The 226794-nt window shown below is 71.5% G+C and carries 203 protein-coding genes, 1 other RNA gene and 6 pseudogenes (1 of these 210 running past the window's edge); 110 read left to right on the top strand and 100 right to left on the bottom strand.

Features of this window, described 5'->3' with window-relative positions; translation table 11 throughout:
- A protein-coding gene (locus tag AC07F0_RS17880) for a tetratricopeptide repeat protein (RefSeq protein WP_478979887.1) crosses the window boundary here: on the top strand, positions 1 to 352 show its final stretch. 4679 nt of this gene lie to the left of the window's left edge; 352 of the gene's 5031 nt are visible here — the last part of the coding sequence; its start codon lies beyond the left edge, outside the window; the stop codon is at positions 350 to 352.
- 64 nt (positions 353 to 416) lie between these two features.
- On the opposite strand, the gene AC07F0_RS17875 is transcribed toward AC07F0_RS17880, so the two are convergent.
- The 5 genes from AC07F0_RS17875 to AC07F0_RS17855 form a co-directional block, all read right to left on the bottom strand.
- The gene (locus AC07F0_RS17875; RefSeq protein WP_478979886.1) at positions 417 to 3533 is read right to left on the bottom strand and encodes an efflux RND transporter permease subunit; all 3117 of its coding nucleotides are present in this window, start codon (positions 3531 to 3533) and stop codon (positions 417 to 419) included.
- Between the two features lie 160 nt (positions 3534 to 3693).
- Positions 3694 to 4374, bottom strand: coding sequence for a response regulator (locus AC07F0_RS17870; RefSeq protein ID WP_478979884.1), 681 nt, complete (start codon positions 4372 to 4374; stop codon positions 3694 to 3696).
- On the bottom strand, positions 4371 to 5588 hold the full coding sequence (locus AC07F0_RS17865) for a sensor histidine kinase (protein ID WP_478979882.1): 1218 nt from the start codon (positions 5586 to 5588) through the stop codon (positions 4371 to 4373). Before AC07F0_RS17865 ends, AC07F0_RS17870 begins: the two co-directional genes overlap by 4 nt.
- A 204-nt stretch (positions 5589 to 5792) precedes the next feature.
- Positions 5793 to 6071: a PspA-associated protein PspAA gene (gene pspAA, locus AC07F0_RS17860; protein WP_478979881.1), complete on the bottom strand. Its 279-nt coding sequence runs from the start codon at positions 6069 to 6071 to the stop codon at positions 5793 to 5795.
- 23 nt (positions 6072 to 6094) lie between these two features.
- Complete coding sequence (locus AC07F0_RS17855) at positions 6095 to 6880, bottom strand: PspA/IM30 family protein (RefSeq protein ID WP_478979879.1); 786 nt, start codon at positions 6878 to 6880, stop codon at positions 6095 to 6097.
- A 336-nt stretch (positions 6881 to 7216) separates the two neighbouring features.
- Here AC07F0_RS17855 and AC07F0_RS17850 point away from each other — a divergent pair, with 336 nt between their 5' ends.
- Entirely contained in the window at positions 7217 to 7816 is a 600-nt protein-coding gene (locus AC07F0_RS17850; RefSeq protein WP_436731711.1) for a DUF3043 domain-containing protein, read from the top strand.
- A gap of 83 nt (positions 7817 to 7899) precedes the next feature.
- Positions 7900 to 8601, top strand: a complete 702-nt coding sequence (locus AC07F0_RS17845) for a class I SAM-dependent methyltransferase (protein ID WP_478979877.1) — start codon at positions 7900 to 7902, stop codon at positions 8599 to 8601.
- 39 nt (positions 8602 to 8640) lie between these two features.
- Here the strand turns inward: AC07F0_RS17845 and AC07F0_RS17840 are convergent, their stop codons facing one another.
- Entirely contained in the window at positions 8641 to 8853 is a 213-nt protein-coding gene (locus AC07F0_RS17840) for a hypothetical protein (RefSeq protein WP_306967594.1), read from the bottom strand.
- A gap of 223 nt (positions 8854 to 9076) precedes the next feature.
- On the opposite strand from AC07F0_RS17840, the gene AC07F0_RS17835 reads away from it, so the two are divergent.
- A complete protein-coding gene (locus AC07F0_RS17835; protein WP_478979875.1) occupies positions 9077 to 10276 on the top strand; it encodes a bifunctional adenosylcobinamide kinase/adenosylcobinamide-phosphate guanylyltransferase in 1200 nt (399 codons plus the stop codon).
- 72 nt (positions 10277 to 10348) lie between these two features.
- Here AC07F0_RS17835 and AC07F0_RS17830 read toward each other — a convergent pair whose 3' ends face one another.
- Complete coding sequence (locus AC07F0_RS17830; protein WP_478979873.1) at positions 10349 to 11395, bottom strand: class I SAM-dependent methyltransferase; 1047 nt, start codon at positions 11393 to 11395, stop codon at positions 10349 to 10351.
- A 170-nt stretch (positions 11396 to 11565) separates the two neighbouring features.
- Between AC07F0_RS17830 and cobT the strand changes: the two genes are divergently transcribed.
- The gene (cobT, locus tag AC07F0_RS17825) at positions 11566 to 12765 is read left to right on the top strand and encodes a nicotinate-nucleotide--dimethylbenzimidazole phosphoribosyltransferase (RefSeq protein WP_478979871.1); all 1200 of its coding nucleotides are present in this window, start codon (positions 11566 to 11568) and stop codon (positions 12763 to 12765) included.
- Between the two features lie 787 nt (positions 12766 to 13552).
- Here the strand turns inward: cobT and AC07F0_RS17820 are convergent.
- Positions 13553 to 14317 carry a hypothetical protein gene (locus AC07F0_RS17820; protein WP_478979869.1) on the bottom strand — a complete coding sequence of 255 codons (765 nt, stop codon included), beginning with the start codon at positions 14315 to 14317 and terminating at the stop codon, positions 13553 to 13555.
- 60 nt (positions 14318 to 14377) lie between these two features.
- Between AC07F0_RS17820 and AC07F0_RS17815 the strand changes: the two genes are divergently transcribed.
- Positions 14378 to 15160 carry an adenosylcobinamide-GDP ribazoletransferase gene (locus AC07F0_RS17815; RefSeq protein ID WP_478979868.1) on the top strand — a complete coding sequence of 261 codons (783 nt, stop codon included), beginning with the start codon at positions 14378 to 14380 and terminating at the stop codon, positions 15158 to 15160.
- Positions 15161 to 15242: 82 nt separating this feature from the next.
- Positions 15243 to 15854, top strand: coding sequence for an RDD family protein (locus tag AC07F0_RS17810; RefSeq protein ID WP_478979866.1), 612 nt, complete (start codon positions 15243 to 15245; stop codon positions 15852 to 15854).
- Here the strand turns inward: AC07F0_RS17810 and AC07F0_RS17805 are convergent.
- Positions 15814 to 16590, bottom strand: coding sequence for an endo alpha-1,4 polygalactosaminidase (locus AC07F0_RS17805; RefSeq protein ID WP_478979865.1), 777 nt, complete (start codon positions 16588 to 16590; stop codon positions 15814 to 15816). The two genes, AC07F0_RS17810 and AC07F0_RS17805, sit on opposite strands and share 41 nt — an antisense overlap.
- Before the next feature lie 424 nt (positions 16591 to 17014).
- Between AC07F0_RS17805 and AC07F0_RS17800 the strand changes: the two genes are divergently transcribed.
- From AC07F0_RS17800 to AC07F0_RS17765, 8 genes are all read left to right on the top strand, one after another.
- Positions 17015 to 17161, top strand: a complete 147-nt coding sequence (locus tag AC07F0_RS17800; protein WP_478979863.1) for a hypothetical protein — start codon at positions 17015 to 17017, stop codon at positions 17159 to 17161.
- A 144-nt stretch (positions 17162 to 17305) separates the two neighbouring features.
- Positions 17306 to 18832 carry a leucyl aminopeptidase gene (locus tag AC07F0_RS17795; protein WP_478979862.1) on the top strand — a complete coding sequence of 509 codons (1527 nt, stop codon included), beginning with the start codon at positions 17306 to 17308 and terminating at the stop codon, positions 18830 to 18832.
- A gap of 389 nt (positions 18833 to 19221) precedes the next feature.
- Positions 19222 to 20610, top strand: a complete 1389-nt coding sequence (gene lpdA, locus AC07F0_RS17790) for a dihydrolipoyl dehydrogenase (RefSeq protein WP_397621347.1) — start codon at positions 19222 to 19224, stop codon at positions 20608 to 20610.
- Between the two features lie 63 nt (positions 20611 to 20673).
- Complete coding sequence (gene sucB / locus AC07F0_RS17785; protein ID WP_478979860.1) at positions 20674 to 22452, top strand: 2-oxoglutarate dehydrogenase, E2 component, dihydrolipoamide succinyltransferase; 1779 nt, start codon at positions 20674 to 20676, stop codon at positions 22450 to 22452.
- Between the two features lie 256 nt (positions 22453 to 22708).
- The gene (locus AC07F0_RS17780) at positions 22709 to 23332 is read left to right on the top strand and encodes a GntR family transcriptional regulator (protein ID WP_283969580.1); all 624 of its coding nucleotides are present in this window, start codon (positions 22709 to 22711) and stop codon (positions 23330 to 23332) included.
- Positions 23333 to 23599: 267 nt separating this feature from the next.
- Positions 23600 to 26302 (top strand): pyruvate dehydrogenase (acetyl-transferring), homodimeric type, encoded by a 2703-nt coding sequence (aceE, locus tag AC07F0_RS17775; protein ID WP_478979858.1) that lies wholly within the window; start codon positions 23600 to 23602, stop codon positions 26300 to 26302.
- Between the two features lie 60 nt (positions 26303 to 26362).
- On the top strand, positions 26363 to 27349 hold the full coding sequence (locus AC07F0_RS17770) for a helix-turn-helix transcriptional regulator (RefSeq protein WP_478979856.1): 987 nt from the start codon (positions 26363 to 26365) through the stop codon (positions 27347 to 27349).
- Positions 27350 to 27402: 53 nt separating this feature from the next.
- The gene (locus tag AC07F0_RS17765) at positions 27403 to 27924 is read left to right on the top strand and encodes a DUF4240 domain-containing protein (RefSeq protein ID WP_478979854.1); all 522 of its coding nucleotides are present in this window, start codon (positions 27403 to 27405) and stop codon (positions 27922 to 27924) included.
- Here AC07F0_RS17765 and AC07F0_RS17760 read toward each other — a convergent pair whose 3' ends face one another.
- Entirely contained in the window at positions 27925 to 28143 is a 219-nt protein-coding gene (locus tag AC07F0_RS17760; protein ID WP_478979852.1) for a hypothetical protein, read from the bottom strand.
- A gap of 5 nt (positions 28144 to 28148) precedes the next feature.
- On the bottom strand, positions 28149 to 28991 hold the full coding sequence (locus AC07F0_RS17755; protein WP_478979930.1) for a peptidoglycan recognition protein family protein: 843 nt from the start codon (positions 28989 to 28991) through the stop codon (positions 28149 to 28151).
- Positions 28992 to 29251: 260 nt separating this feature from the next.
- Between AC07F0_RS17755 and AC07F0_RS17750 the strand changes: the two genes are divergently transcribed.
- Positions 29252 to 30436 carry a MarP family serine protease gene (locus AC07F0_RS17750; protein WP_478979850.1) on the top strand — a complete coding sequence of 395 codons (1185 nt, stop codon included), beginning with the start codon at positions 29252 to 29254 and terminating at the stop codon, positions 30434 to 30436.
- Positions 30437 to 30452: 16 nt separating this feature from the next.
- Here AC07F0_RS17750 and AC07F0_RS17745 read toward each other — a convergent pair whose 3' ends face one another.
- Positions 30453 to 30950: an N-acetyltransferase family protein gene (locus AC07F0_RS17745; RefSeq protein WP_478979848.1), complete on the bottom strand. Its 498-nt coding sequence runs from the start codon at positions 30948 to 30950 to the stop codon at positions 30453 to 30455.
- Between the two features lie 70 nt (positions 30951 to 31020).
- Between AC07F0_RS17745 and AC07F0_RS17740 the strand changes: the two genes are divergently transcribed.
- Together AC07F0_RS17740 and AC07F0_RS17735 are read left to right on the top strand one after the other, a co-directional pair.
- On the top strand, positions 31021 to 31923 hold the full coding sequence (locus tag AC07F0_RS17740) for a TIGR01777 family oxidoreductase (RefSeq protein ID WP_478979846.1): 903 nt from the start codon (positions 31021 to 31023) through the stop codon (positions 31921 to 31923).
- A gap of 263 nt (positions 31924 to 32186) precedes the next feature.
- The gene (locus AC07F0_RS17735) at positions 32187 to 33593 is read left to right on the top strand and encodes an NAD(P)/FAD-dependent oxidoreductase (protein WP_478979844.1); all 1407 of its coding nucleotides are present in this window, start codon (positions 32187 to 32189) and stop codon (positions 33591 to 33593) included.
- An 89-nt stretch (positions 33594 to 33682) separates the two neighbouring features.
- Here AC07F0_RS17735 and AC07F0_RS17730 read toward each other — a convergent pair whose 3' ends face one another.
- Positions 33683 to 35155 (bottom strand): regulator, encoded by a 1473-nt coding sequence (locus tag AC07F0_RS17730; RefSeq protein WP_478979842.1) that lies wholly within the window; start codon positions 35153 to 35155, stop codon positions 33683 to 33685.
- Between the two features lie 238 nt (positions 35156 to 35393).
- On the opposite strand from AC07F0_RS17730, the gene lipB reads away from it, so the two are divergent.
- The 4 genes from lipB to AC07F0_RS17710 all read left to right on the top strand — a co-directional run bounded on the left by lipB (position 35394) and on the right by AC07F0_RS17710 (position 38511).
- A complete protein-coding gene (gene lipB / locus AC07F0_RS17725; protein WP_478979840.1) occupies positions 35394 to 36194 on the top strand; it encodes a lipoyl(octanoyl) transferase LipB in 801 nt (266 codons plus the stop codon).
- Between the two features lie 94 nt (positions 36195 to 36288).
- Entirely contained in the window at positions 36289 to 37254 is a 966-nt protein-coding gene (gene lipA, locus AC07F0_RS17720) for a lipoyl synthase (protein ID WP_478979839.1), read from the top strand.
- A gap of 260 nt (positions 37255 to 37514) precedes the next feature.
- On the top strand, positions 37515 to 37727 hold the full coding sequence (locus tag AC07F0_RS17715) for an SCO2195 family GlnR-regulated protein (RefSeq protein ID WP_010037129.1): 213 nt from the start codon (positions 37515 to 37517) through the stop codon (positions 37725 to 37727).
- Between the two features lie 79 nt (positions 37728 to 37806).
- Positions 37807 to 38511, top strand: a complete 705-nt coding sequence (locus AC07F0_RS17710) for a DUF4191 domain-containing protein (RefSeq protein WP_478979837.1) — start codon at positions 37807 to 37809, stop codon at positions 38509 to 38511.
- 91 nt (positions 38512 to 38602) lie between these two features.
- Here the strand turns inward: AC07F0_RS17710 and AC07F0_RS17705 are convergent, their stop codons facing one another.
- Complete coding sequence (locus tag AC07F0_RS17705; protein WP_478979835.1) at positions 38603 to 39070, bottom strand: RDD family protein; 468 nt, start codon at positions 39068 to 39070, stop codon at positions 38603 to 38605.
- A gap of 210 nt (positions 39071 to 39280) precedes the next feature.
- Here AC07F0_RS17705 and glnA (AC07F0_RS17700) point away from each other — a divergent pair, with 210 nt between their 5' ends.
- The 7 genes from glnA (AC07F0_RS17700) to AC07F0_RS17670 all read left to right on the top strand — a co-directional run bounded on the left by glnA (AC07F0_RS17700) (position 39281) and on the right by AC07F0_RS17670 (position 46089).
- Entirely contained in the window at positions 39281 to 40690 is a 1410-nt protein-coding gene (gene glnA / locus AC07F0_RS17700) for a type I glutamate--ammonia ligase (RefSeq protein WP_059413695.1), read from the top strand.
- A 132-nt stretch (positions 40691 to 40822) separates the two neighbouring features.
- Positions 40823 to 41095 carry an SCO2583/SCO2584 N-terminal domain-containing protein gene (locus AC07F0_RS17695; protein ID WP_478979833.1) on the top strand — a complete coding sequence of 91 codons (273 nt, stop codon included), beginning with the start codon at positions 40823 to 40825 and terminating at the stop codon, positions 41093 to 41095.
- 37 nt (positions 41096 to 41132) lie between these two features.
- Positions 41133 to 41504 carry a cupin domain-containing protein gene (locus tag AC07F0_RS17690; RefSeq protein WP_478979831.1) on the top strand — a complete coding sequence of 124 codons (372 nt, stop codon included), beginning with the start codon at positions 41133 to 41135 and terminating at the stop codon, positions 41502 to 41504.
- 97 nt (positions 41505 to 41601) lie between these two features.
- Complete coding sequence (htpX, locus tag AC07F0_RS17685) at positions 41602 to 42519, top strand: zinc metalloprotease HtpX (protein WP_478979830.1); 918 nt, start codon at positions 41602 to 41604, stop codon at positions 42517 to 42519.
- Between the two features lie 7 nt (positions 42520 to 42526).
- Positions 42527 to 43111 carry a PspA-associated protein PspAB gene (pspAB, locus tag AC07F0_RS17680; protein ID WP_478979828.1) on the top strand — a complete coding sequence of 195 codons (585 nt, stop codon included), beginning with the start codon at positions 42527 to 42529 and terminating at the stop codon, positions 43109 to 43111.
- Between the two features lie 70 nt (positions 43112 to 43181).
- Complete coding sequence (locus AC07F0_RS17675) at positions 43182 to 44822, top strand: alpha/beta fold hydrolase (protein WP_478979826.1); 1641 nt, start codon at positions 43182 to 43184, stop codon at positions 44820 to 44822.
- 82 nt (positions 44823 to 44904) lie between these two features.
- Entirely contained in the window at positions 44905 to 46089 is a 1185-nt protein-coding gene (locus AC07F0_RS17670) for a winged helix DNA-binding domain-containing protein (RefSeq protein WP_478979824.1), read from the top strand.
- Positions 46090 to 46117: 28 nt separating this feature from the next.
- On the opposite strand, the gene AC07F0_RS17665 is transcribed toward AC07F0_RS17670, so the two are convergent.
- A complete protein-coding gene (locus tag AC07F0_RS17665) occupies positions 46118 to 46729 on the bottom strand; it encodes a TetR/AcrR family transcriptional regulator (protein WP_478979822.1) in 612 nt (203 codons plus the stop codon).
- A gap of 104 nt (positions 46730 to 46833) precedes the next feature.
- Between AC07F0_RS17665 and AC07F0_RS17660 the strand changes: the two genes are divergently transcribed.
- A complete protein-coding gene (locus AC07F0_RS17660) occupies positions 46834 to 47889 on the top strand; it encodes an aldo/keto reductase (protein WP_478979820.1) in 1056 nt (351 codons plus the stop codon).
- 55 nt (positions 47890 to 47944) lie between these two features.
- On the opposite strand, the gene AC07F0_RS17655 is transcribed toward AC07F0_RS17660, so the two are convergent.
- On the bottom strand, positions 47945 to 48259 hold the full coding sequence (locus AC07F0_RS17655) for a hypothetical protein (RefSeq protein ID WP_436731530.1): 315 nt from the start codon (positions 48257 to 48259) through the stop codon (positions 47945 to 47947).
- A 200-nt stretch (positions 48260 to 48459) separates the two neighbouring features.
- Here AC07F0_RS17655 and AC07F0_RS17650 point away from each other — a divergent pair, with 200 nt between their 5' ends.
- The 7 genes from AC07F0_RS17650 (at position 48460) to AC07F0_RS17620 (ending at position 55954) form a co-directional block, all read left to right on the top strand.
- Complete coding sequence (locus AC07F0_RS17650) at positions 48460 to 48819, top strand: arsenate reductase family protein (RefSeq protein WP_478979818.1); 360 nt, start codon at positions 48460 to 48462, stop codon at positions 48817 to 48819.
- 127 nt (positions 48820 to 48946) lie between these two features.
- On the top strand, positions 48947 to 49597 hold the full coding sequence (locus AC07F0_RS17645) for an RlpA-like double-psi beta-barrel domain-containing protein (protein ID WP_478979816.1): 651 nt from the start codon (positions 48947 to 48949) through the stop codon (positions 49595 to 49597).
- A 361-nt stretch (positions 49598 to 49958) separates the two neighbouring features.
- Positions 49959 to 50990, top strand: coding sequence for a glutamine synthetase (gene glnII / locus AC07F0_RS17640; protein WP_436731533.1), 1032 nt, complete (start codon positions 49959 to 49961; stop codon positions 50988 to 50990).
- Between the two features lie 84 nt (positions 50991 to 51074).
- On the top strand, positions 51075 to 52010 hold the full coding sequence (locus AC07F0_RS17635; protein ID WP_478979814.1) for a DUF6891 domain-containing protein: 936 nt from the start codon (positions 51075 to 51077) through the stop codon (positions 52008 to 52010).
- A 352-nt stretch (positions 52011 to 52362) separates the two neighbouring features.
- On the top strand, positions 52363 to 53004 hold the full coding sequence (locus AC07F0_RS17630; RefSeq protein WP_478979812.1) for a winged helix-turn-helix domain-containing protein: 642 nt from the start codon (positions 52363 to 52365) through the stop codon (positions 53002 to 53004).
- Positions 53005 to 53078: 74 nt separating this feature from the next.
- Positions 53079 to 54080: an NAD-dependent epimerase/dehydratase family protein gene (locus AC07F0_RS17625; RefSeq protein ID WP_478979811.1), complete on the top strand. Its 1002-nt coding sequence runs from the start codon at positions 53079 to 53081 to the stop codon at positions 54078 to 54080.
- Between the two features lie 314 nt (positions 54081 to 54394).
- Positions 54395 to 55954, top strand: coding sequence for a DUF1996 domain-containing protein (locus tag AC07F0_RS17620; protein WP_478979809.1), 1560 nt, complete (start codon positions 54395 to 54397; stop codon positions 55952 to 55954).
- A gap of 79 nt (positions 55955 to 56033) precedes the next feature.
- Here AC07F0_RS17620 and AC07F0_RS17615 read toward each other — a convergent pair whose 3' ends face one another.
- A complete protein-coding gene (locus tag AC07F0_RS17615) occupies positions 56034 to 56483 on the bottom strand; it encodes a hypothetical protein (protein ID WP_436726644.1) in 450 nt (149 codons plus the stop codon).
- A 146-nt stretch (positions 56484 to 56629) separates the two neighbouring features.
- Here AC07F0_RS17615 and AC07F0_RS17610 point away from each other — a divergent pair, with 146 nt between their 5' ends.
- The 3 genes from AC07F0_RS17610 (at position 56630) to AC07F0_RS17600 (ending at position 59910) form a co-directional block, all read left to right on the top strand.
- A complete protein-coding gene (locus AC07F0_RS17610; protein ID WP_478979807.1) occupies positions 56630 to 57157 on the top strand; it encodes a tetratricopeptide repeat protein in 528 nt (175 codons plus the stop codon).
- 47 nt (positions 57158 to 57204) lie between these two features.
- A complete protein-coding gene (locus AC07F0_RS17605; RefSeq protein ID WP_478979805.1) occupies positions 57205 to 59127 on the top strand; it encodes a hypothetical protein in 1923 nt (640 codons plus the stop codon).
- A gap of 93 nt (positions 59128 to 59220) precedes the next feature.
- On the top strand, positions 59221 to 59910 hold the full coding sequence (locus AC07F0_RS17600; RefSeq protein WP_478979803.1) for a TetR/AcrR family transcriptional regulator: 690 nt from the start codon (positions 59221 to 59223) through the stop codon (positions 59908 to 59910).
- Between the two features lie 29 nt (positions 59911 to 59939).
- Here AC07F0_RS17600 and AC07F0_RS17595 read toward each other — a convergent pair whose 3' ends face one another.
- The 8 genes from AC07F0_RS17595 to AC07F0_RS17560 all read right to left on the bottom strand — a co-directional run bounded on the left by AC07F0_RS17595 (position 59940) and on the right by AC07F0_RS17560 (position 74138).
- Positions 59940 to 60296, bottom strand: a complete 357-nt coding sequence (locus AC07F0_RS17595; protein ID WP_478979801.1) for a 5-carboxymethyl-2-hydroxymuconate Delta-isomerase — start codon at positions 60294 to 60296, stop codon at positions 59940 to 59942.
- Between the two features lie 30 nt (positions 60297 to 60326).
- Entirely contained in the window at positions 60327 to 61946 is a 1620-nt protein-coding gene (locus tag AC07F0_RS17590) for a SpoIIE family protein phosphatase (RefSeq protein WP_478979928.1), read from the bottom strand.
- A 77-nt stretch (positions 61947 to 62023) separates the two neighbouring features.
- Complete coding sequence (gene pulA / locus AC07F0_RS17585; RefSeq protein ID WP_478979800.1) at positions 62024 to 67426, bottom strand: pullulanase-type alpha-1,6-glucosidase; 5403 nt, start codon at positions 67424 to 67426, stop codon at positions 62024 to 62026.
- 106 nt (positions 67427 to 67532) lie between these two features.
- Positions 67533 to 68903, bottom strand: coding sequence for an alpha-amylase (locus AC07F0_RS17580; protein WP_478979798.1), 1371 nt, complete (start codon positions 68901 to 68903; stop codon positions 67533 to 67535).
- A 133-nt stretch (positions 68904 to 69036) separates the two neighbouring features.
- Positions 69037 to 70704, bottom strand: a complete 1668-nt coding sequence (locus tag AC07F0_RS17575) for a glycoside hydrolase family 13 protein (RefSeq protein WP_478979796.1) — start codon at positions 70702 to 70704, stop codon at positions 69037 to 69039.
- Positions 70705 to 70880: 176 nt separating this feature from the next.
- Positions 70881 to 71732, bottom strand: a complete 852-nt coding sequence (locus AC07F0_RS17570) for a sugar ABC transporter permease (RefSeq protein ID WP_436726652.1) — start codon at positions 71730 to 71732, stop codon at positions 70881 to 70883.
- Positions 71733 to 71746: 14 nt separating this feature from the next.
- Entirely contained in the window at positions 71747 to 72751 is a 1005-nt protein-coding gene (locus tag AC07F0_RS17565) for a carbohydrate ABC transporter permease (RefSeq protein WP_478979794.1), read from the bottom strand.
- A 118-nt stretch (positions 72752 to 72869) separates the two neighbouring features.
- On the bottom strand, positions 72870 to 74138 hold the full coding sequence (locus AC07F0_RS17560) for an extracellular solute-binding protein (protein ID WP_436726654.1): 1269 nt from the start codon (positions 74136 to 74138) through the stop codon (positions 72870 to 72872).
- 402 nt (positions 74139 to 74540) lie between these two features.
- On the opposite strand from AC07F0_RS17560, the gene AC07F0_RS17555 reads away from it, so the two are divergent.
- Both AC07F0_RS17555 and AC07F0_RS17550 read left to right on the top strand, forming a co-directional pair.
- The gene (locus AC07F0_RS17555; protein WP_478979792.1) at positions 74541 to 75575 is read left to right on the top strand and encodes a LacI family DNA-binding transcriptional regulator; all 1035 of its coding nucleotides are present in this window, start codon (positions 74541 to 74543) and stop codon (positions 75573 to 75575) included.
- Positions 75576 to 75668: 93 nt separating this feature from the next.
- A complete protein-coding gene (locus tag AC07F0_RS17550) occupies positions 75669 to 76547 on the top strand; it encodes a phosphatase PAP2 family protein (RefSeq protein WP_478979790.1) in 879 nt (292 codons plus the stop codon).
- Positions 76548 to 77183: 636 nt separating this feature from the next.
- Here the strand turns inward: AC07F0_RS17550 and AC07F0_RS17545 are convergent.
- Complete coding sequence (locus AC07F0_RS17545) at positions 77184 to 78752, bottom strand: amidohydrolase (RefSeq protein WP_478979788.1); 1569 nt, start codon at positions 78750 to 78752, stop codon at positions 77184 to 77186.
- A 47-nt stretch (positions 78753 to 78799) separates the two neighbouring features.
- On the bottom strand, positions 78800 to 80251 hold the full coding sequence (locus tag AC07F0_RS17540; protein WP_478979786.1) for an APC family permease: 1452 nt from the start codon (positions 80249 to 80251) through the stop codon (positions 78800 to 78802).
- Positions 80252 to 80395: 144 nt separating this feature from the next.
- Here AC07F0_RS17540 and AC07F0_RS17535 point away from each other — a divergent pair, with 144 nt between their 5' ends.
- The gene (locus tag AC07F0_RS17535) at positions 80396 to 81028 is read left to right on the top strand and encodes a TetR/AcrR family transcriptional regulator (protein ID WP_478979785.1); all 633 of its coding nucleotides are present in this window, start codon (positions 80396 to 80398) and stop codon (positions 81026 to 81028) included.
- Here the strand turns inward: AC07F0_RS17535 and AC07F0_RS17530 are convergent.
- Positions 81025 to 84033 carry a bifunctional [glutamine synthetase] adenylyltransferase/[glutamine synthetase]-adenylyl-L-tyrosine phosphorylase gene (locus tag AC07F0_RS17530; RefSeq protein ID WP_478979783.1) on the bottom strand — a complete coding sequence of 1003 codons (3009 nt, stop codon included), beginning with the start codon at positions 84031 to 84033 and terminating at the stop codon, positions 81025 to 81027. The genes AC07F0_RS17535 and AC07F0_RS17530 overlap by 4 nt on opposite strands.
- A gap of 173 nt (positions 84034 to 84206) precedes the next feature.
- Between AC07F0_RS17530 and AC07F0_RS17525 the strand changes: the two genes are divergently transcribed.
- On the top strand, positions 84207 to 84719 hold the full coding sequence (locus AC07F0_RS17525; protein ID WP_478979781.1) for a pyridoxamine 5'-phosphate oxidase family protein: 513 nt from the start codon (positions 84207 to 84209) through the stop codon (positions 84717 to 84719).
- Positions 84720 to 84741: 22 nt separating this feature from the next.
- Positions 84742 to 85188, top strand: a complete 447-nt coding sequence (locus AC07F0_RS17520) for a VOC family protein (protein WP_436726662.1) — start codon at positions 84742 to 84744, stop codon at positions 85186 to 85188.
- A gap of 317 nt (positions 85189 to 85505) precedes the next feature.
- Here AC07F0_RS17520 and AC07F0_RS17515 read toward each other — a convergent pair whose 3' ends face one another.
- Positions 85506 to 86348 (bottom strand): hypothetical protein, encoded by an 843-nt coding sequence (locus AC07F0_RS17515; RefSeq protein ID WP_478979779.1) that lies wholly within the window; start codon positions 86346 to 86348, stop codon positions 85506 to 85508.
- 96 nt (positions 86349 to 86444) lie between these two features.
- Positions 86445 to 87806: a type I glutamate--ammonia ligase gene (gene glnA, locus AC07F0_RS17510; protein WP_030249586.1), complete on the bottom strand. Its 1362-nt coding sequence runs from the start codon at positions 87804 to 87806 to the stop codon at positions 86445 to 86447.
- A 293-nt stretch (positions 87807 to 88099) separates the two neighbouring features.
- Here glnA (AC07F0_RS17510) and AC07F0_RS17505 point away from each other — a divergent pair, with 293 nt between their 5' ends.
- On the top strand, positions 88100 to 89290 hold the full coding sequence (locus tag AC07F0_RS17505; RefSeq protein WP_478979777.1) for a globin domain-containing protein: 1191 nt from the start codon (positions 88100 to 88102) through the stop codon (positions 89288 to 89290).
- Positions 89291 to 89470: 180 nt separating this feature from the next.
- Here the strand turns inward: AC07F0_RS17505 and AC07F0_RS17500 are convergent, their stop codons facing one another.
- Positions 89471 to 89920, bottom strand: coding sequence for an RrF2 family transcriptional regulator (locus AC07F0_RS17500; RefSeq protein ID WP_478979775.1), 450 nt, complete (start codon positions 89918 to 89920; stop codon positions 89471 to 89473).
- A 174-nt stretch (positions 89921 to 90094) separates the two neighbouring features.
- Between AC07F0_RS17500 and AC07F0_RS17495 the strand changes: the two genes are divergently transcribed.
- The 7 genes and pseudogenes from AC07F0_RS17495 (at position 90095) to AC07F0_RS17465 (ending at position 96955) form a co-directional block, all read left to right on the top strand.
- Positions 90095 to 90760, top strand: coding sequence for a DUF3105 domain-containing protein (locus AC07F0_RS17495; protein ID WP_478979773.1), 666 nt, complete (start codon positions 90095 to 90097; stop codon positions 90758 to 90760).
- On the top strand, positions 90757 to 91377 hold the full coding sequence (locus AC07F0_RS17490) for a DUF305 domain-containing protein (RefSeq protein WP_436726670.1): 621 nt from the start codon (positions 90757 to 90759) through the stop codon (positions 91375 to 91377). The genes AC07F0_RS17495 and AC07F0_RS17490 overlap by 4 nt, the downstream gene beginning before the upstream one ends.
- 158 nt (positions 91378 to 91535) lie before the next feature.
- The gene (locus AC07F0_RS17485; RefSeq protein ID WP_478979771.1) at positions 91536 to 93479 is read left to right on the top strand and encodes a S53 family peptidase; all 1944 of its coding nucleotides are present in this window, start codon (positions 91536 to 91538) and stop codon (positions 93477 to 93479) included.
- A 91-nt stretch (positions 93480 to 93570) separates the two neighbouring features.
- Positions 93571 to 95331, top strand: a complete 1761-nt coding sequence (locus AC07F0_RS17480; protein ID WP_478979769.1) for an NAD+ synthase — start codon at positions 93571 to 93573, stop codon at positions 95329 to 95331.
- Between the two features lie 128 nt (positions 95332 to 95459).
- Positions 95460 to 95905, top strand: a pseudogene (locus tag AC07F0_RS17475) (HAD-IA family hydrolase); the annotation flags it as partial.
- 209 nt (positions 95906 to 96114) lie between these two features.
- A pseudogene (locus AC07F0_RS17470) lies at positions 96115 to 96369 on the top strand (HAD-IA family hydrolase); the annotation flags it as partial.
- Positions 96370 to 96388: 19 nt separating this feature from the next.
- Positions 96389 to 96955: an O-methyltransferase gene (locus tag AC07F0_RS17465; protein ID WP_478979767.1), complete on the top strand. Its 567-nt coding sequence runs from the start codon at positions 96389 to 96391 to the stop codon at positions 96953 to 96955.
- Between the two features lie 126 nt (positions 96956 to 97081).
- Here AC07F0_RS17465 and AC07F0_RS17460 read toward each other — a convergent pair whose 3' ends face one another.
- From AC07F0_RS17460 to AC07F0_RS17445, 4 genes are all read right to left on the bottom strand, one after another.
- Entirely contained in the window at positions 97082 to 98299 is a 1218-nt protein-coding gene (locus AC07F0_RS17460; protein WP_478979766.1) for an MFS transporter, read from the bottom strand.
- A 156-nt stretch (positions 98300 to 98455) separates the two neighbouring features.
- Complete coding sequence (locus tag AC07F0_RS17455) at positions 98456 to 99517, bottom strand: endonuclease/exonuclease/phosphatase family protein (RefSeq protein ID WP_478979764.1); 1062 nt, start codon at positions 99515 to 99517, stop codon at positions 98456 to 98458.
- Positions 99518 to 99693: 176 nt separating this feature from the next.
- Positions 99694 to 100329 carry a TetR/AcrR family transcriptional regulator gene (locus tag AC07F0_RS17450; RefSeq protein ID WP_478979762.1) on the bottom strand — a complete coding sequence of 212 codons (636 nt, stop codon included), beginning with the start codon at positions 100327 to 100329 and terminating at the stop codon, positions 99694 to 99696.
- Entirely contained in the window at positions 100326 to 101978 is a 1653-nt protein-coding gene (locus AC07F0_RS17445) for an MFS transporter (protein WP_478979760.1), read from the bottom strand. The genes AC07F0_RS17450 and AC07F0_RS17445 overlap by 4 nt, the downstream gene beginning before the upstream one ends.
- 266 nt (positions 101979 to 102244) lie before the next feature.
- Here AC07F0_RS17445 and panB point away from each other — a divergent pair, with 266 nt between their 5' ends.
- The 3 genes from panB to AC07F0_RS17430 all read left to right on the top strand — a co-directional run bounded on the left by panB (position 102245) and on the right by AC07F0_RS17430 (position 105084).
- Positions 102245 to 103120 (top strand): 3-methyl-2-oxobutanoate hydroxymethyltransferase, encoded by an 876-nt coding sequence (gene panB, locus AC07F0_RS17440; protein WP_478979759.1) that lies wholly within the window; start codon positions 102245 to 102247, stop codon positions 103118 to 103120.
- 132 nt (positions 103121 to 103252) lie between these two features.
- Positions 103253 to 104272, top strand: coding sequence for an ATP-binding cassette domain-containing protein (locus AC07F0_RS17435; RefSeq protein WP_478979757.1), 1020 nt, complete (start codon positions 103253 to 103255; stop codon positions 104270 to 104272).
- The gene (locus AC07F0_RS17430; RefSeq protein WP_478979755.1) at positions 104269 to 105084 is read left to right on the top strand and encodes an ABC transporter permease; all 816 of its coding nucleotides are present in this window, start codon (positions 104269 to 104271) and stop codon (positions 105082 to 105084) included. The genes AC07F0_RS17435 and AC07F0_RS17430 overlap by 4 nt, the downstream gene beginning before the upstream one ends.
- A gap of 23 nt (positions 105085 to 105107) precedes the next feature.
- Here the strand turns inward: AC07F0_RS17430 and AC07F0_RS17425 are convergent, their stop codons facing one another.
- Both AC07F0_RS17425 and AC07F0_RS17420 read right to left on the bottom strand, forming a co-directional pair.
- Positions 105108 to 108392, bottom strand: a complete 3285-nt coding sequence (locus tag AC07F0_RS17425) for an AfsR/SARP family transcriptional regulator (protein ID WP_478979753.1) — start codon at positions 108390 to 108392, stop codon at positions 105108 to 105110.
- A 350-nt stretch (positions 108393 to 108742) separates the two neighbouring features.
- Complete coding sequence (locus tag AC07F0_RS17420) at positions 108743 to 109474, bottom strand: DUF6578 domain-containing protein (protein ID WP_478979751.1); 732 nt, start codon at positions 109472 to 109474, stop codon at positions 108743 to 108745.
- Between the two features lie 103 nt (positions 109475 to 109577).
- Between AC07F0_RS17420 and AC07F0_RS17415 the strand changes: the two genes are divergently transcribed.
- Positions 109578 to 110378, top strand: a complete 801-nt coding sequence (locus AC07F0_RS17415; protein WP_478979749.1) for a site-2 protease family protein — start codon at positions 109578 to 109580, stop codon at positions 110376 to 110378.
- A gap of 4 nt (positions 110379 to 110382) precedes the next feature.
- Here AC07F0_RS17415 and AC07F0_RS17410 read toward each other — a convergent pair whose 3' ends face one another.
- Positions 110383 to 110589, bottom strand: coding sequence for a hypothetical protein (locus tag AC07F0_RS17410; RefSeq protein ID WP_478979747.1), 207 nt, complete (start codon positions 110587 to 110589; stop codon positions 110383 to 110385).
- A gap of 65 nt (positions 110590 to 110654) precedes the next feature.
- Entirely contained in the window at positions 110655 to 111374 is a 720-nt protein-coding gene (gene npdG / locus AC07F0_RS17405) for an NADPH-dependent F420 reductase (RefSeq protein WP_478979745.1), read from the bottom strand.
- Between the two features lie 288 nt (positions 111375 to 111662).
- Here npdG and AC07F0_RS17400 point away from each other — a divergent pair, with 288 nt between their 5' ends.
- Positions 111663 to 112265 (top strand): hypothetical protein, encoded by a 603-nt coding sequence (locus tag AC07F0_RS17400; RefSeq protein ID WP_478979743.1) that lies wholly within the window; start codon positions 111663 to 111665, stop codon positions 112263 to 112265.
- Positions 112266 to 112327: 62 nt separating this feature from the next.
- On the opposite strand, the gene AC07F0_RS17395 is transcribed toward AC07F0_RS17400, so the two are convergent.
- Positions 112328 to 112558, bottom strand: a complete 231-nt coding sequence (locus AC07F0_RS17395; RefSeq protein ID WP_355856951.1) for a hypothetical protein — start codon at positions 112556 to 112558, stop codon at positions 112328 to 112330.
- 58 nt (positions 112559 to 112616) lie between these two features.
- Between AC07F0_RS17395 and map the strand changes: the two genes are divergently transcribed.
- A complete protein-coding gene (gene map, locus AC07F0_RS17390; RefSeq protein ID WP_307174811.1) occupies positions 112617 to 113474 on the top strand; it encodes a type I methionyl aminopeptidase in 858 nt (285 codons plus the stop codon).
- 33 nt (positions 113475 to 113507) lie between these two features.
- Here map and AC07F0_RS17385 read toward each other — a convergent pair whose 3' ends face one another.
- Positions 113508 to 114152, bottom strand: a complete 645-nt coding sequence (locus AC07F0_RS17385) for a PhzF family phenazine biosynthesis protein (protein WP_478979741.1) — start codon at positions 114150 to 114152, stop codon at positions 113508 to 113510.
- Between the two features lie 241 nt (positions 114153 to 114393).
- Between AC07F0_RS17385 and efeO the strand changes: the two genes are divergently transcribed.
- The 4 genes from efeO to AC07F0_RS17365 all read left to right on the top strand — a co-directional run bounded on the left by efeO (position 114394) and on the right by AC07F0_RS17365 (position 118981).
- Positions 114394 to 115542, top strand: coding sequence for an iron uptake system protein EfeO (gene efeO / locus AC07F0_RS17380; RefSeq protein WP_478979740.1), 1149 nt, complete (start codon positions 114394 to 114396; stop codon positions 115540 to 115542).
- Positions 115543 to 115556: 14 nt separating this feature from the next.
- Complete coding sequence (efeB, locus tag AC07F0_RS17375; RefSeq protein WP_478979738.1) at positions 115557 to 116801, top strand: iron uptake transporter deferrochelatase/peroxidase subunit; 1245 nt, start codon at positions 115557 to 115559, stop codon at positions 116799 to 116801.
- 5 nt (positions 116802 to 116806) lie between these two features.
- Positions 116807 to 117652 (top strand): iron uptake transporter permease EfeU, encoded by an 846-nt coding sequence (gene efeU / locus AC07F0_RS17370; protein ID WP_478979736.1) that lies wholly within the window; start codon positions 116807 to 116809, stop codon positions 117650 to 117652.
- Between the two features lie 327 nt (positions 117653 to 117979).
- A complete protein-coding gene (locus AC07F0_RS17365; protein WP_478979734.1) occupies positions 117980 to 118981 on the top strand; it encodes an SCO2278 family lipoprotein in 1002 nt (333 codons plus the stop codon).
- Positions 118982 to 119003: 22 nt separating this feature from the next.
- Here the strand turns inward: AC07F0_RS17365 and AC07F0_RS17360 are convergent, their stop codons facing one another.
- Entirely contained in the window at positions 119004 to 119738 is a 735-nt protein-coding gene (locus AC07F0_RS17360) for a bifunctional DNA primase/polymerase (protein ID WP_478979732.1), read from the bottom strand.
- Positions 119739 to 119948: 210 nt separating this feature from the next.
- On the opposite strand from AC07F0_RS17360, the gene AC07F0_RS17355 reads away from it, so the two are divergent.
- Positions 119949 to 120887 carry a glycerophosphodiester phosphodiesterase gene (locus tag AC07F0_RS17355; protein ID WP_478979730.1) on the top strand — a complete coding sequence of 313 codons (939 nt, stop codon included), beginning with the start codon at positions 119949 to 119951 and terminating at the stop codon, positions 120885 to 120887.
- On the opposite strand, the gene AC07F0_RS17350 is transcribed toward AC07F0_RS17355, so the two are convergent.
- Positions 120866 to 121507: a TetR/AcrR family transcriptional regulator gene (locus tag AC07F0_RS17350; RefSeq protein ID WP_478979728.1), complete on the bottom strand. Its 642-nt coding sequence runs from the start codon at positions 121505 to 121507 to the stop codon at positions 120866 to 120868. The genes AC07F0_RS17355 and AC07F0_RS17350 overlap by 22 nt on opposite strands.
- A 107-nt stretch (positions 121508 to 121614) precedes the next feature.
- On the opposite strand from AC07F0_RS17350, the gene AC07F0_RS17345 reads away from it, so the two are divergent.
- Complete coding sequence (locus tag AC07F0_RS17345) at positions 121615 to 121824, top strand: DUF6243 family protein (protein WP_478979726.1); 210 nt, start codon at positions 121615 to 121617, stop codon at positions 121822 to 121824.
- 124 nt (positions 121825 to 121948) lie between these two features.
- Complete coding sequence (locus AC07F0_RS17340; protein ID WP_478979725.1) at positions 121949 to 123319, top strand: S28 family serine protease; 1371 nt, start codon at positions 121949 to 121951, stop codon at positions 123317 to 123319.
- Here AC07F0_RS17340 and AC07F0_RS17335 read toward each other — a convergent pair.
- From AC07F0_RS17335 to AC07F0_RS17320, 4 genes are all read right to left on the bottom strand, one after another.
- Complete coding sequence (locus AC07F0_RS17335; protein WP_478979723.1) at positions 123286 to 123639, bottom strand: hypothetical protein; 354 nt, start codon at positions 123637 to 123639, stop codon at positions 123286 to 123288. The two genes, AC07F0_RS17340 and AC07F0_RS17335, sit on opposite strands and share 34 nt — an antisense overlap.
- An 84-nt stretch (positions 123640 to 123723) precedes the next feature.
- A complete protein-coding gene (locus tag AC07F0_RS17330) occupies positions 123724 to 124710 on the bottom strand; it encodes a small ribosomal subunit Rsm22 family protein (protein WP_478979721.1) in 987 nt (328 codons plus the stop codon).
- A gap of 109 nt (positions 124711 to 124819) precedes the next feature.
- Positions 124820 to 125935 carry a serine hydrolase domain-containing protein gene (locus AC07F0_RS17325; RefSeq protein ID WP_478979926.1) on the bottom strand — a complete coding sequence of 372 codons (1116 nt, stop codon included), beginning with the start codon at positions 125933 to 125935 and terminating at the stop codon, positions 124820 to 124822.
- An 11-nt stretch (positions 125936 to 125946) separates the two neighbouring features.
- A complete protein-coding gene (locus tag AC07F0_RS17320) occupies positions 125947 to 127350 on the bottom strand; it encodes a multidrug effflux MFS transporter (protein WP_478979719.1) in 1404 nt (467 codons plus the stop codon).
- A gap of 85 nt (positions 127351 to 127435) precedes the next feature.
- On the opposite strand from AC07F0_RS17320, the gene AC07F0_RS17315 reads away from it, so the two are divergent.
- Positions 127436 to 128470: a Gfo/Idh/MocA family protein gene (locus AC07F0_RS17315; protein WP_478979924.1), complete on the top strand. Its 1035-nt coding sequence runs from the start codon at positions 127436 to 127438 to the stop codon at positions 128468 to 128470.
- 79 nt (positions 128471 to 128549) lie between these two features.
- The gene (locus AC07F0_RS17310; protein ID WP_478979717.1) at positions 128550 to 129323 is read left to right on the top strand and encodes an SDR family oxidoreductase; all 774 of its coding nucleotides are present in this window, start codon (positions 128550 to 128552) and stop codon (positions 129321 to 129323) included.
- A 277-nt stretch (positions 129324 to 129600) separates the two neighbouring features.
- Here AC07F0_RS17310 and AC07F0_RS17305 read toward each other — a convergent pair whose 3' ends face one another.
- From AC07F0_RS17305 to AC07F0_RS17295, 3 genes are all read right to left on the bottom strand, one after another.
- A complete protein-coding gene (locus AC07F0_RS17305; protein ID WP_478979715.1) occupies positions 129601 to 130743 on the bottom strand; it encodes a D-alanyl-D-alanine carboxypeptidase family protein in 1143 nt (380 codons plus the stop codon).
- Between the two features lie 120 nt (positions 130744 to 130863).
- Positions 130864 to 131850: an aldo/keto reductase gene (locus AC07F0_RS17300; protein WP_478979713.1), complete on the bottom strand. Its 987-nt coding sequence runs from the start codon at positions 131848 to 131850 to the stop codon at positions 130864 to 130866.
- 59 nt (positions 131851 to 131909) lie between these two features.
- Positions 131910 to 132236: a nuclear transport factor 2 family protein gene (locus AC07F0_RS17295; protein WP_478979711.1), complete on the bottom strand. Its 327-nt coding sequence runs from the start codon at positions 132234 to 132236 to the stop codon at positions 131910 to 131912.
- 156 nt (positions 132237 to 132392) lie between these two features.
- Here AC07F0_RS17295 and AC07F0_RS17290 point away from each other — a divergent pair, with 156 nt between their 5' ends.
- Both AC07F0_RS17290 and AC07F0_RS17285 read left to right on the top strand, forming a co-directional pair.
- Positions 132393 to 132950: a DoxX family protein gene (locus AC07F0_RS17290; RefSeq protein ID WP_478979710.1), complete on the top strand. Its 558-nt coding sequence runs from the start codon at positions 132393 to 132395 to the stop codon at positions 132948 to 132950.
- A 45-nt stretch (positions 132951 to 132995) separates the two neighbouring features.
- Positions 132996 to 133340, top strand: a complete 345-nt coding sequence (locus tag AC07F0_RS17285) for a MazG-like family protein (RefSeq protein WP_478979708.1) — start codon at positions 132996 to 132998, stop codon at positions 133338 to 133340.
- 18 nt (positions 133341 to 133358) lie between these two features.
- Here the strand turns inward: AC07F0_RS17285 and AC07F0_RS17280 are convergent, their stop codons facing one another.
- The 13 genes from AC07F0_RS17280 to AC07F0_RS17220 all read right to left on the bottom strand — a co-directional run bounded on the left by AC07F0_RS17280 (position 133359) and on the right by AC07F0_RS17220 (position 147067).
- Positions 133359 to 134141, bottom strand: a complete 783-nt coding sequence (locus AC07F0_RS17280; protein WP_478979706.1) for a hypothetical protein — start codon at positions 134139 to 134141, stop codon at positions 133359 to 133361.
- Between the two features lie 57 nt (positions 134142 to 134198).
- Complete coding sequence (locus tag AC07F0_RS17275) at positions 134199 to 134687, bottom strand: hypothetical protein (protein ID WP_478979704.1); 489 nt, start codon at positions 134685 to 134687, stop codon at positions 134199 to 134201.
- Positions 134684 to 135961, bottom strand: a complete 1278-nt coding sequence (locus tag AC07F0_RS17270; protein ID WP_478979702.1) for an MCE family protein — start codon at positions 135959 to 135961, stop codon at positions 134684 to 134686. The genes AC07F0_RS17275 and AC07F0_RS17270 overlap by 4 nt, the downstream gene beginning before the upstream one ends.
- Positions 135958 to 137253 (bottom strand): MCE family protein, encoded by a 1296-nt coding sequence (locus AC07F0_RS17265; protein WP_478979701.1) that lies wholly within the window; start codon positions 137251 to 137253, stop codon positions 135958 to 135960. Before AC07F0_RS17265 ends, AC07F0_RS17270 begins: the two co-directional genes overlap by 4 nt.
- The gene (locus AC07F0_RS17260; RefSeq protein WP_478979699.1) at positions 137250 to 138374 is read right to left on the bottom strand and encodes an MCE family protein; all 1125 of its coding nucleotides are present in this window, start codon (positions 138372 to 138374) and stop codon (positions 137250 to 137252) included. The genes AC07F0_RS17265 and AC07F0_RS17260 overlap by 4 nt, the downstream gene beginning before the upstream one ends.
- Entirely contained in the window at positions 138371 to 139378 is a 1008-nt protein-coding gene (locus AC07F0_RS17255) for an MCE family protein (RefSeq protein WP_478979922.1), read from the bottom strand. The genes AC07F0_RS17260 and AC07F0_RS17255 overlap by 4 nt, the downstream gene beginning before the upstream one ends.
- Before the next feature lie 248 nt (positions 139379 to 139626).
- Entirely contained in the window at positions 139627 to 140664 is a 1038-nt protein-coding gene (locus AC07F0_RS17250) for an MCE family protein (protein WP_436726711.1), read from the bottom strand.
- Positions 140661 to 141902 carry an MCE family protein gene (locus AC07F0_RS17245; protein ID WP_478979697.1) on the bottom strand — a complete coding sequence of 414 codons (1242 nt, stop codon included), beginning with the start codon at positions 141900 to 141902 and terminating at the stop codon, positions 140661 to 140663. The genes AC07F0_RS17250 and AC07F0_RS17245 overlap by 4 nt, the downstream gene beginning before the upstream one ends.
- An 8-nt stretch (positions 141903 to 141910) precedes the next feature.
- Positions 141911 to 142726: an MlaE family ABC transporter permease gene (locus AC07F0_RS17240; RefSeq protein ID WP_020270085.1), complete on the bottom strand. Its 816-nt coding sequence runs from the start codon at positions 142724 to 142726 to the stop codon at positions 141911 to 141913.
- Positions 142727 to 142729: 3 nt separating this feature from the next.
- A complete protein-coding gene (locus AC07F0_RS17235; protein ID WP_010036858.1) occupies positions 142730 to 143500 on the bottom strand; it encodes an MlaE family ABC transporter permease in 771 nt (256 codons plus the stop codon).
- The gene (locus tag AC07F0_RS17230) at positions 143497 to 144426 is read right to left on the bottom strand and encodes an ABC transporter ATP-binding protein (protein ID WP_478979695.1); all 930 of its coding nucleotides are present in this window, start codon (positions 144424 to 144426) and stop codon (positions 143497 to 143499) included. Before AC07F0_RS17230 ends, AC07F0_RS17235 begins: the two co-directional genes overlap by 4 nt.
- 467 nt (positions 144427 to 144893) lie before the next feature.
- Positions 144894 to 145991 (bottom strand): RNA polymerase sigma factor, encoded by a 1098-nt coding sequence (locus AC07F0_RS17225; RefSeq protein WP_478979693.1) that lies wholly within the window; start codon positions 145989 to 145991, stop codon positions 144894 to 144896.
- A 56-nt stretch (positions 145992 to 146047) separates the two neighbouring features.
- On the bottom strand, positions 146048 to 147067 hold the full coding sequence (locus tag AC07F0_RS17220) for a lytic transglycosylase domain-containing protein (protein ID WP_478979920.1): 1020 nt from the start codon (positions 147065 to 147067) through the stop codon (positions 146048 to 146050).
- Positions 147068 to 147615: 548 nt separating this feature from the next.
- Between AC07F0_RS17220 and AC07F0_RS17215 the strand changes: the two genes are divergently transcribed.
- Positions 147616 to 147744 carry a DUF6408 family protein gene (locus AC07F0_RS17215; protein ID WP_307174844.1) on the top strand — a complete coding sequence of 43 codons (129 nt, stop codon included), beginning with the start codon at positions 147616 to 147618 and terminating at the stop codon, positions 147742 to 147744.
- A 55-nt stretch (positions 147745 to 147799) separates the two neighbouring features.
- Here AC07F0_RS17215 and AC07F0_RS17210 read toward each other — a convergent pair whose 3' ends face one another.
- From AC07F0_RS17210 to AC07F0_RS17195, 4 genes are all read right to left on the bottom strand, one after another.
- On the bottom strand, positions 147800 to 149914 hold the full coding sequence (locus AC07F0_RS17210) for a DUF2075 domain-containing protein (RefSeq protein ID WP_478979691.1): 2115 nt from the start codon (positions 149912 to 149914) through the stop codon (positions 147800 to 147802).
- Between the two features lie 267 nt (positions 149915 to 150181).
- Positions 150182 to 152071, bottom strand: coding sequence for a DNA/RNA helicase domain-containing protein (locus AC07F0_RS17205; protein WP_478979689.1), 1890 nt, complete (start codon positions 152069 to 152071; stop codon positions 150182 to 150184).
- Between the two features lie 1149 nt (positions 152072 to 153220).
- The gene (locus AC07F0_RS17200; protein WP_478979687.1) at positions 153221 to 153868 is read right to left on the bottom strand and encodes a response regulator; all 648 of its coding nucleotides are present in this window, start codon (positions 153866 to 153868) and stop codon (positions 153221 to 153223) included.
- Positions 153865 to 155088, bottom strand: coding sequence for a sensor histidine kinase (locus AC07F0_RS17195; protein WP_478979686.1), 1224 nt, complete (start codon positions 155086 to 155088; stop codon positions 153865 to 153867). The genes AC07F0_RS17200 and AC07F0_RS17195 overlap by 4 nt, the downstream gene beginning before the upstream one ends.
- A gap of 177 nt (positions 155089 to 155265) precedes the next feature.
- Between AC07F0_RS17195 and lgt the strand changes: the two genes are divergently transcribed.
- The 3 genes from lgt to AC07F0_RS17180 all read left to right on the top strand — a co-directional run bounded on the left by lgt (position 155266) and on the right by AC07F0_RS17180 (position 157594).
- The gene (gene lgt, locus AC07F0_RS17190; protein ID WP_478979684.1) at positions 155266 to 156132 is read left to right on the top strand and encodes a prolipoprotein diacylglyceryl transferase; all 867 of its coding nucleotides are present in this window, start codon (positions 155266 to 155268) and stop codon (positions 156130 to 156132) included.
- A 31-nt stretch (positions 156133 to 156163) separates the two neighbouring features.
- On the top strand, positions 156164 to 156586 hold the full coding sequence (locus AC07F0_RS17185) for a DUF6069 family protein (protein ID WP_478979682.1): 423 nt from the start codon (positions 156164 to 156166) through the stop codon (positions 156584 to 156586).
- Between the two features lie 258 nt (positions 156587 to 156844).
- Positions 156845 to 157594 carry a dienelactone hydrolase family protein gene (locus tag AC07F0_RS17180; protein ID WP_478979680.1) on the top strand — a complete coding sequence of 250 codons (750 nt, stop codon included), beginning with the start codon at positions 156845 to 156847 and terminating at the stop codon, positions 157592 to 157594.
- A gap of 422 nt (positions 157595 to 158016) precedes the next feature.
- Here AC07F0_RS17180 and AC07F0_RS17175 read toward each other — a convergent pair whose 3' ends face one another.
- The 3 genes from AC07F0_RS17175 to AC07F0_RS17165 form a co-directional block, all read right to left on the bottom strand.
- The gene (locus AC07F0_RS17175; protein ID WP_478979678.1) at positions 158017 to 161223 is read right to left on the bottom strand and encodes a glycosyl hydrolase family 95 catalytic domain-containing protein; all 3207 of its coding nucleotides are present in this window, start codon (positions 161221 to 161223) and stop codon (positions 158017 to 158019) included.
- 438 nt (positions 161224 to 161661) lie between these two features.
- Positions 161662 to 161808, bottom strand: coding sequence for a zinc-binding dehydrogenase (locus tag AC07F0_RS17170; protein ID WP_478979676.1), 147 nt, complete (start codon positions 161806 to 161808; stop codon positions 161662 to 161664).
- Between the two features lie 204 nt (positions 161809 to 162012).
- A complete protein-coding gene (locus tag AC07F0_RS17165) occupies positions 162013 to 162711 on the bottom strand; it encodes a TetR/AcrR family transcriptional regulator (RefSeq protein ID WP_478979674.1) in 699 nt (232 codons plus the stop codon).
- Positions 162712 to 162854: 143 nt separating this feature from the next.
- Between AC07F0_RS17165 and AC07F0_RS17160 the strand changes: the two genes are divergently transcribed.
- From AC07F0_RS17160 to AC07F0_RS17140, 5 genes and pseudogenes are all read left to right on the top strand, one after another.
- Positions 162855 to 163790 carry an NADP-dependent oxidoreductase gene (locus AC07F0_RS17160; protein WP_478979672.1) on the top strand — a complete coding sequence of 312 codons (936 nt, stop codon included), beginning with the start codon at positions 162855 to 162857 and terminating at the stop codon, positions 163788 to 163790.
- 43 nt (positions 163791 to 163833) lie between these two features.
- The gene (locus AC07F0_RS17155; protein ID WP_478979670.1) at positions 163834 to 164508 is read left to right on the top strand and encodes an SDR family NAD(P)-dependent oxidoreductase; all 675 of its coding nucleotides are present in this window, start codon (positions 163834 to 163836) and stop codon (positions 164506 to 164508) included.
- A gap of 100 nt (positions 164509 to 164608) precedes the next feature.
- The gene (locus AC07F0_RS17150; RefSeq protein WP_141573698.1) at positions 164609 to 164980 is read left to right on the top strand and encodes a DoxX family protein; all 372 of its coding nucleotides are present in this window, start codon (positions 164609 to 164611) and stop codon (positions 164978 to 164980) included.
- A 95-nt stretch (positions 164981 to 165075) separates the two neighbouring features.
- A complete protein-coding gene (locus tag AC07F0_RS17145; RefSeq protein ID WP_478979668.1) occupies positions 165076 to 166134 on the top strand; it encodes an LLM class flavin-dependent oxidoreductase in 1059 nt (352 codons plus the stop codon).
- Between the two features lie 376 nt (positions 166135 to 166510).
- Positions 166511 to 166814: pseudogene (locus AC07F0_RS17140) on the top strand (IS630 family transposase); the annotation flags it as partial.
- A 149-nt stretch (positions 166815 to 166963) separates the two neighbouring features.
- Here the strand turns inward: AC07F0_RS17140 and rnpB are convergent.
- The 4 genes and pseudogenes from rnpB to AC07F0_RS17120 all read right to left on the bottom strand — a co-directional run bounded on the left by rnpB (position 166964) and on the right by AC07F0_RS17120 (position 169737).
- Positions 166964 to 167375, bottom strand: an RNA gene (gene rnpB / locus AC07F0_RS17135) — RNase P RNA component class A.
- 115 nt (positions 167376 to 167490) lie between these two features.
- Positions 167491 to 168207, bottom strand: a pseudogene (locus AC07F0_RS17130) (DMT family transporter); the annotation flags it as partial.
- 82 nt (positions 168208 to 168289) lie between these two features.
- Entirely contained in the window at positions 168290 to 169129 is an 840-nt protein-coding gene (locus AC07F0_RS17125) for an AraC family transcriptional regulator (RefSeq protein WP_478979667.1), read from the bottom strand.
- A 29-nt stretch (positions 169130 to 169158) separates the two neighbouring features.
- Entirely contained in the window at positions 169159 to 169737 is a 579-nt protein-coding gene (locus tag AC07F0_RS17120; RefSeq protein WP_478979665.1) for a Uma2 family endonuclease, read from the bottom strand.
- 162 nt (positions 169738 to 169899) lie between these two features.
- Between AC07F0_RS17120 and AC07F0_RS17115 the strand changes: the two genes are divergently transcribed.
- From AC07F0_RS17115 to AC07F0_RS17100, 4 genes are all read left to right on the top strand, one after another.
- Complete coding sequence (locus tag AC07F0_RS17115; protein ID WP_478979663.1) at positions 169900 to 170655, top strand: MerR family transcriptional regulator; 756 nt, start codon at positions 169900 to 169902, stop codon at positions 170653 to 170655.
- Positions 170652 to 171230, top strand: coding sequence for a hypothetical protein (locus AC07F0_RS17110; protein ID WP_478979661.1), 579 nt, complete (start codon positions 170652 to 170654; stop codon positions 171228 to 171230). Before AC07F0_RS17115 ends, AC07F0_RS17110 begins: the two co-directional genes overlap by 4 nt.
- Positions 171231 to 171274: 44 nt before the next feature.
- Positions 171275 to 172057, top strand: coding sequence for a peroxide stress protein YaaA (yaaA, locus tag AC07F0_RS17105; protein WP_478979659.1), 783 nt, complete (start codon positions 171275 to 171277; stop codon positions 172055 to 172057).
- Between the two features lie 97 nt (positions 172058 to 172154).
- Entirely contained in the window at positions 172155 to 172802 is a 648-nt protein-coding gene (locus tag AC07F0_RS17100) for a bifunctional 4-hydroxy-2-oxoglutarate aldolase/2-dehydro-3-deoxy-phosphogluconate aldolase (RefSeq protein WP_478979657.1), read from the top strand.
- On the opposite strand, the gene AC07F0_RS17095 is transcribed toward AC07F0_RS17100, so the two are convergent.
- From AC07F0_RS17095 to AC07F0_RS17085, 3 genes are read right to left on the bottom strand one after another with little or no spacing between them, the layout of a single operon-like run.
- On the bottom strand, positions 172777 to 174126 hold the full coding sequence (locus tag AC07F0_RS17095; RefSeq protein WP_478979655.1) for a bifunctional RNase H/acid phosphatase: 1350 nt from the start codon (positions 174124 to 174126) through the stop codon (positions 172777 to 172779). The genes AC07F0_RS17100 and AC07F0_RS17095 overlap by 26 nt on opposite strands.
- A gap of 19 nt (positions 174127 to 174145) precedes the next feature.
- The gene (locus AC07F0_RS17090; protein ID WP_478979918.1) at positions 174146 to 174889 is read right to left on the bottom strand and encodes a zinc ribbon domain-containing protein; all 744 of its coding nucleotides are present in this window, start codon (positions 174887 to 174889) and stop codon (positions 174146 to 174148) included.
- Positions 174886 to 175740 (bottom strand): Nif3-like dinuclear metal center hexameric protein, encoded by an 855-nt coding sequence (locus tag AC07F0_RS17085; RefSeq protein ID WP_478979653.1) that lies wholly within the window; start codon positions 175738 to 175740, stop codon positions 174886 to 174888. Before AC07F0_RS17085 ends, AC07F0_RS17090 begins: the two co-directional genes overlap by 4 nt.
- Positions 175741 to 175939: 199 nt before the next feature.
- On the opposite strand from AC07F0_RS17085, the gene AC07F0_RS17080 reads away from it, so the two are divergent.
- Positions 175940 to 177181, top strand: coding sequence for a hypothetical protein (locus AC07F0_RS17080; protein ID WP_478979651.1), 1242 nt, complete (start codon positions 175940 to 175942; stop codon positions 177179 to 177181).
- A gap of 96 nt (positions 177182 to 177277) precedes the next feature.
- A complete protein-coding gene (locus tag AC07F0_RS17075) occupies positions 177278 to 177454 on the top strand; it encodes a hypothetical protein (protein ID WP_478979649.1) in 177 nt (58 codons plus the stop codon).
- A gap of 116 nt (positions 177455 to 177570) precedes the next feature.
- Here the strand turns inward: AC07F0_RS17075 and AC07F0_RS17070 are convergent, their stop codons facing one another.
- The 3 genes from AC07F0_RS17070 to AC07F0_RS17060 are packed head-to-tail and all read right to left on the bottom strand — an operon-like array spanning position 177571 to position 180488.
- Positions 177571 to 178512: a 3-oxoacyl-ACP reductase gene (locus tag AC07F0_RS17070; RefSeq protein ID WP_478979647.1), complete on the bottom strand. Its 942-nt coding sequence runs from the start codon at positions 178510 to 178512 to the stop codon at positions 177571 to 177573.
- A gap of 10 nt (positions 178513 to 178522) precedes the next feature.
- Complete coding sequence (locus AC07F0_RS17065; protein WP_478979645.1) at positions 178523 to 179599, bottom strand: Zn-dependent alcohol dehydrogenase; 1077 nt, start codon at positions 179597 to 179599, stop codon at positions 178523 to 178525.
- 31 nt (positions 179600 to 179630) lie between these two features.
- Positions 179631 to 180488, bottom strand: coding sequence for a MaoC/PaaZ C-terminal domain-containing protein (locus AC07F0_RS17060; RefSeq protein ID WP_478979643.1), 858 nt, complete (start codon positions 180486 to 180488; stop codon positions 179631 to 179633).
- A 794-nt stretch (positions 180489 to 181282) separates the two neighbouring features.
- Here AC07F0_RS17060 and AC07F0_RS17055 point away from each other — a divergent pair.
- Positions 181283 to 182506: a hypothetical protein gene (locus AC07F0_RS17055; protein WP_478979641.1), complete on the top strand. Its 1224-nt coding sequence runs from the start codon at positions 181283 to 181285 to the stop codon at positions 182504 to 182506.
- Positions 182503 to 183069: pseudogene (locus AC07F0_RS17050) on the top strand (response regulator). The gene AC07F0_RS17055 and the pseudogene AC07F0_RS17050 overlap by 4 nt, the downstream one beginning before the upstream one ends.
- 45 nt (positions 183070 to 183114) lie before the next feature.
- Here the strand turns inward: AC07F0_RS17050 and AC07F0_RS17045 are convergent.
- Positions 183115 to 184542, bottom strand: coding sequence for an MFS transporter (locus tag AC07F0_RS17045; RefSeq protein WP_478979639.1), 1428 nt, complete (start codon positions 184540 to 184542; stop codon positions 183115 to 183117).
- Positions 184543 to 184784: 242 nt separating this feature from the next.
- Here AC07F0_RS17045 and AC07F0_RS17040 point away from each other — a divergent pair, with 242 nt between their 5' ends.
- The 6 genes from AC07F0_RS17040 to AC07F0_RS17015 all read left to right on the top strand — a co-directional run bounded on the left by AC07F0_RS17040 (position 184785) and on the right by AC07F0_RS17015 (position 191023).
- Positions 184785 to 186524: an MFS transporter gene (locus AC07F0_RS17040; protein WP_478979637.1), complete on the top strand. Its 1740-nt coding sequence runs from the start codon at positions 184785 to 184787 to the stop codon at positions 186522 to 186524.
- 90 nt (positions 186525 to 186614) lie between these two features.
- Positions 186615 to 187265 carry a class I SAM-dependent methyltransferase gene (locus tag AC07F0_RS17035; protein ID WP_478979635.1) on the top strand — a complete coding sequence of 217 codons (651 nt, stop codon included), beginning with the start codon at positions 186615 to 186617 and terminating at the stop codon, positions 187263 to 187265.
- Between the two features lie 329 nt (positions 187266 to 187594).
- Positions 187595 to 187882, top strand: coding sequence for a hypothetical protein (locus AC07F0_RS17030; protein ID WP_478979634.1), 288 nt, complete (start codon positions 187595 to 187597; stop codon positions 187880 to 187882).
- A gap of 63 nt (positions 187883 to 187945) precedes the next feature.
- Positions 187946 to 188914 (top strand): N-acetylmuramoyl-L-alanine amidase, encoded by a 969-nt coding sequence (locus tag AC07F0_RS17025; RefSeq protein ID WP_478979632.1) that lies wholly within the window; start codon positions 187946 to 187948, stop codon positions 188912 to 188914.
- 159 nt (positions 188915 to 189073) lie between these two features.
- The gene (locus AC07F0_RS17020) at positions 189074 to 189913 is read left to right on the top strand and encodes a hypothetical protein (protein ID WP_478979630.1); all 840 of its coding nucleotides are present in this window, start codon (positions 189074 to 189076) and stop codon (positions 189911 to 189913) included.
- 96 nt (positions 189914 to 190009) lie between these two features.
- Positions 190010 to 191023 carry an LLM class F420-dependent oxidoreductase gene (locus AC07F0_RS17015; protein ID WP_478979629.1) on the top strand — a complete coding sequence of 338 codons (1014 nt, stop codon included), beginning with the start codon at positions 190010 to 190012 and terminating at the stop codon, positions 191021 to 191023.
- 11 nt (positions 191024 to 191034) lie between these two features.
- Here the strand turns inward: AC07F0_RS17015 and AC07F0_RS17010 are convergent, their stop codons facing one another.
- From AC07F0_RS17010 to AC07F0_RS17000, 3 genes are read right to left on the bottom strand one after another with little or no spacing between them, the layout of a single operon-like run.
- The gene (locus tag AC07F0_RS17010; RefSeq protein ID WP_399409461.1) at positions 191035 to 191784 is read right to left on the bottom strand and encodes a hypothetical protein; all 750 of its coding nucleotides are present in this window, start codon (positions 191782 to 191784) and stop codon (positions 191035 to 191037) included.
- Positions 191771 to 193360 carry a vWA domain-containing protein gene (locus tag AC07F0_RS17005; protein ID WP_478979627.1) on the bottom strand — a complete coding sequence of 530 codons (1590 nt, stop codon included), beginning with the start codon at positions 193358 to 193360 and terminating at the stop codon, positions 191771 to 191773. Before AC07F0_RS17005 ends, AC07F0_RS17010 begins: the two co-directional genes overlap by 14 nt.
- Positions 193333 to 194451, bottom strand: coding sequence for a hypothetical protein (locus AC07F0_RS17000; RefSeq protein ID WP_478979625.1), 1119 nt, complete (start codon positions 194449 to 194451; stop codon positions 193333 to 193335). Before AC07F0_RS17000 ends, AC07F0_RS17005 begins: the two co-directional genes overlap by 28 nt.
- A 315-nt stretch (positions 194452 to 194766) precedes the next feature.
- Here AC07F0_RS17000 and AC07F0_RS16995 point away from each other — a divergent pair, with 315 nt between their 5' ends.
- Entirely contained in the window at positions 194767 to 195060 is a 294-nt protein-coding gene (locus AC07F0_RS16995) for a hypothetical protein (protein WP_436729873.1), read from the top strand.
- A gap of 103 nt (positions 195061 to 195163) precedes the next feature.
- On the opposite strand, the gene AC07F0_RS16990 is transcribed toward AC07F0_RS16995, so the two are convergent.
- From AC07F0_RS16990 to AC07F0_RS16980, 3 genes are read right to left on the bottom strand one after another with little or no spacing between them, the layout of a single operon-like run.
- Positions 195164 to 196234 (bottom strand): prenyltransferase/squalene oxidase repeat-containing protein, encoded by a 1071-nt coding sequence (locus AC07F0_RS16990; protein WP_478979623.1) that lies wholly within the window; start codon positions 196232 to 196234, stop codon positions 195164 to 195166.
- Positions 196231 to 196980 carry a class I SAM-dependent methyltransferase gene (locus AC07F0_RS16985; RefSeq protein WP_020275921.1) on the bottom strand — a complete coding sequence of 250 codons (750 nt, stop codon included), beginning with the start codon at positions 196978 to 196980 and terminating at the stop codon, positions 196231 to 196233. The genes AC07F0_RS16990 and AC07F0_RS16985 overlap by 4 nt, the downstream gene beginning before the upstream one ends.
- A complete protein-coding gene (locus AC07F0_RS16980) occupies positions 196974 to 198470 on the bottom strand; it encodes a glycosyltransferase family 4 protein (RefSeq protein ID WP_478979621.1) in 1497 nt (498 codons plus the stop codon). The genes AC07F0_RS16985 and AC07F0_RS16980 overlap by 7 nt, the downstream gene beginning before the upstream one ends.
- Before the next feature lie 210 nt (positions 198471 to 198680).
- On the opposite strand from AC07F0_RS16980, the gene AC07F0_RS16975 reads away from it, so the two are divergent.
- The gene (locus tag AC07F0_RS16975) at positions 198681 to 199343 is read left to right on the top strand and encodes a TetR family transcriptional regulator (protein ID WP_478979619.1); all 663 of its coding nucleotides are present in this window, start codon (positions 198681 to 198683) and stop codon (positions 199341 to 199343) included.
- Positions 199344 to 199737: 394 nt separating this feature from the next.
- Positions 199738 to 200058 carry a GYD domain-containing protein gene (locus tag AC07F0_RS16970; protein ID WP_478979617.1) on the top strand — a complete coding sequence of 107 codons (321 nt, stop codon included), beginning with the start codon at positions 199738 to 199740 and terminating at the stop codon, positions 200056 to 200058.
- A 296-nt stretch (positions 200059 to 200354) separates the two neighbouring features.
- Here the strand turns inward: AC07F0_RS16970 and AC07F0_RS16965 are convergent, their stop codons facing one another.
- Both AC07F0_RS16965 and AC07F0_RS16960 read right to left on the bottom strand, forming a co-directional pair.
- Complete coding sequence (locus AC07F0_RS16965; protein WP_478979616.1) at positions 200355 to 200588, bottom strand: ferredoxin; 234 nt, start codon at positions 200586 to 200588, stop codon at positions 200355 to 200357.
- A gap of 2 nt (positions 200589 to 200590) precedes the next feature.
- Entirely contained in the window at positions 200591 to 202042 is a 1452-nt protein-coding gene (locus AC07F0_RS16960; protein WP_478979614.1) for an aldehyde dehydrogenase, read from the bottom strand.
- 87 nt (positions 202043 to 202129) lie between these two features.
- Here AC07F0_RS16960 and AC07F0_RS16955 point away from each other — a divergent pair, with 87 nt between their 5' ends.
- Together AC07F0_RS16955 and AC07F0_RS16950 are read left to right on the top strand one after the other, a co-directional pair.
- Positions 202130 to 203182, top strand: coding sequence for an MBL fold metallo-hydrolase (locus tag AC07F0_RS16955; protein WP_478979612.1), 1053 nt, complete (start codon positions 202130 to 202132; stop codon positions 203180 to 203182).
- Positions 203183 to 203396: 214 nt separating this feature from the next.
- Positions 203397 to 204302, top strand: coding sequence for a helix-turn-helix domain-containing protein (locus AC07F0_RS16950; RefSeq protein WP_478979610.1), 906 nt, complete (start codon positions 203397 to 203399; stop codon positions 204300 to 204302).
- 4 nt (positions 204303 to 204306) lie between these two features.
- Here AC07F0_RS16950 and AC07F0_RS16945 read toward each other — a convergent pair whose 3' ends face one another.
- Positions 204307 to 205122, bottom strand: coding sequence for an SAM-dependent methyltransferase (locus AC07F0_RS16945; RefSeq protein ID WP_478979608.1), 816 nt, complete (start codon positions 205120 to 205122; stop codon positions 204307 to 204309).
- Positions 205123 to 205167: 45 nt separating this feature from the next.
- Positions 205168 to 205842, bottom strand: coding sequence for a phosphotransferase (locus AC07F0_RS16940; RefSeq protein WP_478979606.1), 675 nt, complete (start codon positions 205840 to 205842; stop codon positions 205168 to 205170).
- Positions 205843 to 206133: 291 nt separating this feature from the next.
- Here AC07F0_RS16940 and AC07F0_RS16935 point away from each other — a divergent pair, with 291 nt between their 5' ends.
- From AC07F0_RS16935 to AC07F0_RS16915, 5 genes are read left to right on the top strand one after another with little or no spacing between them, the layout of a single operon-like run.
- A complete protein-coding gene (locus AC07F0_RS16935; RefSeq protein ID WP_478979604.1) occupies positions 206134 to 207351 on the top strand; it encodes a prenyltransferase/squalene oxidase repeat-containing protein in 1218 nt (405 codons plus the stop codon).
- Entirely contained in the window at positions 207348 to 207974 is a 627-nt protein-coding gene (locus AC07F0_RS16930) for an SCO2322 family protein (protein ID WP_478979603.1), read from the top strand. Before AC07F0_RS16935 ends, AC07F0_RS16930 begins: the two co-directional genes overlap by 4 nt.
- A complete protein-coding gene (locus AC07F0_RS16925) occupies positions 207967 to 209118 on the top strand; it encodes a CbiQ family ECF transporter T component (protein ID WP_478979601.1) in 1152 nt (383 codons plus the stop codon). The genes AC07F0_RS16930 and AC07F0_RS16925 overlap by 8 nt, the downstream gene beginning before the upstream one ends.
- Entirely contained in the window at positions 209115 to 210797 is a 1683-nt protein-coding gene (locus tag AC07F0_RS16920; protein ID WP_478979599.1) for an ABC transporter ATP-binding protein, read from the top strand. The genes AC07F0_RS16925 and AC07F0_RS16920 overlap by 4 nt, the downstream gene beginning before the upstream one ends.
- A complete protein-coding gene (locus AC07F0_RS16915; RefSeq protein WP_478979597.1) occupies positions 210797 to 211639 on the top strand; it encodes an ECF transporter S component in 843 nt (280 codons plus the stop codon). The genes AC07F0_RS16920 and AC07F0_RS16915 overlap by 1 nt, the downstream gene beginning before the upstream one ends.
- Positions 211640 to 212057: 418 nt before the next feature.
- Here the strand turns inward: AC07F0_RS16915 and AC07F0_RS16910 are convergent, their stop codons facing one another.
- A complete protein-coding gene (locus tag AC07F0_RS16910; protein WP_478979595.1) occupies positions 212058 to 213293 on the bottom strand; it encodes a cytochrome P450 in 1236 nt (411 codons plus the stop codon).
- A 217-nt stretch (positions 213294 to 213510) separates the two neighbouring features.
- Here AC07F0_RS16910 and AC07F0_RS16905 point away from each other — a divergent pair, with 217 nt between their 5' ends.
- Positions 213511 to 214680, top strand: coding sequence for a steroid 3-ketoacyl-CoA thiolase (locus AC07F0_RS16905; RefSeq protein WP_478979593.1), 1170 nt, complete (start codon positions 213511 to 213513; stop codon positions 214678 to 214680).
- Here AC07F0_RS16905 and AC07F0_RS16900 read toward each other — a convergent pair.
- Both AC07F0_RS16900 and AC07F0_RS16895 read right to left on the bottom strand, forming a co-directional pair.
- Positions 214664 to 214945: a DUF397 domain-containing protein gene (locus tag AC07F0_RS16900; protein ID WP_478979591.1), complete on the bottom strand. Its 282-nt coding sequence runs from the start codon at positions 214943 to 214945 to the stop codon at positions 214664 to 214666. The genes AC07F0_RS16905 and AC07F0_RS16900 overlap by 17 nt on opposite strands.
- On the bottom strand, positions 214905 to 215753 hold the full coding sequence (locus tag AC07F0_RS16895; protein WP_478979589.1) for a helix-turn-helix domain-containing protein: 849 nt from the start codon (positions 215751 to 215753) through the stop codon (positions 214905 to 214907). The genes AC07F0_RS16900 and AC07F0_RS16895 overlap by 41 nt, the downstream gene beginning before the upstream one ends.
- Positions 215754 to 215846: 93 nt before the next feature.
- Between AC07F0_RS16895 and AC07F0_RS16890 the strand changes: the two genes are divergently transcribed.
- A complete protein-coding gene (locus AC07F0_RS16890; protein ID WP_478979587.1) occupies positions 215847 to 216272 on the top strand; it encodes an ATP-binding protein in 426 nt (141 codons plus the stop codon).
- A gap of 14 nt (positions 216273 to 216286) precedes the next feature.
- On the opposite strand, the gene AC07F0_RS16885 is transcribed toward AC07F0_RS16890, so the two are convergent.
- Both AC07F0_RS16885 and AC07F0_RS16880 read right to left on the bottom strand, forming a co-directional pair.
- A complete protein-coding gene (locus tag AC07F0_RS16885) occupies positions 216287 to 216721 on the bottom strand; it encodes a peptidoglycan-binding domain-containing protein (protein ID WP_478979585.1) in 435 nt (144 codons plus the stop codon).
- A gap of 88 nt (positions 216722 to 216809) precedes the next feature.
- Positions 216810 to 218873: a bifunctional glycosyltransferase 87/phosphatase PAP2 family protein gene (locus tag AC07F0_RS16880; RefSeq protein WP_478979583.1), complete on the bottom strand. Its 2064-nt coding sequence runs from the start codon at positions 218871 to 218873 to the stop codon at positions 216810 to 216812.
- A 287-nt stretch (positions 218874 to 219160) separates the two neighbouring features.
- On the opposite strand from AC07F0_RS16880, the gene proP reads away from it, so the two are divergent.
- Both proP and AC07F0_RS16870 read left to right on the top strand, forming a co-directional pair.
- A complete protein-coding gene (gene proP, locus AC07F0_RS16875; RefSeq protein ID WP_478979581.1) occupies positions 219161 to 220534 on the top strand; it encodes a glycine betaine/L-proline transporter ProP in 1374 nt (457 codons plus the stop codon).
- Between the two features lie 104 nt (positions 220535 to 220638).
- Positions 220639 to 221310: an O-methyltransferase gene (locus AC07F0_RS16870; protein ID WP_478979579.1), complete on the top strand. Its 672-nt coding sequence runs from the start codon at positions 220639 to 220641 to the stop codon at positions 221308 to 221310.
- A gap of 9 nt (positions 221311 to 221319) precedes the next feature.
- On the opposite strand, the gene AC07F0_RS16865 is transcribed toward AC07F0_RS16870, so the two are convergent.
- On the bottom strand, positions 221320 to 221712 hold the full coding sequence (locus AC07F0_RS16865; protein WP_307174893.1) for an FHA domain-containing protein: 393 nt from the start codon (positions 221710 to 221712) through the stop codon (positions 221320 to 221322).
- An 88-nt stretch (positions 221713 to 221800) separates the two neighbouring features.
- Between AC07F0_RS16865 and AC07F0_RS16860 the strand changes: the two genes are divergently transcribed.
- Positions 221801 to 222208 (top strand): DnaJ family domain-containing protein, encoded by a 408-nt coding sequence (locus tag AC07F0_RS16860; RefSeq protein WP_478979577.1) that lies wholly within the window; start codon positions 221801 to 221803, stop codon positions 222206 to 222208.
- A 10-nt stretch (positions 222209 to 222218) separates the two neighbouring features.
- Here the strand turns inward: AC07F0_RS16860 and AC07F0_RS16855 are convergent, their stop codons facing one another.
- A complete protein-coding gene (locus AC07F0_RS16855) occupies positions 222219 to 222728 on the bottom strand; it encodes a hypothetical protein (protein WP_478979575.1) in 510 nt (169 codons plus the stop codon).
- A 5-nt stretch (positions 222729 to 222733) separates the two neighbouring features.
- Positions 222734 to 223450, bottom strand: coding sequence for a hypothetical protein (locus AC07F0_RS16850; RefSeq protein WP_399409394.1), 717 nt, complete (start codon positions 223448 to 223450; stop codon positions 222734 to 222736).
- 157 nt (positions 223451 to 223607) lie between these two features.
- Between AC07F0_RS16850 and AC07F0_RS16845 the strand changes: the two genes are divergently transcribed.
- A complete protein-coding gene (locus tag AC07F0_RS16845) occupies positions 223608 to 224099 on the top strand; it encodes a GNAT family N-acetyltransferase (RefSeq protein WP_478979573.1) in 492 nt (163 codons plus the stop codon).
- 20 nt (positions 224100 to 224119) lie between these two features.
- Here AC07F0_RS16845 and AC07F0_RS16840 read toward each other — a convergent pair whose 3' ends face one another.
- Entirely contained in the window at positions 224120 to 226171 is a 2052-nt protein-coding gene (locus AC07F0_RS16840; protein ID WP_478979571.1) for an MDR family MFS transporter, read from the bottom strand.
- 177 nt (positions 226172 to 226348) lie between these two features.
- On the opposite strand from AC07F0_RS16840, the pseudogene AC07F0_RS16835 reads away from it, so the two are divergent.
- Positions 226349 to 226794: pseudogene (locus AC07F0_RS16835) on the top strand (hypothetical protein); the annotation flags it as partial.

Raw genomic sequence — 226794 nt, 5'->3', positions numbered from 1 at the left:
GGAGGGCATCGACACCGCCTACGACCGCGTCCAGCACCGCGAGAGTCTCCAGCGGTATGTCGAGCGGGCCGTCGCCGAGGGGGACGCCGAGGCCTTGGCCCATGCCTCCGCCCTGGAACGGGACGCGTTCGGCGACGCGCTGTCCTCCCATGTCCATGCCCGGGCCGCCGCCCTCCTCTGCGGCCGTCCCGACACCCTCGGCCCCGACGCTCCGGCCGCCGGCGCCACGCCCGAGACCCGCGCCCGCCTCCTCACGGAACTGGCCGCCCTCGGCGCCCGCCCCGGCCAGGACGCCGCCTCCTGGCTGCGTCTCATCCAGGCCCTCACCCGGCCCCAGGACGACACTCCCTAGATCCAAAACTGACGGCCGGGTCTCGTACGGAGACCCGGCCGTCATCACCTCGCGGGCGCAGTCGTCACACTCCCGCCGGCTCCTGCTCCTGCTCGGCCTCCCGCTGGGCCGCAAGGCCCTTCTTCGCCGCGCGCTTCTTCGCCCGGCGCTCCTTGCGGAGTTCGAACATCGCGTACAGCGTGGGCACCAGCAGCAGCGTCAGCAGGGTGGACGTGACCAGGCCGCCGATCACGACCACGGCCAGCGGCTGGGCGATGAAGCCGCCCTCGCCGGTGATGCCGAGGGCCATCGGAAGCAGGGCGAAGATCGTCGCCAGGGCCGTCATGAGGATCGGGCGCAGACGGTGCCGGCCGCCCTCGATCACGGCCTCGACGACGCCGTAGCCCTGCTTGCGGTACTGGTTGATCAGGTCGATCAGCACGATCGCGTTCGTCACCACGATGCCGATCAGCATCAGCATGCCGATCATCGCGGGAACGCCCATCGGCGTGCCGGTGGCCACCAGCAGGCCGATCGCGCCGGTGGCCGCGAACGGGATGGAGACGAGCAGGATCAGCGGCTGGACCAGGGACCGGAAGGTACCGACCAGCAGCATGAAGACGATCGCGATGGCCGCCAGCATCGCCAGGCCCAGGTTGGCGAACGCCTCGTCCTGGTCCTCGGAGACACCGCCGATCGACGCGGTGGCGCCGTCGGGGAGCTTGAGCGCGTTGATCTTCGACTGGAGCTTGGTGCTCACCGCGCCCGTGTTGTCGCCGGTCGGCTTGGCGGTGATGGTGGCCGCACGCTGGCCGTCGATGCGGGTCATGGAGACCGGGCCGTCGACCAGCTTGACCGTCGCGATGTCGCCGAGCTCGACCGCGCCCAGGCGCAGGTCCTGAAGCTGCTTCAGCGTCGTCGCGGGCTTCGCCGAGCGGATGACGACGTCGCGCTCGGTGTCGTCCAGGACCGCCTTGGCGGCGTTGGTGCCGCGGACGGCCTGGGCGACGGCGGCGCCGAGGGTCTGGTCGTTGAAGCCGGCCGCGGCGGCCTTGTCGTTGGCCTTCACGGAGATGCGCGGCACGCTGGTCGCGAGGTCGCTGGTGACGTCCGTGACGTCGTCGAGCGAGGCGACCGTCTTGCGGACCTCCTCGGACGCCGTGCGCAGGACGTCGGCGTCGGCGGCCTTCACGACCACGCTGAGGTCCTGGGCGCCGAAGCCGTCACCGGCGGAGATGGTGGTCGTGCCGATGCCCTTCAGCCCGGCCAGACCCTTCTCGATGCTGTCCTGGACGTCCTCGTACGACGCCGAGTCGTCCAGCATCACCTGGTACGAGGCCTGGTTGGTGTCCGTACCGCCACCGAAGGCCGCCATGAAGCCGGACGAGCCGACCGTGACCTGGTAGTCCTTCACGCCCTTGGTGCCGTCGAGGAGCCGCTCGACCTTCTTGGCCTGGGTGTTGGTCGCCTCCAGACTGGTGCCGGGCTTCAGCTCCTGCTTGACGGTGAGGACCTCGACCTCGCCCTGGTCGAAGAAGTTCGTCTTCAGCAGGGGTGCCATGCCGAACGTGCCGACCAGCACGACGATCGCGAGGGCGACGCTGGTGAGCCGGCGGCGGGTCGCGAAGCGCAGGACCGGGACGTAGAGGCGCTGCAGGCGGCTCTTGGCCTCCTTCTCCTCGGCGAGCCGGCGGGCCTCGTCGGCGTCCTCCGGGGTGCCCTTCGGGGGCCGCAGGAACCAGTACGACAGCACCGGGACGACCGTCAGGGAGACCAGCAGGGACGCCAGCAGCGCGGCGGTGACGGTCAGGCTGAACGAGCCGAACAGCTCGCCCACCATGCCGCCGACCAGGCCGATCGGCAGGAACACCGCGACCGTGGTGAGCGTCGAGGACGTCACCGCGCCCGCGACCTCGCGGACGGCGTTGAGGATGGCCGAGTGGCGCTCCTCGCCGTAGCCGAGGTGGCGCTTGATGTTCTCCAGGACCACGATCGAGTCGTCGACGACCCGGCCGATGGCGATGGTCAGCGCGCCCAGCGTGAGGACGTTCAGCGACAGGTCGCGCGTCCACAGCACGATCAGGGCGAGGACGACGGACAGCGGAATGGACACCGCCGTCACGAGGGTCGAGCGGATCGAGGCCAGGAAGACGAGGATCACCAGGACGGCGAAGAGCAGACCGAGCGCGCCCTCGGTGGTCAGGCCCTTGATGGACTTCGACACGGCCGGGCCCTGGTCGCTGACGACCGTGAGGGTCGCGCCGGAGCCGAGGTCCCCCCGCAGGTCCGGGAGCTTGTCCTGGACGGCGTCGGAGATGGCGACCGCGCTGCCGTCACGGTCCATGGTGACGGCGACGGCGAGACTGGGCTTGCCGTCGGTGCGGGTGATGGAGTCGGCCGGGGCCTCCTGCTCCTTCACCGTGGCGACGTCGGCGAGGCGCACCGGCTTGCCCCTGCCGGGCTCGCCCGTGACCATCAGGTCCTGGATCTGCTTCAGTGACGTGAAGCCCCCGCCGACCTGGACGGTGCGGTTGGCGCCGCCCTCGTCGAAGGAGCCGGCCGGGACGGTCGCGCCGCCCGCCTGGAGCGCCTGGACGAGGGACTGCGAGGTGAGGCCCGCCTTCGCGAGCTTCGCGTCGTCGGGCGTGACGGCGACCTGGAGGTCGCGCACCCCGTCGACGGTGACCTGGCCGACGCCTTCGATGCTCTTCAGGTCCGGCACGACGGTCTTGTCGAGCTGGTCGGCCAGGGCCTGCTGGTCCCGGTCGGAGGTGACGGCGAGGACGACGGTCGGGATGTCGTCCGTGGAGCCGGCGACGACCTGCGGGTCCACGTCGTCCGGGAGCTGGACACGGGCCCGGTTGACGGCCTGCTGGACGTCGGCGACGAGCTGCTCGGTGCCGTTGCCGTAGTCGAAGGACGCCATGATCACGGCGTTGCCCTCGGTGGCGGTGGAGGTCACGCCACTGATGCCGTCGACGGCTTCGAGGCTGTCCTCGATGGGCTCGACGACCTGCTTCTCGACCACGTCCGGGGACGCGCCCTGGTACGGCGCCAGCACGGACACCATGGGCAGTTCGATGGTGGGCAGCAGCTGCTGCTTGAGCTGGGGTATCGCGATCGCCCCGAAGACGAGCGCGATGATCGACATCAGCCCTATCAGGGCCCGTTGCGCGAGGCTGAATCTCGACAGCCAGGACATGGGTCAGGGTCTCTCTTCTGTTTAGCGGCAGAAGCGGCAACGGGCGCGCAGATGAGCGCCCGCCTTTACACCCTGAGCCATCGGCGGGGACCGATCCGTAGGCCCCAAGTCCCGTTCCTTATGCGGCGCATACTCCGGCCGCAGTACGCCCGGGCAGAGCTCACTCCACCCTTGGACGGACCAGGCCCGACTCGTAGGCGATGACCACGAGCTGGGCCCGGTCCCGGGCGCCCAGCTTGGCCATGGCCCGGTTGACGTGCGTCTTCACCGTCAGCGGGCTGACCTCGAGACGCTCGGCGATCTCGTCGTTGGAGTGGCCGCCCGCGACCTGGACCAGCACCTCGCGCTCCCGGACGGTGAGCGAGTCGAGCCGTTCCCCGCGGGCCGGGTCGCGGTCGTCGTCCGGGTCCCTCTGGGCGAGGAAGCGGGAGATCAGGCCGGTGGTGGCCGCCGGGGACAGCAGGGCCTGGCCGCCGGCCGCGATCCGGATGGCGTTCAGCAGTTCCTCGGGCTCGGAGCCCTTGCCGAGGAAGCCGGAGGCACCGGCGCGCAGCGACTGCACGACGTAGTCGTCGACCTCGAACGTCGTCAGGATGACCACCCGGACGTCCGCGAGGTCGGGATCGGCGCTGATCATCCGGGTCGCCGCGAGACCGTCGGTGCCGGGCATCCGGATGTCCATGAGGACGACGTCGGCGCGCTGCTCCTTCGTCATCCGTACCGCCTCCAGGCCGTCGGATGCCTCGCCCACCACCTCCATGTCGGGCTCGGAGTCGACGAGCACGCGAAACGCGCTGCGCAGCAGCGCCTGGTCGTCGGCGAGCAGGACACGGATCGTCATGCGGGGTCCTCCCCGGGTGTGCGGTTCTTGACCGGCAGGATCGCATGGACGCGGAAACCGCCGCCGTAGCGGGGACCGGTGGTGAGGGTGCCGCGCAGGGCGGTGACGCGTTCGCGCATGCCGAGCAGCCCGTGCCCGCCGCCGCTGCCCGGGTCCTCGTCCTCGCCGCTGCCGTCGTCGAGGACGGTGATCTCGATGTTCGGCCCCACCCGTACGACGCTGACCTCGGCCTTGGCCTGCGGCCCGGCGTGCTTCTGCACGTTGGTGAGGGCCTCCTGGATGATCCGGTAGGCGGCCAGGTCGACGGCTGCGGGGAGGGCGGTGCCCTGGTCGGCGCGGGCGACCTCGATGTGCAGGCCGGCGTTGCGGAAGGTGCCGGTGAGTTCGTCGAGGCGGTCCAGGCCGGGGGCGGGTTCGGTGGGGGCCTCGGGGTCGCCGGACTGTCTGAGCAGCCCGACGGTGGCGCGGAGTTCGTTGAGGGCGGAGCGGCTGGCCTCCCGGACGTGGGCGAGGGCCTCCTTGGCCTGGTCGGGGCGCTTGTCCATGACGTGGGCCGCGACGCCGGCCTGGACGTTGACCAGGGCGATGTGGTGGGCGACGACGTCGTGCAGATCGCGGGCGATGCGCAGGCGCTCCTCGGCGACGCGGCGGCGGGCCTCCTCCTCGCGGGTGCGTTCGGCGCGTTCGGCGCGTTCGCGGATGGCCTGGACGAAGGCGCGGCGGCTGCGGACGGCGTCGCCGGCGGTGGCGCCGATGCCGGTCCAGGCGAAGATCGCGAGGTTCTCCTGGGCGTACCAGGGCAGGCTGCCGGCGGCCATGGCGGAGCCGGTCAGCACAGTCATGGTGAGCAGGCCGACGCGCCAGGTGGTGGGGCGGTCGGTGGTGGAGGCGACGGTGTAGAGGGCGATGACCGCGGACATGGCGACGGGGGCGCGGGGGTCGCCGGTGACGGATTCGATGACGGAGACGGCGCCGGTGAGGGCCAGGACGGTCATCGGGGCGCGGCGCCGGAAGACCAGGGCGGCGGCGCCGAGGGCCATGAGGACGAGGCTGAGGGGGTCGGGGGTGCGCAGGGCCCAGCTGACGCTGTCGCGGTGGCGGGGTTCGACGAACGAGCCGGCGACCATGCAGACCAGGACGGCCGCGGCCAGGACGGCGTCCATGGCCAGGGGATGTGCCTTTGCCTGGCATTTGGCCCGCTGGAGGGTGCTCACGGGGGTTCACGGTAGCCGGGGTGGGTGTGCGGGGGTATGGGGGCCGGGGTCGGAAGGCCGGTTGTGAGGTGCTCGGCGTCGGAGCTGGGGCCGGGTGGGTGCGCAGCCCGGCGGTGCGGGGTGCCGCTGCGCCCACCCGTGCCGCCTGGGGGCACCTCCCAGGCCCTTGCGGCACTGGGGGAGGCACGACTGCCCGCAGCTGGGTCAGCCCGGAATCAGGCCGTCGTCGCTGAGCAGCTCCCGGACCTCCTCCAAGGTCGCGTCCGGGGACGGGAGGATCAGTTCCGACGGTTCCAGAAAGTCGTCCGGCAAGGGTTCACCCAGGTCTCGAACCCTGGTCAGCAGGGCCTGGAGGGTGCGGCGGAAGCCGGGGCCGTCGCCGTTCTCCATTTCCGCCAGGAGCTCGTCGTCCAGCCTGTTCAGTTCGGCGAGGTGGCTGTCGGCCAGCCTCACCTGGCCCTCCCCCATGATCCGTACGATCATGTCGCCCTCCTAGGCGTGGGCCCCTACTGCTTGTCGAAGCGCGGGGTGTCCTGCGGCTGCTGCTGGGACTGCTGCTGGCTCGTGCCACCTTCGAGGGCCTGCTGCCCACCGCTCGAACCTCCGGCCAGCTCGGCCTTCATCCGCTGCAGTTCCAGCTCTACATCCGTACCACCGGAGAGCCGGTCCAGCTCGGCCTGGATGTCGTCCTTGTGCATCCCGGACTGGTCGTCGAGGGCACCGGAGGCGAGCAGCTCGTCGATCGCGCCGGCGCGAGCCTGGAGCTGGGCCGTCTTGTCCTCGGCACGCTGAATCGCCAGGCCGACGTCGCCCATCTCCTCGGAGATGCCGGAGAAGGCCTCGCCGATCCGGGTCTGCGCCTGGGCCGCCGTGTACGTCGCCTTGATCGTCTCCTTCTTCGTACGGAAGGCGTCGACCTTGGCCTGGAGCCGCTGGGCCGCGAGGGTGAGCTTCTCCTCTTCGCCCTGGAGCGTCGCGTGCTGGGTCTCCAGGTCGGTCACCTGCTGCTGGAGGGCGGCACGGCGGGACAGCGCTTCGCGGGCCAGGTCCTCACGGCCCAGCGCGAGCGCCTTGCGGCCCTGGTCCTCCAGCTTGGTGGTCTGGGACTGCAACTGGTTGAGCTGGAGTTCCAGGCGCTTGCGCGAGGTCGCCACGTCGGCGACGCCGCGGCGGACCTTCTGGAGCAGTTCCAGCTGCTTCTGGTACGAGTAATCGAGGGTCTCGCGCGGGTCCTCGGCCCGGTCAAGGGCCTTGTTCGCCTTCGCGCGGAAGATCATCCCCATACGCTTCATGACACCGCTCATGGGCTTCGCGCGCCCCCTTCTGACCGACTCCGGCTCCAGCACCTGCGACAGAACCCACAGTACGGGCCCTGCATCCATTACCGCACTGTTCGGGGACGGATGCGCTCATCCCCAAGGACGACTGAGCACGCTCCCGCTCCGGCGTAGGGAGTAGGTGGTCCCCGGGGTCACCGGGGATACCCCAGGTAACCGGAGCGGCACCTCCCGGGAACGACCGGGTGCGTACACAACGTCCCCTCTGTCCCCTTACAGACGACTGGTGTTGCCGGATCGTTCCCCGCGGGACTGGGGTCCATGCCCGGGAAGCCCTTACCCTTGGGTTTTGTGTTCCGTAGCCGTTCGAAGGATGAGAAGGCCCAGGCCGCCGACAAGGCGCCGGTGAACTTCTCCAAGCAGCCCCGCGACCCGCAGGCCCCGAAGGGCAGGCCCACGCCCAAGCGCAGTGAGGCCCAGTCCCAGCGCCGCAGCGTCGCCAACACGTCGATGACGCGGAAGGAGGCCGCCAAGCGGCAGCGCGAGGAGCGCCGCAGCGCGCTGGAGCGGCAGCGCCAGGCGCTGGCGAGCGGCGACGAGCGGTACCTGCCCGCGCGTGACAAGGGACCGGTCCGCCGGTTCGCGCGCGACTTCGTCGACTCGCGGTTCAACATCGCGGAGTTCTTCCTGCCGATGGCCGTCGTCATCCTCGTGCTGAGCATGGTGCGGGTGGCCGCGCTCCAGAACATCGCGCTGCTGCTGTGGCTCGTCGTGATCGTGCTGATCGTGCTCGACTCGTTCGTCACGGCGTTCCGCCTGAAGAAGCAGCTGAACGAGCGCTTCGCGGGTGAGAACCGGCGCGGTGCGGTCGCCTACGCCCTGATGCGCTCTCTCCAGATGCGCCGGCTCCGGCTGCCGAAGCCGCAGGTCAAGCGCGGAGAGCGGCCCTGACCGCGACGTCGTTCTCCGGGGGTGCGGCGGATGCCTGGCTGGACAAGCTGGGCGGGCTGCGCGATGTCGTCCGGCAGGAGCTGGTGGCCCGGCAGCTGGACGAGCAGATAGTCGGGCGGTTCCCGGTGGGGCAGCGGCTGCGGGTGCTCGACGTGGGAATGGGCCAGGGCACGCAGGCGCTGCGGCTGGCCCGGGCCGGGCACCAGGTGACCGGCTTGGAGCAGGACGCGAAGATGATCGCCGTGGCCCGGGAGTCCCTCGCCGGGGAGCCGGAGGGCATCCGGGAGCGGATGCGGATCATCGAGGGCGACGGCCGGGACACCGGCGTGCACTTCCTGCCGGGCAGTTTCGACGTGGTCCTGTGCCACGGCGTCCTGATGTACGTGGAGGAGCCCGACCCGCTGCTGGCGGGCCTGGCCCGGATGCTCGCGCCCGGTGGGCTGCTGTCCCTGCTCGTGCGCAACGGGGACGCGCTGGCGATCCGGCCGGGGCTGTCCGGCGACTGGGCGGGCGCGCTGGCCGCGTTCGACACGGTCTCCTATCGCAACCGGCTGGGGCTCGACGTACGGGCCGACCGGCTGAAGGACCTGACGTCGACGCTCGCCGGGATCGGGGCGCCGCTGCACGCCTGGTACGGGGTGCGGGTGTTCACGGACACGGCGGCGGACGGCGCCGATGTCCCGGCCGACGTGGAGACACTGCTCGCGGTGGAGGAGAAGGCCGGGCGGACGGATCCGTACCGCGGGGTGGCGGCGCTGCTGCACCTGTGCGGCGTGCGCGGCTGACAGCCGCTGGGGGCGGGGGCCGTCGGCCCCCGCCCGGGCTCACGCGTCGGCCGCGTGCAGGCTCATCGGCCCGTAGATCTCCGTGGCGTCCTCGAACAGCCGCACCTGGTCGGCGCCGCCCTCCTTCAGGGCCTTCCAGTGCTCCCCGATCCAGGACTCGGCGTCCCCCTGGGTGGGGAACTCCTCCGGCGGCACCGCGGGCTGGACCTCCGTCCCGTCGGTCTTCTCGAACCGCCACGTCCATGCCGCCATGTACGCCTCCCATGTGTGTGAGCACACTGCACAGCGGAAGCCGGATCTTGGTCCGGCTCCTGTCCAGAGCCTATGCGCTCCGCTGGGTTCGGCGTTATAGGCCTTCCGGGGTGCGGGGGGTCGGGCGCGTGCGGGTCGTGGGGGGCTGATCGCGCAGTTCCCCGCGCCCCTATCGGGGCGTCTCCATCACGCATGACCCCGTGCGACGGGTGAGAATCGGGGCGTGGAACTGACTCTGCTCGGCACCGGCGCCCCCGCGGGACTCCCCCGCCCCGACTGTCCCTGCGCGGCCTGTGCGGCTGCCCTCGGCCCCGACGCGCGGGCGGCCACCGCGCTGCTCCTGGACGGGGCGCTGCTGCTCGACCTGACGCCCGGGGCCGCCTTCGCGGCGGCGCGGGCGGGCCGTTCCCTGACCGGCGTGCGGCAGGTGCTGCTGTCGCATCCGCACGACGGGCCGGCGGTCGAGGTGCCGGCCGGGCTGCCGCAACCCGGACGGGTTCCGGACGGGCGGGAGTTGACGCTGCTGACGGGGCATCGGGTGCGGGCGGTGGCGATGGACGCGCCCGGCACGGGGTACGCGGTGACCGGGCCGGAGGGGCAGCGGCTGCTGTACCTGCCGCCCGGCGGGGCGCCGGCAGGGCTGGAGGGGCCGGCCGAGCCGTACGACATGGTGCTCGTGGATGTCGTGGGGCGGCCCGACGCGCTGGCGAAGCTGCGGGCGGTGGGGGCGGTGGGGCCGACGACCGATGTGGTCGCCGTCCATCTGGACCACGACGTGCCGCCCGGGCCGGAGCTGGGGCGGCGGCTCGCGGCGGCCGGGGCGCGGGCCGTGCCGGACGGGACGACGCTTGTGGTGGGGGCGTACGAGGACGTGCCGGACCTGCCGCGGCGGACGCTGGTGCTGGGCGGGGCGCGGTCGGGCAAGTCGGTGGAGGCCGAGCGGAGGCTGGAGGCCTTTCCGGACGTGCTGTACGTCGCGACGGGCGGGTCGCGGAACGGGGACACCGAGTGGTCGGCGCGGGTGGCCGCGCATCGGGAGCGGCGGCCGGGGTCGTGGCAGACGGTCGAGACGTGCGATCTGGTGCCGTTGCTGGAGGCGGAGGGGCCGCCGTTGCTCATCGACTGTCTGTCGTTGTGGCTGACGGATGCGATGGATGCGGCGGGTGCGTGGGACGACGCGGTGTGGGCGGAGCGGGGGGAGAAGGTGTTGCGGGAGCGGGTGCGGGAGTTGACGGAGGCGGTGCGGTCGACTCGGCGGACCGTTGTCGCCGTGTCGAACGAGGTGGGGTCGGGGATCGTGCCGTCGACTGCGTCGGGGCGGCGGTATCGGGATGAACTCGGGCGGCTGAACGCGGCGTTCGCGGAGGAGTGTGAGCATGTGTTGCTGGTGGTGGCGGGGCAGGCTGTCGTGCTGCGGGGGTGAACGGCGCGCGGCCATCCGTGCCGCCCTGGGGGTACCGCCAGGCCCTTGAGGCGCTGAGGAGGCAGACAGGCCCTAGGTCTGCTTGCGGGCGATCAAGCGGTATGTGTTCGCGAAGCGGGTGCGGCGGGCCAGTGGGGCGATGAGGTGGTCCGCCAGCGCCGCCAGGGCCACGAGCGGGATGCCCGCTCGCAGCAGGGCCTCGCGCAGGTGTCGGTGGGCCAGGGGTGGGGGGATCGCGCGCCACGGGGTGTCGGGGGCGGGGAGGGCGTGGGAGAGGGCCAGGGCCATGGCGCCGGAGAGGTCGTGGGGGATGTGGACGGGGCGGTGGTCCAGGAGGGCGATCGTGCAGCCGGCCGCCTCCAGTTCCGCGCGGAGGTTGCGCGGGGGGAGCAGGTGCAGATGGCGGGGCTGGTCGTAGGCGAGCCACCAGCGGCCCAGGAGCGCGGCGAACAGGCTGCGGGGGCTCGGGGTCTCGATGAGCAGGTGGCCGCCGGGGCGCAGGACTTCGAGGGCGGCGTGGAGCTCCGCTCGGGGGTCGGGGGTGCCCTCCAGGTGGTGGAGCATGCTGACCACGTCGTAGCGGGCGCGCAGGGGAGCGGAGATCCGGGGGTCCGTCAGGCGGCCCACGTGGGACTCCTCGACGCGGTCGGCCGAGCGGGCGCGGACCACGCGCGGGGTGTGGTCCAGGCCGTCGAACGAGGTGTAGGGGAAGAACTCCCGGGCCGCCACGGGGAAGCGGGCGTGGCCGGTGCCCACGTCCAGCCAGCTCTCCGGCTCCCCGAACCGCAGCATCGCGCGGGCGGCCGAGCGGTGGCGGAACCGGCCGGCACGCAGCGCGAGGAGGGTGTCGGCCGCGACGTCCCGGGGCTCTCCGCGCACCGTCCGGTGGTAGAGCGCGAGGCCCTCGAACGTGAGGCGGGGGTTCTGGAAGGTGTGGCCGCAGTCCCGGCACTCGTCGACGGTGAAGCTGCCCGGGTTGTACCGCCGCAGGTCACCGGTGCGCAGCCGGTTCCGCAGCCGGGCGGAGCCGCACCAGGGGCAGTCCTCGCGACGCGGTTCGTGGACCCGTGCGGTCGCTTGGGGAGTGGGGAGTGCGGAGGAGGCGGGATGTGCGGACATGGGCGGCTCCCGGGCGCGAGGCGTACGGCAGGGACGTCCGACGAACCACATACGGCAATCCACTGCAAACCGGAACGTATGGGATAGGGATGCCGGGTGCAACGACGTCGCCTGCGTGGAGTCGCGATGTGGCGCCCTGCTGTTCGACCGGTGCCGGTACTGTTCGGCGAATGAGCTCGCTTAATCTCGACGACTTCACCGATCTGATCGAGCGTCCGGACGGCGGGGTGCGCCGTGACGCCGAGGCGCGCCGGGAGCGGCAGATCGTGCCGCCCGGGTCGCTGGGCCGCCTCGATGACCTGGGTGAGTGGCTGGCCGCGGCGCAGTCGGCCGTGCCGGTGCGGCCGATCGAACGGCCGCGGGTGGTGCTCTTCGCCGGTGACCACGGCGTCGCCGAGCTGGGCGTCTCGGCCCGGCCGGCGGGCGGCGCCGGGGAGCTGGTGCGTCAGGTGCTGGAGGGCGGCCGGCCCGTGTCGGTGCTGGCGCGGCGGCTGGGCGTGCCGGTGCGGATCGTCGACATGGCCCTGGACTGCGACCCGCAGGCGCTGCCCGAGGACGTCGTGCGGCACCGGGTGCGGCGCGGCAGCGGGCGGATCGACGTCGAGGACGCGCTGACCCCGGAGGAGGCCGAGGCGGCGTTCCGGGCCGGTGCCGCGGTGGCCGACGAGGAGGCCGACTCCGGTACGGATCTGGTGGTGCTCGGCGATGTGAGCGTCGGCGGGACCACGGCGGCGGGCGTGCTGATCGCGGCGCTGTGCGGGGTCGACGCGTCGGTCGTCACCGGCCGGGGCGGGCTGGCGATCGACGACCTGGCGTGGATGCGCAAGTGCGCGGCGATCCGCGACGCGCTGCGCCGGGCCCGGCCGGTGCTCGGGGACCAGTTGCAGCTGCTGGCGGCGGTCGGCGGCGCCGACCTCGCCGCGATGACGGGCTTCCTGCTCCAGAGCGCGGTGCGGAAGATGCCCGTGGTGCTCGACGGGGTCGTGACGGCCGCGTGCGCGCTGGTCGGGCAGCGGATCGCGTTCCGGGCGCCGGACTGGTGGCTGGCCGCGCACGACAGCGGCGAGCCCGGGCAGGCCAAGGCGCTGGACCGGATGGCTCTGGAGCCGCTGCTGACCCAGGGCGTGACCGTCGGCGAGGGCGCGGGCGGCCTGCTCGCGCTCCCCCTGGTACAGGCCGCGGCGGCGCTGGCGGCGGAGCTGCCCGAGAAGCCGAAGGAGTCCGAGGCGCCGGGGAGCTCGGAGGTGTCCGAGGACTCGACGGCGACCGAGGACTCCAAGGCGTCCAAGACCTCCGAGGCTTCCGAGGCCTCCGAGGCTTCCGAGGCCTCCGAGGCTTCCGAGGCCTCCGAGGTTCCCTCCGAGCAGTAGCGTCCCGGGAGATCCTGGTCACGCGCACCTGGCTCAACTTCGTTCCGTTCCGGTCGGTCTTCGCGTGTGGTGCCGGTGTGACTGAGCCACAGGCACCGCGCACACCCGACGTACCGAGATCCGGACGAGGACGACCCGATGACCACGCTCGCCCGCTGGGCCCGTGCCGAATGGGGGCCGCTGTACGCGGCCGTGCGCGGGCCGTTGCGGGAGCGGCGCCTGCGGGCCGTGCCGATGGCGGTCGCGTCCGTGTGCCTCACGGCCGCGCTGCACGTGGTGCACAACCAGTCCTGGGGCTACCGGTTCGTGCAGGACATCGGGGCGGTTCGGGCCGAGGACCCGCTGTGGCTCGCGCTCCTGCGGACACCGCTGTCGCTGTTCGTGCCCGCGCTGGACCTGCCGGTGTGGGGCGCGCTGGCGCAGTTGCTGCTGGTGTTCGGCATCGCGGAACTCTGCCTGGGCCGGCGCCGGACGCTGATCGTCGCGTACCTCGCGACGCTCGCGGGCACGCTCTACGCCCGCCTCGGCATCTGGCTGGGCCCTGACTCCCCGCTGGGCCTGCCCGCCTCGGACGCCCGGGTCGTGGACACCGGGCCGTCGGCGGCGGTGGTGGGACTGGCCGTCTGCCTGGGCTGGCGCTACCGCGCGTACGCCACGGCCGGGGCGGTGATCGTGGCGATGGTCGCCGAGATCGCCGTGAAGGAGAACCTGGCGGGCAAGGAGCACCTGGCGGCGATCGCGGCGGTGCTGGTGGTGTGCGCGGGCGCTGCGCTGCGCCGGCGGCACGTCAGTGGTGTTCGAGGGACCGGGGCTGCTGCGGGTCGGGCGCGCCGCCGATCCAGTCCTGGAACGCGCGCCGGGGGCCCAGCCAGCGGCGGTCGTGGCGGTAGGCCCGCAGGCCGGACCTGGCGCGGGCGCGAGGGCGGCGCCGGTAGAAGCGCTTGGCCCAGTAGGAGCCGGGGCGGGCCAGCCGTACGGCACCGATCAGGGCGATGACGGGGACGATCACGCCGAAGACCGCGAGGCGGGTCTTGCCCTTGAACAGGGCGATGAGGGCGAACAGGAAGTTCACGACGATGCTCAGGACCACAGTGGCGCGGTTCTGCTCCTGGTCGTCCGAGAGGCCGTCGACGCCCAGGGGCGAGAAGCCGAGCAGGAGCAGTCCGACGAGGGAGGCGGTGAGGACGACCATCTCGACGCTCTTGCGGCCGGCCTCGCTCCAGTAGACGTCGGCCAGGTGCAGGACCAGCGCGAACTCGTCGAGAACGAGACCCGCCCCGATGCCGAAGACCACCGCGGCCAGCCCCGAGCCGAAGCCGTGCTGGCCGCTCGCGACCGCGCCGAAGCCGCCGGCGATCGTCAGGATGATCCCCGGGACGACGTGGTGCACGTGGACACCACTGCTGCTGCTGACATTGCGGAAGGGGCCCTTGCCCGCCCGGATGAGGCGGGTGATGCCCCGGGTGATCAGGAAGGTCACCACGAAGGAGACGAGCGCGAGGAGCAACGGCAGCTTGCCGGGTTCGATGATGTTCCGCTCCAGCCATCCCATATGTGAACTTTATCCTCGGCCGCCGCATCCGCTCTTCTGACCCGCGGGTAGCCTGCGCCGGTGCCCAGAACATCGCCCCTCGACGGTCTCCGCTTCGCCTTCGGCACCCTCACGGTGTTCCCGGTCCGGGTGACCCGGTGGGACCGGGAGGCCGCGCGCGGTGGCATGCTGTCCGCTCCGCTGGCCGGGCTCACGGTGGGTGCCGCCGCTGCCGCCGCCGGGCTGGCGCTGTTGTTCCTCGGCGCGGGCGGACTGCTCGCCGCCGTGGCCACCGTCGCCGTCCCCGCCGTCCTGACCCGGGGGCTGCACCTCGACGGTCTCGCGGACACCGCCGACGGGCTGGGCAGCGGCAAGCCCCCCGAGGACGCCCTGCGGATCATGAAGCAGTCGGACATCGGACCGTTCGGGGTCATCGCCCTCGTCCTCGCCCTGCTCGCGCAGGCCGCCGCGCTCGCCCAGGCCTATGACGCCTCCTGGGCCCGGGGCGCGTGTGCCGCCGTCGTCTCCGCGACGGTCGCGCGGCTGGCCCTGACCCTGGCGGCCCGGGCCGGGGTGCCGGCGGCGCGGCCGGAGGGGCTGGGGGCGGCGGTGGCGGGTGCGGTGCCGGTGCGGGGGGCGGTGGCCGCCGCCGTGGCCGTCGCGGGAGCCGCGACAGCGGCCGGTACCCTCCTCGGGCCGTACGGCATGGTCCGAAGCGTGCTCGCGGTCGTCCTCTCCCTGGCCGCCGCCGAGGTGCTGCTGCGCCACTGCACCCGCCGCTTCGGCGGGGTCACCGGGGATGTCTTCGGCGGTCTGGCGGAGACGGCGGCGACCACGGCGCTGGTCCTTCTGTCACTGGGCTGAAACGATCTCCTCGTCCGTCTCCCGCAAGGGCCGCCCAGCCGCTACCTTCCTGCCCCGACACACAAGTGATCGGGGGATGTTCATGCCGAAGCTGCGCCGCGCCCTGGCCTGGCTCATCGATTTCGCACTGGTGGTGGCCCTGGCCTCGGCGCTCGCCGTGCTCACCTTCCACAGGATCTCGGCGCTCGTCACCGACGTGCCCGAGCTGGCCACCCGCAGCGGCCTGGATCTGCTGACCTCGCGCGGCGACGTGCTCGACGCCTCCCAGGACCTGGGGCTGACGCTGTGGGACAAGTCGGTGCTGTACGTCGAGCAGGCCTTCGGGCTGCTGGTGCTGACGGTGTTCCTCTACCAGTGGGTGTGCCTGGCAGTGGCCGGACGCACGGTCGGCAAGGCCCTGGCCGGGCTGAAGGTCACCCCGAACCTCCCGCGCAGGCTCAGGGCGGCGCGGCGGGCCGCGGTCACCACGGTGGCGGACGTCGCCGTGTACGCCGTGGCCTGTGTGCTGCTGGTCGAGGGGCAGGTCGTGCTGTCGGTGCTGGCGTGGGCGGTCGCGGTGGTGCTGTTCCTGCTGAACGCGCTGCCGGTGCTCTCCCCCAGCCGGCGATCCCTCGCCGACCGGGTCGCGGGCACGGCGGTCACGGGGATCGGCCTCAGCATGCCTGTCGCCACGCCCCTGGTTCGTACTTCTTGAGCAGCGAACTCAGTTTCAGGCGGCGGGAGTCGGCGCAGAAGCGGCTGGTGGGCACCTCGTACTCGACGTGGAAGACGGCCTTGCCCGCCTCCACGAACGGCTTCAGGGCCCCGCACTCCCCGTACTGGGCGCACTGTTCGTCGACCGCGAAGTCGAGGTCGCCGACCAGCTCCGGGATCTGCTCCAGGTCGTTCTTCAGGCCGACGGCCAGGCCCCGGTCGTGGGCCAGGCGGGCGATGAGGCGGTTGTAGTGGAGCTGGTCGGCGGCGCTCAGCGGGAAGCCCGTGTCGTTGCGGTAGCCGTCCATGTTGTCGGGCTCCACCGCGTGGAAGCCCTTGTCACGGCACATGTCCATGCGGGCCGCCACGATCGGCTCCAGGACGTCGGTGCGGCGGATGTCGAGCCAGCGTTCGCCCTCCCAGCCGTTGCCCCGGCCGAGAACCGCCTTCGGGAACTTCTTCGCGTCCGGGCGGAACTCCTCCCAGGCGCCGGTGGACAGATAGCAGATGACCTTGCGGTCCCCGCGGTGCAGCCGGGCGACGGTGGCCTCGGAGTGGTCGAAGCCGTCGATGTCGTAGACCGGCACATCGACGGAGGTGTCCAGCCGGCCGCTGAGCTGCCACTGCCAGGCCGTGCCGGGGCGGGGCCGCCAGCGGGGTCCGGGCTTGTCGTCGGGGCCCTGGGTGCAGCCCGCGAACAGCAGGACGAGCAGGACGGCGAGCAGGGGGCGTCTCATGGGCCGTTCTCCGCGGTGTGCAGGGTGTACGGCAGGGGTGCCCCAAGGATGATCTCCGGTTCCCTGCCCTCGGAGATCGACGAGAGCATGACCAGGTGCCCGGCGCGTAGGCCCGCCGGACCTCGGTGATGCGGCCCTCGAAGGTGAGGCGTCGGTGACGCCCGGTTCGGCGGCGAGCTTCTCCAGGCGGGTGCGGTAGGCCTCGCCGCCGGGTGGGACCGGGCCGAAGAGCTTCAGCCGGCTTGGGGCCGGCGTGCGGGAAAGTCCGCCGCGGCTGCCGCCCCGGGCGTCACCGCGCCCGCCGTGATCATGTCGGCCACCGTCACCGCGGCGGCCGTGCTTCTCCAGCCGCGCGCACGCTGCGCCCTGGTTCCTCCCCCAGTGGATCCCAGGGATCCCCTTGCGGTCGGACAGAGGAGGATCCGTGGACATCATGCAAAGCGGCGAGCAGGGCGCTCACCGGATCGCGGTGAGTGTGACTCAGTTCACCGGCATCAAGGATCAGGAAATGGCCACTTCGCCATCGCCGGGTGAAGCCCGCAGAAATGAGCGAACACGACCACGCGCGTAGTCTCGTCGTCGAGTGTTCGCCGCACCGGGGAAGGCCCCGTGATATCCGAACCCTGAGGTCGCAATAGGGTCGGCTGTCGGGCCCGGTCGACCCACACCGCGTTCGACCACAGCAACTTCACATCGGAAGCGAGATTTCACCACCGTGACTGCTCTCACTCTCAGCACCGCCGCGGCGCCCGGTCTGCGGGCCGACGCCATCGTGATCGGTGTCGCCAAGGGTGCCAAGGGGCCGGTCGTCGCGCCGGGCGCCGAGGCCGTGGACAAGGCGTACGACGGCAGGCTCGCCGGCGTTCTGGAGACCCTCGGCGCCTCCGGTGCCGAGGGCGAGGCGACGAAGCTGCCGGCGCCGTCCGGCTTCAAGGCACCGCTCGTGCTGGCGGTGGGCCTGGGCCCGGTGCCCGAGAAGGACACCGGTTACGACACCGAGGCCCTGCGCAAGGCCGCCGGCGTCGCCGCCCGCGCCCTGGCCGGGTCCAAGAAGGCCGCCTTCGCCCTCCCCCTGGCGGACGCCGCCGACGCCGGCGCGATCGGAGAGGGCGCGCTGCTCGGCGCCTACTCCTTCGACGCCTACAAGGGCAACGGCAAGGACCCCAAGGCGAAGAACGGCAAGGCCCCGCTCGCCGAGGTCGCCCTGCTCGGCGGCAAGCCCCGCGACAAGGCGTACAAGGCCGCGATCGAGCGTGCCGTCGCCGTGTCAGAGGAGCTCAACCGCGCCCGCGACCTGGTCAACACGCCGCCGAACGACCTGAACCCCGAGTCGTTCGCCGCGATCGCCCAGGCCGCGGCCAAGGAGCACGGCATCAAGGTGCAGGTGCTCGACGTGAAGGCCCTGGAGAAGGGCGGCTACGGCGGCATCCTCGGCGTCGGGGCCGGCTCGGCGGCGGGCCCGCGCCTGGTGAAGCTGTCGTACACCTCCTCGAAGGCGAAGAAGCACCTCGCCTTCGTCGGCAAGGGCATCACGTACGACTCGGGCGGCATCTCGCTGAAGCCGGCCGGTCACAACGAGACGATGAAGTGCGACATGAGCGGTGCGGCCGCGGTGTTCGCCGCGGTCGTGGCGGCCGCCCGGCTGGGGCTGGAGGTCAACGTCACCGGCTGGCTGGCCCTGGCCGAGAACATGCCCTCCGGGTCCGCGACCCGTCCGGGTGACGTGCTGCGGATGTACAGCGGCAAGACGGTGGAGGTGCTCAACACCGACGCGGAGGGCCGGCTGGTGCTGGCCGACGCCCTGTGGGCGGCGTCCCAGGAGAAGCCGGACGCGATCGTGGACGTCGCGACGCTGACCGGGGCGATGGTGCTGGCGCTGGGGAACCGGACGTTCGGGATCATGGGCAACGACGACTCCTTCCGTACGGCGCTGTACGAGGCGGCTGAGGAGGTCGGGGAGCCGGCGTGGCCGATGCCGATGCCGGAGCACCTGCGCAAGGGGATGGACTCGCCCACGGCCGACATCGCGAACATGGGCGAGCGGATGGGCGGCGGACTGGTCGCCGGGCTGTTCCTGCGCGAGTTCGTGGGCGAGGGCATCACCTGGGCGCACCTCGACATCGCCGGTCCGGCGTTCAATGAGGGCGGACCGTTCGGGTACACGCCGAAGGGCGGGACGGGCACTGCCGTGCGGACGCTGGTGCGGCTTGCCGAGCTGACGGCTTCGGGCGACCTGGGCTGAGTTCCGCCTGAGAGCTCGGTCTCGTCGGTTGTGTGACGAGTGCGGGGGCGTGGGGGCTGGTCGCGCAGTTCCCCGCGCCCCTTTCAGGGCATGCCCCCGCCGTCCGTCATAGGCCAGCGTGGCAGCTGGTCGCGCCCGCGCGGCGGAGCCGCAGATCAGACACAGCCCCGCGCCCCTTTCAGGACATGCCCCCGCCGTCCGTCGCAGGACGGCGTGAACGTGGGGCGTCTCACACAGCAGCCCGGCGTCTCCTTCTGTGCTGACAAGTGCGAAGATGGGGCTCGGCAGGACAGGGCCCCACCGAAGGGCCGAAGAACGAGCGGCCGGACACCAGCCGCCTGCCGGTCAGTGAAGACCGGCGTACGGCGCACATGCATGGAGGACGTGACGTGGCGAACGACGCCAGCACCGTTTTCGACCTAGTGATCCTCGGCGGTGGCAGCGGTGGTTACGCCGCGGCCCTGCGCGGGGCGCAGCTGGGCCTGGACGTCGCCCTGATCGAGAAGGACAAGGTCGGCGGCACCTGCCTGCACCGAGGTTGCATCCCCACCAAGGCCCTGCTGCACGCGGGTGAGATCGCCGACCAGGCCCGCGAGAGCGAGCAGTTCGGTGTGAAGGCGACCCTCGAGGGCATCGACATCGCCGGCGTCCACAAGTACAAGGACGGCGTGGTCGCCGGCCTCTACAAGGGGCTCCAGGGGCTCGTCGCCTCCCGCAAGGTGACCTACATCGAGGGTGAGGGACGGCTTTCCTCCCCGACCTCCGTCGACGTGAACGGCCGGCGTGTCCAGGGCCGCCACGTGCTCCTCGCGACCGGCTCCGTGCCGAAGTCGCTGCCCGGCCTGGAGATCGACGGCGACCGGATCATCTCCTCGGACCACGCCCTCGTCCTGGACCGTGTGCCGAAGTCCGCGATCATCCTCGGCGGCGGTGTCATCGGCGTCGAGTTCGCGTCCGCGTGGAAGTCCTTCGGCACCGACGTCACCATCGTCGAGGGCCTGAAGCACCTCGTCCCGGTCGAGGACGAGAACTCCTCCAAGCTGCTGGAGCGCGCCTTCCGCAAGCGCGGCATCAAGTTCAACCTGGGCACGTTCTTCGAGAAGGCCGAGTACACGCAGGACGGCGTCAAGGTCACCCTCGCCGACGGCAAGCAGTTCGAGGCCGAGGTCCTGCTCGTCGCCATCGGCCGCGGCCCGGTCTCCCAGGGCCTGGGCTACGAGGAGCAGGGCGTCGCCATGGACCGCGGCTACGTCCTGGTCGACGAGTACATGCGCACCAACGTGCCGACCATCTCCGCCGTCGGTGACCTCGTCCCGACCCTCCAGCTCGCGCACGTCGGCTTCGCCGAGGGCATCCTGGTGGCGGAGCGTCTGGCCGGTCTCAAGACCGTTCCGATCGACTACGACGGTGTCCCGCGGGTGACGTACTGCCACCCGGAGGTCGCCTCCGTCGGTATCACCGAGGCCAAGGCCAAGGAGATCTACGGTGCGGACAAGGTCGTCGCTCTGAAGTACAACCTCGCGGGCAACGGCAGGAGCAAGATCCTGAACACCGCGGGCGAGATCAAGCTCGTCCAGGTCAAGGACGGTGCCGTCGTCGGCGTCCACATGGTCGGCGACCGCATGGGCGAGCAGGTCGGCGAAGCCCAGCTGATCTACAACTGGGAGGCGCTGCCCGCCGAGGTCGCGCAGCTCATCCACGCCCACCCGACGCAGAACGAGGCGCTCGGCGAGGCCCACCTGGCCCTGGCCGGCAAGCCCCTCCACGCGCACGACTGACCCCTCGGTCGACGAACGCGACGACACAGACTTCCGCACTTTCCGTAAGGAGCAACCGAAACCATGGCGGTTTCCGTAACCCTTCCGGCGCTCGGCGAGAGCGTCACCGAGGGCACTGTCACCCGCTGGCTGAAGGCCGAGGGTGAGCGCGTCGAGGCCGACGAGCCGCTGCTCGAGGTCTCCACCGACAAGGTCGACACCGAGATCCCCTCGCCCGCCGCCGGTGTCCTGGCCTCCATCAAGGTCGCCGAGGACGAGACGGTCGAGGTCGGTGCCGAGCTGGCCGTGATCGACGACGGCACGGGCGCGCCCGCCGCCGCCCCGGCCCCGCAGGCCGAGCAGGTCGCCGAGCCCGCCCCCGAGCCGGCTCCGGCCGCCCCGTCCACCGAGCAGGCCGCCCCGGCGCCCGCTCCCACCGCCGACGCCGCCGCCGGCGGCGGCTCCGCCGAGGGCACGGACGTGGTCCTGCCCGCGCTCGGCGAGTCCGTCACCGAGGGCACTGTCACCCGCTGGCTGAAGTCGGTCGGTGACAGCGTCGAGGCCGACGAGCCGCTGCTCGAGGTCTCCACCGACAAGGTCGACACCGAGATCCCGGCGCCCGCCTCGGGCACGCTGCTGGAGATCGTGGTCGGCGAGGACGAGACCGCCGAGGTCGGCGCCAAGCTCGCCGTCATCGGTGAGGCGGGTGCCGCTCCGGCCGCCGCCCCGGCGCAGGAGGCCCCGGCCGCCCCGGCCCAGCCCGAGCCCACCCCGGCTCCGGCGCAGCCCGCCCCGGCTCCGCAGGCCCCGTCGGCCCCGGCCCCGCAGCAGCAGGTCACCCCGGCTCCCGAGCCGGCCCCGGCCGCTCCTGCTCCCGCCCCGGCTCCGGCGCAGGCCCCGGCCGCTCCGGCCGCCGCCAAGCCGGCCGACGACGGTGCCTACGTCACCCCGCTGGTGCGCAAGCTCGCCGCCGAGAACGGCGTCGACCTGTCCACCGTCAAGGGCACCGGCGTCGGCGGCCGTATCCGCAAGCAGGACGTCATGGCCGCCGCCGAGGCCGCCAAGGCCGCCGCGGCTGCCCCGGCTCCGGCCGCGGCTGCTCCGGCTGCCGCGAAGAAGGCCCCCGCGCTGGAGGCGTCCCCGCTGCGCGGCCAGACCATCAAGATGCCGCGGATCCGCAAGGTCATCGGCGACAACATGGTCAAGGCCCTGCACGAGCAGGCCCAGCTGTCCTCGGTCGTCGAGGTCGACGTCACCCGCCTGATGAAGCTGCGCGCCCGTGCCAAGGACGCGTTCGCGGCTCGCGAGGGCGTCAAGCTCTCCCCGATGCCGTTCTTCGTCAAGGCCGCGGCCCAGGCGCTGAAGGCGCACGCGCCCATCAACGCCAAGATCAACGAGGCCGAGGGGACCATCACCTACTTCGACACCGAGAACATCGGTATCGCGGTGGACTCCGAGAAGGGCCTGATGACCCCGGTCATCAAGAACGCCGGTGACCTCAACCTCGCCGGTATCGCCAAGGCCACGGCCGAGCTGGCGGGCAAGGTCCGGGCCAACAAGATCACCCCGGACGAGCTGTCCGGCGCGACCTTCACCATCAGCAACACCGGGTCGCGCGGCGCGCTCTTCGACACGATCATCGTGCCGCCGGGCCAGGTCGCGATCCTCGGCATCGGCGCCACGGTCAAGCGCCCCGCTGTCATCGACACCGAGGACGGCCCCGTCATCGGCGTCCGCGACATGACGTACCTGACCCTGTCCTACGACCACCGCCTGGTGGACGGCGCCGACGCGGCCCGTTACCTGACGGCGGTCAAGGCCATCCTGGAGGCCGGCGAGTTCGAGGTCGAGCTCGGGCTGTAATCACCAGGAGCAGCAGTACGGTGCCCCCGTCCGGATATCTCCGGGCGGGGGCACCGGCTTGTTCGGGTCGCGGGGAACTGCGCGACAAGCCACGGACGATCCGCGGTCGCCCACCGACGGAACGGACCGGACTCCAGGGCGCGCCACACGCACCATGTGCAACTCGTCTCACCTGCGTGAAAGCACCCTCGTCAGCCTCACCCGCGGAGCGACCCGGCCGTATTGTCTAAACGTCAATCCCGCCTAAGGAGCCCACATGACCGCGCCCGTCATCCACTCGCTGCGCGAGCAGATCCGCGAGCACATCCTGGAGGGGATCATCAGCGGGCGGTGGCAGCCGGGCGAGCGGATCGTGGAGCGCCGGATCGCGACCGAACTGGAGGTCAGCCAGACCCCGGTCCGCGAGGCGCTGCGCGAACTGGAGTCCCTGCGCCTGATCGAGTCGGCTCCGAACAAGGGCGTCCGCGTCAGGAACCTGACGGCCGCCGACCTGGAGGAGAGCTACCCGGTCCGGGCCGGCCTGGAGGCCATCGCCGCGGAACTGGCGGCCCAGGGCCTCGCCGAGGACTGCTCGGCCCTGGAACCCCACGTCAGCGCCCTCTACGAGGCCGACCGCGTGTCCGACGGCACGGCCCAGGTCCGGCACACCGTCGCCTTCCACCGCGAACTGGTGCGCGCGGCGGGCAACTCCGTCCTGCTGCACACCTGGGAAGGCCTCGGCATCGAGGTGTTCACGGCCCTGTCGATCCGCTGGCTGGGCACCCGGCAGCAGTCGTACGCCGAGGAGCACGAGGAGCTGGTCGCCGCCTTCAAGCGCCGCGACCCCCGGATCGCGGAACTGGTGAAGGCGCACGTCCTGGGCTGCGCGCCCCGGGCGTGACACCCGAGCGCACCCCCGCTCAAACGCCTCCCACCTGCGAGAACCCCCAGAAACGCCGTCACCGCGTGCCACCGCCGGAGGCACCCCGTGCCTACTTTCTCGTGATCAAGAGGTTTTGCCTCTCAACCCTTTGATCGATCATCGATCAGCGAGTTACAGTCGCCGACGGGCTTGCCACCCAAGCTCCAGCCCTGTCCTGCCAAAGACAAAGGGCACCCCCGATCCCCTTACGTGAGGGAACCCCCTTCGACTGAGGAAGGCGGCGACATGACCGACCCCAACGCCATCCAGCCGAGCGAGCTCGACCAGCTCCCGGACCGGGACCCGGAGGAGACCGCCGAATGGCAGGCCTCCCTGGACGCGGTGACCGAGGCGGCCGGGCCGCACCGTGCCGCGTACCTGATGCGCCGCACGCTGGAGCGCGCCGAGGGCGCCGGCATCGCGCTGCCGAAGCTCCTGGAGACCGACTACGTCAACTCCATCCCCACCGCCGCCGAGCCGGCCGTGCCCGGTGACGAGGCGATGGAGCAGCGGATCACCGCGTGGAACCGCTGGAACGCGGCCGCGATGGTCACCCGGGGCAGCAAGTACGGCGTCGGCGGCCACATCGCCACCTTCGCCTCCGCGGCCTGGCTGTACGAGACCGGCTTCAACCACTTCTTCAAGGGCAAAGAGGCCGACGGCTCCGGCGACCAGCTCTACATCCAGGGCCACGCCTCCCCCGGCATCTACGCCCGCGCGTTCCTCGACGGCCGTCTGACCGAGGAGCAGCTCGACAACTTCCGCCGCGAGGCGGGCGGCAACGGCCTGCCCTCCTACCCGCACCCGCGCCGCCTGCCCTGGCTGTGGGAGTTCCCGACGGTGTCGATGGGCCTCGGCCCGCTCTCCGCCATCTACCAGGCGCGCTTCAACCGCTACCTCACCAACCGCGGCATCAAGGACACCTCCGCCTCGCACGTGTGGGCGTTCCTCGGTGACGGCGAGATGGACGAGCCCGAGTCGACGGCGGCCCTCGCGCTGGCGGCCCGTGAGGAGCTGGACAACCTCACGTTCGTCATCAACTGCAACCTGCAGCGCCTCGACGGCCCGGTCCGGGCCAACTTCAAGATCGTGCAGGAGCTGGAGGCCCAGTTCCGCGGCGCCGGCTGGAACGTCATCAAGACGCTGTGGGGCACGGCCTGGGACGAGCTGTTCCAGCTCGACACCACGGGCGCGCTCGTACGCCGCCTGCGCCAGGTACCGGACGCGCAGATCCAGACGTACCAGACCCGCGACGCCGCCTACATCCGCCAGGACTTCTTCGGCGCCGACCCGGCGCTCGTGGAGATGGCGAGGCTGCTGAGCGACGACAAGATCCTCGAGTGCTTCCACTTCTCGCGCGGTGGGCACGAGGCGCGCAAGGTGTACGCCGCGTACAAGGCGGCCGTCGAGCACAAGGGCGCGCCGACCGTGATCCTGGCCCAGACGGTCAAGGGCCACACCCTCGGCGAGGGCTTCGCGTCGAAGAACGCCAACCACCAGATGAAGAAGCTGACGGTGGACGAGTTCAAGAACATGCGCGACCTGCTCGGCCTGCCGATCAAGGACAGCGACTTCGTCGACGGCGTGGTGCCCTACGGCCACCCGGGCGCCGACTCCCCCGAGGTCCGCTACCTCCAGGAGCGGCGTGCCGCCCTCGGCGGTCCGGCCCCGGCCCGCCGCGTCCACCCGGTCGCGCCGCTGCCCGCCCCGGCGGACAAGGCGTTCGCGTCCTTCGACAAGGGCTCCGGCTCGCAGAACGTGGCCACCACCATGGCGTTCGTCCGCCTGGTGAAGGACCTGGTCCGCGACAAGGAGACCGGCAAGCGCTGGGTGCCGATCGTCCCGGACGAGGCGCGCACCTTCGGTATGGAGAGCCTCTTCCCGTCGCTCGGCATCTACTCGCCCAAGGGCCAGACGTACGAGCCGGTCGACCGCGACCAGCTGATGTACTACAAGGAGGCCCGCAACGGCCAGATCCTCAACGAGGGGATCACCGAGGCCGGTTCGATGGCCGACTTCATCGCCGCTTCGACGTCGTACGCGACGCACGGCGAGACGATGATCCCGTTCTACATCTTCTACTCGATGTTCGGCTGGCAGCGCACGGCCGACCAGATGTGGCAGCTCGGCGACCAGCTCGGCCGCGGCTTCCTCGTGGGCGCCACGGCGGGCCGTACGACGCTGACCGGTGAGGGCCTCCAGCACGCCGACGGCCACTCCCCCGTCATCGCCGCGACGAACCCGGCGGCGCTGACGTACGACCCGGCGTTCGCGTACGAGGTCGCGGTCATCGTCAAGGACGGTCTGCGCCGGATGTACGGCGAGGCGGCCCCGGGTGAGGACCAGAACGTCTTCTACTACCTGACGGTCTACAACGAGCCGCTGCCGCAGCCCGCGAAGCCGTCCGTGGACGGCATCGACGAGGGCATCGTCAAGGGCCTGTACCGCTTCAACACGGCGGAGTCGGCGGGCATCACGCCCCCGGCCAACGCCCCGCGGATCCAGCTGCTCGGCTCCGGTACGGCGATCCACTGGGCACTGAAGGCGCAGCAGTTGCTCGCCGAGGAGTGGGACGTGGCGGCCGACGTCTGGTCGGCGACGTCCTGGAGCGAGCTGCGCCGGGACGCCCTGGAGGCGGACGAGGCGCTGCTGCGCGGTGAGGAGCGGATTCCCTTCGTCCGGCAGGCGCTCCAGGGCGCCGAGGGCCCGGTGCTGGCGGTCTCCGACTACATGCGCCAGGTCCCGGACCAGATCGCGCAGTGGGTCGAGCAGGACTGGTCCTCCCTGGGCGCCGACGGCTTCGGCCTCTCCGACACCCGCGAGGCGGCCCGCCGCCACTTCGGTGTGGACGCCGAGTCGATCGTCGTCGCGGCCCTGGCCCAGCTCGCGCGGCGCGGCGAGGTCAAGGCGACGGCCGTGAAGGAAGCGCGCGCGAAGTACGGCCTGTAAGGGTTTGTCAGGCAGGAGGCCCCCGCTGCGGCGGGGGCCTCCTGCTGCATCATGTGCTGCATGCGCGCTGCCCGGCTCATCAAGATGGTGCTGCTGCTCCAGTCCCGGCCCTCCATGACGGCCGCCGAACTCGCCCGTGAGCTGGAGGTGTCGGAGCGGACGGTCACCCGGGACGCCCAGGCCCTGTCGGAGGCGGGTGTGCCGGTGTACGCGGACCGGGGCCGGGCCGGCGGATACCGGCTGGTCGGCGGGTACCGTACGCGGCTGACCGGGCTGCACCGCAGCGAGGCCGAGGCCCTGTTTTTGTCCGGGGTGCCCGGCGCGCTGCGCGAGATGGGGTTGGAGGACGCCGCCTCGGCGGCCCGGCTGAAGGTGTCGGCCGCCCTGCTGCCCTCCCTGCGGGACGCGTCCAGGACGGCGGCGCAGCGGTTCCACCTGGACGCGCCGAACTGGTTCCGGGAGCCGGAGACGCCCGTGCTGCTGCCGGCGGTCGCCGATGCGGTGTGGGACGACCGGCGGATCACCGCACGCTACCGGCGCGGTGAGGACGAGGTCGTCCGGGAGCTGGAGCCGTACGGGCTCGTGCTGAAGGCGGGCGTCTGGTACCTGTGCGCGAGGGTGGCCGGGGGCGGGTCCTTCCGGGTGTACCGGATCGACCGGTTCACGGCGGTGGACCCGGGCGAGGAGCGCTTCGAGCGGGAGCCGGAGTTCGATCTGCCGGCCTTCTGGGAGGAGCGGGCGGAGCAGTTCGCGCGGTCGATCCTGCGGGCGCGGGTCGTGGTGCGGCTGTCCCCCGACGGTGTGCGCCGGCTGCCGTACGCCCTCGACTCGCTGTCCGCCCGTGAGGCCCTGGCGGAGGAGGACGACCCGGACGGCGACGGCTGGGTGACGGTGGCCCTGCCGGTGGAGTCCGAGGAGGTCGCCCACACCCAGTTGACGGCGCTGGGCCCGGAGGTGGAGGTGCTGGCGCCGGAGAGCCTGCGCGAGCGGTTCGCCGGGGACGCGCTGCGGCTGGCGGAGCTGTACCACCCCCGGGACGGCGTATAACGATCCCGCGCACTCCGGGTGCGCCCCCGTGCCCCAGGCCCGATGCTGGACCCGTGATGGACGAGACGGAGTTCTGGGAGCTGGTGGACGACGCCCGGGAGGCCGCCGAGGGCGACCCGGAGGAGCAGGCCGACCTGCTCGTGGAGCGGCTCGCACAGCTGGACCCGGACTCGGTCCTGGACTTCGCCCGGCACTTCGAGTCCCGCTACAACCGGGCCTACCGCTGGGACCTGTGGGGCGCCGCGTGGGTGCTGCTCGACGGGGCGAGCGACGACGCCTTCGACTTCTTCCGCTGCTGGCTGATCGGCCAGGGGCGCCATGTCTTCGAGGGCGCCGTGCACGACCCGGACTCGCTCGCCGAGCTGCTGGACGACTTCGACGAGGAGATCGACGGCGACGGCGAGGAGCTCGGCTACGCGGCGGACGAGGCCTACGAGCAGCTCACCGGCACGGTCGCCCCCGATCTGGGGATCCCGCCCGCGCCCCCGGAACCGGAGGGCACCCCGCTCGACTTCGAGGACGAGGAGCTGCTCGCCGAGCGCTATCCCCGGCTGTGGGAACGCTTCAGGGGCTGATCAGGCCTCCCGGCGGCGGCTCGTGTCGGACGGCAGGTGCGTGTGCGTCCGGTCGGCCGTGCCCGCGTGGTGCAGCGGGGCGGCGTTGGCCTGGTCGAGGGCGGACGCGGTGGCCGCGGCCGGGCCCAGGACGACGCTCGCGGCAGCGCAGAGCACCGCCCAGGGGCCGCGGGCGGCCCCTGCTCGGGTCCCCGGGTTCCTCGTACGACCGTTGTTCATGGTCCTCACCTCCAGTCGGCTGCCCGTGGTGGTGACCGTAGGGCGCCGGGATCTGAGGACGCTGCGCGCCGGCTGTGGCCTTCCTGTGGGCCCGCCGGCCGGCCCTGCAACCGGGCGGCCAGCTGCCTGATCTCGGGCAGCCTGGCGTGCAGGGCGGCGCCCGGGCAGCTGGTCATGTAGCCGTCGTTGTGGCCGGCGAGAGCGGGCAGCTCGGCGGCGGTGCCGGCCTCGTACCGGCTCAGGCCGTTGCTGGAGACCAGGCGGACGCTCGCCCGAGGGTCGGTGCCGGTCAGGCCGAGCTTCCAGGCGGACAGCGCGGCGATGGCGTGGATCATCGCCCGGGGTACGGGCATGCCGGCGGTGAAGGTGCCGAGGGCGGCGATGCCGGTGGTGCGGTGGTTGAAGCCCTGGGTGTGGGCGCCGGTGACGGCCCGCTCGACGCCGCCGGCCCGGCCCTCGTAGACGGTGCCGCAGCGGTCGACGACGAAGTTGTAGCCGATGTCGTCCCAGTCGCGGGTGCCGGTCTGGCCGGTGTACAGGTCCCGCAGGATGCCGGGCGCGTCGGCGCAGCCGTAGCCGTTGGGCGAGTCGGTGTGATGGACGAAGACGGCGGCGACCCGGTCGTCGTAGCGCGGGCGGGGCTGTGTGCGGGCGGCGTCGCCCAGCCACTGCGATCTCGGCACGATGTGCGGGCGCGGGGCGGTGTAGGGCGTGGCGGCGGGGCGGTGCGCGGCCGGGCGGGCGCCGGTCTCGGCGGCGTTCTCGACGCCGTGGGCGCACAGCACCAGCGCCGCGACGGCGGCGACCCCCGGCAGGCAGCCGATCAGCACCCGGGCCGCGCGCGGCATACCGGCTGTGCCGGGTGTCCCGGCGGGGCGGCGCCTGCGCGTACCTCGCCGTCTTCGCAAGACACGCATGGACCCACTGTCGGCCTGATCCGGTCCGTCCGCGATGTGTGATGTGCCACGCGGTGGAACCATCGTCACGGTCCGCGACGTTTTTCCGAGTGCACGCGCACGTGGCCGGTTCTGATCATTCACGCGCGTGTGACTGATCATCGGGCCCTTCCCCCACGTACTAAGGGGTTCCGACAGAAAGGCGGCGTTGCGTGGACCTGCTCGACATCCTGCTATTGCTGGTGGTCCTGGCGTATGCGGCGTCCGGCTACCGGCGCGGGCTGGTGGCCGGCTGTGTGTCGCTGGCGGGCTTCGTGGGCGGTGCGGTCGTCGGGGTGTGGATCCTGCCGTGGGTGATGGACCTGGTGCCTCCGGGGACGACCCGCGCGACGGTGACGGCGGTGCTGACAGTGTTGCTCCCGGCGGTGGTGGGCCACGAACTGGCGGGGCGTCTCGCGCTCCGGCTGCGACGGGAGCTGGACCGGGGGCCGCTGCGGGTGGCGGACGGGATCGGCGGGGCCGTGGCCAACTCGGTCGCGGTCCTGATCGTGGCGTGGGTGGCCGCCAGCGTCCTGGGCGCGTCCTCGTCACCGCTGGTCACCTCGGCGATCCGGGACTCCCGGCTGCTGGGCGCGGTGCAGGAGACGATGCCGGACACCACTCCGGCCTGGTTCTCGCGGGCCACGTCCGCGCTGACCGAGGCGGGCTTCCCGCAGGTCTTCAACCCCTTCGAGAACGAGTCGACCGCCGAGGTCGCCGCCCCCTCCGGCGACAGCGTCACGGCGGCCGCCACGAACGCCGCCAAGCTGAGCACGGTCAAGGTCGAGGGCGTCGCGGGCACGCAGGGCCGCGAGGGCAGCGGGTTCGTGTACGCGCGGGAGCACGTGATGACCAACGCCCACGTGGTGGCGGGCATCGACGAGCCGACCGTGCAGATCGGCGGGGTCGGGCGGACGTACGAGGCGCGGGTGGTGCTCTTCGACCCGCAGAAGGACGTGGCCGTGCTGTACGTGCCGGGCCTGAAGGCGCCCGTGCTGCGGTTCGACGGCGACGCCGAGCGCGGCGACTCGGCGGTGGTCGCGGGCTATCCGCAGGACGGCGACCTGAACCTCCAGGCGGCGACGGTCGCGAACCGGGTCCGGGCGACGGGCCAGAACATCTACAACGACGACACGGTCACCCGCGAGATCTACTCGATCCGTTCCACGGTGCGCCCCGGCAACTCCGGCGGGCCCCTCCTCACCACGGACGGCCGGGTCTTCGGCGTGGTCTTCGCCCGCTCCACCTCGGACGCCGAGACGGGCTACGTCCTGACGGCGGCCGAGGTCTCCTCCGACGCCGAGCGCGCGGCGAACGCGACGGCACCGGTCGACACGGGCGAGCTGGCCGCGTCGTAGGCGCCCTGGCACCGGTCTAGAGGAAACGTCCCATCAGCACGTCGTCCACGTACTTCCCGTCGAGCCGGAACTCCTCGGGCAGGACTCCCTCCACCACGAATCCCTCGGCCTCATAGAGCCCCCGCGCCGGGCTGTTGTGGGCGAGGACCCGCAGGGTGAGGCGGCGGGCACCGCGCCGGCGGGCCTCGTCCACTGCGGCCCGGACGAGTGCCCGCCCGACGCCCCGGCCGCGTGCCTCTTTTGAGACGACGAGGCCTTGAATCTGCAGCACGTGCCGGTTCGCTTCGACCGGCGTCGGGAAGCCGAGCCGCAGGTATCCCGCCAAGCGGTCACCTGATTCGGCGACCAGGCAGTCCTCGGGGGTGTGCCGGTCGGTGAAGAACGGCGGGTACGGCGGCTGCGGCTGGGGCATCACCGCGTGAAGATGCGACCAGGCGAGGCGGTCCAGCAGGGCCAGCCCATCGCCGTCATAGGGCGTGGCGACGCGTATACGGAGATCGCGGGACTCGGGCATGGCGTCACCCTACGGCGATGGCTTGTGGCCGTACGCCGGATTTATGGCGCCGGCGGGCAGGATGGGGCCCATGGAACGCTCACGAATCGCAGTGGCCGGTGCGTCCGGTCTCATCGGCGGCGCCCTGGTGCGGTCCCTGACCGCGGACGGGTACGAGGTGGTGCGCCTCGTGCGCCATGCGCCCCGGGCCGTGGACGAGGTCCGCTGGGACCCCGAGGGCGGGCGGGTGGACGCGGCCGGGCTCGCCGGGTGCGACGCGGTGGTGAACCTGGCCGGTGCGGGGGTCGGCAACCGCCGCTGGACGGACGCCTACAAGCAGCGGATCCGCGACAGCAGGGTGAACGGCACGGCAGCGCTCGCCCGCGCTGTCGCGTCGCTGGACGAGCAGGACCGGCCGCGGGTCTTCGTGAACGGCAGTGCCATGGGCTATTACGGCGAGACCGGGGACCGGGCCGTCGACGAGAGCGCCCCGGCGGGCGAGGGGTTCCTGCCCGAGCTGTGCGTGGAGTGGGAGGCCTCGACCGCACCCGCCCAGGAGGCCGGTGTCCGCACGGTGTTCACCCGGACCGGGCTGGTCGTGTCCCGCGAGGGCGGTGCGTGGGGGCGGCTGTTCCCGCTGTTCCTGGCCGGGCTCGGCGGGCGGATGGGCGACGGGCGGCAGTACTGGTCGTTCATCGCGCTGCACGACGAGGTCGCCGCGATCCGGCATCTCATCGACACCGACGACCTGTCCGGGCCGTTCAACCTCACCGCCCCGAACCCGCTGACGAACCGTGAGATCACCGCGGCGATGGGGCGCGTGCTGCACCGCCCGACGCTGTTCGCGGTGCCCGCGCCCGTCCTGCAGGCCGTGCTCGGCGAGATGGCCGGGGATGTGCTCGGCAGCGCCCGGGTCCTGCCGAGGCGACTGCTGGAGTCGGGGTTCCGGTTCGCCTTCCCGGAGATCGAGGGGGCGATCCGGGCGGCGTTGTGACGCACCCGGGAAAGCCCGCCGACCGGCTGCCGGCCGGCTGCCGGCCGACTGTTCCGAGACAGCCTCTCGCGCCGCACACCAGCCCTCTGTGACCACTTCATGCCCAAAAGGAATCCGTATGCTACCGCCGTGCGACCGTGCCCTGTCGATGCGCGACTCCCCCTGACCGATCACGGCCCTACGCTCGACCAGAACTCGCGTATCCCTGGGGCCTGTTGAGGGCATGACGTCTCCAGCGCCCGCGCAACCTCGAGGAGGGGCACGTGCTTGAGCCCGCTTACCAGGCGGACGTGGTCGTCGTGGGGGCCGGGGTCGCCGGACTCTCGGCCGCGCACCGGCTGACCCGCGCAGGAGTGACGACCATGGTCCTGGAGGCCGCCGACGGGGTCGGCGGCCGGATGGCGACGGAGAAGGTCGACGGCTTCCGGCTCGACAGGATCGGCCAGTTGCTGTCCACGGCATACCCGGAACTACGGCTGACACCCGGCCTCGGCACCCTCGCGCTGCGCCCCTTCTCGCCCGGGGTCCTGCTGCACGGCGACGGACGCCACCATCGCGCGGGCGTCCAGGCGGGCACAGGGAGCGCACGGGGCGCACTGCACGCCGTGCGCGCCCTGGCGAGCGCCCCCCGGTCGCCGTCCGCGCCCAGGCCGCCCAGGAGGCCGGTGGCGGTGCCCGGCCGGCAGGTCTCGGTGCCCCGGAGCCGGTCCGGTGCGCCGCTGGGCACGGCCGTCGACCAGGCCCGCCTGGGTGCCGCCCTGACCCGGCTGGCCGGCACCCCGGCCGAACGGCTGCTGGCCCGCCCGGAGCTGCCCGCCGGTGAGGCCCTGGCGGCTCGCGGGCTGCCGGCCCGTACGATCGACGGCTTCCTGCGTCCGCTGCTCGCCGCCCTGCTGTGCGACCCGGATCTGACGACGTCCAGCCGGTGCGCGGACCTCGCGCTGCGCGCCTTCGCGGGCGGCCGGCTGTGTCTGCCGGAGGGCGGCGCCGAGGCCCTGCCGGAGCTGCTGGCGAGCACGCTGCCGCCGGGCACCGTGCACACCGGCGTGCGCGTCACCTCCGTCTCCACGACCTCGGTGACCACCGCCGAGCACGGCGAGATCCGCTGCCGGGCGGTGCTGGTGGCGACGGGCGCCAGGGCCGCGGCCGAGTTGCTGCCCGGGTTGCGGGTGCCGGACTTCCATCCGGTGACGGTGGTACATCACACGACGGACGAGCCGCCGGGGACGGGGGCGTCCTTGCTGCTCGACGCGGATCTCGGTGGGCCGGTCGCGTATACGGCGGTGGTCAGCCGCGTCGATCCGTCCCGGGCGCCGGCGGGGCGGGCCCTGGTGTCTTCGACGGTGCTGGGCCGACCGCCGGGGGATGTCGACACGGCTGTGCGGATGCATGTGGCGCGGCTGTACGGGGTGTCGACGGCTCGGTGGGAGACGTTGGCCGTGCACCACACGGCGGAGGCCGTGCCCGCGATGCGGCCGCCGCATGATCTGCGGCGGCCGGTGCGGTTGCTTGCGGGGCTGTATGTGTGCGGGGATCACCGGGACACCAGTACGGTTCAGGGTGCTCTGCACTCCGGGCATCGGGCGTCGGCGGCGATCTTGGCGGACTTGGGGGCGGGGCGGTCTCTGCATATGGCCGACCCTGTGCCGACCGTGCCCCGGGCCGCGTAGGCATTTCGTCGGGTGCGGGCACGTGGGGGCTGAGCGCGCCCCACGCGGCGGAGCCGCACATCGACACAGCCCCGCGCCCCTGACTCCCTCTAACCAAGGGCCGCTACTTTGTCGCGGTAAGTCCGCACGGGCGCCGCGTCCTTGTACGGTTCCAGCCTGCGCTCGAAGTCCCTCACGTACTCCACCGCCCGTACCGAGCGCATCTCCGCGGCCTGGCCCGCCGCCTCCGCGGCCAGTTGGCAGGCCTGGTCGAGTTCGCCGAGGCCGAGGCGGGCGGTGGCGAGGACGACGCGGCAGAACAGGCGACTGCGGGCGTAGGACGGGGCGCGGAGCTGGAGTGAGCGTTCCGCGTGCTGGGCGGCGGCGCGGAACTGCTGAAGGTCCCGGTGGCAGTGCCCGAACTCGTCGGCGAGCTGCGCCTCGTCGAAGAACGCGGCCCAGTGCGGGACGTCGTCACCGGACCGGGCCGTCTCCAGGGCGCGCTCGGCGCGGACCAGCGCGGCCGTGCAGGCCCGCACCTCGCCGAGGACGCCGTGTCCGCGCGCCTCGGAGGCGTGCAGCAGCGCCTGTACGACCGGCGCGGCCGAGGTGCCGACGCCCTGCTGGGCCACGCGCGCGAGCTGCACCGCCTCCCGCCCGTGCCCGAGGTAGACGGCCTGCCGGCTCATGGTGACCAGCACGTACGCCCCGTACGTCCGGTCCCCGGCCGCCTGGGCGAGCCGGAGCGCCTGCACGAAGTACCGCTGGGCGAGTCCGTGCGCGGCGATGTCGTACGACGTCCAGCCCGCGAGCCGGGTCAGGTCGGCGGCGGCGGCGAACAGCCGGCGGCCGGTCTGCTCGCCGTAGGTGCCGCGCAGCATGGGCTCGCACTCGTGCTCCAGGTAGCGCACGAGGGCCTGGCGGGCGTGGCCGCCACCGTAGGCGTCGTCGAGGGTGCGGAACAGCTCGCCGACGGAGCGCAGGGCGGCGATGTCGCCGGCGGTCACCTTCTGGCCGGGCCCGCGTTCGTCCTGCCCGCGCCGGTGGGGCGGGGACGGCACCCCCTGCTCGGCCGGGGGCCGGAGGGCGGGGCGGCCCTGGGCCGGGATGCGGGCGGCGGCCGGCTCGCCCCGGGCCACCTTCTCGTCGGCGCGGCCGATCAGCCAGTCCCGGCTGGGCACGACGAGCCCGGCGGGCGTGAAGGCGATCTTGCGCAGCTCGGCGTGGCTGCCGGAGTCCTTGCGCCACAGCCCGCTGACGATGTCGACGGCCTCCTCGGGGGTGGACGCGAACTCCAGCCCCGCGTAGACGGGCGCGCAGGCGTCCAGGCCGAGGTCCTGGGCGGTGAGGCGGCGGCCCAGGCGCCGGGTGAAGACCTCGGCGATCAGCGCGGGCGTGGTGCCCCTGGGCTGCTGGCCGCGCAGCCACCGGGTGACGGATGTCTTGTCGTATCTCAGGTCGAGTCCGTGTTCGAGACCGAGCTGGTCCACGCGACGGGCGAGACCCGCGTTGGAGAACCCCGCTTCTGCGATGAGCGCGGCGAGTTGTCGGTTGGGGGTGCGCTGCGCGGGTCGTTCCGTCATGGTGCGGTGCGGTCTCCTGCCTTCCGGTGCTGGTGATCTGCCGGATTGCCTGTGAGCAGGCCTTTTGGCTTGCTGGACGGCGCGAATGTAGCGGAGAGTAAACACCCCATCACACATTTTCCCGGACATTCATCCGATCGTGTGAGGATTGACCCCAGGACTGACGTGTCCGGGCCGGACGTACAGTGGCTGGGGCGCGATGCGTGCCTGACACACCCGTCCGAGGGAGGCGCTTGCCGTGAGTGGGTTGCGGTTCGTCCGCATGGGGTTCGGTGACGAGGCCGTCGAGTACCAGGAGGCGTGGGACGAGCAGCGCCGGGTGCACGCGGCGCGCTTCGCGGACGAGGTCCCCGACACCGTGCTGCTCCTGGAGCACCCCCCGGTCTACACGGCGGGCCGGCGCACGGCGGACAACGAGCGGCCCCTCGACGGCACGCCGGTCGTCGACGTGGACCGCGGCGGCAAGATCACCTGGCACGGCCCCGGCCAACTGGTGGGCTACCCGATCCAGAAGCTTCCGCGCCCGGTGGACGTCGTGGCGCACGTGCGCCGCCTCGAAGAGGCCCTGATCCGCACCTGCGCGGAGTTCGGCCTGGAGACCACCCGGGTCGAGGGCCGCAGCGGCGTGTGGGTGCTGGGCGACCCGGTCGAGCAGCGCCCCGCGCTCGGCGGACTGGCCCTGGACTTCGACCCGCGGGTGCACGACGAGGAGTTCGACCCGCGCCTGAACGGCCCGGAGTACGCGCCGTCCAACGCGGGCCAGCGCCGCGAGGACCGCAAGATCGCCGCGATCGGCATCCGCGTGGCCAAGGGCGTCACCATGCACGGCTTCGCGCTCAACGTGAACCCGGACAACAAGTGGTTCGACCGGATCATCCCGTGCGGCATCCGTGACGCGGGGGTCGCCTCCCTGGCGAACGAACTGGGCCGCGACGTGACGATCGAGGAGGTCCTGCCGGTCGTCGAGCGGCACCTGCGGGACGTCCTGGAGAACGCCGAGCTGAAGCCGCGGGAGATCGAGAGGACGCCGGCGGCATAAATCGGGCCGTGGAGGGGCTGGCACCCACACAGGCATTCAAATCAACGGGCGTACCCTTGAGGACGCCGAAGAATCAATCGCTAGGGAGCCGGTCGTGTCCGCAGTCGCACCCGACGGACGCAAGATGCTGCGCCTGGAGGTCCGCAACAGCCAGACCCCCATCGAGCGCAAGCCCGAGTGGATCAAGACCCGGGCGAAAATGGGCCCCGAGTACACCAAGATGCAGAACCTCGTGAAGAGCGAGGGCCTGCACACGGTCTGCCAGGAAGCCGGCTGCCCCAACATCTACGAGTGCTGGGAGGACCGCGAGGCCACGTTCCTCATCGGCGGCGACCAGTGCACCCGGCGCTGCGACTTCTGCCAGATCGACACCGGCAAGCCCGAGGCGCTCGACCGCGACGAGCCGCGCCGCGTGGGTGAGTCCGTGGTCACCATGGACCTGAACTACGCCACGATCACCGGCGTCGCCCGTGACGACCTGGAGGACGGCGGCGCCTGGCTGTACGCGGAGACGGTCCGCCAGATCCACCAGCAGACGGCGGGCCGCGAGGCCGGCCGGACGAAGGTCGAGCTGCTCGCGCCCGACTTCAACGCGGTGCCGGAGCAGCTGGAGGAGGTCTTCTCCTCCCGCCCCGAGGTCTTCGCGCACAACGTCGAGACGGTCCCGCGGATCTTCAAGCGGATCCGCCCGGGCTTCCGCTACGAGCGCTCCCTGAAGGTCATCACCGCGGCCCGCGACTACGGCCTCGTCACCAAGTCGAACCTGATCCTCGGCATGGGCGAGACCCGCGAGGAGGTCAGCGAGGCGCTGAAGCAGCTGCACGACGCGGGCTGCGAGCTGGTCACCATCACGCAGTACCTGCGGCCCTCCGTGCGCCACCACCCGGTGGAGCGCTGGGTCAAGCCGCACGAGTTCGTGGAGCTGCAGGAGGAGGCCGAGCAGATCGGCTTCTCCGGTGTGATGTCGGGCCCGCTGGTGCGGTCCTCGTACCGCGCCGGGCGGCTCTACCGGATGGCCATGGAGCAGCGCGACGCGCGCATCGCGGCCCAGGCCGTCTGACGAACCGTCACCGCCCTTCCCGCCGAAGGGCGAGACAAGCGTGTGAATTCGCGCACAAGAGACTACTCGTCGGTAGTGACCGATATGACGCGGTCCTGACCGTCCTCGCAGATGAGGGCGTATGTCAGGACCGCGTCGGCGTTCCACGGATCCCCGCCGGGGCTTCATGGGTGTTTGACCGGTCGGACACGCCCTGGTAACACCAATCAGTGACGCTGAACTCACAGCACGTACACCGCTCCCGAGGGGGGACCTCACCCATGCAGGCCGCGCCCGTTCGCGCCACCGCGATTCCGTCCTTCACCACCGCCCTGCGTGCCGTCGAGTCGCTGCTGCTGAGCAGCGGTCAGCGCACCGCCCGCCGCAACGCCTGGACCTCCGTGCTGGAGGACCGCCGTCGCGCCAAGGACCGGGTCGAGGCGCAGCGCGTCCTCGAGCAGTCCGTCTCCCGGTCCCTCTCCGTCCACCCCTGAGCCCGCTCCCCTCCCCCGCGAGTCCACCCCGCGGACACTGCCGTCGTAGGCGCTTGTGGGGCCACGTAGACTGCGTGGCATGGCGAGGAAGGAACCTGCAGCGGACGCTGCGAACCCCGGGCGACTGAAGCAGATCGCCCTGACCTACAAGATGACCCGCAAGGCCGACAAGAAGATCGGTCTTGTACTCGCGGCAGTCGGAATCGTCACCTTCGGTGTCTTCCTCGCGATCGGTTTCTTGATCGGTCACCCCATCTATCTCGGCATCCTGGGCCTCCTGCTCGCCTTCCTCGCGTCGGCGATCGTGTTCGGGCGCCGGGCCGAGCGGGCCGCCTTCGGGCAGATGGAGGGCCAGCCCGGTGCCGCGGCGGCGGTGCTCGACAACATCGGCCGGGGGTGGACGACGACCCCCGCGGTGGCGATGAACCGCAACCAGGACGTGGTGCACCGCGCGGTCGGCAAGGCCGGCATCGTCCTGGTCGCCGAGGGCAACCCGAACCGGGTGAAGTCCCTGCTCGCCGCCGAGAAGAAGAAGATGAACCGCATCGTCGCGGACGTCCCGGTGCACGACCTGGTGGTGGGCACGGGCGACGGCCAGGTCGAGCTGAAGAAGCTGCGCACGACCATGCTGAAGCTGCCCCGCGTGCTGACCGGCCCGCAGGTCACCGCCACCAACGACCGGCTGCGCGCCCTGGGCGACCTGATGAGCAACATGCCGCTGCCGAAGGGGCCGATGCCCAAGGGCATGCGGATGCCGAGGGGCGGCGGGCCGAAGGCGCGCTGACAGCACTCACTCGACCTGCGCGAAGGGCCGCCCGGATCACTCCGGGCGGCCCTTCGTCCATGTCCGTTCGTTCGTGTCGGATACGGACGTGTCAGATACGGACCTCGACCGTGCCCGCCAGCCGGTCGTGCAGGCCCCGGCCGTCGCGGTCCCAGATCAGGGCGGGGATCGCGAGGAAGAGCAGGACCGTGCGCAGCACCGCGCGCCAGGGGCTGACCCGGCCGGTGTCCAGGGCGAGCACCCGCAGGCCGAGGAGCCGCTTGCCCGGCGTGGAGCCGACCGTACCGACCGTGAGGACCATCAGGGCGAACATGATCAGCGGCGCCCAGATCTGGGCCGCTTCGTTGTAGCTCTGGGTGATGAGACCGTATGCGATCAGGAGGCTCAGGCCCCAGTCCACGGCGAGGGCGCCGAGCCGCCGCCCCGGGCGGGCGATCGAGCCGGGTCCCTCCTCGGGCAGACCGAGCTGCTCACCCCGGTATCCGAAGTCGACACCGGCCTCTTCCGCCGCCGCGCGGGGCCCGGAAAGCCACGATCCGAGTGCGTGCCTGTTGTCCACCCGTCCACGGTACTGCGCCCGGAAATGACCAGGGCACGGCGGGGTGCGTCGGGGCTACGGTGGAACCCGAGCCGGTTAACTTGTGCGAAACAAATGAGTCACGCCCGAGAAACCACCCGTCCCTAGGGTCGAGGTCAGCGTGTGCCACCCGCACTGGCCGCACGAACGAACTACCACCCCGGCGGAACGGTCGGGAGTAGGAGGAGCTGGATGTTCCAGAACGCCGACGAGGCCAAGAAGTTCATCGCGGACGAGGACGTCAAGTTCATCGACGTCCGCTTCTGCGACCTGCCGGGCGTGATGCAGCACTTCACGGTGCCTGCGGAGGCGTTCGACGCGGACGAGGAGCTGGCCTTCGACGGCTCGTCCATCCGCGGCTTCCAGGCCATCCACGAGTCCGACATGGCGCTGCGCGCGGACCTGTCGACCGCCCGGGTCGACCCGTTCCGCCGCGACAAGACGCTGAACATCAACTTCTTCATCCACGACCCGATCACGGGCGAGCAGTACTCCCGTGACCCGCGCAACGTGGCGAAGAAGGCCGAGGCCTACCTCGCCTCCACCGGTATCGCCGACACGGCGTACTTCGGTCCCGAGGCCGAGTTCTACGTCTTCGACTCCGTCCGCTTCGCGACCACCGCGAACGAGTCCTTCTACCACATCGACTCCGAGGCCGGCGCCTGGAACACCGGTGCCCTCGAGGACAACCGTGGTTACAAGGTCCGCTACAAGGGCGGCTACTTCCCGGTCCCGCCGGTCGACCACTTCGCCGACCTGCGCGCCGAGATCTCCCTGGAGCTGAACCGGGCCGGTCTGCAGGTCGAGCGCCAGCACCACGAGGTGGGCACCGCCGGTCAGGCCGAGATCAACTACAAGTTCAACACGCTGCTCGCCGCCGCCGACGACCTCCAGCTCTTCAAGTACATCGTGAAGAACGTGGCGTGGAAGAACGGCAAGACCGCGACCTTCATGCCGAAGCCGATCTTCGGTGACAACGGCTCGGGCATGCACGTCCACCAGTCCCTGTGGTCGGGCGGCTCCCCGCTGTTCTACGACGAGGCCGGTTACGCGGGCCTGTCGGACACCGCCCGCTACTACATCGGCGGCATCCTCAAGCACGCCCCGTCGCTGCTGGCCTTCACCAACCCGACGGTGAACTCGTACCACCGTCTGGTCCCCGGCTTCGAGGCCCCGGTCAACCTGGTCTACTCGCAGCGCAACCGCTCCGCCGCGATGCGTATCCCGATCACGGGCTCGAACCCGAAGGCCAAGCGCGTCGAGTTCCGCGCGCCCGACTCCTCCGGCAACCCGTACCTCGCGTTCTCCGCGCTGCTGCTCGCGGGCCTGGACGGCATCAAGAACAAGATCGAGCCGGCCGAGCCGATCGACAAGGACCTCTACGAGCTGGCTCCCGAGGAGCACGCGGGCGTCCCGCAGGTCCCGACCTCGCTCCCGGCCGTCCTCGACTCCCTCGAGGCCGACCACGAGTTCCTCCTCCAGGGCGACGTGTTCACGCCGGACCTGATCGAGACGTGGATCGACTACAAGCGCACGAACGAGATCGCGCCGCTTCAGCTGCGTCCGCACCCGCACGAGTTCGAGCTGTACTTCGACGTGTGATCGACGCCTGATCCGTGTGATCGACGCCTGATCGAGGCATCACGACCGCGCCTCCGCCGTCCGTACGGGCAGCGGGGGCGCGGTCGTGTGTTCTATTCTGCTGGCAGGACCTCACGGGGGTGGGAGCAGGAGATGCCCGAGCACGAACAGGACGGCCAGGAGCGCGAGTTCGACCTCAGATGGGCGGACAGCGCCGAGCACAAGGAGCCCTCCGCGCGGGCCCGTATGCTCGCCGCGCGCTGGAAGCACAACCCGCCCGGGCCCGTGCCCTTCCGCCCCGAGCCCGACCACAGGTCGTCCGGCCGTGGGGCCCGCTCGTCGTGGGTGTCGACGGCCGTGGTGCTCGGCTGCGTGGCCGCGGTGATCGTGCTGCTCGGCTACCTCAACTTCCGGGCGCCCTACTAAGTCGTGTCCGTCGAGGCGGGTGCTAGCGTCCGGCCGCGTGGATGACAGTGTGTACGTGGGTAACGCGGGCAAGGACGCGGCGCTGGACCGGGGGTGGCTCCTCGGGCACTTCAAGGACGTGGGCGATCCGCGGCACAGTGAGGCCGTCGAGATCAAGTGGGGTGTCCATCCGGCCGGCGACGAGCGGGCGCAGTGGGTGCGGGGCGAGGAGCGGACCGCGCTGCTGGTGCTCATCAGCGGGCGCTTCCGGGTGGAACTTCCCGGTCGCAGTGTCCTGCTGGAGCGGCAGGGCGACTACGTCGTGTGGGGACGCGGGATCGACCACTCCTGGTGCGCCGAGGAGGAGTCGGTGGTGCTGACGGTCCGGTGGCCGTCCGTGCCCGGGTACGCGGTGGCCGCGGGCGGCTGACGCCTTTGCCGGGTCTGGGGGCGATCGCGACCCGTTCATGGGCGCGGCCGGGTGCACACTGGCAGTGGGACGAGTGCGTGACTGCGGGGTGATGCAGATGCACAGCCGCTTCCGGAGCGACCGGCGGTTGACCACCCGTATGGGGATCACGCTGTTCCTGCTCGGGCTGGTGTACGTGGGGTTCGTCGCGGCGCTGATCGTGCTGCTGAAGTCGTGGGTGCTGATCGTGCTGGTCGCGGCGGCGGTGCTCGGGGCGCAGTACTGGTTCTCGGACCGGGTCGCCCTGTTCGCGATGCGCGGGCGGGTCGTGGAGCGGGAGGAGTATCCCGAGCTGCACGGGGTCGTGGACCGGCTGTGCGCCATCGCGGACATGCCCAAGCCGGTGGTGGCCGTGTCCGATATGGAGATGCCCAACGCGTTCGCGACGGGGCGGAATCCCGGCCATGCCGTGGTCTGTGTGACGACCGGGCTGCTCAGGCGCCTGGAGCCGGCCGAACTGGAGGGCGTCCTCGCGCACGAGCTGTCGCATGTGGCGCACAAGGACGTCGCCGTGATCACGGTCGCCTCGTTCCTCGGTGTGCTCGCCGGTCTGATCGTGCGGTTCGCCTTCTACTCGCAGTTGTTCGGCGGGGGACGGCGGGACCAGAACACGGCGGTGGTCTTCGCCGCGGTGATGGGCGTGTCGGCGGCGGTGTACGCGTTGAGCTTCCTGCTGATCCGGTCCCTGTCCCGGTACCGGGAGCTGGCCGCGGACCGTGCGGCGGCGCTGCTCACCGGCCGGCCCTCGGCGCTGGCCTCCGCCCTCACCAAGGTCTCGGGGGACATCGCCCGCATCCCGACGAAGGACCTGCGCACGGCCCAGGCCTTCAACGCCTTCTACTTCACGCCGGCGCTGGGCCGCGAGCCCGGTGTCGCGCGGCTCTTCTCGACCCACCCGAGCCTGGAGCAGCGGCTCGACCAGCTGGGCCGGATCTCCGCCGAGCTGGGCGAGGCGACGTCAGCCGGAGGGGTGTGAGCGGGGCATGGGGCTGCTGGACATTCTGCTCGGCCGCACGAAGCCGGTCGCGCCGGATCTCGACCGGCTCTTCGCGTTGCCGTCGGCAGCCGTGACACTGGAGGCCGTGGCGGGCTTCACCCCGACCGGGCAGGGCGCGGTGTGCTTCGCCACGGTCGAGGGCGCGGCCTTCGAGCAGACTCACCGCGAGGTGCAGGCGCTGCTGGACGCGGACACCGACCGCGACGGCCCTCCGGTGGAACTGCGGCAGGACGACTACGGCTACTCCTGGCTGGTCTCGCACCGCGCCCCCGACCAGCTGGCCCCGCTCGTGACGGACCTGCACGCCGTGAACAGCCAGATGGAGGTCAACGGGTTCGGCCCGCAACTCCTGTGCTCCCTGGCGGGGTTCCGGGACCGGGCGGGCCGGCGGCTCGGGCTGGTCTACCTCTACAAGCGCGGCACCTTCTACCCGTTCGCGCCCCTGCCGGGAGAAGCCCAGCGGCGTGACAACGCGCTGGAGCTCCGGGTACGGGCGGCGCTCGCCCAGGACCTGCCGATCGAGCAGGACCTGAACCGCTGGTTCCCGGTGTGGGGGGCGCCGGGTCTTTGATCGCCCGTGGTGTGATCGCCCGTGGTGTGATCGCCCCTCACGAGGCCCGGCCGCGTGCGTGAATGGCCGCATGAGTGAGCTCATCCCCTTCACGCACACCGTCGACGGCGAAAGACTCAGCGGGCTGTCCGGCGGCACCAGCCCGGGTGAGTCGGCCAGGGCGACGGCCGTCCTGCTGCACGGCGCGGGCAACGGCAGCAAGGAGCGGCTGGTGCCGCTGCTGGAGGAGTTCGCCGCGCACGGCTGCCACGCCCTCGCCTTCGACTTCTCCGGGCACGGGGAGAGCACCGGCCTGCTGCGGGAACTGAGCCTGCGCCGCCGCTTCGAGCAGGCCGTGTCCGTCATCGACGCGCACGCGCGCGTGGCCGGGCCGCTGATCCTGGTCGGCTTCAGCATGAGCGGCCAGACGGTGGCCGATCTCGCCCGGCACTACGGGGGCCGGGTGGCGGCCCTGGGACTGTGCGCGCCGGCGGTGTACGCGGCTCAGGCGTGGGACGTGCCGTTCGGTGCGGGTGACGGGCGGTTCAGCGAGATCATCCGGCGGCCCGCAAGCTGGCGGGAATCGGCCGCGCTCGACGTCCTGCGAGGGTACGAGGGGCGGGCGGTGCTCGTGGTGCCGGGCACGGACGAGGTCATCCCGCCCGCCGTGACGGACGCCGTCTCGGCGGCGCTGGCCCGGCGCGCCCAGTTCACCCACTGGGAACTCCCCGAGGCGGAGCACCGGTTGGGCCGGTGGTTCCGTGACCACCCCGGCGACCTGCGGGATTTCGTCACCGCCGTCCTGACCGGGCTCGGTGACCAGGGCTGGACGGCGACCCGCGCGTGGGTGGCCAAGCAGCTCCCAAAGGGCCGTACGGTCGACAAGTCCGCTTTCCTCACCGGCGGTTGGAGCGCCCAGATGCGGCGGCTCACCCTCGACGACGGCACTGCACTCGCCCTGCGGACCTTCGTGAAGCCCTTCTTCCGGCGGCACGCCCCCGGGCTGCTGGCCCGCGAGGCGGAGGTGCTCACGCTGCTGGCCGGGGAGGACGGTGTGCCGGCTCCCGAGCTGACCGGCGTGGACGCCACCGCCGAGCAGTGTGACCACCCGTCCCTGCTGATGTCCGGGCTGCCTGGGCGGGTCCGGGTCGACGAGGAGGACCTCGACCGCCGGGTGGACCTGCTGGCGGCGCAGCTCGCCCGGATCCACCGGGTCGTTCCCGTGGAGCGGCCCCGTCCGTATCAGGCTTGGACCTCCCCGGAGCGGGTGCAGGCGCCGGCGGGTGCGATGTGGGAGCGGGCGGTGGACGTGATCCGCCGTGACCCGCCGCCGTACGAGGGCTGCTTCCTGCACCGGGATTACCACCCCGGGAACGTGCTGCTCACGGGCTCGGGAGATGGCTTGCGGATCAGCGGGGTCGTCGACTGGGTGGAGACCTCGTGGGGTCCCGCCGACCTGGACGTCGCCCACTGCTCGACCGCCCTGGCGCTGCTGTACGGCCCGGAGTACGGCCTGGGTTTCCCGGAGCACTACGCGGCGCACGGCGGCCACCGGCTCGCCGACGGCCCGGACCACCTGTACTGGCGGCTGCTCGACGCCCTGGCCTACGCCCCCGACGCGGCGAAGCCGGCTGGCCCCTGGCGGGAACTGGGCCGGACCGATCTGACACCGGAGGTGCTGGGCGGGCGGTTGGAGGCGTATGTGGCGGGGCTGCTGGAGCGATACGCCTGAGCCGGGCCGCCGGCGGTCGATTGTCAGTGGCCTTCGCGAAGATGCAGTGGGAGTCGGACGGGCACGACGAGTGGAGGCCGGTATGGGCGGGGCGCAGCGGTACATCGGGGTGGCTGAGCGGCGGGCCCGTCTCGCGCTGCGGCAGCGGTTGGCGGGGCAGGCGCGGGCGGGGACTCCCGAGGAGGTCGCCGGTTCGCTCGTCGCCCTGCACGGCACGGACCCGGCGACGGTGTATCTGGCCGTGGGCGCGCGGCTCGCGGATCCCTCGGGGACGGTGGCGCAGACCGGGCGCGCGCTGTACGACGACCGTTCCCTGGTGCGGATGCACGGCATGCGGCATACGGTGTTCGTGTTCCCCACGGCCCTGACCGCCGTCGTGCACGCCTCGACCGGCCTGGCGGTCGCCGCCCGGGAGCGGGCCGCGCTGCTCAGGGACATGGCGGCGGCCGGGGCGCCGGACGCGGCCTGGCTGACCGAGGTCGAGGAGTCGGCGCTGGCGTCACTCGCCCGGCGCGGGCAGGCCACGGCCGCCGAACTCGCAGAGGACGAGCCGCGCCTGCGGCAGCAGTTCGTGTACGCGGCCGGGAAGCGCTATGAGGGGGTGCACACGGTCTCGACCCGGCTGCTGAGGGTGCTGGGCGTCGAGGGGAAGGTCGTCCGCGGCCGGCCGCTCGGCTCGTGGACGTCCAGCCAGTTCCGCTGGGCCGTCGCGCCCGAGCATCCCGAACTGGCCCCGGCGCAGGCGCAGGCGGAGCTGCTGAGACGGTGGCTCACCGCGTGCGGTCCGGCGACCGAGGCCGATCTGAAGTGGTGGACGGGATGGCGCGTGACAGAGGTCCGCGCGGCGCTGGCCGCGATCGGGGCGCGGCCGGTGTCGCTGGACGAGGGCACGGGGTACGTGACCGACGGCGACGTCGACGAGGTGGCCGCGCCCGGCGAGCCCTGGGCGGCGCTGCTGCCCGGCCTCGACCCGACGGCGATGGGGTGGCAGCAGCGCGACTGGTATCTCGCGCCGGGGCTGCGGCCCCGGCTGTTCGACCGCAGCGGGAACGTCGGGCCGACGGTGTGGTGGAACGGACGCGTGGTCGGCGGGTGGGCCCAGCGGCCCGGCGGGGAGATCGTCTGGCGGATCCTCGACGAGGAGGGGGTGGGCCGGGATGCGATCGCGGCGATCGAGAGGGAAGCGGAGCGGCTGAGCGGGTGGGTGGGGACGACGAGGATCACGCCGCGCTTCCGGACGCCGTTGGAGAAGGAGCTGTCGGCGTAGCCGGAAGGGGCGCCGGGTCTTCGCGGCGTCAGGCCCGTACGTACACCCCCGCCCGCGCCGCAGCCGCCGCCGCCTCCGCCGCCCGGTCGGCCATCGTCTCGTCGAGGCGGCCGCCGCTGATGAGCAGGTGGTAGTAGAGCGGGGCGGAAACGGCACGGACCACCTCATGGGTGTCGGTGCCTTCGGGTACCTCGCCCCGGTCGACGGCCTGCCGGACACAGGGAGCCCACTCCCTGACGCGGATGTCGTAAAAGCGATGCAGCGCCGCTGCCGTCTTGGTGTCGGCGGTGGCGGCGGCGATCAGTGCCTTGAACAGCGGTCCCTGTCTCGGGTCCGCCAGGGTCCGCTGCACGAGCCGGGCGTTGGCCGTCAGGTCGCCGAGCAGTGAACCGGTCTCGGTGCGCGGCGCGGACTGCTCGGCCATGTCCGCCAGGACGTCCGCGACCAGCCCGGTCACCGTCCCCCAGCGGCGGTAGACGGTCGTCTTGCCCACACCGGCACGGCGGGCGATGTCGGCCAGATCCAGGCCGGTGAAGCCCTGCTCGGTCAGGGCGTCCTCGGCCGCCCGCAGCACCGCCTCCCTGACCCGCGCCGTGCGGCCCCCGGGCCGCACGGTCCCCGGCTCGCCTCCATCAGCCATAACGGCACTCCAGTTCCATTAAGCCTTTCGCTCTGTTACCTTAGCCTTCATTAATGGAACTCCAGGACCGTTAACAGGCAGGTCACTCCCGAAAGGGGACTGAGATGGAATACAGGCGACTGGGCGCGTCCGGGCTCATGGTTCCGGCGTTGAGTTTCGGAGCCGGCACCTTCGGCGGCCGCGGCCCGCTCTTCGGCGCGTGGGGCACCACCGACGCGCGGGAGGCACGCCGCCTGGTGGACATCTGCCTGGAGGCGGGGATCACGATGTTCGACACCGCCGACGTCTACTCCGCCGGCGCGTCCGAGGAGGTGCTCGGGGAGGCGATCAAGGGCCGCCGGGACCAGGTGATCGTCTCCACCAAGACGAGCCTGCCGATGGGCGACGGACCGGGGGACGCGGGCTCCTCGCGCTCCCGGCTGATCCGCGCCTGCGAGGACGCCCTGCGTTGGCTGCGCACGGACCACCTCGACCTCTTCCAGCTCCACGCCTTCGACGCCGGGACACCGGTGCAGGAGGTGCTGGAGACACTCGACTCGCTGGTGCGGGCGGGCAAGGTGCGTTACACCGGCGTCTCCAACTTCTCGGGCTGGCAGGTGATGAAGTCCCTCGCGGCAGCGGAGCGGCACGGCCACCCGCGCTATGTGGCCCACCAGGTGTACTACTCCCTCGTCGGCCGCGACTACGAGTGGGACCTGATGCCGCTCGCCCTCGACCAGGGCCTCGGCGCCATCGTCTGGAGCCCGCTCGGCTGGGGCCGCCTCACCGGCAGGATCCGTCGTGGCACACCGCTCCCGCCCGGCAGCCGGCTGCACCGCACGGCCGACTACGGCCCGCCCGTCACGGACGAGCACCTCTACAGCGTGATCGACGCGCTGGACGAGATCGCGAAGGAGACGGGCAAGGCGGTGCCGCAGATCGCCCTCAACTGGCTGCTGCAGCGGCCGACGGTGTCCTCCGTCCTCATCGGCGCGCGTGACGAACGGCAGTTGCGCCAGAACCTCGGCGCCGTCGGCTGGAACCTCTCCCCCGAGCAGGTGGCGAAGCTCGACGAGGCGAGCCACCGCCCGGCGCCGTACCCCCACTTCCCCTACGAGCGGCAGGAGGGCTTCGCCCGCCTGAACCCGCCGGTGTTCGCGGCGCCGGACCGGGCGGCATGACGAAGCGCCGGGCACCTCGCGGAAGAGGGCACCCGGCGCCCGGGATCGGGTCAGCTCATCGTGAGTAGCGCATGAACGCCCTCACCATGTGGCACGTCGTGTCCGACGGCGGGTGGACGCCGATCAGTTCCGCCGTGTCGCGGATCGTCTCGTTGCGGGCCTGGTTCGGCATGTGGACGCCGGAGTCGAGCAGGGCGATGGCGAGGCGCATCGCCTTGAGGCGACGGTTGTGGGCGACGTACCACTCGCGCGGCCGGCCCGGCGGCAGCGGCCGCTTCTCCACGGGCACGTACGGCAGGTCGAGCAGGACGGGGCGCTTCGCGGTGGACTGGGTGGGCAGCGGCTTCGGCTTGAGTGCGGCAGCGGGCACAGGCATCCTCCTGTCGCGGTGAGGGCGGCACTCCGGGGTCCTCGGCGATCCCGGCGCCACCCTCGAACACTGCTTCTATTCTACTGCCCACCACTGACAAAAGGCCCTGGCCACAAGGGCTTTCGGGGGTGTGGTGACAGGGGTGGAGAACGAGGTTCGGGCCCCCGTTCACCGGCGTCACGAGGGCGTACCGTAGCCCCATGGAGATCTGGATCAACCCGGCCTGTTCGAAGTGCCGCAGTGCCGTGAAGCTGCTCGACGCGGAGGGCGCCGACTACACCGTCCGCCGCTACCTGGAGGACGTTCCGAGCGAGGACGAGATCCGGGCCGTGCTGGACCGGCTCGGACTGGAGCCCTGGGACATCACCCGCACCCAGGAGGACGCCGCCAGGGAACTCGGCGTCAAGGAATGGGCCCGGGACGCGAGTTCGCGGGAGCGGTGGATCAAGGCCCTCGCCGAGCACCCCAAGCTGATCCAGCGGCCGATCATCACCGCGGACGACGGCACGGCGGTGGTCGCGCGCACCGACGAGGCCGTACGGGACGCCCTCTCCCGTTAGATCCCCCTGAACATCTCCTTCTTGTGTGACCGACGTTACTTCAGTGACTCCTGTAACCGCTGAGTAACCTCGTTCGGCATCTCGTACATAGCGGCGTACGCTCCCCCTACCTCTTCAGGAGGCGCGCATGTCGCGTAGGAGAACGCTCGGCACGAAGAAGAAGATCGCGCTGCTGGTGAGCGCGGCGACCGTGGCGGGAGGCGGGGCCTTCGTCATGGCGAGCACGTCGAACGCCACGCCGCCGGCTCCCAAGTCGGCGGCGGCGTCGACAGCCTGTGTGGGACTCGCCACCGCCCTCGGCAACAACGAGAAGTTCATCGCCGACCAGCGGGCCAACCCCGACGCCCAGTCGGAGGCCCGGATCGCCAACCGTCAGGCGGTCGTCGAGGAGATCAAGCGGAAGCAGGAGGCCTCGGGGTGCACGGTTGGGGAGTCGGCTCAGGACTCCCAGGCCGCACAGCCCTCGCAGCCCGCTGCGTCCGCCCCGTCGGCCCCCGCGGAGAACCCCGGCGGTGACGCCGCGGCCTCCGGGCAGCAGGTGTGCAACGGCTCCACCGTCACGCTCTCCGGAGAGGGCGGTGCGCCCGCCGCGTCCAGCAACCAGTTCCCGGCCGGCACGAAGCTGAAGGTCACCAACCTGGACAACGACAAGTCCACGACGGTGCAGGTCACTTCGGTCTCGGGCAGCTGTGTGCTGCTCAACAACGCGGCTTTCGAACAGGTCCGTGAGCCCGGCAAGTTCCTCATCCGCCGGGCCGTGATCGAGAAGGTGGGGTGACGCCGGACGAGCGAGGACGAGTGAGTCACTGAGGCGGGCGGCCCGCCCCTCGGCCGGCTCCTCGTACGTGTCAGCGGTCCTGCCGCTCCCGGCCAGGAGCGGCAGGACCGGCGCGCCGTGGGACACACGGCGCCGGTCACCGGCTTGACGGAGGGAAGCCGGTGACCGGCTCGTGCCCCGCGAGCAAACGCCCTCACAGCGTGAGGTGCGGCACAGCGGCACCAGGTAACACGGGGTTCACATTCGAGCAATGGCCGGGAAATCGCCTGTTGACAGGCTGCCGGGCATTGAGCGGCGCCCCAGTGCCGCAGCGCCGCAAGCACCCGCGATACGCGCCCAGACACACCCAAGGATGTGGCCCGTGACCTTCAAGGCTGAGTACATCTGGATCGACGGCACCGAGCCGACGGCCAAGCTGCGTTCCAAGACCAAGATCATCGCGGGCTCCCCCGCCGGTCTCGACGCGCTGCCGATCTGGGGCTTCGACGGGTCCTCCACCAACCAGGCCGAGGGCCACGCCTCGGACTGTGTCCTCAAGCCGGTCTTCACCTGCCCGGACCCGATCCGCGGCGGCGACGACGTCCTGGTGCTGTGCGAGGTCCTGAACATCGACTTCACCCCGCACGCCAGCAACACGCGTGCCGCGCTGGCCGAGGTCGAGGAGAAGTTCGCGGCGCAGGAGCCGATCTTCGGCATCGAGCAGGAGTACACCTTCTTCAAGGACGGCTACCCGCTCGGCTTCCCCAAGGGCGGCTTCCCGGCCCCGCAGGGCGGCTACTACTGCGGTGTCGGCGCTGACGAGATCTTCGGCCGTGACGTCGTCGAGGCGCACCTGGACAACTGCCTGAAGGCGGGCCTGGGCATCTCCGGCATCAACGCCGAGGTCATGCCCGGCCAGTGGGAGTTCCAGGTCGGCCCGCTGGCCCCGCTGGAGGTCTCCGACCAGCTGTGGGTGGCCCGCTGGCTGCTGTACCGCACCGCCGAGGACTTCGACGTCGCCGCGACGCTGGACCCGAAGCCGGTGAAGGGCGACTGGAACGGCGCCGGCGCGCACACCAACTTCTCCACCAAGGCGATGCGCGAGTCCTACGACGCGATCATCACCGCGGCCGAGTCCCTCGGTGAGGGCTCCAAGCCGCTCGACCACGTCAAGAACTACGGCGCCGGCATCGACGACCGCCTGACGGGTCTGCACGAGACCGCCCCGTGGAACGAGTACTCCTACGGCGTCTCCAACCGTGGTGCCTCGGTCCGTATCCCGTGGCAGGTCGAGAAGGACGGCAAGGGCTACATCGAGGACCGCCGCCCGAACGCCAACGTCGACCCGTACGTGGTGACCCGGCTGCTCGTCGACACCTGCTGCTCGGCGCTGGAGAAGGCCGGCCAGGTCTGATCCGCCCGCACGGCTCCTGAGGGGCGCTCACCGTTCGCGGTGGGCGCCCCTCGCGTTGTCAGTGGGGCGTGTCATCGTGGGGGCATGGAGATCGACGGGGGACTCCCGGTCAAGGTCATGACGGAGAGCGGGCAGACGTACGCGCGGGTCTCGGCGCGGCGGTTGCGGGAGCTGGTGGAGCGAATCGGCGGCGAGGACGACCACTTCCTCGTCGTGCAGCGGATACCGGACCGGCCGAGGGTGTTCATCCAGACGGCGCGCGACGCGGGCGGGGCGTACGAGCTGCAGCACCGCACGGGCTCCGTCCCGTACATGTGGGTGACCGAGGTGACCGACCCGGACCTGGTCGCGGACGCGATGGTGCGCTGGGCACTGCAGGAGGACGGCTGGGACGCCGAAGTCACCTGGGAGCGCGAGGAGTTCGGGCTGCCCGAGGAGGCTCCCGCCCTCGCGCCCGAGGTGGCCGCGCGGGCCGAGGAGTACGTCCGCGACATGCTCCGGGACGGGTGTCTGGGCATCGAGGCGGTGATCCGCGAGACGGTGTACCTGATGGACGACGGCGAGGAAACCGCTCCCGTCTCCCAGGAGCAGGCCCGCGAGCTGGTCGAGAGGCTGTGGCTGGAGCGGCTGGCGGAGCAGGAGAAGTGGGCCGGGCCGACGGATCCGGACCGGCTGGAGCGGGCTTTCGCGGCCCTGGAGGACGACGGCATCGTCGCCCGGGAGAACTTCACCTGCTGCCGCGGCTGCGGCATGTCGGAGATCGGCGCGGAGGCGGACGGCAAGCCGGGGGTGCGCGGGTTCGTCTTCTTCCACCAGCAGGGCACGCGCGGGGCGGCGCAGGGGCACGGCCTGTCGCTCTACTACGGCGGGTTCGACGGCTCGGAGGAGACCACGAAGGCCGTCGGACACCGGGTCGTGGCGGCGCTGACCGCGGCCGGGCTGTCCGCGCAGTGGGACGGCGACCCGGGCAAGGCGATCGAGGTCGCGGCCTTGGAATGGCGCAAGCGCCTGGTGGGATGAGACACCGGGCGGGCCGTTCGCCCGCCCGGTCGACCGTCCGCTCTCCCGGCCGGTGTCCACGCTGTGAGAGGAGGGTCCCGGCCCCCGGCACCGGTCTGCTTCAATGGCCCCATGGCCAGCTACCAGAGGCACACCGCGACGGGTCGCCATGACCTCGAGCCCTTCTGGCCGTCCCGTCAGCACCACGACTTCGACCGGGTGTGTTGCCGCGCGACGAACGCGCCGGCCCTCTAAAGCCGTACACACCCCGGCCTTCGGCCGGCGCGAACCGCGTACGTCCTCGGCGAGCCCGACCACGAACCCGCGGCCGTCGACCTCCGACGAACTCCTCGCGCGAAAGAGCTGACCTCTCATGGCGACCACTCGTTCCCTGTCCACCGCCGCCCCCTTCAACGCCCCGTCGGCCACCGGGCCCCGGCACCGGCTGCGCGCCGTCGACCGGGAGGAGGTGGTGACGGTCGCGGATCTGCTGCCCCCGGGCGCCACCTGGCTGCCGGCGCCGCAGCACACCCTGCCCACGCTCCCCGGACAGCCGCCGATGATCGGCTATCTGGTGCTCGTCCCGGCCGACCAGCAGCCGCCGTTCCCGGTGGCGGTCCCGGACCGGCCGGAGGCCACCCGCCCAGAAGACCCCACGACCCCCGCGGGCCCCACACCCGCCGCGGGCCCCACACCCGCCGCGGGCTCCGCGCCGGGCGGCGAACCGCCGATCCGCGTCGACACCGTGCAGCGCACCGCCGAGGTGGCCGGGCGCCCGCTCGACCTCACCTATCTGGAGTTCGAGCTGCTGGCCCACCTGGTGGCGCACCCGGGCCGGGTGCACACCCGGGACCAGCTGGTCGGCACGGTGTGGGGCTACGGACATGTGGGCGACGGCCGTACGGTCGACGTCCACATCGCCCGTCTGCGCCGCAAGCTGGGTGCCGAACACCGCGACACGATCCGCACGGTGCGCCGGGTCGGCTACAAGTACGTGCCCCCCGTGGGCGGCTGAGCCCGGGTGCCCGCCCGTCTGCTGACGGCAGACAGGCGTTCCGTACCGCCGCCCCGGCGGGCAGAGTCGACGGCATGAGACTTCTGATGCTGGGTGGCACGGAGTTCGTGGGCCGGGCCGTCGTGGAGGCGGCCCTGGGCCGGGGCTGGGAGGTGACCGTCTTCCACCGGGGACGGCACGAGGCGCCGCCGGGTGTGCGCTCGCTGCTCGGCGACCGCACCGCGCCCGGCGGTCTGGCCGCACTCGCCGAGGACCCGGGCGAGTGGGACGTCGTCGTCGACACCTGGTCGGCGGCGCCCCGCGCGGTGCGGGACGCGGCGCGGCTGCTGCGGGGCCGCGCCCGCCGCTATGTGTACGTGTCGAGCTGCTCGGTGTACGCATGGCCCCGGGCCGCCGAGCACGGCGAGGACGCGCCGCTGGTGGAGGACGCCTCCGCCGACGCCGAGCAGACCGCGTACGCACAGGACAAGCGCGGTGGTGAACTGGCCGTGCTGGACGCCTTCGGCGAGGAGCGGTCGGTGCTCGTACGGGCCGGGCTGATCCTCGGCCCGTACGAGAACATCGGCCGGCTGCCCTGGTGGCTGGCCCGCACGGCGCGCGGCGGCCCGATGCTGGCGCCCGGCCCGCGCGACCTGCCTCTCCAGTACGTGGACGTCCGTGACCTGGCCGAGTGGGTCCTGCACGCGGCGGAGCGGGAGCTGAGCGGGCCGTACAACCTGGTCAGTCCGCCGGGGCACACCACGATGGGCGAGCTGCTGGACACCTGCGTGACGGTCACCGGCGGCACGGCCGAACTCCGGTGGACCGAACCGGAGGTGATCCTGAAGGCGGGCATCCAGCCGTGGACCGAGCTGCCGGTGTGGGTGCCGCCGGGCAGTGACCTGCACGACGCCCTGCACAGCAGGGACGTCTCACGGGCGGTCGCGGCGGGGCTGAGCTGCCGGCCCGTCGAGGAGACCGTGGCCGACACCTGGCGGTGGCTCCAGGACCTCGGCGGGGTGGCGCCCCAGCGTCCGGACCGGCCGCACTCGGGCCTCGACCCGGAGGTGGAGGCGAAGGTGCTCGGGGCGGGCTGAGGCGTGGGAGGTGTACGAAGCACCACCCCTGGGGCGGGTGTTCCGGCCGTCTCGGACGACGACAACCGGCGCGTGCCGGCGGTTCTCGCCTATCTCGACCACGGCCGGTGATATCGGACCGGCTCGTTCACCCACCGTCGGGGATCAACAACTCCCGGTGCGGAAGGGGCTGTTGAGAACACAGCTCCCTCACGAATCTCGCATCAATTTCCGAGACATCTGAACACCCCTGGGACGGCCTCCGTATGGAAGGGAGCCGCTTCACTCCTGTCGGGCGCCTCGATGCCCCCGAAAAAGGAAGTCAGAGGAGTTCCATGGGACGCAACACAAGAAAACGCCGGACGCCGATGGCCACCAAGGCCATAGCCGCATCGGCGGCCCTAGCGCTCGGTGGGGGCGGGCTGATCTGGGCGAACTTCTATGCCTCGGCGCATGAGGAGAACTCGGCGAACCAGACGAAGTCCGCGGGCGCACAGATCGCCACGATCCAGTGCCCGGACGTCGGACAGAAGCTGACCGACGTGCCGGACGGCGCCCGCCAGGGGGTGGACAAGGAGCTGGCGAACCTCGACAAGCAGATCAGCGAGGCCTACAGCCGGCTCGCCTCCACGCGCCAGGCCCAGGCCGGTGACTCGGGCTTCGTCGACAACGCCATCCTCGGCCCGCTGAAGTCGAAGCGGGTCGCGGCCATCGACCGGATCGGCATCAACATCCGGCGGGTGGGCGGCCAGGCGCCGGGCAACCTGGAGCAGCTGGCCGAGTGCAAGGGCATGGTCGCCGACGCGAACACCAACGACGGCAACGCCGGGGACGGTCAGAACAACGACGGCCAGAACCAGGACGGCCAGGACCAGAACCAGGACGGCGGTCAGGACCAGGGCGGCGGTCAGGACCAGGGCGGCGACAACGGCCAGGACCAGGGTCAGGGCGGCAACGGCGGTCAGGCCGGCAACGGCCCGGTGGCCGACGACTTCATCAACATCGAGGACGTCCAGCCCAACTCCCGCAACCTGCCGAACGGTCTCGCCGCGAACGGCGACGGTGGTTCCACGGGCTCGTTCACCACGAACTGCGGCACCAACGAGAACGAGAACCGCAACTCGGACAACGTGATCGTGGCGCCCGGCGTCTCCAACGGCGCGCAGCACCAGCACGACTACGTCGGCAACCAGAGCAACAACGCCTTCGCGAGCGACGAGGACCTGGCGAACGCCCAGACGTCCTGCCAGAACCAGGGCGACAAGTCGTCGTACTTCTGGCCGGTCCTGCGCATCCAGGACGGTTCGGACGACATCGACGCGGGTCAGCCCGGCGGTGGCCAGGACGGCAACGTCGGCAAGATCGTCGAGCCGGCCGAGGCCCAGCTGAAGTTCGTCGGCAACCGCACCAGCGACGTCGTCGCGATGCCGAAGGCCCTGCGCATCATCACCGGTGACGCCAAGTCCTTCACCAACGGCCTGAACAACGCAAACACCTCCTGGAGCTGCACCGGCTTCGAGGACCGCCAGGTGACGGACAAGTACCCGCTCTGCCCCGAGGGCAGCAGTGTGGTCCGGACGTCCAACTTCCAGAGCTGCTGGGACGGCCAGAACATCGACAGCGCCAACCACCGCACCCACGTGGACTTCGTGGAGGCGGACGGCAGCTGTTCGAACGGCTTCAAGGCGATCCCCCAGCTCCAGGTCCGTCTGGTCTACGACGTACCGGCGCCGCAGATCGAGAACGGGCAGGTCCAGAACCCGTTCGCGGTGGACTCCTTCCCGGAGCAGCTGCACAAGGCGATCACCGACCACAACGACTTCATCAACTTCTTCGACGAGAACGTGATGAACGAGATGGTCCAGTGCATCAACAACGGCGAGGACTGCCAGTAGTCCTCATCCGGTAGAGAGCAGCAGAAAGCCGGCGGTGGGAATTCCCACCGCCGGCTTTCGCTTGGCCCGGCCCGCGCGATCAACCGTGATGGCTGCTGCCGCCGTCGTGACCGCCCTTGTTGTGGCTGCCCCCGGGGTTCATGTGCTCGGAACCCTCCTCCATGGTCCCGCCGAGGGTGCCCTGGAGCGACGTGACCGTCTTCTCCTGGCCGACGGCGACCCACTTACGGCCGACGAGGTAGTAGCCGCCGTAGTCCTTGGCGTTGTTCAGCCATTCGCGCTGGCCGCGGTCGGTGGCGAAGGTCGCGAGGACGTACTTCTCCTTGCCCTTCTTGCAGAGGGCCTGGCGGATCTCGTCGGCGTCGGTCTGCATGTTCGGCTTGCACTTGGCCTCTGCCGCGATGTGCTCCAGGCTGCCGGTCACCGCCTCCGGCACGGCCGCCTCGTCCTTGCCGCCGGATCCGCAGCCGGCCAGCGCCAGTATCGCCACCGCGCCGCTCAGCGCGAGCATCGGTCGGGTCACCCTCATCTGTTCCTCCGGTCCTTGTCACGGCACGGTCCGGACGCATGCCGCACAGAGCCCCGGCAAGAGGCTCTCGCCTTCGATACGGCTGTGGCGGGCGCAGCGCTCAAATTCGGGTGTCGGCACAGGCACGTCCGTGCGAGTGTGTCCCCGTGAACCAGGACTGGGAAGATCGCGTGGCCGCCTTGTGGGACCGGTTCGACGGCTACGCCGAAACCGAGGGGGACGAGGCCCGCTTCCGCGCCGACGTCGACGCCCTCGTCGCCGAGCTGCCGGAGGGCAGCCCGCTCCGGCCGTTCGAGCGGGCCTGTGCCTGGGACTCCACGGGCCACTCGGACCAGGCCGTTCCGCTCTACCGGGAGGCGCTCGGCCTCGGCCTCGCCGGCGTCAGCCCCTACAGGGCCCGCCGCACGAAGATCCAGCTGGCCAGTTCACTGCGGAACATCGGGCAGGCGGCGGAGGGCGTCAAGCTGCTCGAAGCCGAACTGGACGCCCCGTCCGACGAGCTGGACGACCCCGTCCGCGCGACGCTCGCGCTGTGCCTGTCCAGCCTGGGCCGCGACCGCGAGGCGTTGTCGCTGGCCCTCGGCGCCCTGGCCCCGCACCTGCCGCGCTACCAGCGGTCGATGGCGAACTACGCCCGGCTTCTCGTGGCGCCCGGGGAGCAGCCGGGGGCGTGACCCCCGTGGTCAGGTGACCATCCCCCGATTCGCTCGTTCTGCTGAACGTGCAGCCACAGGATGTCGCCCAGCGCCCCGCGCTCCCCTCCCCCGCCGGCCCGGTCGTCGATGTCGAGCAGGCCGAGGCCGCGCTCGTCGAGCACTATCCGCGGCTCGTGCGGCTCGCCTATCTGGTGCTGGCTCCGGGCCTGGGCCGCAGCAGGCGCGTCCTCACCGCACACGCCCTCACCCAGCGCGCACTCCCCCGCACCCGCACACCGGCCCCGGTGATCCCGGCCCAGTCGACCGGCCGGGACGGTGATCCGGGCTACGCCCTGGTCCGTCTGCAGGTGCTGCGTACGGCGCTGGAGGCAGGGCTGCCGCTGAAGCGCAGGGGCTTGCCCAAGCGGTCCCAGCTGCCGCCGGTGCTGCCGCAGGTGTGGGGCCTGAAGCTGTTCCCGCGCTCCGGAGGCGCCGACGAACTCGCCCTGGACCAGCGGCTGTCCACCCTGTCCGGGCCGGCCCGGGCCGCCTACGCGCTGCGCGGTCTGGAGCGGCTGACGGACGACGGCGTACGCAAGGTGCTCACGGCCGCGGGCGTCGCCGACGCGGACGGTGCGCTGCTGGAGGCCGCCGGCGTCCCGGCGCAGTACGGGCTGCTCGACTCCCCCGAGTTCGACCCCTGCTCGCTCCAGGCCCGCCCCACCGACCTGATGCGGCGCCGCCAGCATCTGAAGGCCGCGCTGGCCGCCGGTGCGGCCCTGCTGGTGTGCGGGGCGCTGCTGGGTCTGCCCGGTGAGGGCTGGGGGCCCGACGGCGCCGCCGCACCGCCGTACGCGCGCAATCCGGCCGCCCAGGCCGCCCTGGACCCCGCGAAGCTGACCCGGGTCTCCCCCACCGCGTGGCGCGGCTTGGCACGCACCGACTTCTCGGCGTGGCCGGCCCGCGGCGACCTCACCGGCGACTCGGCCCTGCTGCGCCGCGCCCTGGCCGTCTGGGCGCGCCCCGGCGAGACGGTCCGGGTCTCCGCGACGCCCGGCACGCCGTCCGGCGGCCCGGCCGGACCGCCCCAGCTGCTGTACGCGGGGACGGTCGACGCGGCGCGCGTGGTGATCCTCTACGACGGTCTGCGCATCGCCCGGTACGCCGAGCCGAAGGAGGGCACGCGGGGCGCCGCCCTCGACTTCGCGCGGGTCGACGGCGCGGGCCGGGCCGAGGCGGGCGCGGTGGTCCTCGGCCGGGCCGACGGCAACGTCCGCTATCTGACCGCCCCCTGGGTGAAGAAGGCGGGCGAGCGGGACCTGATGAGGCCGGGCTCCGGCGCGATGGACCTGGCCCTCACCGACGGTGTGACCGCGCCGCTGGCCAGCCCGGTCCTGCGGTCCGGCGCGTGTACGTCGTGGAACGTGCTGCAACTGACCGACGGTACGGAGACGCGGCTGATGACCGACCTCGGCGAACTGGTCCCGGCCCGGCTGACGGCCGGACGGCCCGGGTCTCCGGGCGAGGTGTCCGGAGCCGAGGCGCTGCGCACCTGGGAGCCGTTCGCCTGCTCTCTGGGGACGGTGCGCTCCGCGGGCGTGCGGAGTGTCAACGCCTGGCCGTTCAACGAGCAGCCGCTGCCGGACGCGAGCGGTTCGGCCGCGTGGGTGTGCACCCGGGCAGAGACCTGGCGGGGCGGCGGGGCGCGGGTGCTGGCCCAGTTCCACACGCCGGGCGGGAGGTACGGGGCGGTGGCGGCGAAGGCCGAGAACGCTCTCGCGTGCGGGGCACGCGAGCCGCACGTGCTGGCCGGAGTGCTGTGGAAGTCGAAGGCGGGCGACTGGTATCTGCTGGCCGCCGGCAGCCGGGCGACCGCGTCGGTCCGGGCGACGGGCGGGGTCGCCGGGTCGTCGCAGACCAGTCTGCTGACCGTGCCGGCCGAGCAGGGGGCGCGGGCCGAGCTGAAGGGCACCCTGCGGGACGGGCGCCCGATCGGCGGGCTGCACTGACCGACGGCCCGGGCACCCGCCCGGGGCACCCGCGTGAACATCCGTGATCGATCCGATCCGTTCAAGGCTGGAATCGATCGGTAAGGTGTTCGCATGACTACCGGGGTTCGCCGCAGAATGGGAGTCGAGGAGCGGCGGCAGCAGTTGATCGGCGTCGCCCTCGAACTGTTCAGCCGCCGCTCGCCCGACGAGGTCTCCATCGACGAGATAGCGTCCGCCGCGGGCATCTCACGCCCGTTGGTCTACCACTACTTCCCCGGCAAACTCAGCCTGTACGAGGCCGCGTTGAAGCGGGCCTCGGAGGATCTCGCGGCCCGTTTCGTGGAACCGCACGAGGGGCCGCTGGGGGCCCGGCTGCTGCGGGTGATGCGCCGCTTCTTCGACTTCGTCGACGAGCACGGCCCCGGTTTCTCCGCCCTGATGCGCGGCGGTCCGGCGGTCGGCTCCTCCACGACCAACGCGCTCATCGACTCCGTACGGCAGGCCGCGTATGTCCAGATCCTTTCGCATCTGGGCGTGACCGATCCGCCCGCGCGGCTGGAACTCGTCGTGCGTTCCTGGATCTCGCTCGCCGAGTCGACGGCGCTGATCTGGCTGGACGGCCGGCGCATCCCGCGGGCCGAGCTGGAGGTCCAGCTCGTCCACGACTTCGCGGCGCTCACCGCGGTCAGCGCCGCCCAGGACGCGGAGATGGGCGCTCTGATGCGCCGCATCGCCCAGGCGGAGCCGGCCGACGGCCCGTTCGCCCAGCTGGCCGGGCGCCTCCTGGCGCTGGCGACCTGAGCCCGCCGGCTCCCGGACTTCTCGGCCTCTCAGCTCTCGAACTTCCGGTAGGACGCATCGAGTTCGCGTACCTCGGCGGAGGCGTGCAGCGCGCGTCCCTCGGCGGCCTTCAGGTGGGTGCGCAGCAACTCCAGGGTGGCCTCGGTGAGCCGGGCCTTGGTCTCCTCGGTGCGGCCGGGGAGCAGCGCGATGTGGACATGCACATGGGCGTGCCCCTCGGTCTCGGGGCCGACCACGACGTCCTCGGTCCGGCGGAACCGGGTCTTGCACGCCGCCGGCTTGGCGGCCGCGATCTCGACCGTCGCCTCGTGCAGGGCCTGCGCGAACCCGGGCCGGTCGAAGTCGTCCGCGAGGTCGGCGGAATAGTCGACGGTGATCTGCGGCATGAGCACTCCTGGTCTGGGCGGCCGATGGGCTCACCCTAACCGCAGAGCCAGCATCGCGATGTCGTCCTCACGGTCCCGGCCGAAGCAGCCGAGGAGCACGTCGCAGAGGGTGTCGAGGCCGGCCGGGGCGTCCGCGGCGGCCGTGCGGAGCTGTTCCAGGGAGGTCTCCAGGGGGGTGCCGCGGGTCTCGATGAGGCCGTCGGTGACCATGAGGAGGCGGTCGGTGGGCTTCAGCCGCCGCTCGGTCGGTGCGGGCCGTTCCAGGCCCAGCCCGAGCAGCGGACCGCACGCGTCGACGTACTCGGCGCCACCCCCGTCGCGCAGGATCAGCGGCGGGATGTGCCCGGCGTTGGCGATCCGCGCCCGTCCGCTGCCGGGATCGACCAGGGCCAGGCAGACGGTCGCCGTGACATCGGGGTGGTACTGCTGGAGCATCCGGTCGAGCCGCTCGGCCAGGACCACCGGGTCGCTCTCGGTCACGCAGTAGGCGCGCAGCGCGTGCCGGATCTCGACCATGACGGTGGCCGCGTCCAGCGAGTGCCCGACGACGTCGCCGACGGCGGTGAGCACGCCGTCGGCGGTGCGCAGGGCGGCGTAGAAGTCGCCGCCGATCTCGGTCTGCCGGGAGGCGGGCACGTAGCGGACGACGATGTCGACGCCAGGCAGGTCCGGCAGCTTGTGCGGCTGGGGCAGGAAGCTGTGCTGGAGGGTGAGGGCGACGTGCCGCTCCACCCGGTACAGCAGCAGTGGCTCGGCGGCCAGGGCGCAGGCCTGGGCGAGGCGGCCGAGCAGCCCGTCGGCCGCGGGGTCGGTGATCGCGGTCCGGCGTACGGGGGTGGCGAGGCAGACCGCGGTCCGGCCGTCCTGGGCGGTGGCCACCGTCAGGCGGGCGTCCTCCTCGACGCCCGGCCGGAACATCCCGGCCGGCCACAACGGCGCGGGGACGACGGTGCTGTGGACGCCCGTGCGGCCCTCCGCGAGCCGGGTGACCAGCCGGGCCGCCGCCTGGTGGGCGCCGGTGTTCGCCGGTGCGGGACGACACCGGGCCGTGCCCCGGTACGGCTCCCCGTCCGCGCCGATCACGAACACCACGGCGGGCGAGGCGGTGAGGCGGGCGGCGCCGTCGGCGGCCGCGGCGGCGAGTTCCCGCGGGCAGCGGGCGGCCTGCACCGTGACGATGGCCTCGGACAGCAGCGTCAGACGGTGGACGGCGGTCTCGGCGCCCGTGCTGCGGCGCGCCCCGCGCACGGCGGCCCGGACGACGGCCTGGATCTCCTGCGGCTCGGCGGGCACGGTCAGATAGGCGTCGCCGCCCGCGTCCAGGCCCCGGCACCGGTCGCCGGGCGCGGTCGCGGCGGCGGAGAAGTGCACGACGGGCAACGCGGCCAGGGGCGGCCGGGCCCGGACCCGGCGGCACAGTTCGAAGCCGCTCATGTCCGGCAGGCCCACGTCGACGAGGGCCACGTCGGGCAGGGTGCCGTCCCGGAGCCGGACGTCGAGCTCGACGAGCGCCTCGCCCCCGCTGGCGACGGGCACGACCCGGTGGCCGGCCCGGCTCAGCACCGCGCCCATGGCGTAGCGGCTGGCCGCGACGTCGTCCACGACCAGCACGGTGGTGCCGGGGCTGTGCTGCGTGCCGTTGCGGTCCATCTTCGACTGGGCGCCTCGGGGCGTACGTGGGTGGGGCAGACCGTCGGTCGCGGCCTGCCCCACCCAACGTAGTGCGGCTATCCGGCGGCCCGGGTGAAGACGGCGACCGTGCGCCCCGGAACGGCGAACGTGCCCGATTTCGCCGCGTAGGAGGACGACTTGACGGTAGAGTCCGCCCCCGCCGCCTGCACGGGGTGCAGCCGGTAGCCGGTCCCGGCGAGTGCGGGGACGCGCTGTTCCCGCCGCTCGGGGGTGGCGTTGAAGACGACGACGAGGTCACCGAGCCGCATGGTGATCACGCCGGGCGTCTCGTCCTTGCCGGACAGCGGGAAGGAGAGCCGGGACTGCACCTGCTCGGCGGTGCGGAGGGAGAAGTCCCGCTCGGTGGTACGGATCCGCAGCAGGTCCCGGTAGGCCGCCGAGGCGCCCTCGATCTGCTCGCAGCCCACCCTGACCTTGCTCAACAGGGGCTTGGCGTACGGCCATTTGGCTGCGTTGTCGGCCGCCATGGGCAGTCCGCGGCCGAAGCCGTTGCCGTCGGCGCAGTTCCAGTGGACGGCGTTGAACCAGTCGCCGCTGTCGTAGGAGTTGCGGTCCAGGGACTTGGAGCGGAGCAGGTCGGTGCCCGCCTGGGAGAGGGCCGGGCCCTGGGACAGGGTGGCCGTCGCCATGGCCAGGACCTGCATCCGGGCCCGGTCGGACGCGCTGGTCGTGGCGGGCAGTTTGAAGGTCAGCGCGTCGAACAGGGACTCGTTGTCGTGCGCGTCGGCGTAGGCGAGGGCGTCGCCGGGGGCGTCCGCGTAGCCGGCGGGTGAGCCGTTGTAGTCGACCTCGGAGCCCTTGACCTCCTTGCCGCTGGTGTCGGTGAACCGGTAGCCGGCGAGGTTGCCGGAGAGCCCGACCTTGATCAGGTCCTGGTAGTGCAGCAGGCGGGCCTTCTGCTCGGCCGGAGTGCCGTTGTGCTCCGAGGAGTTGGGTTCGGTGTGGAGACCGGACGCGAAGCCCTGCACGCCGGGGTCCTCGTCGAAGGGACCGCCGCCGCGCACGGCGTCACGGGCCCGGTCGGAGAAGGTGGCGATGCCGGTGCCGGCCATGTTCTTCTGGGTGGCCTGGACGAACCGGGCGTCATCGGCGACCTCACCGAAGTTCCAGCCCTCCCCGTACAGGATGATCTTCTTGCCGTCGACGCCGTCCTTCTCCGGGGTGAGCGCGTCGAGGGCTTTCCGGACCGCGAGGATGTTGGCCTTCGGGTGGTGGCCCATGAGGTCGAAGCGGAAGCCGTCGACCTTGTACTGCTTGGCCCAGGTGACGATCGAGTCGACGACCAGCTTGCCCATCATGGCGTTCTCGGTGGCGGTGTTGGCGCAGCAGGTGCTGTTCGCCACCGAGCCGTCGGCCAGGAGCCGCTGGTAGTAGCCGGGCACGATCCGGTCGAGGACGCTGGTCCGCTCCTGGCCGGCGGCCGCGGTGTGGTTGTAGACGACGTCCATCACGACCCGCAGGCCGCTGTCGTTGAGGGCCTTCACCATCTTCCGGAACTCGACCGTGCGGGCCGTGCCGTCCGGGTCGGTGGCGTAGGAGCCCTCGGGGACCGTGTAGTGGTACGGGTCGTAGCCCCAGTTGTAGGCGTCCTTCGCGGCGATCCTCCCGACGCACTCCTGCTGCTGGTCCGAGTCGGCCGGGTAGGAGGCCAGGTCGCAGTCGACGCTCGCCTGGTCGGCCGCGCGCTCCGGGATGGTGGCGATGTCGAAGGCGGGCAGGAGGTGGACGTACGAGGTGCCGGCCTTGGCCAGCTCGCGCAGGTGCTTCGAGCCGTCGCTCGCCTTGTCGGTGAAGGCGAGGTAGGTGCCCGGGTGCCGGGCCGTCCGGTCCTCGACGGAGAAGTCCCGGATGTGCAGTTCCTGGATCTGGGCGTCCCGCAGCGGTACGGCCTCGGGCTTGGCGTACGTCGACCAGCCGGAGGGCTTCAGCGCCTTGTCGTCCAGGTCGACGACGAGGCTGCGCTTCGAGTCGGCGGTGAGGGCGAGAGCGTAGGGGTCGGTGACCTTGTTGGTGACGACCTTGCGGACGCTGGGCGCCCAGACCTTCACGACGTATCGGTAGGGCTTGTTCCGCCAGGACGCGGGGCCGGTGACGGACCAGACGCCGGTGAGGGAGTCGCGTTTCATGGGGACGGTGCGGTCGCCGATCTCCAGGGCCACTGACTGCGCGGTCGGCGCCCACACGGACAACGCGGGGCGGCCCTTGGGGAACGTCGGCCCCAGGTCGGCCTTCGTCGCGTCGTACAGGTCGTCGAGGACACCGGCGATCTGGACGCCGGTCGCCGCGAGCACGGCCCCGTTCACCGCGTGCTGCGTGGCGACGACCTGGCCGCGCAGGGCCTCGCGGACCCGGTCGCGGTCGCGCGGGTCGACGGTCCAGGCGTCGTACTCCTTCAGGTGCGGGAACCTGGCCTTCTGGGCGTCGGTGAGTTCGCTCTTCGACAGGCGCAGCCACTTGGCCTCGCCGGTCAGCGCGCCGTCCCGCACCGCGATCGAGCCGTCCCGGGAGTAGAGCAGCTGGGTGGAGGCGGCGGCGTCGGAGCCGTTCCAGGCGAGGGTGTTCCGGTCGATCCAGACCGCCTTGGACGTGGTCAGGTCGAGGGCGGCGGCACTGCCCGCGGGCTGCGGGAGCAGGTACTTCTCCTGGCCGCTCAACAGCCACACCTCGTGGCCGTTCGCCTTGAGGTCGAGCGACTGGTCGGCGGGCAGGTCCTTCTCGTCGCCCTTGTGGATGATGTAGCTGAGGCTGGTGGCACCGTCGCTGAGCGGTACCTCGAAGACCGCACCATACGTATCAGTCTTGACCGGCTTCAGGGGGTTCGACCACTCGGTGGGCCGCGCGGCGCCCGTCCAGACGTGCAGGCCCCAGCCGTCGTAGTTCCCGTCGGCCCGGTGGTAGTGCAGGACGGCCTTGCTCCTGTCGGGGGCCGGGTAGGCAGGGCGCTCGGTGGTGACGGTCTCCTTGCCCTGCTCGATCCAGACCTCGCCGGTCCTGGTGACGTCGATCGTGCGGTCGGTGGAGACGTCCTTGTCGCCGTCCTTGTCGATGACGAGGAAGCCGACGGTCGAGGCGCCGGGCTTGAGCTTGACCCAGGCGAAGGCTCCGTAGGCGTCGCGGCCCGTGAAGGGGTGGCTGTCGGGCCACTGGGTGGCCTCGCCCTCGGCGAGGTCGCCCCAGGCGTACAGGCCCCAGTCGGCGTAGTTCCCGTCCGTGCGCTTGTAGTGGACGATCGCGTAGTCGCGGGAGGACGCGGTGGGCGGCGCGTCGACGGGCGGGGTACCGGCGGTGGAGGCGGTCAGGGCGCTCGCGGTGCGGCCGGCCGAGTCGACCACGACCGCCTTGTAGCGCAGGGCCGTGCCGGGCGCCACGTGCTCGCCGATGGTGTGGGTGACCTTGTACGGGGCGTGGTCGGCGGAGCCGAGGACCTGCCACTTGTCGTTGCCGGTCTGGGCCGCGAAGACGACGCGGTTCAGCTGACCGCCGTCGACGTCCGCGGAGACCTCCACGGTGCCGGTGGCGCCTGCCGCCGGGGCCTTCAGGGTGACCGTCGGAGCGGTGGCGGGCGCGGCGAGCCGGCCGGCCGCCTTGAGGACGACCGCCGAGCCAGGCGGGACGGTGACGGTGAGCTTCCTGTCGCCGTCGCTCTTCAGGGAGTCCTCGGTGCCGTAGATGCCCTTGAACGTCATGCCGGCCGAACCGGTCGCGAAGGTCGCCGTCCTCGCCTCGCCCGCGTTGTTGGCGGCGACGACGTACTCGATGCCGCTCTTGGCGTCGGTGCGGGAGAAGGCGTACACGCCCCGGCCCTCGGCCGCGTAGCGCTGCTCCTGGACGCCGTCGGCCAGGGCGGGGTGGGCCTTGCGGAGCTTGGCGAGAGCACTGATCTGCCGGTAGAGCGGTGCTCTCGTGTCGTAGGCGTCCTCGGCGTGGGTGCGGTCGGTGCCGATCAGGTCGTCGTCGATGTAGTCGGCGGTGCGGGAGGCGAACATGCTCTGCCGGGCGTCCTTGTCACCGCCCGCGCCGGTGAAGCCCTGCTCGTCGCCGTAGTAGACGACGGGGTTGCCGCGGCTGAGGAACATCAGCTCGTGGGCGAGCCGGTCCTTCTTCAGCAGCTCGGCGTCGGTGGCCTTGGGGTCGTCCTGCCTCAGGAAGTACCCGATCCGGCCCATGTCGTGGTTGCCGAGGAAGGTGACCTGCTCGTACGCGTTGGCCTTGTCGGTCGTGTACTTGTAGTCGTCGCCGAAGACTTTCGCGAGCTTCTGCGCGCTGCCGCCCTGGGAGGCGTACTGCCGGGCCGCCTCCTGGAAGGGGAAGTCGAGCGTGGCGTCGAGGCGGCCCTGGGTGACGTACGGGGAGGTGACGTCCGTGTCGGCCGAGTAGACCTCGCCGAACATGAAGAAGCCGTCGCGGCCCCGCTGTGCGGCGTACGCGTCCAGGGCGGTCGCCCACTGCGTCCAGAACTCCGTGTTGACGTGCTTCACGGTGTCGATCCGGAAGCCGTCGACGTCGAAGTCCCGCACCCAGCGCTGGTAGATCCGCTCCATGCCGCGCACGACCTCGGGCCGCTCGGTCCACAGGTCGTCGAGGCCGGAGAAGTCGCCGTGCGTGGAGCTCTCACCGGCGAAGGTGGAGTCGCCGCGGTTGTGGTACATCGTCGGGTCGTTGAGCCACGACGGGACTTTGACGTCCTTCTTCGCGGCGGGGACGGTCGGCGTGCGCGGGAAGGAGTCCGCGTCGACGGCCGGGAACTTCGACGTTCCCTCCGCGTAGTCGGCGTCGTCGAAGGGCACGCCGTCCTTCGTCAGGTACGGGAAGGCGCCCTTGGAGAGGTAGTCGTAGGACTTCTCCTCGTAGTCGACGACGTCCGCCGTGTGGTTGGTGATGACGTCGAAGAAGACCTTCATGCCCTTGGCATGGGCCTTGGAGATGAGGGTTTCCAGGTCCTTGTTGGTTCCGAAGTGCGGGTCGACCTGGGTGAAGTCCGTGATCCAGTAGCCGTGGTAGCCGGCGGAGGCGTTGCTCCCCGTGCCCTGGACGGGCTGGTTCTTGAAGATCGGGGCCATCCAGAGGGCGGTGGTGCCCAGGCCCTTGATGTAGTCGAGCTTCTTGGTCAGGCCCTTGAGGTCGCCACCCTGGTAGAAGCCCTTGTCGGTGGGGTCGTAGCCGGTGGACAGGCGGGAACCGGTCAGCCCGCCCTTGTCGTTGCGCGGGTCGCCGCCCGCGAAACGGTCCGGCAGGACGAAGTAGAACTGCTCACGGGTGGCGTCGTGGCGGGCGGGCTCGGCGGCGAGCTTCGCGTCGGACGGGGGCGCCGGCGGGGTGGCCGCCCCGGCGGCGAGCGGCTGGACGAGTGCCGCGGCCAGCGCGGTGGCGGTGACCGCAGCGACCCGTCCTGCACGGGAGGTTCGGCGCCTGGACGGCACCGGCCATCTCGGTATCACTGACGTGGACTCCTTGCGATTGCGGCTCTCTCGGGTCCGACCCCGCGCGAACGTATCGCCGCCGAAACGCTTTCAGCAAGAGTCCTGCAACTGCTGGAAAGAACTTTCAGCAGCTCGGCTTGGCCGCATGGATCGCCAAGGCCGTGTGCGAGCCCAGCGTGGCCGTCAACTGCCCGCTGGAGTTCACCGTCACGGTCCTGTTGTTCTGCACATCGCAGTACGTCCCCGCAGGCAGCGACGTCTGATACGTACGGCTCAGCGAACCCGGCTCGTGGTTGATGGCCACGAAGCCCTTGCCGCCCCGGCCGAAGGCGATGGCGTCGCCCCCGTTGTCCCACCAGTTGGTGACGGGCTCACCGCGGGTGGTGTTGCGGAAGCCGACCATCGACTTGATCTCCGGCCACTTGTGCTGGCACTTCCAGCCGTCCTGCCAGCAGGCGTTGACCTGGCCGCCGTTCGGCGGGCCGGCGTCGTGGTCGGTGAATTCGTACCCGGAGTTGATGTCCGGGGCGCCGTAGGGCCACGCGAGCATGAAGACGTTGGCCAGGGTGTAGGTGGCGTTGTCCTTGTAGCTGAGGGTCGAGCCGTTGCGCTCGGTGTCGTGGTTGTCGACGAAGACGCCGGAGACGCCGCTGTTCATGTAGCCCCAGCCCTCGCCGTAGTTCTTCAGATAGGCGAGGTTCTCGTTGGTGAAGACCCGCTTGAGGTCGTACGCGTACCGGAACTCCTGCACGTCCCCGTTGCCCGTGTACTCGGTGGGCTGAACGGCCTCGCCGCTGCCGTGGATGACCTCCTGCTTCCAGTACGCCGACGGGTTGTTCAGCCGGGACTTGATGTTCGCCAGGTCGGCGGCGTCCATGTGCTTGGCAGCGTCGATGCGGAAGCCGTCGACGCCGAGGGAGAGAAGGTCGTTCATGTAGCCGGCGATAGCGCCGCGGACGTAGGACTCACCCGTGTCCAGGTCGGCGAGACCCACCAGTTCGCAGTGCTGGACGTTCCAGCGGTCTTGGTAGGTGCTGATCCGGCTCGTGCAGTCGTCGAAGTCGTACGACGAGTAGAGGCCGGGGTAGGTGTACTTCGTGTACGACGAGCCGCCGGTGCCGGTGCCGGCGCCCGCCGACATGTGGTTGATCACCGTGTCGACGACGACCTTCACACCGGCCGCGTGGCAGGTGTCGACCATGTTCTGGAAGGCCGCGCGGTCACCGAGCCGGCCGGCGATCCGGTAGCTGACCGGCTGGTATGAGGTCCACCACTGCGGGCCCTGTATGTGCTCGGCGGGCGGGGAGACCTGGACGTAGCCGTATCCGGCGGGACCGAGGGTGTTGCCGCACTCGCGGGAGACGGAGGCGTACGTCCACTCGAAGAGGACGGCGGTGACGTCCTTGGCGCCAGGTGGGGAGGCCTGTGCGTCAGTCGGGTTCATGACAACCGCAGCCGCGGCGAGCGCGGCGGCGGCGAGGTGTCTGCGTGCCATGTGGGGTTTCCTTCTTCGTTGAAGGACTGTTGAAGGTTTTTGCTGCAAGGTTCAGAAACCTTGCGGTGACGCAGAGGGTAAAGGCCCGCCGCCCCGAAGGGCAGCGGGCCGTGCCGAATTCAACGGAAAAAGATCAGCCGGTGGTCCACCACACCGTGGTGTCGGCGGGCACCTTCGCCTCGTCGTCGACCTGGACGATCTCCCCGCTCGCGACCAGCATCCGCCCGTACGCCGGCATCGCCACCGACTCGCCGGTGGTGTTCGCCACGCACACGAACTCCCCGCGCCGGAAGGCGAGCACGCCCTCGGGTGCCCGCAGCCACTCCACGGACGCGCCGGCTCCGAGGTCGGGCCGCTCCCGGCGCACGGCGAGCGCGGCCCGGTACAGCTCCAGGGTCGAGCCGGGCGCGCCGGTCTGCGCCTCGACGCTCAGCTCGCCCCAGCCCTCCGGCTGCGGCAGCCAGCTGCCCCCGTCGCCGAAGCCGTACGACGACCCGGTCCGGGTCCAGGGGATCGGCACCCGGCATCCATCACGGAAGCCGTCCTGGCCCGCGCCCCGGAAGTACGCCGGGTCCTGGCGCACCTCGTCGGGCAGATCCACGACGTCCGGAAGCCCCAGCTCCTCGCCCTGGTAGAGGTAGGCCGAGCCGGGCAGCGCCAGCATCAGCAGGGTCGCGGCCCGGGCCCTGCGCAGGCCCAGTTCCCGGTCGCCGGCCAGACGGATCTGGGTGCCGAGGCCGGGCGGGTTGGCGAACCGAGTGGCGTGCCGGGTCACGTCGTGGTTGGACAGGACCCAGGTGGCGGGGGCGCCGACCGGGCGCATGGCGTCCAGGGTGCGGTCGATGACCTCGCGCATCTCCGCGGCGTCCCAGTGGGTGCTGAGGTACTGGAAGTTGAAGGCCTGGTGCAGCTCGTCCGGGCGGACGTAGTTGGCGGTGCGCTCGATGGTCGGCGTCCACGCCTCGGCGACGAAGATGCGCTCACCCGAGTACTCGTCGAGGATGCGCCGCCACTGCCGGTAGATCTCGTGCACCCCGTCCTGGTCGAAGAACGGCATGACATCGTTGCCCAGCAGCCTTACCTGGTCGTGGGATCCAAGGTCAGGCAGCCCCTCCGCCTTCACCAGACCATGGGCGACATCGATCCGGAAGCCGTCGACGCCCATGTCCAGCCAGAAGCGCAGGATGGAGCGGAACTCGTCGCCGACCGCCGGGTGCTCCCAGTTGAAGTCGGGCTGCTCGGGGGCGAAGAGGTGCAGGTACCACTCACCGTCCGGGACCTGTGTCCAGGCCGGGCCGCCGAAGATCGACTCCCAGTCGTTGGGCGGGAGTTCGCCGTTCTTCCCCTTGCCGGGGCGGAAGTGGTAGCGGTCCCGCAGCGGGGAGCCCGGGCCCTCCGCGACGGCCCGCTTGAACCACTCGTGCTGGTCGGAGGAGTGGTTGGGCACGAGGTCGACGATGATTCTCAGGCCCAGCTCATGGGCGTCGCGGATCAGCGCGTCGGCGTCCAGGAGGTTGCCGAACATCGGGTCGACGGCCCGGTAGTCGGCGACGTCGTAGCCGGCGTCGGCCTGCGGCGAGGCGTAGAAGGGGCTGAGCCACACGGCGTCCACGCCGAGGTCGCGCAGGTACGGCAGGCGGGTGCGGACACCTTCCAGGTCGCCCATGCCGTCGCCGTTGCTGTCGGCGAAGCTGCGCGGGTACACCTGGTAGATCACCGCGTCCCGCCACCAGTCGCGACGCTTGGCGACGGCCACGGCGGACGTGGGGGTGGGGGCAGGTGCGGCTGAGTGCTGGCTCATGTCGTCCTTGATGCGTAACTGAGGTGTGGTCATGTGAGCGTGGGCTGGGTGGGTGACGAGGCGGCCGCGGCACAGCGGGGTCGGATGGGCACCGCGGCCGCCACCCGCGCCCCTCAGGGACGCGGGGAACTGCGCGACCAGCCGCGACGGACCCGCAGCCGGTCGACAAGCGGAGGTCACCCCTTCGTGCCGCCCGCCGTGAGCCCGGTCACCAGGTTCTTCTGCACGAGGTAGAAGAACGCGGCAGCCGGTATCGCGATCAGCACAGCCGTCGCGGCCATCAGGTTCCGCTGCGCGTCATGCTCGCTCACGAACGTCTGGAGACCGACGGCAAACGTGTACTTGTCGTCACTCAGCAGGAACGTCGAAGCGAACGCGACCTCGCCGAAGGCCGTGAGGAAGCTGTAGAACGCCGCGACCGCGAGGCCCGGCTTGGCGAGCGGCAGGATGAGCCGCGCGAACGTGCCGAAGGGGGTCAGCCCGTCGACGCGCCCGGCCTCGTCGATCTCGAACGGGATGGTGTCGAAATAGCCCTTCATCAGCCAGGCGCAGTACGGCACGATCGTGGTGCAGTTGACAAGGATGAGACCAAGGTAGCTGTCGATGAGCTGCAGATCCGAGAGGATCTGGTACATCGGCACGATCAGTACCGCGATGGGGAACATCTGGGTGACGAGCAGCACCCACATCAGCTTCCGGTAGCCGGGGAACCGCATGCGGGAGACCGCGTAGCCGGTGGACGCGGCGACGACGACGCCGATGAGCGTCGTGCCCAGCCCCACGATCAGCGTGCTCTTCAGCCAGTGGAAGAAATTGGTGTCCTGCAGGACGAAGGTGTAGTTGTCGAGCGCCATCTTGCCCCAGATGCGTCCGGGGTGGAGGTAGTCGTCCTTGTCCGGGCCGAGGGACAGGAAGACCAGCCAGGCGATCGGGAAGAGCGCGGTCAGGCTCGCACCGATCAGGATGCTGTGCGAGACGAGGGAGGCCGTGCGGCTGTGCTCACCGCGGCGGCGGGTGGTCGTACTCATGTCGGACTCCTGCCTCAGATCGCGAGCTGCTGCTCGTTGCGGTTCAGCCAGCGGCGGTAGAAGGAGGTGAAGACGATCAGGATGGACAGGAGCAGGATTCCGTAGGCGGCGGACTGGGCGTAGTCGCGCGGCTGCTGTCCGAAGCCCAGCTGGTAGGCCCAGGTCACGAGGATCTGGGCGTCCGGGGCGGTGTTGCCGAACAGCAGGAAGATGATGGCGAACTGGTTGAAGGTCCAGATCACGCCGAGGAGCACCACCGTGGTGCTGACGGACCGCAGGCCGGGCAGGGTGACGTACCGGAAGCGCTGCCAGGCATTGGCGCCGTCCATCTCGGACGCCTCGTACAGGCTCGCGTCGATCGACTGGAGTCCGCCGAGCAGCGAGACCATCATGAACGGCACGCCGCACCAGGTGTTGACCATGATCGCGGCGAACCGCTGCCAGGTGGTGTCCTCCAGCCACAGAGGTGTCGGCAGGTGCAGGAAGTCAAGGCCGGAGTTGATGATGCCGCCGTCGGCGAGCATGAACCGCCAGCCGAACACGGTGACGAAGGTCGGCACGGCCCAGGGCAGGACGAGGATCATCCGGTAGAGGGTGCGGCCGCGCAGCTTCTGGTTGAGCAGCAGGGCGAGACCGAGACCGATGCCGTAGTGCAGGGCGACACAGGCCGCCGTCCAGAAGACGGTCCACAAGACGTGCGACCAGAAGCGGTCGTACGCCGTCGGGCCCCACAGGATGTCGGCGTAGTTGTCCAGGCCGATGAACTTGTAGGTGGCGTCGATCTGATTGACGCCGATCGTGCGGGCGGTGTTCAGGCTGGTGGCGTCGGTGAGGGTGAGGTACAGGCCGTACGCCAGCGGGTACAGCACGAGGACGCCGAGGACGACCGCCACCGGCGCGATCATCGCGTAGGCGTACCAGTGCTTGTGGAAGCCGTTCTTCAGCCGGCTGCCCGGCCCGGGCCGCGGTTCCCGCTCACCGCGCCGCTTGCCGGTCGCTCGGTCGATGACGACTGTCATGGTTCGGCACCTTCTGGAGGTTCAAGGAGTTCGGAGGGGAGCTGCCCGGACGCGGGCGCGGCCGGTGGCCGCCGGGCCCCCTCCCCCATGACCGGGGGAGCCGGCGGCCACCCGGCGGTCACTTGGAGAAGTCCGGCACCAGCTTGGTCATGGCGGTCTCGGCGTCGCCGAGACCCTTGTCCAGGGACTCCTTGCCGCCCGCGATCTCGATCAGCTCGTCGTCGAGCGGGCCCCACAGGGAGCTGTACTCGGGCAGCGCCGGGCGCGGCTGGGCGGAGGACAGCACGCCCTGGTAGCCGGCGATTCCCGGGTCGGCCTTGACCTCGGCGGTGTAGGCGTCCTCGCGCGTGGGGAGCGTGGAGTTCTTCAGCGCGATGGTCTCCTGGGCCTTCGCCGAGGTCATGAACTTCACGAACTTCAGCGAGGCCTCCTGGTGGGCCTTGTCCGAGCCCGCGTACACCGAGAGGTTGTGGCCGCCGGTCGGAGCGCCCGCCTTGCCGGTGGAGCCGGCCGGGACGGTGGCGATGCCGAGGTTGTTCTTGTCCTTGAAGGCCGAGCCCTTGTAGAAGTTCGTGATCTCCCACGGGCCCTGGACGATCGAGGCGACCTTGCCGCTGACGAACGCCTCCTGGATGTGGGCGTAGGCGTCGGCGGTGGTGTCGGCCTTGTGCAGGCCCTTGCCCTTGAAGAGGCTCTGCCAGGTGCCGTAGGCCTTCTTGGCGGCGGGCGAGGTGACGGTGATCTTCTTGGCGTCGACGTCGACGGTGTCGGTGCCCTCGCCGTAGAGGAAGGACTGGGCGTAGTAGGCCTGGGTGGAGCCCCAGTAGCCGTCGACGCCGGTCTTGTCCTTGATGGTGGCGGCGGCCTTCTTCAGGTCGTCCCAGGTCTTGGGGGCTTCGACGCCGGCCTTCTCGAACAGGGCCTTGTTGTAGACGAGGGCGAGGGTGTCCGTGGTGAAGGGGACGCCGTAGGTCTTGCCGTCGTACCTGGCCTGCTCGATCAGGCTGGGCTGGAACTTGTCCTGCTCGGCGAGGGCCTCGGTGCCGTCCAGGGGCGCGAAGAAGCCCTTCTTGGCGAAGGCCGGGGTCCAGCCGACCTCGGAGCGCAGCACGTCGGGGGCACCCTTGGAACCGGCGGCGGTGTCGAACTTGTTCTGCGCCTGGTCGAAGGGGACGTTGACGTAGTTGACCTTGATGCCCTTGTTGGCGGCCTCGAACTCCTTGACCAGGGCCTTGTACGTCGGCGCCTCGTTGGTGGCGTTGGAGGTGTCCCACCAGGTGATGGTGACCGGGCCGTCGGCCTCGTCGCCGCTGTCGCTCCCGCCGCACGCCGTCGCCGCCAGGGCGAGGGACGCCACCAGCGCGGTGGCCGCTATGCCACGCCGCATGAGTTCTCCTTGAGGGTGAAAGCCCGTTTCGTGCTGCCGACTGCACCGTTGGCCGCCGGGCGTCGGTGAGATTAGCCGCGCTGGAAGGAGTTGCGAAAGACCTTGCAGCAAAAAGTTGCAAGGGGTGCGGATGGTTATCCTGCCGTGACCTCTTCCGGCCTCCTCCTGACCGCTGTGGAACGGGGATTTCCGGCTGTCGGGCGGGGAGTCGGGCAGTTGTGCAAGACTCTGCAAGCACTTGCCATCCGTTGCCGCCGGGTGAATCATCCGTTGCGGATCGGACGCCGACCACGACTTCGAGGGACCGCGATGACCAAGCCACCCGCAGCGGGCCGTGCGCCGGCCCGCACCAGGCGTCCCGTCGGTGTGCAAGCGCAACCCCGGCCGCTACAGTCCAGTGCTGTGACCACACGGCTTGCCGACATCGCTGCTCAGGCGGGGGTGAGCGAAGCGACCGTCAGCCGCGTCCTCAACGGGAAGCCGGGCGTCGCCGCCACCACCCGCCAGTCCGTGCTGGCCGCCCTCGACGTGCTGGGTTATGAACGCCCGGTGCGGCTGCGGCAGCGCAGCGAGGGCCTGGTGGGTCTGATCACCCCGGAGCTGGAGAACCCGATCTTCCCGGCCCTGGCCCAGGTCATCGGCCAGGCGCTGACCCGGCAGGGCTACACGCCGGTGCTGGCCACCCAGACGCCGGGCGGCTCGACCGAGGACGAGCTCACGGAGATGCTCGTGGACCGCGGGGTCGCCGGCATCATCTACGTCTCCGGGCTGCACGCGGACACCACCGCCGACATGGAGCGCTATGACCGGCTGCGCGCGCAGGGCGTGCCGTACGTGCTGGTCGACGGCTTCTCGCCGAAGGTGCAGGCGCCGTTCATCTCCCCCGATGACCGCGCGGCGATGAACCTCGCGGTGACACACCTGGTGTCCCTCGGGCACACGCGGATCGGTCTGGCCCTGGGGCCCAAGCGGTTCGTGCCCGTGCAGCGCAAGATCGAGGGGTTCGTGCGCACCATGCAGGACCAGTTGGGGCTGGGTGCCGAGGTTGTCGAGACGGAGCTGGTCCAGCACTCCCTCTACACCCTGGAGGGCGGGCAGGCCGCGGCCACGGCGCTGATCGAGCGGGACTGCACGGCGGTGGTGTGCGCCAGCGACATGATGGCGCTGGGCGCGATCAGGGCGGCTCGCCAGCGCGGCCTGGAGGTTCCGAAGGACGTCTCCGTGGTCGGCTTCGACGACTCGCCGCTGATCGCCTTCACCGACCCGCCGCTGACGACGATCCGCAAGCCGGTCCCGGCGATGGGCCAGGCGGCGGTGCGCACGCTGCTGGAGGAGATCGGCGGGACGCCCGCGCCCCACAGCGAGTTCGTGTTCATGCCGGAACTGGTGGTGCGCGGGTCGACCGCTTCGGCGCCCGGGGACCGCGCTCGCCCCTGAGGTTCCCGGCCGGATTTCGCCGTAGAACATGCGGTCCGTACCAGCGCGGGGGATGATCGGGGGGACAGGGCTTTTCTGGCAGACTTTGTGCCTATGGGTGACACGACCGTGACGACGCTGGACGGCCGGAAAGCGGCCGTTCCGGACCCGGTCGCGGCCGATCCGGGGCGGGGTCTCCTCCCCCGGCCGCGCACCCCCCGCCGGCCCCGGTTCTGGTTCGAGATCCTGCTGATCGCGGTGAGTTACTGGACGTACTCGCTCGTCCGCAACGCCGTGCCCGAGCAGAGGACCGAGGCGCTGCGCAACGCCGACTGGATCTGGCAGACCGAGCACGCCCTGGGCATCGCCGTCGAGGAGTCGGTGAACCGGGCCGTGAACTCGGTGACTTGGCTGATCATCGGCATGAACTACTACTACGCGACGCTGCACTTCGTGGTGACGCTGGGTGTGCTCGTGTGGCTGTACCGTCGCCATCCCGGCCGGTACGCGGCGACCCGCCTGGTGCTGTTCGCGACGACCGCCGTCGCCCTGGCCGGTTACTATCTGTATCCGCTGGCGCCCCCACGGCTGATGAACGGCGGCGACTTCATCGACACCGTCATGGTCCACCAGACCTGGGGGTCGATGGCGTCCGGCGACCTGAAACACATGTCCAACCAGTACGCCGCGATGCCGTCGATGCACATCGGCTGGTCCACGTGGTGCGGCCTGACGATCTTCGCCCTGGCGACGGTCCCCTGGGTGCGGGTGCTGGGCCTGCTGTACCCGGCGCTGACGCTGGTGGTCATCGTCGCCACGGCGAACCACTTCTGGCTGGATGCCGTCGGTGGCGTGCTCTGCCTGTCCTTCGGTTTCGCGGTGGCGGGTGTCTGGTACGGCCGGCATCCGTACGCACTGCCGAGAGACGTACCGAGGCGGGGCACCGGCAGGCCACACAGGCGCCCCGAACCGGCGCCCACCCCCAAGCCCTGACCCCCGACAGCACCTGGCACCCAACCGGCTCCACTGCCCCCTGACGCGCCGGGCCCGAGGACACCCCTCCCATCCGGCACCGGCGCCGCCCTCGGCGCCGCGACAGCCCGCACGGCGGCGAAACCGCCATGGCCCACGGGGCTGCCTCGGCCGGGCCGCCCGTCCCGGTCTGACATGCCCCAGCCGCAACAGCGCCCGAGCAGCCCGGGGGCTCGGTCCGAGACACCCTCTCCACCCGCCTGGCCGGCGCCGGCGCCCACCTCGGCCCCAGGTCCCCGCATGGCGGCGCGACCGCCACCGCCCACGGGCGGCCGGCCAGGTTGCCTGGACGACACTCGAGAGCCGGCCTGCCGCCCGGCCGCGGCGGCGGCGCCAACCGACACGACCACCACGGACGCGCATGGCCCGAAGGCACCTTGCCCGCCCCGCCACGGCCGCACCGGCCGCGGCCCGCGGCGGCCGGACGGCCTCCGTCCACGGGCGGAGGCCGTGGACGGAGCCCGTCCACGGGCGGCCGACCCCGCCGCTCCGGCGACGCCGCCCGCGCCGGTTCGGCATCCCCCGGCCACGGCAGTGCAACCGGCCGGCCGCCACGGGCCCGAAGGCATCGCTGCCCGGCGTGGTCGGCCCGGGCGTTCACTTCCGGTACACCACGTGCCCCCCGGTCACCGTCAGTCGCACCGGTGCCTCCGTCACCTCGTCCGCCGGGGCGGTCACCGGGTCCAGTTCCAGGGCCGTCAGGTCGGCACGGAAACCGGGAGTGATGCGGCCCGCCGTGTCGGATTCGCCCGCTGCCAGGGCCGCATGGGTGGTGCAGCCCTCCAGTGCTTCCAGGCCGGTCAGACCGGCGCGGATCGACGCCGCGCCCCTCGGGGTACGGGCCGTGGCGAGTACGGCGCGGGCGTCGTAGTGCGCGATCGGCCAGTCCGAGCCGAGGGCCACCACCGCGCCCGCGTCCCGCAGGTCCCGCAGCCGCCAGGCGCGGCCTGCCCGGCCCGTGCCCAGCCGCCGGGACCACTCGTCGGTGCCGTCGGCCCGGGTGTACGCGGTGTGCGGCGGCTGCATCGACGCCGCCACTCCCAGCCGCGCGAACCGCGGCAGCAGCTCGTCCGGCAGCGTCTCGATGTGCTCGATGCGGTGCGCCCCGCGCCCGCCCGGCCCGAGCCCCTCGACCACGTCCAGGACGTGCCGTACCGCCGCGTCCCCGATGGCGTGCGTGGCCGTGCGCACGCCGGCCGCGTGCAGGTACCGTACGGCGGCGGCGTACGCCTCCGGGTCGGGCCAGAACGCGTCCGTGCCCTGGCCGTGGCAGTCGGCGTGCTCCAGCCAGGCCGTGCCGCCCTCGACGGTGCCGTCCATGAAGAACTTGACCCCGCCGGTCCGCCAGTGCCGGCCACCCCGGCCCTGTACGGCCACCAGCTCGTCCAGAGCGGCCCGGTCCGCGCCCGGCATGCACCAGGGCGCGAACCGCAGCCGCACCGGCAGCACCGTCTCCACGGCCACGGAATCGATCAGTTCCGGGTCACCGGCGTCCATGACGTGCGCCCCGGTCAGCCCGGTCGCGGCCATGGCGGACAGCAGCTCCACCAGGCGTGCCCGGCGTGCGGCGTAGGACGGGCGCGGTGCGATCGCGGCGACCAGGTCCATCGCCGCGTGTTCGACGAGGTGCCCGGTGGGCCGGCCCGAGGCGTCACAGACGACCGCCGAGCGCTGGGAGAAGACCCGGGGGCCGTGCACGCCGGCCGCGGTGAGGGCCGGGCCGGTCGCGAGGGCGGAGTGACCGTCGTAGAGGCGCAGGAAGGCGGGTGTGCCGTCCAGGACGTCCTCGATCAGGTCCCGGTCGACGGGGCGGCCTCCGAAGGCGTTGTGGTCGAGGCCGAAGCCGGTCACCCACCCGTCGGTGCGCTCCGCGCCTGCGAGGGTGGCCCGCAGCCCCGCCAGGTCCGTCACGCCCGACAGGTCCGTGCCGGTCGCCATGTCCAGCCCCCACACGGGGTGGCTGTGCGCGTCGACGAGGCCGGGCACCAGGTGCGCGCCGTCCAGGTGGACGATCTCGGTGCCCGGACCGCACCAGTCGCGGACGTCCCTCTCGTCGCCGACCGCCGCGATCAGCCCGTCGCGCACGGCGACGGAGGTGGCGTACGGGCGGTCCGGGTCGAGGGTGCGGACCCTGGCGCCAAGGAGGACCAGATCGGCGGTGGGCATGCGGTGAACTCCCTTGTGGGGCTTGGACGTTCGTGGCTGTTCGGCGGCTATTCGGCGGGTTCGGCGGCGAAGTCGGCGTAGACGTCGGGGCGTCGCCGGCGCAGCCACCAGGCGAGGGCGAGGCCCGCGACGAACACGGAGGGGGCGGTGACCACGAGGACGGTGTTCACGGTCGGGGACGCCCCGGTGAACAGGTCGATGTGGTTCACCACCAGCACGATGGCCGTCGCGAGCAGCACGGCGGCGACGACGGGCGCCACGACCGTCCGCAGCACGCCCTCCTGGTGGCGCACCCGGCGGAAGTAGCAGGGCACGGCGACCGCGGCGAGCAGCTGGAGCAGGAACAGGCCGATCATCCCCGGGGTGTTGACCCACAGCAGCAGCTGTGCGTACGGGTCGGCGCCGGCCGCCGCGAAGGCCAGGACGACGACCGCGCCGAGGACCGTCTGGGCGAGTCCGGCCATGTAGGGAGAGCCGTGCCGCGGGTGGATGCGTCCCAGCGCCTTGGGCAGCACGCCCTCCTCGGCGAGGGCCAGGGCGTACCGGTTGATGGCGTTGTGGAAGGCGAGCAGCGAGGCGAGGACGCTGGTGACGATGAAGACGTGCATCAGGCCGGCCGCCCAGCCGCCCACGTAGGTGGTGATGGCGGTGAAGAACAGCTCGGCGGGGTTCTTGGCGGCGGCTGAGGCGATCTCGGCGTCGCCGAAGGCCTGGATGACGGTCCAGACGATGAACGCGTAGAACAGGCCGAGGAATCCGACGGCCGCGTAGGTCGCCCGCGGCACCGTGCGCTGCGGGTCGCGCGCCTCTCGGCGGTAGATGACGGTCGACTCGAAGCCGGTGAACGCGGCGAAGGCGAAGGCGAGGACGGCCGCGGTGCCGGGGACGAGGACGTTGCCGGGCTCGAAGGAGGCGAGGGACAGCCCGTGCGCGCCGCCCTTGATCAGGACCCCGCCCGCGAGGAGCACGAGGATGCCGGTCTCGGCGACGAGCAGGACACCGAGCACCTTGGCGCCGAAGTCGATGGAGCGGTAGCCGCCGTAGCCGATGAGCAGCAGGCCGGCCAGCGAGATCGGCAGCCAGGGGACGTCGGCGCCGAACACGGCGCGCGCGGTGTCCTGGCCGGCGGAGCCGAGCAGGCCGTAGACGCCGGTCTCCATGCCGTTGTAGCCGACCAGGGCGAGAAGGGCCGCGCCGATGCCGACGGGGCGGCCGAGTCCTCGGGTGATGTACGCGTAGAAGGCGCCGCCGCTGCGGACGTGGCGGCTCATGGTCGTGAAGCCGACGGCGAAGACGGCGAGGGTGAGACCGGCCAGGAGATAGCCGGCGGGGGCGCCGACGCCGCCCAGCAGGATCGCGAGGGGGGCGACACCGGCCATGACGGTGAGCGGGGCGGCGGCGGAGACGACGAAGAAGGCGATGTCGGCGGTGCCGAGGGAACCGGAGCGCAGGGTCGCCGTGGCGGCCGGGGTGCGCTCCCCTGAGGTGGTGACGGACATGGGCAGGCCCTTCGAGCGGCGGACGGGGAGGGCGTGGGGGGAGTCCGGGCGTGCGGGATCACCGCGGTAAATCTAAAGGCTTTCGGTTTTGGCAATGTAGCCTCTACCTCGGCATCCGGGAAGACCTCAGGGGGACCACCGACCATGGGACGGCCGCGCACACCACTCCTCGACCGCGAGCGCATCGCGACGACGGCGCTCGAAATCGTCGACGAGCGCGGCGACTTCAGCGTGCCGCAGGTGGCCAAGCGGCTGGGCGCGCAGACCGGCTCGGTGTACCACCATGTGGAGGGCCGGGACGGCATCGTCGAACTGCTGCGTGAGCGGGTGTCGGCGGCGATCGACCCGGCGACCCTGGATCTGCGCCCCTGGGACACCGCCCTGGAGGCCTGGGCCCGCTCCTATCGCGCCGCGTTCGCCGCGCACCCCAAGGCGATCCCGCTGCTGATGACGTCCCCCGTGCGGGCACCGCGCGTGCTGGAGCAGTACGAGCGGGCGGTGACGCTGCTGCTCGGCGCGGGCTTCGCCCCGGCCGATGTGATGCCCCTGCTCACCGCCCTGGAGAACCTGGTCCTCGGCTCGGCCCTCGACCTCGCGGCCCCCGAGACGATGTGGGAACTGACCGCCTCGTCACCGACCCCGCGGCTGGCCGAGGCGCTGTCGGCGGCGAGCGAGGGCCGGGCGGACCAGGCGTTCGAGGTGGGCCTGACGGGGTTCATGAAGCACGCGAGGGAGGTACGGGCCGGCACCCCGCAGGGGGTGTCCGAAAGTCCCTAACGCTCCGTCACTCCGTAGAACAGCTCGTCCACCACGCTCCGGGCCCGGCGGGCCGTTCGCCGGTACGCGTCGAGCATGTCACCGGCGTGGCCGGGGCCGTAGCCCAGGTACCGTCCCACGGCGGCGAGTTCGCGGGGCTCCGTGGGGAACGTGTCGGCCGCCCGGCCGCGTACCAGCATGACCGCGTTACGGACGCGGGTCGCGAGGACCCAGGCCTCGTCCAGGGTCGCCGCGTCCTCGTCCGCGATGAGACCGGCCGTACGCGCGGCGGCCAGGGCCTGACGCGTCCGGGTCGTGCGCAGGCCCGGCTCGGCCGCGCCGTGCCGCAGTTGCAGCAGCTGCACCGTCCACTCCACGTCGGACAGACCGCCCGGCCCCAGCTTGGCGTGCAGCTTGGGGTCGGCGCCCCGCGGCAGCCGCTCGGACTCCATACGGGCCTTCAGCCGCCGGATCTCGCGCACGGCCTCGTCGGCGAGCCCGTCCGCCGGGTAGCGCAGCGGGTCGATCAGCTCGATGAACCGGCGGCCCAGGTCCTCGTCCCCGGCGACGGGTTCGGCCCGCAGCAGCGCGTGCGACTCCCAGGTCAGGGCCCACCGGCGGTAGTACGCCGCGTACGAGGTGAGGGTCCGTACGAGCGGGCCGGACTTGCCCTCCGGGCGCAGGTCCGCGTCGATGAGGAGGGGCGGGTCGGCGCTGGGGATCTGGAGCAGCCGGCGCATCTCGGAGACGACCTTGTTGGCGGCCTGGGAGGCCTCCCGCTCCTCGACGCCGTCGCGCGGCTCGTGCACGAACAGCACGTCCGCGTCGGAGCCGTAGCCCAGTTCGTGTCCGCCGAAGCGGCCCATTCCTATGATCGCGAACCGGGTGGGCAGGCTGTCCCCCCACCCGTCGCGCACGACCGCGCGCAGCGTACCGGCGAGGGTCGCGGCCGTCAGGTCCGACACCGCGCCGCCGACCCGGTCCACCAGGGCGCCCGGGTCGGCCTCGGCGGCCTGCTCCTCGGTGCCGTAGGAGCCGACGATGTCGGCGGCGGCCGTACGGAACAGCTCGCGGCGGCGCACACCGCGCGCGGCCGTGACCGCCTGGGCGGCCCCGTCGGCCCGGTTCACCGCGGCGAGTATCTCCTGCTCCAGATGGGCGCGGGAACGTGGTTCGAGGCCACCGCCGTCCCCGTCGCCGAGCAGCGCCACCGCCTCCGGGGCACGCATCAGCAGGTCGGGCGCGAGCCGTCCGGCGGACAGCACGCGGGCGAGGTTCTGCGCGGCGGCGCCCTCGTCCCGCAGCAGCCGCAGGTACCAGGGCGTCTTGCCGAGCGCGTCCGACACCTTGCGGAAGTTCAGCAGACCCGCGTCCGGGTCGGCCGAGTCGGCGAACCAGCCCAGCAGGACGGGCAGCAGGGTGCGCTGGATGGCGGCCTTGCGGGTGACGCCGGACGCCAGTGCCTCCAGGTGGCGCAGGGCGGACGCCGGGTCGGCGTAACCGAGGGCGACCATGCGCTCCCGTGCCGCCTCGACGCTCAACCGGGCCTCTCCGGTGGCGAGTTGGGCGACCGCGTCGAGCAGCGGCCGGTAGAACAGCTTCTCGTGCAGACGCCGTACGACGGTGGCGTGCCGCTTCCACTCGCGCAGCAGCTCGGCGACCGGGTCGGTGCGCAGTCCGAGGGAGCGGCCGATGCGGCGCAGCTCGGCCTCGTCCTCGGGCACGAGGTGGGTGCGGCGCAACCGGAACAGCTGGATCCGGTGCTCCATGGAGCGCAGGAAGCGGTAGGCCTCGTCGAGCTGGGCGGCGTCGGACCGGCCGACGTACCCGCCGGCGGCCAGGGCCTTCAGCGCGTCGAGGGTGGTGCCGCTGCGCAGCGAGGTGTCGGCCCGGCCGTGCACCAGCTGGAGCAGCTGCACGGCGAACTCGACGTCCCTGAGGCCGCCGGGGCCCAGCTTCAGCTGGCGGTCGACCTCGGCGACGGGGATGTTCTCCACGACCCGGCGGCGCATCTTCTGCACGTCGGGCACGAAGTTCTCGCGCTCGGCGGCCTTCCACACCAGCGGCTGGACGGCGGCGACGTACTCCGCCCCGAGGTCGAGGTCGCCGGCCACCGGGCGAGCCTTGAGCAGCGCCTGGAACTCCCAGGTCTTGGCCCAGCGCTGGTAGTAGGCGAGGTGGCTGGAGAGGGTCCGCACGAGCGGGCCGTTCCTGCCCTCGGGGCGGAGGTTGGCGTCCACGGGCCAGATGGACCCCTCGACGGTCGTCTCGGAGCAGATCCGCATCATGTGCGAGGCGAGCCGGGTCGCGGCGCGGACGGCCTTGGTCTCGTCGGCGCCCTCGGCGGCCTCCCCGACGAAGATGACGTCCACGTCGGAGACGTAGTTCAGCTCGTGGCCGCCGCACTTGCCCATCGCGATGACCGCGAGCCGGCACAGGGCGACGTCCTCGGGCGCGGCCGCCCCGGCGATGCGCAGGGCGGCGCGCAGGGTGGCGGTGGCCAGGTCGGCGAGCTCGGCGGCGGACTCGGCGACGCCGGTGGTGCCGCACACGTCCCGGGCGGCGATGGACAGCAGGCAGCGCCGGTAGGCGACGCGCAGGGAGACGGCGTCGGTGGCCTCCGCGAGACCGGCCTCGAACTCCTCCACCCCGGGGTGCAGGTCGCGCGCCTCGTACATGACGAGCGCCTGCCAGTCGCCCGGGTGCCGGATGAGGTGGTCGGCGAGGGCGGTGGAGGCGCCGAGCACCCCGAGCAGCCGGTCGCGCAGCGGCTTGGAGGAGATCAGCGTGTCGAGGAGCTCCCGGCGGGCGCCGGGGTCGGGCTGGGCCTCCAGCAGCCGGACCAGTCCGAGCAGCGCGAGATCTGGGTCGGCGGTCGCGCCCAGCGCGTCCAGCAGCACCGGGTCGTCGCGCAGGGGCGCGAGGTCGGCGCTGTCCAGGAGCCGCTCGGCGGCGGAGGCGTCGGTGAAGCCGTGCCGCAGCAGCCGCGTGAAGGTACTGCTCCTGCGCCCCGGCGCCGCCGTCATCCGGGCCTCCCTCGCACTGTTCCTCGGACTTGCGTCGGATCAAGGTCGTACGGCTTTGAGCCTAACCGCAGAGCCCGGGGGAAGCGCCGATGAGTTCGGCGTGCGGCTGTGGTCTGCACCTGTGAGAAGCCACAGGCCGCAAGAAGCCGGAGCCGCACGCCGGGAGGACGCTCATGACCGCCATGCACCCCGAGACCCGTCTGGACCGCCGCTACAGCGACGCGACAGCCACCGCGACCGACTGGCAGGAGGCCGAGGCGCGGCTCACGGCCGCCGAACTGTTCTGGATCACGACGGTGCGCCCGGACGGCCGTCCGCACGTCACCCCGCTTCCGGCGGTCTGGTCGGACGGCGCCCTGCACTTCTGCACGGGCCCGGAAGAACGCAAGGCCAGGAATCTCGCCGAGAACCCGCACGTCGTGCTGACCACCGGCACGAACACCTGGAACCAGGGCTACGACCTGGTGGTCGAGGGCGAGGCGACGCGCGTGACCGACGACGTGCGGCTACGCGAACTGGCCGCCGCGTGGGAGGCGAAGTACGGCGGTTTCTGGCACTTCGAGGTACGGGAGGGCTGTTTCCACCACGGCGCGGGACACGCGGCCGTCTACTCGGTGGCGCCGCGCACCGTTTTCGGCTTCGGTAAGGGGGAGCCGTTCAGCCAGACGAGGTGGCGGTTCGCCTGATGCCTGACGAAGGAGTCATGCCATGGACTTCACGCTCGAAGTCATCCCGCTGCCCGTGACCGACATCGACCGCGCCCGGGACTTCTACCGCGACAAGGTCGGCTTCCACGTGGACATCGACCAGGAGGTCATGCCCGGGATGCGGATCGTCCAGCTGACGCCTCCCGGCTCCGGCTGTTCGATCGCGCTCGGCGACTCGATCTGGGAGATGACTCCCGGCCCCACCCCTGCCCCCGGCTCCTACCAGGGCCTGCAGCTGTGCGTCGCCGACATCAAGGCGGCCCACGCGGAACTCGTCGAACGGGGCCTCGACGTCTCGGAGCCGGTCCAGTACGCCCCCGACGACGGCGCCACGTTCATGCACTTCCGGGACCCGGACGGAAACGGCTGGGCGATTCAGGAGTACCGGCAGCGGGCGGAGAAGCCGCTGCACCTGCTTCTGGCGGAGCTGAAGCGACAGCAGGGATGACCGGAGGGCTCACCGCCGCATTGTCACCGTCCGGCATACTGGCGTGTCAATTTGCCGGACGGTACGATGCGCGATATGGGCATGCCTCCGCTTGCGCTCGATAATTCGACCTATATCAGCGCCCAGGAGTTCATCACCGCACAGAACCGTGGCGAGCGGAGTCGCGATCCATTCGCACGCCAGTCCGCACGGGCAACGCTGAAGCGCTACTCGTTCCGTGGGAACACCACTCAGAAATTCGTCTACCAGGAATATCTCAGCGCTTGGCGCTTGGCGCCTCGCGAGTCGCTGAGGTGCGGGGCGGCCGACCGGATCCCTCACATGAAACAGCGGCTCGGCTCGAACCTCCGCACGTAGTCCAGGGTCGGTTTGAGTTCGGTCACCGTTTCCTCGGCCACCAGCCGCTCACGCAGCACATAGGCGACCATGTCGACTTCGGTCCACCGGGTCAGGCAAGCCTGGGCGTTCTCTCCCAGGCGACTGACCACCGCCCAGTCGGCGGACGGCACGCTCCCGCGGACGATCGGCCGCCAGAAGTGCACCATCGTTATGTTGTCGAAGTCCCGGCAGCTGAATCCGGCGTCAAACGTTTCGGCCGGAGTGAGGACCGGACCGCGCTCCGTCCGTAACCGCATGGTCGCGCGGTGAAAGGATTGCGAACAGAAGACGACAATGGCGATGTTCAGGGCGTCGAGCGCCGCTGCGATGGCTTGCGGCATACGCCCTTTCGTCACCACCACCAGAGGCCGAGCGAGGCCGGCACCGGCCAGTTCGCTCGCGAATCCGCGAAGACATTCCTGGTTGGTGGCGGTCAGCAGCATGTCCGTATAGTTGCCCAGGCAGACAGGCGTGGAATCCATGTCAGAACTCAGGTCGCCGCGCGTTTCATCGAGGTATTCGCACAACATTTCCACTGCTCGCCCGGGAGTAACCCTTGGCCTGGGCTGCTGCGCCTTCAGTCCGATCGGACCGAGATAGCAGTAGGCACAATTCGCGGGGCAGCCGATGATCGGGTCGACGCTGATCCATGTGTCATGCTCGGCGATGATGGGCACATGCTTGCGAAGCGCTTCTCCGGCCGTCAATCCGCTGCACCCCTGTCCAGTGGTGTCCGAAACGGCGACGAGCGGTGAATGTTCTAGCGTCGATGCCGTGACCATGAGCCTTGAGTGACACAGCTTTCGAGACGCAGCGGGGCCGACGGTCCCCGACCGTCGGCCCCGGGTTCAGGTCGCGGAAATCCGCGCCGGCCGTCCTTACAGCGCCGGAAGGTTCTTCCGCAGCTCGAACGCGGTGACCTCCGAGCGGTACTCCTCCCACTCCTGCCGCTTGTTGCGCAGGAAGAAGTCGAAGACGTGCTCCCCGAGCGTCTCGGCGACCAGGTCGCTGCGCTCCATCAGGGTCAGGGCCTCGCCGAGGTTCTGGGGCAGCGGCTCGATGCCCATCGCGCGGCGCTCGGCGTCGGAGAGGGCCCAGACGTCGTCCTCGGCGCCCGGCGGGAGTTCGTAGCCCTCCTCGATGCCCTTCAGACCGGCGGCCAGGAGGACGGCGTAGGAGAGGTACGGGTTCGCGCCGGAGTCCAGGGAGCGGACCTCGACCCGGGCCGAGCCCGTCTTTCCGGGCTTGTACATCGGGACGCGGACCAGCGCCGAGCGGTTGTTGTGGCCCCAGCAGATGTACGAGGGGGCCTCGCCGCCCGCGCCCGCCGTGCGCTCCGCGCCGCCCCAGATGCGCTTGTAGGAGTTGACCCACTGGTTGGTGACCGCGGAGATCTCCGCCGCGTGCCGCAGCAGGCCGGCGATGAAGGAGCGGCCCACCTTCGAGAGCTGGTACTCCGAGCCCGACTCGTAGAAGGCGTTGCGGTCGCCCTCGAAGAGGGAGAGGTGGGTGTGCATGCCGCTGCCGGGGTGCTCGGAGAACGGCTTCGGCATGAAGGTCGCCTGCACGCCCTGTTCCAGCGCCACCTGCTTCATGACCAGGCGGAACGTCATGACGTTGTCGGCCGTGGACAGCGCGTCGGCGTAGCGCAGGTCGATCTCCTGCTGGCCCGGCGCGCCCTCGTGGTGGGAGAACTCGACCGAGATGCCCATCGACTCCAGCATGGTGATCGCCTGGCGGCGGAAGTCCATGCCGACGTTGGTCGGGGTGTGGTCGAAGTAGCCGGAGTTGTCGGCCGGCGTCGGACGGCTGCCGTCCAGCGGCCGGTCCTTCAGCAGGAAGAACTCGATCTCCGGGTGCGTGTAGAACGTGAAGCCCAGGTCGGAGGCGCGGGCCAGGGAGCGCTTGAGCACATAGCGCGGGTCCGCGAAGGACGGCGAGCCGTCCGGCATGAGGATGTCGCAGAACATCCGGGCCGTGCCCGGGGCCTCCGCGCGCCAGGGCAGGATCTGGAAGGTCGACGGGTCCGGCTTGGCGATCATGTCGGACTCGTAGACCCGGGCGAAGCCCTCGATGGCGGAGCCGTCGAAGCCGATGCCCTCGTCGAAGGCCTGTTCCAGCTCGGCCGGGGCCACGGCGACGGACTTGAGGAAGCCCAGGACGTCCGTGAACCACAGGCGTACGAACCGGATGTCGCGCTCCTCCAACGTCCGGAGCACGAACTCCTGCTGCTTGTCCATCTTCCGCTTCCCCATCCTTGCTGGTCAGGCCGCCTGTCTTCCGTACACGGGAGGCGGTCGGGCACCTGAGCATCCCACCACACCACGATTTCGTACGCGTTGCGCACCATGATCGCCCGGGCGGCCCGGGACCGAACGCCTCACGTACGGCGGGTGAACTGCTCTTCCGCCCATAGTGCCTGCTCGCACCGGCATCCGTAACGGCCGGTCCGGTTCGATCCCCTCCCACTTAATTTGCATCTCAGATGCAACTTTAAATACTGTGCGCGGCAGTCGAGTCCTGAGGAGTCCCGATGCTGTCCGAGCAATCCGCCGTCACCGTCCGCGCCACCCTCCCCGCCGTCGGCGCGGCCCTCGGAACGATCACCGAGCGCTTCTACGCCGGGCTGTTCGCGGCCCACCCCGAGCTGCTGAACGACCTGTTCAACCGGGGCAACCAGGCCGCCGGCACCCAGCGGCAGGCGCTCGCCGGATCCATCGCCGCCTTCGCGACGCACCTGCTGGACCACCCGGAGCAGCGGCCGGACGCGATGCTGCACCGCATCGCCCACAAGCACGCCTCCCTCGGCATCACGCCCGAGCAGTACGCCATCGTCCACGAGCACCTGTTCGCCGCCATCGCCGACGTGCTCGGCGACGCCGTCACCCCCGAGGCCGCCGCCGCCTGGGACGAGGTCTACTGGCTGATGGCGAACGCCCTCATCGCCATCGAGAAGCGGCTCCGGGAGGAGCGCGGCGGGTACGCCTGGCGGGCCTGGGAGGTCGTCGCGCGCGTCGCCGAGACCGACGACGTCGCCACGTTCCGGCTGCGGCCCGCCGACGGCGGTCCGGTGCGGGACTTCCTCGCGGGCCAGTACGTCTCGGTCCGCGTCGCCCTCCCGGACGGCGCCCGGCAGATACGGCAGTACAGCCTCTCCGGGGCGCCCGCCCCGGACCTGCGGCAGATCAGCGTGAAGCGGGTGCGCGGCGACGGCACCCCCGACGGCGAGGTCTCGAACCACCTCCACGCGCGCGTGCAGGTGGGTGACCTCCTGGAGCTGTCCGAGCCCTACGGCGACCTCGTCCTGGACGCCGGCCCCGGCACCCCGCTGCTGCTGGCCTCGGCGGGCATCGGCGTGACCCCCATGACCGCGATGCTGGCCCACCTCGCCGGCTCGGGACACCGCGCCCCGGTCACCGTCGTGCACGGCGACCGCTCACCCGCCACCCACGCCCTGCGCGGCGACCACGAGGCCTACGCCGCGAAGCTGCCCGACGCGGCCGTCCACTTCTGGTACGAGCAGGACGCCCCGGCGGGCACCCGCTTGGGCCTGGTCGACCTCGCCGACGTCCCGGTCGAGCCGGGCACGCGCGCCTACCTGTGCGGACCGCTGCCCTTCATGCGGGCGGTACGGGCCCAGCTGATCGGCAAGGGCGTGGCACCGGCCGACATCCACTACGAGGTGTTCGGGCCGGACCTGTGGCTGGCGGGGCAGACCGCCTAGGCCTGTCGTTTGGATCAGGTCGCAGGAAAGCGACCGTGCTGTTCAGCGCCGGTGAGCGGGGTCTGGTGCGTGCAGCTGCAAGGCGGAGGAGGGCGTCGACGCGGAGCGTCGGCAACCGACGACAACGCGGCAGATGCGCGTGCCGGACCCGCGTCTGCGGCGTGATCCAAACGACAGGGCCTAGACGTCACGGGGGTCAGCGCCCCGCGAGATGCCCAGCAGCAGGGCCCCGGTCGGCTCCGCCACGATGTCCCGCACCGTGACCGGGTCCAGCGAGGTGAAGAACGCCTCCTGGGCCCGGCGCAGGGCGGTGCGCAGGCGGCAGGCGGAGTTGAGGGGGCAGGGGGTGGGGCCCTCGCAGTCGACGACGTCGCCGCTGCCCTCGAAGGCGCGGACCACGGCGCCCACCGACGCGGTGCGGCCTCGCTCGGTGAGCGTGAGACCGCCGCCCCGCCCACGGCGGGCGGCCAGCAGGCCCATGTGCTGAAGCTCGGCGACGACCTTCGCCAGGTGCGTGTACGGCACGTCCATACCGGCGGCGACGTCCCGGGTCGTCGGAGTCGACTCGCCGGCGACGGCGAGCCGCATCAGGACCCGCAGGGCCAGGTCGGTGGAGCGCAGCAGCCGCATACCCGCAGCCTAGGTAATCGGTATCTGAGGTTCAAATAATCCGGTGAAGCTGTCGGGCACCTGTCGGTGCCGTATCGATTCAGCCCATTCCCGCGACCGCCCTGCGAGGGGCCCCGCCTCCCCCATTACGATCAGGCCACCCGACCGTCCCCCTTTTCCCACGAAGGACACCCCATGGGCTCCGCCAAGAAGAGCAACACGGACCGCAAGGCGCGGATAGAGGAGATGCGGCGCGCCGAGCAGGCCCGTGAGCGCCGCAACCGGATCCTCGTCATCGGGGCCAGCGTCGTGATCGTCTGCGGTCTCGTCGCCGGCGGTGTCGTGCTCGTGCGGTCCCAGTCCGACGGCGGCAGCGACACGGCGGCGACCGACACCTCGGCCAAGGGCAAGTTCGTCACGGGCAAGGACGGCGTGAAGACCTGGGAGGGCAAGCTGTCCCGCAACCACGTCACCAAAGCCGTGAAGTACGCCTCCGAGCCCCCGGTCGGCGGCGACCACAACCAGGTCTGGATGAACTGCAACGGCGACGTCTACACCAAGAAGATCGACAACACCAACGCCGTGCACTCGCTGGAGCACGGCGCGGTGTGGGTGACGTACAACGCCGACGCGAAGAAGGCCGACGTCGACGCGCTGGCGGCGAAGGTGAGGAAGACGCCGTACACGCTGATGAGCCCGATGGACGACCAGAAGGACCCGATCATGCTGTCGGCGTGGGGGCACCAGCGCACGGTGACGGGCGCGAGCGACCCGAACGTCGACACGTTCTTCAAGAAGTTCGTCCAGGGCGAGCAGACCCCCGAGCCGGGCGCCGCCTGTACGAACGGGCTGTCGCAGTGAGGCAGGCCGCTCTGATCGCCGGGGCCGCGGCGACGGCGCTCGTCGCGGCCGGCGCGATCACCTACGCCGTCGCCGGGGACGACGGCGGCGGCCGGACCCCCTCGGCCGAGTCCGCGGACGCCGGGTTCGCGCGGGACATGGCGGTGCACCACCAGCAGGCCGTGGAGATGTCGTACATCGTGCGCGACCGCACGAAGGACGAGGAGGTGCGGCGCCTCGCGTACGACATCGCGCAGACGCAGGCCAACCAGCGCGGCATGATGCTCGGCTGGCTCGACCTGTGGGGGCTGCCCAAGGTGTCCTCCGAGCCGCCGATGACCTGGATGGACATGGGCGGCATGGCCTCCGGCAAGGACGGCGCGCTGATGCCGGGCATGGCGACCAACACCGAGCTGAAGAAGCTCGGCGAACTCAGCGGCAGGCAGGCGGAGATCTTCTACCTCCAGCTGATGACGGACCATCACAAGGGTGGCGTCCACATGGCCGAGGGCTGTGTCGACAAGTGCACGGTCGGCGTGGAGAAGCGGCTCGCCCAGGGCATGGTGGACGCGCAGCAGTCGGAGATCGGGCTGATGGCGGACCTGCTGAAGGAGCGGGGCGCCGCGCCGCGCCCGTAGGGCGTAAGCCTCAAATCGCCCCCCGTTGCGGCTTCTTGGGCTCTTCTTGGCCTCCGTAGGGCGCTTCTTGGGGTGCGCATTCCCCTGGCATGAACGGTTCGTCGCGAGAGTGGCGACGGTCGAGTGATCCACTCGCGACGAACCGCACAGGGGGTTCCATGAGATCCAACCGCGCCACGGTGCGTGCCGGGTTGAGCATGGCGGCGACACTGCCGATGCTCGCCGGCGCGCTGGCGCTCGGCATACCCGCGGCGCACGCCGCCGACCACCCGCTCCGCGAGCTGCTCGCCGGGACCAAGCCCGCGTGGGCCACGGCCAGGGCCGACAAGGGTGCCGCCTTCGCCGGCGCCGGGGTGTCGGCCCGGGTCTATCTCCGGGGCCGCGACGCGGCCGGCCTCGCCGCGTACGCCAAGGCCGTCTCCGACCCGACGTCGCCCTCGTACGGCAAGTACCTGACCGCCAAACAGGCGCAGGCCCGCTTCGGCGCGACCAAGGCCCAGGTGGCGGCCGTGAAGGCCTGGCTGACGTCGGCCGGCCTGAAGGTCACCGGCGTCACGGCGCACTACGTCTCCGTCACCGGTGACGTGGCCGCCGCGCAGAAGGCGTTCGGCGCGCAGCTGCACAACTTCGCCAAGGGCGCGAAGACCTACCGCGCCCCGGTGAGCACCGCCTCCGTGCCGGCGGGCCTGGCCGGCGCCGTGCTGACCGTCACGGGTCTCGACAACGCCCCGCACATGGTCACGCACGACGACCGGCTGCCGCCGCCGGACACCGTCTTCCGCAACGCCGGGCCGTTCTCGTCGTACTACGGCTCGAACATCGCGAGCACGCTGCCGGACGCGTACGGCACGAAGATCCCGTACGCGGTGAAGGGCTACACCGGCAAGCAGCTGCGGGCCGCCTACGGCGCGGGCACGCGCACCGGCAAGGGCGTCCGGGTCGCCATCACGGACGCGTACGCCTCTCCGACGATCGCCTACGACGCGGCCACCTACGCCGGCAAGCACGGCGACGCGGCCTGGAAGACCGGCCAGCTGCACCAGGTGCTGCCGAAGAAGTACACGAACACCAAGGACTGCTCGGCCTCCGGCTGGTACGGCGAGGAGACCCTGGACGTGGAGGCCGTGCACGCGGTCGCGCCGGCCTCGGACGTCACCTACGTGGGCGCCGCGTCCTGCAACGACACCGACCTGCTCGACGCGCTCGGCAAGATCGTCGACCACCACCTGGCCGACATCGTCTCCAACTCCTGGGGCGAGGTCGAGGCCGCGCAGACGCCCGACCTCGCGGCCGCCTACGACCAGGTCTTCCAGCTGGGCGCGGTCGAGGGCATCGGCTTCTACTTCTCCTCCGGCGACAACGGCGACGAGGTCGCGAGCTCCGGGACGAAGCAGGTCGACTCCCCGGCCGACTCGGCGTGGGTCACCGCCGTCGGGGGCACCTCGCTGGCCGTCGGCAAGAACGACACGTACCTGTGGGAGACCGGCTGGGGCACCGACAAGGCGAGCCTGTCGGCCGACGGCAAGAGCTGGACGGACTTCCCCGGCGCCTTCACCTCCGGCGCGGGCGGCGGCACCAGCAGAACGGTCGCCGAGCCCTCGTACCAGAAGGGCGTCGTGCCGGGCGCGCTGGCGAAGGCCAACAGCGCGGACGGCAACCGCGTCGTCCCGGACATCGCGGCGATCGCCGACCCGAACACCGGGTTCCTGGTCGGCCAGACCCAGACGATGCCCGACGGGAAGACGCAGGCGTACAGCGAGTACCGCATCGGCGGCACCTCGCTCGCCGCGCCGACCATCGCGGCCATCCAGGCCCTCGCCCAGGAGGCCCGCGGCGGGTCGCCGATCGGCTTCGCCAACCCGGCGATCTACGCCAAGGCCGGCTCGAAGGCCTACCACGACGTCACTGACGACCCGACGGGCTCCGGCCTGGCCGTGGCCCGCGTCGACTTCAGGAACGGCTACGACGCCACGGGCGGCCTGGCCACGTCCGTGCGCAGCCTGGGCAAGGACAGCTCGCTGTCCGCCGTGAGGGGCTACGACGACGTCACCGGCGTGGGCACGCCCGCGAGCGGTTACGTGGAGTCGTACCGGCGCCGCTGACGTCCGACGGCTGACCTTCGCAAGGGGACGGGGGTGGTGTGGGATGACCCACACCACCCCATTGCGTCGCTCTGACGATTACACTGGGCTCGTGCCTCAACTACGTCTCGCCCTGAACCAGATCGACTCGAGCGTCGGCGACCTCGCCCAGAACGCCGAGTCGATCGTCCGCTGGACCCGGCACTCCGCCGAGCAGGGAGCGCATCTCGTGGCGTTCCCCGAGATGGCGCTGACCGGGTATCCCGTCGAGGACCTGGCCCTCAGGTCGTCCTTCGTGGAGGCCTCCCGGGCGGCGCTGCGCAGCCTCGCCGTCCGCCTGGCCGACGAGGGCTTCGGCGAGCTGCCGGTGATCGTGGGCTATCTCGACCGCTGCGCGACCGCCCAGCCGAAGTACGGCCAGCCGGCCGGCGCGCCGCAGAACGCGGGAGCGGTGCTGTACGGCGGCGAGGTCGTCCTGAACTTCGCCAAGCACCACCTGCCGAACTACGGCGTCTTCGACGAGTTCCGCTACTTCGTGCCCGGCGACAGCATGCCGGTCCTGCGCGTCCACGGCGTGGATGTCGCCCTGGCCATCTGCGAGGACCTCTGGCAGGACGGCGGCCGGGTCCCCGCGGCGCGCGCGGCGCGGGCGGGCCTGCTGGTCTCGATCAACGCCTCGCCCTACGAGCGCAACAAGGACGACACGCGCCTGGAGCTGGTCCGCAAGCGGGCCCAGGAGGCCGGCTGCACGACGGCCTACCTCGCCATGATCGGAGGCCAGGACGAGCTGGTGTTCGACGGCGACTCGATCGTCGTGGACAAGGACGGCGAGGTCGTGGCACGGGCGCCGCAGTTCGCCGAGGGCTGCGTCGTCCTGGACCTGGACCTGCCGGCGGCGTCGGCGGACGCGCCGGCGGCTGGGCAGCGTGTGGACGACGGCCTGCGCATCGACCGGGTCGTGCTGTCGGAGGACCCGCTGCCCCGGTACGAGCCGGAGCTCACGGGTGGCTACGCGGACCGTCTGGACGACGACGAGGAGGTCTACTCGGCGCTGGTCGTGGGCCTGCGGGCGTACGTCGCGAAGAACGGCTTCAAGTCCGTCCTGATCGGCCTGTCGGGCGGTATCGACTCGTCGCTGGTCGCGGCGATCGCGTGCGACGCGGTGGGCGCGCAGAACGTGTACGGCGTGTCGATGCCGTCGAAGTACTCCTCGGACCACTCCAAGGACGACGCGGCGGAACTGGCTCGCCGCACCGGCCTGAACTACCGCACGGTCGCGATCGAGCCGATGTTCGACGCGTACATGGGCGCGCTGGGCCTGACGGGCCTGGCCGAGGAGAACCTCCAGTCCCGCCTGCGCGGCACGCTGCTGATGGCCATCTCCAACCAGGAGGGCCACATCGTCCTGGCCCCCGGCAACAAGTCGGAACTGGCGGTCGGCTACTCGACGCTCTACGGCGACTCGGTGGGTGCCTACGGCCCCATCAAGGACGTCTACAAGACGTCGATCTTCCGCCTGGCCGAGTGGCGCAACCGGGCCGCCCGGGAACGCGGCCAGACCCCGCCGATCCCCGAGAACTCCATCACCAAGCCCCCGAGCGCGGAACTCCGCCCGGGCCAGGTCGACACGGACTCGCTCCCCGACTACCCGGTGCTGGACGCGATCCTGGACCTGTACGTCGACCGGGACCGGGGCGCCGACGAGATCGTCGCGGCCGGTTACGACCACGAGCTGGTCACGAAGACGCTGCGCATGGTCGACACGGCGGAGTACAAGCGACGGCAGTACCCGCCGGGCACGAAGATCTCGGCGAAGGGCTTCGGAAAGGACCGCCGCCTGCCGATCACGAACGGCTGGCGGGAGTCGGTCTGACAGCCTTTCGCGCCGCGCTGCCGCGCACCGACCCGGAGTCCGCGTCACCCTCTTGACCGGACGGAGGCGGTGACAGCATCGTCACCGCCTCAGGTGGTGACCCCAGCAGCGCGAAAGGCGGGGGACGCGTGGCCGGGATCCGCGATATCGAGGTCGTCGTCTTCGACGTCCTCGGCACCCTCGTCGACGAGCCCGGAGGGCTTCGGGCCGCGGCTGCGCGAAGCCCTGCCGCGTCCGGCGAGGCGGCCGTCGACGATCTGCTCGCCCTGTGGCAGCAGCACCGCGAGGACGAACAGCGGCGCATCCGGCAAGAGCTGCGTCCGTACGCCGGCACGGAGGTCATCGACGCGGAGGCCGCGCGGCGCGTGGCAGGGCGGCCGGACTCGCCGACCCCGCGGTCATCGCCCGGCTCGCCACAGCGGGCCGGCGGCTGCCGCCCTGGCCCGACTCCGTCGCCGGTCTCGAACAACTCGCGCGGCGGTTCCCCCTGATCGGGCTCTCCAGCGCCGGCCGCACGGCGCTGCTGCACCTCAACGCGCACGCCGGGCTGCGCTGGCACCAGGCGCTGTCCGCATAAGGGGTCCTTTCACTATGAGCGCTCGATCAGGTCGCGTGGTCTGGTGCCGTGCATCGCAAGGCGCCGGAGCGCCTTCGATGGGCGGTGCCCCCGGCTCGAGCGGAGCCGAGAGGTGGGGGAGGAGCCACGTAGGCGTTTCGGCAACGCGGCGAGCGCGGTGCCAGACCGCGCGGCCCGGGCGGGCATAGTGAAAGGCCCCCTAAGCCGTCCAGGCGTACAAACCGGCGCCGGAGGTGTACCGGCTCGCGCTCGACGCTGCCGGATGCCCACCGGAACGCGTCCTCATGGTGGCCGCCCATGCCTGGGACCTGCGCGGAGCACAGGCGGTCGGCCTGCGGACCGCCTATGTCCGGCGGCCCGTCGGGGATCCGCCGTCGAGCACCGACGCCTTCGACGGGCGGTTCGACGAACTCGCCCGACTGGTCAGCTCGCTGACAGGGGGTCAGGTAGCGTCTGGCTGACACCGACAGGGGGCTGATCATGGCAGGGCGTGTGATTCCGGACCGTGTGGTGACCGCCGAGCGGCTGGCCGCCGAGGCGGGGTTCGAGAAGAGCTGCATCCCGGAAGTGGGCAGGCTGCTGCGGCTGGCCGCCGCCGCCAAGCCCGGCGGGGTCGTCGCCGAGAGCGGAACGGGCTCGGGTGTGGGCACCGCCTGGCTGCACAGCGGCCTGGGGGCCGGTGCGCGTCTCGTCACCGTGGAGCGCGACGAGGATCTGGCCCGGCGAGCGGCCGGTGTGTTCGCGGACGACGACCGCGTCAGCGTGCTGACCGGCGACTGGCGGCTCCTTGAGCAACACGCCCCGTTCGACGTCTTCTTCTGCGACGGCGGCGGCAAGCGGGACGCCCCCGAACGGGTCGTCGAGCTGCTGGCACCCGGCGGCATCCTCGTCCTGGACGACTTCACCCCCTCGGCCGACTGGCCGCCCCGGTTCGAGGGCGAGGTGGACGAGCTCCGCCTCTTCTACCTCACGCACCCGGCCCTGGACGCGACCGAAGTCCTGACCACGCCGTCCAGTTCGGCGATCGTCGCGGCACGCCGCGCCTGACCACGAGGAAGGCGACGCCGCCTCTCGGTCCCCGTGCGCGGCGGTCCCGTACACACGGAGCGGCAGCCCGCGGGACGCACCCGCGGACCGCCGCCCGAGTCACAGCGCCGACGCTCCGGCCTTTCGTCAGTGGCGTACCGCTTCCGCCTCCTGCGGGACATGGCTCGCCACGACCCGCTCGCGCCCGCCGGACGGCGCACTGCGCCGGTCCACCGCGTACGCCAACGACGCCACGCCGAGGCCCAGTACGGCCAGGGCCGCGCCGGCCAGGGCCGGGGAGGTGACCCCGAAGCCCGCGGCCAGGGCGAGGCCGCCGATCCAGGCGCCGCCCGCGTTGGCCAGGTTGAAGGCCGCCTGGTTGGCGGAGGAGGCCAGGGACGGGGCCGACGCCGCCTTGTCCATGACCATCAGCTGGAGCGGGGAGCCGGTGGCGAAGGCCGCCATGCCGAGCAGGATCACGGCGACGGCGGCGGTGAGCTCCGTGCGCATCAGCAGCGGGAACAGCACCAGCACCGCCACCAGGGCGCCGAGTCCGCCGAACAGGGTGCCCCGCAGGGAGTGGTCGGCCAGGCGGCCGCCCAGCAGGTTGCCGGCGGTCGCGCCGACGCCGAACAGGGCCAGCAGCAGGGTCACGCTGGCGCCGGCGTACCCGGCGGCGTCCGTGAGCATGGGCGTGATGTAGCTGTAGGCCGCGAACAGGGCGCCGAAGCCCGCGACCGTGGTGCCGAGCGACAGCCAGACCGGGACGGAGCGCAGGGCGGCCAGTTCGCCGCGCAGGCCCTTCGCGGTGGCGTGCTCGTGGTCGTGCGGGATCAGGAACGCGAGCGCGGCGATCGCCGCCAGGCCGATGGCGCTGACGCCGAGGAAGGTCGCCCGCCAGCCGAGCTGCTGGCCCATGAGGGTCGCGACGGGCACACCCACGACGTTCGCGACCGTCAGGCCGAGGAACATCAGGGAGACCGAGCGCGCCTTGCGTTCGGGGGCGACCATGTTCGTCGCGACGACGGCGCCGACGCCGAAGAAGGCGCCGTGCGGCAGACCGCTCAGGAAGCGGGCCGCCAGCAGCCAGCCGTTGTCGGGAGCGAGGGCCGACAGCGCGTTGCCCGCGACGAACAGCCCCATCAGCCCGATCAGGACCGTACGGCGGGACATCCGGGCGGTGACCGCGGCCAGCAGCGGGGCGCCGATGACGACGCCCAGCGCGTACGCCGACACGAGGTGGCCGGCGCTGGGTATCGAGATGTTCAGGTCGTTCGCGACGTCGGGCAGCAGCCCCATCATCACGAACTCGGTGGTACCGATGCCGAAGGCGCCCACGGCGAGGGCGAGCAGGGCCAGGGGCATGAGGGAGCCTTTCGAGACTTACGGGGGTTCGTACGTGCGACTTCGTATGTTCAAGTACGGAACAAAGTCTCGCAGGCCCACTATTCCGCGAGGTCGCCGAGAGGTGAAGCCCCGTTTGCCGACTCCCGCCGAACAGGCCCTGAGCTGCGGTTTTCCTCAGCCGCCTGTGGTGACACTCACACGGGCCGCGATGGGCAGATGGTCACTGGCCGTCTCCGGGAGGGTCCATGAGCTCTCCGGCTTCAGGCCCCGGACCATGATCTGGTCGATGCGCGCCATCGGGAACGACGCCGGCCAGCTGAACCCGAAGCCGTTGCCGGCGGCGCCCTGCGTGGAACGCATCTGGGAGGTGACGGCGTTGAGCGCGCGGTCGTTCATGGTGCCGTTCAGATCGCCGAGCAGGACGACGTTCTTCAGCGGTTCGTGCGCGATGGCCTCGCCCAGGAAGTCGGCGCTCCGGTCGCGCTGCCGGGCCGTGAACCCGGCCTCCATCTTCACGCGCACCGAGGGCAGGTGGGCGACGTAGACCGCGACCTGCCCGGCCGGGGCGGTCACGGTGGCGCGCATCGCCCGCGTCCAGCCCAGGTCGATGTCGACGGCCCGCACGCCGGTCAGCGGGTACTTGCTCCACACCCCGACCGTGCCCTGCACCGAGTGGTACGGGTACGTCGAGTCCAGCGCCTTCTCGTACGTGGGGACCGCGGACTCCGTCAGTTCCTCCAGCGCCAGCACGTCCGCGCCGGAGGCGGCCACCTCACGGGCGGTGCCGACCGGGTCGGGGTTCTCCGCGTTGACGTTGTGCGTGGCCACGGTGAGGCCGCCGCCGGAGGCGGTCTTGTCGGTGAGCTGGCCGCCGAAGAGGTTCAGCCAGACCAGTGCCGGCAGCAGCACCGCGATCAGCGCGGTCGCGGACTTGCGAACCACGGCGAGCAGGAGCAGCACCGGGATGAGGAGACCGAGCCAGGGCAGGAACGTCTCGATGAGGCTGCCCAGGTTGCCGATCACGTTCGGGATGCGCGAGTGCAGCATCATGACCACGGCCAGGAGCACGGCGCACACGGCCAGGACGACGCCGCGCCGCCAGATGCGCCGGTCGTGGAGCCGGTCGCCGAGCCGGCCGCCGAGCAGTCGGTCGTACAGGCGCCGGAGCCGGTCTCCCCGGGGCTCGGGCCCCGAGCCGCCGTTGTCCGTCTCCGTCATGTACGCCTGCTGCGCCATACCGTTGCCTCACTGCCTGCCGTGCACACCATCGCCCCCGTGTCTACGACCCTAGGGGATGATCCGTTCCGTTCCCGCCGTCCCTCGACGGCCGTACGGGGGCGATGACGTTCAAGCCCGCGCGACGAGTTCCGACCGGGCCCTGAGTAAGCGCCGTCTGTGACGAAACGCGCACACTAGGAGCCGTGCGGTGGGGAACTGACGGGGCGTAGGCCTTCGAGGAGTGTGTCGACGACCTGGGCGGCGAGGTCGTCGGGGAGATCGGCGTCCGGGCGCAGGACGGAGCGTACGAGCACGGGCGCGATGAACATGTCGCTCAGCAGTTCGAGGTCGACGTCCGTGCGCAGTTCGCCGTTCTCCTGCCCCCGGCGCAGGATCTCCAGGCCGAGCCGGCGGCGCGGTGCGAGGACCGTGGCCTCGTACGCCGCCCAGATCTTGGGGCTGCTCTTCATCTGGGCGTGCACATTGGTCAGGATCGCCGAGGAGCGGTTGGCCAGGCCGCGCCGGCGCGCCTGTTCCAGCAGGGCCACGAGGTCGTCGCGCATGGAGGTGCCGGGGAGGGGTGGCTCGGGGGGCTCGACCGCGCGCAGGACGTCGACGAAGAGTTCCTCCTTGCCGCTCCAGCGCCGGTAGATGGTGGCCTTGCCGACGCCGGCGGTCCGGGCGACGCGCTCGATGGACAGCTCCGCGAGGGGCACGCCCTCCTCCAGGAGCCTCATCAGGCCCTCGATGATGGCGCGCTCGGCGGCCTCGCTTCTGGGGCGGCCCCTCGCAGGGCCGTCGTGCCGGGGTTGCCTTGCGGCGAGGCTCACGTCGCTTCGTCCTCTCCTGAGCGGGTCGGGGATGAATTCTCGCGCAGTTCTACGACCGCGTCCGACAACTCCTTCTCCTCGTCCCCCTCCTGGGGCGCCGGCGGCCTGCCGGGCAGGAACAGCGCCACGACGGCCGCGCCGATCAGTGCGACGCCGGCTCCCCACAGGGCGGTGACGTGCATCGCGTGCAGGAACGCGTCGTAGGCCGGGGCGACCAGGGCCTTGCCCTGCGGGCCGAGCTTCGCGGCGACGCCGAGGGTGGCCTCGATGGACTCCCCCGCGGTGTGCCGGGCGGCCGGCGGCAGCCGGTCGAGCTTGTCCTCGATGCCCGTGCGGTACGCCGTGGACAGCACCGAGCCGAGGACGGCGATGCCGAGGGCGCCGCCGACCTGCCGGAAGGTGTTGCTGAGGGCGGAGGCCGAGCCGGCCTTCTCGCGGGGCAGGGCCTGCATGATGACGACGCTGACCGGCGTCATGATGTGCGCCATGCCGGTGCCCATCAGGAAGAAGATCACTTCCAGGATCCAGATGGGGGTGTCGGCGTCCAGCGTGGCGAAGGCGGCCAGCATCGCGGCGATGACCAGCAGTCCGGCGGTCGTGGTGGCCCTGTTGCCGAAGCGGTCGACCAGCAGCCGGGCGCGCGGCGCGAAGATCATCTGGGCGGCGGCCAGCGGCAGCATCAGCAGACCGGTCTGCAGCGGCGAGTAGCCGCGCACGCTCTGGGTGTAGAAGACCGAGAAGAAGGTCACGCCCATCAGCGCGAAGAAGACCAGCGCGATGGCGGCGATGGCTGCCGAGAAGACCTTGTTCTTGAAGTACGTGACGTCGATGGACGGGTGGTCGCTGCGCTTCTCGAAGACCACGAAGGCGACGAGGACCGCGAGCCCCGCGCCGAGCGTCGACAGCACGGTGGCGTCGGTGAAGTCGGCGAGCTGGCCGCCCTTGATGATGCCGTAGACGAGCAGCACCAGGCCGACGACGGACAGGACGACGCCGACGGGGTCGAGGCGGCCGGGGTTCGGGTCCCGGGAGTCGGGCACCAGCCAGAGCATCAGCGCGAGCGCGAGCAGCACGATCGGCACGTTGACGAGGAAGACCGAGCCCCACCAGAAGTGGTCGAGGAGCACGCCGCCGGTGATCGGGCCGATGGCGATGGCGAGACCGACGCCGCCCGCCCAGATGCCGATGGCCTTCGGCTGCTCCTCGCGCTCGAAGACATGCATGAGGACGGCGAGGGTGGCCGGCATGACGAACGCGGCGCCCAGGCCCATCACGGCACGGAAGGCGATCAGCTCCCCGGGCGAGCCGGAGAAGGCGGCCAGCGCGGAGCCCATCCCGAACACGGCCAGACCACCGAGCAGCACCTTCTTGCGGCCCAGCCGGTCGCCGAGCAGACCGGCGCTGAACAGCAGGCCCGCGAAGACGAGGGTGTAGGCGTTGATCGCCCACTCCAGCTCGCTCTGCGTGGCCCCGAGACCGGTCGGGGCGGGGGTGGAGATCGTCTTGATGGCGACGTTCAGGATCGAGTTGTCGAGGACGACGATCAGCAGGCTGAGCATCAGCACGCCGAGGATCGCCCAGCGACGCCGGTGCACCGCTTCCGGTATGCGGGGGCCGGTGGGGGCGGCACGGTCGGCAGGAGTAGTCATGCCGGCGAGCGTAGGACCATTTCGATACGAGACCGTCTCGTATTGGAATACTTTTACCGAGCTCTTACGCGCCCTGTGCTTCAGGGCGCGGGGGCGGAACTCACAGGGGCTCCCCCAGGCCGTGTCCGCAAAGTCCTGCCTGCCCCGCGGGCGGACGACGGGACTTTGCGGACACGGCCTGGCCCTTGCCGGCACGAGGTGCCACCATGGACGTGGTCCGGGGACGCCGTCAGGGCGCCTCGAGATGACGTGTTAGGAGCCGTGCAATGACGCAGCTTCCGGCTGCCCAGACTGCTCAGACGAAGTCCTCCGACGGCGGCAAGACGCTGTACGGAGGCAAGGGCACCCGCCGCATCACCGTGCGGGACATCGCCGTCGCCAAGGAGCGCGGCGAGAAGTGGCCCATGCTCACCGCCTACGACGCCATGACCGCGTCCGTCTTCGACGAGGCCGGCATCCCGGTCATGCTCGTCGGCGACTCGGCGGGCAACTGCCACCTCGGGTACGAGACGACCGTGCCCGTCACCCTCGACGAGATGACCATGCTGTCGGCGGCGGTCGTACGGGGCACCTCGCGCGCCCTGATCGTCGGCGACCTGCCCTTCGGCTCCTACCAGGAAGGCCCGGTGCAGGCGCTGCGCTCGGCGACCCGGCTGGTGAAGGAGGCCGGCGTGCAGGCCGTGAAGCTGGAGGGGGGCGAGCGATCGCACGAGCAGATCCGGCTGCTCGTCGAGTCCGGCATCCCGGTCATGGCGCACATCGGCCTGACCCCGCAGTCCGTCAACGCGATGGGCTACCGCGTGCAGGGGCGGGGCGAGGAGGCGGCTCAGCAGCTGCTGCGGGACGCCAAGGCCGTGCAGGACGCGGGCGCGTTCGCCGTGGTGCTGGAGCTGGTTCCGGCGGAGCTGGCGGCCGAGGTGACGCGGGTGCTGCACATCCCGACCGTCGGGATCGGGGCCGGCCCGGAGACCGACGCGCAGGTCCTGGTGTGGACCGACATGCTGGGCCTGACCGGCGGGCGGATGCCGAAGTTCGTGAAGCAGTACGCGAACCTGCGTGAGGTCATGGGGAACGCGGTGAAGGCGTTCGCCGAGGAGGTCGTCGGCGGAACGTTCCCGCAGGAGGAGCACTCCGTCCACTAGAGCCACTGCGGTACTACAGGCAGCCCGCCGATCTTCCCCCGTCGGCGGGCTGCCGCGTTCTGCCGGTGGCTCCGGGGCGCCTGTCGGCGGTCTGTCGGTGGTTTGTCGGTGGGGGCTGACATCGTCAGGGGCATGACGCGAATCGACAAGAACACCGGCGGCGCCGCTGTGACCGTGCGGGGGCTGGTGAAGCACTACGGCGAGACCAAGGCACTGGACGGGGTCGACCTGGATGTGCGGGAGGGCACCGTCATGGGTGTCCTCGGGCCGAACGGGGCCGGGAAGACGACCCTGGTACGGATCCTGTCCACCCTGCTCGCTCCCGACTCGGGCCGGGCCACCGTCGCCGGATACGACGTCGTACGGCAGCCCCGGCAGCTGCGGCGGGTGATCGGGCTCACGGGGCAGTACGCCTCCGTGGACGAGAAGCTCTCCGGCTGGGAGAACCTGTACATGATCGGGCGGCTGCTCGACCTGTCCCGCAAGGACGCCCGCGGCCGGGCCGACGAGTTGCTGGAGCGCTTCTCGCTGACCGAGGCCGCCAAGCGGGCGGCGGCGACGTACTCCGGGGGCATGCGGCGGCGGCTGGACCTGGCCGCTTCCATGATCGGCCGGCCGGCCGTGCTCTTCCTGGACGAGCCGACCACCGGGCTCGACCCGCGCACCCGCAACGAGGTGTGGGACGAGGTGAAGCGCATGGTCGGCGACGGCGTCACCGTGCTGCTCACCACCCAGTACATGGAGGAGGCCGAGCAGCTCGCCTCCGAGCTGACGGTCGTCGACCGCGGCCAGGTCATCGCCGGCGGCGCCATCGAGGAGTTGAAGGCGAAGGTCGGCGGCCGGGCGCTGCGGATCCGCCCGGCCGATCCGGCGCGGCTGCGGCCCCTCGCCGACGCGCTGGACGAGCTGGGGATCACCGGGCTGGCCACCACGACCGTGGACACCGAACGGGGCGACGTCCTCGTGCCGATCCTCAGCGACGAGCAGCTGACCGCCGTGGTCGGCGCGGTCACCGCCCGCGGCATCACCCTGTCCTCCCTCACCACCGAACTGCCCAGCCTGGACGAGGTGTTCCTGTCCCTCACCGGCCACCGCGCCAGTGCCCCGCAGGACGCCATGCCCGCCGAAGACCTTCAGGAGGCCGCCGTATGAGCGCCGTCACCATCCACGACGCCGAGGCGGACGCCCGTATCTCGCTGCGCGGCCACCTGCGCCACACCGGGGCCCTGATCCGCCGCAACCTGCTGTGGATCCGCAAGGATCCGGAGTCGATGGCAGACGCCCTGCTGATGCCGGTCATCTTCACCCTGCTGTTCGTGTTCGTCTTCGGCGGCTCGATCGGGCAGGCGCTGGGCGGCGGACAGGACCGCTATGTGCAGTACGTGATCCCCGGCATGATCGCGATGATGAGCATGACGCTGTCCCAGGGCGTCGGCACCGGCTTCAGCCAGGACTTCAACTCCGGTGTCATGGACCGCTTCCGGTCCCTGCCGATCGGGCGGGGTTCGGTGCTGTTCGCGAAGATCTCGGTGGAGCTGCTGCGGATGCTGTTCGCGACCGCCGTGCTGATGATCGTGGCCGTCGCGGTCGGGTTCGAGATCGGCAACTGGCCGGGGCTGTTCGCGACCGTGGCCCTGTCCACGGCGTTCGCCTCGTCGATCATGTGGGTGTTCCTCACCCTGGGCGTGATCCTGAAGAACGCGCAGTCCGTGCAGGCGATGGGCTTCCTGGTGCTGTTCCCGCTCCAGTTCGGCTCGTCGATCTTCGCGCCGACCACGTCGATGCCGGGCTGGCTGCAGGCCTTCACCGACTACAACCCGCTGTCGACGCTGGCGGACGCCGCACGCGGTCTGATGGTGGGCGGGCCCATCGCGCACGACCTGTGGGTGACGCTCGGCTGGTCGGCGGCGATCACCGCGGTGATGGCGCCGGTCGCGATCCACAAGTTCCGCACGAAGAACTGACCGGACGCGCGCCCTGATCCGCGTCAGAGCAGGGCGGTGGCCTCCTCCAGGGAGAGGCCGCCGCCCTGCGCGTACGCGCTCTCGTACGCCTCGTCGCCGAGCAGCGCACGGACCTGCCGCTCCGTCCGCTCGCGGGTCTCACGCTCCTGCCGCTGGGCGATGTGGCCGGACGGCAGCAGGGCGTCGAAGGCGCCCAGGCAGCGGGCCGCGTCCACGGCGCGCCGCCCGCCGTCGAGGGCTGCCAGGGCCGAGGCGCCGATGATCAGGTAGCCCGAGCGCATATGGGGTGCGATGGCCTCGGACAGCGGGTCGGCGGCCCGCTCCAGCGCCTTGCGGATCCGGTCCAGGCACTCCTCGTACCGTCCCTCCATGGCGTCCAGCCACGCCTCCGTGCCGAGGATGTACGCGTCGAAGATGATGAAGTGGGCGATACGGAAGTCCTGGCGCAGGCGCCGCAGTTGCTCGCGCGCCTCGGGGACGCGGCCCGTCATGCCGAGCCGGCCGGCCAGGAAGAGGCGGGCGGCGGGCATGGCCTCGCTGTGCGTGTCCTCGCCCTGGGCGATCACCTCGCGCAGCAGCCGCTCGCCACGCTCGCCCTCGCCCGCCTCCAGCAGCGCGCTGCCCAGCCGGGCGGCGAGGACGGCCGCCTGGGCGCGGGCGCCGACGCGTTCCGCGTATGCGATGGCCGCCTCGTAGTCGGCGGCGGCCAGGGCGTAGGCGCCCTTGCGTTCATGGACCTCGGCGCGCGCCGAGAGGGCCTCGGCGGTGCCCCAGGCGTCACCGAGGCGCTGGTAGATCTCCAGTGACTCGTCCGCGTCGCGGGCGGCGTCGCCCGCCCAGTCGGTGCGGTTGGCGAGGAAGTTGGCCCGCATCCGGAGGCCGGAGGCCAGCTCCCAGTCGAAGCCGGGGGTCTCCCGGCAGGTGCGGACGGACGCGTCGATGATGACGCGCAGCCGCTCCATGTCGCCGGTCAGCATCACGGCGAAGAACCAGAGCAGGCCGGGGAGCCGGCAGTTCTGCGGCAGGCCGGGCTCGTAGGTCAGGGAGATGGTCCGCAGCTTCTGCTGGGAGCGTGGGTTCTGCCAGGCGTCCAGTTCGGTGTCCATACAGGCGAGATGGGCCAGATGGACACCGCGCCGGGCCTCCCACAGGACCTCGCCGGTCATCGGGGGCGGGGTGTCGGTACAGCGCTGCCACACCGGGGCCGCGCGGCGGACGGGCTCGGTGAAGGGGTCGGGGCCGAGGCCCATGACCTCGCGGCACCAGTTGCGGGCATCGATGCGCAGGTCGCGCATCTGCCAGTACAAGACGAGGGACAGCGTCAGGCACAGCGCCTCCTGCTCGTCGCGCAGGGCGACGGCGTGCCGCAGGGCGGTGCGCAGGTTCTCGTACTCGCGCTCCAGCCGGCGGATCGCGGCGAGCTGGTCCGGGCCGCGCAGCAACGGGTCGGTGGTCCGGGCGAGTTCGCGGAAGTACGTCAGGTGGGCGCGCTCGGCTTCGGCGCGCTGCCCGGACTCGTCCAGCCGCTCGGCTGCGTACTCGGCCACGGTCTCCAGCAGCCGGTAGCGCATCTCGCCGTCGGCCGGATCGCCGGGCGGTGCGGCGACGACCAGGGAGCGGTCGACGAGCGAGCCGAGCGCCTCCAGGGCGACCGGACCGCACACCGCCTCGGCGGCGGGCAGGTCGCAGCCGCCCGCGAACACCGACAGCCGCCGCAGGACGTCCCGTTCGTCCTCGTCGAGCAGGTCCCAGGACCAGTCGACGACGGCTCTGAGGGTCTGCTGGCGGGGCAGGACGGTGCGGCTGCCGGAGGTGAGGAGACGGAAGCGGTCGTCGAGCCGGTCGGCGATCTGGCGTGGCGTCAGCATCCGCAGCCGGGCGGCGGCCAGTTCGATGGCCAGCGGCAGCCCGTCGAGGCGCCGGCAGATCTCCGCGCACGCCTGGGGGTCGTCCTCGATCCGGAAGCCGGGCCGGGCCGCCGCGCCCCGGTCGGCGAGCAGCCGCAGCGCGACCGGCTCGGGCAGCGGCTCCACGGGCCGCACCAACTCGCCCGGCACACCGAGGGGTTCGCGGCTGGTGGCGAGGACGGTCAGGCCGGGGCAGCGCTCCAGCAGTTCCCCGGTGAGCCGGGCGGCGGCGTCTACGACGTGCTCGCAGTTGTCGAGGATCAGCAGCGTGCGGGGCCGGGAGCAGTGTTCGGCGAGCCGCTCGACGGGATCGTCGAGCCGGTCGGCGACGGCGGCCCGGATGCCTTCGGCGCCGGCGCCGTACAGCACGGTCTCGCGGGCGCCGACGGCGGTGAGCACGGCCTCGGGTACGGCGGCGGGGTCGTCGACCGGGGCGAGTTCGGCCAGCCAGACCCCGCCCGGCATGGCGTGCCGTACGGCCTCGGCGGCCTCCTGGGACAGCCGGGTCTTGCCCGCCCCACCCGGTCCGAGCAGCGTGACGAGGCGGGCGGCGGTGAGGTCGTCCCGGATGGTCTCGATGTCGCTCTCGCGGCCGATGAAGGAGGTGAGGCGGGCGCGCAGGTTGCCCACGGCCGGGGCGTCCGCGGCGGGCCCGGGCGCGGTGCTGTCGTCGCCCAGCTTCAGCAACTCCGCGTGCAGGGCCCGAAGTTCCGGTGCCGGATCCACCCCGAGCCGGTCGGCGAGCAGCCGCCGCACGTCCTCGTACGCGTCCAGCGCCTCCGCCGTGCGGCCGGCGTCGCGCAGGGCGCGCAGGCGCAGGGTCTGGAGGGGCTCGTCCAGGGGGTGGCTGTCGCACAGGGCGGTCAGCTCGGGCAGGGACTGCTCGGCCTGGCCGAGGGCGAGGGCGGCGCTGTGGCGGGCGCGCAGCACGTCCAGGCGGCGGGTGTCCCGGCGGGCCGCCTCGGCGGCGCGGTCGGGCAGGTCGGCCAGGGCCGGGCCGCGCCACAGGGCGAGGGCGTCGTCCAGGACCATGACCGCCTTGGCGGGGTCGCCGTCCGCCAAGGCCCGCAGTCCCTCACCGGCCAGCCGCTCGAACCGGTGCAGGTCGACGTCGTCGGGCGCGGCCGTGAGCCGGTACCCGCCCTCGTCGGAGGCGACCGCGTCCGCCCCGAGCGCCCGCCGCAGCCGCCCGACCAGTGCCTGGAGCGCCCCCGGGGCGTCGGCGGGCGGATCAGCGCCCCACACCTCATCGACCAGCAGCCCCACGGGCACGGTACGGCCGGCCCGCAGGGCCAGCACGGTCAGCAGCGCACGCAGCCGCGCCCCGCCCACCGGGACGACCGTGCCGTCGGTGCGGAGCGCCTGCGTGGTACCGAGAATGCGATAGCGCACGGGATCCATTGTCTCCGGTGGTCACGAGGGCGGGTCACGACGGTCTTTCGGCGCGGCGGGCCGGGACCGTCCGCTTCGGGCCGACCCCAGCCATCGGCGGCACGCCGGCCAACAGCCGCCACCGCCCCGGCGCCCAGGCCCCACGCGCCCGGCCACCCGGCCGGGGCCAGACCCGGGAAGCAACGGCCGGAGGACGCCGGGCAGAGAGCCTCAGCCTGTCACGATCCCCGCGGGACATCGGCAGGCCCCGCTCTGGGTCCACCCCGAACGGGCCGCGGGCACCCGGGCGTAGGGGGCCGGGCATCGGCCCGTCACGCGTCCCGTCGGTCCGACTGCTGCGGCAGCCGCACGGACAGCGGTCAGGCATGCCGAACGCCCCTCCCACCGGACCGCCCCCGGCGCCCCCGTGGGCCGGCCACCGTGCTCAGCCGCTGCAGCAGAGCCGCCAGGTCCACCGGCGAAAGGCCCTCCGTCTCCGCGCCGGGCCTCGCGTCCCGGTGCGGGATGCCCCGGGCCTCGCGGACGGCGTGGGAGAGGCGGGAGTCCGTGCCCGGCACGTCCAGGGTCACCACCGCTCCCGGTTCACGCGACTGCCGTCCCCGTCCGTCGGCACCCCGCCCCCCCTCGGTTTCGGTGAACCACTTGGGACACCGGTCCACCGCCCGCAGCCCGCGCTCCCCGTGCACCGGCTCCCAGGAGCGCGATCGGGGCGCGCTCTCGGCGTAGACCTGGGTCAGCACCTGCACCGCCCGCACCCGCCCCTCGGCGTGCGGCCACACCGCCCCGTGCCGCTCGACGGACAGCAGACCCACCGGCCTGCTCCGGTCCCCCGGGTTCGGCCGCCGGTCCTCCTCGGAGTCGGGGTCCGCGGCCAGGGCCACCATGAGGCCCGTCTCCTCCCGTACGACCCGGACGCCTCCCACGTCCTCGACCGGCCCGGCCAGCTCGGTGAGCTGGTCGTGCCAGCCGCCGCCCAGCACGCCGTCCGGGTCCACGAGCATCAGCGGCCAGCTCACCTCGTCCCCCACCGCGAACGGCGTACCGCAGCACTCCATCTGCCAGTCCGCGTAGAACACGTGCCACAGCCCCATGCCCCCACCCTCCCTGGAACCGACCGCCCCGCGCGAGACGTTTTCCCCCTGCGCCCGGTACCGTCGGGCGTCCCATCGCGTGTCCGAGAGTGCAGGGAGTCCCATGACCACCGCCACCAGCCGCCACAGTGAGCGGCGGATCAGTCCCGTCTTCGTCGGGATTCTGGCCGTGACGGCGGTCACGGGGTGGGCGACCTGGACGGGATTCGCGGAGCAGCCCGGGGTCGCCGTGTTCCTCTTCGTGACGGCGGCCTGGATCGTCTCGCTCTGTCTGCACGAGTACGCGCACGCGCGCACCGCCCTGCACAGCGGCGACATCTCGGTCGGCGCGAAGGGCTACCTCACGCTGAACCCGCTGAAGTACACGCACGCGCTGCTCAGCATCGTCCTCCCGGTGATCTTCGTGATCATGGGCGGGATCGGGCTGCCCGGCGGGGCCGTGTTCATCGAGCGGGGGCGGATCCAGGGCCGCTGGAAGCACAGTCTGATCTCGGCTGCCGGTCCGCTGACGAACGTGCTGTTCGCGGTCGTGTGCACGGCCCCGTTCTGGCTGGACGCGCTGGACGGCGTGCCGGCCGACTTCCGGTTCGCTCTGGCCTTCCTCGCGCTGCTCCAGGTGACGGCCGCGCTGCTGAACTCCCTGCCGGTGCCGGGCCTGGACGGCTACGGCGTCATCGAGCCCTGGCTGTCGTACGGCATCCGGCGTCAGGTGGAGCCGTTCGCGCCGTTCGGTCTGTTGTTCGTGTTCGCGCTGCTGTGGCTGCCCGCGGTCAACGGCGTGTTCTTCGACGTGGTCGACACGCTGCTGAAGGCGCTCGGGATCAGCGACTTCGAGACGTACTGCGGGCAGGAGCTGTACCGCTTCTGGCAGGGCTCGAACGAGTTCTGCTCGGCCGCTCCCTGAGGCGTCAGCCCGTGACGGACTTCTCCTGCTTGCCGCGCTTCACGTAGTACCAGCACATGTTGGACGACAGGCCCGCCAGCAGTACCCAGACGATCCCCAGCCAGCTGCCCCGCGTGAAGGAGACGACGGCCGCGGCCACGGCGAGGACGCAGACGATCAGGGCGTAGAGGGCGAGTCGCCGGGCCGGGTCGGGCGGGAGCAAGAGGGGCATGTCGGTCGGCTCCTGTCGGGGGACACTGCGGGCACTGCTGGTGCCGTCCAGTGTCCCCCATGCCGTCAGACGTCCGTGACGCGGAGCCCCGCGTGCGCCTTGTACCGGCGGTTCACGGAGATCAGGTTCGCCACCAGCGACTCCACCTGGTGGGCGTTGCGCAGCCGCCCGGCGAAGATGCCGCGCATTCCGGGGATGCGCCCGGCGAGGGCCTGCACGATCTCGACGTCGGCGCGGACCTCGCCGAGCACCATCACGTCGGTGTCGATCTCGTCGATGTCCGGGTCCTGCAGCAGCACGGCCGACAGGTGGTGGAAGGCGGCCGTGACCCGGGAATCCGGCAGCAGGGCGGCGGCCTGCTCGGCGGCGCTGCCCTCCTCGGGCTTGAGCGCGTAGGCGCCCTTCTTGTCGAAGCCGAGCGGGTTGACGCAGTCGACGACGAGCTTGCCGGACAGCTCCTCGCGCAGGGATTCGAGGGTCTTGCCGTGACCGTCCCACGGCACGGCGACGATCACGATGTCGCTGCGGCGCGCGGTCTCGGCGTTGTCGGCGCCCTCGACGCCGTGGCCGAGTTCCTCCGCGGCGGCCTGGGCACGGTCGGCCGCCCGCGACCCGATGATCACCTTCTGCCCGGCCTTGGCGAGCCGGTAGGCGAGGCCCTTGCCCTGCGGCCCGGTCCCGCCGAGCACCCCGACGACGAGTCCGGAGACGTCGGGCAGGTCCCAGGGGTCCTTGGCGGGGGCCTTCTGGGCGTTGTCGGTGGCAGCACTGTCGGTAGAGGTCATGGCCCCGACTCTACGTCCGCCGCGGTCATCGGCTCAGATCAGCTCCGTCACGGGCACCCGGCGGAAGGCGAGGGTCTCGTGGGCGCCGAAGTCGCCGGTCTCGTACAGCGGATGCGGAAGCCGGCGTACCCCTCCCGGCCGGCACGGAAGCGGACACCGGTCTCGGTCATCGGCGGATTCCTCCGGGCGTTCGACGATGGTACGGATGACCGGTCCCTCTGCCCGCGCCGGGCGAATGCGTGGTGAATTCCGCGTCACGACTGACCGGTCGGGGCAGGATGCGGTCGTATGGATGCCGTACGGGTCGCGCTGTTGCGGGAAGTGCTCGCCGGGACGGAGTGGCTGGGCGCCACGCGGCGGTTCGCCGGTGCGCTGCGGGGGTCGGTGGTGTCGCACGGCGGCGGGCTGCTGCTCGTCGGCACGCCGGAGTACGAGCCGTGGCACCTGGCGGCGCACCTGGTGGACGAGGCGGCGTGGTCGGGCATGCCGGAGCTGGCCCCGACGCTGGTACGGCATGACGCGCGCCCCTCGGATCCGGCGCATCTGGCGGTCGGCCTCGGGCGGCTGGAGGCGGCCCGGCGGGGCGAGACGCTGCTGGTGGTGTCCCCCGAGGGCCCTGCCTCACCCCTCCTTGAACGGGTGTCCGACGCCCGGCGTGCCGGGGCGACGGTGCTGTCCCTCGGCCCCGGTGAGGGCGAGCTGCCGGTGATCGCCCACGAGGCCCTGGCCGTCCCCGACGGCTCGGAGCTGGACCTGGACACCGTGCAGCACCTGGTCAGCGCGGCGGCCGGGGAGAACGCCCTGCCGACACCGCGTGGCCGGCGCCGCTTCCGGGACAGGGTGGCGAGACTGGCGGAACACCTGACGGCCCCACCGCCGGCGCGCTGGTAGGGGCGGTGGGGCCGGTTGGTCCGTCGGTGCGGCTGGGCGAGCGCGCAGCCGCCGGGATGCGCCTACTCGTCGTCGCGGCCGCCCGCCGGGGCGTCGTGCCACTTGGGGTCGTTCTCCCACTGCAGGTTACGTGCGCGGGCGGTCTCCATCGCGTGTTCGGCTTCGGTGCGCGAGGCGTACGGCCCGAACCGGTCCTTGTTGGGGCACTCCGGCCCCTCCTCGACCTTCTTGTGTTCCAGGCAGTAGTACCACTCACCCGGTTTGCCGACCGTCCGCTTCTTGAACAGGGCCATGACCAGCTCCTCTCGCCACCGTCATGTTCCCCCATGGCCGCTGGTTAGACTCGCTGGCATGTCTGGCCAGTCGCTGCTCGTACCGGGGGAGCTGTCCCCCACCCGTCCCGTGCCCGGAAACATCCGTCGCCCCGAGTACGTCGGCAAGCCCGCGCCGACGCCGTACACCGGACCGGAGGTGCAGACGCCCGAGACGATCGAGGCGATGCGGCTCGCCGGCCGGATCGCCGCCCGGGCGATGGCGGAGGCCGCGAAGCTGATCGCCCCCGGGGTGACCACCGACGAACTGGACAGGGTGGCGCACGAGTACATGTGCGACCACGGCGCCTACCCCTCGACGCTGGGCTACCGGGGCTTTCCGAAGTCGCTGTGCACCAGCGTCAACGAGGTCATCTGCCACGGCATCCCGGACTCCACCGTCCTGCGCGACGGCGACATCGTCAACCTGGACGTGACGGCGTACATCGGCGGCGTGCACGGCGACAACAACGCCACCTACCTGGTCGGTGACGTCGACGAGGAGTCGCGGCTGCTGGTGGAGCGCACCCGGGAGTCCCTCAACCGGGCGATCAAGGCGGTCAAGCCGGGCCGGCAGATCAACGTCATCGGCCGGGTCATCGAGTCGTACGCCAAGCGCTTCGGCTACGGGGTGGTCCGGGACTTCACCGGCCACGGCATCAACTCGTCGTTCCACTCGGGCCTGATCATCCCGCACTACGACAGCCCGCACGCGACGACGGTCATCCAGCCGGGGATGACGTTCACGATCGAGCCGATGCTGACGCTCGGGACGCACGAGTACGACATGTGGGACGACGGCTGGACGGTCGTGACGAAGGACCGGAAGCGGACAGCCCAGTTCGAGCACACGCTGGTGGTGACGGAGTCGGGCGCGGAGATCCTCACCCTGCCGTGACCGGGCCGGTCCCCCTCGCGGGCACCGCCCCGGTCAGCGTTCGAGATGCACCCGGCCGCCGACCTCGGTCCAGCCGCCCGGCTGGGGTGCGGTGAGGATCTGGGAGCCCGCGCCCTGGGTGATGTTGAGGGCGCGGCCGAGCCGGTCGGTGAGCAGCAGGGCCGCCGCCCCGGTCGCCTCGTCCTCGTCGATCCCGTCGCCGCGTCCGGGGAAGGCCCGGGCCCGCACCCGTCCGGCGGGCTCGTCCTGCCACGCCCAGGCGTACACCCACTCCCCCGGCGGCGGCACGGCCAGGTCGTCGACCTCGGCGGCGCTGCCGTACTGCCGCAGGGTGCGCTGCGGCACCCACTCCGCCCGCGCCTCGATCCAGCAGAACTCCCCGTCCTGCCGGGCACCGACCACCCCGGCGGGTGTGACCAGTTCGGGCACGTCCAGCAGCCAGGCCGTCCCGACACACGGGTGCCCGGCGAAAGGCAGGCGCAGGGTGGGCGTGTAGATGTCGATCACCCCGCGCTCGGGGTCGTCGACGAACACGGTCTCGCTGAACGCGAGCTTCGCGGCGAACGCCTGCCGCTCGCTCTGCCCGGGCAGCACCGAGCCCTCGCGTACGACACCGAGTTCATTGCCGTATCCACCGTCCGGCCCACAGAAGACGCGGAGCACGTCGTAGTCAGTCACGGGGGCATTCAAACATCGCCCGGGCGGCCAGGTCGTCTGCCGGACCGCCCGGAAGGGCCTGGCGACGGCGCGGGCCGCTTCGCAGGGCAGGTCCGCCGGAGCGGCCGCTACCCACCCCCGATCCTCCCGAAGCGCGACTTTTGACCTCTCCTTGACCACTTCATGGGGGCGATTTTGAGCCACTTAAGTAATTCTTATCTAGCTTAGGTGAGCCTCACCTTCCCCGTCCCCTGGAGCTTTCATGCGACCCGCCAGCCCTGTATCCGTCGTGATCGCCGCAGCGGCGGCTCTTACCGCTGTCACCGGCTGCACGGAGAAGAGCAACGCCAAGGACGGCGACCATGTGGTCCACGTGACGGCCACGGACGACAAGTGCGAGGTGTCGAAGAAGGAGTTCCCCGCCGGGCACGTCGAACTGGCCGTGGAGAACAAGGGTTCCAAGGTCACCGAGGTCTACGTGCTCTTCCCCGACGACCGTGTGGTCACCGAGCGGGAGAACATAGGCCCCGGCACCAAGCAGCGGGTCACCGCCGAGGTCAAAGCCGGCGACTACCAGATCGCCTGCAAGCCCGGCATGAAGGGCAAGGGCATCCGACAGGCCGTCAAGGCCACCGGCGGCAAGACGGTCAAGCGCGACCCGCGCCTGGACGAGGCCGTGGCGGCCTACCGCGCCTACGCGCAAGAGCAGGCCGACGAGACCCTGCCCAAGGCCGAGACCTTCGCCCGGGCCGTCAAGGACGGCGACCTGGAAGCCGCGAAGAAGGCCTACGCCCCGTCCCGCATCGGCTGGGAGCGCACCGAGCCGGTCGCCGAGTCCTTCGGCGACATCGACCCGAAGGTCGACGTCCGCGAGGACGGCCTGGAGGACGGCCAGGACCCCGCCAAGGACTGGACCGGCTGGCACCGCCTGGAGAAGGCCCTCTGGCAGGACAAGAAGATCGGCGACCGGGAGAAGGAGCTCGCCGACCGGCTCATCACCGACCTGAAGGACTGGCAGGAGCGGGTCGGCAAGGCCGAGATCACCCCGACCTCGATGGCCAACGGCGCCAAGGAACTCCTCGACGAGGTCGCCACCGGCAAGGTCACCGGCGAGGAGGAGCGCTACTCGCACACCGACCTGGTCGACTTCAAGGCCAACGTCGAGGGCGCGCAGAAGTCGTACGAGCTGCTGAAGCCGGTCGCGCAGGAGAACGACAAGGCCCTCACCACGGAACTGGACAAGCAGTTCGCCACCCTGAACACGCTGCTCGACAAGTACCGCCCGGACACGGCGTCGTACGACTTCACCTCGTACGACAAGGTCGGCAAGGCCGACCGCAAGGAGCTCTCCGACGCGGTCAACGCCCTGGCGGAGCCCCTGTCGAAGCTCGCTGCCGCAGTCGCGAAGTAGAGGGGTCGCCCCGCATGACGGACAACGACACGCCCTCCCACTCCCCCTCCCGGCGCGCCCTGCTCGGCTGGGGCGGGGCGGGCCTGGCCCTCGGCGCCGCCGCGGCGGGCGGAGCGGTGGCGATGGCCCGCACCGACGACGACCTCGCGCCGGACACCGGAACCGCGATCCCCTTCCACGGCGCGCACCAGGCCGGCATCGCCACCCCGGTCCAGGACCGGCTGCACTTCGCCGCGTTCGACGTGAAGACCGACGACCGGGCGGAGTTCGTCCAGTTGCTGAAGGACTGGACGGAAGCCGCCCGCCGCATGACGGCCGGGCACCCGGTGGGCGAGGGCGGCTTCGGCGGCCTCCCCGAAGCTCCCCCGGACGACACCGGCGAGGCCCTGGACCTCAAGCCCTCCCGCCTGACCCTCACCATCGGTTTCGGGCCGAGCCTGTTCGAGAAGTTCGGCCTGGCGGAACAACGGCCGGCCGCCCTGGTGGACCTGCCGAAGTTCGCGGGCGACAACCTGGACAAGAACCGCAGCGGGGGCGACCTGTGCGTCCAGGCCTGCGCGGACGACCCGCAGGTCGCCGTGCACGCCATCCGCAACCTGGCCCGCATCGGCTTCGGCAAGGTCGTCATCCGGTGGTCGCAGCTCGGCTTCGGCAAGACGTCGTCGACGACACCCGAGGCACAGACACCGCGCAACCTGATGGGCTTCAAGGACGGCACCCGCAACATCGCGGGCACGGAGACGGACCGGTTGAAGAAGTTCGTGTGGGTGGCCGAGCAGGACGGCCCGTCCTGGATGACGAACGGCTCCTACCTCGTCGCCCGCCGCATCCGCATGCACATCGAGACCTGGGACCGCACCTCGCTCCAGGAGCAGGAGGACATCTTCGGCCGGGACAAGGGCGAAGGCGCCCCGGTCGGCAAGGCGAAGGAGCGCGACGAGCCGTTCCTGAAGGCCATGAAGCCCGACGCGCACGTCCGGCTCGCGCATCCCTCCGCCAACCACGGGGCGACGATCCTGCGCCGCGGCTACTCCTTCACGGACGGCACGGACGGACTGGGCCGCCTGGACGCGGGCCTGTTCTTCCTGGCCTACCAGCGGGACGTCCGCAAGGGTTTCATCCCGATCCAGCGCAACCTGGCCACGGACGCGCTCAACGAGTACATCCAGCACGTGGGTTCGGCGCTCTTCGCCATCCCGCCGGGCGTCCGTGACAAGGACGACTGGTGGGGCCGGACGCTGTTCTCCAAGGAGGCCTGAGCCCGTTGTTCTCCAACTACCTGATCGGTCTGCGCGAGGGCCTGGAGGCGAGCCTCGTCGTCTGCATCCTCATCGCCTACCTGGTCAAGACGGACCGCAGGGACGCGCTGCGCCCGATCTGGATCGGCATCGGCATCGCGGTCGCCCTCGCGTTCGGCTTCGGCTGCGCGCTCGAATTCGGTTCGCAGGAGCTGACGTTCGAGGCGCAGGAGGCCCTCGGCGGGTCCCTGTCGATCCTCGCGGTCGCTCTGGTGACGTGGATGGTGTTCTGGATGCGGCGCACCGCCCGGCACCTGAAGTCCGAACTGCACGGCAAGCTGGACGCGGCCCTCGCCATGGGGACGGGCGCGCTGGTCGCCACGGCGTTCCTGGCCGTGGGGCGGGAGGGCCTGGAAACGGCCCTGTTCGTCTGGGCGTCCGTCCACGCGGCCAGCGACGGCAGCCCGCGCCCCCTTCTCGGCGTCGCCCTGGGCCTGTTGACGGCGGTCCTCCTGGGCTGGCTGTTCTACCGGGGTGCCCTGCGCATCAACCTCGCCCGGTTCTTCACCTGGACCGGCGGCATGCTCGTCGTCGTCGCGGCGGGCGTACTGGCGTACGGCTTCCACGACTTGCAGGAGGCCCGCTTCCTGCCGGGCGAGAAGAACCTGGCGTTCGACATCAGCGACACCGTCGATCCGTCCAGCTGGTACGGCACCCTCCTGAAGGGCATCTTCAACTTCCAGCCCGACCCGACCGTCCTCCAGGTCACGGTGTGGCTGCTGTACCTGATCCCGACCCTGGCCCTGTTCCTGGCCCCGACGGACTTCGGACGCGGCCGGACGACACCAACACCGGTGCGCGACAAGGTCTGACGCCGCTGAGGCGGGGTGGGTCCGCAGCGGCACGACTGCCCGCAGCTGAGCCGAGACGCACCCGCACTCGCGTACGCACGGAAGGGGACGTGTCGGGGGGTGTCCGCCCGCAGCGGTTGGCGCGTCAACGCCGGTCAGTCGGTATCCGATCCCATCGCGCCGTTCCGAGGACGGACACCCCCCGACACGTCCCCGACCCACCACCCGGCGTCAGGCGCTACGCGCACCCCCACCCCACCCGAGCAGGCCGCCGCAGGCACCCCCCACCCAACCGCCGGAGGCACCCGGTAGGGTTCGCCTCCGGAAAGGGGAAGGTGAAGGAACCCGATGAGCAGGGATCGCGACCCTCGAACGCTCCGCAGGTCCGCCCGGAGCGCCCTCATAGCAGCCGCGGTGACCGCTTTGTCGTTGACGGCGAGCGGATGCGTCGTGGTGCACGGCGAACGGGAGATCCTCCCGTCCACCACCCGCGCCGAAGCCGCCCAGGCCCTCCAGGAGTTCACGACCGCGTACAACGAGGCCGACGAGGCGTACGACGCCTCCCTGGACGCCGACCACACCACCGGCGCCCTGGCCGACATCGACTCGGCACGCCTGAAGGCCGGCAAGACGAACAACCCGGACGGCAACCCGAACCACACGCCCCTGAAGCTGACGGACGCGAAGTACACGATCCCCAAGAAGGCCGGCTGGCCCCGCTGGTTCCTCGTCGACGCGGCCGGCAACAAGGGCGGCGCCGCCCGCTGGCTGCTCGTGTTCACCCGCAGCAGCCTGGACGACCCCTTCCAGGTCGCGTATCTCACCCTGGTCGCACCGGGCAAGGTCCCGCAGTTCAAGAAGGACGCGGACGGCTGGGCCGAGTCCGTCCCCGTGAACTCGACCGGCCTGGCGGCCACCCCCGGCGACCTGAGCCGGGACTACACGGCCTACCTCAAGAACGGCGGGGGCGCCTTCGCCGACGGCTCGCACACCAGCCAGTGGCGCGCCCTGCGTGCGAAGAACGCCAAGAAGCCGGGCCTGGTCACCCAGTACGTCGACGAGCCGCTGACCAACGGCGACTACCAGCCCCTCGCCCTGCGCACGGCGGACGGCGGCGCACTCGTGTTCTTCACGACACGGCACTACGAGAAGCAGACGGCCTACGCGGGCACGACGTTCCCCATCCCCAACAAGGACGTACTCGCGCTGACGAAGGGCGAGGTCAAGCAGTCCCTGTTGATGGAGTTCGTCTCCAACGAGGTGGCCCTGGACCCGCCGAAGGGCAGCGGCGGCCAGAAGGTGACGATCCTCGGCCGGATCCAGGGCATGACCTCGGCAGAGGGCTCCTGAGAGCGGGCGAAGCGGGGTCGGCTCAGTGCCGCAGCGGCCAGGCCGCCCCGGCGTGGTCGGCTTCCTCACCGCCGTACCGGGCACAGGCCTCGGTCAGCGTCTCCAGCAGGGTCAGCGGATCCGGCAGCGGATGCTCGGGCCCGCGCACCCAGTGCACCGTCTGGTCCTCGCCGGGCAGCCGCGCCGGCGGTACGAGGACGTAGGAGCCGCGGCAGTGCCACCGCAGCCCGGGGTGCTCGTCCATCGTCTCGGGGTGGCAGTCCAGTTCGCACGGCCACCACTCGTCCTCGTCCTCGGGCGTGCCGCGCGTGAGGGTGAAGAACAGCATGCGTCCGTCGTCGCTCTCGGCGACGGGCCCGACCTCGACGCCGGCGGCGAGCAGCCGCTCCAACGCACTGCGACCGGCATCCAGGGGCACGTCGAGGACGTCGTGCACCATGCCGGTCGCGGTGATGAAGTTGGCCTGCGGCTGATGGCGGGCCCAGCGTTCGATCTGGGCGCGGTCGGTGGTCGACTGCGTCTGCCAGGCGAAGGACACCGGGTGCCGGGCCGGGGTGGGACAGCCGACGCGTTCGCAGGAGCAGCGGTATCCGGCCGGGTGGGCCGCGGGCGCGAGCGGCAGTCCCGCTCCGGCGGCGGCGAGCAGCAGGGCCTCCCGGCCGCCGTCACCGGCGGTCTCCTTGGGCCGGCGCCCGGCGCGCAGCCACTGGGTGAGTTTGCCCTGTAGGCCGGTCCTGCCGCCGTACTCCGCGCTCATCTATCCCCTCGCCTCGCTGTCGTGCGGAACAGCATGCCTTATGGTCCCATCTTGCCGCGCGCCGGGGGGCCAGTGCCCACATCCGGGGCAGGGGGGCCGAGACGGGTACCGGTGGGGCGAGGCATATGCCCGTGGGGCGAGAGGTACTCCGCACCGTGATCGGGTGTCATTGCCCGCTTTGCCGTGACATGGCCCCCTACCGTGGTCGCCATGGTCACAAGGATCGCGCTGACGGGCCTCGCCTCAGCGGTTTCGGTGGTCTCGCTGACCCTCACGGGACCGGCCGGCGCCGCCCCGGCCCTGCCTGCGGGCATCCGCCCAGCGGAGGGGCTCCGTCCGCTGGAGTGGCGCACCCGCCCGCTGGAGTGGGGCACCGGCCCCCTGACCGTGGCGGCGCTCCCCCGGATCACCTACGTCGCCCACCGCGGCGGCGCCCGTGAGGTCCCGGAGAACAGCATGACGGGGCTGGTGACCGCCTACGAACGCGGTACGGCGCAGGTCCTGGACTTCGACACCCGGCTGCTGCGCGACGGGACGCCCGTGGTGTTCCACGACGAGACCCTGAACCGCACCACCTACCTCGGCGGCGAGGTGCGCGGCCTCGACGCCCGGGAGTGGCGGGGCGTACGGCTGCGCCCGAAGGACGCGCTGCCCGGCAGCTGGCGGTCGGAACGGCCGCCGACGGTCGCCGAGGTGCTGGACCGCCTCGGCGGGCGGATCGTGCTGATGCTGGAGGCGAAGGACCCGCGCAGCCTCGGCCGGCTGGCCGGGCTGATCCGGGCCCGTGGCCTGACCCGCTCGGTGTTCGTGAACTCCAACGACCCCGAGGTGGCCCGGCGCGTCCACCGCCTCGGCCTGCTCACGCAGTTGTGGCGCTCGGCACGGCAGCTGCGCACCGACCGCCCGGAACGCTGGCGGTCGTACGTGGACCTGCTGGACGTGGACCACCGGGCGCGTGACGCGGATCTCGCGCGGGCGGTGAAGTCGGGGATCCGGCGGGTGTGGGCGCACACGGTGGTGACGGACGCGCAGCGGGACCGGGTCCTGGCGCTGGGCTGCGACGGGGTGATCACGGACGCGCCGGGGCGCCTCGCGCGGACCGGCCGGCAGGGCACTGGGCGCGGCCCTCAGCGCGGCGCGAGGCCGTGAAGGGCGTAGTCGACGAGGGTGTCGGTGTACTCGTAGGAGATCGGGCCCGTGTGCTGGAGCCAGCGCTGGGCCAGCGGCGAGACGAAGAGCTCCAGGGCGATGCGCGGGTCGACGCCGGGGCGCACCTGCCCGGCGTCCTGGGCGGCGCGCAGCCGGCCGATGTAGAGGTCGAGTGAGGGCTGCATCAGCTTGGCCACGAGTTCGCGGCCGAGCTGCTCGTTCACGACGCCCTCGGCGGCCAGCGCGCGGGACGGCGCCTCGAACCTCGGGTCGCGCAACTGGTCGACGGTGGCGCGCAGGACGCCCTTGACGTCGGCGGCGAGGTCGCCGGTGTCGGGGAAGGCGTACGGCACCGGCCCCGCTTCCCGCAGGGACTGCTCGCCCAGGTCCAGGAACGCCTCCATCAGCACGTCCGCCTTCGACGACCACCAGCGGTAGATCGTCTGCTTCCCGACGCCGGCGCGGGCGGCGATGCCCTCGATGGTCGTCTTCGGATAACCGACCTCCACGACGAGCGCGAGGGCGGCGTCGTAGATGGCACGACGCGACTTCTCGCTGCGCCGGGAGGCGTCGGGGGCGGGCTTGCCGGGGGCGGGCTGGGCGGACTTCTGTGCGGCCATGGCTCGAACTTATCAGGTTGACAAGACGGAGCGTCTCGCGGACAGTGGAGCACCGTGCACGAGACGAACCGTCTCGTCGCGAAGGAGAGTCGGGAAAGGAGCCCCACATGACCCGAGGCGGAGCCGGAAACCTGCTGGGTGTCGGCGGATCGCGCCAGAAGCTCGGCCGCGAGGCGCTGCGCGGCGGCGGCAGGCGCGGCCGGATCGGCGGCGGCCTCGATCCACAGGCCCACAAGCGCGAGTTGCTGCGCAAACTCCAGGAGAAACGACAGCAGCAGGAAGGACAGGAGGACCGTACGACCGACACGTCGTCGTGAGCCTCCCCCGCCCGGGGGAGACGGTCCCCTCGCGCGCGGGATCCTCCCGGGACGTCCGGCGGATGTACTGAAGCGGTCGTGACACCGCGACAGACGGACAGACGGACCCCCGGGAGGAAACACGATGCGCGTGTGGACGAGACGACGACTGCTCACCTCGGCGGCGACGGCCCTCTCGGCGGCGGGTCTGGCCGCGACGGCGGCCCTGCCCGCCCGGGCGGCGGCCGGAACGGCCCGTCCCGGTACCGGCGACATCGCGGACGCGTTGCGGGCGCTGCCCGGACTGCGGCTGATCGAGGAGCGGCAGGACGCCGAACCGGGCTACCGGCACTTCGTCCTCGGCCTGCGCCAGCCGGTCGACCACACGAACCCCGCGGCCGGCACCTTCGAGCAGCGCCTCACCCTGCTGCACACCGCCGCCGACCGGCCCACGGTGCTGTTCAGCACGGGCTACCAAGCGGCCCTCAAGCCCCGGCGCACGGAGGCGACGGTCCTGCTGGGCGCGAACCAACTCCAGGTCGAGCACCGCTACTTCGGCACCTCACGCCCGCCCGGCCTCGGCTACGAGCACCTCACGATCCGCCAGGCCGCAGACGACCACCACCGCGTCGTCCGCCTCTTCCGCCGGCTCTACCCGGGCGCGTGGATCTCCACCGGCGGCAGCAAGGGCGGCATGGCGAGCGTCTACCACCGCCGCTTCCATCCCCACGACGTGGACGGCACGGTGGTCTACGGAGCCCCGAACAACGTCGACGACCGCGAGGACTCCGCCTACGTCCGCTTCCTGGAGACGGTCGGCACCCCCGCCGCCCGCGAGGCCCTCGACGCCGTCCAGCGGCGCATCCTGCTGAACCGGGCGGAGATGGTAGCCCGCTACGAGGCCTGGGCGGCCGCCGCCGGCGACACCTTCCGTATCGTCGGCAGCGCCGACAAGGCGCTCGAAATCGCCGTGCTGCGCGCCCCGTTCATGTTCTGGCAGCGCGGGACGGCGGCCGACATCGCCGCGATTCCGGGCCCGGGGGCGACGGCCGACGAGCTGTACGCGTGGCTGGACGACACCGCCGGCCTGTCCCTGTACGCCGACAGGACGGCGCAGCACTACGTCCCGTACTGGTACCAGATCGGCACGCAGTTGGGGTACGGCAGCGTCCCCACGGCCCACCTGGCGGATCTGTTGCGGCACCCGGACGCCATCGAGGCGCGCACCTTCGTCCCCAGGGACATCCCCATGGTCTTCGACCCGGCGGCCATGCCGGACATCGACCGCTGGGTCCGCCGCCGCGGCAGCCGGCTGCTGTTCGTCTACGGCACCCAGGACCCCTCCGTGGCCGAGCACTTCCGGCCCGGCGGGGCCGACTCACGGGTCCTGTGGGTACCGGGCGGCAATCACGGCGCCGACATCGCCGGCCTGTCCCCCGCCGACCGGGCGTCGGCGGAGGAGGCGTTGGCCCGCTGGGCCGGTCAGGAGTACTTCACGCAGACGTTGGGCACGTAGCCCACGGTGCCGCGGTAGTTGACCTTGCGCCAGTAGTGGTAGCTCTTGATCCCGCAGGCGTTCTTGTACGAGCCGCCGTCGACGCCCTTGATGTCGCAGCCCTTGGTGCCCTTGTACCAGAGGCGCAGGATGGTCGACTTGGTGCTGGCCGACTTGCGCACATTGACGTTCGACAGTGCCGTGAGGCTCTTGCACTTCGCCGTGGCCGCCATGGTGGCCATGTCGTCGTTCCGCACGGTCGCGGTGCCGGAGGCGCTCGGCACGATCCCGGCCAGGGCCAGGGCCGCCACCGCCACCGGGGCGATCAGAAGCTTCTTCAAAGGTTCCTCCCGTTTCTGTGGTGCGCATTGCTCACGCCCGAAGGCGCGGAGTTGATCTTATGCGTACCTGACAGAAGTCCCCGATCATGGTGCCGGTGGCCAGGCGTCGCCCCAGTCCGCGTCGCGTGCCGCCTTGTAGAGGTCGCCGTGGCGTTTGGTGACGGTGGTGCGGTGCAGGGACGGTTCGGTCTCGCACAGGTCGAGGAGGACCTGGCCCTTGCGGATCTGCGGGCGCCGCACGACACGGGAGGGTGCCGGGGTGACGGGGAAGCGGGCGGCGGCGACGTAGCTGAACTTCTCGTCCTCGTAGGCGAGGGAGCCGCCCTTGACCTGGCGGTGCAGGGAGGAACGGCTGACCCGGGCGGAGAAGTGGCACCAGTCCGTGCCCGGTGCGATGGGGCAGGCGGCGCTGTGCGGGCAGGGCGCTGCGACGTGGAAGCCGGCGCCGACCAGCCGGTCGCGGGCCTCGATGACACGGGCGTAGCCGTCGGGAGTGCCGGGTTCGACGATCACCACAGCCTGGGCCGCGGTCGCGGCGGCATCGACGAGCGCGACGCGGTCGGGGGCGGTCAGCTCGTTGAGGACGTAGGAGACGGTGACGAGATCAGTGCTCTCCAGGGTGAGCGCCGCTCCGATCCGAGAGCGCTGCCACCGTACGTCCCGCAGGGCCGGGTCGGCCGCGGCGATCTCCCGCCCCAGGGCGAGCGCGGGCTCGGCCCAGTCGAGCACGGTGACGGGCCGCTCCCCGCCCCAGGTCGCGCTCACGGCCCAGGCCGCCGCGCCCGTACCGCCGCCGACGTCGGTGTGCGATCCGGGCGCCCACGCGGGCGCGGCCTCGGCGAACGCCTCCAGCGCCGACCGCACTGCCTCGAAGGTCGCGGGCATCCGGTAAGCCGCGTAGGCGGCCACATCCGCCCGGTCCCGCAGGATCGGCGCGTCGGTCGGGGTGGCCCCGCGGTAGCTGGCGATCAGCCGCTCGACCGCCTGCGCGGCCTGCCGGGGCGGCAGCCCGTCGAGCAGACCGGCGAGGGCGGCGCGGAGGGTTTCGGCCGGGGGTGCGGGGGCGTTCACCCGGCGATTCTACGAGGGCCCCGAGCCCAAAGGCCCACCCGTCCGGACCGGGTCCTCGCCACCGACCCGCACTGGCCGGAGAGCGCTCCGCACATCAGCGCTCCCCCTCTCACAGCCCCCGCACCGCCCGCGCCACCCGCGACCCCGCCGCCGCCCTCGGCGCGCTGTCCGGGTGGCGGCGGCGTGGATGGACCGCGTTGGTGAGGAGGATGAGGAACGTGTCCGTCGCCGGGTCGAGGACGAGGGACGTGCCCGTGAAGCCCGTGTGGCCCGCCGCGCCGCGTCCCGCCAGGTCGCCCATGAACCACGGCTGGTCGAGGGAGAAGCCCAGGCCGGGCGGGGTGAAGAGGAGTTCGACGAAGTCGGGGCCGAGGATGCGGGCGGGGCCGTAGGAGCCGCCGGCGAGGAGGGTGCGGCAGAACACCGCGAGGTCCCGTCCGGTGGAGAACAGGCCCGCGTGGCCCGCCACGCCGCCCAGCGCCCAGGCGTTCTCGTCGTGCACCTCGCCCCGCAGCATGCCCCGGTCCGCCTTGGCCCACGGCCGCCGCTGGTCCTCCGTCGCCGCCGCTCCGGGGCACGGCCCGAACTCCGTCGCCGTCATGCCCAGCGGCCGGGTGATGCCGTCGCGGAAGAGGACGTCGAGCGTGCGGCCGGTGAGGCGTTCCAGGAGGTGCTGGAGGAGCAGCATGTTCAGGTCGGAGTAGCGGTACGTGCCCGGTGCCCCGACCGGCGCCTCCGCCTGCAACGCGGCCAGCCGCCCGGCGTCGTCGGCGCAGTCGTACAGCGGGAGGTCGGGCCGCAGCCCGGAGGTGTGGGTGAGCAGCTGCCGCACGGTGATGCCGTGCCGGGCGGCCGCCGTGAAGTCCGGCAGGTACGCCCCCACCCGCGCGTCGATGCCCAGGGTGCCGCGCTCGATCTGCTGCACGGCGGCCACGGCCGTGAACAGTTTGGTCAGGGACGCCAGGTCGAAGGGGGTGTCGACGGTCATCGGGACCCGGTCCTCGACGGGCAGTTCCACGCCGGTGTCGGTGTCCTCGTCGTAGGCCGAGTACCGCACGGCCCAGCCCGCCGCCTCCTCGACCGCGATCACCGGGCCGCGGCCGACGACCAGGACCGCGCCCGGCGCCCAGGGGCGCTGCCCGGTGGTGAGGACGTGGACCTCCCGGACCAGGTGACGCAGTTCCCCGCGGTCGAGCCCGGCCCGTTCCGGCGTGCCGTGGCGCAGTCGTGGTGCGCTCAGCTCCCTGCTCCCTCCACGCTCGCGCGCCTGCCGTCCGTCTTCCCGTCCGTTTCCCCGGCCGTGTTCCCGCCCGTTTCCCCGGCCGTCTTCCGGTCCGGATTCTCTCCCGTCTTCCCGTCCGGATTCTCGTCCGTCTTCCAGGGTCGGCACATTCCCACGAAGCAGGCCAGTGCCACCAGGGCGGCGGCCAGTTGGACGACGGCCATCGGGACGGCCGTGTCCTCCCCGGCGACGCCGACGAGCGGGGAGGCGATCGCGCCGATGAGGAACGACGACGTGCCGAGCAGGGCGGACGCGGAGCCGGCGGCGTGCTTGGTGCGCATCAGGGCGAGTGCCTGGGTGTTGGGCAGGGTGATGCCCATCGCGGACATCAGGACGAACAGGGCGATGGCGACGGGCGCGAGGCCGACCTCGCCGAAGACGCCCAGGGACATCAGCAGCAGCGCGGTCGCGGCGGTGATGACGATGGTCAGGCCGGTCCCCAGGACCCGGTCCAGGCTGACCCGGCCGACCAGGATCTTGCCGTTGATCTGGCCGACGAGGACGAGCCCGACCGAGTTGACGCCGAACAGCAGGCTGAACGTCTGCGGGGAGGCGCCGTAGATCTCCTGGATGACGAAGGGGGACGCGGAGATGTAGGCGAAGAGGGCGGCGAAGGCGAAACCGCCGGTGAGGGTGTATCCGGCGAACGAGCGGTCGGCGAGCAGGCCGCGCATCGCGCGCAGGGCCTCGCCGACGCCGCCGCTGTGGCGCTGCGCGGGCGGCAGGGTCTCGGGCAGCCTCGCCCAGACCAGGACCCCGATCAGGATGCCGATGGCCGTGAGGACGGCGAACACGCCCCGCCAGTCCGTCACGCGCAGGACCTGCCCGCCGATGAGCGGCGCGACGATCGGGGCGACCCCGGAGATCAGCATGAGGGTGGAGAAGAAACGGGCCATGGCCATGCCGTCGTACAGGTCGCGGACGACGGCGCGGGCGATGACGATGGCGGCCGCGCCCGCGAGGCCCTGTGCCAGCCGGAAGGCGACGAGGAGTTCGACGGTGGGCGCGAGCGCGCACAGGACGGTGGCGACGACGAAGACGCCGAGCCCGGCGAGCAGCGGGCGGCGGCGGCCCCACCGGTCACTCATCGGCCCGACGACGAGCTGGCCGAGCGCCATGCCGGCCAGGCAGGTGGTGAGGGTGAGCTGGACGGTCGCGGCGGGCGCGTGCAGGGCGCGGGTGACCTCCGGCAGGGCCGGGAGGTACATGTCCATCGCCAGCGGGGGTACGGCGGTCAGGCTGCCGAGGAGGAAGGTGACCAGGAGCCCGGTGCGGCGGTGCGCTGTGAGGCCGGGGGGCTCCGCCCCGGCTGCGGCCCCCTGCGCGGTGTTCGGTATGGACGCCCCACCCTCGGGCATGAGTCCCTCCCTTTTCGAGTCGATCGCCACCTATGCTCTCAGCTCGTACTGGCTGCTCGGGTTACGAGGTGAAGGCGGGGCGGGAATGACGGCGGACACGGTGCGGTGGGGCATCCTGGCGACCGGGGGGATCGCGGGCGCGTTCACCGCGGACCTGATCGACCTGCCGGACGCCGAGGTCGTGGCGGTGGCGTCCCGGTCGGAGGCGTCCGCGCGGACGTTCGCGGAGCGGTTCGGGATTCCCCGGGCGTACGGCGACTGGGACGCGTTCGCGCGGGACGAGGACATCGATGTCGTCTACGTCGCCACCCCGCACACCGCGCACCGGGCCGCCGCCGGTCTGTGTCTGGCGGCCGGGCGGAACGTGCTGTGCGAGAAGCCGTTCACGCTGAACGTGCGCGAGGCGGCGGAACTCGTCGCGCTGGCGCGGGAGCACGGGCGCTTCCTGATGGAGGCGATGTGGATGTACTGCAATCCGCTGGTGCGGCGGCTGAAGTCGCTGGTCGACGACGGCGCGATCGGCGAAGTGCGCACGGTCCAGGCCGACTTCGGGCTGGCCGGGCCGTTCCCGCCCTCGCACCGGCTGCGGAACCCGGAGCTGGGCGGGGGCGCGCTGCTCGATCTCGGCGTGTATCCGGTGTCGTTCGCGCAGCTGCTGCTCGGTGAGCCGTCGGACATCGCCGCGAGAGCGGTGCTCTCCGAGGAGGGCGTCGATCTCCAGACGGGAGCGCTGCTCTCCTGGGAGAGCGGCGCTCTCGGCTCGGTGCACTGCTCCATCGTCGGCGGCACGGCGACCTCCGCCTCGGTCACCGGCTCGCAGGGACGCATCGACATCCCGCACGGCTTCTTCTTCCCGGACCGCTTCGTGCTGCACCGGGACGGCCGTGACCCCGAGGAGTTCACGGCCGACCCGGCGGACGGACCCCGCAACAGCCTCCGTCACGAGGCGGCCGAGGTGATGCGTGCCGTGCGCGCCGGCGAGACCGAGTCCCCGCTCGTCCCGCTCGACGGCACGCTCGCCGTGATGCGGACGCTCGACGCGATCCGGGACCGCGTCGGCGTCCGCTACCCGGGCGAGACACCGGACGAGGACCTCATGGCCGAACTCACACCGGCGTGAGCCTGCCGGACCCGCACCCGGCACCCGACGGCTGACGGACGAGTTCCGGATATCGGCCCCTCCCGTACGCTGCGGGCCCATGGACGCGAAGCGAACGGGTGCGCAGCAAACCGGTATCGCGGTGGTGACCGGAGCGGGCTCCGGCATCGGCCGCGCGGTCGCCGTGGAACTGCTCCGTGCCGGCTGGTCGGTGGCGCTGGCGGGTCGGCGGGCCGAGACGCTGGAGGAGACGGCGGCCCTGGTGCCCGAGGGTGCCACGCTCGCCGTGCGGACGGACGTCTCACGGCCCGAGGACGTGACCGCCCTGTTCGCCGCCACCGTCGAGCACTTCGGGCGGGTGGACCTGCTGTTCAACAACGCGGGCACGTTCGGGCCCGGCGGCGTGCCGGTCGAGGAGCTGCCCTACGAGGCGTGGCGGCACGTGGTGGACACCAACCTCAACGGTGCGTTCCTGTGCGCGCAGGCGGCGTACCGGCAGATGAAGGAGCAGCAGCCGCAGGGCGGGCGGATCATCAACAACGGTTCGATCTCCGCGCACGCACCCCGCCCCCATTCGGTGGCCTACACCGCGACCAAGCACGCGCTGACCGGTCTGACCAAGTCCCTGTCGCTGGACGGGCGGCCGTACCGGATCGCCGTCGGGCAGATCGACATCGGCAACGCGGCGACCGACATGACGGCCCGTATGCAGACGGGAGCCCTGCAGGCGAACGGCGAGGTCGCCCCGGAACCGGTCATGGACGTCGCCGACGTGGCCCGCACGGTCCGGCACATGGCGGAGCTGCCGCTGGAGGCGAATGTGCAGTTCGCGACCGTACTGGCCACGGCGATGCCGTACGTCGGGCGCGGCTGATCCCGGAGCGGCATTCGTCAACTCGTCAACCTGCACAAACGGAATACGAACGTCCGCCCCATTGCGGCCGGTCGGGCGCCTATGCTCAAATCTCCTACACGAAAGCTTCACAGTTGGAGCAGACAGCTTCCGTCGGCCACATCCAGGGGGGTGGGCGGCAGTCGTTCCACAGGACCGGGTGGGGGTGGACCCCGCGTGGGACCGCGGGGTACGCACCGGTGCGCGTGGAACGACTGCCGCAAACGTCAAGGGCGGGGTGCCGCACGGCTGGTGGGCTTCATTCGCGGTGCCGTCCCCTCGCGGGCCGTCGCGCCCCGCGCCGGCGCAGCGCCCAGGCCCCGCCCGCCAGGAGCGCGACCGCGGTGCCGGCGCCTTCCGCCAGCCGCCCCGCCGAGGGTCCGCGCTCGACCGTACCGGCGGCGGCGATCCCGCGCCTGGGTGCCGGCTGTGCCCCCTGCCCCGCGCTCACCGGCTCGACCAGCGTGCCCACCGCCCGTGCCGACGCACCCTGCGCGAAACCCCAGTCCAGCAGAGCGGCGGCCTCCTCGTAGACGGCGTCGGCCCTGTCGGCGGGGTGCATGACGGTGACGAGCAGGGTGCGTCCGGCCCGCGTGGCGGCGCCGGTGAAGGTGTTGCCGGCGCGGGTCGTGTAGCCGTTCTTCACACCGATCAGCCCCGGATACGCCCGCAGGCCCCACGCCCCGCCCAGCAGCCGGTCGGTGTTCTGGATCTGGAACGTCTTGGCGCCGGCGGCCGGGAAGTCGGCCGTTCTCGTACGGCAGTAGGCGCGGAAGCCGGGGTCCCGCAGTCCGTACCGGGCGAAGAGCGTCAGGTCGTACGCCGAGGACAGCTGCCCCGGGTGGTCGAAGCCGTCCGGGCTGACCACGTGCGTGTCGAGGGCCTGGAGTTCCCGCGCCCTGGCCCGCATGTCGGCGACGGTCCTCGCCACACCGCCGTTCATATGGGCGAGGACGTGCACGGCGTCGTTCCCCAAGCGCAGGAAGACGCCCTGCCAGAGCTGGCGGACCGTGTACGTGGTGCCGGCCCGGATGCCGACGAGGCTGGAGCCCGCCGGGATGCCGGCGAGGTCGGCGGCGGTGACGGTGTGCCGGCTGCCGGGCGGGAACCGGTCGAGCACCGTGTCGGCGAACAGCATCTTCAGCGTGGACGCGGGCGGCAGCCGCCGGTGCGCCCGGTAGGCGGCCAGCACCTCGCCGCTGTCCTGGTCGGCGACCAGCCAGGACCGGGCGGTCAGCCTTGCGGGCAGTCCGGTGGTGCGGCCCGCCTGCACCGCGTCAGCGCCGAGGCGGTCGCCGCCGAGCACGGGCCCGGAGGCCCGGGCCGGTGCGGCGGCGGCGACCGGGGCGGCCATGGCCAGGGCGAGCACGGAACGTCTGGACAGCCGGGCTGAGTCACACATCCCGCGACGTTACGAAGCGGAACCACCTGGGCGTGCACGGAACGTTCAAAGACTCGCCCAAGGTCCCGCAAGGACCACGGTTGCCCGGCGCGATCCCGGACACCGCCCGGCGCCGGGCGGTCACCGCCCGAGCAGCCGGTCGACCTCGGCCAGCTGCGCGCCGGTCAGTGCCCCCTTCTCCAGCGCCGCCGCGTTCTCCTCCGCCTGGGCGACCGAACGGAAGCCCGGGATGGGAATCGTGCGCGGGCTGCGTGCCCACAACCAGGCCAGGGCGCCCTGGCCGAGCGTGCGGCCCCCGCTGGTGAGGACGTCCTTGAGGGCGTCGATGCGGGCGAGCCACTCCGGGTCGGCGCCGGATCCGTCACCGAAACCCTGGAGCCAGGCCGGGGGCCTGCTGCGGATGTCACCGGCCTCCAGCGGCTGCCGGGCCCGGCGTTTGCCGGTGAGCAGCCCCATGGCGAGCGGACTGCGGTTGATGCTCGCCAGGCCCGCCTCCTCGCACAGCCGGATCATCGCGGGCGCGTCCTGCAGGACGTTGAGCGTGTGCTGGACGGCGGCGCAGTGCGGTCCCTCGGCGAACACGGCGGCGCGTGCGGGGTCGTCGGTGCTCCACGCGTAGGCCCGTATCAGCCCCTCGCGGACCAGTTCCTCGCACGCGTCCCGGAGCAGGGCGGCCTGCTCGGTGTCCGCGTCGGAGAGATGGAACTGGTAGAGATCGACGTAGTCGGTGCCGAGCCGGTCCAGGGACGCGGTCAGGGCGCGGCGCAGGTGGTCCGGGGAGGCGTCGCCGCCGGTGCGGGTCCGGGTGTCCTCGTCGAACACGTTGCCCCACTTGGTGGCTACGATGACCTCGGCCCTGCGCTTGCCGAGGGCCCGGCCGAGCACACGTTCGCTGTGTCCGGCGCCGTAGGTGTCGGCGGTGTCGAAGAAGGTGACGCCCAGGTCGAGGGCGCGCCGCACCGCCCGCACCGACTCCTCGTCGTCGACCTTGCCCCAGCCGAGCGGCTGCCCGTCCGTGTCCTGCCATTCCCCGCCGATCGCCCAGCAGCCGAAGCCGAGGGCGCTCACCTCGATGCCGCTGCGTCCGAGCTGCCGTGTGGTTTCCATGCCCGGGAGGCTAGGAGTTGGAGTGCACTCGAACACAAGGCCCGCGGCGGGGTGGGTTTTCAGGCCTGGCCGGTCTCGAAGCGGGAGATCCTGCCGTCGTCGTCCACGGTGAAGCTCCACCGGGTGCGCATCTCGCCCCAGGTGTCGTTGCTGTAGTGGGCGATGAGGGCACGGCCGCCGTTGGACTCGTTGTCGACCTCCAGGTGGCCGTGGGAGGAGAAGATCTCCCGGTCGACCCAGTCGGCGAGGTCGCGCTCGGAGCCGTCGTCCGCCATGGTCGCGCCCGGTGCGAGAAGCGCCATGAAGGCTTCGCGGTCGTGGTTGTTCACGGCGGTCACGAAGGCGCGGACGGCCGGATCGCTGAGACGCGTGGTCTGAATCGTCATGCCAGTCAGCCTCGTACCGGCCGCCGGACCACGCCACCGGTGCCACCCGAACGGCGTCCCGGGCGAGTCCGCCGCGTGTCGGGGGGTGTCAGGGGTGCGACGGTGGAAACGCGACGGGGGGATGTTCTGTTCCTGCTGTCTGCTCCGGGAGACGACGTGAGGCGTTACGACCGACGTGATCTGGGCCTGCTGCTCCTCCGGCTGGGGACGGGCGGTGTGCTGGCCGCGCACGGCACGCAGAAGCTGTTCGGCTGGTTCGGCGGGCACGGCATCGAGGGGACCGGCCAGTTCATGGAGTCCGTCGGCTACGCCCCCGGCAAGGCGAGCGCGACGGCGGCGGGCCTCGCCGAGACCGGCGGCGGCACGCTGCTGGCCCTGGGCCTCGCCACACCGGCGGCCGGGGCCGCGGCGGCCGGTGCGATGGCGGGCGCGGCGGCGGTGCACGCGCCGAACGGCTTCTTCAACCAGAGCGGCGGCTACGAGTACGCGGCGACACTGGGCCTCACGGCCGCGGGCCTCGCCGTCACCGGCCCGGGCCGGCTCTCCCTGGACCACGCGCTCGGGCACGCCGTGAACCGCGGCTGGATGATCCCGGCGGCGTTCGCGGCGACGGCGGCGGGGACGGCGCTGATCGTGGGGGCGCGGGCCCGGCGGCTGCGGAAGGCGAAGGAGGGCGAGCAGGACGCGCTGTTCGAAGAGGAGTTCTTGGAGTAGCAGCGGCAGGGGGCACTGTCAGACCCTCGTGGCAGGCTGCCGCCCATGAGTGATCACACGCCGCCCGTGCCCGACCTGTGGACCACCATCGACACCCTGTCCGAGTGGCTCGACACCCACCGCCCGGTCGAGGGCCGCGAGGGCCTGCTCCTGCGCATCCTGAAACTGTCCGAGGAGGTCGGCGAGGTCTCCGAGGCGGTCATCGGCGCGACCGGCCAGAACCCGCGCAAGGGCGTGACCCACACCTGGGACGACGTGCAGTCGGAGCTGTGCGACGTCGTCATCACGGCACTGATGGCGCTGCGGACGCTGACGCCCGAGGCGCGGGAGGTGTTCGGGCGGCATCTGGAGCGGGTGCGGGAGCGGTCACTGGCCTCGGCAGCGGGCTGATCCGAGGCGGAGCCGCCTTCACAGCGCGTCCACCGCGCTCACCTTCCACCCGTCGCCCGTGCGGTTCATCGTCATCCGCACCCGGTTCTGGTCCACTCGGGCCCCCGAGACCTGGGTGCTCTCGGTGACCTGGTTGACGAAGAGCAGGACCACGACCTTGTCGGGGGAGGCCGAGACGACGGAGGCGGCCGGGGTGCCGCCGGTGGCGGGTGCGGCGACCGTGGCCTTCACCACGCCGTGGTACTTCTCGGCCGTGGGGCCGACCACGGTCTTCGTGGTCCTGCCGTACTCGTCGCGGAAGTCGCCGGTCAGGTGGGCACGGGCCCTGGAGAAGTCCTTGTCCAGGCGGCGGTAGTCGTACGACAGGACGATCGGCGCCGCCTCGCGCGCGGCCGCGAGCGCCTCGGTCCGGGCGGTCTCCGTCAGGCGGCCGTCGCGGTACTGCCGTCCCAGGGCGGCGAGCGCGACCAGGCCGACGACGAGCAGGACGGCCAGGACCAGGGTGAGCGGCCTCCGACGGCCGCCGGGGCCGGGCTCGCTCCGGTCCTGTGGCCCGTCCTCCTCGAACGACTCCGGCGACGGCTCCGGCGGGTCGTCCCAGCCGTTCTTCGGGGCCTCGACGAGGACGGTGCGTCCGGCACGTGGCCGCTCGGCCCGGCGCGGGGACCGCTCGTCGCCGGCCGTCGCCGCGCCCGTTTCACGGTGGCCGCGCTCCGCGCGCTTCGCCGCCGCGCGGGCGGCCGCCGTCATGGTGCGGCGGGTGCCGGGGCCGGGGGCGCGGCCGGTGGTCGTCTTCGGCATGGTGGTACTCCTCGTGCTCCTCGTCGGTGTTTGCCGGTCTGCGGATCGGCCCGTGGGTCAGCCGACGAACTCGACGTCGGACGTCAGCCAGCGGCCGTCCTTGTGCACGAGGTCGAGCTGGAGCCGGTACGTGCGCGCCTCCCCCTCGGGCGCGGCGGTGTTGGTCACCTTGCTGTCGGCGACCACCAGTACCCGGGCCGAGTCCTCGTCGGAGCGGACGATGCCCGCCTCCAGGACCTGGCCCTGCGACACGGACTTGTTCTGGGCCACCAGCTTCGTCAACTGGTCCGTCTGCGCGGTGAACTGCTTCTTGAACTCGCCGGTCGCGCCCGCCAGTACGTTCGCGCTGTCGCGGTCGTAGTGCCGGTAGTCGAGGGAGGTGAAGTTCAGCGCCGACTGGCGGGCGGCGGCCAGGATGCCCTGGCGTCGCTGGTCCGCCTCGCGCTGTTCGTAGAGGCCGAAGGCCAGCCAGAGCGCCAGTGCTGTGGTGCCGACGGTCGCCGCGACGAGTCCCGCCGTCAGCACTCCGGGTCGCACCGGCCTCATGCCACGGGGCCAACGAGCAGCCATTGCCACGACTCCTTTCCGAACACGGCCTGCTGGCCGCCCGTCGAGCCGATCTCGACGTTCCTTCCGTCCGGGCCGGTGGTGGTACCGGTCTCCGGGTCGTACGGGGTGACGTACGCCGCCTGGTTCGCGCCGCCGCCTGCGGTCGACGCGCCAGGGGCGTTCTGCGCGCCCCGTACCGACGACTGGCTGCCGCGCGGGAGCGTGCAGCGGGCGTCGGTGTTCGCCTCGCGTGTGCTGGTGTCCGCGGGGTCGCGGCGTGCCGTGCCGTACCCCTGGGTGCAGGCCGGCGGGTCGTCGGCGTTCAGCACCAGGCCGAAGTGGGTGGTGCCGTCGCCCGGGACGACCGTGTAGCTGCCCGCGACCATCAGCGGGAAGGTGACCAGGGCCTGCTCGACGCCGGGGAGACGGGCCAGCGTGACCTGGCCGCCGCTGATCAGGTTGGCCAGCAGGACCGACAGCTGCGGCCCGGTCGACTTCAGCAGCGAGTTCAGCTCCTGCGCCGCCGGCCGCGCGTTGCCGATCAGCTTGCGCAGGTCCCCGTCGCTCGCCTTCAACTGGGCCGAGAGCGCCGCCAGATCACGCGCGAACGACTTGATCGACGAGCCCTGGTCGGCCTGCGTCTTGAGGACCTTGCGTGAGTCCTCGATCAGGGCGATCGTCTCCGGCAGCGCCTCGGACGCCGACTCGACCAGGGTGTTGCCCGAGTCCACCAGGCGGCTCAGGTTCGGGCCCGTACCGGCGAACGCCTTGCCCAGCTCGTCGACCGTGACGCCCAGGTCGTCCTTGCCGACCGAGTTCACCAGGCGGTCCAGGCTGAGGACCATGTCCGTCGTCGACAGCGGCACCCGCGTGCTCTCGCGCGGGATCGTGCTGCCGTCCAGCAGGTACGGGCCGCGGGAGGTGCGGGGCTGGAGGTCGACGTACTGCTCGCCCACCGCCGAACGGTTCGCCACCACTGCCAGCGTGTCCGCCGGGATGCGCGGCGCCCCGTCCTCGATGTCGAGCGCGACCGAGACGCCGTCCGGGCCGGTCAGGCGCAGTGCGCCGACCTTGCCCACCGGCACCCCGCGGTAGGTGACCTCGGCGCCGGGGAAGACGCCCCCGGAGTCGGCGAAGTCGGCCCGCACGGTGTAGCCGCGGTCCAGGACCTCGTCCACCAGGCCCGTGTACTCGGCGCCGACGTACGACACCCCCACGGCGGTGAGGGTGGCGAAGGCCATCAGTTGCGCCTTGACCATACGGGTGATCACGGCTGGACCCCCTTCAGCATCAGCTCGGCGAGTTCGAGGTCGATCCCCTCGGGCCAGTCGCCCCCGCCGCGGTGGCCGCCGGAGCCGTAGCCGGCGGTGCACACCGGCGGGCACAGCGGGTCGTCGCCGCCCGCGGGGGCCGACGGCACGCTCGGACCGCTCGGCAGCGCGGTGGGCTTCGGCACGTCCGGGAGATCCGGTGCCTCCGGGAGATCCGGTACGTCCGGCAGGTCCGGGGCCTCGGGAAGCTCCGGCACCTGTGTGTCCCCGCCGTTCCCGCCGCCCGGCTCGTCCGTCAGGTTGCCGTAGATCCCGGGCAGGTCGAGGTCCGCCGTGATGTGCAGGTTGACGTAGTCACCCTTGATGGCGTCCACCACGTTGCGCGGGAACGGGTACGTCGTCAGCAGCTCCAGGGAGTTGGGCAGGTCGCTGCCCGCCTTGTTGAGCTGTCGCAGGATCGGCCGCAGCCGCTTGAGGTTGGCGACCGTGTCCTCGTGGGAGGCGTTGACCACCTTGGTGCCGGTTTTGCCCAGCTTGGACAGGGCGGTGAGCATCCTCGTCAGGTCGCGGCGCTGGTCGGCCAGGACCTTCAGGGCGGGCGGCATGGCGTCGACGGCGTCGGCGATCGTCGTCTTCTCCTTGCCCAGCCGTTTGGCCAGCCGGTCCACGGCCTTCAGCGCGCGGACGATGTCCCGGCGCTGGTCGTCCAGGCCGCCGATGAAGGTGTCGAGCTCCTCGATCAGGGACTTGACCCGGTTCTCCCGGCCCTCCAGGGCCTTGTTCAGCTCCGTGGTGATCGTCTTGAGCTGGGCCACGCCGCCGCCGTTGAGCAGCGCGGACAGCGCGGACAGCACCTCCTCGACCTCCGGGTTACGGCTGCTGCGGGACAGGGGGATCACATCACCGTCGCGGAGCCGCCCGACCGGCGTGCCTTCCGGCGGCCCGGCCAGTGCCACGTACTTCTCGCCGAGCATGCTGGTCTGCCGCAGCCCGGCCACGGCGTTGGCGGGCAGCTTCACCGAGTCGGCGACCCGGAGGCGGACCCTCGCGTGCCAGCCCTCCAGCTCCACCTTCTCCACCGCGCCCACGGTGACGTTGTCGACCTTGACCGCCGACTGCGGCACCAGGTCGAGGACGTCGCGGAACTCGACGGTGACGTGGTAGGCGTGGCCGTCGGCGGCGGCTCCGCCGGGGAGCGGGACGTCGTACCAGCCGTTGAACTCGCAGCCGGACAGCAGCAGCGTCCCGACGGCCGCCCACGCGACGGCCCCGCCCTTGCGCAGTGGCCTCATGCGCGTGCCCCCAGGATTCCGCCGAGGGTGCGGTCGACCGTGCCGGGGGCCGCGGCGCCCTCGGGTACTTCGGGCACTTCGGGCAGGGAGTCGAAGAGGTCCCTCAGGTCCTTGCAGTCGGTCTTGTCCCCGGTCGTCTTCAGGATCGAGCACAGCAGGGAGGCCGGATCCTGCGGGTGGTCGGGGTTGTTGCGGGTGTCGAGGGTGCCGGCGGCGGGGTTGTAGGCGTTGTTCAGGTTCGACATGCCCGTCGGCGCGACCTCCAGCAGCTCCTCCAGCGCCGCCCGTTGGGTGACGAGCACCTTGGTCACCTTGCTCAGGCCCTCCACGTTCGACGTCAGGGACTTCTTGTTCTTCTTCACGAAGGCGGACACGTCACCGAGGGCCGTGCCGAGGTTCTTGAGCGCCGCCGCCAGGTCCTTGCGCTCGCCCGCAAGTTGCTCGGCGACCTTGGCGAGGCTGCTGTTGAACGACCGCACGCTCTTGTCGTCCGCCGCCAGCGCCGCCGTGAACACCTGGAGGTTGCGGACGGTGCCGAACAGGTCTTTGCGGCCGTCGGAGAGAGTGGTGACCGCCTCCGAGAGGTCCTCGACCGTCCGGTGGAGGTTCTTCCCCTGGCCGTCGAGGTTGTCGGCGCTGACGCCGAGCAGCCGTGACAGGGCGCCGTCCTTGTTGGCGCCCTCGGGACCGAGCGCCTCGGCCGTGGTGTGCAGGCTGTCGAAGACGCGGTCCAGTTCGACCGGTACGGCCGTACGCGACTCGGGGATCTCGTCGCCGTCCCGCAGCACCGGACCGCTCCGGTACACCGGCAGCAGCTGCACGTAACGGTCGCTGACCACAGAGGAGTTGATGATCGCGGCCTGCGCGTTTGCCGGGATCTTGCGGTCCGCGTCGTACTCCAGCTCCACCCGCACCCGGCCGCCCTCCGGCGTGATCTTCTTGACCTCGCCGATCCGCACGCCCAGCACGCGGACGTCCGAGCCGGGGTAGATGCCGACGGTGCGGGGGAAGTACGCCGTGACGCGGGCCGGCTCGGTCCGCGGCCACAGGACGTAGGCCAGCGCGGCGACCACGGCCAGGGCGGTCAGCAGGGCCAGGGGCTTCTTCCAGCGGTTGCTCATCGCGCGCCTCCCGTCCCCGTCCGCGGCACGACCGGGGCGGCGACCAGGTTCTGGACGTAGGAGTCGAACCAGCGGCCGTTGCCGAGGGTGTTGGTGAAGACCCGTACGTAGGGGGCCAGGAGCTTGATGCTCCGCTCCAGGCCGGCTTGGTTGCGTTCGAGCATCTTCACCACGGTGTTGAGGCCCTTGAGCGCGGGCCCGATCTCCTTCTCGTTGTCCTGGACCAGGCCGGAGAGCTCGATGCCGAGCGCGGCGGAGGTCTTCAGCAGCTTGTGGATCGCCGCCCGCCGCTTGCTGATCTCCTTGAACAGCTTGTCGCCGTCCTCGACCAGGGCGGTGAAGTCGCCCGACCGCTCGGCGAGTACGCCCGTCACGCCGTTCGCATGGTCGAGGAGCTCCCCGAGGGCCTTGTCGCGCGAGGCCACCGTCCGGGAGATCTTCGACAGGCCCTTGATGGACGCCCGTACCTCGTGCGGTGAGTCCTCGAAGGTGGTGGAGATGGTGTCCAGGGCCTTGGCCAGCCGGTCGGTGTCGACCTTCTCCGTCGTGGTGGTGAGATCGCTGAACGCCTGCACGACGTCGTACGCGGGGACGGTCCGCCGCAGCGGGATCTCGCTGCCCGGCTCCAGTTGGCCTCGTCCCTTGGGGTGCAGGGCGAGGTACTTCGCGCCGAGGATCGTCTTGACCCGGATCGACGCGCCGGTCTCGGTGCCGAACCCCGGCTCGCCCTTGATCTTGAAGGTGACCTTGACGTGGTCGCCGTCCAGGTCGACCTCCTCGACCTTGCCGACCTTGACCCCGGCGATCCGCACCTCGTCGCCCGGCTTGAGACCGCCCGCCTCCGCGAAGGCGGCGCTGTACGTCTCTCCGTCGCCGATCACCGGAAGGCGGTCGGCGTTGAACGCGGCCACGGTCAGCAGCGCGAGGACGGTGAGTCCGACGGCGCCGATGACGACGGGATTGCGCTCACGGAAGGGGCCGAGGCGCGGACGGCGCAGCCGTATCCCCGGCAGCTTCGGCGGGTCGACCCGGACCTTGATCAGCGGCTGCGGGCGCGGCGTGCGGCGCGGCAGGAGCCGTACCTCCGGCAGTCGCACGCGAGGCAGCTTCGGCGGGTCGACCCGGACCTTGACCAGCGGCTGGGGACGCGGCGTGCGGCGCGGCAGGAGCCGTACCTCCGGCAGACGCACGCGAGGCAGCTTCGGCGGTTCCACCCGCACCGTGACCAGCGGCTCCGGGCGGCGCTTGCGGCTCATGACCCACACCTCGCCCTCGCCACGTGCATCTCGGGCGTGAGCACCTGCTTCGTCTTCGGCAGCACGATCCGGCCGTCGAAGTCGCACAGGTAGAAGTTGAACCACGAGCCGTAGGACGCCGTCCCCGTCAGCTCGTTCAGCTTGTTCGGCAGCCGCTTCAGCACGCCCTCCACGGTCTTCTCGTTGTCGTTCAGCGTCCCGGTGAGGTCGGTCAGCTCCGCGATGTCGTCCTTCAGCGGCGGACGCGCGTCCTTCAGCAGGCCCGAGGTGGCCTCCGTCAGATCGCCGATGCTCACCAGCGACTGGCCGATGGGCTTGCGGTCGGCGGACAGGCCGGAGATGACCCGGCGCAGCTGCTTGAGCAGTCCGGAGAAGCGGGCGCCGCGCTTGTCGAGCGTCTTCAGCACGGTGTTGAGGTTGTCGATCACCGAGCCGATCAGCTTGTCGCGGCCGGCCAGTGTCGTGGTGAGCGACGCCGTGTGCGTCAGCAGGCTGTTGACGGTGCCGCCCTCGCCCTGGAGGGTCTTGATGATCTCGGTGGCGAGCTGGTTGACGTCCTTCGGGCTGAGCGCGGCGAACAGCGGCTTGAAGCCGTTCAGCAGCGCGTTCAGGTCGAGGGCGGGCTGGGTGCGCGCGAGCGGGATCGTGCCGCCGGGGCGCAGCCGGGTGCCGTCGCCGGCGCCCTCGGTGAGCGCGACGTAGCGCTGCCCGACCAGGTTGCGGTAGCGGATGACGGCACCGGTGCTGGTGAGCAGCGGCCGGTCCTGGCTGACCGTGAAGGTGACCTCGGCCAGCGTCCGGTCCTTGATCCGGATGCCCTCGACCTCGCCGACCCGCACTCCGGCCACCCGGATGTCGTCGCCCTCCTCCAGGCCGGTGACATCGCTGAAGACCGCGCGGTACTCGTGCTCGGGGGTGAAGGAGATGTTCACGATGGTGGCGGCGAGCAGGGCCGTCGCCACCACCGTCACCAGCGCGAAGAGACTGAACTTGATCAGCGGGGCGGCGGTCTGCCGGGCTCCTGCGGTGCTCATGCGACGCTCACCGCCGTCCCGCGTGCCATCGGCCCGAACAGCAGCGTCGCGACCGGCGGCACCTCGTCCGCGGGCACGCCCAGCACCGGCGCCACGAGCGAGCCGACGGCCCGCTGCTCGGCCCGGGTGGCGGAGACGCCGAGCGGACCGCCCGAGGCCGAGCTCGCCTTCTTGGAACCGTCGTCGAGGTGGGCGCCGGGCGCCGGCACCGGAGGATGTGGCAGATCACGGCAGTTGGGGCCGGACCGCTCGCCGTAGCGCGGTTCCTCACCCGGTTCGTACGCGCCCTGCGGCCGTACGACCTCCAGCGTGATGTGCATCTTTCCGCCCCGGAAGGCCTCCTCGGACGCCTTCTCCTGCCGGACCAGGCCGGCCAGCAGACAGGGGTACTGGGGCGAGTAGCGGGCGAACAGCTCCAGCGTGGGGCGGGAGACCCGGCCGAGGGTGATCAGCCGGTCGCCGTTGGTGTCGAGGAAGTCCTCGGCGGTGCCCGCGACGGTCGCCGTGGTCGTCAGCGCCGCCGCCAGCCGGTCCTTCTGATCGACGATCGTCCGGCTGGTGGTGACGGTGTTGCGCAGGATCTCCATCAGGTCGGGCGCCGCGTCGCCGTAGACCTCGGCGACGTCGGCGAAGCGTGCGATGTCCTCTTTCAGGGACGGCAGGTGCGGATTGAGGCGGCGCAGGTAGGCCTCCACTCGCGTGAGGTTGTCACCGATCCGGTCGCCGCGGCCCTCCAGGGCGGTGGCGAACGCGGAGAGCGTGGCGTTGAGCTTGCCGGGCTGCACGGTCCGCAGCAGCGGCAGCAGGTCGTTCATCAGCTGCTGGACCTCGATGCCGACGCGGGTGCGGTCCTGGGTGATGACGTCCCCGGCGCGGATGGGCCGGCCCGATGAGCCGCGCGGCGCGACCAGGTCGACGTACTTCTCGCCGAACAGCGTCTTGGGCAGCAGGCGCGCGTGCACGTCGGACGGGATCTGGGCGACGTGCTCCGGCTTCAGCGCGATGTCGAGCGTCGCCTTCGTCCCGTCGGCCCGCACCTCGCGCACCTCGCCGACCAGCAGCCCGCGCAGCTTGACGTCGGCGCGCGGATCGAGCTGGTTGCCGAGGCTGTCGGCCTCCAGCGTGATCCGCACGACCGGCGTGAACGCCTGCCGGTAGACGGCGACGGACAGGGACAGCAGCAACGCGAGCACGGCGATGAAGACGACGCCGTACAACCGCAGTCTCAGAACCCTCATACGGCGGCTCACCCCGCGATCCGTACGGTCGTGCTGGCGCCCCAGATCGCCAGCGACAGGAAGAAGTCCAGGACGTTGATCGCCACGATCGAGGTCCGCACCGCACGGCCCACCGCGACGCCGACGCCCGCCGGGCCGCCGCTCGCGTAGTAGCCGTAGAAGCAGTGCACCAGGATGATCAGGACGGCGAAGACCAGCACCTTCCCGAAGGACCACAACACGTCCACCGGGGGCAGGTACTGCTGGAAGTAGTGGTCGTACGTGCCCGTGGACTGCCCGTAGTAGCCGGTGGTGATGGTGCGGGCGGCCAGGTACGAGGACAGCAGGCCGATCACGTACAGCGGGATGACGGCCACGAACCCGGCGATCATCCGCGTCGTCACGAGGAACGGCAGCGAGGGCACGCCCATGACCTCCAGCGCGTCGGTCTCCTCGCTGATCCGCATCGCGCCGAGCTGCGCGGTGAACCCGGCGCCGACGGTCGCGGAGAGGGCGAGCCCGGCCACCAGCGGAGCGATCTCACGGGTGTTGAAGTACGCCGAGAGGAACGCGACGAAGTTGGAGGTGCCGAGCTGGTTGAGCGCGGCGTACCCCTGCAAGCCCACTTCCGTGCCGGTGAAGAACGACAGGAAGGCGATCACGCCGACCGTGCCGCCCACGACGGCGAGCGCGCCCCGGCCGAAGCTCACCTCGGCGAGCAGCCGCAGGATCTCCTTCTTGTAGCGGCGCAGGGTGCGGCCGGTCCAGGCCAGCGAGCGGCCGTAGAAGGAGAGTTGGGTGCCCAGCGCCTCTAGGGACTTCAGTGGGCGGTCGATGAGTCTCATCGGCTAACCCCTCTGGGGGACGACCTGGAAGTACACCGCGGTCATCACGAAGTTGGTCACGAACAGCAACATGAAGGTGATCACCACCGACTGGTTCACCGCGTCGCCCACGCCCTTGGGACCGCCCTTCGCGGTCAGCCCCTTGTAGGAGGCGACGATCCCGGCGATCGCGCCGAACACCAGCGCCTTGACCTCGGCCGCCCACAGGTCGGAGAGCTGGGCGAGGGTGGTGAAGGAGGCCAGGTAGGCGCCGGGAGTGCCGTTCTGGAGAACGACGTTGAAGAAGTAGCCGCCCGCCACGCCGACCACCGACACCAGGCCGTTGAGCAGCACCGCCACCAGCATCGACGCCAGCACGCGGGGGACGACCAGCCGGTGGATGGGGTCGATGCCCAGGACCTGCATCGCGTCGATCTCGTCGCGGATCTTCCGCGCCCCGAGGTCGGCGCAGATCGCCGTGCCGCCGGCGCCCGCGATCAGCAGCGCGGTGACGATCGGCGAGGCCTCCCGCAGCACGGCGAGCACGGAGGCGGCCCCGGAGAAGGACTGGGCGCCGAGCTGCCGGGTGAGGCTGCCGATCTGGAGCGCGATGACCGCACCGAACGGGATGGAGACCAGGGCCGTCGGCAGAATGGTGACGCTCGCGACGAACCACGTCTGCTGGATGAACTCCCGCGCTTGGAAAGGCCGTCGGGGGATCGTCCGGACGACGTCCAGCGCCATCGCGAAGAGGCTGCCCGAGTGCCGCAGCGCTCCCACCGGTGACAGGCTCACGCGCCGGCCACCTCCTTCTGGTGCAGCGCCGCCTCGCGCCGGGCGATCGCCTGCCAGCGGGGTGACCGGGCGATGCCCGGCCCCGGCAGCAGGCGTGGAGCCGGCTCCGGAACGCCCGCGCTGTCGTCGATCTGCGCGAGCTCCTGCTCGACCTGCGCCGCGTCCTTCTCCTCCGCCATGCCGATCGGGCCCTGCATCCGGCCGTTCAGGAACTGCCGTACGACGGGCTCGTCGCTGGCCAGCAGTTCCTCGCGCGGCCCGAACATCACCAGCTCCCGGCGGAACAGCAGCCCGATGTTGTCCGGCACCTGGCGGGCCGAGGCGATGTCGTGCGTGACGATCAGGAAGGTCGCGTCGATCTGGGCGTTGAGGTCGACGATGAGCTGGTTGAGGTAGGCCACGCGGACCGGGTCGAGACCTGAGTCAGGCTCGTCGAAGAGGATGATCTCGGGGTCGAGGACGAGCGCCCGGGCCAGCCCGGCGCGCTTGCGCATACCGCCGGATATCTCACCGGGCAGCTTCCCCTCCGCCCCGATCAGCCCGACCATGTCCATCTTCTCCAGCACGATGCGCCGGATGTCGCTCTCGGACTTACGGGTGTGCTCGCGCAGCGGGAAGGCGATGTTGTCGTACAGGTTCATCGAGCCGAACAGCGCGCCGTCCTGGAACAGCACGCCGAAGAGCTTGCGCACCTCGTACAGGTCGTGCTCGCGGAGCCTCGTGATGTCCCGGCCCTGGATCGTGATCGACCCGCGCTCCGGCTTGAGCAGACCGACGAGCGTCTTGAGGAACACCGACTTGCCCGTGCCGGAGGGGCCGAGCATGACCGAGACCTCCCCGGCGGGCAGCGTCAGCGAGACGTCCTGCCAGATGACCTGGTGGCCGAAGGACTTGGTCAGCCCTTCCACACAGATCTCGACACCCATCCGGTCCACCCTTCAGCCCGTGGAGCAGCTCTGACATCTGCTCTACGGGGAGGGGCGGGGGGTCCGTCGCTCGGGTGGCGGATTTTTTTCGAGTGGGTTCCGGGCGGGTTTCCCGGCGGGGGGCCGGGCGGGACTCCCGGCGGGATGCCGGGCGGGACTCCCGGTGGGACGCAGGGCGGGGTTCCCGGTGGGACGCAGGGCGAGGCTCCCGGTGGGACGCAGGGCGAGGCTCCCGGTGGGACGCAGGGCGAGGCTCCCGGTGGGACGCAGGGCGAGGCTCCCGGCGGGACGCAGGGCGAGGCTCCCGGCGGGACGCAGGGCGAGGCTCCCGGCGGGGCGCCCGGCGACACTCCCGGCGGGATATACCGGGCGGGATTCCCGGCGGGACGCCCGGCGACACTCCCGGCGGGATACCGGACGGGTTCCCGGCGGGACGCCGGGCCGGACGCCGGGCGGGTTTCCGGGCGCTACGGAAGCGGGCTCGGCGTGGGCACGGGGAGCGAGGCGGACGGTGTGGCGGGGGCTTCCGGAGCCTCCGGAGTTTCCGGGACCGCCGTGCCCGTCGGCACGGCGGAGGGATCCACCGGCAGGTCGGGGACATCAGGTCTCGGGACGTCGGGCACCTGCGGGACCTCCGGCGCGGACAGGACGGGCAGCGGTGACACCGGGACCTCCGGAACGTCCGGAACGTCCGGGACCGCCGGCAGCGACGGCACGGACAGCGGGAGGAACGATTCGCCGGAGGGGGACACGGCCGCTCCGCGCTCGGCTGCCGCAGCTGTGGGGCCCTTCCCTCGCGGCGTACGATCCCCGCCACCGCCCCCCGGCCGAACCGCCTCCGCACCCGGCGAGGCGACCGCGGTCCGAGGCGCCGCACCACCCTCACCCCCGCCTCCACCGCCGTCGAGGGTGTACGGCAGCACGAACCCCGCCACCGCCAGGGACGCCGCCGTCGAGGCGACCGCCACGGCCTGTCCCCTGCCGACTCCGCGCGGCCGCCCCCAGCCGATCAGGAACAGCGCGAACCCGAGGGTGGCGGCCAGCGACTGCCGCAGCGTCCGCCGGGCGCGGGCCAGCAGCGACTCGACGGTCCGGTAGCTCAGCCCCATCTTGACGGCGACCTGGCCGACGTCCAGGTCCTCCGACTTCAGCCGCAGCGCCTCGGCCTGCCGGGCGGGCAGCTCACCACTGCGCACCGCCAGCCACTTCGCCTCGGCCCGGTCGCAGACGGCCTCCTCGACGGGCACCGGGCCGGGGGCGATGAGCGTCGGGCTGGTACGCACCTCGGCCTCGCGGTTCACCTGCCGGTAGCGGTCGACGCACAGCCGCATCGTCACCGTCGTCAGCCAGGCCGCGAGGCGTTCCTCGTCCAGGTCGGGCCGCTCGGCGGCGCGCAGCATCGCCTCGTGCACCGCGTCCTCGGCGTCCTCGGCGCTCATCGACCTGCGCCGGGCCACCTTGAGCAGGTGCTCACGGTGGCTCCACATGCGCCGCCACCGCTCGTCGGCCGCGGTCACCACTGCAGGTGTCTCTGCGGGCATGTCCGCAGGCATGTCCGTCGCCATGAGGGCCCCTTCGCGCTCGCCCACCGGCCTCGTGCTGTCCGGCGGGTGGGGCGACATTACCGCCGAGTATCGGCGGTTGTGGAGGGGTCGGCGGTCATCGAGTCCGCGTTGTTACTGGTCAGTGGGGCGGGGCTGGGCAGCAGGTCGTCGCCGGGGAGCTCGATGTCCGGGTCGGGGACGGGGAGTTGCGGCTCCTCCGTCTCCGGGGGCTCGGTGGCCGGACGGGACGGGGTGGGGGCCGGTGAGGCGGGGGCCGACGACGGGCGGGAGGGGATGGCGGTCGGACGGCCGGACGGGGTGGGTGCGGCTCGTTCCGGCTTCGAGGGCGATCGTGACGGCTCGGGGCGCGCGGAGGAGGACCCGGCGGAGCGGTCCGGCACCACCCGGTGCCCTTCCAGGAAGTACGCGTACCAGGCCCGGACCGTGCGCAGATAGGCCGCCGAGTGGTTGTAGCCCAGGATCGCCCGGTCCAGCTCGGTGGGAACCGAAAGATCCCGCCCGCCCGCACACAGATACCGTCCGGCGGCGAGTGCCGCGTCGAAGACGTTGTTCGGATCCGTACGCCCGTCGCCGTTGCCGTCCGCGCCCCAGCGGGCCCAGGTCGACGGGATGAACTGCATCGGCCCGACCGCGCGGTCGTACGCCGGGTCCCCGTCGTGGGCGCCGCCGTCGGTGTCCCGGATCAGCGCGAAGGCCGTGCCGTCCAGCCGCGGCCCGAGGATCGGCGCCACGGTCGTACCGTCCGACCTGACCCTGCCGCCCCGCGCCTGTCCCGACTCCACCTGCCCGATCGCCGCCAGCAGCTGCCAGCGCAGCCGGCAGCCGGGCGCCTCACGCGCGAGCCGGTCCTCGGCCCGCCGATAGGCGGCGAACACGCTCGCGGGCAGCGCGCCGCCCACCTCCGCTTCCGCCCCGCCGCCCGCGCGCTTCCCGGTCCGCAGCGGCGGAAGCTCGGTGCGGTACGGCGCGTCACCGGACACACTCGGTCCGTCCGCGGCGGGTGCCTGACCGCGCACCGGTGCGGCTGCCCGCGCCGGCACCGCCCCCGGCGCCTGCGACGCGGTGAGCGCCGCCATCGCCACCACTGCGGCCGCCGCACCTCTGAGACGCCTGCCCCTGTGCCCTGCCACGTCCTGCTCCCCTCCCTGTGAGCTGTCTGTCGTCTGCTCTACGGGGGAGGGGGGTGGGTCCGTCGCGGGGCGCGTCGCTTTTGCTGATGCCGATGCTCTTCAGGGCCTCCGCGATCTCGCGGGAGCTGATCGCGGTGACGCGGTGACGCGGCGCCGCTCGTCGCGCGGCGGCTGCTTGAGCATCTCGACCAGCTCATCGACGGTGTACACGCCGTTCCAGTCATGGGCGGGCAGCCGTACTCGGAGGCGACGGCAACGGCGACGGCGACAGCGACGGCGATCACGGTGGCCGAAATTGGCTACCGACATTTTGGTGCTGCACTAGGTTGTTTCCCGCTGCGCACCTTCCCGGAGGGTACGTCGGCGGCGTTCAGGCGCCGGTCCTCGGCTGTGACTGACGAGTGGTTTCCACCGCGTGCCGCACGTGGTGTGAGTGCGGATGCCCGGTAGGGCCGTCCCTGCCATTCCCAGCTCACGCCAAGGAGTGGTTACCCATGAACCCTGTTGAGTACAAGCCTGCACGTCGTAACCGGCTTCGCGAGATTCTGGTCGACGTCGCCGTAGGTGTCGTCGCCAATCTCGTGGTGGCGGCCCTGACCGCGGCAGCGCGCCTGGTCCTCTGACCAGACATGTGGCGGGCCCGGAGAGCCCGCCACTCCGCGTCAGTGCCGGCACCCGTCAGAACAGACGCAGATCGGATCCCTCCGAGCCCGGCGTGTTCCGGTTCCTGCGGCGGCGCTTTCCTCTCCGGGGCCGGGGCATGTGCGGTACGCGCGCTTCCCTCGGCAGGTTCTCCCAGGTGGGGCGCAGTCCGTGGATCTGGACCTCGCCAACGAGTTCCTTCAGGTAGGTCCGGGTCTCCTCGTCCGTGGAGTAGAGCACCGTCGCACGGCTCGCCCGAGTCATCAGCACGTGGTAGGCATGCCGGACCAGTCGGGCGAATTCCCCGTCGTCCACACTGCCGGCCTTCACCTTCGGGTCGAACGACCCCGGCGTGGCGACGCGCTTGATACCCGTTTCCGGCTCCTCATGCTCCTTGCCCCGCTGGAACACCCACTGGCCGTCGCGGCGCACCATGTCCTCACCCATGATCACACCGCACCAGTCCCATTCGAGACCCTGCGCCGTATACACACAGCCGATCTGGTCGAGACCGTTCTTGTGCACCGACCAGATCTTCGACGGTGGCGCGTCGTTCTCGCAGAAGCTGTCGCTGTCCGCGTTCCACGGCCTGTGCCAGTCGCCGATGCGGACGTCGGCTTCCAGTCGCTTCCCCTCGCCGAGAGGCTTCGTCCAGGGCCAGCAGTAGCCAGCGACCATGCGCGCGGACGCGCCGGCCAGGGCTTCGCTGCGGATGATGCGTTCGAGTTCATGCGGGGTGTCCGCCACCTCCACGTGCATCAGTCCGTCCGGTGTCCACTGCCCCGGTGCGTCGTCCGTCACCCCGAGCACGGCGCGCACCCAGCGGATGTAGGCGTCGCTGCCACCACACCGGAACTGCTCCCGAAGGCCGTAGCGCACGAGTCGGGCGTTGCGTCGCCTGGCCGCGTCCTCGATCAGGCCGACGGTGCCGACGTCGTTCGGTCGCACGGACTGCCCCTCGTCCAGGGAGAAAACCGTCAGCCGGGACGCATCGAGCAACTCGTCCACCTGGGGCTGGGTGCCCTGCTGCTCGGGCTTCCAGAAACGGTTCGTCGAACGGTCCCGGATACGGTGCGCCTCGTCGCAAATCAGCACGTCCAGAGGCGGATCCGGCGGGGTGTCGAAGCTGCTGAAGTAGGTGAAGGTCTCGCGGAACTCCCGGTCTCCGTAGCCGACATGTTCCTGAATGGCGCCATTGAAGGCCCGGCTGCCGCTGGCGTACTTGACTGTCCGGCCTCGAGCTTCCAACTCCGCCTTGATCTGCAGTCCGATGGCGCTCTTGCCGGTCCCGGCGCCACCTGTCACCAGGAAGACCACGCGCCGCTCGTCGGGGACGAGGGCTGGATTCAAGGGGTCGGGGAGGACCTTGGAGGCCGTGTCCAAGATCTGGTCGGCGACCTCCTTCTGCCGCCCGCGCAGGGTGAACACGGTGTCCTCTCCGCGCGACCAGATCATGGCGTCGAGCAAGGGCGTGTTGCGTAGCCCCATGCTCCGCATGAGTACTTCGGCCGCAGAGGCGCCACCTTCCTCGGCGAAGTTCTCGCGGAGGTCGGACAACAGCTTCTCTCGCCCGTCATTGGTGTACACACGGGCGTAGGAGCCGGTCGGCATGTCGATGTCGATCAGGGGCCGTACGGACTCGTCCGTGGCGTTGTGCAGGTAGGCGAAGCCGCCGCATTCGAAGTCGAGTCCGCTCAGCGGCCCGCCGGTGCCCGTAAAAGCCTCGTAGTACTCGCGCAACTGCAGTGCCGGGTGCTTCTTCCTGCCCATCCCCGGTACGTGCACGAGATCAGCGGTCGCCTGCTCCACCCTGGTCACCATCGACCAGCGCTTCAGTTCGACGAGTTGCACGGACAACTGACGCCGGTGCGGATGATGGCCCACGAGAACGACATCGATGAGCCGGGGGCCGTCCGGGCGGTCAGTCTCGCTGAGGGTGGCAGCACACTCGACGATCATCTCCACGTTCCCGCGACCGGCGGCGACCAGGTCGCTGGCGAGGCTCACCAGGCTCTCCGCCCAAGCGAAACGCTCCGTCAGCGACGCATCCGCTCCCCGGAAATGCCGCCACCTGGCGGCTAGATGCGGCACCATGCGGCGTCTTGAGTTCAAGGTGAGCAGATCCTGCGCCGCCAGCTTCAGCAGGAGCATGGACACGAGGTGGTTCCCCCAGGGCACGAATGACTCGTGCGGATGGGGGCGTGTCCTCGTAAGGAAGCCCGTCGGGCCGCAATTGGTACCGATGATCTTAAGGAAGCGGTGGCCTACAGGGGGAGCGACAGAGCGGCTGTCGGCCCGAACCGCAAGAATCGTGGCCGGATCACGCTGTCAGTGCCGTGGCACGACATCGCGAAAGAGGCAGAGAGGATGGGCTATTCCGTTCCGCCTGCCGCTCCCGCCGGGCTTCCCGCTGCCCCGTCAGACCGTGGCGGGTTCCCGGTCCCGGTGTCCGCCCGCCAGCTCCCGCAGCTTCTCCCGTGTCTCCGGGTCCGTCGAATACACGATCGTGCCGACCATGCCCCGGGTCAGCAGCACCTTGTATGTGTTACGGATCAGGCGGTCCACGTCCGTGTCGGGCGTGGACTTCTTGAAGACCGGGTCCTTCGACGCCATGCGGTCCGTGATCCAGCGGTCGCCGCGCCAGACCAGGTCGGGACCGATGATGACGCCGGACCAGTCGTACTCGAAGCCCTGCGCGGTGTAGACGCAGCCGACCTGTCCGAAGCCCGCCGGGTCGGTGGCCCAGAGCGCGGCCGGGGGCGCGCCGGAGACGGAGCGGTCGCCGCGCAGGTTCCACGGGCGAGCCCAGTCGCCGATGACGACATCGGTCGCGAGCGGCTCGCCTGGCTTGGGTTCCGGGGACCAGCGCCAGCAGTAACCTGCGGACATACGGGCACCGTAGCCCTGGGACCGACGGGCTTCGAGGAAGGCCTCCATCTCCTGCGGGCTGTCGGCCACCAACAACTGCATGCGGTCGTCGGGCTCCCAGACGACCGGCCCGCCCGGCTCCAAACCGAGGAGGCGTACCACCCAGCGCAGGTAGGCGTCACTGCCACCGCAGCGGAACTGGCTGTCGAGCGGGACGACGTGGCATGGGATGCCCCGCTTCGCTGCAACCGCCTTGATCTCCGCCACGGTGCCCATCTCGCCGGGGCGCACGACCTGATGCTCGTCGAGGAAGAACACCGGCACGTAGGCGACGTCGATGAGCTCGTCGATCTGTGCCCTGCCAGTGCGGAGTGCTGCACGGGTGTAGCGGTTGGCCGAGGTCTCCCGGATGCGGTGCGCCTCGTCGCAGATCAGCGCACCCAAACTGTTCTTCTCAGCGGTCATGAAACTGTTGAAGTACTTGAACAGGTCTTGGACTTCCCGCTTGCGGGCTCCGGCGACTTTCCTCATTGTCTTCGTGAACGACTGCGATCCGGTCGCGTGCAACGTGGGAACTCCGCGGCGGTACAGGTCACCGAGCAGTTGGAGCGCGATCACGCTCTTACCGGTACCGGGCCCGCCCGTGACGATGACGACCTCTTTGCGGTCGGCCTGCTTCGCCTTCTCCACCGCGTTGAGCACCATGCGGTACGCCACCTGCTGCTCGTCGAGGAGGATGAACTGCTGGCGTTCGCGCACCTCCTCGGCGGCCACGGACATCAATTGCTTCGACGGCACGGTGGCTCCCGCCCGCAGTTGGTCCGCCGCCTGGGCCCCCGAGTGTTCGTCGCTCAGCCTCGTACGGAGATGGTCGAGGAAGGCGCCCCGCCGTTCCGCGGTGAAGAGCAGTCCGTGGCCATCGCGCTCGATCTCCCGCAGCCCGGTCACGCCGAACTCGGTGGCGTTGTGCAGATATGCCGCTCCGGCCACCCGATGCCGGTGTTCGGCTATCGCCCCGTTGAAGTTGACGAGGTATTCGCAGTAGCGGCGCACCTGCTCGATGGGGTTGAGGACCGGGTGGGCATAGGCGTCGACGTGGCACAGGGTGGGGTCGTCCTCGTGGGGCAGTGCCTGGCTCCACTGCTTCAGCTCCACCACGACGTAGGACGGCTCTCCCGTGACCGGGTGTACTCCGGCGAGGACGACGTCGACGCGCTTGCTGTTCAGCGGGAGCGAGTACTCCAGCATGACCTCCACGTCGGCCAGGCCGGCGTCGTTGAGGGCGGCGGCCAGGACGGGGATGCTGCGCTCCCAGGAACGCACCTCCGAGGCGCCGGGCCGATAGCCGTGCATGTGGACGAAGTTGTCGGTGAGGTGCAGGAACAGCGAACCGTCGAGTGCCATGACGGCGACCGTTTTCGCGGACGCGCGGAACAGCAAGAACTTCCCCCAGGCAGCACGAAGAGACTCGTGCGGGTGGGGGCATGTCCTTCGAGACTCCACCGAGGTGGAGCGGAAGCCCGTCGGGCCGCGTTGACGATGGGTTTGAGGGTACCTGGCCGTACTGACGGTCGTACCGGTGGTCATAGTGGCAGCAGCGAATGGCGTGTCCGATCTCCCCTATCCAGGTCCGGATACCGGAGTACTCCCGGCGAATGCGGCCGTGTCAGGGTCTAAACGCCGCAACGGAGCCTGTCGACGCAACGGCGACCAGGCCCCGCCACTCGGAGGCCCTCCGGGCGAGATGAGGAGGGCCATGGCAAAGAATCAGAAACCCTCGGCGGGAATCAGGCCGCCCTCCGACTCGATCAAGTCTTCCGCGGCGAGCAACGCGTCGATGGCGCCGGTCAGCGCGTCCCGGATATCGGCGCCGAGCCGCGCCCCCGCTCGAAGTGCCCGGCGAGTGCCTCTCTCTGACGGCTCCAGTCGCCGGCGCGAGCCGCGATCGGGCCGCGTGATCCCGTCGAGCCAAGACCAACCCCACCGCCAGCGGCTCCAGCACCATGCTCTGACGGCTGCCGCGAACGGCCAGCGCAGAGACCTTGCCCGCTAAATCTGCGCCAAGGAACTTTTCAGGGCATCCAGCACTGCCCGAGGGACTTCCGCCGCGTGACGCGGCAAGCCCCGAAAGATCGAAACGGACTTTTGTCCCAGATCAGATGCCCTTTCCAAGGCAAGCCGCCGACAGCGGCAGACGAGTCGGGCTGTACGCCGGGTATTCCTGGAGCACCTTTCTGACCTGCGGCTTTGCGGGATAGGACCGGCTGTGACCTGCTAGGACGGGTTGCAGAGGCGACCGGAGGCAGTCAGAGGAAACCGCTGTGATTCGACCCCGGTTCGACCCGAGCTGCTCGGAGCCAGTCAGAGGCAATCGCCCTCTGTCTGGCTTGCACCGATTGGAGGTCGGTTCCGGGCACCACCCGTGGTTTCAGCGGGCCTGGGTGGCGTCCACGTCCTTGCGAGACGACCCCACAGTGCCACACCACACCCTTGTGGGGTGCTTCGTGTTCCCGGGCGGCGCGACGCCGCGATCTCCTCGGCCTCTCTCCCACCGGACTGCCCCAGGCCCCTGTGCCTTCGGCAAGGCCTTCAGTCCATGCGGATGATTCCCCTGCCCAGTGCGGCGGTGACGGCGGCGGTCCGGTCGCGGACGTCGAGCTTGGCGTAGATGTGCAGCAGATGGGTCTTGACAGTGGCCTCCGACAGGCGCAGGGCGCGGGCGATCTGTTTGTTGCTCTGCCCCCGGGCCACGGCGGACAGGACTTCGAGCTCCCTGCCGGACAAGCCGGCGCCCCGTTCGCCGCGCATATGGGCGAGGACCTTGGCGGCCACTGTGGGCGACAGTGCCGCGCCTCCCCGAGCCGCGGTCCGAACGGCCTCGCAGAGCTCGTGTCGTCCGGTGTCCTTGAGCAGGTAGCCGACTGCGCCGGCGTCGACGGCGGCAGTGATGTCGGCGTCCGTGTCGTAGGTGGTCAGGACGAGTACCCGCACCTCGGGGTGGGCGGCACGGATGGCGGCGGTCGCGGTCGTGCCGTCCATGCCGGGCATCTGCAGGTCCATCAGCACGACGTCGGGTGCGAGTGAGGCGGTCTGGCGCAGTGCCTCGGCGCCGGTGGCGGCTTCGCCGACGACCGTGAGATCGGGCTGGGTGGAGAGCATGGCGGCAAGCCCGTCACGGACCACGGGGTGGTCGTCGGCGAGGAGGACTCGGATCGTGGGAACGGCCGACGTCCTCATGACGCCGGGGCCATCCGCTCGGTGCCCGACACGGCTGAGGGGTCGGAGGCGGAAGGCTCGACCGGGAGTGGCACCGTGACGGCGACGGTCGTGCCCTCGCCGGGGGAGCTTTCGACCGCGAACGTACCGTGCAAAGCGGCAATGCGCTCCCGCATGGTGATCAGGCCAACGCCCGTATACCGGGCAGCGGGTGCGAACCCGGTGCCGTCGTCCTGGATGTCGATCGCCAGGACGTCGCCGAGGTACGACAGCGTGACCGAGACGCTCATCGCGCGGGCGTGCCGCCGGGCGTTGGTCAGTGCCTCCTGCACGACCCGCAGCAACTCGCCCTCGGTACTGGGAGGCAGGGCGACCGGTCGGCCGGTCACCACCGTGTAGGCCTCGGTGCCGGTCTCCTCCGCGAGCCGGGCGGTGAGTTCACGGACAGCGTCCGCCAGGTGCGTGCGGTCCAGTGGCGCCGGGCGAAGAGCGTGCACGAGGCGGCGGCTCTCTGCGAGGTTGTCCCGGGCCGTGCGCATGGCCTGCTCGACGCGGCGGGCCGCAGGGGAGTCGGGTGGCAGGTCGTCGCGTGCGGCGTCCAGCAGCATGGCGATGGAGGCGAACCCCTGGGTGAGCGTGTCGTGGACCTCGCGGGCCAGGCGCTGGCGTTCGGCCAGGGTGCCCGCCTGACGTTCCGCTGCCGCGCGTTCGGCCTGGGTGGCGGTGAGCTCGTCGAGGAGCCGCTGCCGCTTGTGACTCTCGTGATCGAGGGTCGCGACGTAGCAGGTGATCGTGACCGCCACGGCGGTACCGAGTACGCATCCCGTGAGCGCCCGCACGTCGACGGAGCCGTCCGTGGTCAGGCTCTGCCACGACCAGCCGGCGCCCAGCACCAGCACCCCGCCGGCCGACCACCAGGCCCGCCGCAGCCAGTACGGGCTCAGCACCGCCACGGCGACCGGGAGGAACGCGGGGTCCACCGTGGCCATGACCGCCCACCCGGACAAGGCCCCGACGAGGTAGGGCAGCGGCGGGCGGTCGGCGCCACCGCGCAGCACGATCCAGTACGCATACCAAAGGGCGAGCCCCACTGCCGGGCCGATCCGCGACAGCGCGGCGCCGGTCGTCATGTTCGCCCCGGCCAGCGCACCCGGCACGGACAGGGCGAGCACGGTGACGAAGAAGGCGTGCTGCCCCATGGTCTTCCACCGCTGCCGGTCCCACGCCTGTTGCAGTGCCATGGCCCACAGAGTAGGTGCAGCCGCGTAGCGGCAGAATCAGCCGACCAGCGGGGCGGGTCCACCGATCGGTGGACGAAGGGCGCGTCGATCGGTCGATGTGCGGGAGGGGCGCGGGCGGCGACGATCGGCCCGCAGCCGACGGCCTGCTCTTCCACCGCCCCTCGTGAGGAACTACCCGTGACCCTGGCCTTCATTCCCAGCCCGTCCGTCGGTGAGGTCCACCTGGGGCCGCTGCCGCTGCGCGGTTACTCACTCATGCTGATCCTCGGCATCGCAGCCGCCGTGTGGCTGGGTGGCCGTCGATGGGCCGCACGCGGCGGAGAGAAGACCGTCGTGACGGACGTCGCTCTGTGGGCGGTCCCCTTCGGCGTGGTCGGCGCCCGCCTCTACCACGTGATCACCTCCAGCGAGCCGTACTTCGGCAAGGGTGGTGATCCGGCGAAGGCCCTGTTCATCTGGGACGGCGGTATCGGTATCTGGGGCGCCGTCGCAGGCGGTGCCGTCGGAGCCTGGATCGGCTGCCGCCGTAGCGGCGTTCCGCTGTCCGCGTACGCCGACGCCGTCGCTCCCGGCATCGCACTGGGGCAGGCCATCGGCCGCTGGGGCAACTGGTTCAACCAGGAGCTCTACGGGCGGGCCACCGCCCTCCCCTGGGCCCTGGAGATCGACCCCGCGCACCGGCCTGAGGACACCCCGAACCTGGCCACTTATCACCCGGCGTTCCTGTACGAGTCGTTGTGGTGTCTCGGCGTGGTCGCCCTGGTCCTGTGGGCGGATCGCCGTTTCCGTCTCGACCGGGGGCGGGCGTTCGCGCTGTACGCCGCCGCGTACGCCGCAGGTCGCTTCTGGATCGAGTACCTGCGGATGGACGAGGCCCACCACATCCTCGGCCTGCGCCTGAACGACTGGACCGCGCTGCTGGTTTTCGCCGTTGCCGTCCACTACCTCGTGGCTACGACACGGCGCGTGGCCGGCGGGCGTGACGGCGTCGACGTCGGCCGTCTCTCTCAACAAGTGAATGCCACCAGTAGCCCCAAGAACTGACCAATGTCCCTCGCATCCGTTTGGAGTTGCCATGTCCCGTGTCTCCGAGATGCTCCCCTCCCGTCGGGGTCCGATCATGGTGGCGGGAGGTGTGTTCGTCGCCTTCCTGCTGTCCTCTCTGGTGAACGCGTTGATCGCCGTACTGGCGCACGCGCTCGGTGCACCGGACGACTTCGGCCCGTTGGAGCCCTCGTCGTACGTCTTTCTGACCGCGCTGGGAGTGCTGGGAGGATCCGTCGGGTGGACCCTCGTCCGCAGGTTCTCCCCCGATCCCGAACGGCTGCTCCGCCGACTCGTCCCGTCCGTCGTCGTGTTGTCCTTCGTGCCGGACCTTTTCCTGTTCGGCGAGGGCGAGGTGACCGGTGTGGTGGCGCTGCTCCTGATGCACGTCGCGGTCGCGGTGATCGCAGTGCCGACGTACTACAGGGTCATGCCACTGAGCTCGGTTCGGTGACCAGGCGCCAGTCGGCACCTGGGCCCCGCTCGTCGGGCTCACGCGCTCCGTGAACTCGGGAGCCTGTACGTCCCTCGCTTGTCCCGGCGTCCATCTGACGCCAACTCAGTTCCCTCATCGCCTTGTTGCCACTATCCCCCTGGAGCCCACCATGTCCACCCTGGATCCACCATGACTCGGCACAGTTCCTTCCCTTGCCACGAGACCCATCGGCCTCACCCACACCACACCGGCCCATGTCGTCTTCCGGAGGATGCCGTGCCAGATCCCGTTTCCGTCACCCTGACCCACCTCAGCGCCCCGGTCGGCGGTTCCAAGCGGCTGACCGGGCATCTCGTCCGGCCGGACGGACCTGGCCCATGGCCCGGAGTCGTGGTCGCGCACGAGGTCATGGGTGCCAATGACGAGATGCTCCGACAGGCGCGGCGGCTCGCAAGCGCCGGATATCTGACCCTGATGCCCGACCTGTACACGGACGGAGGCGCACGCCGCTGCCTGATACCCACCATGCGGGCCGCGCTGTCCGGCCACGGCCGCGCCTACCAGGACATCGCCGCCGCGAGAACCTACCTCGTCGATGACCCCGACTGCACCGGCGCGGTCGGGATCATCGGCTTCTGCATGGGCGGGTCCTTCGCCCTTATGGCGGCAGGCAGCGGCACCTTCGACGCCGCGTCCGCCAACTACGGCCAGCTCCCCAAGGACATGGACCAGTCCCTGGCCGGCGCCTGCCCCATCGTCGCCAGCTACGGGGGCCGCGATCGACAGCTCAAGGGAGCGGCGGCGAAGCTCGACTCCGCCCTCGACAGGCTCGGCGTCGTACACGACGTGAAGGAGTACCCACAGGCAGGGCACGCCTTCCTCAACGACGAACAATTCGGCCCGCGCCTGTTGCACCCGCTGTACCGTGTCGCCGGGCTCGGACCTGTCCCAGAAGCCTCTGTTGACGCATGGCTACGCATTGAGGCCTTCTTCGACTCCCACCTCAAGCACACAACCAAGGCCTGAAACCACCTCAGGATGTCCCCGAAACCCCGCAGTTCATCAGCGAGATCGTCCACGGGGTCATCAGTCGGTGGCGGACCATGGCTGGTTCGCCGTGGCCGAGGTCGGCAACGACGGCTCTCTGCAACCGCACACCGCGTGACGCCGCGCAGGAACCCGGTCGGCGGCTCGTTCGGTCAACCCGACGAACGTCAGATTCGTCCGACCCGGCCGCTCTGTGGCGGTTGCTTCACGGCATCCTGCTGGCTGATTCCGATCTTGCCAGCAACGAGGTTCCGCACGATTGCCGGACGCGACGTGTCTTGTACCGGTCGGCAGGACGCGGTCGCGAAACCGGCCGTGCCGACGACGGCAAGGGCGCGGGACGATCACGGATCGGTGTTCGCCGTCATGGCCCCGCGGCCGCCGCGGCCGCTTTGCCGCCTTCAGGACTTGACCGGCTTCACCTTCCTGTCGGCGCCGTTCACCCGCACGGTGATGTTCCCCTGGTTCCGTGCCCGGTCGGCCACGATCTTGTAGGACGTGACCTTCCCGTCCCGCCATTCGCAGCTGACCTCGTAGCCGCCGCGGGCGCGCAGCCCGGTGAAGGAACCCTTGGCCTTCCAGGCGTCGGGCAGGGCGGGCAGCAGGTGGATGACGCCGTCGTGGCTCTGCAGGAGCATCTCCGCGACGGCGCCCGTAATGCCGAAGTTGCCGTCCATCTGGAAGGGCGGGTGGTTGCAGAACAGGTTGGGCAGTGTGTTGTAGCTCAGCAGTCCGCGCAGCATGATCTGGGCGCGTTGCCCGTCACCGAGGCGGGCGAAGAGGGCCGCCCGCCAGGGCCACGTCCATGAGCGGCGGCTGTCACCCGACACCGTCGCGGCCGTGAACGGGACGCCTTCCTTCTCGCCGCACCGGGCCTTGAGCGAGACGAGGGCGGCGGCCGCGAAGTCGGGTGTCTTCGGGGTGATCTGGCGGCCCGGGTAGACCGCGAAGAGGTGTGAGGTATGGCGGTGGATGTCGGTGGGGCTGTCGATGTCCTCCTGCCACTCCTGCAGCTGCCCCCACCTGCCGATCTTGTTCGGCGCGAGGCGTGCCTGCATGTCCGCGACCTTGGCCCGGTAGTCGGCATCAGCCTCGAGCGCGGCCTCGCAGTCGAGGTAGTTCTGGAACAGGTCCCAGATGATCTGCTGGTCGTACATGACGCCGTCCTCGCGCGGCCCGTGTTCGGGGGACCAGCCGTTCGGCGCGACGAGGAGTCCGTCCTCACGCTCCTTGAGGTGGTCCTCCCAGAACTCGCAGATCTCCTTGATCATCGGGTACGCGACGGTACGGAGGTACTTCATGTCCTGGGTGAACGCCCAGTGTTCGTACAGGTGTTGTGCGTACCAGGCGCTCGCGACGGTGTTCCACTCCCACGCGTTGCCGCCGAAGATGCTCTGGCTGGTGCGGGCGGTCCAGCCGCGTGTGTCCTTTCCGAAGGCGTTGCGGGTCGCCACTCGGCTGGGCACCACCACCTGCCTGATGAACTCGATGAGTGCTTCGTGGCACTCCGGCAGGTTCGTCGTCTCGGCTCCCCAGTAGTTCATCTGGATGTTGATGTTGGTGTGGTAGTCGGAGGCCCAGGCCGGTGAGTTGCTGTCGTTCCACAGGCCCTGGAGGTTGGCGGGCAGGCCGTTCGGGCGCGAGGAACTGATCAGCAGGTATCGGCCGTAGTGGAACATCGCCTGTTCGAGGGTCGGGTCCTCTCCGCCCGACGCGTAACGCGCCAGCCGGGCGTTGGTGGGCAGGGCGATGACGGCGTCGTCGGAGGTGCCCCAGTCGACGGAGACGCGGTCCATGAGAGCACGTGTCTCGGCGGTGTGCTCCTCGCGCAGTTCCTTGTAGGACCGGGCGGCCACCTTGTCGAGTGTCCGGGTGATGACCGGTTCGGGATCGGTTCCGCGCCACCCGGCGGCGGCGTCGAGCTTGTAGTCGGTGCGGGCGTCGAGCAACAGGGTCAGGCTTGTGCAGCCGCTGAACCGGAGGGCCGGTCCGTCGGCGCGGACGTCGCCGTCGGCGTGCACGACCTGGACGGTGCACGCGTGCTTGAGGCCGTTGCCCATGACACCGCGGAAGGCGATCCGCCGGGCGGCGGCATCGACGGTCGTCGGAGCCCCCTGCTGCCCGGACGTCAAGGAGATCGCTCCGGACAGTCCCCGGTCGCTGTCCGAGGTGTACCGGAAGACCATGACGTCCGCGGACCGGCCGGCGAACGCCTCCCTGAGGACGCGCCGCCCCGGCGCGCCGAAGCGGGTGACATGGATACCGTCGAAGAAGTCCAGGGCGCGCTGGTAGTCGACGAACGTGCGCAGCGTGCGCGTGTCGAATCCCCTGCCTTCCAGGGCGACTTCGGCGATCTGGAAGCCGGTGGACGACTCGCCGGGGGTGAACGTGAGCCGGTAGGTGCGGTAGGCGGTGCTGTTGGTGATCCGGAAGGTCCGGCTCTCACCACGGTCGGCGAAGGGCGCGCCGGGGTTCTGCGTGTCGAGGGTCACCCACGCTCGCCCGTCCTGCGACGCCTCCAGCGTCCATCGCCGGGGATCGTCCTGCGGACGGTCCGGGGCCGCCGTCAGCGTGTACGCGGTGATGGCGACCGCGCGGAGCAGGTCGGCCTGCCAGACGACTGCCGGTGCGCCGTCGTCGACCCGCCAGACCGTGGCGGGATCGCGGTCCACCGAACACGAGATGTCCATGGCCTGGGCCCCGGCCCCGGCCCCGGCACCCGATCCCTCGGAGTGCCCGCTCGGCGACGACAGGTACAGCGCGGCGCCACCGAGGTCGACGCCGGACAGACCGATCTCGGCCACCTGGAAGTGGCTGACCCCTGCCTTGGGGATGAAGTCGAACCGGTAGAAGCGGTACGACCCGCTGGTGGCGCAGGTGAACTCCTTCGTCTGGAAACGGCTCTCGAAGGGCGCCGGAAAAGTGCGGCTGTCCAGGGTGGTCCAGGTGGCGCCGTCGGCGGAACCGGACAGCGTCCACTCCTGCGGGTCGCGCTGCGGCACGTCGTTGGCACTCGTCAGACGGTAGGAGGGGACCGCGACGGGCTCGGGGAGCTCGACCTGCCACTGCACCCTCGAACCGGGCCCGTCGATGCACCACTTGGTGCTCGCGTTGCCGTCGTACGACTTCTCCACGCCCTCCGACGAAGAGGTGCGGTACGGCCCCCCGGGGGCCGTGACCTTCGCCCGTTCGGCGAAGGTGACGACGACGTCGCCGAAGTTCCGGTACGAGCCGAAGCCAGTCATGCTGGTGTCGAACGCGCTGTCGGGCTTGCCCGCGAGCGCGTTGTCGTAGTTGTTGACCCCGCCCCACAGACTCTGCTCGTTGAACTGGATGCGCTCCTGATCGGGGTCGGCGAACAGCATGGCGCCGAGACGGCCGTTGCCGATCGGCAGGGCCTGCGACTGCCAGTCCAGGGCGGGGACCGAGTACTTCAGCGCCTTGCGCGACACGGTCGGCCACCGGACGGCCGCCGATGCGGCGGCGGTGGCGGCGAAGGCCGGCCCCGCAGGGGTGCCGCCGGCCAGCTGAGTGATCAAGGGTGCGAGGGCGAGGGCGCCGCCCAGTTTCAGGACGCTTCTTCGCTGCGGGTGGGATGCATGGGTCACGGCAAGATCTCCCAGCCATGGGTGTTCGACACGAGAGGAAGGGCAACCTCTTCTAGTCCTCCGAGGGGCACGTCATCTTTGCCGCGGTATAGATCGGATGTCTAGAGGGGCTGCAGCACCAACTCGCGTGACTTCCACCGGCAACTCGACAGACCACTCTGAGGTGATGAGAACGAACTTCCCCGCATGTCGACTGCGCCCGGAAGCAGCAGAGGACAGCGAGGAGCTTCACAATACATCGGATGTCAGCCACCTTGACTGACCGTGCCGATGAACGTCAGGCGAGCTCGCGCCCCCCGGGGTTCCCGGTCGCTCAGGTCAAGTTGACGGTCATGGCCGGGGCCGGAGTGCCCGCCCCGGCCGGCACAGCCGGGGAAATCTGGGTGCGCGAGCCCCACCCTCAAAGAACGACTCGTTGACGAGGTGAGCAGGGCCGACTCACTGAGTTGGGTCGACTACGCGCTTGCCTCGGGCGTGGCCGGTCTCGACCGCGCGGTGGGCGTCCTGGACGGCACTCAGCGGGTAGACCTGCTCGACCACCGGGCGCAGTTCGCCGCGGTCCACATACCCGGCCAGGGTCTCCATGTCGTCGCGCCGCACCTTCTAGGACATGAAACGCATCCGGGGGCCGGGCAGCAGCACGGAGAGCAGGGCGAACGGCAGGCCCTTCATGGTCATGGTGACGGCTCGGCCTCCTCTGCGACCATCCGGTGGCACTGACGCGCGGAGCCTCCGTGGCAGTCCACGAGCGCGTCGAACTCCGCTGCCAGGGCGCCGGGACGTGGCCCTTCAGTCCTTCCTCCCTGGTTCCGGCGAGGCGGAGCACGCCTGACTGGCACGGAGCATGGCCTTATAGAGGGCGCGGGGCTCGGGCGAGTCGGGCAGGGGGCCGCGGGCGGGGGCCTGGAAGGACTGGAGCATCAGGGCGACGACGCGTTTCCAGGCGTCGGGAGCGGCGTCGCCGGTGGCGTTGACGACGCCGGCGTTGGCCATGTGCACCAGCACCAGGTCCTCGGGGGTGAAGTCCTCGCGCAGACGTCCTGCGGCCTTGGCGCGGCCGATGAGCTGGACGACGCCCTCGTACGCCTGGTCTCGGCGCTCCTCCAGAGCCTTGGCTGTGGGGAAGGTCATGGTCAGTACGTCGGCGAAGCCGTAATCGGCGGCCTGCATCGCGCAGACGGTTTCGATGAACCCCGCGAGACCGCGCCAGGGATCGGGGTCGTCGAGGGCGACGCCGACCGCGTCGACGTAGGCGTCCATACGGTCGGCGAAGACCGCGGCGACCAGTTCCTCCTTTGTCGGGAATCGCCGGAACAGAGTGGCGATGCCCACGCCCGCCTCGCGGGCCACGGAAGCCATGGAGGCATGCAGGCCGTCACGCCTGAACACCGTGCGCGCGGCGGCGACGATCCGCGCACGGTTGCGCTCGGCATCGCTGCGCAGAGGCTGTGCGGCAGGGTCATCGCTGGAGTGGGCGCCAAGGTTCATGACACTCAGTCTACCGAATCGGAATGCCCTATCCAGTTTCAGTGTTATCGTGGGCACCGCAGAACCGGACAGGCCTTTCCGGATCGCGAAGCGGATACCCGTTTCCGAGTCGAGCGATACCGATGCCAAGGAGTTGATGATCAGTGCGCGCTGTGACATTGGCGCAGGTACCCGGCAGCCCCGAGGTGACCGAGGTGGACGTGCCCCGCCCGGAGGCCGGTGAGGTGCTGGTGAAGGTGGCCGCGTCCTCGGTGAACGGCTTCGATCTGGGCACGGTGGCCGGATACCTGCAGGGCATGATGGAGCACCGCTTCCCGCTGATCCCCGGCAAGGACTTCGCCGGCACCGTCGAGGCGGTCGGTGAGGGTGTCGAGGGTTTCGCGGTCGGCGACGCCGTGTTCGGCGTGGTCACCAAGGCGCACCTGGGCACGGGTTCGATGGCGCAGTACGTCGCCGTTCCCGCTGCCATCGGCATCGCCCACCGGCCCGACGGGGTCTTGGTGCGTGACGCCGGCGCGCTCGGGCTGGCGGGCACCGCCGCCTTCGACGGTCTCGCCCTGCTCGGCCCGCTGGAGGGCAGGACGGTGCTGATCTCCGGTGCCACCGGCGGCGTGGGTGCGATCGCCGTACAGCTGGCCGCTGCCCGGGGCGCGAGGGTGATCGCCACGGCCAAGTCGGGTTCCGAGAGCGGCTTCGTCTCGGCGCTGACCGACGCCGAGGTGACCGTCGTCGACTACACCCAGGACGTGACCGCGCAGGTCCGGGCGATCGCCCCCGACGGCGTGGACGCGGTGCTGCACCTCGCCGGCGACCTGGCCGAGCTCACCGCGCTCACCCGCGACGGCGGCGCCGTCGCCTCCGCCCTCACCGTCCCCGACGCCTCGGAGGACCGCAAGCTGCAGACCGCCATGATCCGGTCCAACCCGACCGCCGACACCCTGTCCACCCTCGCCGGGCAGGTCGCCTCCGGCGCCCTCAAGGTCTCGGTGAACTCCGAGTTCGACCTCGAGCGGGCCCCCGAGGCATTCGCCGCGTTCGGCGCCGGCACCGTCGGCAAGATCGCCATCACCGTCGCCTGACCAGTCCGTATCCCAGACACTTCCCCCACGAAAGGACTTCACCATGCCCAGCATCGCCATCGTCGGAGCCGGCCCCGGCATGGGCCTCGCCATCGCCCGCACCTTCGGCTCGCGCGGCTACGACGTCGCTCTCATCGCCCGCAACCGCGCCAAGCTCGACGACCTCGTCGGCCGGCTCACCGCCGAGGGCATCACGGCCGCCGCGTTCCCGGCGGACGTGCGCGACCACGACGCGCTGACCCAGGCCCTCAAGGACGCCGCCACCCGCTTCGGCGGCATCGACGTCCTGGAGCACTCTCCCGCTCCCAGCATCGACTCCATGACCCTCACCTCCCCGTCCCAGACCAGCCCGTCGGATGTGCAGGGATGGATCGACTTCCTGCTCTGCAGCGCCATCACCGCCACCCAGGCCGTCCTGCCCGCCATGCGTGAGGCCGGCGCGGGCACCCTGCTCTTCACCAACGGCGCCGGCTCGGTCGACCCCATCCCGATGCTCGGCAACGTCAACCCCGCCCAGGCGGCGCTGCGCAACTGGGCGCTCAACCTGCACAAGGAGCTGGCCGGCACCGGTATCCAGGCCGCGCATGTCGCCATCGGCGTGTGGATCGGCGCGGGCGGCCCTCCCGAAATCCCGACCGCCGAGGCCGAGGACATCGCCCCTCTCTACTGGGACCTGCACACCCAGCGCGACGAAGCCGAGCGCGTCTTCACCGGCTGACGCCTCCCAGCTCTCCCCCGTTGAATCCTGATCCGCTCCATCCTCACGCGCCGCGGCGATCCCCGCCGCGGCGCGACCGAAGAAGAAGGTCTCCGCTCGGATGAACGTGTTCCTGTGGATTCTGCAGGGCGTCCTCGCCGCGCTGTTCGCAGCCGCGGGCGTCACCAAGTCCACACAGCCCCGTGAAAAGCTCATGTCCCAGCTGCCGTGGGTCAGTGACGTCTCGACACCCGTGGTGCGTCTGATCGGCGTCGCCGAACTCGCGGGCGGCCTCGGGCTGATCCTGCCGGGTGCTTTCGACATCGCCACCGTGCTCACCCCGCTGGCCGCCACCGGCCTGGCTGTGATCATGGTCCTGGCCATGGGCCTCCACGCCCGCCGCAAGGAGCCGCAGGCCATCGGGTTCAACGCGATCCTGCTCATCGTCGCCGCGGTCATCATGTGGGGCCGGTTCGGGCCCTACTCCTTCTGATCCCCCGGTCCCCCGCCCCTTCACAGCGGCCCGGCCCGCGACCACGCCGGCCGGGCCGCCCCCTCCCAACCCCTGTCCCCCTATCGGAGACGACCGTGGAACTGGGCATCCTCTCCCTGTCCGACCTGCAGACCGACCCCGCCACAGGAAAACCGCACGACCCGGGGCGCCGCACCCGCGAGATCGTCTCCTACGCCATCGCCGCCGACCAGGCCGGCCTGGACGTCTTCGGTCTCGGCGAGCACCACAGCTGGGACTTCGCCGTCGCCAACCCCGCCGTCCCGCTGGCCGCGATCGCCCAGGCCACCAGCCGTACCCGGCTGGCCAGTGCCGTGTCGGTGCTCTCCACCGCCGATCCGGTCCGGCTGCACCAGGACTTCGCCTCCCTCGACCTGATCAGCGACGGCCGCACCGAGATCATCGCCGGGCGCAGTGCGTTCGTCGAGGCGTTCCGCCTGTTCGGCGTGGACCTCGAGGACTACGACGACGTGTTCGCGGAGAAGCTGCGGCTGCTGCTCGCCATCCGTGAGAACCCCGAACACGTCACCTGGCGCGGACGATTCCGCCCGGCCATGGACGGCCTGTCCGTCCAGCCCCCGCCCCAGCAGCCGCAGCTGCCGCTGTGGCTCGGCGTGGGCGGCACCCCGTCCAGCGCGGAACGCGCCGGACGCCTCGGCCTGCCCATGGTGCTCGGCCTCATCGGCGGGGACATCCGACGTGCCCGCCCCCTCGTCGAGCACTACCGCGCGGTCGGCACAGCGGCCGGCCACCCCGCCGACCGGCTGCGGCTCGGCAGATCCGGCCACTTCTACGTCGGCCGCACCTCCCAGGGCGCACGCGACGACGTCTTCCCCTTCTACAAGGAATACGTCCGCCCCAAGCCGCCCACCGGACGCGGCTTTCACATCGGACGCGCCGAGTTCGACGCCGCAGCGGTACCGTTCGGCGCGCTGATGGTCGGCAGTCCCCAGGAGATTATCGACAAGATCCTCGCCGAACGCGACGTACTCGGCATCGACCGTTACATGGGCCAGGTCGACTTCGGCGGTATGCCCGCCGGGATGGTCCACGACTCGATCGAGCTTCTCGCCACCGAGATCGCCCCCGTCATCCGCAGGGAACTCGCCCCGCCGGCCGGACCCGCCGCAGCCTGACCAACAGCTGAACCGGCGTCACGGACGTCGGCGGCCACGATCTTGCGACATGCGCACCCTGTTTGAAAACGACGATCGTCCACCCGGATGGACGGGTCGTCGACTCGCGCGGGGCCGTGACCTCGACGGGGCCTGCGGCAGTGGTCACGGTCCGGGGCCGGTGGTGGCCGTTGCGGACCACCAGGCGGCGCCCGGCCTCGTCCGTCTCGGCGGCCAACTCGGCTAGGTACTCGTGAACGACAAGCGGGTGGACATGGCCACCGGCGACCGACCCGCGCGCCAACGCGGGCCTACTCGGTGACCTTCGGTCGATCACTCGGGAAGGTACGCCCTTCGCGTCCAATCCGAGGCCGATCCCCAGGTCTTGAGCATTGCTCTGGCCTGCTACCGCGCCGGACACCGGCCGCGCTTCTTCTTCAAGCTGCACATCTGGCACGGCCGCCGGGGCGAGCCGAAGGCCAGCCGAGGGAATCTGGTCGCTCCTCAAGCGGCACCCGGCCGACTTCGCCGCGGCAGACCTCGCCCACCTGACCCGCGTGATCAAGCGGAAGCTGAAGAAGCTCCAGTACCGGCCCCACCTGATCGACGGCTGCCTGCCGCCCACCGGCCTGATCATGGACTACGACCTGACCAGGTCATCGGACTCCGTGAGTTCAACCTTAGTAATTCTTGTCCCGTAACTGCTGGTCACTGGATGTGACAATCACGGCGTCGGATCCGTCTTGGATAGCCCCGTTCACGGGGCTGAGCCTGCGTCCCCCACCTTGTTGAGCAGGGAGCGGAACCCCATGCCTCACATGGCCACCTGACCTGCGAAAATAAAGAGCGGCAGACGAGTCGGGCTGTACGCCGGGTTCTGTTCCCGGAGCCCCTCGCGGAGCCCCGGGCGACGGCCATCCATCTAGGGCCGGCGTTGCCACCGGCCTCGTGCGGTCTACCCGCGGACTCGGGCGGGCAGCCCTCGAGCGTCCGCGCAGGGACACCTTCGAAAAGGCGGCCCCTCTTGACCTTGCTCCGGGTGGGGTTTACCTAGCTGCCTGAGTCACCCCAGGCACTGGTGGTCTCTTACACCACCGTTTCACCCTTACCGGGGACCGAGGTCCCCGGCGGTTTGCTTTCTGTGGCACTGTCCCGCGGGTCACCCCGGGTGGCCGTTAGCCACCACCCTGCCCTGTGGAGCCCGGACGTTCCTCGGGGAGCTCCCCGTCAGGGGGACTCCACGCGGCCGTCCGCCCGGCTCGTCTGCCGTGTCGACCATGGTACCCGGCGGATCTCCCGTTTCGGCGCCGCAGCCGTGGCCAGCACCGAGCCCGCCAGGATCAGGGCGAAGGCGACGCCGATGCCGAGGGTCAGTTCCTCGTCCAGGAAGAGGGCGCCCGCGGCGACGGCGACCGCCGGGTTGACGTAGGTGATCACGCCGGCCCGGGTCGGGCCGATCTCCTTGATCAGCTCCAGGAAGGCCACGAACGCGATCGCGGTGCAGACGATGCCGAGGCCGGCGAGCGCGGCCAGGACCTCGGCCGAGGGCATGGTGGCGGGCCGGGTCAGGTAAGCGGCTGGGGCGTAGACGACGGCGGCGAGCGTGAGGCAGGGGGTGATCAGCTGGAGGGTCGGGACGTCCTTGAGATGCCGGGCGGCTATCAGCGGGGCGGTGGCATAGCCGACGACCGTCACCAGCACCTCGGCCAGGGAGCGGGCATCGCCGCCGGTGAGGTGGGGCAGGGTGAGGACGGTGACGCCCGCGAGACCGAGGGCGAGTCCGGCGACACGGCGGGCGCCCACGCGTTCCTCGGCGCCGAAGAAGCGGGCCAGGAGGAGGGCGACGATCGGCACGCCCGCGATGAGGAGTCCGGCGGTGGAGCTGGACAGATGGCGTTCGGCGTCGGTCAGGGTCCACCAGGGGCCGATGATCTCGATGACGGCGAAGGCCAGCATCGGCTTCCAGTGGGTCCGGACGGTACGGCCGAGGCCGCCCTGGCGGAGCGCGAAGGGGAGCAGGAGCGCGGCGCCCAGCGCGCAGCGCGTGAACACCACCATGGACGGGGACACCGCGTCCACCGCCACCTTGATCATCAGGTAGGGGACACCCCAGACCACTCCCATCAGGGAGAACAGGAACCAGCCGCGTGCAGTCATACGGCGAGTTTCGGTCCCCTCACCCCGCCGCGTCTTGAACGCTGTTGCGGTACGCCGCCGGGGTCACGCCCAGCACGCGGCGGAACCAGCGGGTGAGGTGCGCCTGGTCGGCGAAGCCGACGAGTCCGGCGACCTCGGCGGGGCGCAGGCCGGTTTGCAGGAGACCCCGGGCCTTGGCCACGCGGTGCTGGGCGAGCCAGGCGTAGGGCGGTATGCCCATCGTCGTACGGAAGGCGCGCAGCAGCTGGTAGCGGGACAGGCCCAGGTCGGTGGCGAGGTCGGCCAGGGAGGGGGGTTCCAGCAGTTCGTCCGCGAGGCGGTCGCGTACGGCCCTGGCGATGTGGCCGGCGCCGGGGACGGTGTCCTCGCTCGCCCGGGCCGTGGAGTGTCGGCGGGCCAGGGCCGTGAGCAGCCAGGGCAGCCGGGACTCGGCCTCCAGGGGGTCGGGGCAGGCGCTGATGTCGGTGTGGGCGGCGCGCAGGGCGGCGGCCAGTTCCGGGTCGTGCAGGACGGGGTCGGGGAAGTGCGGGAGGCCGCCGAGCGTGCCGTCGGTGAGGAGGGACGGCTCGGCGTACAGGGCCTGGTAGGCGTAGCCCTCGCGGGCGGCCGGACCGCCGGTGTGCACCTCGCCCGGTTCCAGGACGACGATCGAGCCGGGGTAGGAGCGGATCACCCCGCCCCGGTACGCGATCGCCTCCGAGCCGCCGACCGTGACGCCGATGGTGAACTCGTGGTGGGCGTGCGGAGCGTAGACGTGCCGGTCGAAGTGGGCGGTCAGGAGGTCCAGGGGCGGCCCGCCCCGCCCCAGCCGCGCCCTGGCCCAGTGGGCCTGTTCCTGTATGCGCCCCCGTGTGCTCACCTCGTGTTACCTCCCCGCCTCACAGGGGATCAGAGGAAGTCGGTGGTGTCCAGGTCGAAGGCGAAGGGTTCCGGGAGGGTGATGGACCTGCCCAGGGGGCGGGTGCAGTGCTCGCGGTAATCGTCCTTCTCAGGGTCACTGAACAGCGTGATGGAGGAGGCTTCGCGGTCGACCAGCAGGTAGAGGGGGATCCCGCCTCGGGCGTAGCACCGGCGTTTGGCCTCGCGATCGGCCTCCGGCTTGGTGGAGGTCACTTCGAGAACCATGGTGACGCCATCGCAGGGCATCCAGGACTCGGCGCCCCGGTAGAGCCGCAGCTCCCGGGGCGCGAACGTGCCGTCAGGGATCACGCGATCCTTCGGGCAGTTGCCGCCACTCCGCAAGATCAAGCCTTTGGTCCCAGCGAACTGCATCCTGGTCCGGGAACGCGTGTGCACCTGTTCCACGATCAGTCCGATGTAGTCCTCGTGATCCCCGTCCGGCGGCGGCGTCACAACGATCTCCCCCTCGATCAGCTCGGCCCGGAAACCCTCCGGCGTGTCCAGGGCGAGAAAGCCCTCCAGCAGGACCTCTTCCTGCGTGAGCGGCTCATGGGCCATGGCAGTCATGTCACGCCCCTCCTTCGGTCGCTCGCCAGACTGGGACATCGGCTGATCACCTGTCCGTGAATCGGGAACCGTTCCCTCGATCGTGGCACACGATCACGGCCGCCGTCAGAAGCCAGAGCCGGTCCTTGCCCCTGCCGCAACGTCAACGTCTCTACTGGTCCCATGCGGATCGGAGAACTCGCCGCCGTCGTCGGCGTCACCACGCGGACTGTGCGGCATTACCACCATCAGGGGCTGTTGCCGGAGCCGGAGCGGCGGGCGAACGGGTATCGGGAGTACGGGCTGCGGCACGCCGTCGTGCTGGCGCGGATCCGGCGGCTGACCGAGTTGGGGCTGGGGCTCGCGGAGGTGCGGGATGTGCTGGCGGACGACGCGGCCAAGGACCTCGTCGAGGTGCTGACCGAGCTGGACGAGGATCTGGCGCGGCAGGAGGAGGCCGTCCGGGAGCGGCGGGGGCGGTTGCGGGCGTTGCTGGAGGCGGAGGGCGGGCTGCCGGCCGAGGGGCCGGTGTCGCCCGAGCTGGCCGCGCTCTTCGCGGGGACCGCCCAGCTGTCGGACTCGCCGATGGCGGCCAAGGACCGCGAGATCATGGCCTTCCTGGAGACGGCCATGCCGGAGGAGGCCCGGCAGCGGCTCGTGTCGTCGCTGGGTGAGGTGCTCGGCAGGCCCGATGCCGTGGCGCGGGCCGACGAGGCGTACGCCCGGCTCGACGCGCTCGCCGACGCGGAGCCGGACGATCCGCGCGTCACCGAGGCCGCCCGGGCCCTCGCCGACTGCATTCCGCCGGAGTTGTTCCCGGAGATCGGGGACCTCGACCACGACGACAGTGTCCTGCGCGCCTTCTACGAGGACCTGGCTCCGGCCCAGGCGGAGGCGATCCGCCGGACGCTGCGCCTCCTCACCGAGGAGCGGCGATGAGGACCGCGCGGTTGCTGGTCCGGCACGAGGCGCGGCTGCTCGTGAGTCTCGTGCTGTGGGTGGTGCGGCGCACGCACGGGGCGCCCGGCGGACAGGTCTTCGGGTACGCGCGCGGGCAGGGCGCGATGATGTTCGGGTTCGGGTTCGTGTGTCTCGTCGAGACGGTCGCGATGTCCGTGTTGCTGCGCGACTGGCCGACCGTGCACGCCGTGGTTCTCCTCCTGGACGTGTACGGCATCGTGCTCGTCGTCGCGCTGCACGCCTCGTCCGTCGTACGGCCGCACGTGCTGGATCCGGACGACGGGTCGCTGCGGATCCGCCGCTACGCCCACATCGATCTGCGGGTGCCGCTGGAGCGGATCGCCTCGGTGCGGCGCGAGCTGCGGATGACGCACGAGCGGGCCGACGGCGAACTCGACGTCGAGGTCGGGTCCCAGACCACCGTCACGCTCGAACTGACGGAACCGGTCACGCACGTCACGTTCCTCGGCCGTCGGAGGGAGGTGCGGGTCGTCCGCTTCCACGCCGACGACGCCGACGGCCTCGTCCGCGCCCTCGGCCGGGCCCGCGTCTGAGCTCCCCGTACGCTGTCGGCTGCCGTTCGATCGAAGGAGTATCCGTGCTTGTCCTGCTGCCGCCCTCCGAAGGCAAGGCCCCCTCCGGCCGCGGTGCCCCGCTGAAGCCCGAGTCGCTGTCGCTGCCGGGGCTGGCCGCCGCCCGGGAGGCCGTCCTCACCGAGCTGGTCGAGCTGTGTGCCGGCGACGAGGACAAGGCGCGCGAGGTGCTCGGGCTGAGCGAGGGGCTTCGGGGCGAGGTCGCCAAGAACGCGGAGCTGCGCACGGCGGGGGCCCGGCCGGCCGGGGAGATCTATACCGGTGTGCTGTACGACGCCCTTGGCCTGGCGTCGCTGGAGGCCTCCACCAAGCGGCGTGCCGCACGGTCGCTGCTGGTCTTCTCCGGGCTGTGGGGAGCGGTCCGGGTGACGGACCGGATTCCGTCCTACCGGTGCTCGATGGGGGTGAGGCTGCCGGGGCTGGGTGCGCTGGGAGCGCACTGGCGTACGCCGATGGCGTCGGTGCTTCCCGAGGCGGCCGGGGACGGGCTGGTGCTGGATCTGCGGTCCGCCGCGTACGCCGCCGCGTGGAAGCCGAAGGGCGAGGTCGCCGGGCGGACGGCGGCCGTGCGGGTGCTGCACGCGCCGACGCGGAAGGTCGTCAGTCACTTCAACAAGGCGACGAAGGGGCGGATCGTGCGCAGCCTGCTGACCGCCGGGGCCGCTCCGAAGGGGCCGGCCGAGCTGGTGGAGGTGCTGCGGGATCTCGGGTACGTCGTGGAGGTGGCGGCTCCCGCGAAGGCGGGGCAGGCGTGGTCGCTGGACGTGCTGGTGACCGAGGTGCACTGAGGGTCGCTGCCTCTGAAGAAGGCACTGCTGAAAAGGCCTGTTGCAACATGCGCAATGCCCTTTGCGCATGTTGCTGGCTCGACGGCAGGATACGGCCATGTCCTCTCCCCTGCCCGCCTCCGTGCTGGACCTCGCGCCCGTCGTCCCCGTCGTCGTCATCGAGGATGCCGGTGACGCCGTACCGCTGGCGCGGGCGCTGGTCGCCGGCGGGCTGCCGGCGATCGAGGTGACGTTGCGGACGCCGGCGGCGCTGGAGGCGATCCGCCGGATCGCCGGGCAGGTGCCGGAGGCGGTGGTCGGTGCCGGGACGGTGATCAGCGCCGAGCAGGTCGCGGCCACGGTGGCCGCGGGCGCCCGCTTCCTGGTCAGTCCCGGCTGGACGGACGTGCTGCTGGAGGCGATGCGGGGCTCCGGCGTGCCGTTCCTGCCGGGCGTGTCGACCACCTCGGAGGTCGTGGCGCTGCTGGAGCGCGGGGTGCGGGAGATGAAGTTCTTCCCGGCCGAGGCCGCGGGCGGTACGGCGTATCTGAAGTCGCTGGCGGGGCCGCTCCCCCAGGCCCGGTTCTGTCCCACGGGCGGGATCGGCCCGGCCTCCGCCCCGGACTATCTGGGCCTGCCCAATGTCGCCTGCGTGGGCGGGAGCTGGATGCTGCCGCAGGACGCGGTCGCGGCGCGCGACTGGGGCCGGGTCGAGACGCTGGCCCGTGAGGCGGCGGCGCTCAGCGCAGGTGGGACGTGTCGTTGAGGAGCCGGACGCTGGCGTTGCCGTCCGCGTAGTACGCGACGACCGACAGGGACGCGGCCGACAGTTCCATCCGGAACAGGGACTCCGGCGGAGCGCCCAGGGCGAGCCGGACGAGCGTCTTGATCGGCGTCACGTGCGTGACGAGCAGGACCGTGCGGCCCGCGTACGCCGCGACCAGCTTGTCGCGGGTGGCGGCGATCCGGGTGGCGGTCGCCGCGAAGCTCTCGCCGCCGCCGGTGGGTTCGGCGTCCGGGGAGGCCAGCCAGGCGTTCAGGTCGTCGGGGTGGCGCTCGCGCACCTCGGCGAAGGTGAGGCCCTCCCAGGCCCCGAAGTCCGTCTCGCGCAGCCCGTCGTCGACGCTGACGTCCAGGCCGAGCCGGGCGGCGACGATACCGGCGGTCTCCCGGGTGCGGGCCAGCGGCGACGACACGATCGCCTGGATCGTGCCCCGCCGGGCGAGCAGGGCGGCGGCTCGCTCGGCCTGGTCCCTGCCGATGTCGGAGAGGGCGGGGTCGGAGCCCCCACTGCCGGAGAACCGCTTCTGCGGCGTCAACGGCGTCTCCCCGTGCCGCAGCAGCACGAAGGTGGCGGGGGCACCCATGTCGGCGGGCGCCCACCCCGGGGCGGCAACGGCCTTGGCGGCACGGGCGTCGGCGTCCGTCTTCGCCACGTCGGCGTCGGCATCCGCCTTGGCCCCGCCGGCGCCGTCGTCCGGCTGCTCCGTCGCCCCGGGCACGGAAGGCCGCGCGGGAGAAGAAGGCCCGGATTCCGGGGTCCTGCCGGTCGCCAGGGCCTCGCGTGCCCTCGCGGCGCCTGCCGTCGCGTCCCCCGGTGGGCCCTGCGGTTCCGGCGGGGCGACAGTCGCGGCGGGTGTGTCGAGGTCCGCCGTCGAAGTCGAGGCCGACCACTGCTCTCCCCTGGCCCCGGCGTCCATGGCCTCGTTGGCCAGCCGGTCCGCGTGCTTGTTGCGCTCGCGCGGGATCCACTCGTACGTCACGCGTCCGGGCGGGAAGATCCGGGCCGCGTCCGCGGCCAGGGGCTTCATGTCGGGGTGCTTGATCTTCCAGCGGCCCGACATCTGCTCGATCACGAGCTTGGAGTCCATCCGGACGTGGACCGCCGCGGCCGGGTCCAGCTCGTGGGCGGCGCGCAGACCGGCGAGGAGGCCGCGGTACTCGGCGACGTTGTTCGTCGCGACGCCGAGGTACTCGGCGGCCTCCCGCAGCGTCTCACCGGTCGCCGCGTCGCTCACCACGGCCCCGTAGCCCGCGGGCCCCGGGTTGCCCCGCGACCCGCCGTCGGCCTCGACGATGAACTCCCGCACCGGACAGGCTCCCCGCGGCCTAGATACCGGACTCGGACGTGCGCACCAGGATGCGGCGGCAGTTCTCGCAGCGGATCACCGTGTCGGGCGCCGCGCTGCGGATCTCGCTCAGCTCCGTGATGGCGAGCTCCTGCCGGCAGCCCTGGCAGCTGCGCGCGTACAGCTTCGCCGCGCCGATGCCGCCCTGCTGCTCGCGCAGCTTGTCGTAGAGCTTGAGCAGGTCGGCGGGGATCGAACCGGCGATGACCTCGCGCTCCTTGGTGACTGTGGCGATCTCGCCGTCGATCTCCTCGAAGGCCGCGTCACGGCGCGTGGTCGCGTCGTCGATCTTCGCCTCGACGGAGCCGACCCGCTCGGTCAGCTCGGCGACCCGCTGCTGCGCGGACTCCCGGCGCTCCATGACCTCCAGCACCACGTCCTCCAGATCACCCTGCCGCTTGGCGAGCGAGGCGATCTCACGCTGGAGGTTCTCCAGGTCCTTGGGGGAGGTGACGGCACCGGAGTCCAGGCGCTGCTGGTCGCGGGCGGCACGCTGGCGCACCTGGTCGACGTCCTGCTCGGCCTTGGTCTGCTCGCGGGCGGTGTCGCTCTCCTCGGTCTGCGCGGCCACGAGCAGGTCGCGCAGCTGGGTCTGGTCCTTGGTCAGCGACTCGATCTCGGCGTGCTCGGGCAGCGACCTCCGCCGGTGGGCCAGCTGCTGGAGGCGGACGTCGAGGTCCTGGACGTCGAGGAGTCGGATCTGGTCGGCGGGCTCGGCGTTCAGTTCGGGGCTCCCAGGGGGTCAGAAGTGGTAGAGGCCGCGTGGGCGGTCCAGGGGTCGGTGACCGTCTTCGAGACGTGGACACGCAGGTCCCATCCGTGGCGGTCGGAGATCTCGTCGAGCTGGCTCGCGGCCAGCTCGCACCAGGGCCACTCGGTGGCCCAGTGCGCCGCGTCGAGCAGCGCGAGGGGGCTGTGGGCGCGGGCCTCGGAGACGGGGTGGTGGCGCAGGTCCGCCGTGAGGAAGGCGTCGACGCCCGCCGCGCGTACGTGGTCGAAGAGGCTGTCGCCGGAGCCGCCGCTGACGGCGACCGTGCGGACGAGCGCCTCGGGGTCGCCGGCGACCCGGATGCCCTGCGCGGTGGCGGGCAGCCGCTCGGCGGCGCGGGCGGCGAACTCGCGGACGCTCAGCGGATGGTCCAGAGCGCAGACGCGACCGAGGCCCCGGCGGCCCTCCGGGTCGGTGGGGTCCGGTACGAGCGGCCCGGTGACCCTGAGGTCCAGGGCGCCCGCGAGGGCGTCGGAGACGCCGGGGTCGGCGGTGTCGGCGTTGGTGTGAGCGACGTGCAACGCGATGTCGCTCTTGATGAGGGTGTGGACGACACGGCCCTTGAAGTGGGAGGCCGCGACCGTCGTCGTGCCGCGCAGATAGAGCGGGTGGTGGGTGACGAGCAGGTCGGCGCCCAGCTTCACCGCCTCGTCGACGATCTGCTGGACCGGGTCGACGGCGAAGAGGACGCGCGTGACCTGCTGGTCCGGGTCGCCCACGACGGTGCCGACCGCGTCCCAGGACTCGGCCCGCTCGGCGGGCCACAGGCTCTCCAGCTCGGCGATGACTTCAGACAGACGGGGCACGGGTGCAAGGCTACCCGTCTGATCTGTGGCGTTGAACCGCCGCCGCCCCCGGCCGCCCACCCTCGCCCCGCTCAGCACAGTCGCCCCCTCCTCCTCAGGCGAATCGTTCCTGGAACACCCTTATGTGTGAAGTCGGGTGCTTGCGCATTCCCCGGCCGCGTGCACGAAAACTACGTTCGTCACTGGAGGTGACCGAAGGATGACACTGTGTGCGATCGAGCCTTCGGCGGGACACGAGGACGACGAGGCCGCGCCGGCAGGATGCACACTCACCGCGGACGGCGCCTACGCCGCACGCCTCGCGTCGGCCGGCGACTCCTGGTTCCCCGAGCGCTGGACCCTGGACGGCCCTGAGCCGTACGCGGTCCCCCTGCCCCGCAACCAGCCGGAGGAACCCGGCACCGAGGTGCAGCCGATGGGCGACGGGCGGGTCCTCATCCACCGTCTGGTGGCCGGGCGGCACGCCTTCTCGTTGCTGTACCCGACCGGGCCCGGCACCGGCGAGCTGCCCCTGGGCGTGGTGGAGTGCCCGGCCGACACGGCCCGGCTGCGGCTACTGCCGCCCGCCCCCGGCGGCGAGCGGGCGTACGCCCTGTCCGTCGGCCCGCGTGCGACGACGGTGTGGCTGGTGGCGGGCGGTGTCTTCGGGCCCGAGCGGCTGGCCGAGCTGCCCGGCCGCTGCTCGGGCGGGGTCTGGCTGGACCGTACGGGGCGGCTGCTGGCCCTGGACCGGGAGACCGGCGGGCGCACCAAGGCCGTCGTGGTGGATCTGGAGCGCGGCGGGGAGGTGTCGCCGTTGCTCCAGATCGCCGCCGACAGCGACGACCGGCTGCTGCTCGCCGACCATGACAGCGGGCTGCTGCTGATCCGCTCGGACGCACCCTCGCCGGGGCAGCACCGGCTGGGCTGGGGTGTCCTGGGCAGCACCCTGCCGGTGCGCTTCCCTGAGTGCCTGCGGCTGCCGGGCTGCACCGTCACGCCGTTCGCGATCCAGCCGGGGCAGATGCTGACGCCGGAGAGCTGCGCGGTGGCGCTGCGCGTCGACGGGCCGCGCGGCAGCTGGGTCGGCGTGTGGCGGCCGGCCGAGCGCCGGGTGCACCATCTCCCGGCGCCCGAGGGGTGGCTGGCGGGCGCCGGCCTGTGGACGCCGGACGGGGTGCTGCGACTGCCGTACGCGACGGAGGCCGTGCCGTGCGGCGTGGCTCAGGTGAGCCCGCCCGCGGCCGCGGCGCCCGAGCCCGGCGCGTCCCCGGCGACAGGACACCCTCCAGAACCGGCGCCCCCGGCTCCGGAAACCTCCGACACGCCTCCGCAGCCGGGACAGCCCGCACCACCCGAACAACCCACTCCACCAGCCGATCCCGCTCCGCCCCCGGCCCCCGCCACCACCCGCCCGGTCCCGCTGCAAGAGGCGCCGTTGGGACGGCTTGTAACGAACTAGTGCCGGTTGGCGTGGCCGCCTGGATCCGGGATGCGGGGGGCCGGTTAAACTCGCCCGGCTGTTTGAAAGATCATGTTGACGGGGTGAATTCCACCGATGAGCGACGCCAGCACCAACCAGCTGCACACAGCCGACGTCCAGGAGACCGCCGCCGGCCACGGCCGGCACCGCGGCGAGATCTCCACGCAGGTCGGCGAGACGGCTCCGCGCGGCCGCCACCGCAAGCCGGTGACGGAGAGCGAGCGGACCGAGCGCACCGAGACGGCGGCCTGACGGAACGTCAGTGACCGTACGGCGAACGGCCCCACCCTGATATGACGGGTGGGGCCGTTTCCCGTTCTTCAGCCGCGCCTCGGCCCGGGACTTGAGCTGCGCCAGGGCCCCGGACTTCAGCCGCGTTTCAGCCCCAGCACCTCCGCCGCCGCGAACGTCTCCCCCGCCGGCCGGTCCGCGTAGTACGGCCCGAGGACGGCCTCCAGCTCCTCGTACGTGAAGGTGTCCTGCTTGCTGTCGAACCGGGCGGCGACGCGCGGCCGTTCGACGACGGCCACCATGCCGCCGTGCACCACGAGGAGCTGTCCGTTCACATGGGCGGCGGCGGGTGAGGCCAGATAGCCGACGAGCGGGGCGACGTGCTCGGGGGCGAGCGGGTCGAGGCCGTCGCCGGGGGGCTGTTCGACGCCCGCGAAGACGTCCTCGGTCATCCGGGTGCGGGCGCGCGGGCAGATCGCGTTGGCCGTGACGCCGTACTTGCCGAGGGCGAGGGCCGTGGAGGTGGTCAGGCCGACGATCCCGCCCTTGGCGGCCGCGTAGTTGGGCTGCCCGGCGGAACCGGCGAGGAACGCCTCGGAGGAGGTGTTCACGATCCGCCCGTACACCGGCTCCCCGGCCCGCTTGGACCGCTCCCGCCAGTGGGCGGCGGCGAACCGGATGGTGTTGAAGTGCCCCGTGAGGTGCACGCGGAGGACGGCGTCCCACTCCTCCTCGGCCATCGAGAACACCATGCGGTCGCGCAGGATGCCCGCGTTGTTGACGAGGATGTCGAGCTTGCCGAACTCGGCGACGGCCGACTCGACGAGCCCACGGGCCTGCTCGAAGTCGGAGACGTCACCGGTGTGCGCGAGCGCGGTCCCGCCGGCCGCCCGTATCTCGGCGACGACCTCCTCGGCGGGCCCGGCCGAGGCCTCGCCGGTGCCGTCACGGCCGGGCCGCCCGTAGTCGTTGACGACGACGGCGGCGCCGAGCCGGGCGAGTTCCAGCGCCTCGGCCCGGCCGAGCCCGCGGCCCGCGCCCGTGACGATTGCGGACAGTCCCTTCAGCGGCAGCGGCATGGCGGTGTCCTCACATCTCGATGCACGTACGCAGGGCGGTCCCGGTGCGCATCTGGTCCAGGGCCTCGTTGATGTCGGCGAAGGGGACCCGGTGGGTGATCAGGCCCGCCAGGTCGACGCGGCCCGCGCGCCACAGGGCGATGGTGCGTTCGTAGGAGCGCAGGATGTCCCCGCCGCCGTACATGGACGGCAGGATCCGCTTCTCGTCGAAGAACAGCTCGAACATGTTCAGCTGGAGGAAGTCGTCCATGGCGCCCGCGCCCACCACGACGAGGGTGCCGCCGCGCCGGGTGTTCTCGTAGGCGGCGCGTGCCGTGGCGGACTTGCCGACGACCTCGAAGACGTAGTCGAAGCCCTCGCCGGCGGTGATCTGCTGCTTGGCGTCGGGCAGCTCGTCGGGCGGGACGGCCTTCGTGGCCCCGAACCGCAGGGCTGCCTCGCGCCGCGTCTCGACCGGATCGACGGCGACGATCTCGGCGGCCCCGCGCAGTCGCGCCCCCTGGATCACGGAGATGCCGACACCGCCGCACCCGATGACCGCCACCGACGAACCGGCTTCCATGTCGGCCGTGTTGAGCGCGGCACCCAGTCCGGTCGTCACACCGCAGCCGATGAGGGCGGCGATGTCGAAGGGCACGTCGTCGGGTATCGGGACCGCACACCCGGCGTCGACGACGACCTCCTCGGTGAAGGTGCCGGTGCCGGCCATGCCGAAGACGTCCCCGCCGGGCCGCCTGAAGTTGGGGGTGCCCGCGTTCATGAACCCGGCGAGGCACAGCTCGGTCTGTCCGCGCTTGCAGGCGGGGCATGCGCCGCAGGCCGGCAGCCAGCACACGACGACCCGGTCACCGGCCGTCAAGCGGCCGACTCCTTCGCCGACTTCGAGGACCTCGCCCGCCCCCTCGTGCCCGGGCACGAACGGCCCGGGCTGCGGCAGCACCCCGCTCATCGCGGACAGGTCCGAGTGGCACAGCCCCGCGGCGCGCACCCGGATCCGCACCTTGCCCGGGCCGAAGCCCACCGCCTCGACGTCGTCGAGGACCTCCAGCTTGTCCTGGCCGATCTCGTGCAGTACGGCTGCGCGCATGGTGCGGCTCCCCTCGTACGGCGGTTGGGACTCAGGTGTGTGTGACGACGGTGTCGGCGAGGACGGGCGCGTCGTCCCTCTCGACGGCGCTGACGGCGACCCGGATCTCGCCGTCCAGGCGCCACATGCGGATGCGCAGCGTCTCGCCCGGGTAGACGACGCCGGCGAACCGGGTGGCGTACGAGCGGACCCGGGTCACGTCCCCGTCGAGCACCGTGCCGACGACCGCCTTGAGCGTCATGCCGTAGGTGCACAGCCCGTGCAGGATGGGCCGGTCGAATCCGGCGCGCTCGGCGAACTCGGGGTCGGCGTGCAGCGGGTTCCGGTCCCCGGACAGCCGGTACAGCAGGGCCTGGTCCTCGCGGACGTGCCGTTCGACGAGCCGGTCCGGCTCGCCGGCGGGCGGTTCGAGCCGGGTGGACGGCCCCCGGTCGCCGCCCCAGCCGCCCTCTCCCCGGACGTAGATCTGTGCGTCGTTGGTCCACAACGGCCCGCCGCCGTCGGCGACTTCGGTCCGCATGACGAGGACGGCCGCCTTGCCCTTGTCGTACACGGCGGCGATCCGGCCGGTGGCGGTCGCGCGGCCCCGGGCCGGGATGGGGCGGTGGATCCGCAGGCTCTGCCCGCCGTGGAGGACGCGGGCGAGGTCGACGTCGACGCCGGGCATGGACAGGCCGCTGATCACGCCGGGGGATCCGGCGCCGGCGACGGTGGCGAAGCTCGGCAGGACGTGCAGCCGGGACTCCAGGGTGTAGCGCAGCTCGTCGGGGTCGGTGGCGGGGACGCCCGCGCCGATGCCGAGGTGGTAGAGCTGCACGTCCTTGTGGTCCCAGGAGAGCTCGCCGGTCCGGGGTTCGGCGGCGAGCGCCTTGGCTGCGTCGATGGGCATGGGGCTCCTGATCGCCGTGGGAAGGGCCCACCGTGGGAGGGACCACCGTGGGAGGGACCTCGGCACGGCCGTCCGCACCGTCGGCCGCGCCGAGGCCGTCTGCGGCCGAACTGGAACGCGTTCCAGTCCTGCGCCCTCTGTATAGCCCAGGCCCCCACACTTGTGAAGCCTCCTGACACCGTGTCAGATCGCCGCCGGGTGAGACGCGGCTCATGACTTTTGTCCTGCCGAAACGGCGGCGCACGCCGCGGACTCGGGAGTGCGGGCGCCGGGCACGACGGCACGGACAGTTGGCGCGGCGACGCGGGCGGCGGGCAGGGTAGGTCAGGGGCCGCGTCGGCACGGGGCTGACCGGTCTCGCGGAGCGTCTCGCGGTGGTGGGCGGATCGTTGACGGCCGGGCCGCGAGCCAGGGGCGGATTCGCCGTGTCGGCGGAACTCCCGCTCGACGTCGACGCGGCAGGCACGCGCTCGGCGTGGCGGCGGGACGGGCGTGACCGTTCGCCTTACGACGGTGCGGGACGGTCCGAGTGCGACCGGCAACCGGCGTCCCGAAACCGACGCCGCCCCAGAGACCGGCGGCCGGCCCGGAACCCGCCCCAGAGACCGGCGGCTGGCCCGGAACCCGGCCCGGAGGCCGGTTGTCCGCCGCCCTGGCGACCTGGGGGCGGGACGCACAACAACCCGCGCGGGCGTGTACGTTGGCCGCTGGTCCGCGCGCGCCAGATGTACACGTACCGCCCACGCACCCGTACGCGTCGACGGCGCCGGCAACGGCTAGGGAAAATGGAGCACATGGCACGCGTCGCCGTCATCACCGCGCCGAACATCGGGTACCGCAACACCGGCATGCTGACCGTCGACTTGGCGTTCGAGTCCCTGCGGCGGCGCATGGCCCCCGAGACGGAGACCACCTGGTACACCCTGCACACGCCGGAGACCGTGCCGCTGCGCGAGTGCGCGCGAGGCACGGAGTTCCCGTTCCGCTTCCACCCCCTGGCCGAGCACCTCGACTCGCTCCGCGACCACGACGCGGTCGTCTTCTGGGGCGACTTCCTCCACACCCGGCACTACCTGGAGCAGGACGCGACGAACCGCCTGCTCGACTTCGGTTTCGCCAAGGATCGAACGGCCGCCCGCAACCTGCTCAACCGCACCCTGCTGTTCGCGGACCAGCCGGACGAACTCCTCACGCGGACCCTCAGCTACGGCGGGACGATCCTGCACAACTCCCAGTCCGACTACGAGGACAAGGAGTACGGCCCCCTGTTCTCACGCCTGGTGACGCGAAGCCGCCGCGTCTGGGTGCGTGACCCGCTCTCGGCGGCGAAGATCGCGCATCTGCGCGGGGACCGTACGACCGACCACTTCGGTTCGGACGCGGCGCTGCTGTCCCGCCCGGGCGACCTCGACCACCTCCCGACGACGCAATGGTCCCGGGCGGTCCCGGACGGCGGTGCGATCGGCGTGTTCCTCGGTGCGCGGACGCCGATCCCCGAGTGGCTGCCCACCTTCTGCCAGGACCTGTCCGAGCGTCTGGGCGCCCCGCTCGAGTGGCTGCCCTGGTTCGACCGGGACGTCCCCGCTGCGGTCGGTCACATCGCGCAGCGCCCGGGCCGGCACACCATCGGCGACCTGGTGCGGGTCCTGCCCCGCTACCGCCTGGTCATCACGGACACCTACCACCTGGCCGTCAACTCCTGGGGCGCCGGCACGCCCGCGGTGTGCGTCGGCGCGCCCGAGCCGACCCCCAAGACCCATGACGACTACCTGACGCTGAGCGATGTGAAGAAGCACGTCTTCCACATGGCCTACGACGCGACGGACTTCTACCTGTCCACCCAGGAAGGACACCGGCAGAGCATCGACTTGCTCGACCGGCTGGTCCCACTCCTGGAGGGCGGCGGCGCCGAGACCGTGGCGGCGCGCATCCGTGCTCACGCCGACTACTCGGCGACGGCGTTCACCGAGGCGCTGGCCTCGGTGCTCGGCGTGTCCCGCCCTCCCCTCGGCCCCTGACCGACAGCCCCATCCGCGTGCTGCTCGCGGAGGATCAGGGCATGCTGCGCGGTGCGCTCGCGCTGCTGCTCGGCATGGAGGACGACATCGAGGTCGTCGCCCAGGTGGGGGCCGGTGACGCGATCCTGGACGCGGCACTCGCCCACCACCCCGACGTCGCGCTCCTCGACATCGAACTCCCGGGAAAGAGCGGCCTGGACGCCGCCGCCGACCTGCGCGCCATCCGCGCCGCGCCCTGGAGGCGGGGGCCACCGGTTTCCTCGTGAAGGACGGCCCCGTGGAGGAACTCGCCGCCGCGATCCGCCGTGTCGGTGACCGGCGAGAGGGTCATCGACCCGGCCCTCGCCACGCCCGCACTCAGCGCCGGTCCCACCCCCCTTACCGCATGCAAGAGCGACGCCCTCAACGCCTCCGCGGACGGCGCGACGGTCGCCGACATCGCCGCCCGAACCCACCTCTCGGAGTCCACCGTCCGCAACTACCTCTCCTCCGCCATCGACAAGACGGGCACCAGCAACCGCACGGAGGCCCTGCGAGAGGCCCGCCGCCAGGTCTGGCTGTGAGAACTCAGCCCGCCCGGAACAACGCCACGCTCCGGTTCGGCGGTCCTACCGCTCGTCCGCCGTGCGGGGCAGCCAGACCCACATGAGCAGCACGCCCGCCGCGAGCACCCCGGCCCCCACCCGGAACGCCAGCGCGTACCCCTCCGTCAGCGCCGCCGGTGTCCCGCTGCCCGCCGTTCGGGTCGCCGCCAGTGTCGACAGGACCGCCAGGCCCAGCGAACCGCCCATCGTGCGGGAGGTGTTGACGAGCCCGGACACCAGTCCGGCCTCCTCGGGCGCCGCGCCGGACGTGGCCACGGAGGCCAGCGGGGTCGCCGCCAGTCCCGCGCCGAGCATCATCAGGACTCCGGGGATCAGGATCGTCGTCGCGTACGCGCCCTCGGGGGTCATCGTCGACTGCCAGGCGAAGCCGGCCACGGCGACCAGCGTGCCCAGCGCCGCCACGTTCGGCGGGCCCAACCCCCGCATGAGCCGGGGCGCGAGCTTGGAGGCGAAGATGACGGCCAGCGAGCTCGGGACCAGGGCGAGCCCGGCCTCCAGCGGGGTGTAGCCCAGGACGTTCTGCGCGTACAGGGTCATGAAGAACCACATGCAGAACATCGCGGACCCGCACAGGAACATCGCCACGTTCGCCGAGGACACCGACCGCAGCCGCAGCAGCCCGAGCGGCATCAGCGGACTCCGCGTCCGCGCCTCGACCGCGAGGAACAGCCCGATCAGCGCGAGCCCGGCGAGCAGCGGCAGCAGCGTGGCCGTCGCCGTCCAGCCCGCCGCCTCGGTCTGGGAGATGCCGTAGGCCAGCGTGCCGAGCCCGCCCGTCACGAGCAGCGCGCCCGGCAGGTCCAGCCGCCGCCCGTCCCCGGCCCGGCTCTCGGTGAGGAACCAGGCGGCCCCGCACAGCACGACCGCCCCCACGGGCACGTTGATCAGCAGCACCCATCGCCACGACAGCGTCTCCACCAGCAGCCCGCCGACCAGGCCGCCCGCCGCGCCGCCGCCGGCGCCGACCGCCGTCCAGGTCCCGATGGCCCGGGCCCGGGCGGCGCCCTCGGGCACCGAGGCGGTGAGGATCGTCAGCGTCGAGGGCGCCAGCACCGCCGCCCCGAGCCCCTGCGCGGCCCGCGCCACCAGCAGCTGCCAGTCGTCCTGCGCCAGCCCGCCCGCCAGCGAGGCGAGGGTGAACAGGCCGAGCCCGACGAGGAACATCCGCTTGCGGCCGTAGAGGTCTCCGGCCCGCCCGCCGAGCAGCATGAACCCGGCGAAGGCGATGGCGTAGGCGTTCACCACCCACTGCAGGCCCTGCTCGCTCAGCCCGAGCCCGGTCCGCATGGACGGCAGCGCCACGTTGACGACGGACACGTCCAGCACGACGAGGAACTGCCCGGCACAGGTGAGCGCGATCACGAGCCAGGTGGGAGGCGCGGTACGGCGTGGCGTACGGGTCATTTCGGCGGCTTCGAGCATGGGTGTCATGCTCTCAACCACTCCATGGTCCTTGCATCGGGATTTCGACCTAGGGCCACGCACGGCAGACCTAGGGCCACGCAGGAAGACCCAGGGCCCTCGTCCTCCCTGGAGGCCGCCCGCGCTTCAAGAGAAGGTCAAGATTTCGTTAGAGTGCCGAAGCAACGGAATAGTTGCCTACGCATACAAGGTTCACACCCCACGTACTCACGCACCACCCGAACAACCCCCCGGCCTGGAGGCCACCCTCAATGACGCAGACGACGACAGTCCGTCCCGCCGGCAGAGCGAGCGGAGCCGTGGTCCCGGTGCTCGCCTTCGCGGGCATCGTTGTCGCGGTGATGCAGACCCTGCTCGTCCCGGTCATCAAGGATCTGCCGCAACTGCTGGACACCGCCCCCAGCGACGCCACCTGGGTCCTGACCTCGACCCTCCTCTCGGGCGCGGTGGCCACCCCGATCATGGGCCGCCTCGGCGACCTCTACGGCAAGCGGCGCATGCTGATCACCAGCCTGTCGGTCATGGTCGTCGGCGCCCTGGTCAGCGCGTTCACCAGCGACCTGCTGCTCATGATCGCCGGCCGTACGCTCCAGGGCTTCGCGATGGGCGCCATCCCGCTCGGCATCGGCCTGATGCGCGACATGCTGCCCCGGGAGAAGCTCGGCTCGGCGATGGCCCTGATGAGCTCCTCCATAGGCGTCGGCGGCGGCCTCGCCCTGCCCGCCGCCGCCCTGGTCGCGCAGCACAGCGACTGGCACGCCCTGTTCTACGGCGCCGCCGGCCTCGGTGTCCTCGCCATCGCCCTCACGCTGCTCGTCGTGCCCGAATCGCCGATGCGCGCCGAGGGCTCCTTCGACCTGCCGGGCGCCCTCGGCCTGTCCACCGGGCTCGTGCTCTTCCTGCTGCCGATCACCAAGGGCAGCGACTGGGGCTGGACCTCCGGCATCACGCTCGGCCTGTTCGCCGCCGCCGCGATCGTCCTGCTCCTGTGGGGCGTGATGGAGCTGCGCGTCAAGGCCCCGCTGGTCGACCTGCGCACCACGGCCCGTCCGGCCGTCCTCTTCACCAACCTCGCCTCGATCATGGTCGGCGTCTCCTTCTACGTCGTCTCCCTGGTCCTGCCCCAGCTGCTCCAGCTGCCGAAGTCCACCGGCTACGGCCTCGGCCAGTCGATGGTCGTCGCGGGTCTGCTCGTCGCGCCGCTCGGCCTGACGATGATGCTCACCGCGCCCGTCTACGCCCGGCTGTCCGCGAAGTACGGCCCCAAGGTCACCCTGATCCTCGGCCTGCTGATCATCGCGATCGGCTACGGCGCGGGCCTCGGCCTGATGAGCGCCGCCTGGCAGAGCCTGGTCATCTCGGTCCTGCTGGGCGCGGGCATCGGCCTGGCCTACTCCTCGTTGCCCGCGCTGATCGTGGGCGCGGTCCCGGCCTCGGAGACGGGCGCCGCGAACGGCCTCAACACCCTGATGCGTTCCATCGGCACGTCGGTGTCGAGCGCCGTCATCGGCATGGTGCTGGCGAACACCGCGGACAACGTCGGCGGCGTCGAGATCCCCACCATGCACGGCTTCCGGCTCTCCTTCCTGATCGCGACCGGCGCGGTCGCCGTGGGCCTGCTGCTGGCCCTCTTCCTGCCCGGCCGCCGTCCGTCGGACAAGCCGCGGCTGCGCGCCAGCAGCGAGGAGGACGCCAACCTGGAGCGCGCCGAAGCGGTGCTGCGCGGTTTCCGCGGCCGCGTCCTGGCGGCGGACGGCACACCGGTCGCCCGCGCCAAGGTCACCCTGATCGACCGCCGGGGCCGCCAGGCCGGCGCGACGCTCTCCGCCGAGGACGGTGCCTATGTCCTCACCGTCCCGGCCGGCGGCTCCTACGTCGTCGCCGCCCGCGCCACGGGCCACGGCCCGCTCGCCTCGTCCGCGACCCACACGGGCGACGAGCGGTCGGTCGACCTGGACCTGTCGCTGCCGGGCGAGACGGTCTCCGCCTGACCCGCTGCCCACCCGGCCCCCCTGTCACCCCCCCGGCAGGGGGTCCGGCAGCATGGGCGCCCGGACCGTCGTACGACCGAGAGGAACCCCATGCCCACGGCCCCCGAGCCCGAGATCCTGGCCGCCTTCGAGGCGGCGAAGGGCTTCATGCCCGTGGGCGAGGGCCTGGCCCTGTACGCGGCGGCGGTGGAGGCCGGCCGGCTCGGGCTGCCGCTACTGGAGGTCGGCACGTACTGCGGCCGCTCCACGGTCCTGCTCGCGGACGCGGCCCGGGAGGCCGGCGTCACCGCGCTGACCGTCGACCACCACCGGGGCAGCGAGGAGCAGCAGCCGGGCTGGGAGTACCACGACCCGGAGACGGTCGACCACGAGCTCGGCCTGATGGACACGCTGCCCACCTTCCGCCGCACGCTGCACCGGGCAGGCCTGGAGGACCACGTGGTGGCCCTGGTCGGCCGCTCCCCGCAGATCGCGGCGATCTGGCAGACCCCCCTCGGCTTCGTCTTCATCGACGGCGGCCACACCGACGAGCACGCCACCGCCGACTACGAGGGCTGGGCCCCGCACGTGGCCGAGGGCGGCCTGCTCGTCATCCACGACGTCTTCCCCGAGCCGGAGGACGAGTTCACCGGCCAGGCCCCGTACCGCGTCTACCTCCGGGCCCTCGCCTCCGGCGCGTTCACCGAGGTCTCGGCGACGGACTCCCTGCGGGTCCTGCGGCGCACCGGTCCCGGCAGCTAGTGCCGCGGCAGGCAACGTCCGCCCCGTCGCGACGCCCGGCACGATCCCCCACTGCCTTGAGGGCGTGGGAGGTGCCCCCACTCGCCGCACCGGCCGAAAGCCCAAGTACGTCCAGTACGAGGGCTTCCGGCCGGCACTCCCCCAGCCTTCGGCCGGGGGGACCCCCAGAGCACGCACCGGACGCCGCTCCTTGACGGGCGAACGTCGCCTGCCGCGGCACCAGCGAACGGCTGGGCGGGTGAACTGCGGCCCCTCCACCCCTTCCCGGTCGGCCCACGGGCGGCGTGGCGCGTCGGTGGGCGACCGCCGCTGCTCAAGGATCCGGGCGCGTGGCACACACCTTCGCAGAGCTCGTGGAGAAGCAGCGCGCGGCGGACGAGGCGTACGCCCGCGTACGGCAACTGCAGGACGCGTACGGCCCGCCCACCCAGACCAAGTGGAGCGCCCAGCAGACCACCACCTGGGAGACCGCCTGGCGCGCCTGGCGCGACCTCGCCCGCGACGTCCAGGCGGCGGTGACCGCGTACGCGAAGCAGGAGGACACCCCGCGCCAGGAGATCGAGGCACGGGTGAAGGAGGCGGTACGACACGGTGAGCCCGACGGGAACGAGGAGTAGCCGCCACCCGCCCGGCCGTCCTCGACCCGCTGCCCCCTGCGGACGGCCGCTAGGGTGGCGCACGTGTCGTACGTAGGCCCGGACTTCGAACCTCCCCAGCCCCGCCGCCCCCGCCGCGGCCCCTTGACCGTCGCGCTCGCCGCGCTGGTGCCCGGGGCGCTGCTCGGCTGGCTCGTGTACGAGACGGTGGGCGGCTCGGGGGACAACGGCGGCCCTGGCCGGGCGACCGTGCGGTCCTCCCCGCCCTCCGTGTCCTCCGCGTCGGGCGCGCCCACCGACGACGCCAAGAAGCCGAGCGCCGCCCCGCCCTCGCGGAAACCCACGGCGTCCTCGACCTCCGCGCCCGCCCCGGCCTCCGGCCCGCTCAAGGGAAAGGTCGTCGTCATCGACCCGGGGCACAACCCGGAGAACTTCCAGCACGCCTCCGAGATCAACCGCAAGGTGAACATCGGGACGAACTGGAAGGAGTGCGACACCACGGGCACCTCCACCAACGACGGTTACACCGAGGCGAAGTTCACCCTGGACGTGGCGCACCGGATGCGCACGCTCCTCGAAGAGCAGGGCGCCACGGTGAAGCTGACGCAGGACGGCGACCGGCCGTACGGCCCGTGCGTGGACGAGCGGGCCCGGATCGGCAACGAGGCGAAGGCCGACGCCGTGGTCTCGGTCCACGCGGACGGCTCGGGCACCGGCAACCGCGGCTTCCACGTCATCCTGCCCGGCGAGGTCCACGCGGACGCCGCCGACACGCGTGCGATCGTCGCCCCCTCCCGCGATCTCGGCGAGCGCGTCGCGGGCCGCTTCGTCGCCGTCACCGGCAGCGCGCCGTCCAACTACATCGGCGACGGCACCGGACTCGTCACGCGTAAGGACCTGGGCGGTCTCAATCTGTCAACGGTTCCCAAGGTGTTCATCGAGTGCGGCAACATGCGCGATAGCAAGGACGCGGCGCTGCTGACCAGTGGCGCGTGGCGGCAGAAGGCGGCGCAAGGGATCTCTGAGGGAATCGTGAGTTTCCTGCGCGGGTAGATCTCGGCGGGCCCTTCCGGGCGGACACCCTGATCGGGCGGACGATAGGGTCCGTTCGTACGATGAGGGGTCACCCCCGCGCTTCACACCGGGGCCTGACGGCGACATGGTGGCAGCGACGCCTCTACCGACGACGAGACGACCTACGAAGGACCTGAAGTGAATATCCGCTCCCTCACTCGAGGCGACGGCGTGGTGATCGGTGCAGCGGTGTTGCTGTTGATCGCGTCGTTTCTCGACCTCTACTCGCTCGATGGTGTCCCTGACAGCGCCGACCTCCCCAGTCTGTGGGCAAGCGGGCCGGTCGTGCTCAGTGTCGTTCTCGCGGGGATCATCGGCGCCGCACTCGTCATCGTCACCCGCAGTCTGCCGCAGGTCCCGAAGATCGCGGGTCTCGACCTGGCCCAGTTCGGCGTCGCCCTCACGGTGTTCGCCGCGTGGAGCGCGCTGGGCAACATCTTCGACCCGGCCGGCGGAGCCGACAACTTCGAGGGCAGCACCTCCGACGGTCCCAGCGCCGGCCTCGGCCTGACCCTCGCCCTCGTCGCCACGCTGCTCCTGGCCGCCGCCGCGATCGCCACCCCCCTCGTCCCGGCCCTCAAGGGCGCCCTCATCCCGGCCCCGCGCCCCGCCGCTCCGCAGCCCTACGGCGCCCAGCCGCCCGGCGGTTACGGCTACCCGGGCGCCCAGCAGCCGGGTGGCTACGGCCACCCGCAGCCGGGACAGCCCGGGCAGCCGGGTCAGCCGTACGCCGGCCAGCCCCAGCCCCAGCAGGCCCAGGCTCCGCAGCCCCCGGCCGGGGACTTCTCGCCGTTCTGGTTCGCGGTGCCGGTGCCGCGGCCGCTGTTCGCCGAGGACGGTTCGCCGACGCCGATCGCCGAACTCGCGCCGGGCACCTGGTACCTGGCCGTCGAGCAGCGCGGCGCCGCCCTGGTCGCCCAGACGCAGGACGGCCGCCGCGGTGTCCTGCAGGACACGTCGGGCATCCAGCGCGGCTGAACCCCTGAACGACGTACGGCCCCTCGCCCTTCCGGGTGGGGGGCCGTTGCCGTACAGTCGTCGCCCACATTGCTGACGATCCGTCAGGAGGCAGGCGTGCGGCTCGGTCTCGCCCTCGGTTACTGGGGTCGCGGCCCCTCCCCCGGCCATGTGCCGCTCGCACAGGAGGCCGAGCGGCTGGGCTACGACTCGGTGTGGACGGCGGAGTCCTGGGGCTCGGACGCGTTCACGCCGCTCGCCTGGCTCGCGGCGCACACCTCCCGCATCCGGCTGGGCACGGCGGTCGCGCAGATGGCGGCCCGCCCGCCGACCACCACCGCCATGCAGGCGCTCACCCTCGACCATCTCTCCGGCGGGCGCATGATGCTGGGCCTGGGCCTGTCCGGCCCGCAGGTCGTCGAGGGCTGGTACGGCCGCCCGTTCCCGAAGTCGCCGTTGACCGCCACCCGCGAGTACGTCGACGTCGTACGGCAGGTGTTGCGGCGCGAGGCACCGGTCGAGCTGGCCGGCCGTTTCCACGCCCACCCCTACCGGGGCCCGGACGCCACCGGCCTCGGCAAACCCCTCAAACCGATCACCCATCCGCTCCGTCCGGACCTGCCGGTCCTGCTCGGCGCCGAGGGGCCGAAGAACGTCGCCCAGACGACCCGGATCGCCGACGGCTGGCTGCCGCTGTACTGGTCGCCGACGCGGCCGGAGGTCTACGGCCCCGCGCTGCGCGACCTCCCCGAAGGCTTCCTCGTCGCCCCCCTGGCCCAGGTCCGGCTCTGCGACGACGTCGCCGAGGGCCTGTTGCCCGTCAAGGCCATGCTCGGCTTCTACATCGGCGGCATGGGGCACGCGGCCCGCAACTTCCACGCCGACCTGATGGCCCGCATGGGATACGAGGAGGAGGCCCGCCGGATCCAGGAATTGTTCCTGTCCGGCCGCCGGGAGGAGGCCGTCCTCGCCGTGCCGGACGCCTTCGCCGACGAGATCTCCCTGGTGGGTCCGCGCGAACGTATCGCGCAGCGGCTGGAGTTGTGGCGGAGAGGGCCGGTGACCGATCTCCTCGCCCTCGCGCCCGACCCGCACACCCTGCGCGTGCTCGCCGAGCTCAACTCCCGGTGAGCGGTGCCCGGTCACCAGAAGATCGCGATCGCCTCCAGCGTCACCTCGCGGGTGTCCTCCCGCCAGCCGGTCATCTTGCCGAGGCAGCGGGCCGTGAAGGTGCCGGCCGGGATCGAGCGGCGCGCGTTCCCGGGGGCCACGACACGCATGTACACCGGGGGCTGCTCCTCGCCGTACTCGGCCCGCAGCTCGAATCCCTCCGCCACGTCCGGCACGCGGGCGAACACCCCTTTGACCGAGACGAATTCGCCGATGCGGCTCAGGGTCACCGCACGGCCGTCGGCCAGGTTGTCGGCGAGGTTCCGGTTGGGGACGACGGTCAGTGTGGTCAGGTCGGCGTGGACGATGGCGTCGGCCCGGTCGAAGGCCTCCATGACCACGCCGATCACGTTGATCGGTTTGTCCTTGCGCACGAACTTGCGGAACGTCTCCTGGCTGACGTCCCGCTTCAGCCGGAACCGGAACAGCCACGTCAGTACCCGGCTCCAGAAGCCGACACTCGTGTCGACCTTCGTCCGCAGTTCGACGGCCTCCTCCAGCGCGGACCGGTAGTTGCCGAGCTCGTACAGGTCCATCACCGCCTGCTCGTCGAGGTACAGGCAGATGCTGTACGCCGACTGCCAGCGCCGCATGTGCCTGTGCCGCTCCCGGGCATGGCGCACCAGGACCACCGCGAGCACCACCGCGCCGGCGGCCGTCACCAGCCAGGCCGTCATCCACGGCCACCAAAGGCTCCACCACAGTGCGTCAGTGACAGCCACGGATCTCCTTGAACGCCTCGGAAAGGGACGAGCCGGCGACGTCCACCATCCGTCCCCCCGTCCTGGCCGCCGCGTGCCGCAGTTCGCCTGCGTCGGCCTCGCCGAAGTGGACGGGGTAGGTATGGACGGCCGCGCGCACGGGGGCGGGCAGCGCCTTGTGACGGCGTACGAACTCCGCGTAGGACAGGCCCCCGTTGTTTTCGCCGTCCGTCATCAGGACGAGTGAGACGGAGCGGTCGGGGTCGGCGGCCAGTGCCCGGGCGGCGGTGCGGTAGCCGTGGTCGAGAGCGGACCATACGGCGGTGGCGTCGCCGTAGCCGCCCCGGGCGACGGTCTCGGCGAGGGCGGTCAGGTCCTTCGGGCCGGTGACGGTGACGGTTTTCTCTTCCAGCACTCGGCCGCCGAACCGGACGACGGTCAGCCGCTCGCCCCGGTAGAAGCGGGTGAACTTGCCGGAGGTGGAGGGGTCCGCGCCGCTGAGTCCGGCGAAGGCCTCGCGCAGGGCGGCCATCCGGGCGCCGCGCATCGAGCCGGAGAAGTCGAGCAGGAAGACCACCTGGCTCGTGGTGCGGCGGTCGGGGTCGCCGTAGTCCGCCAGCAGGGTTTCGACGACGGCCGGCCGGTCGGGGTAGAAGAGCGCGTTGCCGACCGGTTCGCGCAGCCGCGCGTCCCGGGTGACTGTCGTGTTCACGGGGCGACGCAGAGTGTGCCGCATGATCTGCCGCTGCACCGAGTCGCGGTGCAGCCACTGCGTGACCTTGTCGTACGCGGTCCGGTGGGCCGGGTTCAGCAGGAGCAGCGGGAAGTCCGCCAGGACCATGCCGTCTTCGGGGCGGACGACTTCCAGGCGGTCGTCGAGGCGGTCGGTGGCGTTGAGGGCGAGCAGATCGGACTCGTACGTGATCAGGGCGTTGGCCTCGTCCTGGTGATCGACGTAGGAGTCGACGAGGGCGGGGCCGGTGTCGGCGGTGAGGGTCTGGCCGGAGCGGAAGCCGCGCAGCCGGTCGCAGGAGACGTCCTCGGGACGCAGAGCGGCTCCGGTGCCGGCCGCGGCGGTGGCAACGCCGACGAGGGCGGCGAGCCCGCTGCCGGCGTGCCGGGGGTCGGCCATGCCGAAGCGGACGGTGCCCGTGGCGGCGGCGTCCGCGATGTCCGCCCAGGTGAGCCGGGAGCCGGGTACCCGGGCGCGAAGCTTACGTGCCACGTCCGGCTTCAGGCCGATGACGACGGGGGAGGTCATGGTGGGCGTGCGCTGCCACCCCCGGGTCGCATTCTTGTCGGTGAGACGCAGATAGCGGTCGGACGACAGCCACGCGAGGTCGTACCTGTCGCGGTCCGGGGTCTTCGTCTCGGCGTCGGCCCGGTGATCCAGACGCAGGTCGACGCCGGTCTCGTCCTTCAACTCCCCCAGCAGCGGCGCCAGTACGGCGAGGTCGGGACCGGCGAGCACGCGCAGCCGGACCGTGTCGCCGCCGTCATCGCCCGAGCAGGCGGTGAGCAGGCCGGCGACGAGCGCCAGGCAGAGCGCCAGCAGGCCCGCGCCGCGCCTCACCGGCTGTCCGTCCGGTCCGGGCATTCTCCGACGGTCTCGATCATCTTCTCCAGCAGTGGCAGGCTGGGCAGGACCGCCCGGGTGTCGTCGGAGGAGGTGGTGGGTACGGGGATCTGCCGCTCGGTGAGGAACCGGGTGAGCTCGTCGCTGGTCGCGCCGCCGGTGGCGTTGCGGGCCCGGAAGCCCAGCTCCATGGCGCGGTGCTGGAGTTCGCGGTCCGTGCTGACCAGTTCGCCGAGCCGGGCGCCGTCGCCGGTCAGCGCGACGAGCTGGGGTTCGGTGACGAAGCGTGTGGACGGGTAGAGAAGGACGCGCTCGTCATCGGTCGTGCCCTGTTCTGCCTGGTGCCTGATCTGGTGGGCGAGGAACTGGTGCTCGTAGATCACCGAGATCGGGGCGATGCTGTGCCCGTCGGGGGACAGATACGTTTCGGCGCGTTCGGCGGACGGCAGGCCTTGCTCGACGAGGAGCGGCTTGATCTTCCGGGCGAGTTGCTGGGCCTCGGCCTCGCTGTCCGGCGCGTCGTTCCCGTGCTCGACGAAGGCCACGAGCCCGAGGTAGGTGCCGGCGGAGTTGGACTCGCAGATGTCCGAGGTCTGGGCAAGGATCTTGTTGCCGTTGTGGACGAGGTCGTTGCGGTCGATCTCGTCCCAGCGGTACCCGTCCCGGGCATCGCGCTGGGCCCCCTTCCTCCTGCCGTGCGCGAGATCGAGGAACTTCCGCATGTCGAGCGTGTAGTACATCGGCCGGCCGCCCGAGCCCTGCTGGCGCTTCGCGACGCCTTCCGCCGTGAGCACCTCGGCGTAGTCCCGGTAGGTGGCGAGCACGATGGGGCTGACGAACGGGCGGTACAGCAGCACCGGACGGTTCGCCCGGGCGCGCTCCCGGCCGATCAGATCGGCGGCCGGCTGGCCGGAGGGGAAGACGACGTCGTACCCCTCGTAGTCCTGCTTGGCGATCTCACGCGAGCCCATGTTGGTGATGTGCACGCGGAAGCCGTGCTTCATGAGCAGCCGCTCGACCACGGAGTCCTGGAAGAAGTCCCTCTTCGAGGCCATCTTGGCCTCTATGGTGACCACCTGCCGCAGCGGCAACAGCAGGTTCCCGGAGGTCATGAGCAGGACCAGCCCGATAACCGGGACGGGCAGCGCCAACGCCAGCGTTCTCCGCAGGCGTCGGCGCGGGGGTCTGGTGACGGTTAACCGTGGCTCTTCTGTAGCGGGTCTGTTCGCGGTCACCTGCGTTCTCCCCCCGTGACACCTGCGTTCTCCCCGTGTGACCGGCCAGGATCGTCGGTGATGCGGGTGTACCCCGAACGGCCCTTCCGGGAACGTCCGTTGAACCTACGAGGAAGCGCACGGCGAGAGCCGGTGGGGCGCGGAGCGCACCGGGCCGGGTTTGAACGAGGCCGCACGGGTTACCCGGTTGGCATGTCCCCTCGATATCGCAACGGTGCGAATCAGGCCGGCACGGTCATCGCCGTCGTCGCCGACATCATGGCCCTCATCCTGGGCCTGTGGATTCTGATGTACCTGCTGGACGCCAACCGCGCGAACGACTTCGTCCAGTTCATCCACGACGCGGCCCGCTGGCTGGCGGGTTGGTCCCACGACCTCTTCACGTTCGACGAGGACTGGGCCCGAGTGGTCGCCGGCTACGGCCTGGCAGCGGTGGTCTACTTGTTCGTGGGCCACGCGATCGCCAATCGAGTACACCGGCACTGACACCCCAGGGGCGCGGGGCTGTGTCGACATGCGGCTCCGCCGCGTGGGCGCGACAAGCCACACACGACCCGCGCCCGCCACACGGCCACAACCCCCCGAGTTCTCAGGCGCAACACTCCGAGTCCAGCCCCACAGGCAGACCCTCGCCGCCGAAGACCCGGCACGTGGCCTCATGGCCCCCCAGTGCGGCCACGGCCAGCAACAGCGACCCCGCGGTCCACGTGGTCAGCTCCCGCGGCCAGACCGCGTCGTCCTTGAAGACATACCCCGTCCAGTACAGCCCGCTCTCCGGATCGCGCAGGTGCTGGATCGACTGGAGGATCTCCAGCGCCCGGTCCGACTCCCCCATCGCCCAGAGCGCCAGGGCGAGTTCCGCGGACTCACCCCCCGTCACCCACGGGTTGGGAACCACGCACCGCACCCCGAGCCCCGGGACGACGAACCGGTCCCAGTCCTCCTCGATGCGGGCCTTGGCCTCCGCACCGGTCAGGGCACCGCCGAGCACGGGGTAGTACCAGTCCATCGAGTAACGGTTCTTGTCGAGGAACCGCTCCGGATGCCGGCGTATGGCGTGCCGCAGCGCACCCGCCGCCAGCTCCCAGTCAGGCTGCGCCTCTTCCCGCTGCTCGGCGATGGCCAGCGCGCAGCGCAGCGCGTGGTGGATGGAGGAGCTGCCGGTCAGCAGGGCGTCGGCCGTGTCCGTGCCGTCGTCGTCGCGCCGCCAGCCGATCTGCCCACCGGGCTGCTGCAGGCGCAGCACGAACTCCACCGCCGCGTACACCGCCGGCCACATCCGCTCCAGGAACGTGTCGTCGCCGGTGGAGAGGTAGTGGTGCCAGACGCCCACGGCTATGTAGGCGACGAAGTTGGTCTCCCGGCCCCGGTCGGTGACCTCGGCGAAGTCCCCGTCCGCGTAGGCCGCGTACCAGGAGCCGTCCTCGTTCTGATGCCGGGCCAGCCACAGGTAGGCCCGTTCGGCGGCCTCGTGTTCACCGGCCGCGTCGAGGGCCATCGCGGCCTCGACGTGGTCCCACGGGTCGAGGTGGTGGCCCCGGAACCAGGGGATCGCGCCGTCCTCGCGCTGTACGGCCAGGATGCCGGCGACGGTCGCGGCGGCCTGCCCGGCGGTGAGGACCCCGGGCAGGACCAGGTGTTCCGTCCGGGGAGTCGTCACTGGGCGTCCGCCCCGGTGCCGGAGAGGCGCGGCAGGTGCGGCTTGGTCGCGTACGCCACGAAGCTCTTGCCGATCAGCGGGTTCAGCGCCTGCTCCGCGACCCGGGTGGCCAGCGGTTTCTTCATGATGTCCCAGACCAGGAGCTTGTGGTACGCCCGCACCGGCAGCGCCTTGTCGTTGTCGACGCCGAACGCGCACTTCAGCCACCAGTACGGCGAGTGCAGGGCGTGGGCGTGGTGGGTGCCGTACGGCTCCAGGCCGGCCTCGCGGATCTTCTCCAGCAGTTCGTCCGCCTTGTAGATGCGGATGTGGCCGCCCTCGACCTCGTGGTAGGCGTCGGACAGGGTCCAGCAGACCTTCTCGGGGCCGTAGCGCGGGACGGTGACGGCGATGCGCCCGCCGGGCTTGAGCACGCGCACCATCTCGGCGAGGACGCCCTTGTCGTCGGGGATGTGCTCCATCACCTCGGAGATGATGACGACGTCGAAGGACTCGTCGGGGAAGGGCAGTGCGAGGGCGTCGCCCTCCATGGCCGTGGCGGTGGCGCCCTCAGGGGCCTCGCCGGCCTCCTTCATCGCCGCGAACCACTTCGCGACCTCGCGGATCTCCTCGGCGTTCTGGTCCAGTGCCACGACCTGCGCGCCGCGCCGGTAGCACTCGAACGCGTGCCGGCCGGCACCGCAGCCGAGGTCCAGCACTCGGTCGCCCGGGGCGAGCGGGAACCGGGAGAAGTCGACGGTCAGCACGTGGCCCTGCTTTCGGAGTTGACGCCTTCTACATCTGTGGTGGCCGCGGAGACAGCACCTGTGGGAGCAGCGGAACGGCCGGGGGCCGGGGACGCGGACTGATCGACGCCGGCTGCGGGGAGGCCGGAGGCCGGGGGCGTCACCACGGAACGGTCGGCGGGGGATGCCGGACGGCCCGTTCCGCCGTTCTGGGACCTGGCGATCGCCTCGCGGTAGCGCGCCACCGTGCCCTCCGCCGCCCTGGCCCAGGTGAAGTGCCGCAGTACCCGTTCCCGCCCGGCCGCTCCGAGCCGCGCGCGCAGCTCCGCGTCGCCCAGCAGGCGGACCAGCCCGGCCGCCAGTGCCTGCGAGTCACCCGGCGGTACCGCGAGGCAGGTCTCCCCGTCCCGGCCGGCGACCTCGGGGATCGCGCCGCCGGTCGTGGCGAGCAGGGGCGTGCCGGTCGCCATGGCCTCGGCGGCCGGCAGTGAGAAGCCCTCGTAGAGCGATGGCACGCACGCGACCTGGGCCGAGCGCACCAGGTCGACGAGTTCCGCGTCGGAGATGCCCTTGACGAACTCGACGGCGCCGTCGAGGCCGTAACGTTCCATCGCCTGGGCGACGGGCCCCTCGGCCGGTCGCTTGCCGACGACGACGAGGTGGGCGCCGGGGTGCTCGGTGCGCACCTTGGCGAGTGCCTCGACGAGATGGACCAGGCCCTTCAGCGGCACGTCCGCGCTGGACGTCGTCACGATCCGGCCCGGCACGACCGGCACCGAGGGGTCCGGCGAGAACAGGTCGGTGTCGGCGCCGATGTGGACGACGTGGATGCGGTCCCGCCGGACGCCGAGGTGGTCGACGATCTCCTGCTGGGACGTGCCGGAGACGGTGAGGACGGACGGCAGCCGCCGCGCGACGCGCTTCTGCATGCGCGTGAAGCCGTACCAGCGCCGGACGGACAAGCGCCGCTTCCAGCCCTGCGCCGCTTCCAGCTCCAACTGCCGGTCGACGGTGATGGGGTGGTGGATCGTGGTCACCAGGGGCGCGCCCACGTCGCCCAGCAACCCGTACCCGAGGGTCTGGTTGTCGTGGACGACGTCGAATTCACCGCGGCGGGCGCGCAGGTGGCGGCGGGCGCGCAGCGAGAACGTCAGAGGTTCGGGGAAGCCGCCGGTCCACATGGTCGCGACTTCGAGCGCGTCGATCCAGTCGCGGTACTCGTCACGCTTCGGTGTGCGGAAAGGATCCGGCTGGCGGTAGAGGTCGAGGCTGGGCAGCTCGGTGAGGCTCAGCCCGTCGTAGCCCTCGTCGAGCACGGGATACGGCTGTGCGCCGATGACCTCGACCCGGTGGCCGAGGCGGGCCAGTTCCCGCGAGAGGTGCCGGACGTAGACGCCCTGGCCGCCGCAGAACGGGTTCCCTTTATAGGTGAGGAGCGCGATGTGGAGCGGTCGCAAGCCGTCGGCGGCGGGGTCCTCCGGAGCCCCGGCCTCCCTGGCCTCAGCGGTCACTCTGGGCCCCCTTCTGACTGCTCTGTCCCGCGAGATTACGCCGGGACGCTAATCTAGAACAAGTTTCAGACTTGATCGTTCGGAGGCTCTGAATCTACCGGCAGGTAGGGGCGCTGTGAGCAGTGGATCAGGTGATTCACGCCACGGCCGGCACCGTGCCATGCTGTCTGATCACTCGTCCTCACGGACGGTCACGGAACGGGCCCGACCATGCCCGCGGAAGCCAAGGTGAGCGCCAAGGTGAACAAGCCGGCCAAGGTGGATGCCAGAGCCACGGCCCCCGGCTCCCCGCCCCTGACGGAGCGGCAGGAGGCCCGCCGTCGCCGCATCCTGCACGCGAGCGCGCAACTGGCCAGCCGGGGTGGCTTCGACGCCGTGCAGATGCGCGAGGTCGCGGAGTCCTCGCAGGTGGCGCTCGGCACGCTGTACCGCTACTTCCCCTCCAAGATCCACCTGCTGGTCGCCACGATGCAGGACCAGCTGGAGCACATGCACGGCACGCTGCGCAAGAAGCCACCGCAGGGCGAGACGGCGGCCGAGCGGGTCGCGGAGACGCTGATGCGGGCCTTCCGCGCCCTCCAGCGCGAACCGCATCTGGCCGACGCGATGGTCCGGGCCCTCACCTTCGCCGACCGCAGCGTGAGCCCGGAGGTCGACCAGGTCTCGCGGCAGACGACGGCGATCATCCTGGACGCGATGGGGCTGGAACACCCCACTCCGGAGCAGTTGTCGGCGGTCCGGGTCATCGAGCACACCTGGCACTCGGCCCTCATCACCTGGCTGTCGGGCCGCGCCTCCATCGCCCAGGTCAAGATCGACATCGAGACGGTGTGCCGGCTGATCGACCTGACGGCGCCCGAGGCACATGAATGACCCCGGGCGCACATGAATGACCTACGAGACGGGTTCCCTTCGCCGGCATGGTCCGGATCAGGTTATGGGGGTCGCCTTCCGGTCGCCTGGCCTCTCGACCCTGCGACCTTCCGGCCTCTCAGCCCTACCGTCGCAGTCGGCACCGGCGGAAGCCGAAGCTTCCTGCCAGAGTCGGCCAACTCCGGTCGGACTCCCTCACTCGTCCCGTAGGCCTATGTCCAGGTTAGAACTTCTATCCGCCAAGAAAAGCCCCTGTGTAGGATTTTTTACCTAAATGTCCTGAGTAGCCCATACAGCCCTGCCTGAGCCCCCTGTCGCCGCGACGAAACCTCGATCCCGAAGGAACATGAGGGAGTCAAAGTGACTTATCGGGCGGAAGTGAAAGGGCAATCCCATGCCGAAGTACCTCTTCAAGGTGAAGCTGACCCCGGACGGACTGAAGGGTCTGCTCAAGGAAGGCGGGAGCGCGCGGCGTGACGTCGTCGGGCGCATGGTCGAGAGCCTCGGGGGCCGGGTCGAGACGATGTACTGGGCCTTCGGTGACGACGACGTCTACGTCACGGCGGAGCTGCCGGGCAACACCTCCGCCGCGGCCATGGGCATGGTCGTCTCGGCGGCCGGCGGGGTCCGCACGAGCACGGTCGTCCTGCTGTCGGCCGAGGAGGTCGACGAGTCCGTCCGGCAGCAGGTGGACTACCGGGCACCCGGCGCCTGACGGGCCCGGAACCGGCCGTCCCGCCGGCGCCGGACGGACCACGCACCGGCCGCCTACCGACGCCGCACGGATCACGCACCGGCCGCCTCACCGACGCCGGACGGACCACACACCGGCCGTCCTGCTGCGCCCGAGGGGCCACGCACCGGCCGTGCCACCGGCGCCGCACGGACCACACACCGGCCGCACCACCAGCACCCAAGGATCCCGGGGCGGCGGCCGCTCCACCGGCGCCTGACGGACCCCGAACCGGCCGCCCCGCCGGCGCCCGAGTAACCCCGGGGCGGCGGCCGGCATTACTCCTCCGGCGGGAACACCGGCTCCCCGCTGTCCCCCAGCGTGATCGTGATCGCCTCGACCGGGCAGTTCTCCGCCGCCGCCAGCACCCGCTCGTTCGCGTCCGTGTCCGGGGCGACCGGATGGGACTGCCGGGCGGAGTCCAGGCGGAAGCCGTCCGGCGCGTGGTGGAGGCACTGGGCGGAGCCGATGCACAGGGAGCGGTCGACCTCCACGTGCCAGCGGTCGCCCATCGCTACGCGTCCGCCGGGAGGTGGATCATCTTGTGCTCCAGGTACTCGCCGTACCCCTCGGGCCCGAACTCCCGCCCCAGGCCCGAGTGCTTGTAGCCGCCGAAGGGGCCCAGCATGTCCAGGCTGAAGGTGTTGACCGAGTAGGTGCCGGTACGGACCTGTCGGGCGATCTCGATGCCGTGCTCGACGTCCGCCGTCCACACGCTGCCGCTCAGTCCGTAGTCGGAGTCGTTGGCGATCTTCACGGCGTCGGACTCGTCGTCGTAGGGCAGCAGGCAGATCACCGGGCCGAAGATCTCCTCGCGGGCGATGCGCATGGAGTTGTCGACGTCGCCGAAGAGGGTCGGCTCGACGTACCAGCCGCGGTCGAGACCGGCCGGGCGTCCGCCGCCCGTGAGGATCTTCGCGCCCTCCTCCTGTCCGATGCGGATGTAGTCGAGGTTGCGCCGCTGCTGCCGCCGGGCCACCAGCGGGCCCACCTGGGTGGCGGGGTCCAGCGGGTCGCCGACCGTCAGCGCGCCCGCCGCGGCGGCCAGGGCGTCGGCGAACTCGTCGTAGCGGGAGCGCGGGAGCAGGATGCGGGTCTGGGCGACGCAGGCCTGCCCGTTGTTCATCCAGGCCGCGGGGGCGATGCCCGCCACGGCCGTCTCGACGTCCGCGTCGGACAGGACGACGGCCGCAGACTTGCCGCCCAGTTCGAGCGTCACGCGGGTGAGGTTGCGGGCGGCGACCTCCATCACGCGCTTGCCGGCCGCGACCGACCCGGTGAAGGACACCTTGTCGATGCCGGGGTGCCCGACCAGGTACTCGCTCACCTCCCGGTCCGCGGGCAGGATCGACAGCACGCCCTCCGGCAGCCCGGCCTCCCGCGCGATCTCGCCGAGCAGGTACGCGTCCAGCGGCGACTCGGGCGAGGGCTTGAGCACGGCCGTGCAGCCGGTGAGCAGTGCGGGGGCGAGCTTGGCGGCGGCGACGAACTGCGGGACGTTCCAGGGGACGACGGCGGCGACGACCCCGACGGGCTCGCGCCGGACGAGGATGCGGCCGAGCACGCCGTCGCGCCGCTCCTCGTACGTGAAATTCCGGGCGACGGTGATCGCCGAGTCCCAGACCATGACGGCGCCGAGGGCCTGGGCCAGGACGCTCCAGGAGTACGGCGAGCCGTTCTGGGCGGAGATCACGCGGGCGATCTCGTCGTGGCGGGCGGCGATCCCGTCCTTGATCCTGCTCACGACCTCGATCCGCTCGTCGAGGCTCATGCGCGGCCAGGGACCCTCGTCGAAGGCCCGCCGGGCCACTCCCACGGCCCGGTCCACATCCGCCGTCGAGGCGTGCGGGACGCGCCCGATGACCTCTTCCGTGTGCGGCGAGATCACCTCGATGACGTCCGCACCCAGGGGGTCGGTCAACTCCCCGCCGACGAACAGCTGTCCGTGTTCCACGAGCTCGGTCATGGCCGCTGCCTTCGTATCTGACGGTGTTTCAGGAACTGATACCAGTTCTCGTTATAGTGGGCAATGGCCGTGGAACGGAGGGTGCACATGAAGAGCAGCCAGGGCCGCGAGCCCGCACCGGCGGTGCACGACCACGGCGGAGGCGTCCGGTCCCTGCGGGTCCCCATCCCGGACAACCCCCTCGGTCACACGCTGGTGTATGTCGTCGACACCGACCGGGGCCCGGTCCTGATCGACACCGGCTGGGACGACCCGGACTCCTGGGACACCCTCGCGTCCGGCCTCACGGCATGCGGCACCTCGGTCGCCGAGATCAACGGCGTGGTCGTCACCCACCACCACCCGGACCACCACGGCCTGTCCGGCCGGGTCCGTGAGGTGTCGGGCGCCTGGATCGCGATGCACGCGGCGGACACGGCGGTCGTACGGCGGACCCGGGAGGCCCGCCCCGAGCGCTGGTTCTCGTACATGACGGCCAAACTCGCCGCCGCCGGCGCCCCTCAGGAGCACATCGCCCCGCTGCGCGCGGCCCGGCCCCGCTCCCTGCCCGGCCTCTCCCCCGCCCTGCCCGACCGCGACATCGTCCCCGGCGAACTCCTCGACCTCCCCGGCCGCCGCCTGCGTGCGATCTGGACCCCCGGCCACACGCCGGGCCACGTCTGCCTCCACCTGGAGGAGACCCATCCCGCCCAACTCCCCGGCCACGGCCGCCTGTTCTCCGGCGACCACCTGCTGCCCGAGATCACCCCGCACATCGGCCTCTACGAGGACCCCGACGACACGACGGTCACCGACCCCCTGGGCGACTACCTCGCCTCCCTCGAACGCGTCGGCCGCCTGGCCCCCGCCGAAGTACTCCCCGCCCACCAGCACGCGTTCCCCGACGCCGCCGCCCGCGTCCGCGAACTGCTCGCCCACCACGAGGCCCGCCTCACGGACCTGCTGACCCTCCTCGCCGAGCCGCTCACGCCCTGGCAGCTCGCCGAACGCATGGAGTGGAACCGCCCCTGGGCCGACATCCCCCACGGCTCCCGCACCATCGCCGTCTCGGAGGCCGAGTCCCATCTGCGCCGCCTGCTCAAGGCGGGCCGGGCGGAGGCGGTGCCGGGGAGCGATCCGGTGACGTACGTGGCGGTGTAGGTGACGCATGGGGCGGTGCAGGTGACTCATACGGCGATGCAAGTGACGTTTGCGGCCGTGCAGGTGACGTACGCGGCGGTGTGCCCGCGGGCCCGCTCGACCGCCAACTCGCCTTCGGCATAAGCCGGATGGCGTCCGGGCAGGGCCCCTAGGATGAATATGCCGCGGCGCTCACAGGCCCGCGGAGCTGCGTTCCACCGCAAGGAGACATCCCATGGGCACCGAAGAGGCCGCTCGTACTACGTCCGGCAGCGGAGCCCTGGACAGCAGATCGGCCGGGCCCATGGTGCCGCGGCTGGTGCTGGGCGCCCGGCTCCGGCGGCTGCGCGAGGAGCGGGGCATCGGCCGGGCGGACGCGGGGCATGTCATCCGGGCCTCCTCCTCCAAGATCAGCCGCATGGAGGCCGGCCGGCACGGGTTCAAGCTGCGGGACGTCACCGATCTCCTCACGCTCTACGGCGTCACGGACGAGGCCGAGCGCGCGACCCTGCTGGCGCTGGCCGAGCAGGCCAACACCCCGGCCTGGTGGCAGTACTACAGCGACGTGGTGCCCGCCTGGATGCAGACATACCTCGGCGCCGAGCAGGCGGCGAGCGTCATCCGCTGCTTCCAGGTCCAGCGCGTTCCCGAGCTGCTCCAGACCGCCGACTACGCACGGGCCTCCCTGCGGCTGGCCCATCCGGACGCCGGTGCGCAGGAGATGGAACGCCGGGTCGCGCTGCGGATGTCCCGCCAGCGGATACTGCACCGGCAGCCGGCGACCCAGTTGTGGGCGGTGATCGACGAGGCGGCGCTGCGCCGCCCGGTGGGCGGCCTCTCCGTCATGCGCGCGCAGCTCAGGTATCTCATAGAGATCTGCCGGCTGCCGCAGGTCACGGTGCAGATCCTGCCGTTCCGCGCCGGCGGCCACGCCGCGGAGGGCGGTCCGGTCACGATCCTGCGCCTGCCCGGCGGTGAGTTGCCCGACGTGGTCTACCTCGAACGGCTCACCACCGGGCTCTATCCCGACCGGCCGGCCGAGATCGAGTGCTACTGGGACGCGATGAACCGGCTGGTGGTCGAGGCCGAGTCGCCGGACGAGACTCCGACCATCCTCCACCGCGTCCTTCAGGAGACCTGAGAGGTCAGCGCTTCAGGGCGACCCCGCCGTACTGGTGCACCTCCGCGGGCAGATCCAGGGCCGCGGCGTCGGGGCGCCAGCGCGAGCAGGACGTCACGCCCGGTTCGAGCAGTTCCAGACCGTCGAAGTAGCGGGCGATCTGCTCGGGGCTGCGCAGGATGTACGGGATCGAGCCGCCGTCGTTGTACTGCTGGATGGCCCGGACGTAGTCCTCGCTGGTGTCCGTGCTGTCGTACTGGACGAGGTAGCTGCCGGGAGGGAGGGCGTCCACCAGCTGCCGCACGATCGAGCGTGCCTCGTCGTGGTCCTCGACGTGGCCCAGGATGCCCATCAGCATGAGGGCGACGGGCTGATCGAAGTCCAGTGTCTTGCCCGCTTCCCGGATGATCGTGTCCGGCTCGCGCAGGTCGGCGTCGACGTAGTTGGTGACGCCTTCCGGGGTGCTGGTGAGCAGCGCGCGGGCGTGGGCCAGCACCAGCGGGTCGTTGTCGACGTAGACGATCCGGCTGTCCGGGGCCACCCCTTGGGCGATCTGGTGGGTGTTGTCCACGTTGGGCAGCCCGGTGCCGATGTCCAGGAACTGGCGGATGCCCTCCTCGGCGGCGAGGTGGCGGACGGCGCGGGCGAGGAAGTAGCGGGCGGCGCGGGCCCCGGTCTCGATGCCCGGGAAGATCTCGCGGAACGCGTCCCCGGCCACACGGTCGACTTCGTAGTTGTCCTTCCCGCCCAGCCAGTAGTTCCAGATCCGGGCCGAGTGCGGCACGGACGTGTCGATCTTGGGAAGCGGCTCCTGCCCGGAGTTCCCCACCTGATCACTCATGGACGCTCCTGCGTGTGGTCGTGGAGGCCCACGTTAGCTTGTTCGTCAGCGTGTTCGCCCCTGGGACAGGATCAACTCCTCGGCCCGGCCCAGCAGTTCGACCTCGGCTCGGCGCATGGCCGGGTCGGCGGACCGGCGGCGCAGGGCCTTTGCCAGTGCGGTCCGGGTGAGGGGGGACGGGCCCTCCAGCAGGGCGGTCAGCATGGTGCGGGCCGGGACGGAGAGGGCATCGCCGGCGACCGCGGCCTGGGCGAGGATCACGGCTGACACCGCCCAGTCCAGGGCCGGGTCGCCCTCCTCCGTGTTCGACCAGTCGATGACGCGGGGGCCGTCGGGGGTCATGATCACGTTCTCCGGGTGCAGATCCAGATGCAGCACGCGGACGGCCGGGTCGGTGGAGCGCAGGGCGGGGAGGGTGTGGAGCCGGCGCAGCAGCCGGGCGAGGACGGAGCCCGCCTCCGTCGGGTCCAGCGTGCCCGCCAGGCAGGCCTGGAGCAGGGTCGGGCCGTGCAGCCGTTCCATCACCAGGTCCGTGCGCGAGCCGGCCGGGCGGACCCGGGGCACCGGGTAGCCGTGGGCGTGCACGTGCGCCATCACCGCGGCCTCGCCCGCCGCGTCTCCCCCGCCCTCCCGTTCACGCCGTAGCACCCACGCCTCGTCGATCTCGTACACGTCGGCGCGGCGGCCGGAACCGAGCAGTCGTCCGGGTGGTGGCGGCATGAACCGAAGGTACTCCGGCCCCCCGGCACCCCCTCGGCCCGTTCTGGGCGTGCGGGTACAGTAAGCAGGTCGTCATCACACCCGTACGGGGGGAAGCCGGTGCAATTCCGGCGCTGACCCGCAACCGTGTACCGCCGCCGAGGTGGTGAGCCGGATCGCCCCGTACGGTTCGTGACCGGCTCACGTGCCCGGCGGAGCGCCGGTGCACGGCACCGTCGAGGTATACGGAGCCGAGCCGCCGGGGGTGCCCCGTGCTGTCCGGCTCCCCGCAGGGAGAGGCACCCGCCGATCATGAACGTCCGCCGCAGCGCCGCGGTCCTGGCCGCCGTCGCCGTGATCGGCGCCGCCACACCGGCCGCCGCCGCCCCGTCCCCTTCCCCGTCCCAGGCGCTCCCCTCCGCCCTGTACGGCGACAAGGACCCCCAGTACGACGGGGTCTGGCGTCAGTCCCTCGCCCTGCTCGCGCAGCACACCGTCGGGGTGAAGCCCGCGGCGAAGGCCGTGGAGTGGCTGGTGCGCCAGCAGTGCGCGGACGGTTCCTTCGCCCCGTACCGCGCCGATCCCACCGCCGCGTGCGACGCCAAGACCATGGTCGACACGAACCAGACGGCCGCCGCCGTACAGGCCCTCACCGCCCTCGGCGGGCACGACGCCGTCACCGGCAAGGCCGTCTCCTGGCTGAAGAAGGTCCAGAACAAGGACGGTGGCTGGGGCTACACGCCCGGCGGCGCCAGCGACACCAACTCCACGTCCGTCGTCATCGGCGCGCTGACCGCCGCCGGCGAGAAGCCGCAACAGGTCGAGAAGAGCGGCAAGTCGCCCTACGACGCGCTGCTGACCCTGGCCCTCGGCTGCGACGGCGACGACGCGGGCGCCTTCGCGTTCCAGCCGGACAAGAAGGGCGAACTGGCCGCCAACGCCGACGCCACGGCGGCGGGCGTGCTGGGCGCACTGGGCCAGGGCATGGTGGTGAAGCCCGGCGCGAAGACCGAGGCCGCGAAGGGGCAGGCCTGCGAGGACAAAAGCAAGAAGACGCCGCAACAGGCCGCGGCCAACGGGGCCGCCTACCTCACCAAGGCTCTCGCCGAGGACGGCCACCTCACCTCGGCCGCTCCCGGCTCGGACCCCCAGCCCGACCACGGCAACACCGCCGACGCGGTCGTCGCACTCGCCGCGCACGGCGACACCGGCCAGGCCGCGAAGTCCCTGCGCTGGCTGGAGAACAACTCCGCGCCCTGGGCCGCCCAGAGCGGCCCCGCCGCCTACGCCCAGCTGATCTTCGCCGCCCAGGCGACCGGCACGAACCCGCGCGACTTCGGCGGCGCCGACCTGGTGAAGCAACTGAACGCGACGGGCCCGGCCCCGCAGACCGCCGGGAAGACCCGAGCGGCGGACGAGAAGAGCGACTCGGGCGTCTTCGGCGTCTGGTGGTACGTCGGTGTCTGCCTCGTCGCCGGGGTCGGCATCGGCTTCCTCTTCAGCGGCCGCCGGAAGAGGCACCTGCCGTGATCCGCCGGGCCGTTCTGCTCCTCGTGGCCTCGCTCCTGCTGTGCGCGGGAACGGGCCAGGCCCAGGCCGCCGGCTACCGGTACTGGTCGTTCTGGGACCGTGACGGGGACCGCTGGGTGTACGCCACGCAAGGCCCGTCCACGGCCCGCCCCTCCGACGGCGACGTCCAGGGCTTCCGCTTCGCGGTGAGCGAGGACTCCGGGGACGCGGCCCGACCACGTGGCGAGGCCGACTTCAAGACGATCTGCGCCGCAACGCCCGCGCGGGACGGCAAGAAGCGGGTGGCTCTGCTCCTCGACTTCGGCACGACGGCGGACGCCCCGTCCGGCGAAACCCCGCCCGCCCCGCGAACGGCCTGCGCCCAGGTCTCCTCCGACGCGACGACGGCCGAGGCCCTGGCGACGGTGGCCAAGCCGCTGCGCTACGACACGAAGGCCCTCCTGTGCGCCATCTCGGGTTACCCGGAGAAGGGTTGCGGAGAACAGGTGGCCAAGCAGCGGAAGCCGACCGCAGAGGAGAAGGACACCTCGGAGGACGGCCCGTCCCTGGGCCTGGTGGCCGGAATTGCCGTCGTGGCCCTCCTCGGTGCAGCAGCGATCTGGCAGGTCCGGCGGCGTGCGTAGGCCCCAGCCTGCGGGCAGTCGTGCCGCTGGGGCGGCGCCCGTCCCGAAGAGCGGCACCCCGCAGCGTCGGGCCGCGCAGCCCACCGCCCTCCACCCCGGCGCCTGGTGGCTCTGGGCGCTGGCCCTCGGCACCGCGGCCACCCGCACCACCAACCCCCTCCTGCTCACCCTCCTCATCACGGTCTCCGCCTACGTCGTGGCGGCCCGCCGCCCCGACACCCCCTGGTCCCGCTCCTACGGCGCCTTCGTCAAACTCGCCCTCGCCGTCCTGCTCATCCGCCTGCTCTTCGCCACGATCCTCGGCTCCCCCATCCCCGGCACGCACATCCTCCTCACCGTCCCCGAAGTCGGCCTCCCCGCCTGGGCCCAGGGCATCCGCCTCGGCGGCGAGGTCACCGCCGAGGCCCTCACCTTCGCGCTGTACGACGGCCTGAAACTGGCCACCCTGCTGATCTGCGTCGGCGCCGCGAACGCCCTCGCGAACCCCTCCCGCCTGCTCAAGTCCCTCCCGGGCGCCCTGTACGAGATGGGCGTCGCGGTCGTCGTGGCCCTGACCTTCGCGCCCAGCCTCATCGCCGACGTCCAGCGCCTGCGCGCCGCCCGCCGCCTGCGCGGCCGCCCGGACAAGGGCCTCAGGGGCCTGCTGCACGTGGGCCTGCCGGTCCTGGAGGGCGCGCTGGAGCGCTCGGTGTCGCTCGCCGCCGCGATGGACGCCCGCGGCTACGGCCGTACCGCACAGGTCCCCGCCGCCGTCCGCCGCACCACCGCCGCCCTCACCCTCGGCGGCCTGCTCGGCGTCTGCGCCGGAACCTACGGTCTGCTCACCGCCGAGGGCGCCACCTGTGGCATCCCGGTCCTCCTCACCGGCCTCGCCGCCGCCCTCGCGGGTCTCCGGCTCGGCGGGCGGCGGTCGCTGCGCACCCGGTACCGCCCCGACCGCTGGGACGTGCGCGCCTGGCTGGTCGTCGCCTCCGGCGTGGCGGTCGCCGCGCTGCTGACGCTCGCCGCGACCCGCGATCCCGCGGCCCTGCATCCGGGTGTGGTGCCGCTCGTGGCCCCCACGCTCCCCCTCTGGCCCGCGGCGGCGATCCTGCTCGGCCTGCTGCCCGCGTTCGTCGCCCCCGATCCCAAGGAGCCGTCGTGATCCGCTTCGAGGATGTGTCCGTGACGTACGACGGTGCCGCCCAACCCACCGTCCAGGGCATCGACTTCGAGGTCCCGGAGGGCGAACTCGTCCTTTTGGCCGGCCCGTCCGGTGTCGGCAAGTCCACGGTCCTGGGCGCGGTCAGCGGGCTCGTGCCGCACTTCACCGGCGGCACCCTGCGCGGCAGGGTCACGGTCGCCGGCCGCGACACCCGCACCCACAAGCCGCGCGAACTCGCCGACGTCGTCGGCACGGTGGGCCAGGATCCCCTCTCCCACTTCGTCACCGACACCGTCGAGGACGAACTCGCCTACGGCATGGAGTCGCTGGGCCTCGCCCCGGACGTGATGCGGCGCCGCGTCGAGGAGACCCTGGACCTGTTGGGCCTGGCCGGCCTGCGCCACCGCCCGATCGCCACGCTCTCCGGCGGCCAGCAGCAGCGCGTCGCGATCGGCTCGGTCCTCACCCCGCACCCGAGCGTCCTCGTCCTGGACGAGCCGACCTCCGCGCTCGACCCGGCCGCCGCCGAGGAGGTCCTGGCGGTCCTCCAGCGCCTCGTGCACGACCTCGGCACGACGGTCCTCCTGGCCGAACACCGCCTGGAACGCGTCATCCAGTACGCGGACCAGGTCGTCCTGCTGCCGGACCCGGGCGCCGCCCCCGTTCTGGGCCCTCCGGCAGAGGTGATGGCCGTCTCCCCGGTGTATCCACCGGTGGTGGCCCTGGGCCGCTTGGCAGGCTGGTCCCCCCTGCCGATGACCGTCCGCGACGCCCGCCGCCGGGCATCAGACCTACGTCAGCAACTTGAGGTTCGGGAGGACATCGCCCCTCAGGGGCGCGGGGAACTGCGCGACAAGCCACAGACAACCCGCGCCCGCCAGCACTCCGCACCCCCCACCCCCGTAGGCGCAGCCTCAGTCCTCTCCGTAACCCGCGCCCGCATCCAAGCCCTACGCCATATCGACCTGACCATCACCCCTGGCGAGACGATCGCCCTCATGGGCCGCAACGGCGCCGGAAAGTCCACCCTGCTCAACTCCCTGGTCGGCCTCGTCACACCCACCTCCGGATCCGTCCGGGTCGGGGACGCAGTCCCCCACCGCACCCGCCCGAAGGACCTCGTCCGCAAAGTCGGCCTGGTGCCGCAGGAACCCCGCGACCTCCTCTACGCCGACACCGTCGCCGCCGAGTGCGCCGCCGCCGACCAGGACGCGGACGCAACCCCCGGCACCTGCCGTGCCCTGGTCACGGAACTCCTCCCCGGCGTCACGGACGACACCCATCCCCGGGACCTCTCGGAGGGCCAGCGGCTCGCCCTCGCCCTGGCCGTCGTACTGACCGCCCGGCCCCCGCTGCTCCTGCTGGACGAGCCGACCCGCGGCCTGGACTACGCGGCCAAGGCCCGCCTGGTCGCGGTGCTGCGCACCCTCGCCGCCGAGGGGCACGCCATCGTGCTGGCCACGCACGACGTGGAGCTGGCCGCCGAGATCGCCCACCGGGTCGTCCTGCTCGCCGACGGCGAGGTGATCGCCGACGGCCCGACGGCGGACGTCGTGGTCTCCTCCCCCTCCTTCGCCCCGCAGGTCACCAAGATCCTGGCCCCGCAGCACTGGCTCACGGTCTCCCAGGTCCGCGCGGCCCTCAACGCCGCGGCTTCCGAGGCTCCCGAGGCCGGCTGATGACGGAAACCCGGACCACCACCCCCCAGCGCCAGGCCCGCGCCGTCCGCCTCGGCCCCCGCTCCGTCACCGCCCTGGTCCTCGTCAGCGCAGTCGGCGTCGTCGGCTTCGGCTGGCCGTTCCTCACCCCGCCCACCTCGCGGCTCAGCGCGCACGCACAGGACGCGCCCTGGCTCTTCGCGGGCCTGCTGGTGCTGCTCGTGGCAGTGGTGGCCGCGGCGATCTCGGAGTCCGGTCTCGGCCCGAAGGCGGTCGCGATGCTCGGCGTGCTGGCCGCGACGGGGGCGGCCCTGCGGCCGATCGGCGCCGGTACGGCCGGTATCGAGCCGATGTTCTTCCTGATGGTGCTGAGCGGGCGGGTCCTCGGTCCGGGGTTCGGATTCGTCCTCGGTTCGGTGACGATGTTCGCGTCCGCGCTGCTCACGGGCGGGGTGGGCCCGTGGCTGCCGTTCCAGATGCTGGCGATGGGCTGGTTCGCGATGGGAGCGGGCCTGCTGCCGGGCCCGGACCGGCTGCGCGGCCGGGCGGAACTCGTGCTGCTCGCGGTCTACGGCTTCCTCGCCGCCTTCGCCTACGGCACGGTCATGAACCTGGCCGGCTGGCCCTTCATGAGCGCCCTCGCGTCGAACGTCGGCTTCGACCCGCACGCGGCGGTCGCCACCAACCTGGCCCGTTTCCTCGCGTACTGCCTGGCCACCTCGCTGGGCTGGGACCTGGGCCGGGCCGTCGTCACGGTCGTGCTGACGCTCGCGCTCGGCCCCGCGGTCCTGAGGGCGCTGCGCCGCGCCACCCGCCGGGCGGCCTTCGAGACGCCGGTCACGTTCGACGCGCCCCGGTCGTGAAGCCCCCCACATGACCCCCGTCACCTACGAAGCGGGGCCGTAGGAACACCCCCCGGTCACGGGGCGGACCTTCCGCGCACATGCGGCCACACCTAGTAAGCGGGCTCCTTGCGGGCATCCGGCGTGCCTGTTTCTCTGGCCAGGCCACCTCCCAAGACGGAGCCCCCAGAGACCGAGCCCACCCCCCATAGACCGAAGGCGGCGGCCCCCTGATCCCCGGGGCCGTCGCCTTCGCCCACGTTTACGCCTTCGCCTGCGCCTGCTTGCTCTGGAGCTTCCCCAGCGGCTCGGGGTCTTCCTCCAGCGCGACGGCCGCCGCCTTCCAGCTGGTGTCCCCGGGGCGACACCCCCCCCCCGCTACGACGCCCGCCGACGGGTCGCGCTCCTCGTCGCGGGACTACGCCAACCGCACTGACCGCTACCGGGACCATACCCGGAGCTCCTTCACCCCGTTGATCCACGCCGACCTCAACCGGCGGGGCTCATCGACCAGTCGGAGACCCGGCATGGTGTCGGCGATCGCGTTGAAGATGAGGTCGATCTCCAGCACGGCGAGGGACTTGCCCAGGCAGTAGTGCGGGCCGCCGCCGCCGAACCCGAGGTGGGGGTTGGGGTCGCGGGTGATGTCGAAGGCGTCCGGCTCGTCGAAGACCTCGGGGTCATGGTTGGCGGAGGCGTAGAACAGCCCCACCCGATCGCCCTTGCGGATCAGCTTGCCGCCCAGCTCGGTGTCCTGGGTGGCGGTGCGCTGGAAGGCGGCGACCGGGGTCGCCCAGCGCACGATCTCCTCCGCCGTCGTCGACGGCCGCTCCCTCTTGTACAGCTCCCACTGGTCGGGGTGGGTGAGGAAGGCGTGCATGCCGTGCGTGATGGCGTTGCGGGTGGTCTCGTTCCCGGCGACGGCCAGCATCAGCACGAAGAAGCCGAACTCGTCAGAGTTGAGGTTGCCCTGGTCCTCCGCGGCCACCAACTGCGTGACGATGTCGTGGGCGGGGCACCGCTTGCGTTCGGCGGCCATGTTCATCGCGTAGGCGATGATCTCCGTGGCCGACTCGGCGCCGACCTCCTCGGTGATGGCGTACTCGGGATCGTCGTACGCGATCATCTTGTTGGACCAGTCGAAGATCTTGTCCCGGTCCTCCTGCGGCACACCCATCAACTCGGCTATCGCCTGGAGGGGCAGTTCGCAGGCGACCTGGGTGACGAAGTCGAACGGGCCGGTGTGCGCGCGGGCGTTCGTCACGATCGCCCGGGCACGGGCCCGCAGCCGCTCCTCCAGCGCGCGGATCGCCCGTGGCGTGAACCCGCGCTGCACGATCTGCCGGACCCGCGTGTGCTCCGGCGGGTCCATGTTCAGCAGGATGAACCGCTGCGCGTCGATGGAGTCGCGCTCGATGTGCTCGTTGAAGCGGATGATCGCCGTGTTGAGGTACGACGAGAACAGCTCCGGGTGCGTGGAGACGTACTTGACGTCCGCGTGCCGGGTGACCGCCCAGTACCCCTCGTCCTGGAAGCCGGCGAGACCCGCCGGCTGCGGCACCCAGCAGACCGGCTCCACGCGGCGCAGCTCGGCGAACTCCGGCAGGGGCACACGGCTGTGCAGCAGGTCGGGATCGGTGAAGTCGAACCCGTCGGGCAGCGCGGGACAGGACATGGGCGGCTCCCACCACTCGTACCGACTCTGATTCTGACGAGCCATCAGCTGTGCGGAGTTGCGGTGACGGTAGTAACGGGTTCTACAAGTAGCAAGAGGCGCGGACCCCTCAATTGCCCGCACGACTCTTGCGGTCGGCAAGCGACCCTCAGCACACTGCTGACAGAACTAGAACGCGTACTAGTTCCGCGTAGCCTCCCGGAGAGGACCCGCACCCATGGCTGCCGAACCCGTGATCGTCGAAGCCGTACGCACCCCCATCGGCAAGCGCGGCGGCGCGCTCGCCCACCTGCACCCCGCCTACCTCCTGGGCGAGACGTACCGCGAACTCCTCGGCCGCACCGGTATCCCGGCCGACTGCGTCGAGCAGATCGTCGGCGGTACGGTCACCCACGCCGGCGAGCAGTCCATGAACCCCGCGCGCACGGCCTGGCTCACGATGGGGCTCCCCTACGAGACGGCCGCGACGACCGTGGACGCGCAGTGCGGGTCCTCCCAGCAGGCCTCCCACATGCTGGCCAACATGGTCGCCACGGGCGTGATCGACGTCGGCATCGCCTGCGGTGTGGAGTCGATGTCCCGGGTGCCGCTCGGGTCGGGCTCCAAGCACGGGCCGGGCAAGCCGTTCCCCGACGAGTGGAACGTCGACCTGCCGAACCAGTTCGAGGCGGCCGAGCGCATCGCCCGCCACCGTGGCCTGACCCGGGAGAACGTCGACGCCCTGGGCCTCGCCTCCCAGGAGCGGGCCGCCCACGCCTGGGCGGAGGAGCGCTTCAAACGAGAGACGTTCGCGGTCCAGGTCCCCACGACGGAGGAGGAGCAGCACGCCGGGCAGGGCATGTGGCGCCTGGTCGACAAGGACGAGGGCCTGCGCGACACGACGGCGGAGGGGCTGGCCGCGCTGAAGCCGATCATGCCGACGGCGGTCCATACGGCGGGCAACTCGTCGCAGATCTCCGACGGGGCGGCGGCGATCATGTGGGCGTCGAAGCGGATGGCTCGCGCCCTGAAGCTGCGGCCCCGGGCCCGGATCGTGGCCCAGGCCCTGGTGGGCGCCGACCCCCACTTCCACCTCGACGGCCCGATCGACGCGACCAAGGCCGTGCTGGGCAAGGCCGGGATGTCCCTGAAGGACATCGACCTCGTGGAGATCAACGAGGCGTTCGCATCGGTCGTACTGAGCTGGGCGCGGGTCTTCGAGCAGGACCTGGAGAAGGTCAACGTGAACGGCGGCGCGATCGCGCTCGGGCACCCGGTGGGGGCCACCGGGGCCCGGCTCATCACGACGGCACTCCATGAACTGGAGCGCGCGGACAAGGAGTTCGCACTGATCACCATGTGCGCGGGCGGCGGTTTGGCCACCGGCACGATCATTCAGCGGTTGTAGTCGTCGCCCAGTTGACGAAGGTGGTGAACGTGGCGGGATCGAGGGTGAGGATCGGTCCCGCCGGGTTCTTGGAGTCGCGTATGGCGATGGTGGCGTGGGGGGCTTCGGCGACTTCGAGGCACTGACCGCCCTGGTCACCGCTGTGCGTGGATGCACGCCAGGCCAGGGCCCCGATCGGCGCGCATTCGACGCATTCGCCGCCTTGATCGCTGCTGTAACTGGACTTACGCCACTGAGTCCCCGCCGGAATCGCGATGCTCGCCATAGCGTTCCTCCATCACTCGCCGGATCAACTCCGCCGAATCCCTGAGGGAGAGCGCGGCGGCCTGAAGATGATCGTAACGGAGCGAGCAGTCCTTGACGGTGTCCGGGTTCGCGGTCGGATGCCCGCTGCCGTAGCCCTCGGTGTAGACGATGGCCGGGTCGCTCGCGAAGTGGAAGAGGGTGAACGAGCCTGTCAGTCCCGCGTGCGCCCCGGCCGAAAATGGCAGCACCTGGACGTTGATCCGAGGATTACTCTCGAAGGCCAACAAGTGGGCCAGTTGGCCGCGCATGGCCTCGGGGCCGCCGATCTCCTGGTACAGCGCGGCCTCAGTCAGTACCAGCCATAGGACCGGCGGCTCGTCCTTCTCGAAGATGCGCTGACGGGCCAGACGAACAGCGGTGCGGTCGTCGAGGTCGGTCAGGTCCAGCGCACCGAGGGTGGCACGCGCGTACGCATCGGTCTGGAGCAGGCCATGGACCATGCCCATCTGAAAGGTACTGATCTCCGTGGCCCGCGCCTCCAGCTCCGCCACCTGCTGGAACCAGGCCGGAAGTCGACTCCGCAGCACCAACTCGACGAGGCGGGAGAACAGACCGTCCGTCCCCAGCGCCGCATCCGCCCGTTCACTGAACTCCGGCGTCGGAAGCTTCCTGGCCGTCTCGATCTGGCCGACGAGCGAGCCCGTGTAGTTGAGGATCTCCCCGAGCTGCTTCTGTGTCAGTCCGGCGGCCTCCCGGCATCTCCTCAGCTCGAAGCCGTAGTAGTCGAGCGGAGACGCACCCGGGTCAAGGGCGTTGATGTGGGTCACGGCAGAAGCCCCTCTCACGCAACTCGGCCCACAATGGGACCGGTTGTATCCGTTCCGTAGCCCAGCGTAGTCACGGCAGGTCAGGCTCGTCCCGTGAACGAATACATTCCCGCCCAGTACTCGATGCGGCTCACCGTCGGTGAACACGCCCCCCGCCACGTCCGCCGTATCGTCCGCTCCTTCCTCGAAGAGTGGCGCATGCCGGAGCTGTCGGACGCCGTCGAGCTGGGCGTGACCGAGCTGCTGGCGAACGTCGTACAGCACGTCCCGGACCGCCGCTGCGCGCTGCTGTTGCTGCGTCAGCCGGCCGGGGTACGGGTCGAGGTGACGGACGGCAGTGATCAACTGCCCCTCTCACCCGCCCACTTGGACCCGGAGGCGGAGGGCGGCCGGGGGCTGCTCCTGCTCGACGCGATGGCCGACAAGTGGGGCGTGTCGCCGTGGCGCGGGGGCGGGAAGACCGTGTGGTTCGAATGCGGGGCGACGACCGAGCGAGCTGCGACCGGGCAACAGGTCTGACTGGTACGGGGCCGTCAACAGAAGGGAGTGCCTGGCGCGTTGGCCCAGAAGGAAAGGAACGACCATGTCTGAGCTCCGATGCGACCGTCGACGACGATGTCCGCACACCGCTGGAAGTCTTCTGTCGCGGATTGCGTGACTCGGCCGAAGTCTCCGTCCTCGTCCAGGCCGGCGCCGATCGCCTGATTCAGGTAGCACTGGGCTTGTTGGACTGCTGCCCCGGATGACCCCAGGTGGAGGCTCGGTCGACTATCGGTGTAGTTGCATACGTCGACCGGTCCCTGGGCCACGAGGGTTGCTGGATGATTCAACGTGTGTGCGGCCCGGGCAGTGGTCACCACGTTCGTCGTGGAAGTGGTCGAAGTGCCGTGGGATGCCGCTACAGCTGGTGCCGCCGCGAGGGAAATGGGAAAAACCAGGGCCGCTACGGTGGTGAGCACACGTCGCATCCCGATCACCTCCAGAGAGGGTGCCCTTTTCTCATCGTGCGCGCCCCGCACCCGGGTTGCATCTCGGGAAGGACTGCTTCCTAACAGGTCAACTACGTACGGGTTTTCGGGTCGATGTGCGTTCACGCTCGGTCGCCGCCGCCGCGGCGGCCCGGGGGCCGGACAGCAGATAGGTGAGTGCGAAGCCCACCCCGACCACCACCGCTCCCCCGGCCGCGTCCAGCACCCAGTGGTTCCCGGTCGCGACGATCGCGGACAGGGTGAACAGCGGGTGCAGCATCCCCAGGGCCTTGATCCACCAGCGGCGCGCCAGGACGGCGATGACGATGCCGCACCACAGTGACCAGCCGAAGTGCAGGGACGGCATCGCCGCGTACTGGTTGGTCAGGGACGTGAGCGTGCCGTAGTCGGGCTGGGAGAAGTCCTGGACGCCGTGGACCGTGTCGACGAAGCCGAGTGTCGGCATCAGACGGGGCGGGGCCAGCGGGTAGAGCCAGAAGCCGACCAGGGCGAGCAGCGTGGCGAAGCCCAGGGCGGAGCGGGCCCAGCGGTAGTCCGCCGGGCGGCGCCAGTACAGGACGGCGAGGACGGTCAGCGGGGCGATGAAGTGCAGCGACACGTAGTAGAAGTCGCAGAAGTCCCGCAGCCGGTCGATCGTGACGACGGTGTGGTTGACCCAGTGCTCGACGTCGATGTGCAGGGCGCGTTCCAGGCCGAGGATCTGCCGGCCGTTCTCCTCGGCCTCGGCCCGGCCGGCCGAGTTGGTGCCGCCGGTCGCCGCGAGCCGGACCTGGGCGTAGGCGGCGTAGGTGACCCGCAGGAGGAGGAGTTCCAGGAGGAGGTTCGGTCGGGTGAGGACCCGGCGCAGGAAGGGCACGAGCGGGACACGCCGGAAGCGGGCCGGGACGGCGGGGGCGTACTCGGGCGGGAGCGGCGTCCGGTAGTGCGGGGAGGTGCGGGAGAGGAACGGCACGGCCGTGGCGGCGGCGAGGGCGGCGAGCAGGACGAGGTTGGTGCGCAGCGGGTCCAGCGCCCGCATGTCCGGCAGCAGCATCCTGGTCGGCAGGGTCATGACCAGGATGACGGTGACCGGCCAGACGTACCGGTCACCGGCGTGTCTGCCGGCCCGGCCGGTGACCGCGAGCAGCACCCACAGCAGCTGGTGCTGCCAGGCCGTGGGCGAGACGACGATCGCGGCGCAGCCGGTGATCGCGACGGCGAGGAGCAGCTGGCCGTCGTCGACGTAGCGCACGGCGCGGCGCAGGGCCAGGACGGCGAGGGCCGCGCCGAGCGTCAGGAAGAGCGCGACCTCCGGGGGGCCGGTCAGGCCGAGCCGGAGCAGGGCGCCGTGCAGGGACTGGTTGGCGAGGTCGTCGGCCGGGCCGCCGAGGCCGACGCCCGCCAGGTGGTGGACCCAGTAGCGGTGGGAGTCTTGCGGCATCGCCGCCCAGGCCAGTGCGGTGCAGGCGGCGAAGGTGACGCCGGTGGAGAGCGCGGCGCGTCTGCGGCCGGTGCACCACAGCAGGGGCGTGAAGAGCAGCAGGGTGGGCTGGAGCGCGGCCGCGACGCCGATGAGCAGGCCGCTGGTCCGCTGGCCGTGGGCGACGAAACAGCCCAGCAGGACGAGCAGGACCGGGATGACGCTGGTCTGGCCGAGCCACAGCGTGTTGCGGACCGGCAGGGACAGCATGAGCAGGCTGATGGCGACGGGGGCGGCCAGCAGGGCCGTGCGGCGGCCGATGGGCTGGGGCAGGGCGCGGGCGGCGACCAGGCCGAGAGCGACGACCAGCAGCAGCGTGCCGAACGTCCAGCCCCAGCCGAGGGCCTGTTCGGCCGCTCGGGTGAGGGGCTTGAGGACGAGGCCGTTGAAGGGGGTGCCGGTGAAGCGGGTCGAGGCGTAGAGCGAGCCGTTCACGTGCAGGACGCCGTTCGGCCCGACCCAGGTCTCCAGATCCGTCAGCCGCTCGCCGCGCGGGGTGCCGAGCACGGCGGTGACCTGCCGTGCGACGAGGGCGGCGACGATCAGCCACAGCGCGAGACAGGCCATGCGCAGGGGCGCGCGGGTGGGCGTGCGGGTGGATGTGCGGGTCCCGCCGACGGCTGTCGCTCCGAAGGCTTCCGCCGGTCGTCCGCTGCGCTCCGCATTCGCCACGCCTCGTCGGCCCTCTACCCGGTATGCCCCCCTTCGTCCGGTTGACGATAGTGCGCGGGGCGCGTGGTTGCCTCTCGCGACGCGAGAAGGATCACATCAAGATCTCGCGGGAACCGCTCCCAGCCGGGCATACGTGCCTGCGTAGCCGGTGTTTAGATGCATCGTGCAACGAAAGGCGTACCGCCCGTAAAGGGCTTTTCTTCGCCTATCCTCGCTTTTCGGCCCGTACGACAGCGCCGCCGCGCGGACCGCGTCCCTGTCCCCGTCGAAAGGTAGGCGAGCGAGTCTTGTCGACTGTCTCAGTCGTCACTCCCGCGTCCGGCCTGAAGAGCCGCGCAGCGAAATCCCGCGACACCACCGTCACCGACCCCGCGCTCGTCAAGCGCGCCGTGAAGGCGGCGGCGCTGGGCAACGCGATGGAATGGTTCGACTTCGGTGTCTACAGCTACATCGCGGTCACGCTGGGCAAGGTCTTCTTCCCCTCGGGCAACCCCACCGCACAGCTGCTCTCCACGTTCGGCGCCTTCGCCGCGGCCTTCCTGGTCCGTCCCCTCGGCGGCATCGTCTTCGGCCCGCTCGGCGACCGCGTCGGCCGCCAGAAGGTCCTCGCGCTCACCATGATCATGATGGCCGCGGGCACCTTCACGATCGGTCTGATCCCGTCGTACGCGACGATCGGTGTCGGCGCGCCGATCCTGCTCCTGGTGGCCCGCCTCGTGCAGGGCTTCTCCACCGGCGGCGAGTACGCGGGTGCCTCCACGTTCATCGCCGAGTACGCCCCCGACAAGCGGCGCGGCTTCCTCGGCAGCTGGCTGGAGTTCGGCACGCTCGCCGGCTACATCGGCGGCGCGGGCCTGGTCACGGTGATGACGGCCCTGCTCTCCGCCGACGACCTCACCTCCTGGGGCTGGCGCATCCCCTTCCTGATCGCGGGCCCGATGGGCATCATCGGCCTCTACCTGCGGCTGCGCCTGGAGGAGACCCCGGCGTTCGCGGCCGAGGCCGAGAAGGCCGAGACCAACCGCCCCAAGGTGCCGCTGCGCGAGATGATCACCGGCCAGTGGCGCGCGCTGCTGCTCTGCGTCGGCCTGGTGCTGGTCTTCAACGTCACCGACTACATGCTGCTGTCGTACATGCCGAGCTATCTGACCGGTCAGCTCCACTACGACGAGACGCACGGCCTGCTCGTGGTGCTCGGCGTGATGGCCCTGATGATGATCGTCCAGCCGTTCGCCGGCGCGCTGACCGACCGGGTCGGCCGCCGCCCGGTGATCGCCACCGGCTGCGCGGGCTTCCTGCTGCTGTCCGTCCCGGCCCTGCTGCTGATCCGCGAGGGCAGCCTGCTCGCGGTCGCCCTCGGCATGGGCGCCCTCGGCCTGCTGCTGGTCTGCTTCACGGCGGCCATGCCCTCGGCGCTCCCGGCGCTGTTCCCGACGAAGGTCCGCTACGGCTCCCTGTCCATCGGCTTCAACGTCTCCGTGTCCCTGTTCGGCGGCACGACGCCGCTGGTGGTCACGGCCCTGATCGGCGCCACCGGGAACATGATGATGCCCGCGTACTACATGATGGCCGCCGCCGTCATCGGCGGTTTCGCGGTGTGGCGCATGGCGGAGTCGGCCGGTCGCCCGCTGCCGGGTTCGGCACCGTCCGTGGCCGGCTGAGACACGCCGGGGGGAAATCCCCCTGACAGTGCACCGGTGCACCACGTATCTTCGTCACGCCAGTAGTTAGGGATGCTAACTATGCGTACGAAAGGTAGAGGTGCATGAGCGAGTCGCACGTCTGGGACGAGGTCGACGCCTACTTCACCGCCCGCCTCGCCCCGGACGACGAAGCCCTGGCGGCCGCCCTGCGCGACAGCGACGCCGCCGGGCTTCCGCACATCAACGTCTCCGGCAACCAGGGCAAGCTCCTCCAGCTCCTGGCCCAGATCCAGGGCGCCCGCCACATCCTGGAGATCGGCACGCTCGGCGGCTACAGCACCATCTGGCTGGGCCGCGCCCTGCCCGCCGACGGGCGGCTGGTCTCCCTGGAGTACGACCCCAAGCACGCCGAGGTCGCCGTCCGCAACATCGCCCGCGCCGGCCTGGACAAGCTCGTCGAGGTCCGGGTCGGCCCGGCCCTGGAGTCGCTGCCCAAGCTGGCCGACGAGAATCCGCCCCCCTTCGACCTGGTCTTCATCGACGCCGACAAGGGCAACAACCCGCACTACGTGGAGTGGGCCGTGAAGCTCAGCAGCACGGGCAGCCTGATCGTCCTCGACAACGTCGTCCGCGGCGGCCGCGTCACCGACGCGGCGAGCACGGCACCGGACGTGACGGGCACCCGCGCCGCGATCGAACTGATCGGCAGCCACCCGCGGTTGAGCGGCACGGCCATCCAGACGGTCGGCATGAAGGGCTACGACGGGTTCGCGCTGGCACGGGTGCTGGCCTGAACCTCGGCGTCACACCTCGTGGAAGAAACCGACGTTGACGCTGCGCGGGGCGGTGCGGTCCTGGACGATGACCTCGCCGCTGCCGCCCCTGGGCAGCGGGACGGTGCCGCCGTAGGCGAGCGGCTGGACGTACTCCCCGACCGTGAGCCGGACTTCGGAGGACGGGTCCGGCTGGGAGCCGCGCAGCCAGGTCAGCTGCCAGGTCCCGTCGGGCCCGCACAGGAACTCCAGGTGGACGCGGGAGACGAACAGCCAGTCGTCCGGCGTGGAGAGCCGGCACACCGACTTGTCGCGGCCCACCCGCAGCACGGCGCCCGGCTCGCTGGGCGCGTCGGCCATGAGCATGCCGGCCGTGGCACCCTCCTCCGCCGCGGACACGGCGGCCATGGTGAGTTCGAGCACGTGCGCTCCTCCTGAGACGTCCTGATGGGACTGCAAGCCCGCCGCATGATAGAACGCCAGGCCGCACGGTGTCCGGCACAATGGGTTCATGACCGAGCGAAAGCCACCCGGCGTCGACTTCGAGTCCTGGGTCGACAAACAGATCCGTGACGCGGAGACACGCGGCGAGTTCGAGCGGCTGCCGGGGGCGGGCCAACCGCTGCCGGCCGATGTGGACGCCGCCTACGACGAACTGTGGTGGGTCAAGCGGAAGATGGCCCGCGAGGGCCTCTCGGTCCTGCCGCCGACGCTGGCCCTGCGCAAGGAGGCGGAGGACGCGCTCGTGACCGCGTACGCGGCGCCCTCGGAGCAGGCCGTCAGGAAGATCATCGGCGAGATCAACGACAAGATCCGCGACATGATGTTCAAGCCGCCCCCCGGGCCCCCGCTCGGTAAGAAGCCGTACGACGTCGAGGACGTCGTACGGCAATGGCGGGAGCGCCGGGCGGACCGGTGAACGGGACGGCTCACACGTGCAGCAGCCGTTCCGCCAGCTCCCGGTAGTCCTTCAGGGCCAGCCGGAGCTGCTCGGTGTCGCCGCTCGACACGGGCTTGCCCTCGCCGCCCTCCACCGCTTGCCAGGAGTGGCGCAGGGTGCGGCGGCGTTGCGTCACGGCCTCGGTGAACCGGGCCGCGATCTCCTCCAGCACGTGGTCGGCCTCCTCGACGGCGGCCCGGGGCGCGTCGACGAACTCGGCGACGGCGTGGTGCAACTGCGAGGTGAGTTTGTCGGACTCGTCGTGGGGGAGCAGGTGCGTTGGCGTGCCGTGGGAGCCGTGGGAGGTGCCTTCCCGTTCCCTGGCACCGGCGAGGCCTGTGCCGTGGCCGGTGCCCAGGGCGGTCTCACCGCGGGCATCGGGGCCGACGGAGGAGCCACGGGTGCCGGGGGTGTGGGAGGTGCCGGGAGTGACGCGAGTGTCAGAGGTGACCTGCGCGTCGCGGGTGTCGTCGCCGGGCGGTCGGGTCATGTCGGACATCGATCTCAACTCTCCTTCGCCTGACGTCGGTGCATCGCCCACGGCATGTGCCCGCCGCGGCCGGCGGTAGCCTTGCGGCCGCCGTTCAGCCCGGCCTTGTGCCGTCCGCCCTCATGGCGTCCGCCCAGGTGCGGGCCGGCGACGTGGTCTCCGCCGTCGTGGCGGGCCGGACGCACCAGCTCCTCGAACAGGGCGCGGGCCGCCACCATGGCCTCACGCATGTCTTCCGTACCGGTGCCGCCGTCCCGGGCGTCGTCCGCGCGCAGGTGCGCCGCGCGGTGGACGCGCCGGTAGCCGTCCACGTGGTGGGCGTGGTGCACGGACAGCGCCGCGAGCTGTTCCTCGTACTGCCCGCCGTCCGGGAAGCCCCGGGCACCGGCGAGCTCCGCGAGCAGCCGGTCCGCCTCGGCGACCGCCTCCCGCGGCGAGTCGACGAACCGCTCCTGAGCGGCCGTCCAGCGCGCCTCGTACTGCTCGCGCTGCGCCGGCTCCAGCGCGCGTTCGCGCAGCTCACCGTGGCGCTCCACGCGCTCGGCCAGCTCGCGCTCGGCGGCCTTGGTGTCGCCGTCGTGCCGGGCGACGGCCAGGTCGTACTCGGGTCCGAAGCGCCGCTTCAGGCTCGGGCCGCGCCGAGCCCCTCGGGCGCGCAGGGTCATGGCGGCCGCGATGATGACGACGACCGCCGCGATCACGATCAGAGCAATGATCAGGCCAGTGGACATGAATGCCTTCCGGGTTCTCGGCCCAACCGGCTCTCCTCGCGAGCCGGTTCGCCGACCGGGTAGCCCGGAAGCAGGCCCCCAAACGATGCCCGGGCCCGGACGCCCGCGGGGTTATCGGGTTGCGGACCCGCTACGGCCCCCGCCGAGAATGCCGGTCATGACATGGACCGTGGCCCCGGAACCGTACGACTCCCCCCTCGCCGCCGCCCTGTGGCGGGCGTACTACACCGAGGTCAGCGACCGCTGGTACCTGCTGCACGAGGGGCGCCGGACCGACCCGGACGAGCTGGAGCGGGAGATCGCCAAGGAGCCGGGCGCCGATCTCGCCCCACCCGGCGGGCAGTTGCTGGTCGCCCGGTACGGCGGTGAGCCGGCCGGCACCGCGGGCGTACGGCTGATCGACGGCACGACCGCCGAGCTCAAGCGGGTCTTCCTGCGGGAGGCGATGCGCGGCAAGGGCGGTGCCGCGCTGCTGGTCCGGGCCGCCGAGGACGCCGCCCGCGCACTCGGTGCCCGGCGGATGATCCTGGACACCCGCGGTGACCTCGTCGAGGCCCGCGCCCTCTACGCCCGGCTCGGCTACGAGGAGACCGAGCCGCACAACGACGACGCGTACGCCGAGCACTGGTTCACCAAGCACCTCATCTGAACCAGGAGTTCTCTTCCTTTTCAGACCGCCCGCTCCACCGACCGCTCGGCACACGGCCGCTCCCGCCGCGAGCCGCACAGTTCGCCGTTCAACTCCCGCACGAGTTGGACGAGGTCGGTCGGCCGGTCCGGCCCCCACCAGTCGCCGAGCAGCTCGGCGAGGGAGGCCTCACGGGCCCCGGCCAGCCGCTCGGCGACCTCGCTTCCCCGGTCGGTCAGCACCATGTCGAGGCCCGTGCGCACGGCCAGCCGGCGCTCCTCGACCTGGCGCACGGCCGCCATGATCACGGGCAGCGAGACGGGCATCCGCTCGGCCAGCACGGCCGGCTCCACCGAGCCGTACCGCCTGATCCGCAGCAGCAGCCAGCTCGCCGCGGGCAGCAGGTCGTAGCCCGCCCGGGCGGTGATCTTCCGGTAGATCTCGCGCCGTCCCGCGCGGGTGCCGAGCACCGACAGCGCGCGGCACACCTCGTCGTACGAGGACCGCTCGACGGGGTTGCTGGCCAGGGTCTCCGTGACGTCGGGCGCGGTGACCGAGCCGCGCAGCCGGTCCTCCTTCAAGAACCAGGCCAGCACGAAGCCGAGGAGCGCGACCGGGGCGGCGTAGAGGAAGACGTCCGTGATGGACACGGAGTAGGCGTGCAGGGCCGCCGGGCGCAGGCCGGACGGCAGGGCGGCGATGCCGCGCGGGTCGGCCTCCAGCGTTCCCACGGAGACGCCGGGCGGCAGCGGGGTCCCCCGGAGGGCGTCCGTGAGCTGGTCGCCGAGCCGGCCCGCGAAGACCGTGCCGAAGACGGCGACGCCGAACGAGGCGCCGATGGAGCGGAAGAAGGTGGCGCCGGAGGTGGCGACGCCCAGGTCCTCGTACGGGACGGCGTTCTGCACGATGAGCACGAGGACCTGCATCACCAGGCCGAGACCGAGTCCGAAGACGAAGAAGAAGCCGCTCAGCTCGGCGGTGGAGCTGTGCTCGTCGAGCTGGTGGAGCAGGAGCAGCCCGAGCGCGGTGACGCCGGTGCCGGCGATCGGGAACACCTTCCAGCGGCCGGTCCGGCTGACGATCTGCCCGGAGGCCGTGGAGGCCAGCAGCAGCCCCAGCACCATCGGCAGCATGTGCACACCGGACATGGTCGGGCTGATGCCCTGCACGACCTGGAGGAAGGTCGGCAGGTAGGTCATCGCGCCGAACATGGCGAAGCCGACCACGAAACTGATCACGGCGGCGAGCGTGAAGGTGCGCACGCGGAAGAGCTTCAGCGGCAGGACGGGTTCGGCGGCGCGCCGCTCGACGGCCACGAAGGCGACGGCGAGGACGACGCCGAGCACCGCGAGGGTGACGATCTGCGCGGACCCCCAGTCCCAGGTCGTGCCCCCGAGGGAGGCGACGAGCACGAGGCAGGTGGCGACGGCCGCGATGAGGGACGTGCCGAGGTAGTCGATGACGTGCCGCTGCGTCCGGCGCGGGATGTGCAGCACGGCCGCGATCACGGCGAGCGCCACGAGCCCGACGGGCAGGTTGACGTAGAACACCCAGCGCCAGCTCGCGTGCTGGGTGAACAGCCCGCCGAGCAGCGGCCCGAGCACACTGGTCGCGCCGAACACGGCCCCGAACAGCCCCTGGTAGCGCCCGCGTTCACGAGGCGGCACGAGATCCCCGACGATGGCCATCGACAACACCATCAGCCCGCCGCCGCCGAGCCCCTGCACGGCCCGGAAGGCGATGAGCTGCGTCATGTCCTGCGCCGCGCCGCACAGCGCGGAGCCGACGAGAAAGATCACGATCGCCGTCTGGAACAGCCGCTTCCGGCCGTACTGGTCGCCGAGTTTGCCCCACAGCGGGGTCGCGGCGGTCGCGGCCAGCAGATAGGCGGTGACCACCCAGGACAAGTGATCCATGCCGCCGAGGTCGCTGACGATGGTGGGCAGCGCGGTCGACACGATGGTCTGGTCGAGGGCGGCGAGCAGCATGCCGAGCAGCAGGGCGCCGATGGAGACCAGGACGTTCCCCGGCACCTGCTCCCGGACGGCGGCGCCCTGGTCCGATGCCTTCGTGACGTGCGCATGCCCGGCCATGAGGCCTCCCGAGGTCCTGTGACATTTTCCATCGTGACCGGTGTGATGTGTTATGGCCCGCCGAGTCCTTTTGGAAGCTTTCATTCCGGGAGCTGGCCGTCCGCACTGTGGAGAAGATCTGGATAATCTCTGGAGTTCGCGAGGGGAGCTGGAGTTCGCGAGGGGAGGGAGGAACGCGTGGAACAGCCGAACCGCCACCCGTGCCCGGAGTGCGGCACGCCCAGACTGCCGGACAACACCCCGGCCTGCACCTGCACGCACCGCGCCGCAGAGGCCCTCCGCAACGCCCGCACGACTCAGGCGGCGGCAGCGGAGGACTTCGACCCACTCCGCATCCGCCCGTACGTCGAGCTCACGCCCGACACGCCCACACGGTCCCCTGAGGACGAGAGCACGCCGGGACACCCCTCCGCGGAGGGCCGACCCACGCCGCCCTCACGCACGGACGCGCCCACCCGGCCAGACGACGGCGCCCCGCGACGCCCCCACCCGTCCACGCCCTCGCACGCGACGGCCTCGGCCCCCGAGCAGCCCACCCGGGCAACCGACCACACCCCACGGCGACCCCACCCGGACGACAGGCCCACCCCTACGGAGAACTCCCACGCCGAGAGCCTGGCGCC

The sequence above is a fragment of the Streptomyces sp. NPDC045955 genome (genome assembly GCF_056430805.1).
This window is presented reverse-complemented; position numbering and strand designations above follow the sequence as displayed.

Coding starts and splice junctions, on each gene's coding strand:
- AC07F0_RS17340 (WP_478979725.1), top strand. CDS start 121,949: ATGCGCGTGTGGACGAGACGACGACTGCTCACCTCGGCGGCGACGGCC.
- AC07F0_RS17805 (WP_478979865.1), bottom strand. CDS start 16,590: ATGAGACGCCCCCTGCTCGCCGTCCTGCTCGTCCTGCTGTTCGCGGGC.
- AC07F0_RS17740 (WP_478979846.1), top strand. CDS start 31,021: ATGGAACGCTCACGAATCGCAGTGGCCGGTGCGTCCGGTCTCATCGGC.
- AC07F0_RS17165 (WP_478979674.1), bottom strand. CDS start 162,711: ATGAACCTTGGCGCCCACTCCAGCGATGACCCTGCCGCACAGCCTCTG.
- AC07F0_RS17250 (WP_436726711.1), bottom strand. CDS start 140,664: ATGAGCACCGCAGGAGCCCGGCAGACCGCCGCCCCGCTGATCAAGTTC.
- AC07F0_RS17560 (WP_436726654.1), bottom strand. CDS start 74,138: ATGCGGCGTGGCATAGCGGCCACCGCGCTGGTGGCGTCCCTCGCCCTG.
- cobT (WP_478979871.1), top strand. CDS start 11,566: ATGAGCTCGCTTAATCTCGACGACTTCACCGATCTGATCGAGCGTCCG.
- AC07F0_RS17005 (WP_478979627.1), bottom strand. CDS start 193,360: ATGCCCGGACCGGACGGACAGCCGGTGAGGCGCGGCGCGGGCCTGCTG.
- AC07F0_RS17360 (WP_478979732.1), bottom strand. CDS start 119,738: ATGAGCGCGGAGTACGGCGGCAGGACCGGCCTACAGGGCAAACTCACC.
- AC07F0_RS17040 (WP_478979637.1), top strand. CDS start 184,785: ATGACGCAGACGACGACAGTCCGTCCCGCCGGCAGAGCGAGCGGAGCC.
- pspAA (WP_478979881.1), bottom strand. CDS start 6,071: ATGATCGTACGGATCATGGGGGAGGGCCAGGTGAGGCTGGCCGACAGC.
- AC07F0_RS17295 (WP_478979711.1), bottom strand. CDS start 132,236: ATGACGATTCAGACCACGCGTCTCAGCGATCCGGCCGTCCGCGCCTTC.
- AC07F0_RS17545 (WP_478979788.1), bottom strand. CDS start 78,752: ATGCCCACCGCCGATCTGGTCCTCCTTGGCGCCAGGGTCCGCACCCTC.
- aceE (WP_478979858.1), top strand. CDS start 23,600: ATGACCGACCCCAACGCCATCCAGCCGAGCGAGCTCGACCAGCTCCCG.
- AC07F0_RS17540 (WP_478979786.1), bottom strand. CDS start 80,251: ATGTCCGTCACCACCTCAGGGGAGCGCACCCCGGCCGCCACGGCGACC.
- AC07F0_RS17660 (WP_478979820.1), top strand. CDS start 46,834: ATGGAATACAGGCGACTGGGCGCGTCCGGGCTCATGGTTCCGGCGTTG.
- AC07F0_RS17645 (WP_478979816.1), top strand. CDS start 48,947: ATGTCGCGTAGGAGAACGCTCGGCACGAAGAAGAAGATCGCGCTGCTG.
- AC07F0_RS16885 (WP_478979585.1), bottom strand. CDS start 216,721: ATGCGACGTGTGCTCACCACCGTAGCGGCCCTGGTTTTTCCCATTTCC.
- AC07F0_RS17220 (WP_478979920.1), bottom strand. CDS start 147,067: ATGGCGGCGCTCACCGCGTCGCAGGCGCCGGGGGCGGTGCCGGCGCGG.
- AC07F0_RS17500 (WP_478979775.1), bottom strand. CDS start 89,920: ATGCGGCTGCTGCGCTCCACCGACCTGGCCCTGCGGGTCCTGATGCGG.
- AC07F0_RS17265 (WP_478979701.1), bottom strand. CDS start 137,253: ATGAGGCCACTGCGCAAGGGCGGGGCCGTCGCGTGGGCGGCCGTCGGG.
- AC07F0_RS17260 (WP_478979699.1), bottom strand. CDS start 138,374: ATGAGCAACCGCTGGAAGAAGCCCCTGGCCCTGCTGACCGCCCTGGCC.
- glnA (WP_059413695.1), top strand. CDS start 39,281: ATGTTCCAGAACGCCGACGAGGCCAAGAAGTTCATCGCGGACGAGGAC.
- AC07F0_RS16910 (WP_478979595.1), bottom strand. CDS start 213,293: ATGTCCTGTCCCGCGCTGCCCGACGGGTTCGACTTCACCGATCCCGAC.
- AC07F0_RS17435 (WP_478979757.1), top strand. CDS start 103,253: ATGACGCGAATCGACAAGAACACCGGCGGCGCCGCTGTGACCGTGCGG.
- AC07F0_RS17840 (WP_306967594.1), bottom strand. CDS start 8,853: ATGGCGGCATGGACGTGGCGGTTCGAGAAGACCGACGGGACGGAGGTC.
- AC07F0_RS16845 (WP_478979573.1), top strand. CDS start 223,608: ATGACATGGACCGTGGCCCCGGAACCGTACGACTCCCCCCTCGCCGCC.
- AC07F0_RS17520 (WP_436726662.1), top strand. CDS start 84,742: ATGGACTTCACGCTCGAAGTCATCCCGCTGCCCGTGACCGACATCGAC.
- AC07F0_RS17590 (WP_478979928.1), bottom strand. CDS start 61,946: ATGGACCGCAACGGCACGCAGCACAGCCCCGGCACCACCGTGCTGGTC.
- AC07F0_RS17055 (WP_478979641.1), top strand. CDS start 181,283: ATGGCACGCGTCGCCGTCATCACCGCGCCGAACATCGGGTACCGCAAC.
- AC07F0_RS17110 (WP_478979661.1), top strand. CDS start 170,652: ATGAGGACCGCGCGGTTGCTGGTCCGGCACGAGGCGCGGCTGCTCGTG.
- AC07F0_RS17635 (WP_478979814.1), top strand. CDS start 51,075: ATGGAGATCGACGGGGGACTCCCGGTCAAGGTCATGACGGAGAGCGGG.
- AC07F0_RS17240 (WP_020270085.1), bottom strand. CDS start 142,726: ATGAGACTCATCGACCGCCCACTGAAGTCCCTAGAGGCGCTGGGCACC.
- AC07F0_RS17665 (WP_478979822.1), bottom strand. CDS start 46,729: ATGGCTGATGGAGGCGAGCCGGGGACCGTGCGGCCCGGGGGCCGCACG.
- AC07F0_RS17210 (WP_478979691.1), bottom strand. CDS start 149,914: ATGCTCCTGCTGAAGCTGGCGGCGCAGGATCTGCTCACCTTGAACTCA.
- AC07F0_RS17615 (WP_436726644.1), bottom strand. CDS start 56,483: ATGAGGGTGACCCGACCGATGCTCGCGCTGAGCGGCGCGGTGGCGATA.
- AC07F0_RS17280 (WP_478979706.1), bottom strand. CDS start 134,141: ATGCCGAAGACGACCACCGGCCGCGCCCCCGGCCCCGGCACCCGCCGC.
- AC07F0_RS17595 (WP_478979801.1), bottom strand. CDS start 60,296: ATGCCGCAGATCACCGTCGACTATTCCGCCGACCTCGCGGACGACTTC.
- AC07F0_RS17425 (WP_478979753.1), bottom strand. CDS start 108,392: ATGGATCCCGTGCGCTATCGCATTCTCGGTACCACGCAGGCGCTCCGC.
- AC07F0_RS17670 (WP_478979824.1), top strand. CDS start 44,905: ATGGGCGGGGCGCAGCGGTACATCGGGGTGGCTGAGCGGCGGGCCCGT.
- AC07F0_RS17060 (WP_478979643.1), bottom strand. CDS start 180,488: ATGCCCATCGACGCAGCCAAGGCGCTCGCCGCCGAACCCCGGACCGGC.
- AC07F0_RS17395 (WP_355856951.1), bottom strand. CDS start 112,558: ATGGCCCTGTTCAAGAAGCGGACGGTCGGCAAACCGGGTGAGTGGTAC.
- AC07F0_RS17300 (WP_478979713.1), bottom strand. CDS start 131,850: ATGGAAACCACACGGCAGCTCGGACGCAGCGGCATCGAGGTGAGCGCC.
- sucB (WP_478979860.1), top strand. CDS start 20,674: ATGGCGGTTTCCGTAACCCTTCCGGCGCTCGGCGAGAGCGTCACCGAG.
- AC07F0_RS17695 (WP_478979833.1), top strand. CDS start 40,823: ATGCCCGAGCACGAACAGGACGGCCAGGAGCGCGAGTTCGACCTCAGA.
- AC07F0_RS17315 (WP_478979924.1), top strand. CDS start 127,436: ATGACGGCGGACACGGTGCGGTGGGGCATCCTGGCGACCGGGGGGATC.
- AC07F0_RS17035 (WP_478979635.1), top strand. CDS start 186,615: ATGCCCACGGCCCCCGAGCCCGAGATCCTGGCCGCCTTCGAGGCGGCG.
- AC07F0_RS17715 (WP_010037129.1), top strand. CDS start 37,515: ATGCAGGCCGCGCCCGTTCGCGCCACCGCGATTCCGTCCTTCACCACC.
- AC07F0_RS17075 (WP_478979649.1), top strand. CDS start 177,278: ATGAGCGACGCCAGCACCAACCAGCTGCACACAGCCGACGTCCAGGAG.
- AC07F0_RS17495 (WP_478979773.1), top strand. CDS start 90,095: ATGGGCTCCGCCAAGAAGAGCAACACGGACCGCAAGGCGCGGATAGAG.
- AC07F0_RS16970 (WP_478979617.1), top strand. CDS start 199,738: ATGCCGAAGTACCTCTTCAAGGTGAAGCTGACCCCGGACGGACTGAAG.
- AC07F0_RS17820 (WP_478979869.1), bottom strand. CDS start 14,317: ATGGGATGGCTGGAGCGGAACATCATCGAACCCGGCAAGCTGCCGTTG.
- map (WP_307174811.1), top strand. CDS start 112,617: ATGTCTGGCCAGTCGCTGCTCGTACCGGGGGAGCTGTCCCCCACCCGT.
- AC07F0_RS17630 (WP_478979812.1), top strand. CDS start 52,363: ATGGCGACCACTCGTTCCCTGTCCACCGCCGCCCCCTTCAACGCCCCG.
- AC07F0_RS17195 (WP_478979686.1), bottom strand. CDS start 155,088: ATGGCACTGCAACAGGCGTGGGACCGGCAGCGGTGGAAGACCATGGGG.
- AC07F0_RS17460 (WP_478979766.1), bottom strand. CDS start 98,299: ATGCCCCTGGCCCTGCTCGCCCTCGCCGTGGGCGCCTTCGGCATCGGT.
- efeB (WP_478979738.1), top strand. CDS start 115,557: ATGACGGACAACGACACGCCCTCCCACTCCCCCTCCCGGCGCGCCCTG.
- AC07F0_RS17870 (WP_478979884.1), bottom strand. CDS start 4,374: ATGACGATCCGTGTCCTGCTCGCCGACGACCAGGCGCTGCTGCGCAGC.
- AC07F0_RS17305 (WP_478979715.1), bottom strand. CDS start 130,743: ATGTGTGACTCAGCCCGGCTGTCCAGACGTTCCGTGCTCGCCCTGGCC.
- AC07F0_RS16905 (WP_478979593.1), top strand. CDS start 213,511: ATGGCTGCCGAACCCGTGATCGTCGAAGCCGTACGCACCCCCATCGGC.
- AC07F0_RS17170 (WP_478979676.1), bottom strand. CDS start 161,808: ATGGAGACCCTGGCCGGGTATGTGGACCGCGGCGAACTGCGCCCGGTG.
- AC07F0_RS16945 (WP_478979608.1), bottom strand. CDS start 205,122: ATGAGTGATCAGGTGGGGAACTCCGGGCAGGAGCCGCTTCCCAAGATC.
- AC07F0_RS17465 (WP_478979767.1), top strand. CDS start 96,389: ATGGCAGGGCGTGTGATTCCGGACCGTGTGGTGACCGCCGAGCGGCTG.
- AC07F0_RS17855 (WP_478979879.1), bottom strand. CDS start 6,880: ATGAAGCGTATGGGGATGATCTTCCGCGCGAAGGCGAACAAGGCCCTT.
- AC07F0_RS17000 (WP_478979625.1), bottom strand. CDS start 194,451: ATGACCTCCGGGAACCTGCTGTTGCCGCTGCGGCAGGTGGTCACCATA.
- AC07F0_RS17650 (WP_478979818.1), top strand. CDS start 48,460: ATGGAGATCTGGATCAACCCGGCCTGTTCGAAGTGCCGCAGTGCCGTG.
- AC07F0_RS17745 (WP_478979848.1), bottom strand. CDS start 30,950: ATGCCCGAGTCCCGCGATCTCCGTATACGCGTCGCCACGCCCTATGAC.
- AC07F0_RS17570 (WP_436726652.1), bottom strand. CDS start 71,732: ATGAGTACGACCACCCGCCGCCGCGGTGAGCACAGCCGCACGGCCTCC.
- AC07F0_RS17430 (WP_478979755.1), top strand. CDS start 104,269: ATGAGCGCCGTCACCATCCACGACGCCGAGGCGGACGCCCGTATCTCG.
- AC07F0_RS17455 (WP_478979764.1), bottom strand. CDS start 99,517: ATGGCGCAGCAGGCGTACATGACGGAGACGGACAACGGCGGCTCGGGG.
- AC07F0_RS16915 (WP_478979597.1), top strand. CDS start 210,797: ATGACGGAAACCCGGACCACCACCCCCCAGCGCCAGGCCCGCGCCGTC.
- AC07F0_RS17215 (WP_307174844.1), top strand. CDS start 147,616: ATGAACCCTGTTGAGTACAAGCCTGCACGTCGTAACCGGCTTCGCGAG.
- AC07F0_RS17100 (WP_478979657.1), top strand. CDS start 172,155: ATGTCCTCTCCCCTGCCCGCCTCCGTGCTGGACCTCGCGCCCGTCGTC.
- AC07F0_RS17200 (WP_478979687.1), bottom strand. CDS start 153,868: ATGAGGACGTCGGCCGTTCCCACGATCCGAGTCCTCCTCGCCGACGAC.
- AC07F0_RS17225 (WP_478979693.1), bottom strand. CDS start 145,991: ATGGCGACGGACATGCCTGCGGACATGCCCGCAGAGACACCTGCAGTG.
- AC07F0_RS16860 (WP_478979577.1), top strand. CDS start 221,801: ATGACCGAGCGAAAGCCACCCGGCGTCGACTTCGAGTCCTGGGTCGAC.
- AC07F0_RS17875 (WP_478979886.1), bottom strand. CDS start 3,533: ATGTCCTGGCTGTCGAGATTCAGCCTCGCGCAACGGGCCCTGATAGGG.
- AC07F0_RS17445 (WP_478979760.1), bottom strand. CDS start 101,978: ATGACTACTCCTGCCGACCGTGCCGCCCCCACCGGCCCCCGCATACCG.
- AC07F0_RS17730 (WP_478979842.1), bottom strand. CDS start 35,155: ATGACGGAACGACCCGCGCAGCGCACCCCCAACCGACAACTCGCCGCG.
- AC07F0_RS17620 (WP_478979809.1), top strand. CDS start 54,395: ATGGGACGCAACACAAGAAAACGCCGGACGCCGATGGCCACCAAGGCC.
- htpX (WP_478979830.1), top strand. CDS start 41,602: ATGCACAGCCGCTTCCGGAGCGACCGGCGGTTGACCACCCGTATGGGG.
- AC07F0_RS16975 (WP_478979619.1), top strand. CDS start 198,681: ATGCCCGCGGAAGCCAAGGTGAGCGCCAAGGTGAACAAGCCGGCCAAG.
- AC07F0_RS16955 (WP_478979612.1), top strand. CDS start 202,130: ATGAAGAGCAGCCAGGGCCGCGAGCCCGCACCGGCGGTGCACGACCAC.
- AC07F0_RS16900 (WP_478979591.1), bottom strand. CDS start 214,945: ATGGCGAGCATCGCGATTCCGGCGGGGACTCAGTGGCGTAAGTCCAGT.
- pspAB (WP_478979828.1), top strand. CDS start 42,527: ATGGGGCTGCTGGACATTCTGCTCGGCCGCACGAAGCCGGTCGCGCCG.
- AC07F0_RS17580 (WP_478979798.1), bottom strand. CDS start 68,903: ATGGCACGCAGACACCTCGCCGCCGCCGCGCTCGCCGCGGCTGCGGTT.
- AC07F0_RS17770 (WP_478979856.1), top strand. CDS start 26,363: ATGCGCGCTGCCCGGCTCATCAAGATGGTGCTGCTGCTCCAGTCCCGG.
- AC07F0_RS17365 (WP_478979734.1), top strand. CDS start 117,980: ATGAGCAGGGATCGCGACCCTCGAACGCTCCGCAGGTCCGCCCGGAGC.
- AC07F0_RS17530 (WP_478979783.1), bottom strand. CDS start 84,033: ATGACGGCGGCGCCGGGGCGCAGGAGCAGTACCTTCACGCGGCTGCTG.
- AC07F0_RS17350 (WP_478979728.1), bottom strand. CDS start 121,507: ATGGCCGCACAGAAGTCCGCCCAGCCCGCCCCCGGCAAGCCCGCCCCC.
- AC07F0_RS17120 (WP_478979665.1), bottom strand. CDS start 169,737: ATGACTGCCATGGCCCATGAGCCGCTCACGCAGGAAGAGGTCCTGCTG.
- AC07F0_RS17755 (WP_478979930.1), bottom strand. CDS start 28,991: ATGCCGCGCGCGGCCCGGGTGCTGATCGGCTGCCTGCCGGGGGTCGCC.
- AC07F0_RS16940 (WP_478979606.1), bottom strand. CDS start 205,842: ATGCCGCCACCACCCGGACGACTGCTCGGTTCCGGCCGCCGCGCCGAC.
- AC07F0_RS17675 (WP_478979826.1), top strand. CDS start 43,182: ATGAGTGAGCTCATCCCCTTCACGCACACCGTCGACGGCGAAAGACTC.
- AC07F0_RS17565 (WP_478979794.1), bottom strand. CDS start 72,751: ATGACAGTCGTCATCGACCGAGCGACCGGCAAGCGGCGCGGTGAGCGG.
- AC07F0_RS17275 (WP_478979704.1), bottom strand. CDS start 134,687: ATGAGGCCGGTGCGACCCGGAGTGCTGACGGCGGGACTCGTCGCGGCG.
- efeO (WP_478979740.1), top strand. CDS start 114,394: ATGCGACCCGCCAGCCCTGTATCCGTCGTGATCGCCGCAGCGGCGGCT.
- AC07F0_RS17400 (WP_478979743.1), top strand. CDS start 111,663: ATGGATGCCGTACGGGTCGCGCTGTTGCGGGAAGTGCTCGCCGGGACG.
- AC07F0_RS17285 (WP_478979708.1), top strand. CDS start 132,996: ATGAGTGATCACACGCCGCCCGTGCCCGACCTGTGGACCACCATCGAC.
- AC07F0_RS17230 (WP_478979695.1), bottom strand. CDS start 144,426: ATGGGTGTCGAGATCTGTGTGGAAGGGCTGACCAAGTCCTTCGGCCAC.
- AC07F0_RS17600 (WP_478979803.1), top strand. CDS start 59,221: ATGACTACCGGGGTTCGCCGCAGAATGGGAGTCGAGGAGCGGCGGCAG.
- AC07F0_RS16840 (WP_478979571.1), bottom strand. CDS start 226,171: ATGGCCGGGCATGCGCACGTCACGAAGGCATCGGACCAGGGCGCCGCC.
- AC07F0_RS17485 (WP_478979771.1), top strand. CDS start 91,536: ATGAGATCCAACCGCGCCACGGTGCGTGCCGGGTTGAGCATGGCGGCG.
- AC07F0_RS17710 (WP_478979837.1), top strand. CDS start 37,807: ATGGCGAGGAAGGAACCTGCAGCGGACGCTGCGAACCCCGGGCGACTG.
- AC07F0_RS17515 (WP_478979779.1), bottom strand. CDS start 86,348: ATGGTCACGGCATCGACGCTAGAACATTCACCGCTCGTCGCCGTTTCG.
- AC07F0_RS17505 (WP_478979777.1), top strand. CDS start 88,100: ATGCTGTCCGAGCAATCCGCCGTCACCGTCCGCGCCACCCTCCCCGCC.
- AC07F0_RS17310 (WP_478979717.1), top strand. CDS start 128,550: ATGGACGCGAAGCGAACGGGTGCGCAGCAAACCGGTATCGCGGTGGTG.
- AC07F0_RS17760 (WP_478979852.1), bottom strand. CDS start 28,143: ATGAACAACGGTCGTACGAGGAACCCGGGGACCCGAGCAGGGGCCGCC.
- AC07F0_RS17410 (WP_478979747.1), bottom strand. CDS start 110,589: ATGCCCCTCTTGCTCCCGCCCGACCCGGCCCGGCGACTCGCCCTCTAC.
- AC07F0_RS16965 (WP_478979616.1), bottom strand. CDS start 200,588: ATGGGCGACCGCTGGCACGTGGAGGTCGACCGCTCCCTGTGCATCGGC.
- AC07F0_RS17415 (WP_478979749.1), top strand. CDS start 109,578: ATGACCACCGCCACCAGCCGCCACAGTGAGCGGCGGATCAGTCCCGTC.
- AC07F0_RS17115 (WP_478979663.1), top strand. CDS start 169,900: ATGCGGATCGGAGAACTCGCCGCCGTCGTCGGCGTCACCACGCGGACT.
- AC07F0_RS16935 (WP_478979604.1), top strand. CDS start 206,134: ATGAACGTCCGCCGCAGCGCCGCGGTCCTGGCCGCCGTCGCCGTGATC.
- AC07F0_RS16950 (WP_478979610.1), top strand. CDS start 203,397: ATGGGCACCGAAGAGGCCGCTCGTACTACGTCCGGCAGCGGAGCCCTG.
- AC07F0_RS17185 (WP_478979682.1), top strand. CDS start 156,164: ATGTCCCGTGTCTCCGAGATGCTCCCCTCCCGTCGGGGTCCGATCATG.
- panB (WP_478979759.1), top strand. CDS start 102,245: ATGACGCAGCTTCCGGCTGCCCAGACTGCTCAGACGAAGTCCTCCGAC.
- AC07F0_RS17420 (WP_478979751.1), bottom strand. CDS start 109,474: ATGGGGCTGTGGCACGTGTTCTACGCGGACTGGCAGATGGAGTGCTGC.
- glnA (WP_030249586.1), bottom strand. CDS start 87,806: ATGGACAAGCAGCAGGAGTTCGTGCTCCGGACGTTGGAGGAGCGCGAC.
- AC07F0_RS17070 (WP_478979647.1), bottom strand. CDS start 178,512: ATGCCGCTGCCGCTGAAGGGACTGTCCGCAATCGTCACGGGCGCGGGC.
- AC07F0_RS17065 (WP_478979645.1), bottom strand. CDS start 179,599: ATGCGCGCAGCCGTACTGCACGAGATCGGCCAGGACAAGCTGGAGGTC.
- AC07F0_RS17780 (WP_283969580.1), top strand. CDS start 22,709: ATGACCGCGCCCGTCATCCACTCGCTGCGCGAGCAGATCCGCGAGCAC.
- AC07F0_RS17150 (WP_141573698.1), top strand. CDS start 164,609: ATGAACGTGTTCCTGTGGATTCTGCAGGGCGTCCTCGCCGCGCTGTTC.
- AC07F0_RS17575 (WP_478979796.1), bottom strand. CDS start 70,704: ATGAGCCAGCACTCAGCCGCACCTGCCCCCACCCCCACGTCCGCCGTG.
- AC07F0_RS17830 (WP_478979873.1), bottom strand. CDS start 11,395: ATGTCCGCACATCCCGCCTCCTCCGCACTCCCCACTCCCCAAGCGACC.
- AC07F0_RS17625 (WP_478979811.1), top strand. CDS start 53,079: ATGAGACTTCTGATGCTGGGTGGCACGGAGTTCGTGGGCCGGGCCGTC.
- AC07F0_RS16850 (WP_399409394.1), bottom strand. CDS start 223,450: ATGTCCACTGGCCTGATCATTGCTCTGATCGTGATCGCGGCGGTCGTC.
- AC07F0_RS16960 (WP_478979614.1), bottom strand. CDS start 202,042: ATGACCGAGCTCGTGGAACACGGACAGCTGTTCGTCGGCGGGGAGTTG.
- AC07F0_RS17550 (WP_478979790.1), top strand. CDS start 75,669: ATGGGTGACACGACCGTGACGACGCTGGACGGCCGGAAAGCGGCCGTT.
- AC07F0_RS17245 (WP_478979697.1), bottom strand. CDS start 141,902: ATGAGGGTTCTGAGACTGCGGTTGTACGGCGTCGTCTTCATCGCCGTG.
- AC07F0_RS17525 (WP_478979781.1), top strand. CDS start 84,207: ATGACCGCCATGCACCCCGAGACCCGTCTGGACCGCCGCTACAGCGAC.
- AC07F0_RS17080 (WP_478979651.1), top strand. CDS start 175,940: ATGACACTGTGTGCGATCGAGCCTTCGGCGGGACACGAGGACGACGAG.
- AC07F0_RS17320 (WP_478979719.1), bottom strand. CDS start 127,350: ATGCCCGAGGGTGGGGCGTCCATACCGAACACCGCGCAGGGGGCCGCA.
- AC07F0_RS16855 (WP_478979575.1), bottom strand. CDS start 222,728: ATGTCCGACATGACCCGACCGCCCGGCGACGACACCCGCGACGCGCAG.
- AC07F0_RS16870 (WP_478979579.1), top strand. CDS start 220,639: ATGAGCGAGTCGCACGTCTGGGACGAGGTCGACGCCTACTTCACCGCC.
- AC07F0_RS17345 (WP_478979726.1), top strand. CDS start 121,615: ATGACCCGAGGCGGAGCCGGAAACCTGCTGGGTGTCGGCGGATCGCGC.
- npdG (WP_478979745.1), bottom strand. CDS start 111,374: ATGACCTCTACCGACAGTGCTGCCACCGACAACGCCCAGAAGGCCCCC.
- AC07F0_RS17155 (WP_478979670.1), top strand. CDS start 163,834: ATGCCCAGCATCGCCATCGTCGGAGCCGGCCCCGGCATGGGCCTCGCC.
- AC07F0_RS17810 (WP_478979866.1), top strand. CDS start 15,243: ATGCCGAAGCTGCGCCGCGCCCTGGCCTGGCTCATCGATTTCGCACTG.
- AC07F0_RS17355 (WP_478979730.1), top strand. CDS start 119,949: ATGGTCACAAGGATCGCGCTGACGGGCCTCGCCTCAGCGGTTTCGGTG.
- AC07F0_RS17535 (WP_478979785.1), top strand. CDS start 80,396: ATGGGACGGCCGCGCACACCACTCCTCGACCGCGAGCGCATCGCGACG.
- AC07F0_RS16995 (WP_436729873.1), top strand. CDS start 194,767: ATGTCCCCTCGATATCGCAACGGTGCGAATCAGGCCGGCACGGTCATC.
- AC07F0_RS17045 (WP_478979639.1), bottom strand. CDS start 184,542: ATGACACCCATGCTCGAAGCCGCCGAAATGACCCGTACGCCACGCCGT.